This is a genomic window from Millionella massiliensis (assembly GCF_900104655.1).
GTDB lineage: Bacteria > Bacteroidota > Bacteroidia > Bacteroidales > Rikenellaceae > Rikenella > Rikenella massiliensis.
In genome coordinates, this window is sequence record NZ_FNWD01000002.1 from 1,382,291 (window position 1) to 1,612,976 (window position 230,686).

At 59.1% G+C, this 230,686-nt stretch carries 182 protein-coding genes and 1 tRNA gene (2 of these 183 cut by a window edge); 69 read left to right on the forward strand and 114 right to left on the reverse strand.

The window, feature by feature from the left end:
* From secG to BQ5379_RS05675, 55 genes are all read right to left on the reverse strand, one after another.
* Window positions 1–219, reverse strand: the 5' portion of a protein-coding gene (secG, locus tag BQ5379_RS05400; RefSeq protein WP_071134494.1) for a preprotein translocase subunit SecG. It extends 168 nt beyond the left edge of the window; 219 of the gene's 387 nt are visible here — the first part of the coding sequence; its start codon is at window positions 217–219; its stop codon lies off the left edge, out of view.
* Between the two features lie 49 nt (window positions 220–268).
* Window positions 269–868, reverse strand: a complete 600-nt coding sequence (locus tag BQ5379_RS05405; RefSeq protein ID WP_071134495.1) for a hypothetical protein — start codon at window positions 866–868, stop codon at window positions 269–271.
* A complete protein-coding gene (locus BQ5379_RS05410) occupies window positions 868–1,383 on the reverse strand; it encodes an LptE family protein (protein ID WP_071135557.1) in 516 nt (171 codons plus the stop codon). The genes BQ5379_RS05405 and BQ5379_RS05410 overlap by 1 nt, the downstream gene beginning before the upstream one ends.
* A 332-nt stretch (window positions 1,384–1,715) precedes the next feature.
* Entirely contained in the window at window positions 1,716–3,125 is a 1,410-nt protein-coding gene (gene nadE, locus BQ5379_RS05415) for an NAD(+) synthase (protein WP_071134496.1), read from the reverse strand.
* Window positions 3,122–3,943: a glutaminyl-peptide cyclotransferase gene (locus BQ5379_RS05420; protein ID WP_071134497.1), complete on the reverse strand. Its 822-nt coding sequence runs from the start codon at window positions 3,941–3,943 to the stop codon at window positions 3,122–3,124. The genes nadE and BQ5379_RS05420 overlap by 4 nt, the downstream gene beginning before the upstream one ends.
* Before the next feature lie 2 nt (window positions 3,944–3,945).
* Window positions 3,946–5,040 carry a glycosyltransferase family 2 protein gene (locus BQ5379_RS05425; RefSeq protein ID WP_071134498.1) on the reverse strand — a complete coding sequence of 365 codons (1,095 nt, stop codon included), beginning with the start codon at window positions 5,038–5,040 and terminating at the stop codon, window positions 3,946–3,948.
* Window positions 5,018–5,953, reverse strand: a complete 936-nt coding sequence (locus BQ5379_RS05430) for a lysophospholipid acyltransferase family protein (RefSeq protein WP_071134499.1) — start codon at window positions 5,951–5,953, stop codon at window positions 5,018–5,020. Before BQ5379_RS05430 ends, BQ5379_RS05425 begins: the two co-directional genes overlap by 23 nt.
* A complete protein-coding gene (locus tag BQ5379_RS05435) occupies window positions 5,953–6,786 on the reverse strand; it encodes an inositol monophosphatase family protein (protein WP_235846034.1) in 834 nt (277 codons plus the stop codon). The genes BQ5379_RS05430 and BQ5379_RS05435 overlap by 1 nt, the downstream gene beginning before the upstream one ends.
* Before the next feature lie 990 nt (window positions 6,787–7,776).
* On the reverse strand, window positions 7,777–9,084 hold the full coding sequence (gene eno / locus BQ5379_RS05445) for a phosphopyruvate hydratase (RefSeq protein ID WP_071134501.1): 1,308 nt from the start codon (window positions 9,082–9,084) through the stop codon (window positions 7,777–7,779).
* A gap of 168 nt (window positions 9,085–9,252) precedes the next feature.
* Window positions 9,253–9,783, reverse strand: a complete 531-nt coding sequence (gene rplQ / locus BQ5379_RS05450) for a 50S ribosomal protein L17 (RefSeq protein ID WP_071134502.1) — start codon at window positions 9,781–9,783, stop codon at window positions 9,253–9,255.
* Window positions 9,784–9,791: 8 nt separating this feature from the next.
* Window positions 9,792–10,784, reverse strand: a complete 993-nt coding sequence (locus tag BQ5379_RS05455) for a DNA-directed RNA polymerase subunit alpha (protein ID WP_071134503.1) — start codon at window positions 10,782–10,784, stop codon at window positions 9,792–9,794.
* Between the two features lie 25 nt (window positions 10,785–10,809).
* Window positions 10,810–11,418 carry a 30S ribosomal protein S4 gene (gene rpsD / locus BQ5379_RS05460; RefSeq protein WP_071134504.1) on the reverse strand — a complete coding sequence of 203 codons (609 nt, stop codon included), beginning with the start codon at window positions 11,416–11,418 and terminating at the stop codon, window positions 10,810–10,812.
* A 133-nt stretch (window positions 11,419–11,551) separates the two neighbouring features.
* A complete protein-coding gene (gene rpsK / locus BQ5379_RS05465) occupies window positions 11,552–11,941 on the reverse strand; it encodes a 30S ribosomal protein S11 (protein ID WP_071134505.1) in 390 nt (129 codons plus the stop codon).
* 37 nt (window positions 11,942–11,978) lie between these two features.
* Window positions 11,979–12,359 (reverse strand): 30S ribosomal protein S13, encoded by a 381-nt coding sequence (gene rpsM, locus BQ5379_RS05470; protein ID WP_071134506.1) that lies wholly within the window; start codon window positions 12,357–12,359, stop codon window positions 11,979–11,981.
* Between the two features lie 67 nt (window positions 12,360–12,426).
* Complete coding sequence (gene ykgO, locus BQ5379_RS05475; RefSeq protein WP_027290520.1) at window positions 12,427–12,543, reverse strand: type B 50S ribosomal protein L36; 117 nt, start codon at window positions 12,541–12,543, stop codon at window positions 12,427–12,429.
* A 54-nt stretch (window positions 12,544–12,597) separates the two neighbouring features.
* Window positions 12,598–12,816: a translation initiation factor IF-1 gene (gene infA, locus BQ5379_RS05480; RefSeq protein ID WP_022063789.1), complete on the reverse strand. Its 219-nt coding sequence runs from the start codon at window positions 12,814–12,816 to the stop codon at window positions 12,598–12,600.
* Window positions 12,817–12,882: 66 nt separating this feature from the next.
* The gene (map, locus tag BQ5379_RS05485) at window positions 12,883–13,659 is read right to left on the reverse strand and encodes a type I methionyl aminopeptidase (RefSeq protein WP_071134507.1); all 777 of its coding nucleotides are present in this window, start codon (window positions 13,657–13,659) and stop codon (window positions 12,883–12,885) included.
* Window positions 13,660–13,800: 141 nt separating this feature from the next.
* Window positions 13,801–15,126 (reverse strand): preprotein translocase subunit SecY, encoded by a 1,326-nt coding sequence (gene secY / locus BQ5379_RS05490; RefSeq protein ID WP_071134508.1) that lies wholly within the window; start codon window positions 15,124–15,126, stop codon window positions 13,801–13,803.
* A gap of 27 nt (window positions 15,127–15,153) precedes the next feature.
* On the reverse strand, window positions 15,154–15,597 hold the full coding sequence (rplO, locus tag BQ5379_RS05495; protein WP_071134509.1) for a 50S ribosomal protein L15: 444 nt from the start codon (window positions 15,595–15,597) through the stop codon (window positions 15,154–15,156).
* 26 nt (window positions 15,598–15,623) lie between these two features.
* Window positions 15,624–15,806, reverse strand: a complete 183-nt coding sequence (gene rpmD, locus BQ5379_RS05500) for a 50S ribosomal protein L30 (RefSeq protein WP_071134510.1) — start codon at window positions 15,804–15,806, stop codon at window positions 15,624–15,626.
* A 28-nt stretch (window positions 15,807–15,834) separates the two neighbouring features.
* Complete coding sequence (rpsE, locus tag BQ5379_RS05505) at window positions 15,835–16,353, reverse strand: 30S ribosomal protein S5 (RefSeq protein ID WP_071134511.1); 519 nt, start codon at window positions 16,351–16,353, stop codon at window positions 15,835–15,837.
* Window positions 16,354–16,373: 20 nt separating this feature from the next.
* Window positions 16,374–16,736: a 50S ribosomal protein L18 gene (gene rplR / locus BQ5379_RS05510; protein ID WP_071134512.1), complete on the reverse strand. Its 363-nt coding sequence runs from the start codon at window positions 16,734–16,736 to the stop codon at window positions 16,374–16,376.
* 13 nt (window positions 16,737–16,749) lie between these two features.
* Window positions 16,750–17,307: a 50S ribosomal protein L6 gene (gene rplF, locus BQ5379_RS05515; RefSeq protein ID WP_071134513.1), complete on the reverse strand. Its 558-nt coding sequence runs from the start codon at window positions 17,305–17,307 to the stop codon at window positions 16,750–16,752.
* A 23-nt stretch (window positions 17,308–17,330) separates the two neighbouring features.
* Window positions 17,331–17,729 carry a 30S ribosomal protein S8 gene (gene rpsH, locus BQ5379_RS05520; protein WP_071134514.1) on the reverse strand — a complete coding sequence of 133 codons (399 nt, stop codon included), beginning with the start codon at window positions 17,727–17,729 and terminating at the stop codon, window positions 17,331–17,333.
* 291 nt (window positions 17,730–18,020) lie between these two features.
* Entirely contained in the window at window positions 18,021–18,290 is a 270-nt protein-coding gene (gene rpsN / locus BQ5379_RS05525; protein ID WP_027290530.1) for a 30S ribosomal protein S14, read from the reverse strand.
* Between the two features lie 3 nt (window positions 18,291–18,293).
* Window positions 18,294–18,851, reverse strand: a complete 558-nt coding sequence (gene rplE, locus BQ5379_RS05530; RefSeq protein ID WP_071134515.1) for a 50S ribosomal protein L5 — start codon at window positions 18,849–18,851, stop codon at window positions 18,294–18,296.
* Complete coding sequence (gene rplX / locus BQ5379_RS05535) at window positions 18,851–19,174, reverse strand: 50S ribosomal protein L24 (protein ID WP_071134516.1); 324 nt, start codon at window positions 19,172–19,174, stop codon at window positions 18,851–18,853. The genes rplE and rplX overlap by 1 nt, the downstream gene beginning before the upstream one ends.
* A gap of 28 nt (window positions 19,175–19,202) precedes the next feature.
* A complete protein-coding gene (gene rplN / locus BQ5379_RS05540; RefSeq protein ID WP_027290533.1) occupies window positions 19,203–19,568 on the reverse strand; it encodes a 50S ribosomal protein L14 in 366 nt (121 codons plus the stop codon).
* 2 nt (window positions 19,569–19,570) lie between these two features.
* On the reverse strand, window positions 19,571–19,828 hold the full coding sequence (rpsQ, locus tag BQ5379_RS05545) for a 30S ribosomal protein S17 (RefSeq protein WP_071134517.1): 258 nt from the start codon (window positions 19,826–19,828) through the stop codon (window positions 19,571–19,573).
* Window positions 19,829–19,833: 5 nt separating this feature from the next.
* The gene (gene rpmC, locus BQ5379_RS05550; protein WP_071134518.1) at window positions 19,834–20,037 is read right to left on the reverse strand and encodes a 50S ribosomal protein L29; all 204 of its coding nucleotides are present in this window, start codon (window positions 20,035–20,037) and stop codon (window positions 19,834–19,836) included.
* A gap of 9 nt (window positions 20,038–20,046) precedes the next feature.
* Entirely contained in the window at window positions 20,047–20,475 is a 429-nt protein-coding gene (gene rplP, locus BQ5379_RS05555) for a 50S ribosomal protein L16 (RefSeq protein WP_071134519.1), read from the reverse strand.
* Window positions 20,476–20,504: 29 nt separating this feature from the next.
* The gene (gene rpsC / locus BQ5379_RS05560; protein WP_071134520.1) at window positions 20,505–21,299 is read right to left on the reverse strand and encodes a 30S ribosomal protein S3; all 795 of its coding nucleotides are present in this window, start codon (window positions 21,297–21,299) and stop codon (window positions 20,505–20,507) included.
* Window position 21,300: 1 nt separating this feature from the next.
* On the reverse strand, window positions 21,301–21,777 hold the full coding sequence (gene rplV, locus BQ5379_RS05565; RefSeq protein WP_071134521.1) for a 50S ribosomal protein L22: 477 nt from the start codon (window positions 21,775–21,777) through the stop codon (window positions 21,301–21,303).
* Between the two features lie 27 nt (window positions 21,778–21,804).
* Window positions 21,805–22,074: a 30S ribosomal protein S19 gene (rpsS, locus tag BQ5379_RS05570; protein ID WP_027290538.1), complete on the reverse strand. Its 270-nt coding sequence runs from the start codon at window positions 22,072–22,074 to the stop codon at window positions 21,805–21,807.
* A 16-nt stretch (window positions 22,075–22,090) separates the two neighbouring features.
* Window positions 22,091–22,915: a 50S ribosomal protein L2 gene (gene rplB / locus BQ5379_RS05575; RefSeq protein ID WP_071134522.1), complete on the reverse strand. Its 825-nt coding sequence runs from the start codon at window positions 22,913–22,915 to the stop codon at window positions 22,091–22,093.
* 5 nt (window positions 22,916–22,920) lie between these two features.
* Complete coding sequence (rplW, locus tag BQ5379_RS05580; protein ID WP_027290540.1) at window positions 22,921–23,211, reverse strand: 50S ribosomal protein L23; 291 nt, start codon at window positions 23,209–23,211, stop codon at window positions 22,921–22,923.
* A 19-nt stretch (window positions 23,212–23,230) separates the two neighbouring features.
* A complete protein-coding gene (gene rplD / locus BQ5379_RS05585) occupies window positions 23,231–23,872 on the reverse strand; it encodes a 50S ribosomal protein L4 (RefSeq protein ID WP_071134523.1) in 642 nt (213 codons plus the stop codon).
* Window positions 23,873–23,885: 13 nt separating this feature from the next.
* Entirely contained in the window at window positions 23,886–24,503 is a 618-nt protein-coding gene (rplC, locus tag BQ5379_RS05590; protein ID WP_071134524.1) for a 50S ribosomal protein L3, read from the reverse strand.
* 260 nt (window positions 24,504–24,763) lie between these two features.
* Entirely contained in the window at window positions 24,764–25,450 is a 687-nt protein-coding gene (locus tag BQ5379_RS11015; protein ID WP_159431217.1) for a phosphodiester glycosidase family protein, read from the reverse strand.
* Window positions 25,451–26,034: 584 nt separating this feature from the next.
* Entirely contained in the window at window positions 26,035–26,340 is a 306-nt protein-coding gene (gene rpsJ / locus BQ5379_RS05600; RefSeq protein WP_027290546.1) for a 30S ribosomal protein S10, read from the reverse strand.
* The gene (fusA, locus tag BQ5379_RS05605; protein ID WP_071134526.1) at window positions 26,340–28,457 is read right to left on the reverse strand and encodes an elongation factor G; all 2,118 of its coding nucleotides are present in this window, start codon (window positions 28,455–28,457) and stop codon (window positions 26,340–26,342) included. The genes rpsJ and fusA overlap by 1 nt, the downstream gene beginning before the upstream one ends.
* A gap of 27 nt (window positions 28,458–28,484) precedes the next feature.
* On the reverse strand, window positions 28,485–28,961 hold the full coding sequence (gene rpsG, locus BQ5379_RS05610) for a 30S ribosomal protein S7 (RefSeq protein WP_071134527.1): 477 nt from the start codon (window positions 28,959–28,961) through the stop codon (window positions 28,485–28,487).
* Window positions 28,962–29,071: 110 nt separating this feature from the next.
* Window positions 29,072–29,458, reverse strand: coding sequence for a 30S ribosomal protein S12 (rpsL, locus tag BQ5379_RS05615; protein WP_027290549.1), 387 nt, complete (start codon window positions 29,456–29,458; stop codon window positions 29,072–29,074).
* Window positions 29,459–29,751: 293 nt separating this feature from the next.
* Window positions 29,752–30,921, reverse strand: a complete 1,170-nt coding sequence (locus BQ5379_RS05620) for an acyltransferase family protein (protein ID WP_071134528.1) — start codon at window positions 30,919–30,921, stop codon at window positions 29,752–29,754.
* A 350-nt stretch (window positions 30,922–31,271) separates the two neighbouring features.
* On the reverse strand, window positions 31,272–33,443 hold the full coding sequence (locus BQ5379_RS05625; protein ID WP_071134529.1) for a glycoside hydrolase family 20 protein: 2,172 nt from the start codon (window positions 33,441–33,443) through the stop codon (window positions 31,272–31,274).
* Between the two features lie 155 nt (window positions 33,444–33,598).
* Entirely contained in the window at window positions 33,599–34,030 is a 432-nt protein-coding gene (locus BQ5379_RS05630; protein WP_071134530.1) for a WxcM-like domain-containing protein, read from the reverse strand.
* 16 nt (window positions 34,031–34,046) lie between these two features.
* Window positions 34,047–34,952, reverse strand: coding sequence for a glucose-1-phosphate thymidylyltransferase RfbA (gene rfbA / locus BQ5379_RS05635; protein ID WP_071134531.1), 906 nt, complete (start codon window positions 34,950–34,952; stop codon window positions 34,047–34,049).
* A gap of 40 nt (window positions 34,953–34,992) precedes the next feature.
* Complete coding sequence (locus BQ5379_RS05640) at window positions 34,993–36,258, reverse strand: nucleotide sugar dehydrogenase (protein ID WP_071134532.1); 1,266 nt, start codon at window positions 36,256–36,258, stop codon at window positions 34,993–34,995.
* A gap of 777 nt (window positions 36,259–37,035) precedes the next feature.
* Window positions 37,036–40,104: a glycosyltransferase family 117 protein gene (locus BQ5379_RS05645; protein ID WP_071134533.1), complete on the reverse strand. Its 3,069-nt coding sequence runs from the start codon at window positions 40,102–40,104 to the stop codon at window positions 37,036–37,038.
* A gap of 491 nt (window positions 40,105–40,595) precedes the next feature.
* On the reverse strand, window positions 40,596–41,783 hold the full coding sequence (locus tag BQ5379_RS05650) for an electron transfer flavoprotein subunit alpha (RefSeq protein ID WP_071134534.1): 1,188 nt from the start codon (window positions 41,781–41,783) through the stop codon (window positions 40,596–40,598).
* Window positions 41,780–42,547, reverse strand: a complete 768-nt coding sequence (locus tag BQ5379_RS05655; protein ID WP_071134535.1) for an electron transfer flavoprotein subunit beta/FixA family protein — start codon at window positions 42,545–42,547, stop codon at window positions 41,780–41,782. Before BQ5379_RS05655 ends, BQ5379_RS05650 begins: the two co-directional genes overlap by 4 nt.
* 4 nt (window positions 42,548–42,551) lie before the next feature.
* Window positions 42,552–43,772: an NAD(P)/FAD-dependent oxidoreductase gene (locus BQ5379_RS05660; protein ID WP_071134536.1), complete on the reverse strand. Its 1,221-nt coding sequence runs from the start codon at window positions 43,770–43,772 to the stop codon at window positions 42,552–42,554.
* A complete protein-coding gene (gene phnW / locus BQ5379_RS05665) occupies window positions 43,773–44,861 on the reverse strand; it encodes a 2-aminoethylphosphonate--pyruvate transaminase (RefSeq protein WP_071134537.1) in 1,089 nt (362 codons plus the stop codon).
* Window positions 44,862–44,992: 131 nt separating this feature from the next.
* The gene (phnX, locus tag BQ5379_RS05670; protein ID WP_071134538.1) at window positions 44,993–45,784 is read right to left on the reverse strand and encodes a phosphonoacetaldehyde hydrolase; all 792 of its coding nucleotides are present in this window, start codon (window positions 45,782–45,784) and stop codon (window positions 44,993–44,995) included.
* Window positions 45,785–45,824: 40 nt separating this feature from the next.
* Window positions 45,825–47,177 carry a DUF5690 family protein gene (locus BQ5379_RS05675; RefSeq protein ID WP_071134539.1) on the reverse strand — a complete coding sequence of 451 codons (1,353 nt, stop codon included), beginning with the start codon at window positions 47,175–47,177 and terminating at the stop codon, window positions 45,825–45,827.
* Between the two features lie 195 nt (window positions 47,178–47,372).
* Between BQ5379_RS05675 and BQ5379_RS05680 the strand changes: the two genes are divergently transcribed.
* Window positions 47,373–48,413 carry a TlpA disulfide reductase family protein gene (locus BQ5379_RS05680; RefSeq protein WP_071134540.1) on the forward strand — a complete coding sequence of 347 codons (1,041 nt, stop codon included), beginning with the start codon at window positions 47,373–47,375 and terminating at the stop codon, window positions 48,411–48,413.
* 393 nt (window positions 48,414–48,806) lie between these two features.
* Here the strand turns inward: BQ5379_RS05680 and BQ5379_RS05685 are convergent, their stop codons facing one another.
* A complete protein-coding gene (locus BQ5379_RS05685; protein ID WP_159431218.1) occupies window positions 48,807–50,096 on the reverse strand; it encodes an SGNH/GDSL hydrolase family protein in 1,290 nt (429 codons plus the stop codon).
* 810 nt (window positions 50,097–50,906) lie between these two features.
* Here BQ5379_RS05685 and asnA point away from each other — a divergent pair.
* From asnA to gltB, 3 genes are all read left to right on the forward strand, one after another.
* Window positions 50,907–51,941, forward strand: a complete 1,035-nt coding sequence (gene asnA, locus BQ5379_RS05695) for an aspartate--ammonia ligase (protein WP_071134543.1) — start codon at window positions 50,907–50,909, stop codon at window positions 51,939–51,941.
* A 221-nt stretch (window positions 51,942–52,162) separates the two neighbouring features.
* Complete coding sequence (locus BQ5379_RS05700; protein ID WP_143039399.1) at window positions 52,163–54,355, forward strand: glutamine synthetase III family protein; 2,193 nt, start codon at window positions 52,163–52,165, stop codon at window positions 54,353–54,355.
* A gap of 12 nt (window positions 54,356–54,367) precedes the next feature.
* Window positions 54,368–58,867, forward strand: a complete 4,500-nt coding sequence (gene gltB, locus BQ5379_RS05705; protein ID WP_071134545.1) for a glutamate synthase large subunit — start codon at window positions 54,368–54,370, stop codon at window positions 58,865–58,867.
* Window positions 58,868–59,250: 383 nt separating this feature from the next.
* On the opposite strand, the gene trpS is transcribed toward gltB, so the two are convergent.
* The 3 genes from trpS to BQ5379_RS05720 form a co-directional block, all read right to left on the reverse strand.
* Window positions 59,251–60,240, reverse strand: coding sequence for a tryptophan--tRNA ligase (gene trpS, locus BQ5379_RS05710; protein ID WP_071134546.1), 990 nt, complete (start codon window positions 60,238–60,240; stop codon window positions 59,251–59,253).
* Between the two features lie 411 nt (window positions 60,241–60,651).
* Complete coding sequence (locus BQ5379_RS05715) at window positions 60,652–62,619, reverse strand: HD family phosphohydrolase (RefSeq protein ID WP_071134547.1); 1,968 nt, start codon at window positions 62,617–62,619, stop codon at window positions 60,652–60,654.
* Window positions 62,616–63,500: a YitT family protein gene (locus BQ5379_RS05720; protein ID WP_071134548.1), complete on the reverse strand. Its 885-nt coding sequence runs from the start codon at window positions 63,498–63,500 to the stop codon at window positions 62,616–62,618. The genes BQ5379_RS05715 and BQ5379_RS05720 overlap by 4 nt, the downstream gene beginning before the upstream one ends.
* Before the next feature lie 345 nt (window positions 63,501–63,845).
* Between BQ5379_RS05720 and BQ5379_RS11120 the strand changes: the two genes are divergently transcribed.
* Both BQ5379_RS11120 and BQ5379_RS05730 read left to right on the forward strand, forming a co-directional pair.
* Window positions 63,846–64,379 (forward strand): hypothetical protein, encoded by a 534-nt coding sequence (locus tag BQ5379_RS11120; RefSeq protein ID WP_143039400.1) that lies wholly within the window; start codon window positions 63,846–63,848, stop codon window positions 64,377–64,379.
* Window positions 64,376–66,235, forward strand: a complete 1,860-nt coding sequence (locus BQ5379_RS05730) for an amidophosphoribosyltransferase (protein ID WP_071134550.1) — start codon at window positions 64,376–64,378, stop codon at window positions 66,233–66,235. The genes BQ5379_RS11120 and BQ5379_RS05730 overlap by 4 nt, the downstream gene beginning before the upstream one ends.
* A 225-nt stretch (window positions 66,236–66,460) precedes the next feature.
* On the opposite strand, the gene rfbC is transcribed toward BQ5379_RS05730, so the two are convergent.
* The 3 genes from rfbC to BQ5379_RS05745 form a co-directional block, all read right to left on the reverse strand.
* Window positions 66,461–67,018, reverse strand: a complete 558-nt coding sequence (gene rfbC / locus BQ5379_RS05735) for a dTDP-4-dehydrorhamnose 3,5-epimerase (RefSeq protein ID WP_205408193.1) — start codon at window positions 67,016–67,018, stop codon at window positions 66,461–66,463.
* A 204-nt stretch (window positions 67,019–67,222) separates the two neighbouring features.
* Window positions 67,223–68,548, reverse strand: a complete 1,326-nt coding sequence (locus BQ5379_RS05740) for a glycoside hydrolase family 16 protein (protein ID WP_071134552.1) — start codon at window positions 68,546–68,548, stop codon at window positions 67,223–67,225.
* Between the two features lie 93 nt (window positions 68,549–68,641).
* Window positions 68,642–70,033, reverse strand: a complete 1,392-nt coding sequence (locus tag BQ5379_RS05745) for an aminopeptidase P family protein (RefSeq protein WP_071134553.1) — start codon at window positions 70,031–70,033, stop codon at window positions 68,642–68,644.
* Between the two features lie 170 nt (window positions 70,034–70,203).
* Between BQ5379_RS05745 and BQ5379_RS05750 the strand changes: the two genes are divergently transcribed.
* The gene (locus BQ5379_RS05750) at window positions 70,204–71,196 is read left to right on the forward strand and encodes a 4Fe-4S binding protein (protein WP_071134554.1); all 993 of its coding nucleotides are present in this window, start codon (window positions 70,204–70,206) and stop codon (window positions 71,194–71,196) included.
* Between the two features lie 192 nt (window positions 71,197–71,388).
* Here the strand turns inward: BQ5379_RS05750 and BQ5379_RS05755 are convergent, their stop codons facing one another.
* A complete protein-coding gene (locus BQ5379_RS05755; RefSeq protein ID WP_071134555.1) occupies window positions 71,389–72,543 on the reverse strand; it encodes a Wzz/FepE/Etk N-terminal domain-containing protein in 1,155 nt (384 codons plus the stop codon).
* A 241-nt stretch (window positions 72,544–72,784) separates the two neighbouring features.
* Between BQ5379_RS05755 and BQ5379_RS05760 the strand changes: the two genes are divergently transcribed.
* Window positions 72,785–73,207, forward strand: a complete 423-nt coding sequence (locus tag BQ5379_RS05760) for a D-Ala-D-Ala carboxypeptidase family metallohydrolase (RefSeq protein WP_071134556.1) — start codon at window positions 72,785–72,787, stop codon at window positions 73,205–73,207.
* A 55-nt stretch (window positions 73,208–73,262) separates the two neighbouring features.
* Here BQ5379_RS05760 and BQ5379_RS05765 read toward each other — a convergent pair whose 3' ends face one another.
* The 3 genes from BQ5379_RS05765 to BQ5379_RS05775 all read right to left on the reverse strand — a co-directional run bounded on the left by BQ5379_RS05765 (window position 73,263) and on the right by BQ5379_RS05775 (window position 75,881).
* Window positions 73,263–74,414, reverse strand: coding sequence for a glycoside hydrolase family protein (locus BQ5379_RS05765; protein WP_235846035.1), 1,152 nt, complete (start codon window positions 74,412–74,414; stop codon window positions 73,263–73,265).
* A 208-nt stretch (window positions 74,415–74,622) separates the two neighbouring features.
* The gene (locus tag BQ5379_RS05770) at window positions 74,623–75,192 is read right to left on the reverse strand and encodes a helix-turn-helix transcriptional regulator (protein ID WP_071134558.1); all 570 of its coding nucleotides are present in this window, start codon (window positions 75,190–75,192) and stop codon (window positions 74,623–74,625) included.
* A complete protein-coding gene (locus tag BQ5379_RS05775) occupies window positions 75,180–75,881 on the reverse strand; it encodes a helix-turn-helix transcriptional regulator (RefSeq protein ID WP_071134559.1) in 702 nt (233 codons plus the stop codon). Before BQ5379_RS05775 ends, BQ5379_RS05770 begins: the two co-directional genes overlap by 13 nt.
* Before the next feature lie 286 nt (window positions 75,882–76,167).
* Here BQ5379_RS05775 and dprA point away from each other — a divergent pair, with 286 nt between their 5' ends.
* The 7 genes from dprA to BQ5379_RS05805 all read left to right on the forward strand — a co-directional run bounded on the left by dprA (window position 76,168) and on the right by BQ5379_RS05805 (window position 81,624).
* Window positions 76,168–77,247 (forward strand): DNA-processing protein DprA, encoded by a 1,080-nt coding sequence (gene dprA / locus BQ5379_RS05780; RefSeq protein WP_071134560.1) that lies wholly within the window; start codon window positions 76,168–76,170, stop codon window positions 77,245–77,247.
* A gap of 20 nt (window positions 77,248–77,267) precedes the next feature.
* The gene (locus tag BQ5379_RS05785) at window positions 77,268–78,788 is read left to right on the forward strand and encodes an alpha-L-fucosidase (protein ID WP_071134561.1); all 1,521 of its coding nucleotides are present in this window, start codon (window positions 77,268–77,270) and stop codon (window positions 78,786–78,788) included.
* A gap of 57 nt (window positions 78,789–78,845) precedes the next feature.
* Entirely contained in the window at window positions 78,846–79,907 is a 1,062-nt protein-coding gene (locus BQ5379_RS05790) for an NAD-dependent epimerase/dehydratase family protein (RefSeq protein WP_071134562.1), read from the forward strand.
* A 176-nt stretch (window positions 79,908–80,083) separates the two neighbouring features.
* A complete protein-coding gene (gene rpmB / locus BQ5379_RS05795; RefSeq protein ID WP_071134563.1) occupies window positions 80,084–80,317 on the forward strand; it encodes a 50S ribosomal protein L28 in 234 nt (77 codons plus the stop codon).
* Window positions 80,318–80,346: 29 nt separating this feature from the next.
* Window positions 80,347–80,529: a 50S ribosomal protein L33 gene (rpmG, locus tag BQ5379_RS05800; protein ID WP_071134564.1), complete on the forward strand. Its 183-nt coding sequence runs from the start codon at window positions 80,347–80,349 to the stop codon at window positions 80,527–80,529.
* A gap of 2 nt (window positions 80,530–80,531) precedes the next feature.
* Window positions 80,532–80,690, forward strand: coding sequence for a DUF4295 domain-containing protein (locus BQ5379_RS11020; RefSeq protein WP_083377613.1), 159 nt, complete (start codon window positions 80,532–80,534; stop codon window positions 80,688–80,690).
* Between the two features lie 364 nt (window positions 80,691–81,054).
* The gene (locus BQ5379_RS05805; RefSeq protein WP_071134565.1) at window positions 81,055–81,624 is read left to right on the forward strand and encodes a sugar O-acetyltransferase; all 570 of its coding nucleotides are present in this window, start codon (window positions 81,055–81,057) and stop codon (window positions 81,622–81,624) included.
* Between the two features lie 87 nt (window positions 81,625–81,711).
* Here the strand turns inward: BQ5379_RS05805 and BQ5379_RS05810 are convergent, their stop codons facing one another.
* Window positions 81,712–82,614 (reverse strand): class I SAM-dependent methyltransferase, encoded by a 903-nt coding sequence (locus BQ5379_RS05810; protein WP_071134566.1) that lies wholly within the window; start codon window positions 82,612–82,614, stop codon window positions 81,712–81,714.
* 225 nt (window positions 82,615–82,839) lie between these two features.
* Between BQ5379_RS05810 and BQ5379_RS05815 the strand changes: the two genes are divergently transcribed.
* The 3 genes from BQ5379_RS05815 to BQ5379_RS05825 all read left to right on the forward strand — a co-directional run bounded on the left by BQ5379_RS05815 (window position 82,840) and on the right by BQ5379_RS05825 (window position 89,253).
* On the forward strand, window positions 82,840–85,860 hold the full coding sequence (locus tag BQ5379_RS05815; protein WP_071134567.1) for a GH92 family glycosyl hydrolase: 3,021 nt from the start codon (window positions 82,840–82,842) through the stop codon (window positions 85,858–85,860).
* 112 nt (window positions 85,861–85,972) lie between these two features.
* The gene (locus BQ5379_RS05820) at window positions 85,973–86,314 is read left to right on the forward strand and encodes a translation initiation factor (protein ID WP_071134568.1); all 342 of its coding nucleotides are present in this window, start codon (window positions 85,973–85,975) and stop codon (window positions 86,312–86,314) included.
* Window positions 86,315–86,334: 20 nt separating this feature from the next.
* Window positions 86,335–89,253: a hypothetical protein gene (locus BQ5379_RS05825; RefSeq protein WP_071134569.1), complete on the forward strand. Its 2,919-nt coding sequence runs from the start codon at window positions 86,335–86,337 to the stop codon at window positions 89,251–89,253.
* A 262-nt stretch (window positions 89,254–89,515) separates the two neighbouring features.
* On the opposite strand, the gene dxs is transcribed toward BQ5379_RS05825, so the two are convergent.
* On the reverse strand, window positions 89,516–91,429 hold the full coding sequence (gene dxs, locus BQ5379_RS05830) for a 1-deoxy-D-xylulose-5-phosphate synthase (RefSeq protein WP_071134570.1): 1,914 nt from the start codon (window positions 91,427–91,429) through the stop codon (window positions 89,516–89,518).
* 49 nt (window positions 91,430–91,478) lie between these two features.
* Here dxs and BQ5379_RS05835 point away from each other — a divergent pair, with 49 nt between their 5' ends.
* The 3 genes from BQ5379_RS05835 to frr all read left to right on the forward strand — a co-directional run bounded on the left by BQ5379_RS05835 (window position 91,479) and on the right by frr (window position 93,887).
* Complete coding sequence (locus BQ5379_RS05835; protein ID WP_083377614.1) at window positions 91,479–92,240, forward strand: OmpA/MotB family protein; 762 nt, start codon at window positions 91,479–91,481, stop codon at window positions 92,238–92,240.
* A 320-nt stretch (window positions 92,241–92,560) separates the two neighbouring features.
* The gene (pyrH, locus tag BQ5379_RS05840) at window positions 92,561–93,289 is read left to right on the forward strand and encodes a UMP kinase (RefSeq protein ID WP_071134572.1); all 729 of its coding nucleotides are present in this window, start codon (window positions 92,561–92,563) and stop codon (window positions 93,287–93,289) included.
* 34 nt (window positions 93,290–93,323) lie between these two features.
* Window positions 93,324–93,887, forward strand: a complete 564-nt coding sequence (gene frr, locus BQ5379_RS05845) for a ribosome recycling factor (protein WP_071134573.1) — start codon at window positions 93,324–93,326, stop codon at window positions 93,885–93,887.
* 360 nt (window positions 93,888–94,247) lie between these two features.
* On the opposite strand, the gene BQ5379_RS05850 is transcribed toward frr, so the two are convergent.
* The 3 genes from BQ5379_RS05850 to BQ5379_RS05860 all read right to left on the reverse strand — a co-directional run bounded on the left by BQ5379_RS05850 (window position 94,248) and on the right by BQ5379_RS05860 (window position 98,231).
* Window positions 94,248–96,668 (reverse strand): ATP-dependent helicase, encoded by a 2,421-nt coding sequence (locus tag BQ5379_RS05850; RefSeq protein WP_071134574.1) that lies wholly within the window; start codon window positions 96,666–96,668, stop codon window positions 94,248–94,250.
* A gap of 224 nt (window positions 96,669–96,892) precedes the next feature.
* Window positions 96,893–97,558 carry a uracil-DNA glycosylase gene (gene ung, locus BQ5379_RS05855; protein WP_071134575.1) on the reverse strand — a complete coding sequence of 222 codons (666 nt, stop codon included), beginning with the start codon at window positions 97,556–97,558 and terminating at the stop codon, window positions 96,893–96,895.
* A 499-nt stretch (window positions 97,559–98,057) separates the two neighbouring features.
* Entirely contained in the window at window positions 98,058–98,231 is a 174-nt protein-coding gene (locus BQ5379_RS05860; protein ID WP_071134576.1) for a helix-turn-helix transcriptional regulator, read from the reverse strand.
* Between the two features lie 185 nt (window positions 98,232–98,416).
* Between BQ5379_RS05860 and BQ5379_RS05865 the strand changes: the two genes are divergently transcribed.
* Both BQ5379_RS05865 and BQ5379_RS05870 read left to right on the forward strand, forming a co-directional pair.
* Window positions 98,417–101,263, forward strand: coding sequence for a M16 family metallopeptidase (locus BQ5379_RS05865; protein ID WP_159431219.1), 2,847 nt, complete (start codon window positions 98,417–98,419; stop codon window positions 101,261–101,263).
* Between the two features lie 331 nt (window positions 101,264–101,594).
* A complete protein-coding gene (locus tag BQ5379_RS05870; protein WP_071134577.1) occupies window positions 101,595–103,403 on the forward strand; it encodes a peptidase U32 family protein in 1,809 nt (602 codons plus the stop codon).
* Window positions 103,404–103,687: 284 nt separating this feature from the next.
* Here BQ5379_RS05870 and BQ5379_RS05875 read toward each other — a convergent pair whose 3' ends face one another.
* The 3 genes from BQ5379_RS05875 to BQ5379_RS05885 form a co-directional block, all read right to left on the reverse strand.
* The gene (locus BQ5379_RS05875; protein WP_235846036.1) at window positions 103,688–104,488 is read right to left on the reverse strand and encodes a TIGR02757 family protein; all 801 of its coding nucleotides are present in this window, start codon (window positions 104,486–104,488) and stop codon (window positions 103,688–103,690) included.
* Between the two features lie 189 nt (window positions 104,489–104,677).
* Window positions 104,678–105,784 (reverse strand): linear amide C-N hydrolase, encoded by a 1,107-nt coding sequence (locus BQ5379_RS05880; RefSeq protein WP_083377617.1) that lies wholly within the window; start codon window positions 105,782–105,784, stop codon window positions 104,678–104,680.
* A 414-nt stretch (window positions 105,785–106,198) separates the two neighbouring features.
* Complete coding sequence (locus BQ5379_RS05885; RefSeq protein ID WP_235846076.1) at window positions 106,199–107,413, reverse strand: ABC transporter permease; 1,215 nt, start codon at window positions 107,411–107,413, stop codon at window positions 106,199–106,201.
* Window positions 107,414–107,535: 122 nt separating this feature from the next.
* Between BQ5379_RS05885 and plsY the strand changes: the two genes are divergently transcribed.
* The gene (plsY, locus tag BQ5379_RS05890) at window positions 107,536–108,168 is read left to right on the forward strand and encodes a glycerol-3-phosphate 1-O-acyltransferase PlsY (RefSeq protein ID WP_071134580.1); all 633 of its coding nucleotides are present in this window, start codon (window positions 107,536–107,538) and stop codon (window positions 108,166–108,168) included.
* A gap of 490 nt (window positions 108,169–108,658) precedes the next feature.
* On the opposite strand, the gene BQ5379_RS05895 is transcribed toward plsY, so the two are convergent.
* Window positions 108,659–110,938: a GH92 family glycosyl hydrolase gene (locus tag BQ5379_RS05895; RefSeq protein ID WP_071134581.1), complete on the reverse strand. Its 2,280-nt coding sequence runs from the start codon at window positions 110,936–110,938 to the stop codon at window positions 108,659–108,661.
* A 259-nt stretch (window positions 110,939–111,197) separates the two neighbouring features.
* Complete coding sequence (locus tag BQ5379_RS05900; RefSeq protein ID WP_071134582.1) at window positions 111,198–111,575, reverse strand: winged helix-turn-helix transcriptional regulator; 378 nt, start codon at window positions 111,573–111,575, stop codon at window positions 111,198–111,200.
* A gap of 153 nt (window positions 111,576–111,728) precedes the next feature.
* Between BQ5379_RS05900 and BQ5379_RS05905 the strand changes: the two genes are divergently transcribed.
* Window positions 111,729–112,259, forward strand: a complete 531-nt coding sequence (locus BQ5379_RS05905; protein ID WP_071134583.1) for a DJ-1/PfpI family protein — start codon at window positions 111,729–111,731, stop codon at window positions 112,257–112,259.
* A gap of 380 nt (window positions 112,260–112,639) precedes the next feature.
* Here BQ5379_RS05905 and BQ5379_RS05910 read toward each other — a convergent pair whose 3' ends face one another.
* From BQ5379_RS05910 to secDF, 3 genes are all read right to left on the reverse strand, one after another.
* Complete coding sequence (locus BQ5379_RS05910) at window positions 112,640–114,796, reverse strand: elongation factor G (RefSeq protein WP_071134584.1); 2,157 nt, start codon at window positions 114,794–114,796, stop codon at window positions 112,640–112,642.
* 375 nt (window positions 114,797–115,171) lie between these two features.
* Window positions 115,172–115,828 (reverse strand): ABC transporter ATP-binding protein, encoded by a 657-nt coding sequence (locus BQ5379_RS05915; protein WP_071135561.1) that lies wholly within the window; start codon window positions 115,826–115,828, stop codon window positions 115,172–115,174.
* A 98-nt stretch (window positions 115,829–115,926) separates the two neighbouring features.
* Window positions 115,927–118,890: a protein translocase subunit SecDF gene (gene secDF, locus BQ5379_RS05920; protein ID WP_071134585.1), complete on the reverse strand. Its 2,964-nt coding sequence runs from the start codon at window positions 118,888–118,890 to the stop codon at window positions 115,927–115,929.
* A 350-nt stretch (window positions 118,891–119,240) separates the two neighbouring features.
* Here secDF and BQ5379_RS05925 point away from each other — a divergent pair, with 350 nt between their 5' ends.
* Both BQ5379_RS05925 and BQ5379_RS05930 read left to right on the forward strand, forming a co-directional pair.
* The gene (locus BQ5379_RS05925; protein WP_071134586.1) at window positions 119,241–120,596 is read left to right on the forward strand and encodes a mechanosensitive ion channel family protein; all 1,356 of its coding nucleotides are present in this window, start codon (window positions 119,241–119,243) and stop codon (window positions 120,594–120,596) included.
* 213 nt (window positions 120,597–120,809) lie between these two features.
* Window positions 120,810–122,420, forward strand: coding sequence for a fumarate hydratase (locus BQ5379_RS05930; RefSeq protein WP_071134587.1), 1,611 nt, complete (start codon window positions 120,810–120,812; stop codon window positions 122,418–122,420).
* A 435-nt stretch (window positions 122,421–122,855) separates the two neighbouring features.
* Here BQ5379_RS05930 and BQ5379_RS05935 read toward each other — a convergent pair whose 3' ends face one another.
* The 5 genes from BQ5379_RS05935 to rimO form a co-directional block, all read right to left on the reverse strand.
* On the reverse strand, window positions 122,856–125,057 hold the full coding sequence (locus tag BQ5379_RS05935; RefSeq protein ID WP_071134588.1) for a GH92 family glycosyl hydrolase: 2,202 nt from the start codon (window positions 125,055–125,057) through the stop codon (window positions 122,856–122,858).
* Between the two features lie 461 nt (window positions 125,058–125,518).
* Window positions 125,519–127,060, reverse strand: coding sequence for a ribonuclease Y (rny, locus tag BQ5379_RS05940; RefSeq protein ID WP_071134589.1), 1,542 nt, complete (start codon window positions 127,058–127,060; stop codon window positions 125,519–125,521).
* Between the two features lie 586 nt (window positions 127,061–127,646).
* Window positions 127,647–128,036 carry a cell division protein ZapA gene (locus BQ5379_RS05945; protein ID WP_071134590.1) on the reverse strand — a complete coding sequence of 130 codons (390 nt, stop codon included), beginning with the start codon at window positions 128,034–128,036 and terminating at the stop codon, window positions 127,647–127,649.
* A 128-nt stretch (window positions 128,037–128,164) separates the two neighbouring features.
* Entirely contained in the window at window positions 128,165–128,461 is a 297-nt protein-coding gene (locus BQ5379_RS05950) for a hypothetical protein (RefSeq protein ID WP_071134591.1), read from the reverse strand.
* A gap of 82 nt (window positions 128,462–128,543) precedes the next feature.
* On the reverse strand, window positions 128,544–129,836 hold the full coding sequence (rimO, locus tag BQ5379_RS05955; protein ID WP_071134592.1) for a 30S ribosomal protein S12 methylthiotransferase RimO: 1,293 nt from the start codon (window positions 129,834–129,836) through the stop codon (window positions 128,544–128,546).
* Window positions 129,837–130,234: 398 nt separating this feature from the next.
* Between rimO and BQ5379_RS05960 the strand changes: the two genes are divergently transcribed.
* On the forward strand, window positions 130,235–130,798 hold the full coding sequence (locus tag BQ5379_RS05960) for a Crp/Fnr family transcriptional regulator (protein ID WP_071134593.1): 564 nt from the start codon (window positions 130,235–130,237) through the stop codon (window positions 130,796–130,798).
* 354 nt (window positions 130,799–131,152) lie between these two features.
* On the forward strand, window positions 131,153–132,829 hold the full coding sequence (locus BQ5379_RS05965; RefSeq protein ID WP_071134594.1) for a sialidase family protein: 1,677 nt from the start codon (window positions 131,153–131,155) through the stop codon (window positions 132,827–132,829).
* A 139-nt stretch (window positions 132,830–132,968) separates the two neighbouring features.
* Here the strand turns inward: BQ5379_RS05965 and BQ5379_RS05970 are convergent, their stop codons facing one another.
* Both BQ5379_RS05970 and miaB read right to left on the reverse strand, forming a co-directional pair.
* On the reverse strand, window positions 132,969–134,126 hold the full coding sequence (locus tag BQ5379_RS05970) for an acyltransferase family protein (RefSeq protein WP_071134595.1): 1,158 nt from the start codon (window positions 134,124–134,126) through the stop codon (window positions 132,969–132,971).
* A gap of 406 nt (window positions 134,127–134,532) precedes the next feature.
* Window positions 134,533–135,882 (reverse strand): tRNA (N6-isopentenyl adenosine(37)-C2)-methylthiotransferase MiaB, encoded by a 1,350-nt coding sequence (gene miaB, locus BQ5379_RS05975; RefSeq protein ID WP_071134596.1) that lies wholly within the window; start codon window positions 135,880–135,882, stop codon window positions 134,533–134,535.
* Between the two features lie 251 nt (window positions 135,883–136,133).
* On the opposite strand from miaB, the gene BQ5379_RS11025 reads away from it, so the two are divergent.
* Window positions 136,134–136,334 carry a hypothetical protein gene (locus tag BQ5379_RS11025; protein WP_083377620.1) on the forward strand — a complete coding sequence of 67 codons (201 nt, stop codon included), beginning with the start codon at window positions 136,134–136,136 and terminating at the stop codon, window positions 136,332–136,334.
* Window positions 136,335–136,590: 256 nt separating this feature from the next.
* On the opposite strand, the gene BQ5379_RS05980 is transcribed toward BQ5379_RS11025, so the two are convergent.
* Entirely contained in the window at window positions 136,591–139,035 is a 2,445-nt protein-coding gene (locus BQ5379_RS05980; RefSeq protein ID WP_083377621.1) for a hypothetical protein, read from the reverse strand.
* Window positions 139,036–139,596: 561 nt separating this feature from the next.
* Window positions 139,597–140,448, reverse strand: a complete 852-nt coding sequence (locus tag BQ5379_RS05985; protein WP_071135563.1) for a helix-turn-helix domain-containing protein — start codon at window positions 140,446–140,448, stop codon at window positions 139,597–139,599.
* A gap of 179 nt (window positions 140,449–140,627) precedes the next feature.
* Here BQ5379_RS05985 and BQ5379_RS05990 point away from each other — a divergent pair, with 179 nt between their 5' ends.
* The 6 genes from BQ5379_RS05990 (at window position 140,628) to BQ5379_RS06015 (ending at window position 150,438) form a co-directional block, all read left to right on the forward strand.
* Window positions 140,628–141,830, forward strand: a complete 1,203-nt coding sequence (locus BQ5379_RS05990) for an efflux RND transporter periplasmic adaptor subunit (RefSeq protein WP_394332051.1) — start codon at window positions 140,628–140,630, stop codon at window positions 141,828–141,830.
* Window positions 141,831–141,833: 3 nt separating this feature from the next.
* Entirely contained in the window at window positions 141,834–145,031 is a 3,198-nt protein-coding gene (locus tag BQ5379_RS05995) for an efflux RND transporter permease subunit (RefSeq protein WP_071134598.1), read from the forward strand.
* Window positions 145,032–145,065: 34 nt separating this feature from the next.
* Window positions 145,066–146,430: a TolC family protein gene (locus BQ5379_RS06000; protein ID WP_071134599.1), complete on the forward strand. Its 1,365-nt coding sequence runs from the start codon at window positions 145,066–145,068 to the stop codon at window positions 146,428–146,430.
* A 16-nt stretch (window positions 146,431–146,446) separates the two neighbouring features.
* Window positions 146,447–147,055 carry a TetR/AcrR family transcriptional regulator gene (locus BQ5379_RS06005; protein WP_071134600.1) on the forward strand — a complete coding sequence of 203 codons (609 nt, stop codon included), beginning with the start codon at window positions 146,447–146,449 and terminating at the stop codon, window positions 147,053–147,055.
* 179 nt (window positions 147,056–147,234) lie between these two features.
* Window positions 147,235–148,635, forward strand: coding sequence for an alpha/beta hydrolase family protein (locus BQ5379_RS06010; protein ID WP_071134601.1), 1,401 nt, complete (start codon window positions 147,235–147,237; stop codon window positions 148,633–148,635).
* A gap of 294 nt (window positions 148,636–148,929) precedes the next feature.
* Window positions 148,930–150,438 (forward strand): alpha-L-fucosidase, encoded by a 1,509-nt coding sequence (locus BQ5379_RS06015; RefSeq protein ID WP_071134602.1) that lies wholly within the window; start codon window positions 148,930–148,932, stop codon window positions 150,436–150,438.
* Between the two features lie 326 nt (window positions 150,439–150,764).
* Here the strand turns inward: BQ5379_RS06015 and BQ5379_RS06020 are convergent, their stop codons facing one another.
* From BQ5379_RS06020 to BQ5379_RS06045, 6 genes are all read right to left on the reverse strand, one after another.
* On the reverse strand, window positions 150,765–151,988 hold the full coding sequence (locus BQ5379_RS06020; protein WP_071134603.1) for an alkaline phosphatase family protein: 1,224 nt from the start codon (window positions 151,986–151,988) through the stop codon (window positions 150,765–150,767).
* Window positions 151,989–152,254: 266 nt separating this feature from the next.
* Window positions 152,255–154,552 carry a DUF4091 domain-containing protein gene (locus BQ5379_RS06025; RefSeq protein WP_083377622.1) on the reverse strand — a complete coding sequence of 766 codons (2,298 nt, stop codon included), beginning with the start codon at window positions 154,550–154,552 and terminating at the stop codon, window positions 152,255–152,257.
* A gap of 458 nt (window positions 154,553–155,010) precedes the next feature.
* Window positions 155,011–158,277: a hypothetical protein gene (locus BQ5379_RS06030; RefSeq protein WP_071134605.1), complete on the reverse strand. Its 3,267-nt coding sequence runs from the start codon at window positions 158,275–158,277 to the stop codon at window positions 155,011–155,013.
* 107 nt (window positions 158,278–158,384) lie between these two features.
* Entirely contained in the window at window positions 158,385–159,050 is a 666-nt protein-coding gene (locus BQ5379_RS06035; RefSeq protein WP_083377624.1) for an SIMPL domain-containing protein, read from the reverse strand.
* A gap of 171 nt (window positions 159,051–159,221) precedes the next feature.
* Window positions 159,222–160,985, reverse strand: a complete 1,764-nt coding sequence (locus BQ5379_RS06040) for a sialidase family protein (protein ID WP_071134607.1) — start codon at window positions 160,983–160,985, stop codon at window positions 159,222–159,224.
* Between the two features lie 553 nt (window positions 160,986–161,538).
* A tRNA-Ile gene (locus BQ5379_RS06045) sits at window positions 161,539–161,613 on the reverse strand.
* A gap of 156 nt (window positions 161,614–161,769) precedes the next feature.
* Here BQ5379_RS06045 and BQ5379_RS06050 point away from each other — a divergent pair.
* The 11 genes from BQ5379_RS06050 to thrC all read left to right on the forward strand — a co-directional run bounded on the left by BQ5379_RS06050 (window position 161,770) and on the right by thrC (window position 173,323).
* Window positions 161,770–162,420 (forward strand): HAD family hydrolase, encoded by a 651-nt coding sequence (locus BQ5379_RS06050; RefSeq protein WP_071134608.1) that lies wholly within the window; start codon window positions 161,770–161,772, stop codon window positions 162,418–162,420.
* Between the two features lie 78 nt (window positions 162,421–162,498).
* The gene (locus tag BQ5379_RS06055; RefSeq protein WP_071134609.1) at window positions 162,499–164,433 is read left to right on the forward strand and encodes a hypothetical protein; all 1,935 of its coding nucleotides are present in this window, start codon (window positions 162,499–162,501) and stop codon (window positions 164,431–164,433) included.
* Window positions 164,434–164,574: 141 nt separating this feature from the next.
* Window positions 164,575–165,582: a DUF4837 family protein gene (locus tag BQ5379_RS06060; RefSeq protein WP_071134610.1), complete on the forward strand. Its 1,008-nt coding sequence runs from the start codon at window positions 164,575–164,577 to the stop codon at window positions 165,580–165,582.
* An 18-nt stretch (window positions 165,583–165,600) separates the two neighbouring features.
* Window positions 165,601–166,779, forward strand: coding sequence for a tryptophan synthase subunit beta (gene trpB / locus BQ5379_RS06065; RefSeq protein ID WP_071134611.1), 1,179 nt, complete (start codon window positions 165,601–165,603; stop codon window positions 166,777–166,779).
* 10 nt (window positions 166,780–166,789) lie between these two features.
* A complete protein-coding gene (radC, locus tag BQ5379_RS06070) occupies window positions 166,790–167,557 on the forward strand; it encodes a RadC family protein (RefSeq protein ID WP_083377625.1) in 768 nt (255 codons plus the stop codon).
* A gap of 177 nt (window positions 167,558–167,734) precedes the next feature.
* On the forward strand, window positions 167,735–169,285 hold the full coding sequence (gene porX, locus BQ5379_RS06075; RefSeq protein ID WP_071134612.1) for a T9SS response regulator signal transducer PorX: 1,551 nt from the start codon (window positions 167,735–167,737) through the stop codon (window positions 169,283–169,285).
* A 145-nt stretch (window positions 169,286–169,430) separates the two neighbouring features.
* The gene (tsaE, locus tag BQ5379_RS06080; protein WP_071134613.1) at window positions 169,431–169,877 is read left to right on the forward strand and encodes a tRNA (adenosine(37)-N6)-threonylcarbamoyltransferase complex ATPase subunit type 1 TsaE; all 447 of its coding nucleotides are present in this window, start codon (window positions 169,431–169,433) and stop codon (window positions 169,875–169,877) included.
* 15 nt (window positions 169,878–169,892) lie between these two features.
* Complete coding sequence (locus BQ5379_RS06085; protein ID WP_071134614.1) at window positions 169,893–170,414, forward strand: hypothetical protein; 522 nt, start codon at window positions 169,893–169,895, stop codon at window positions 170,412–170,414.
* Between the two features lie 275 nt (window positions 170,415–170,689).
* Window positions 170,690–170,821 carry a hypothetical protein gene (locus BQ5379_RS11375; protein ID WP_262493655.1) on the forward strand — a complete coding sequence of 44 codons (132 nt, stop codon included), beginning with the start codon at window positions 170,690–170,692 and terminating at the stop codon, window positions 170,819–170,821.
* Between the two features lie 232 nt (window positions 170,822–171,053).
* Window positions 171,054–171,995, forward strand: coding sequence for a homoserine kinase (locus BQ5379_RS06095; protein WP_071134616.1), 942 nt, complete (start codon window positions 171,054–171,056; stop codon window positions 171,993–171,995).
* 26 nt (window positions 171,996–172,021) lie between these two features.
* Window positions 172,022–173,323: a threonine synthase gene (thrC, locus tag BQ5379_RS06100; protein WP_071135565.1), complete on the forward strand. Its 1,302-nt coding sequence runs from the start codon at window positions 172,022–172,024 to the stop codon at window positions 173,321–173,323.
* Window positions 173,324–173,555: 232 nt separating this feature from the next.
* On the opposite strand, the gene BQ5379_RS06105 is transcribed toward thrC, so the two are convergent.
* A complete protein-coding gene (locus BQ5379_RS06105; protein ID WP_071134617.1) occupies window positions 173,556–174,920 on the reverse strand; it encodes an endo-alpha-N-acetylgalactosaminidase family protein in 1,365 nt (454 codons plus the stop codon).
* Window positions 174,921–175,200: 280 nt separating this feature from the next.
* The gene (locus tag BQ5379_RS06110) at window positions 175,201–175,947 is read right to left on the reverse strand and encodes a potassium channel family protein (RefSeq protein WP_159431221.1); all 747 of its coding nucleotides are present in this window, start codon (window positions 175,945–175,947) and stop codon (window positions 175,201–175,203) included.
* A 338-nt stretch (window positions 175,948–176,285) separates the two neighbouring features.
* On the opposite strand from BQ5379_RS06110, the gene BQ5379_RS06115 reads away from it, so the two are divergent.
* From BQ5379_RS06115 to uvrC, 3 genes are all read left to right on the forward strand, one after another.
* A complete protein-coding gene (locus BQ5379_RS06115; protein WP_071134619.1) occupies window positions 176,286–176,501 on the forward strand; it encodes a DUF6485 family protein in 216 nt (71 codons plus the stop codon).
* Between the two features lie 261 nt (window positions 176,502–176,762).
* A complete protein-coding gene (locus BQ5379_RS06120) occupies window positions 176,763–178,385 on the forward strand; it encodes an ABC-F family ATP-binding cassette domain-containing protein (RefSeq protein ID WP_071134620.1) in 1,623 nt (540 codons plus the stop codon).
* Between the two features lie 513 nt (window positions 178,386–178,898).
* Window positions 178,899–180,785 (forward strand): excinuclease ABC subunit UvrC, encoded by a 1,887-nt coding sequence (gene uvrC / locus BQ5379_RS06125; protein ID WP_071134621.1) that lies wholly within the window; start codon window positions 178,899–178,901, stop codon window positions 180,783–180,785.
* Window positions 180,786–181,147: 362 nt separating this feature from the next.
* Here the strand turns inward: uvrC and efp are convergent, their stop codons facing one another.
* From efp to BQ5379_RS06150, 5 genes are all read right to left on the reverse strand, one after another.
* The gene (efp, locus tag BQ5379_RS06130) at window positions 181,148–181,714 is read right to left on the reverse strand and encodes an elongation factor P (RefSeq protein ID WP_071134622.1); all 567 of its coding nucleotides are present in this window, start codon (window positions 181,712–181,714) and stop codon (window positions 181,148–181,150) included.
* Window positions 181,715–181,781: 67 nt separating this feature from the next.
* Entirely contained in the window at window positions 181,782–182,234 is a 453-nt protein-coding gene (locus tag BQ5379_RS06135; RefSeq protein ID WP_071134623.1) for a YqaA family protein, read from the reverse strand.
* Window positions 182,235–182,263: 29 nt separating this feature from the next.
* Window positions 182,264–182,872 (reverse strand): polysaccharide deacetylase family protein, encoded by a 609-nt coding sequence (locus BQ5379_RS06140; protein WP_071134624.1) that lies wholly within the window; start codon window positions 182,870–182,872, stop codon window positions 182,264–182,266.
* A 413-nt stretch (window positions 182,873–183,285) separates the two neighbouring features.
* Entirely contained in the window at window positions 183,286–184,680 is a 1,395-nt protein-coding gene (locus tag BQ5379_RS06145) for a UDP-N-acetylmuramoyl-tripeptide--D-alanyl-D-alanine ligase (RefSeq protein ID WP_071134625.1), read from the reverse strand.
* On the reverse strand, window positions 184,646–185,746 hold the full coding sequence (locus tag BQ5379_RS06150; RefSeq protein WP_071134626.1) for a mannose-1-phosphate guanylyltransferase: 1,101 nt from the start codon (window positions 185,744–185,746) through the stop codon (window positions 184,646–184,648). Before BQ5379_RS06150 ends, BQ5379_RS06145 begins: the two co-directional genes overlap by 35 nt.
* A gap of 346 nt (window positions 185,747–186,092) precedes the next feature.
* On the opposite strand from BQ5379_RS06150, the gene BQ5379_RS06155 reads away from it, so the two are divergent.
* The 5 genes from BQ5379_RS06155 to BQ5379_RS06175 all read left to right on the forward strand — a co-directional run bounded on the left by BQ5379_RS06155 (window position 186,093) and on the right by BQ5379_RS06175 (window position 194,777).
* Window positions 186,093–186,836, forward strand: a complete 744-nt coding sequence (locus tag BQ5379_RS06155; protein WP_071135566.1) for an MlaE family ABC transporter permease — start codon at window positions 186,093–186,095, stop codon at window positions 186,834–186,836.
* Window positions 186,836–187,594 (forward strand): ABC transporter ATP-binding protein, encoded by a 759-nt coding sequence (locus BQ5379_RS06160; protein WP_071134627.1) that lies wholly within the window; start codon window positions 186,836–186,838, stop codon window positions 187,592–187,594. The genes BQ5379_RS06155 and BQ5379_RS06160 overlap by 1 nt, the downstream gene beginning before the upstream one ends.
* A gap of 607 nt (window positions 187,595–188,201) precedes the next feature.
* Complete coding sequence (locus BQ5379_RS06165) at window positions 188,202–189,239, forward strand: acyltransferase family protein (RefSeq protein WP_071134628.1); 1,038 nt, start codon at window positions 188,202–188,204, stop codon at window positions 189,237–189,239.
* 41 nt (window positions 189,240–189,280) lie between these two features.
* Window positions 189,281–191,494, forward strand: coding sequence for a GDSL-type esterase/lipase family protein (locus BQ5379_RS06170; RefSeq protein ID WP_071134629.1), 2,214 nt, complete (start codon window positions 189,281–189,283; stop codon window positions 191,492–191,494).
* Window positions 191,495–191,627: 133 nt separating this feature from the next.
* On the forward strand, window positions 191,628–194,777 hold the full coding sequence (locus tag BQ5379_RS06175) for a beta-galactosidase, LacZ type (RefSeq protein WP_071134630.1): 3,150 nt from the start codon (window positions 191,628–191,630) through the stop codon (window positions 194,775–194,777).
* A 446-nt stretch (window positions 194,778–195,223) separates the two neighbouring features.
* On the opposite strand, the gene BQ5379_RS06180 is transcribed toward BQ5379_RS06175, so the two are convergent.
* The 5 genes from BQ5379_RS06180 to BQ5379_RS06200 all read right to left on the reverse strand — a co-directional run bounded on the left by BQ5379_RS06180 (window position 195,224) and on the right by BQ5379_RS06200 (window position 200,099).
* Window positions 195,224–195,730 carry a 3'-5' exonuclease gene (locus BQ5379_RS06180; RefSeq protein WP_071134631.1) on the reverse strand — a complete coding sequence of 169 codons (507 nt, stop codon included), beginning with the start codon at window positions 195,728–195,730 and terminating at the stop codon, window positions 195,224–195,226.
* A 337-nt stretch (window positions 195,731–196,067) separates the two neighbouring features.
* On the reverse strand, window positions 196,068–197,090 hold the full coding sequence (locus BQ5379_RS06185) for an NAD-dependent epimerase (protein WP_071135567.1): 1,023 nt from the start codon (window positions 197,088–197,090) through the stop codon (window positions 196,068–196,070).
* A gap of 2 nt (window positions 197,091–197,092) precedes the next feature.
* A complete protein-coding gene (locus BQ5379_RS06190; protein ID WP_071134632.1) occupies window positions 197,093–198,697 on the reverse strand; it encodes an ArnT family glycosyltransferase in 1,605 nt (534 codons plus the stop codon).
* Window positions 198,673–199,347 carry a lipid-A-disaccharide synthase N-terminal domain-containing protein gene (locus BQ5379_RS06195; protein ID WP_071134633.1) on the reverse strand — a complete coding sequence of 225 codons (675 nt, stop codon included), beginning with the start codon at window positions 199,345–199,347 and terminating at the stop codon, window positions 198,673–198,675. Before BQ5379_RS06195 ends, BQ5379_RS06190 begins: the two co-directional genes overlap by 25 nt.
* A gap of 11 nt (window positions 199,348–199,358) precedes the next feature.
* The gene (locus tag BQ5379_RS06200; RefSeq protein WP_071135568.1) at window positions 199,359–200,099 is read right to left on the reverse strand and encodes a glycosyltransferase family 2 protein; all 741 of its coding nucleotides are present in this window, start codon (window positions 200,097–200,099) and stop codon (window positions 199,359–199,361) included.
* 268 nt (window positions 200,100–200,367) lie between these two features.
* Between BQ5379_RS06200 and BQ5379_RS06205 the strand changes: the two genes are divergently transcribed.
* The 14 genes from BQ5379_RS06205 to BQ5379_RS06270 all read left to right on the forward strand — a co-directional run bounded on the left by BQ5379_RS06205 (window position 200,368) and on the right by BQ5379_RS06270 (window position 219,407).
* Window positions 200,368–201,744, forward strand: a complete 1,377-nt coding sequence (locus BQ5379_RS06205) for a TolC family protein (RefSeq protein WP_071134634.1) — start codon at window positions 200,368–200,370, stop codon at window positions 201,742–201,744.
* A gap of 69 nt (window positions 201,745–201,813) precedes the next feature.
* Window positions 201,814–203,073: an efflux RND transporter periplasmic adaptor subunit gene (locus BQ5379_RS06210; RefSeq protein ID WP_071134635.1), complete on the forward strand. Its 1,260-nt coding sequence runs from the start codon at window positions 201,814–201,816 to the stop codon at window positions 203,071–203,073.
* A 41-nt stretch (window positions 203,074–203,114) separates the two neighbouring features.
* Window positions 203,115–203,843 carry a tRNA (adenosine(37)-N6)-threonylcarbamoyltransferase complex dimerization subunit type 1 TsaB gene (gene tsaB, locus BQ5379_RS06215; protein WP_071134636.1) on the forward strand — a complete coding sequence of 243 codons (729 nt, stop codon included), beginning with the start codon at window positions 203,115–203,117 and terminating at the stop codon, window positions 203,841–203,843.
* Between the two features lie 27 nt (window positions 203,844–203,870).
* Window positions 203,871–204,758, forward strand: a complete 888-nt coding sequence (locus BQ5379_RS06220) for a hypothetical protein (protein ID WP_071134637.1) — start codon at window positions 203,871–203,873, stop codon at window positions 204,756–204,758.
* A 302-nt stretch (window positions 204,759–205,060) separates the two neighbouring features.
* Window positions 205,061–206,266 carry an ABC transporter permease gene (locus BQ5379_RS06225; protein WP_071134638.1) on the forward strand — a complete coding sequence of 402 codons (1,206 nt, stop codon included), beginning with the start codon at window positions 205,061–205,063 and terminating at the stop codon, window positions 206,264–206,266.
* Window positions 206,263–207,147 carry a hypothetical protein gene (locus tag BQ5379_RS06230; protein ID WP_071134639.1) on the forward strand — a complete coding sequence of 295 codons (885 nt, stop codon included), beginning with the start codon at window positions 206,263–206,265 and terminating at the stop codon, window positions 207,145–207,147. Before BQ5379_RS06225 ends, BQ5379_RS06230 begins: the two co-directional genes overlap by 4 nt.
* A complete protein-coding gene (locus BQ5379_RS06235; protein WP_071134640.1) occupies window positions 207,080–208,288 on the forward strand; it encodes an amidohydrolase family protein in 1,209 nt (402 codons plus the stop codon). The genes BQ5379_RS06230 and BQ5379_RS06235 overlap by 68 nt, the downstream gene beginning before the upstream one ends.
* A 136-nt stretch (window positions 208,289–208,424) precedes the next feature.
* A complete protein-coding gene (gene mfd, locus BQ5379_RS06240; RefSeq protein ID WP_071134641.1) occupies window positions 208,425–211,739 on the forward strand; it encodes a transcription-repair coupling factor in 3,315 nt (1,104 codons plus the stop codon).
* 9 nt (window positions 211,740–211,748) lie between these two features.
* On the forward strand, window positions 211,749–212,501 hold the full coding sequence (locus tag BQ5379_RS06245) for a type III pantothenate kinase (RefSeq protein ID WP_071134642.1): 753 nt from the start codon (window positions 211,749–211,751) through the stop codon (window positions 212,499–212,501).
* 79 nt (window positions 212,502–212,580) lie between these two features.
* Window positions 212,581–213,810 carry a BamG family beta-barrel-assembly machinery protein gene (locus BQ5379_RS06250; protein WP_143039405.1) on the forward strand — a complete coding sequence of 410 codons (1,230 nt, stop codon included), beginning with the start codon at window positions 212,581–212,583 and terminating at the stop codon, window positions 213,808–213,810.
* 87 nt (window positions 213,811–213,897) lie between these two features.
* Window positions 213,898–215,226 (forward strand): tetratricopeptide repeat protein, encoded by a 1,329-nt coding sequence (locus BQ5379_RS06255; protein ID WP_143039406.1) that lies wholly within the window; start codon window positions 213,898–213,900, stop codon window positions 215,224–215,226.
* Between the two features lie 59 nt (window positions 215,227–215,285).
* Window positions 215,286–215,960, forward strand: coding sequence for an LPS export ABC transporter periplasmic protein LptC (gene lptC, locus BQ5379_RS06260; protein ID WP_083377627.1), 675 nt, complete (start codon window positions 215,286–215,288; stop codon window positions 215,958–215,960).
* Window positions 215,961–215,987: 27 nt separating this feature from the next.
* A complete protein-coding gene (locus BQ5379_RS06265; protein WP_071134646.1) occupies window positions 215,988–217,247 on the forward strand; it encodes a hemolysin family protein in 1,260 nt (419 codons plus the stop codon).
* A gap of 96 nt (window positions 217,248–217,343) precedes the next feature.
* Window positions 217,344–219,407 (forward strand): peptidylprolyl isomerase, encoded by a 2,064-nt coding sequence (locus tag BQ5379_RS06270; RefSeq protein WP_071134647.1) that lies wholly within the window; start codon window positions 217,344–217,346, stop codon window positions 219,405–219,407.
* A 731-nt stretch (window positions 219,408–220,138) separates the two neighbouring features.
* On the opposite strand, the gene BQ5379_RS06275 is transcribed toward BQ5379_RS06270, so the two are convergent.
* The 8 genes from BQ5379_RS06275 to BQ5379_RS06315 form a co-directional block, all read right to left on the reverse strand.
* The gene (locus tag BQ5379_RS06275; RefSeq protein ID WP_071134648.1) at window positions 220,139–222,205 is read right to left on the reverse strand and encodes an alpha-L-fucosidase; all 2,067 of its coding nucleotides are present in this window, start codon (window positions 222,203–222,205) and stop codon (window positions 220,139–220,141) included.
* Between the two features lie 12 nt (window positions 222,206–222,217).
* Window positions 222,218–223,486 (reverse strand): dicarboxylate/amino acid:cation symporter, encoded by a 1,269-nt coding sequence (locus BQ5379_RS06280; protein ID WP_071134649.1) that lies wholly within the window; start codon window positions 223,484–223,486, stop codon window positions 222,218–222,220.
* 63 nt (window positions 223,487–223,549) lie between these two features.
* The gene (locus BQ5379_RS06285) at window positions 223,550–224,296 is read right to left on the reverse strand and encodes a porin family protein (protein ID WP_071134650.1); all 747 of its coding nucleotides are present in this window, start codon (window positions 224,294–224,296) and stop codon (window positions 223,550–223,552) included.
* A 20-nt stretch (window positions 224,297–224,316) separates the two neighbouring features.
* Entirely contained in the window at window positions 224,317–226,419 is a 2,103-nt protein-coding gene (locus BQ5379_RS06290; RefSeq protein WP_071134651.1) for an Ig-like domain-containing domain, read from the reverse strand.
* Window positions 226,420–226,837: 418 nt separating this feature from the next.
* A complete protein-coding gene (locus tag BQ5379_RS06295) occupies window positions 226,838–227,974 on the reverse strand; it encodes an ABC transporter permease (protein WP_071134652.1) in 1,137 nt (378 codons plus the stop codon).
* Window positions 227,971–228,750: an ABC transporter ATP-binding protein gene (locus BQ5379_RS06300; RefSeq protein WP_071134653.1), complete on the reverse strand. Its 780-nt coding sequence runs from the start codon at window positions 228,748–228,750 to the stop codon at window positions 227,971–227,973. Before BQ5379_RS06300 ends, BQ5379_RS06295 begins: the two co-directional genes overlap by 4 nt.
* 6 nt (window positions 228,751–228,756) lie before the next feature.
* Entirely contained in the window at window positions 228,757–229,710 is a 954-nt protein-coding gene (locus BQ5379_RS06305; protein ID WP_071134654.1) for an ABC transporter ATP-binding protein, read from the reverse strand.
* 378 nt (window positions 229,711–230,088) lie between these two features.
* A protein-coding gene (locus BQ5379_RS06315; RefSeq protein ID WP_071134656.1) for a family 20 glycosylhydrolase crosses the window boundary here: on the reverse strand, window positions 230,089–230,686 show its 3' end. It continues 1,385 nt past the right edge of the window; only the last 598 of its 1,983 coding nucleotides appear in the window; its start codon lies off the right edge, out of view; its stop codon occupies window positions 230,089–230,091.

Below are 230,686 nucleotides of genomic sequence, written 5' to 3' on the forward strand. Positions count from 1 at the left end.
ACGCGGCATAGCCATGGTGGCGGCCAGACTCAGAACGACGATGGCGACAGCCAGACCCCAAGTGAGTTTTTCGAGGAAGTCGGCCGTTTGGCGTACGCCCATAACCTGGTTCGAAGCGCCGAAGTTGGCAGCCATCCCGCTTTTGGGGTTCTGTGCCAGCACGGTGAGGATAATCAGGAAGCTGGCGATGATGATCAGGACAATGAAAAAAACGTACATGGTAAAAGTTTCTCTATGTGTGTAGTAGTTGTGTTATTCGGATTTCCGCCTACTGCAACCCGTAACGAGCCTGCACATCGGCGATTAGGTCTGCAAAGTAAGTGCTTTTTTCCGGATATTTCAAACTTAATTTGTAATAAATTTCCACAGCCCGATCGGGCAGCCCCTGCGCCAGATAGATTTCGGCCAGCGTTTCGGTAGCGATTTCACCGTCATCGGCCACCGAATCGAGCGAAATATCCTCCTGCGGGATGTCAACGTCGGCTGGCGGCGGAACGATCCGCTCGCCATCTCCCTCGCTGTTCAGGAAATCATCGATCACACTGTTCGTATCGGGGAACGAAGTGTCGTACCCGGCGGCATCGTAAGCGTCGGGCGAAGCATAAACACCCGACAGATCGAGCGGTTGGTTTTCGGGCTCGTCGTCGAGCAGCAGTCTGGGCCAGGGGTGGACAAACAGCCGGACGTCCGTGCGACGCAACACCCGGTTGTAACCGGCCGGATCGGTCGTCCGCAGCGAACGCAACTGCATGTAACGCCCCAGGGTAAACCAGGGATAGGTCTGCACAAGGTCATAGAGTTGCAGCGACACACCGGGCTCGTCGAGCCGCGCATAGTCGTCGAGGTATGCACCGATCGGATTCTCCATTACCAGTTGGATAAGGCTTCGTTAAAGATATCGTCCACCAGTTTTTCGACAATCTCGGGAATCAGCGTACCTTCCGCTTCGGTGAGCAGAATATTGGTATCGTAGTCGCCGTAATTGCTGAAGGTTTTTTCAAAGCTGTACTGCGGCTCAGCCTTGTTGACAAATTTGACCCGCACGGTGATTGTCAACCGGTTTTTGGTGGCATACTCGTCACCCGAGATGGCCACGGGGTCGGAGCTGTATCCGATGATTTCGCCCGAGAAACTCAGGTCTCCGTTTTCAGGAACAACCTGCAAACGGGTCTGCTGGGCCAGCTTTTGGGTCAATTCGTCCGTAAAAGTAGGACTCAGGGTCGGCGTAACCATGGCCGCCATGTTGTTGAAGTAGCTGATCGACACCGTTTTACTCAGTGCATAGTTCACCGATGCTCCGGAGAAAGAGTATTTCACCGAGCACCCGCTGCACACCAGCAACAGAGCACCGAACAGCGCCCATACAGCCATATGTTTCTTCATCTTCATTCTGTTACTTCGATTCAACACATACCTTCGTGACACTCCGCGCCTCTGCCGATAATGTGGACGATCGGCTCGGGCCCGCTGCCTCACTCAGCAACGCACCACCCCGCTGCACCACGCCCCAAACGAAAGAGGCTTCGGACTAAACGAATTATCTTTCTTTCTGTTACGAAGATATACTTTTTCTTTCAGAGTACGGTCTTTTCTCACAACACGTCCCAACCGAACAGCGTTTCATCCGGTTTCGGATTTGCTCCGTTCCCGCTCCGGTTCGGTTTCGAATCCATTCCCATTTCGCACCCTCTTCGGCCGCCCGGCACGGGCAGTGATCAGAGCATTTTGGCAGCCGTGATGGGCCACTGCCATTCGACCCCGAAGGTACAGCCCGACACGCGCAGAGCGGGCGGCAGCTGGAACCGTTTGAAATCGCCCGACAGGAGCAACCGGCAGACACGTTCGACGGTTGCCGCCTCATACCCCTCGGCAATCACATCGGCAGCCGAACGACCACCCTCGATCAATCGAATCAGGATGGCATCCAGCACCGGATAGTCGGGCAGCGAGTCGCTGTCCTTCTGACCGGGCCGCAATTCAGCCGAGGGGGCTTTGGTCAGGATGTGCTCGGGAATGGGGGCAACACACCCCTGAGCTTCGGCAGCGGCGTTGATCTGACGCGAAAGAGCGTACACGTCCTGCTTGTAGAGGTCGCCGATCACGCTCAGCGCCCCGCTTGTATCGCCATACAGCGTTCCATAGCCCACAGCTGCTTCGCTTTTGTTGGAGGTATTAAGCATCAAGGCTCCGTGGCTGTTCGACAACGCCATGGTCATCATACAACGGATACGGGCCTGCATGTTCTCTTCGGCCAGCCCCCGGTTTTTATCCGAAGCAGCTGCCTGCAAAACGGGCTGCAACGATTCAACGGCGGCTTGGAAGGTCGGTGCGATCGGCACCAGCCAGGCCTGTTCCTGCGGAATCCGCACACGGCGGATCATCTCCTCGGCATCGGTCACAGAGTGGTCGGTCGAGTACTGGGACGGGAGCATGACCGTCTTGACGTGTTCGGCACCGAGCGCTTCGACGGCGAGCGCCAGCACCAGCGCTGAGTCGATGCCGCCCGACATGGCGACACAAGCGTCACGGCAACCGGTCTTGGCAAAATAGTCGCGAATACCGAGCACCAACGCTTCGTGGAGCTGTTCGAGGCGATCGCCCCACACGGCACTCTGCCCCGCCCCGACCGCATCGGTATCGACCACAACCTGCGCTTCGCGGAAAAGCGGTAGCACGACCGATCCGCCATCGGGCCAAACGATGCAGGAACCGCCGTAGAAGATGGTTCCGGTCTGAGCACCGACGGGGTTGACCCAAACGATGGGTTTGCCGGAGGTTTTGGCAACGGACAGCAGACGGTCACGGTTCCGTTCGGCGACTCCGTGACGAAAATGGTCGGCGGCACACAGGATTTTCACCGTTTCGTTCTCCGTATCGGCCAGCACCACCGTGACACCCTGTCCGGCTGCAAAAGCTTCGAGTTCGGCCCGGGCAGCTGCGGCCCGCTCTCGGAAAGCGCAGGAATCGGCCAGACCGAGCAACGGCGTACCGGTAACGGCCTCAGCCCCGAAGACCACCAACTGCGCGCCCTGAGCGGCAACGGCTGCGATGGCCTCTTTCATTTTCGCGATATTGGCGGCGGTATCGCCGACCTTGTAATTCTGCTGTACGAGCGCGATTTTCATAGCTTTACGTCGATTTCAAAAAGTTTGTCCCAGTTTTTTCCCGTCACATAGACTTTGCCGGTAGCCGGGTCGTGAGCGATACCGTTGAACACGTCGGTATCGCGTCGATGGCCGATCCGGGTTTCGAGAGCCGAGCAGTCGATATAGTGAGTTACGTGACCGGTGGCGGGGTCGATCACGGCAATTCGATCGGTCAGATAGAGGTTGGCCCAGATCTTTCCGTCGATCCATTCGAGTTCGTTCAGAAGCAGCACCTCGCCTTGGTGGTCACGCACCTGGAAACGACGCTGCTGCGAGAAGTCGGCCGGATCGAGCACACGGATCCACGAGCTGCCGTCGCTCATGTAGAGCGAATCGCCGGCTGCGTCGGGGGTCAGCCCCCACCCTTCGCCGGAGTAGGCAAAGACCTTCACCTGACGGAAATCCTGCTTGTCGTACACCAGACAGCGCTGTTCCTGCCAGGTCAGTTGATAGAGCAACGAGTCGCCCACCAGCGCCAACCCTTCGCCGAAGTAGTTGTCAGCCAGCGGGAGGGTACGTTCGGCTCGACCGGTGGCAAGATCGACCTTCCGCAACGAGGATTCGCCATACTCGCCGGTACTTTCGTAGAGCGCTCCGTCAGCCCAAAGCAGCCCCTGGGTGTAGGCCTTCTCGTCATGGGGATACTCGGCCACAATCTGCGGAACGACGGTTTGGGGCTCGGGTACCGGGATCTGCGCAGCCACCGTATTCGATTCGCCGCTGCCAGCGGGAGCGACGGTTCCGCCACAGGCGGTCAGGCCCATGATCAGCATGGATATAAGGGTCAATCGTTTCATGTTCACATCATATTTCCGAACGTGCGTCGGCCAAAGACATAACGCAGCACGACACTGCCGCGGTAGAAGACATTTTTCGGTGGCAGGGCAAAACCAACCGCTCCGGGTTGACGTTGCAGACGGGAACGCATCTTCCGCCAAAAGTCCCGATGCCCCCGGAAAATGGCTCCGGCAAACGACGTTTTGCCGGTCACCAGATAGGCGAGCGACTGCAATGCGTCGATCCAGAAGCGGACGGCATACACACAGACAAAGGCCCTCCGGGAGAGATTCTTATAGAGCATCGCCAGGTTGTTCCGGAAATTGAGGTAGGTTTTCCGGGACGAGGTCGCCGGCAGGGCACCTCCGCCGACATGGCCGACCACGGAACGGGGGCAGACGACCACCGTGTATCCGCCGCGGTGGAACCGCCAGCAGAGGTCGATCTCCTCCATGTGGGCAAAGAAGGCCTCGTCGAGTCCGCCATAGCTGCGCCACAGGTCGGCACGCACGAGCATCGCGGCGCCGGTCGCCCAGAAGATCTCCCGCGGGGTGTCATACTGACCGTTGTCCCGCTCGACGGTACCGAAAATACGGCCCCGGCAGAAGGGATAACCCAGTACATCGATAAACCCGCCGCAAGCTCCGGCATATTCGAAGTATTCGTTACGTCCGTAGGCGTGCATTTTGGGCATGGCGGCGGCGATACGGCTGTCGCCGCGCATCGCATCGACCAGCGGGACGAGCCAGCCGGGGGTCACTTCGATATCGGAGTTCAGTAACAGGTAGTAGTCATAATCGGCCAGCATCTCATGGCTGAGCACCCGATTGTAACCACCGGTGAAACCATAGTTCTGGTCGAAGACGAGCAGTTTGAAACGGGGATCACCGGGCGTCACAAAGGTCTCCTCGAGCCATGCCACGGACTGGTCGGTCGAGGCGTTGTCGGCCACAACCACCGTGACTTCACATGCGGCAGGGGCATACTTCCCGGTCGAATATTCGACCACCCCGGGAAGGAATCGTTGAAGGAATCCTTCGCCGTTCCAGTTGAGTACGACGACCGCCAGTTTCTCGGTGGCTGGTCGTGGGGAGCTACTGCTGCGTTCCTTGTCCATGCATCTGATCGGCTATTTTTTGAGCGTGCGGATGGTGAGCCATCCAGTTTTCCATGTCGTGTTTCCACCGCCGGTGCGACCACATCCAGAGTTCGGGCCGCCGGCGAATCATCTGTTCGAGCCGTTCGGCATACCGGCGCGTAATTTCGCCCTCGGCAACGGATTCGTTGCCGTCGTAAATCAGATCGAAACGGGCTTCGTAGTATCCGCGCCGCACTTTGCGAACGTCGAGAAACACAACGGGCATATGGAATTTGAGGGCCAGCTTTTCGGTCCCGATAAAGAAGGGGGTCCAACGGCCCAAAAAGAGGGTCCAGTTCTGAATTTCGGGCCAGGCGGGGGTCTGATCGGCGATCAACGCCAGGGTCACATGCTTGCCGGCGCGCGTGTAACGGATCATCTCGCGCCCCACGTCGTGCATCGGCACGGGAATCACCCCGAATCGGCTGCGAATCCGGTGGTAAAGCCGGTCAGCTCCGCGATTGCTGAGGGGACGATAGACGGCCAGGGCGTTATCGTGCGTTTTGTAGAGGTCGAAATTGGTGGTGTACTCCCACGAGCCGTAGTGGGCCATGGCCGAGATCCAGGAACGTCCGCCGGTCCACCGCATCAGGTCGTCCATATTGAGGTACCGCATCCGCGCACGTATCTGCTTTTCGCTGACCGAGGCCAGCGAGAGGGTTTCGATCACCACGTCGGCCAGGTGTTTGTAGAAGTCCTTTTCGATTCGGAGCCGTTCTTCAGGGCTCTTTTCGGGGAAGGAGTTGCGCAGGTTGGTACGCACCACCTCACGCCGGTAACGAACCACATAATAGAGCACCCACCGGATCAGATCCGCAAAGAGGAACTGCATCTTGTAGGGCAACTTTCCCAGGCACCACGCTATCGGATATATCACATAGTAAGTCAGCATCAGCAATCACCTTTGGTGAATCGGGCACCGGCCACGAGATCGAATATTTCGTTCCAGATGGAAGGCGTGGTCGCCACAATACTGCGTCCGAAGACATAGTCGTCGCCCCCGGCAAAGTCGGCCACCTGGCCACCGGCCTGACGGACAATAAATGCCCCCGCGGCCACGTCCCAGGGCGAGAGATTGATATGGTAGAAGGCATCGCCGCGTCCGCACGCAATATAAACCAGATCGGTCGCCGCGGAACCTATACGACGTGCACCGTGGCTGTGGCGGTTGAAGTATGCAAAACTGTTTTCGAAGTGGCGCACGACTTTTTCGTCGAGTCCATAGGCCAAGCCGGTAAGCACCAACGCATCGTTCACTCCGGCAACGTGGTCCGACACCCGGATGGGCTGTCCGTTCAGATAAGCGCCGGGGGCTCCTTTCCACGTATAGAAACTTTCGCCGAGGGTCACCTCATGCACCACGCCAACCACGGTTTCACGTGCCTGGGTATCCCACAGCGCAATGCTGACGGCATACGGCGGCAAACCGTGCACAAAGTTGGTCGTACCGTCGAGCGGATCGATAATCCATTGCCACGGAGCCTGTTCATCGTGTCGTCCGGAACCCTCTTCGGCAATAAAGCCGGCTTCGGGCAAGAGTTCGGCCAAAGCGGCTATGATCATCTTTTCGGCACCTTTATCGACATAGGAGACGAAATTGAAGGTTCCCTTAACTTCGACCTTGTCGGTCGTAAAGCGTTTACGTTCGGTAGCGATATAGTCGGCAGCCTGAGCGGCGATCTGCCGCACACGGCCGCATATCTGTTCCCAATCGGGTTGCATCATAATAGTTTCTTTTATGGAAGGGCCTTTTTCAGATCGTAAGGCAAAGATACGAATTCCGCCAACAGATTGACGTCGCGGTGCTTCGTTTTTGGCACTTATCGACAAGAAAACATCCCCTTTTGGAGAATCGCGGCATGGCATGCACCGTGGAGAGCAAGCATACAGCGTGTTCCGCCCCCAGTGCGCAGCAATTCCTGATAGATGAGGGGCCGCACCACATAAACTCTTGGCATGACACCGATTCGAGGTAATACCAATCTGACGGGGTGGCCGAAGCCACCGCCCGCCCGGCGTGAGGGCAGTCCCGTACTGTACGCGATGCTGCTCCCAAAAAAGCCCGCGAAACGCGATAGAGAGAAACGAACGATTCGTGCCACTGGGCGAATCGTGCGTTGCTCTTTGAGCGGGCTTTATTTTCAGACAAACCGTTCTTCGACTGCCCTGCGCGGGCGGCGTCCGCGTGCTCGCGGCGGAGCAATGACTTGTATTACCTCTGATACATGTAATCACGACAGTTAACCAATAGCCTCTAACAGCCACACCACGTAAACTTCCGGCATGACACCGATTCGAGGTAATACCACTCTGACGGGGTGGCCGAAGCCACCGCCCGCCCGGCGTGAGGGCAGTTCCGTACAGTTCTCGATACTCCGTATCAAAAAGCCCGCGAAACGCGATATAGAGAGAAACGAACGATTCGTCGTTACACGAATCGTTCGTTTCTCTTTGAGCGGGCTTTTGTTTGAGACACCAGCCGTTCTCCGCCTGCCCTGCGCGGGCGGCGTCCGCGTGCTCGCGGCGGAGCATGCGATACTGCGTATCGCTTATGGCGTTAGAAACCACTCATTCGGAGTGCCCGAAGGCACCGTGCTCGCGGCGGAGCAGTGATTTCCCCCCTCACTCCCTTCTACCTCCTCCGCTACCAAACAAAAAGGCCTCACGCAGAGTTGCGCAAGGCCCGAAAAATGCGTCCGGCACTGCCGGAAAACACTATTTCTGACGGTAGATCTTGGTGTAACCGTAGATGGCTTCGTCGCCCAGTTCTTCTTCGATACGGAGGAGCTGGTTGTATTTGGCCATACGGTCCGAACGGCTCATCGAACCGGTCTTGATCTGACCCGAGTTGGTAGCCACAGCGATGTCGGCGATGGTAGCGTCTTCGGTTTCACCCGAACGGTGCGAAGTAACGCTGGTGTAGCCGGCACGGTGTGCCATTTCGATAGCGTCGAGGGTTTCGGTCAACGAACCGATCTGATTAACTTTGATCAGGATCGAGTTACCGCAACCCAGTTCGATACCTTTCTTCAGGAATTCTACGTTGGTAACGAAGAGGTCGTCACCTACGAGCTGGCAACGATCGCCGATAGCGGCGGTCAGTTTCTGCCAACCTTCCCAGTCGTTTTCGCTCATACCGTCTTCGATCGAGTCGATCGGGTATTTTTCAACGAGACCTTTGAGGTATTCAACCTGCTGGTCAGAGGTCAGTTTGGCACCTTTTTCGCCTTCGAAGATGGTGTAGTCGTAAACGCCGTCTTTGTAGAATTCAGACGAAGCGCAGTCCATACCGATGGCAACGTCGCCGCCATTGCATTTCAAACCGGGTTTGTAGCCGGCTTTCTTGATGGCTTCGATGATCGATTCGATGGCGTCTTCGGTACCTTTGAGGGTCGGAGCGAAACCACCTTCGTCACCTACTGCGGTCGAGAGGCCACGGTCGTGGAGCACTTTTTTCAGAGCGTGGAACACTTCGGCACCCATGCGCAGACCTTCACGGAAGGAGCTGGCACCTACCGGACGGATCATGAATTCCTGGAAGGCGATGGGGGCGTCAGAGTGCGAACCGCCGTTGATGATGTTCATCATCGGAACGGGGAGGGTTTTGGCGTTCGAGCCGCCGATGTAACGATACAGGGGCACACCCAGGTAGTTGGCAGCAGCTTTTGCGCAGGCGAGCGATACGCCGAGGATGGCATTTGCACCGAGGTTCGATTTGGTCGGAGTACCGTCCAGAGCGATCATGGTTTTGTCGATGCCGACCTGGTCGGTAACCATCATGCCTACGATCTCTTTGGCGATCACTTCGTTGACGTTCTGTACGGCTTTGAGCACGCCTTTGCCGAGGTAGCGACCTTTGTCGCCGTCACGGAGTTCGAGTGCTTCGTTTTCGCCGGTCGAGGCGCCGCTCGGAACGGCTGCACGGCCGAATGCGCCGCTGGCGGTCAGTACTTCAACTTCGATGGTCGGATTGCCGCGCGAGTCGAGAATCTCACGGGCGTGTACGCTGATGATTTGTCCCATTTCTTTAGTTATTGAAAAAGTTAATGTTCTGTCACACAAAGTAGTGAGGGGAATTTGCCAGCGTGGCAAATTCCCCTCAAAAGTAGTGCTTTGTTTTCGACTACGCAAATTTTTCGGTTGGCCGACCGCGGCGGAACACCACGAAGGCCTTTTCGAACAGGGCGTGTCTTATTCAGCTTTGGTTTCGGCAACTTCAGCAGCAGGAGCTTCAGCGGTTTCGGCTGCAGGAGCGGCAGCTTCGGTCGCGGTAGCCTGTGCGGCTTTTTTAGCGCCACCGGCACGACGGGTACGGCCTTTCGAAGCGGTTTTCTTGGCTGCACCAGCGTTCTGGGTGTATTCTGCGTTGAAGTCAACGAGTTCGATGAAGCAGGTTTCAGCACCGTCACCCTGACGGAAACCGGTTTTCAGGATACGGCAGTATCCACCCGGACGGTCAGCGATTTTGGGAGCCACTTCGCGGAAGAGTTCGGCTACGGCAGCTTTGTTTTTGAGGTAAGCGAATACCGTACGGCGCGAGTGGGTAGAGTCATCTTTCGATTTGGTGATGATGGGCTCTACGAAGGTGCGGAGTGCTTTGGCTTTGGCCAGGGTGGTATTGATGCGTTTGTGCAGGATCAACGACGCTGCCATGTTCGCCATCAGGGCCTTGCGGTGCGAAGCCTGACGGCCCAGGTGGTTGATGGTTTTGTTATGTCTCATGATTGTGTTTAGTCTTTGTCAAGTTTGTACTTAGCCACGTCCATCCCGAAGTGGAGATTCAGGCTTTCGAGGAGTTCGTCCAGTTCGGAGAGCGATTTCTTACCGAAGTTACGGAACTTCAGCAGGTCGCTGCGTTGGAAGCGGACGAGTTCGCCCAGGGTCTCGACTTCGGCTGCTTTCAGACAGTTCAGCGCGCGAACGGAGAGATCCTGTTCGGTGAGTTTGGTCTTGAGCAGTTGCCGCATGTGCAGGATATCCTCGTCGAACTCTTCGGTAGCGGTTTTTTCCTCGGTGTCCAGGTTGATCTTCTCGTCGGAGAAGAGCATGAAATGGAAGATGAGGATTTTGGCTGCTTCTTTGAGTGCGTCTTTCGGATGAATCGAGCCGTCGGTGGTGATTTCGATGGTCAGTTTTTCGTAGTCGGTCTTCTGTTCCACACGGTAGTTTTCGACCGAGTACTTAACATTCTTGATGGGTGTGTGAATCGAGTCAATCGGGAGCAGCCCAAACGGAGCATCGGCCGGACGGTTCTCTTCGGCAGGCACATAACCGCGCCCTTTTCCGATGGTGAGTTCCATCTGGAATTTCACGTCGGGTTCGAGGCGGCAGATCAGCAGGTCGGGGTTGAGTACTTTGAAACCGGTCATGAAGTTGGAGAGGTAACCGGCAGTCAGCTCGGTCACTCCGGTCACGTTGACGGTGACTTTTTCCGATTCTACGTTCTCAACGGTCCGTACCAGACGCACCTGTTTCAGGTTCAGAATGATTTCTATCATCTCTTCCATCACTCCGGGGATGGAAGCGAACTCGTGGTCTACGCCCGGGATGTGAACCGTGGTGAATGCGTAGCCTTCGAGTGATGACAGCAGTATTCGGCGGAGTGCATTACCGACCGTGATGCCGAAACCGGGCTCCAGCGGACGGAATTCAAACCGTCCGAAGGAGGCCGTGGAGTCGAGCATAATCACTTTGTCGGGCTTCTGGAATGCTAATATTGCCATAGTGTTTGTGCTCCTCGATTAATGACTATTTAGAATAGAGTTCGACGATCAGTTGCTCGTTGATATTTTCGGGGATTTCGGCCCGTTCGGGTTTCTGCATGAATTTACCCGACATGGTGGCGGCGTCCCATTCGATCCACGAGAAACGGCTGCGTTGGGTCGAACCCAGAGAGTTCTGGATTACTTCCAGCGATTTCGATTTCTCGCGAACGGCAACGATCTGGCCGGGTTTGAGGGTATACGAGGGGATGTTCACCACTTCGCCGTCCACGGTGATGTGGCGGTGCGACACGAGCTGACGGGCTGCGGCGCGGGTGGGAGCGATACCCAGACGATATACGACGTTGTCCAGACGCGATTCGAGCAGCTGGAGCAGCACTTCACCGGTTACACCACCGGCGCGTTCAGCGGCTTCGAAGGTGCGGCGGAACTGTTTTTCGAGCATGCCGTAAAGGGCTTTCACCTTCTGTTTTTCTTTCAGCTGCACGCCGTATTCCGAAACTTTCTTACGACGGCGGTTCAGACCGTGTTGTCCCGGGGGATAGTTTTTCTTTTCGAAAGAGGTGTCCGAGCCGAAGATCGGTTCGCCGAATTTACGGGCGATTTTGGTTCTTGGTCCTGTATAACGTGCCATTGTGTTTTTTACTTTTTTGTCTTTTGTTGAAAAGTGTGGTAAAATTTATCCGCAGTTGCGATACGATCCGGGGGGTCGTTCATCAGGCAGCCTCAGCGAGAGGCTGACACGGGCGTCCGACCCCGCAGAAGGATCAGACACGACGACGTGCCGGCGGACGGCAACCGTTATGGGGCAGGGGGGTAACGTCGATGATTTCGATCACTTCGATACCGGCGCCGTTGATGGTACGGATGGCGGATTCGCGGCCCGAGCCCGGTCCTTTTACATACACTTTCACTTTGCGAAGACCCAGGTCGTAGGCCACTTTGGCGCAGTCTTGCGCAGCGGTCTGAGCGGCGTAGGGGGTATTCTTTTTGGAGCCGCGGAAGCCCATTTTACCGGCCGAGCTCCAGCTGATCACTTGACCTTCAGCGTTGGTCAGGGTAACGATCACGTTGTTGAAGGTAGAGTGGATATGTGCTTGACCAAGTGCGTCAACTTTGACGACTTTCTTCTTTACTGATCCGGTTTTCTTTGCCATAATTTTATGCCTAATTGAAGTTAGGATACACGGTTAACTACTTGGTTGCCTTTTTCTTGTTAGCCACGGTCTTTTTGCGGCCCTTGCGGGTGCGGGCGTTGTTCTTGGTGCTCTGACCACGCACGGGCAGACCCAGACGGTGGCGGATACCGCGGTAGCAACCGATATCCATCAGGCGTTTGATGTTGAGCTGGATGGTGGAACGCAGTTCGCCTTCCACGCGGATACCCTCGGTGGCGATCACGTTACGGATGGCGCCGACCTGTTCGTCGGTCCAATCTTTCACTTTGGTATCCTGATCGATACCTGCCTTTGCGAGGATCTGGGCAGCGGTGCTGCGACCGATACCGTAGATATAGGTGAGGCCGATTACGCCCCGTTTGTTTTTAGGTAAGTCGACTCCGACAATACGTGCCATAAGTTCTGTTCTTTTTCTTTGAAATTCTTAAAACTCAGTGAATTCCTGAAGCTCTTGCCGGTGGGGACTAACCCTGACGCATTTTGAGTTTCGGGTTTTTCTTGCAGATCACGTACACGCGGCCTTTGCGGCGTACGATCTTGCAGTCTTCGCTGCGTTTTTTGATGGATGCTCTGACTTTCATCGTTTTGAGTTGTTTGATTTGGGAGGCGGACCGTCGCGGTCGTCCTCCGAAACATTACTTGTAGCGGAACGAAATGCGACCTTTGGTGAGGTCATAGGGCGACATTTCGACCTTTACCTTGTCACCGGGCAGAATCTTGATGTAGTGCATCCTCATCTTTCCGGAGATGTGGGCGGTGATTATGTGACCGTTGTCCAGCTCCACGCGGAACATGGCGTTGGACAGGGCTTCGATAATGGTACCGTCCTTTTCGATTGCAGCTTGTTTGGCCATTCAGTGTTGGTTTTTAAGCAGTGCGTACCCTTCTTTCGGACCTGCGGCAGCGTGAGGGGCAGCCGGTCAGTCGATCGGAAGGTTTTTCTCGATATACTCGAAAGTCGTGAGAACATCTGGCCCTTCGTCTGTGATCGCCACGGCGAACTCGAAATGGGCGGAGGGCTTACGGTCGGCGGTTCTGACAGTCCAACCGTCTTTTTCAAAGATTACGTTACGGGTGCCGAGGTTGATCATCGGTTCGATGCAGAGCACCATCCCGGCCTTGAGCTGGGGACCGCTGCCGCGTTTCCCGTAGTTGGGAACCTGCGGTTCCTCGTGCAGGCTGCGACCGAGGCCGTGGCCGACCATTTCGCGAACGACGGTCATGCCGTGGCTCTGGGCATACTCCTGTACGGCGTGGGAAATATCGCCAATCCTATTTCCCGCCTTTGCCTGCGCAACACCTCTATAAAGAGCTTCCTTGGTGACATCCAGCAGTTCCCGAGTACGCGGGTCTACCTCTCCTACCGCAAACGTGTAGGCGGAATCGCCATGAAAACCGTTCATATAAGCGCCGCAGTCGACCGACAGAATATCGCCTTCCTGCAGAGCGTAACCCGAGGGGATCCCGTGAACGATCTGTTCGTTGACCGACATGCAGAGCGTGGCGGGGAAACCTCCATAACCTTTGAAGTTGGGTACTGCACCGTGAGCACGGATATACTCTTCGGCCAGAGCGTCGAGTTCCAGTGTCGTAACTCCGGGACGGATGTTACGTCCGACGAGCGCGAGGGTTCGGCTGACGAGTTGGTTGCACTGGCGGAGCAGTTCGATCTCCTCTTTGGTTTTCAGGTATATCATAAATATATATGGAAGAACCTTTTTGTCGTTGGTTCAGTTTTGGGACGCAGGGTCTATCATCGGGGAAAGTGAACGGCATCGGGTGCCGTCCACTTCATATCCGGGCAGCGGACCGCGATCCGCGCCCACCCGATAACAGGTTTAGTTCATGCGTCCTTTCATACGTCCGCTTTTCATCAGACCGTCGTAGTGACGGAGCAGCAGGTGCGACTCGATTTGCTGCAGGGTATCGAGTACGACACCGACGAGGATCAGCAACGAAGTACCACCGTAGAAGAGGGCGAACTGGCCGTCCACTCCGATCATGTGGGCAAACACCGGCAGAACGGCTACGATTGCAAGGCAGATCGAACCGGGCAGGGTGATGCGGGTCATGATAGTGTCCAGGTAGCTTGCGGTCTGCTTGCCGGGTTTGATCCCGGGGATGAAACCGCCGTTGCGTTTCATGTCGTCTGACATCTGGTTGGTGTTGATGGTGATCGCGGTGTAGAAGTAGGTGAAAGCCATCACCAGCAGACCGAAGACGAGGTTGTACCAGAAGCCGTAGATGTTTCCAAACACGGCGCCGATACCTTGGGTAGCCTCGAATTTGGTGAAGATCAGGGGCAGCATCATGATCGCCTGGGCGAAGATGATGGGCATCACGCCGGCCGCATTGATCTTGAGCGGGATGTATTGGCGTACACCACCGTACTGTTTGTTACCGACGATACGTTTGGCGTATTGTACGGGGATTTTGCGTACGGCCTGTACCAGTGCGATCGTTCCGGCGAACACCAGGAAGAGGAGTACGAGTTCGACGATCAGCATCACGAATCCGCCGCCGGCGGTCGTGAATCGTGCGTTAAGCTCGGCCAGGAAGGCGTGCGGCAGACGGGCGATGATCCCGACCATGATGATCAGGGAGACGCCGTTACCGATACCTTTATCGGTGATTTTCTCGCCGAGCCACATGACGAACATGGTTCCGGCGATGAGCACCATCGTTGCGCTGAACGTGAACAGGAATGAGTTTCCGAGTACGAAGGCCGACGGCAGGAGCTGCTGGTTCAGGTTTACCAGGTAGGCAGGAGCCTGAATGAGCAGGATACCGATGGTCAGGTACCGGGTCCACTGATTGATCTTACGCCGGCCGCTTTCGCCCTCTTTCTGGAGTTTCTGGAAATAGGGGATAGCGATCCCGAGCAGTTGGATCACGATCGAGGCTGAGATGTAGGGCATGATCCCGAGGGCGAAGATAGATGCATTGGAGAATGCACCCCCGGAGAAGATGTCGAGCAGTCCCAGGAGCCCGTCCGCGGTCTGTTTCTGAAGGCCGGATCCGGAAAGGGCTTCCGGGTTGATGCCCGGAAGCACAACGAAGCTTCCCAGTCGGTAGATCAGAAGCAGCCCCAAGGTGTAGAGGATGCGGTTACGCAGCTCTTCGATCTTGAAGATGTTTCTAATGGTGTCGATTAGTTTTTTCATGAGCCGAGGCTAAAAAAGAGTGGGTGATTAGAGTTTGGTTGCGGTACCGCCCTGGGCTTCGATCGCGGCCTGAGCCGATTTCGAGAAGGCGTGTGCCGTAACGTCCACTTTTTTGGTCAGCGCTCCGGTTCCGAGCACTTTCACCACGTCGTTTTTAGACACCAGCCCGGCGGCTACCATTTCGGTTTGGCCGATGGTGGTGATGCCTTTAGCGGCCAGGGCTTCGATGGATACCAGGTTTACGGTTTTGAACACCACTTTGTTGGTGTTGGTGAAACCGAATTTCGGCAGACGGCGTTGCAGAGGCATCTGACCGCCTTGGAAGCCGCGTTTGTTTTTATAGCCCGAACGCGACTGGGCACCTTTGTGACCGCGCGTAGAGGTTCCGCCGTAGCCCGACCCTTGACCGCGGCCGATGCGTTTTTCGCTGTGCGTAGAGCCTTTGGCGGGTTTGATATTACTGAGGTTCATGGTTGTGTCTGTTTTTGAAAAGCCGGTTATTTAACTTCTTCAACGGTGACGAGATGTTTTACTTTCTCGACCATACCCATGATTTCGGGGCATTGGTTGTGTTCCACGCTCTGGCGGATCTTGCGCAGCCCGAGAGCGTCCAGATTGGCACGCTGCTGCTTGGTAGCACCGATGCGGCTTTTGGTCTGGGTGATTTTAACTATTGCCATTTCGCTGTAGTTTCTGAGTGGTTAAGGGTTACCCGTTAAATACTTGGGTCAGGGAAATACCGCGGGTTTCGGCGATGGTGACCGGGTCGCGCAGTTCGGCCAGGGCGGCAACGGTGGCTTTCACCAGGTTGTGCGGGTTGGACGAACCTTTGCTCTTTGCCAGCACGTTTTTCACGCCGACGCTTTCCAGCACGGCACGCATTGCACCCCCTGCGATCACACCGGTACCGGGCGAGGCCGGACGGAGCAGCACGCGCGAACCGCTGAATTTGGCGGTCTGTTCGTGGGGAATGGTACCTTTCAGTACGGGAACTTTGATGAGGTTCTTTTTAGCGTCTTCCACGCCTTTGGCGATGGCGGCGGTCACTTCGGAGGCTTTACCGAGGCCATAGCCTACGATGCCGTTTTCGTTCCCGACCACGACGATGGCGGAGAAGGTGAAGGTCCGACCACCTTTGGTAACTTTCGTTACACGCTGTATGCTAACCAGACGGTCTTTCAGTTCGATGTCGCTGGTGCGTACTTTTTTTATGTTGCTTGTTGACATAATCGTTTCGTTGGTCTTGATTAGAATTTAAGCCCGCCTTCGCGTGCGGCATCGGCCAGTTGTTTTACACGACCGTGGTAGAGGTAGCCGTTGCGGTCGAAGGCTACGGCGGTGATACCGGCGGCGAGGGCTTTGGCGGCTACGGCTTTACCTACGAGGGCTGCCACTTCGGTTTTGGTTTTGCCCTGTGCTGCTTCAGCCACTTCTTTATCCAGCGACGAGGCGGCGACGAGGGTTTTACCGGCCTGGTCGTCGATTACTTGGGCGTAGATTTGCTTGTTGCTGCGGAAAACCGTCAGACGGGGGGCTTCAGCCGTACCGTTCACGATTTTACGAATGCGCATCTTGATGCGTGCGCGTCTTGCTATTTTAGTAAGTGCCATTGTCTCTTAACTGTTATTTGGAGTTAGCTGACTTCCCTGCTTTGCGACGCAGTTGTTCGCCTACGAACTTGATACCTTTACCTTTGTAGGGTTCGGGTTTGCGCAGCGAGCGGATTTTGGCTGCCACCTGACCGAGCAGTTGTTTGTCGGCGCTCTTGAGGGTCAGGATCGGGTTGCCTTTCTTTTCTGCGAAAGCTTCGGCTTTCACTTCGGCGGGCAGCATGATGTGGATGTCATGCGAATACCCCAGGCTCAGTTCGAGGATTTGGCCTTTGACTTCGGCTTTGAAACCGACGCCGATGAGTTCTTGTTTGGTTTCGTATCCGGTCGATACGCCGTGCACCATATTGGCGATCAGGGCGCGATACAGACCGTGCATCGAACGATGACGCGGCTGGTCGGTCGGCCGTGTTACATGGACTACGTCTCCCTCGACCGTCACGGTGATGTCCGGATCGACTTTCTGAGAAAGTTGTCCGAGAGGGCCTTTCACGCTAACCACATTGTCGGCGCCAACGGTAACGGTAACGCCTTTAGGCAGGTTTACAGGTAATTTTCCAATTCTTGACATTGTATTGTCTGGTGTTTGTTAGATTAATATACGTAACACAGCACTTCGCCGCCAACGTTTTCTTTGCGGGCTTGCTTGTCGGTCATGATACCTTTGGAGGTCGAAACGATGGCGATGCCAAGGCCGTTCATCACGCGGGGCATTTCAGCCACGCTGGCATACTGGCGCAGGCCGGGACGGCTCACGCGAGTCAGGGCTTTGATCGCCGGGGTTTTGGTCTCCGGGTGGTACTTCAGGGCGATTTTGATCGTCGAGAAGCCTTTTTCGTTGGTTCCGAATTTGTAAGCGAGGATGTAGCCCTGTTCGTGCAGGATGCGTACGATCTCTTGCTTGATTTTCGAGCCGGGAGCTTCAACCACTTTGTGGTTGGCTTTCACCGCGTTTCTGATACGAGTCAGAAGATCTGCTATCGGATCTGTCATGGTTAAAAAATGAATTGTGTTATTTACTGTTTTTCAATGCGTTGCACTTCAAAACCGCGATTAGCAAAAGTTCATTAGTGCCCACAAAGAGTTGCAAAGTTACAAACTATTCCTTAATAATCAAATTATTAGCAATCATTTTCTCGCCATTTTTTCTTGCAGGCACCGGCCTGTACCATGACGGCTAAACAAAAAAAGCGCGAGACTTCACGATCAGTTCGTGAAGTCTCGCGTATCTTAATCATCGTGGGGAAGCGCGGAGTCAATAACCGCTCTGCCCCACTCAGCAGACTACCAGCTTGCTTTTTTCACACCCGGCAGCAGACCTGCGGATGCCATTTCGCGGAACTGGATACGGCTGATACCGAATTGGCGCATGTAGCCTTTCGGACGGCCGGTGATCTGGCAACGGTTGTGCAGACGGATCGGGTTGGAGTTTTTGGGCAGTTTGGCCAACCCTGCGTAGTCGCCGGCTTCTTTGAGGGCTTTACGTTTCGCTGCGTACCGTGCCACCAGCTTGGCCCGTTTCACTTCGCGGGCTTTCATCGATTCTTTTGCCATGGCTTAGTTCTTTTTAGCGTTTTTAAAAGGAAGACCGAACTGTTTGAGCAGCGCATAAGCTTCCGTGTCGTTCTGTGCGGTGGTCACGAAGGTGATTTCGACGCCGAAGATTTTGGTGATCTTGTCGATGTCGATTTCGGGGAAGATGATGTGTTCCTGCACACCCAGGGTGTAGTTGCCCTGACCGTCGAATTTGTCGTTGATGCCTTTGAAGTCGCGGATGCGGGGCAGCGATACGGCGATCAGACGTTCCAGGAATTCGTACATGCGGTCGCGACGCAGGGTCACGCGCACACCGATAGGCATCTGTTTACGCAGTTTGAAGTTCGAGATGTCTTTCTTCGAACGGGTTTGAACGGCGTGCTGACCGGCGATGGTCGAGAGTTCGGCCTGAGCCACTTCGACGAGTTTCTTGTCGGCAACGGCGGCACCGATACCCTGGTTGATGACGATCTTTTCGAGCTTCGGCACCTGCATGATGCTTTTGTAGCCGAATTCTTTCATCAGAGAGGGAATGATCTCCTCTTTGTATTTGGTCTTAAGTGAAGGTACGTATGCCATTATTTGATTTCCTCCCCTGATTTAACGGCCACGCGGACCAGTTTGCCTTTATCGTTTTTCTTACGTGCGACACGGGTCGGTTTCCCGGTCTTGGGATCGAGGGGCTGCAGGTTGCTGATGTGGATGGGGGCTTCCTGCTTTACGATACCGCCCTGGGGATTGGCGGCGTTGGGTTTGGTGTGTTTGCTCACCATGTTGACCCCTTCGACGATGGCGCGCTGCTTATCGACAAGCACCTCGAGCACTTTGCCCTGCTGGCCTTTGTTGTCGCCTGCATTGACGTACACCGTGTCCCCTTTTTTGATATGTAATTTGGTCGACATTTCTGTGTGTTTGTTAAAGGTGTGTGTATTACAGCACTTCGGGCGCCAGTGAAATGATTTTCATGTTGGCGTCGCGGAGTTCGCGGGCCACCGGGCCGAAGATACGCGTACCGCGCATTTCGCCGGCGTTGTTGAGCAGCACTACGGCGTTGTCGTCGAAGCGGATGTAGGAACCGTCCGGACGGCGGATCTCTTTTTTGGTGCGAACGACGATGGCTTTCGACACGGCGCCTTTTTTGATATCGCCCGACGGGGTAGCGCTTTTAACGCTCACGACGATTTTGTCGCCGATCGAGGCGTAACGGCGGCCGGTACCGCCAAGTACACGGATACAGAGAACTTCCTTGGCTCCGCTGTTATCGGCTACGGAGAGCCGGCTTTCTTGTTGTATCATGGTTACTTAGCTCTTTCAATGATTTCTACTAATCTCCACCGTTTGCTTTTGCTCAGCGGGCGGGTTTCCATGATGCGGACGGTATCGCCTTCGCCGCAGGTGTTTTCTTCGTCGTGAGCGACGAATTTGGTGGTTTTATTTACGAACTTGCCGTAGATCGGGTGTTTCACTTTACGTTTAACAGCAACGACGATCGATTTGTCCATCTTGTTGCTGACTACCACCCCGATTCTCTCTTTTCTAAGATTTCTTTCTTCCATGGCCTCTACTTGTTAATAGTGGTGGTTTGTTTTTCGCGCAGGATGGTCAGCATACGAGCGATGTCACGGCGCATATTTTTGATCGTGGTCGAATTTTCTGCCGGAGAAACCGCATGGTTCAGCTTGGCCTTCAGGAGGTTGGCTTTCTCAGTCTCCACACGTTCGATGATTTCGCCAGCAGTCAGTTCACGGATTTCTGATGTTTTCATGTCTTCGTGCTAGATTGAGTTTTCGGTATAATCGCGGCGGATGATGAATTTGGTGGTGATGGGCAGCTTCTGGGCGCCGAGACGGAGGGCTTCCTGAGCTACTGCCAGGGGCACCCCTTCGGCTTCGAAGAGGATGCGACCCGGGGTAACGGGAGCCACGAAACCTTCGGGCGAACCTTTACCTTTACCCATACGTACTTCGGCCGGTTTCTTGGTGATGGGTTTGTCCGGGAAGATACGGATCCACACCTGGCCTTCACGTTTCATCTCACGCACGATAGCCTGACGGGCTGCTTCAATCTGTCGTCCGGTGATCCACGCCGATTCCAGCGCTTTGATGCCGAACGAACCGAAAGACAATTCAGCTCCTCTCTGTGCCAGACCTTTCATGCGGCCTTTCTGCATTCTGCGAAATTTCGTCTTTTTTGGTTGTAACATGGTTAGTTCCTTTTAAGTCTGACGACAGATTACTGATTATTGCTATTGCGGTCGCCACCACGGCGGTCGTTACGACGGTCTCCGCGACGTTCGCCACGGCCACGGCCGCCACGACGTTCGTCACCGCGACGTTCGCCACCGCGGCCTGCGGTACCGGCAGCCGAAGCGTTCATGCCGGCGATGGGCGAGAGATCGCGTTTTGCATACACTTCGCCGTTGCAGATCCAGACTTTCACGCCGAGCAGGCCGACTTTGGTGAGGGCTTCTGCCAGGTTGTAGTCGATGTCTGCGCGGAAGGTGTGCAGCGGAATTCGGCCTTCTTTGTAGCTTTCGCTGCGGGCCATTTCGGCACCGCCCACACGACCCGAGATCTGGATTTTGATCCCTTCGGCGCCCATGCGCATGGTCGAGGCGATGGTGGTTTTGATGGCACGACGGTAGGAGATGCGGCCTTCTACCTGACGGGCGATGTTGTTCGAAACAATCACGGCGTCGAGTTCAGGACGTTTCACTTCGAAGATGTTGATCTGAACGTCTTTGCCGGTGAGTTTGCGGAGTTCTTCTTTAAGTTTGTCGACTTCGGCACCGCCTTTACCGATGATGATACCCGGACGCGAGGTGCTGATGGTCACGGTGACGAGTTTCAGCGTGCGTTCGATCACGATTTTGGAGATGCTGGCTTTGGCCAGACGGGCTCCGAGGTATTTGCGGATTTTCGAGTCTTCGACGAGTTTTGCCGGGAAGTCTTTGCCGCCATACCATGACGAGTCCCAGCCACGGATAATGCCCAGTCGATTGGCAATCGGATTTACTTTCTGTCCCATCTTAGTTCGCAGCGTTTTCAGGTTTCACTTCAGTGGTTTCGGCAGTCGCCTGCGCCGGAGCGGTTTTAGCGGCCGGAGCAGCTACTTCCATGCGGTCCACGATGATGGTTACATGGTTGGAGCGTTTGCGAATGCGGTGAGCGCGACCTTGCGGGGCAGCCTGGATACGTTTGAGCTGGCGACCGCCGTCTACGAAGATGGTTTTCACGCACAGAGGAGTTTCTTCGAGCGAAACACCCTGGTTTTTGGCTTCCCAGTTGGCGATGGCCGAACGGAGGAGCTTTTCGAGGCGTACCGAAGCCTCTTTTTTGCTGTAGCGCAGCATACCGAGGGCTTTGTTGATCTCAACGCCACGGATCATATCTGCGACAAGTCTCATTTTTCTGGGAGACGTCGGGCATTCACGCAGCGACGCGATGGCGGTCACGCGCTTTTCTGCCTTGAGCTTTTCAGCTCTCAATCTTTTTCTTGCACCCATTAGTTATGATGAATTACTTTTTTAACACTATTTTTTCTTGTTGCCCCCGTGACCGCGGAAGCTGCGGGTCGGTGCGAACTCACCCAGTTTGTGTCCTACCATGTTTTCGGTCACATAGACGGGGATGAATTTGTTCCCGTTGTGTACCGCCAGGGTATGGCCCACGAAGTCCGGAGAGATCATGCTGGCACGCGACCAGGTCTTGATAACCGATTTCTTGCCGCTTTCGTTCATGGCGAGAATCTTACCTTCGAGTTTCGGCTCGATATACGGTCCTTTTTTAAGTGAACGGCTCATTTACGCTGATTTTAGATTATTTATTCCTACGTGAAACGATGAACTTGGTAGTCGTTTTCTTCGGGTTGCGGGTTTTGTAGCCTTTGGCCAGAACGCCCGTACGCGAACGGGGATGGCCCCCTGAAGCACGACCTTCACCACCACCCATGGGGTGATCGACCGGGTTCATCACGACACCACGGTTGCGCGGACGACGGCCGAGCCAGCGTTTGCGACCGGCTTTACCGCTCTGCTCGAGGCTGTGGTCGGGGTTCGATACGGTCCCGACGGTAGCGCGGCAGGTGGTCAGCACCATCCGGGTTTCGCCTGAAGGAAGTTTAATAATGGCGTACTTGCCTTCGCGGGCAAGCAGCTGAGCGTAAGTCCCTGCCGAACGGGCCATGGCGGCGCCGCGACCGGGAGTGAGTTCAATGCAGTGCACAACGGTACCAAGAGGAATTTCCGAAAGGAATAGTGTGTTGCCCACTTCGGGTGCTACGCCCGCACCGCTGGCGATGGTCTGGCCTACTTTGAGCCCTACGGGGGCTACGATGTAGCGTTTTTCGCCGTCGGCGTATACCACCAGCGCGATACGTGCGCTGCGGTTCGGGTCGTATTCGATGGTTTTAACCGTAGCGGTCATACCATCTTTGTTGCGCATGAAGTCGATGATGCGGTACTGACGTTTGTGTCCACCACCGATGTAGCGCATGGTCATTTTACCGGTATTGTTACGGCCGCCCGTAGATTTGAGCGACGTTACCAGTGATTTTTCCGGGGTCGAAGTAGTAATATCGTCGAACGTGCCGATAATTTTGTGTCTCTGACCCGGGGTCATCGGTTTGAATTTTCTTACTGCCATCGTCTTTAGATATTACTGTAAAAATCGATCTTGTCTTCGCCCCCGAGGGTAACGATTGCTTTTTTGTAACGGTTCTGACGCCCTTCGAGCATCCCGGCTTTGGTGTAGCGGCTCTTGTATTTGCCGTCGTAGTTGCAGGTGTTCACCTCGGCAACGACAACGCCGTACATAGCTTCCACCGCTGCTTTGATCTGCAGTTTATTGGCGCGCGGATCTACAATAAAACCGTAGCGGTTCAGTTTTTCGCCCTGAGCCGTCATTTTTTCGGTTAATATCGGCTTAATTAAAATTTCCATGATTCTTGAGTCGTAATCGTTACTGGATTCCACAAACTTGCTGCATGGTCGCTACGGCACCTTCGCCACCGATGAGCAGGTGAGCTGCGTTCATCACGTCATAGGTGTTCAGGTTCTGGGCCTGGATCACTTTCACGTTCGGCAGGTTACGCGAGGCCAGGATCACGCCGGTGTTGTTCATGTCGCCGCACAGTACCACGAGGGTCTTTTTGTCGGCGATGCCCAGGTTTTTGGCTGCAGCCAGGAATTCTTTGGTTTTGGGCTGCATTTCGAGGGTATCGACAACGGTGATGGCGGCGTTTTGCGCTTTGTAGGTCAGGGCGCTGCGACGGGCCAGTTGTTTGAGTTTCTTGTTGAGTTTGAAGCTGTAGTCGCGGGGTACGGGACCGAATACGCGGCCACCGCCTACGAACAGCGGAGAGAGGATCGAACCGCTACGTGCGCCGCCGGTACCTTTTTGCTTTTTCAGCTTGCGGGTCGAGCCGGCCACTTCGTTGCGTTGTTTCGATTTGTGGGTACCCTGGCGTTGGTTGGCCAGATACTGTTTCACGTCCAGATAGATGGCGTGGTCGTTAGGCTGTTCGAGTGCGAATACCGCATCGTTCAGGGTGATCTTCTTCCCGGTCTCTTTACCGGTAATGTCGAATACGTTCAATTCCATAGTCTTGTTCCCCTTAGCCTTCGATTAACAGATAAGATCCTTTGGCGCCCGGGATAGAACCTTTCACGAGGAGGAGGTTGTTTTCCGGAATCACCTTGAGCACTTTCAGGTTGAGCACTTTCACCTGCTCACCCCCGGTACGGCCCGGCATGCGTTTGCCTTTGAACACGCGCGAGGGGTACGACGATGCGCCCAGCGAACCGACGTGACGCTGACGGTTGTGCTGACCGTGGGTTTGACCGCCCACACCGCCGAAACCGTGACGTTTCACGACGCCCTGGAAACCTTTCCCTTTCGAGATACCGGTCACATCGACCCATTCGCCTTCTTCGATCACGTCAACACCGACAACATCGCCCAGATTCGGCATCGTTTCGAACGATTTGAATTCGGCGATTTTGCGTTTCGGAGTGGTGTTCGCTTTAGCGAAGTGCCCCATCATAGGCTTGCTGGTGTGTTTTTCCTTTTTGTCGTCATAGGCAAGCTGCACAGCGGCATAGCCGTCTTTTTCGACGGTTTTCACCTGCGTAACCACACACGGACCAGCTTCGATAACAGTGCATGGGATATTTTTCCCCTCGGCACTGAAAACGGATGTCATTCCGATTTTCTTTCCAATTAGTCCTGACATTTTGTTGATTAATGGTTTGTTTTTCGGTTAATGCCTTTTCAACTCTGCCCATCGACAAGTGCACTAACGCTCAGTCAGTTACCTGCATAACCAGAGCAAAGGCGACTGCAAAGATACGGCTTTTCGGTTGATTATCAAATTTTTCACGCTTTTTTTTCATTCTTGGGCATTCATTTTCAGGCGATAGGGGCCGCAAAGCGCAAAAAAGTCCCGCCTCCGGATGGGGCGGGACTCGATCATCGAATCCGCAACGGCGAAGGTCAGCGCGGCAACACCACCACCGCATTGGCGACGGGGCGTTCGAGCCGCACGATGCCGAAACCGTCCGACGGAAAATTGATCAACGTACGACCCCAGACCATCGTCGAGGAGCCGCCGCCGTCCAGATTGAGCATGTCGGTCAGCCCCAGCCAGCGGCCCATCAGCGACAGTTCGGCCATCGACGCGCCGAAGGCACGTGCCCGCCGTCCGTCCACCACCAGCAGCACGATCGTCCCGTCTGAGCGCACGCCGATCGCCGTACGAGGCGCATAAATACTCCGCCGCTGCGCGTCCGTCAGGCTCTGCTTGTCAACTTCAGTCCACGGGTGCAGCGACCCTCCCCGCAGCAAAAGCATCGGACCGGCCGCCATCACATCCGGGAAAGCGGCACTCCATCCGCGCACGGTATCCGCTTCGAGCGCCTTGTTCCACTGAGTGAAACCGAGTGCCACACCACGTGCAATTCCGACCGCACCGCTCCCCCACCTCGGGGTCGGAACGGGACTCACGATCCGCCCGTCGATTTTGAGAAAATCATTGGCCACGGCCGCCCGTTTCGGTTCGGGATGGACAACGAAGAAACCGCCGTTCACCCCGGCCAGCGCCCGCTGCGCATGGACCAGTCGCCGGACGGTCCGACGCCGGGCTTGCTGCACCAGCCCTAGCCGGCAACGCGCCGTATCCACCTCCATCACATAGATAGCCTGCGGAGCATCGAAAAGAAAAGCTCCAGCATCCCGTCCCGTCCGGTAGCTCCGAATCCGAATGCCATCCTGCTCAGCGACCGTTTTCCAGTTCTCCGCCGAACAGAAACGGACGGAATCCTCCGCACGCTGCGCAAATGCACATGATGCACTTAGGGAAAAAAACAATAACACAATGCACATCAAACCTCTATTCATTTTAGATCCACCACTAAAACTTAAATTTACAGTATAACAAGCTGTCAATATCATCAAAGAGAGCTCAATGATCAGCATAACGGAAATTTCGCCATTCAACCTCTCTAGGACGCATACTACACTACCACACATTGCTACCAACGCTTACGTAGACCACACGCATCCCCCCCCCCCAAAAAAAAACTACCTTTAAAGATAACAATAAGAAACATTCCCTGCAGATTTTCATCATGCAGCCCCACCATCATCCACTCCCATATTTAGGAGACATATTATGAATACCCAATGCACCAAAAAGCGAGTGCCTCTGCTGGAGAGGCACTCGCCGGGTTCAACCTGCGACAGGTTGTGTGTATCGTGAATCAGTCTCAGACTTTGATTTCGACTTCCACGCCGCTGGGCAGTTCGAGTTTCATCAGCGCGTCGATGGTCTTCGAGGTCGAGCTGTAGATGTCCAGAATACGTTTGAAGGTAGAGAGCTGGAACTGTTCGCGCGACTTTTTGTTGACGAAGGTCGAACGGTTGATGGTGAAGATTTTTTTGTTGGTGGGCAGCGGAATCGGACCGCTGACCACTGCACCCGTCGATTTGACGGTTTTGACGATCTTTTCGGCAGATTTGTCCACCAGGTTGTGATCGTACGATTTGAGTTTTATTCTGATTTTCTGGCTCATTATTCGTCTTCGTTTTTGAATTTACCACTTGCGTTTTCGATGATCTCTTTGGAGACGTTAGCCGGTACGGCTTCGAAGTGCGAGAATTCCATCGACGAGGTCGCACGACCCGAGGAGATGGTACGCAGTACGGTAACGTAACCGAACATTTCGGCGAGGGGCACTTTGGCTTTCACCACGCGGGCGTTGCCTTTGGTTTCCATGCCGGAGATCTGACCGCGCCGTTTGTTCAGGTCACCGATGATGTCACCCATGTTTTCTTCGGGGGTAACGACTTCGACCGACATGATCGGTTCCATAATCACCGGATTGGCCTTGATGGCTGCATGGCGGAAACCGTTCCGGGCGCAGATTTCGAACGACAGGGCGTCGGAGTCAACGGGGTGGAACGAGCCGTCTTTCAGGGTCACTTTCATCGAGTCGATGGGGTAGCCGGCAAGAGCACCGTTGGCCATGGCAGTGGTAAAGCCTTTCTGTACGGCCGGGATGAACTCTTTCGGGATGTTACCACCCTTAACCACGTCAACGAATTCGAGACCGGAGAACTCTTTGGTCGAAGCGGGACCGATTTCGAAGATGATGTCGGCGAATTTACCACGACCACCGGTCTGTTTCTTGAAGACTTCGCGGTGTTCGTAGGTACCGGTCAGGGCTTCTTTGTAGTTCACCTGCGGGGCACCCTGGGTAATTTCGACGCCGAATTCGCGTTTGAGGCGGTCGACGATGATTTCGAGGTGGAGCTCACCCATACCCGAGATGACGGTCTGACCCGAATCTTCGTCGGTTTTCACGGTGAAGGTGGGGTCTTCTTCGGCGAGTTTGCTGAGGCCTACGCCGAGTTTGTCGAGGTCTTTCTGGGTTTTGGGTTCGATGGCCAGACCGATCACCGGTTCGGGGAAGGTCATGGATTCGAGCACGATGGGGTTGTTTTCGTCGCAGAGGGTATCACCGGTGCGCACTTCCTTGAACCCTACGGCTGCGGCGATGTCGCCGGCGCCGACGAATTCGATCGGGTTCTGTTTGTTGGCGTGCATCTGGTAGATACGGCTGATGCGTTCTTTTTTGCCCGAACGGCTGTTGAAGGTGTACGAACCTGCTTCGAGTTTACCCGAGTACACGCGGATGAAACCGAGACGGCCTACGAACGGGTCGGTAGCGATCTTGAACGCGAGGGCGCAGAACGGATCGTTTTCGCTCGGGTGGCGTTTGGTTTCTTCGCCGGTGCGGGGATCGGTACCTACGATGGCTTCCACGTCGAGGGGCGAGGGCAGGTAGGCTACGATCGAGTCGAGCAGCAGCTGTACGCCTTTGTTTTTGAAGGACGAACCGCAGAGCATCGGCACTACCGACATGTTGATGGTAGCTTTGCGGAGTGCAACGAGGATCTCTTCGGGGGTGATGGCGTCGGGATCTTCGAAGAATTTTTCCATCAGGGCGTCGTCCGATGCGGCCACCTCTTCGATGAGTTTGGCACGTGCTGCAGCGGCTTCTTCCTTGAGGTTGTCGGGGATCTCTTCGATGTGGTAGTTGTCGCGCACGGTTTTGTCATCGAAATAGATGTATGCGCGGTTGTATACCAGGTCGATCACGCCGACGAATTTGTCTTCCGATCCGATGGGGAGCACGACGGGCACGGCGTTTGCGCCGAGACGTTCGTGTACCTGAGCGCAGACACCGGCAAAGTCGGCACCGACGCGGTCCATCTTGTTGACGTAACCGATACGCGGAACGTTGTATTTGTCGGCCTGACGCCATACGGTTTCAGACTGGGGTTCAACACCACCTACGGCGCAGAAGGTAGCCACGGCGCCGTCGAGCACACGCAGCGAACGTTCCACTTCGACGGTGAAGTCGACGTGGCCGGGGGTATCGATGATGTTGATCTGGTAGGTGTTGTCTTTGTAGTGCCAGAAGGCGGTGGTAGCGGCCGAGGTGATGGTGATGCCTCGTTCCTGCTCCTGCACCATCCAGTCCATGGTGGCGCCGCCTTCGTGAACTTCTCCGATTTTGTGTGTTTTACCGGTGTAGAACAGGATACGTTCCGAAGTGGTAGTCTTGCCCGCGTCGATGTGGGCCATGATACCGATGTTTCTGGTGTATTTAAGGTCTCTTGCCATACAATGTGGTTCCTGTAATGTGTCCGGTTAGAATCTGAAGTGGGCGAATGCTTTGTTGGCTTCGGCCATGCGGTGCATTTCTTCCTTACGTTTGAATGCACCACCTTCTTCATTATAGGCCGCGATGATTTCGGCGGCGAGTTTTTCTGCCATTGAACGGCCGGCGCGTTTTCTCGAGAATTGGAGGAGGTACCGAATGCTCAAAGAAATTTTACGCTCCGGACGTACTTCCATAGGTACCTGGAAGGTTGCACCACCGACACGACGAGATTTTACTTCGACCTGCGGGGTGATATTTTCGAGCGCTTTTTTCCAAATTTCCAAAGGAGCCTTTTCCGTGTCCTTCATCTTCTCGCCTACGATATCAATAGCGTCATAGAAGATACCGTATGCAATACTCTTCTTACCGTCTAACATCAGGTTGTTGACGAACCGGGTTACCAGCACGTCTCCATACTTGGGGTCAGGAAGTAGAATTCGCTTTTTAGGCTTCGCTTTTCTCATTTCTCTTGTTGTTTCGCCGCCACCGTGCCGCAAAGATAACGTCTCGGGGGACGGCTGTTGATGGGTGTTTGGTTAATTCTTGTTTACGTTTCCGTTACGCAGTTCGGCGACTACTTCTTGGCGCCGGCTTTCGGACGTTTAGTGCCGTATTTGGAGCGACGTTGGTTACGACCGTCAACACCGGCGGCATCGAGCGTACCGCGAACCAGGTGGTAACGAACACCAGGCAGGTCTTTCACACGACCGCCGCGTACCAATACGATGGAGTGTTCCTGAAGGTTATGCCCTTCGCCCGGGATGTAGGCGTTGACTTCCTTACCGTTGGTCAGACGCACACGGGCTACTTTACGCATAGCCGAGTTCGGTTTCTTGGGGGTGGTGGTGTACACACGCACACAAACACCGCGACGTTGCGGACAAGCTTCCAGGGCCGGAGCCTTGCTCTTGTATGCCACGTCAGTCCTTCCCTTACGTACTAATTGTTGGATAGTTGGCATTTTGTTTTTTCTCTTTTGTTTTTAGTTACACAAAATCGGTGCGCAAAGATAGGTACTATTTTTTGATTTTCAATGCTTTCAAAAGCGTCTCGAATAATTTTTCTTCACACGGTCCGTTTTTCGGTGCCGGGCGTAACGGTTGCGCAGCCCCGGGAAAGCCCCGAACGAAAGCCGTGAACCTGCCTGTTCACAGGGGCCGCTTGCACAGAAACGCGCCAAACAATCTCAGCATTGTCGCCACAAAACAAACGCGAACTTCCTACACGGCAACAAAGCCTCGCCCCACCCAGCCGCTACAATCTCACGTATTTCTCGCAACGGTACAGCATCCAGATCACCCAATAGATCAGCAGGGCCTGTCCCGCCGCCAGCACCACGGGATACCATCCGTCGGGCAGCCAGTGTTCAAAGCCGTAGAGCAGTCGTCCGGTAATTGACGAGAAGTTGAAATATTCGCCCATTGTATAGGCCACAACGGCATTCAGTCCCATAACACGCAGTGGGAAGGCCCACCGTTTCCAACCCCGGATGTCCAATATATAATAGAAGAGCGCCAGCAGCAACACCGACCATCCCCCGGCCAGCAGCACCATCGACGGTGTCCATATCCGCTTGATGATCGGTATACCGGCCGCCTTCAATACCCAGGCTCCGACCAGCAGCGCCGCACCGAAAAGTACCAGCCGCCACAATTTCCGCATCGGGGTGCCGTCGGCCAGCAGCATCTCGCCCGAGAAGACTCCGATCATCACCGTCACAACGAAAGTCAGCGAACTGAGTATCCAGGTATTGTCGTACCACGACGCGAAGCTCCACACCTCACCCTCCCAGGTCACACCGTCGCGGAACCGCCCGAGCACGACCCGATCGATGTATTCGGCCATGTTGGTCGGGAAAGCATAATCTCCGTTTCCGAAGATCATTCCCCACCCTTCGGCCGAGCAGAAGGTCATCACAGCCCAGTATGCCACCATCAGTCCCGCAGCGATCGCAGCCTGTACACGCCACGTGAAGCGGATATAAAACAGCGATGCAAAGAGATAGCCCACGGCGATTGCCTGCAGCGTATTGGTAAACAGATAGATATGTTTCGGGTCGAGTCCCAGCAGATTTCCCTGAATCACCATACCTAGCAGCCACAGCAACACAACCCGCCGAGCCATACGCCCGTAGACGCGCCTCCGGTCGAAAGTAAACGTGTCGCCCGTGCGATACTTTGCAAAGGCAAACGGGATGGCCACCCCGGCTACAAACATGAAGAGTGGCATGATGAGGTCGTGGAACGTGAATCCCTCCCACGTCACATGGGTTGACTGCTCACGCAGAAACTGCATGACGGCACTGTCGGGCGCCGCTGCCGTGAGCGCCATCAGAAAAGGGTGCAACAGAACCAACACAAACATATCGAAACCCCGCAGGGCATCGAGCGAATCGAGGCGTTTGGATGGGAGACAAGGGGTCATAAGCCGAAGATTTATGAAGTACTATATGCTGCCAAAACATTGCAGCGGAATCAAGGGGTGATTACAGAAAAATTCAAAAGTTTGCAGGTATCTCAGGTTAGCCGCAGTTTCAACAAAGGCCCAAATGCCTGTAAAAAACCGGTAGCAGAACCCAACATTCAGCTACCGGCACGATTGTCAATAAGAAAATACACAGCGCGGGCTATCCCCCCCCTCGCACGGGTACATGCGGATCGGGACAACAAATCTACACTCCCGCCCGATCCTTCGCGCGATTTGCCCTTTCGGGCCATTCCGTCCGGCCGCATCAAATCCCCACACAGCCGGACAGTGTTGCGACACAGGGAGGGCTAATAAACGATCACCTCGTCGGCGAAGACCCATGCCGGAGCGCCGCCTCTCGGAATACCTGCCGGCAGGATGCCCCGGTTGACCGCTTCGATACGGATAAAACGGGTCTCGAGCGGCGCCGGGAAACGAACATCGCAAGTCTTGACAAGCGCTTCGTTGGCATCCACCTGTTCGACAGGAGTGTTCACCGCTTCGGCGAAGTTTTTACCGTCGGTCGAGGTCCACACCTTCAGCTGCGTGGGCAGCATCACCGAGGTAGTGGAGATATGCTGGAAGAAATCAACCATCACACCGCTGACCGTCTGATTGGTTCCGAGGTCGAGCGTGATGTCCATGTTTTTGCCTTCGAAGCCCTGCCATGCCGGATCGTCGCCACGTTTGAAGGCATAACGGTTGTCGGTCAGCGCCCCGTCGCCGCCTCCAGAATAGGCGGAATTGTAGGGCGTGGCGTAGGTAACTTGCGCCTGCGAGGCGAGATGCAGCAGATGGGGCACCTTCAGCACACAACCCACCGGACGACCCTTGCGGAAGGTTTGCGCCGTGAGGGTCGCAGGCTCGTCGATGCGGATCGAGTCGGCATACAGTGCCGACTGGGCGGTGGGCGTCGTACCGTCGAGGGTGTAACGCACCGTGCAGCTGTCGAGTTCCGTAGCCAGCATGAGCGTCAGGCTTCCATCCCCGTTGAAATGCTGGTCGGCAACGTAAGGCGTCATGGCACTTTCGGCGTAGTTCCAGCCGAGGGCGGCATAGCGGTCGTACTGACGGTCGAGTTTGCGCTCGAAACGGCTCCAGTCGCGTGCCGTGGTGTCGCTCCAGAGCACTTCGGAGAGGGCCGCCAGACGGGGCAGCAGCATATACTCGACGTGCTCGGGAGTCAGGATCGTTTCGGTCCAAACGTTGGCCTGCCCCCCTTTGACGTGGTGTGCCTTGGCCGGGTCGATGGCCGGCGGAACGGGTTCAAAGGCATATACGCGCTTGACGCTGTTGAGCCCGCCCCAGGCCTGCGGTTCACAGGCGTTGTGGCTCTGATAGTGGTCGAAATAGACATAGTCCAGCGGCACCATCACCACGTCGTGGCCGGCATTGGCGGCTTTAATCCCGCCTTCGAAACCGGTCCAGGACATGACCGTGGCGTTCGGGGCCAGACCGCCTTCCAGAATTTCGTCCCAGCCGATCATCGCCTTTCCATTCGAGTTGATGAACTCTTCGATCCGGTGCACGAAATAGCTTTGCAGTTCGTGTTCATCCTTGAGGCCCTCTTCGCGCATGCGTTTCTGACACAGCGGGCATTTGTGCCACTGATCCTTGCCCACCTCGTCGCCGCCGATATGGATGTAGGGCGAATCGGGGAAGAGTTCGATCACCTCGTCGAGAATACCTTCGAGATAGGCAAAGGTCTCCTCCTTGCCCGGGCAATAGACCCCGCTGCCGGGTTTTGCGTTCGCGCAAATATACTCGGGGTAGGCATAGGTGGCAGCTTCGGAGTGGCCGGGCATCTCGATTTCGGGAATGACGGTGATGTGTCGCTCTTTGGCATAGGCCAAAATCTCGCGCACATCGTCTTTGGTGTAGTAACCGCCATAGGTGTCGGCACTGTCGCGACGCGACTCGTCGCTCAGTTCAAAACCGATCCAGGGCGCCTGTTCATCCTTGACCTTGCGCCAGGCTCCTTTGGAGGTCAGCAGCGGATACTTGTCGATCTGCAAGCGCCAGCCGATACCGTCGGTCAGGTGCCAATGGAAGGTATTGATCTTGTGATAGGCCAGAATATCAAGGTACTTCTTGATGAAATCCTTCGAGAAGAAATGGCGACTCACGTCGAGGTGCATCCCGCGCCACGGGAAGCGGGGCGCATCTTCGATAGTCACACGGGGCACGCGGTCGGACGAGTCGCGCAGCTGTGCGAGGGTTTGCAGGCCGTAAAAGACACCGGCATCGCTCCCCCCGACAATCTCGACGCCATCGCCGCTGACAGTGAGCCGATACCCTTCGGGGTTGGCGATGGTCGTATCGACGGTGGTGTGAATATCATCGGGGCCGATTTTTACGGTGCCGCCCGCTTCGACGATCCGGGCGGGCTGGGGAATGATGGCAATCTCGACCGGTTGGGAACTCGACGCGCAGGCTGTCAGCAGCAGAGCGGCTATCCCCGGAAAAATCAGTGCTTTCATATCGGTTTTCGTTTTGTGGTGTCGTTCAAAGGGTTGCACCCGGAACCAGACCGGTCGTCCCCCGCATCCCCTGCAGCTCAGATGATGCGTCTCGGGCAAAGGGTGCCACCTCGGAGCAAAAGGTATCGTCTCAGTGCAAAGGGTACCGCCGCGAATCAAAGGGTATCGCCGCCCCACATCGTGGGTTCCCAGCGCCAACTGTCGTGCACGGCCTCGTCGAGCACCTTGCCGGAGAAGACGAGCAACAGGCTATCGGGTTCCGTGGCGCGGATGCAGTTGGCATAGCCGGTGGGCAGAGCGAGCAGTTCGCTGCGTTCGGCCGTGAGGGTGAACACCTCGGGAGTCAGATCGGGCGACGGGTTTTCCCAGTCGTCGGGCCGCACGAAAGCCAGCCGGAATCCGCCCCGCAGACACTGAAACCACTTGGCCTCATGCTGATGACCGTGCCAACCGCGGATGACCTCCGTATTGTCGTGTCGAATGATGTAATAACGATGGGCGCCTTCGAGATGGAAGTCGTTCACATGCACCAAATCGCCGCGATGGTCGCGAAAAATGCCACCCTCTATGATTCGAATGTCGCTCATACGGTTCTATGCGGATTTATGCGTTATCTTCGTTTTGGTCGGGTTCCTTGATCCGGGACAACAAATACTGCCCGTACTGGTTCTTGGCCATGGGCTGTGCGATCTCGCGCAGTTTATCGGCCGTGATCCAACCTTTGCTGTAGGCAATCCCTTCGAGACAGGCAACCTTCAATCCCTGCCGTTTTTCGATCACTTCGATAAAGGTCGATGCCTCCGAAAGGGAGTCGTGCGTACCGGTGTCGAGCCAGGCGAAACCGCGTCCCAGCAACTGCACTTTCAACTGGCTGTCGCGCAGGAACTGTTCGTTCACCGACGTAATTTCGAGTTCGCCGCGGGCCGAAGGTTTGATATTCTTGGCTACCTCCACAACGCGATTGGGATAGAAGTAAAGCCCCACGACGGCATAATTGGATTTCGGATGGGCGGGTTTTTCTTCCAGCGTTTCGGCATTGCCGTCCTTGTCGAACGACACAACGCCGTATCGCTCCGGGTCGCTCACCCAATAGCCGAAAACGGTGGCTTTCGGATCGTTCGGGTCTTCGGCTGCGGCCACCGCTTCGCGCAGCATGGCGGTGAAGCTCTGTCCGAAGAAGATATTGTCGCCCAGCACCAGGCAGGCCGCATCATCGCCGATGAACTTTTCGCCGATAATAAAGGCCTGCGCCAGTCCATCAGGCGACGGCTGTTCGGCGTATTCGAACCGCACGCCGAAGTTGGAGCCGTCACCCAGCAGACGCTGGAAGCCGGGCAGATCGTGCGGCGTCGATATGATGAGGATCTCGCGGATGCCGGCCAGCATCAACACCGAGATCGGATAGTAGATCATCGGTTTGTCATAAATCGGGAGCATCTGTTTGCTGACCCCTTTCGTGATCGGATAGAGCCGCGTGCCTGAGCCGCCGGCCAGTACGATTCCTTTCATGGCTTCTTCTATTCCTGTGTTTATAAAATGGGTTTTTGGCTTAAAGACGGGCGGTGACCCACTCTTTCGGCAGCACTCCCTTAATGTCGTAGACCACCGCTTCGGGGCCGCTCAGCAACGCACGGATATCCATCTCGAGGAACTGACGATGGGCCACGGCCAGCACGACGGCATCGTAACGCCCCTGCGCACCGTTCAAATCGGGCAACAGCGCGAGGTTGTATTCCCGACGCACCTCTTCGGCCGACGCCCACGGGTCGTAGACATCGACATCGCACTGGAATTCGCGCAGCTCGGCCACCACGTCCACCACTTTCGTATTGCGAATATCGGGACAATTCTCCTTGAAGGTGGTCCCCAATACCAGCACTTTGGCATGACGCACCTTGAAGTCGTGCCCGATCAGCAGTTTGACCACCTTGTCGGCCACAAAGGCCCCCATCGAGTCGTTCACGCGACGGCCGGAACTGATCACGGCCGTGAGATAGCCCACCTGTTCGGCTTTCCACTTCAGGTAGTAGGGATCGACACCGATACAGTGACCGCCGACCAGACCGGGTTTAAGTTTGATGAAGTTCCACTTGGTCGAGGCGGCCTCGATCACCTCCTGCGTGTCGATTCCCAGCCGGTCGAAGATCAGGGCCAGCTCGTTGAAGAAGGAGATATTGATGTCGCGCTGGCAATTCTCGATGATCTTCGAGGCCTCAGCCACCTTGAGCGACGACGCTTTGAAGGTGCCGTTGTGCAGGACACTGTTATAGAGTTCGTCGACAAAATCGGCCGTCTCGGGGGTCGAGCCGGAGGTGACTTTGCGGATGGTGGCGAAGGTGTGCTGTTTGTCACCGGGGTTGATGCGTTCGGGCGAATAGCCGACAAAGAAGTCACGGTTGAACACCAGCCCGGAGGCCTGTTCGAGTTCGGGGACACAGACCTCTTCGGTCGCCCCGGGATAGACGGTCGACTCATAGATCACGATGTCACCCGGCGAAAGGACGCTGCCGACCGTCGCCGATGCCGAAATCAGCGGCATCATGTCGGGACGTTTGTCGGCCGTAATGGGGGTCGGCACCGTGACGATATAGACATTGCAGGGACGAATGTCCTCACGATCGGAAGTAAAGCGGAGCGTACTGGCCTGCAAATCGTCGTCCGAGACTTCGAGCGTAGCGTCGTGGCCGGTTTTGAGCCCCTCGACGCGACGTGCATTGATATCGAACCCCACGACGGGGTATTTCCGGGCAAACTCGACAGCCAGGGGCAGCCCGACATACCCCAGACCGATAACGGCCATTCTGACCTGTTGCATATTGCGTAGCATTTTATGATTCAAAACTCGGGGCGCTGTTCTGTCCGGCATTTTGCCTCGATCAATCCGACACGTTGTCTAAACCAGTCCGGCACGTCGCCCAAATCAGTCCGGCACGTTTTCCAAACCCGCCCGCGCCTTTCCTAAAGGTAACAAGGCATTACAGCATCACACAAGCCTTCCCCACTACTTTCTTATTCCGCCGCGCCTTCCCTCCTGGAGCAGGTTATTCTTCAGTTTTCTCCTCTCTCCGGCCCGACTTTTCCGACACCGGCCGCTTTTATCGGCACGCCCCCATCATCGAACAGCGTCGTCCGTACCGAAATATGTCCGCCACTTTGAGACGAGCACTCCCGATTCAGCACCTCTATTATTCTTCAAAGATAACGATTTTCCGGCATGTACGAGCCGTTCCGGATAAATTACAGGCCCCATTCCACAGTTTCTGCCCCCTACCCTTCCTTTTCCCCTCCGGCCGCTCCTTTGCACGTACAAATTTTCCTCATTTCGTCACCCCACAGTCCACACCAACCGGCCTACTATCGCTCCCGGCCCGCGCGCCGCGACACCACCACCGCACACGAACGCGCCCTCTCTCCCGTTTTGTATCTCAAGCGAAACATCGCTCGATCTTTTCCCCTCCGAACAAAAAACGAGCCGCCTTCCCACAACCGGGAAGACGGCTCATTTTTACGTTACACGTTCGGGAGCGGGCATCGGCATTCTTGCCAGGCCGACGACGATTCAAACATCACGCTGCTCCCGGACAGGAGACCGCTACGCTCCGAGATAGGGGGCACACAGGTCCACAATCTCCTGCTGGCCGTTCTGGTCAGCAACCAGGTAGAGATTGTAAAGCGTGCGCAGCCGATCCATCATTTCGCTTTCGACGAGTTTTTTCTTTTCGCCGGTGAAGCGGCTGTAGTAATTCACATACTCCGTGAGGATCTGGGCTGCCTGACGGGCCAGCGCATTCCCCTTGTCGACGGCCCCTGCTTTATAGTAGGCTTCGATCAGGTAGACTACCAGATCGTCCATCCGCAACTGTTCGAGCGGCATCTCCGTCATGGCGCGATCCAGCACCTCGATGGCGCGGGTCGTGTCGCCCTGTTCGGTGAGGGCATTGGCCAAACGTGCGAATGTCGAACGCAACTGCGAGGTCAGGAATGTTCCGGTAATGAAGGTATCGGCGTAGGTTCTCGAATCGCGGATATTCCCGTAGCGATACTTGTTCATCAGGTTGTCATAGAGGGTTTCGACGTCGATACGCCCGATACCGAAGATCCGGTCGATAGGCGACTTGATCGGCACCAGCCGATACACCATCCCGTCCTGCTGGAGGTAGGACCAGGAGTCGCCACCCTCGGAATCGTAGTGAATCAGCCCCCAGTTGAACAGGTCGGCAGCCGAGGTGAAGTGAATCGGACGAGTCCAGTCGCCGCTGGCCAGCATATCGAGGAATACCATCTCGCCAGCCATCAGCCCCTGTTTTTCCTTCGGAATGTTCAGATAGATCGTATCTTCGATCAGATGGGCATCTTCGGGACGGACAATGCCGCTTTTGATCACATTCTCCTTGTTAACGGGAACGGCAATGCGCCGCGCCGGGATAATGTTGTAAGTACGACCGCTCTGATCGACCATCTGTGTACGGGGGTCGTCACTGTTGGCCACCGCCATCACCTCTTTGGCTGTCCAGACGCTGCCATCCGGTTTGGGGAACTCCTGAATCATGAACTGTCCCGTGGCATCGCCGTAGAATTTGTTTCGCGGCATCGAGTGCGGGATGGGGTCCGACTCGTTGGCCTTCATGCGCATCTGGTCGATGTACCAGTCGCCACCGATATACGAGGAGTTCATCACGCGAACGTCGGGACGCACCCCTTCGACCTCCTGGTTGTACCAGAGCGGGAAGGTGTCGTTATCGCCGTAGTCGATGATAATACCGTTGGGCAGGACGCTGGTCAGGTAGTTGTACCCCATGTCACGCGCCACGTAACGGTGGCTGCGGTCGTGGTCGTCCCAGTTCTGCACGGCCAGCACGGTCGGCACCGAGGCGCAGACCACAAAGGCCACGGCGGCAGCGATCCGTCCGTTGGTCTTGAAGGCGTGGCGGTGGAGCAGATCGTAGATCCACAGCAGGCCGAGCCCGATCCAGATGGCAAAGGCGTAGAACGAGCCCGCATAGGCATAGTCACGTTCACGCGGCTGCAGCGGAGTCTGGTTCAGGTAGAGGATAATGGCCAACCCGGTCATGAAGAAGAGCAGGAAGACCACCAGGAAGTTCCGGCCGTCGCGTTTGAGCTGGTAGAAGAAGCCGATAAGCCCCAGGATAAACGGCAGGAAGTAGTAGGTATTACGTCCCTTGTTGGCCGCCACTTCCGAGGGCAGATCGTCCTGTGGGCCGAGGTAGAGTTCGTCGATGGGCGAGATGCCGCTGAGCCAGTTCCCGTCCACGATGGTATTGTTCTGAATATCGCTCTGGCGTCCCACAAAGTTCCACAGGAAGTAACGCCAGTACATATTGTTGAGCTGGTAGGAGAAGAAGAAAGCGAGGTTATCACCAAAGGTGGGGACGGTCACCATGGTTCCGTTTTGGGCCCGCACACGGCGACCCTTGACGTCAACCCAACGTTCATACTCGCGTACATGCGAGGGTTGATGGCTGTGCATACGCGGGAAGACCATCTTGGTATTGTCGTCGTACGTATAGTCTTTGACGCGTTCCATCGGCTTGTACTTGCCGTCTTCATCCACGAAATAGGAGTCGCTGTATTCGTTGCCGACGGTAGGCGAAGCGTAGGACTGTCCGTAGAGCAGCGGCGGCGCACCGTACTGGTCGCGGTTCAGGAACGACAGCAGCGCATAGGGGTTGCTGGGGTTGTTGCTGTTCATCGGCGGGTTGATGCTGGCACGGATCAGCACGATCCCGTAGGTCGAGATGCCGACGATCACCATGAAGGCCGAGAGCAGGATGGTATTCCAACCGGCTTTCCCTGCCATATGGGTTTTCCACACACCCCATCCCAGCGCCGCGAGCAACAGCACGACGAAGGTGGTCAGACCGCTGTTCACGCCCAGTCCGAACCCGTTGACGAAGATACGATCGACAAAGGCTCCGATCGAGACGACGGTGGGCGTCAGGATGTAGAACGCCCCGGTCAGCAGGATCGACACCACGCCGGGTTTCCAGAGGTCGGCTTTGGGACGCCCCGGGAATTTCTTGAAGTAGTAGATAAAGACGAGTGCCGGGATGGCCAGCAGGTTCAGGATGTGCGCCCCGACCGACAGCCCCATCAGGTAGGCGATGAGCACCAGCCAGCGGTTGCTGCCGGGCTGGTCGGCTACGTTTTCCCACTTGAGGATCGCCCAGAAGACCACGGCCGTAAAGAGCGACGAGAGGGCATACACTTCGGCTTCGACGGCCGAGAACCAGAAGGTATCGGTCCAGGTATAAGCCAGCGAGCCGATGGCGGCGGCGCCGATGATGGCCCAGCTCTGGGCATCGGTCAGTTCCTCTTCTTCCTTGCGGTAGAGGCGTCGTCCGAGGTGGGCGATGGTCCAGAAGAGGAAGGCGATGGTCAGACCGCTTTCGAGGGCCGAGAGGGCGTTGATGGCGACGGCCACGTTCGACGGGTCGCCGGCAAAGATGGCGCCGAGACGGTTGATCAGGAAGAAGAACGGTGTTCCGGGGGGGTGCCCGACTTCGAGTTTATAACTGGTGGCGATGAACTCACTGCAATCCCACAGACTGGCGGTGGGCTCCATGGTGAGCAGGTAGGTGAGGCTGGCGATGACGAAAACGATCCACCCGCCCCAGATGCTGCGCTTACTGAAGCTGCTCATGGGCTATTTGATTACTATTATGCTGGTTTTAACGGCGGCTAAGTTAAAAATTATTTGCCGATTTGCATGAATCCGCACCCTTCTAAACGGAAGGCCGCCGCCACTTATTTTGGAAACTCGCCCGCCGGAGGAGCGATCGCACAGAGGCCGGAGCGATTCCGCCCCGGAAGATGCCCTCGCCGAAGATTCCGCCGCGGAACGTTCGCCGCGTCGCCCGATGATAGTTCTCCACGCCAAGACCAACCCCTTTACGCGCGGCCAAAATTCCGCATGTAAATCAATGACTTACCTCTATATTTCCCGTATCCCGCGATGTAGCGAAATCGGAAAGCGGCTTCGGCAAAAGATCGGGAAACGTGTCCCGGAAGAAATCCCTCTTCCACACCAGGCCCGCCCTGCTCCCGCCCAAAAAAGACGGCCGGCCCTCCACTGAGACAGAGAACCAGCCGTCCACCATACAATCAAGAGATTGCTTTCACATGATTTGCATATCAGGCACGAAGCGCAGCGATCAACCGCGGCAGCACGTCGGTCACGTCGCCGACGATGCCGTAATCGGCCACGGAGAAGATCGGCGCCGCCGGATCGTTGTTGATGGCCACGATCGTTCCGGCACCCGTCAGCCCCGCCGTATGCTGGATCTGACCGCTGATGCCGCAGGCGATATAGAGGTCCGGCGCGATGCTCCGCCCCGTCTGGCCGACCTGGTTTTCGAAACCGATCCAGCCCGCCTCGACAGCGGCACGCGACCCGGCTACGGAACCTCCCAGCACGTCAGCCAGCTCCTGCAGCAGCGCCATGTTGGCCGCACACTGCATTCCGCGACCGCCGCCGACGACGATCCGGGCATCGGCAATCGAGCTGCCACGCGTTTCGTTGAGCCTGCTGGCCACGATTTCAACCGCCGACGGTCCGGCCGCCGGAACTTCACAAAGCGTGATCTCGCCGACAAACCCGCTGCGCGGAGCGATGGCCTTCATCACGCCCGGCCGTACGGAGGCCATTTGGGGACGATGGTCAGGAGTTACGATAGTGGCCAGCAGGTTGCCGCCGAAGGCCGGCCGCTGCTGGAGCAGGTTACCGCTCTGCGGGTCGATGCTCAGGCGGGTGCAGTCGGCCGTCAGCCCCGTTCCGAGCGATGCAGCGACACGAGCCGCCACACCCCGGCCGAAACGGGTCGCCCCGATCAGCAGGATCGAAGGCCGGTAGCGGGCCGCAACGGCCGCGACGACCGTAGCCCACCGGTTCTCTTCCGGCACCTCGGCATCGGCGCAGGGGGCCAGATAGACCCGGTCGGCGCCCTGTTCGAACAGTTCGCGACAACGGTCACCGGCCTCGGAGGGGCCGACCAGCAGCGCCGACACCGATTCGCCGGCAGTCTCGGCCAGACGGCGCGCCTCGCCCAACAGTTCGGCCGTCACCGGATCCGACGTACCGTCGGGGCGAGACTCGGCCAACACCCAGATACCCTGCGCCTGGGTATCCCGCTCACGCTCGACCGCCGAGAGCACCAACGCCCCGGCCGGACAAGCCTCGGCACAGCTGCCGCACAGACGGCAGGCTTCCGGATCGATCTCCGGATATTCATTCATCGTCAATGCCCCGTAGCCGCAGGCATCGATGCAGACGCCGCACTGCAGACAGCGTTGCGCGTCCAATTTCAAAGGAAACTCGCTCATGATAACGTCCGTATCAGATTAGCCAATTCTTCCGCCGAGCCAAGAATCTTCGCCCGGCCTTTGGTTGCAGCCGCTTCGGTGGCGACCACCCGCGTGGGCGAGCCCGCAAAACCCGTATCCGAGGGTTGCAGGTCGAGATCGCCGATGCCCCACACCTCCAGAGGCAGCCCCTGGGCCCGTTCCCACTGTCGAAGGGTCGGCGCGGACACCTCGTTGGCCTCTTTGGTCACGGTCAGCACGCAGGGCATCGACACGCGCACCTGCTGAGTACCGTTGTCACAACACTTTTCGACCGTCAGCTGCCCGTCGCGAATCTCGTCGAACCGCAACAGTTCGGTCACCTGCGGCAGCCCCAGCCGTGCGGCAACGCCCGGTCCCACCTGGGCCGTGTCGCCATCGACAGCCTGTTTGCCGAACAGCAGCACATCCCCGTCGCCGATTTTCCGGACGGCGGCAGCCAGCACGGCTCCCGTGCCCCACGTATCGCTGCCGGCAAAGGCGCGATCGCTCAACAGCACGGCCCGGTCGGCACCGGCGGTCATCGCCTCGCGCAGAGCGGCTTCGGCCTGCGGCGGCCCCATCGTCACGGCAACCACCTCGCCCCCCAGCCGTTCGCGCAATTCAACCGCAGCCCGGACGGCATGCAGGTCGTAGGGGTTGATCCGGGATTTGGCACCGGCCCGCACCAACGCATGGGTCACCGGGTCGATCGACACCCGCGTCGAGGCGGGTACTTGTTTGATAAACACGATATATCTTTTCATCGGATCAACCTCCTTTCTTGTTTGAACGGGCATCGGCACACCGTTTCTGGAATGCCGGGTCGAACGGATCGACCTCGCCGAAACGTTCGGGACAGAACGGCGCCGGATCGACAAACGGTTCGGTCCCCATCACCAGTTCGGCCACCAGACGGCCGATACCGCCGCCACAGGCCACCCCGCCGCCACAACATCCGGTGGCTGCGAAAAATCCCTTCAGACGACTGCTCGGCCCCACGACGAACATGGCATCCGGCACATAGCACGACGGACCGGCCACATAGTGGGCGATACCGGTATCGCGGATAGCCGGGAAGAAGGGTTCGAAGAGTTCGGCCACCTGCGAAAGGGTCTCCCATCCGTTGTCCGGGCTGAAGTCGACGTGTTCGATCGAATCTTTCATCTCGTGGGGGTCGAAGCTGACGCACACCGGCTCGCGAATGCCGATGATCAACCCGCCGACATCGGGACGGGTGAAGGCCCGCGCATCGGGAATCACGGCAAACGGCTCCTGAGCCGGGAAGATGGCCGGATTCTGCTCCGTGATCCAGAAGTGGCTCCGCACAGGGGTCATCGGCAGCCCGATACCGAGCGGCATCGAGAGCAGGTTGGACCAGGCCCCGGCGGCATCGATCACCACGGGGGCTTCGACGCGGCTGCCGTCGTCCAGCACCACGCCGGTGACAGCCCCGTTCTCGTGCGTAATCTCGCGGACCGCCGTGCGGCTCCGCAGTTTGACCCCCAGGTGACGTGCTGCCCGGGCATACCCGTTGCACAACAGCGCCGAATCGATAAAGGCATCGGTCGGCATATAGATTGCACCGGTGACCGGTGCCGTTTCGATCCAGGGAAGCAGCTCCTTGAGCCGTTCACGACCGATGCGTTCGACCGGAATGCCGAACCCTTCGGCGGCAGCGGCCAGGGCATCCATTCCCTTTTCGGCCGTCTCGCTGGCCGCGATGGTCACACTGCCGACGCTCTGCATCTCGAGCGACTCGCCCAGCAGCGTCTCGATCTCGGCAATACAGTCGTAGGTCTCCTGCACCATCCGCATCACGGCCGGTTTGGTGCGGGCACGGGTCAGCAGACACGCCGCCCGGCTGGAGGCCTGCGAAGCGATGTCCTGACGCTCGAACAGCACGATGCGCCCGGCTCCCCGCTTGGCCAACTGATAAGCTGCGGCCGTGCCGAGCAGGCCGCCGCCTATGATAATAATATCGGCTTTCATTTAGAGGCTTTTGACAATATCGGTCAGACGTTTGAAATCATCCGGGAAGACGTCGCCGATGTTCCCGATGCGGAACGTGTCGGCCTCCGAGATCTTACCGGGATAGATAACGAACCCCTGGGCCTTGAGCCGTTCGTAGAAGTCGGCGAAGTTGAAGTCAGCCGACGGATAGAGGAACGAGGTGATGATGGGCGACTGGATCTGGTCGTCGAGCAGCGTCCGGAAACCGGCTTCGCGCATCCCCTTCACCAGCGTATCGTGATTCTCGCGGTAACGGGCATAACGGGCCTCAACACCGCCTTCGGCCTTGAGCTCCTGGAGTGCCTGGAAGAAGGCACGAACCACATGGGTCGGCGAGGTGAAACGCCACTTGCCGCCCCCTTTTTCCATCGTCTCCCACTGGTCGTAGATATCGAGCGAGAGCGAGCGCGACACCCCTTTGCACTTTTCGAGTGCCGAGCGGCGGGCAATCACAAAGCAGAAGCCCGGAACCCCCTGGATACATTTATTGGCGCTGCTGATCAGGAAATCGATTCCCAGCCCCTGAATGTCGATCGGAATACCGCCGAAGCTGCTCATGGCATCAACGATCAGGGTCAGCCCGGCCCCTTTCACAATGGGGGCAATGTCGGCCACGGGGTTCAGAATACCGGTCGTGGTTTCGCAGTGTACGACCGAGAAGTGGGTGGCGTCGGGATTTTCGGCAATCGCGCGTTTCACCACCTCGGGCGTGACCTGTTCGGTCTCCTTCAGCGCCACGTGCACATGGGGAATCCCGGCATGACGCACGATGTCGGCCATTCGCTTGCCATAGGCGCCGTTGCTGACGATCAGCAGTTTGTCGGTCGGACGCACGGCACAGGTGATGGTAGCCTCCACACCGTAGGTGCCGCTGCCCTGCAACAGCACGGTCGTATAAGCGCCCTCCTTGGGATCGAGCCCGGCCACTTCCAGCAGCCCCTCGCGCAGCGGAGTCACCACACCGAGGTTATAGTCTTTGTCCCACGTACACCAGTCCTGCAACATGGCCTGACGAACTGTTTCCGAAGTGCTCAGCGGACCGGGGGTCAGCAAAAGGTAATTTCTCATGATATCTCTAACGACTTAAATCTTTTTCTTTTTTCCGTATGGTATGTTTTGGGGTGATGGGCGATGCACCGCGGAACTCCGCCGCGTTGTTCGATCCGCAGGGAGGCCTCCGCCGCGTCGCAGTGCCGGGTCTACCGGTTCATGCGGGCATTGATCCCTTCGATGCAGGCGGGCAACTCGGTGATGTTGTCCAGCACGAAATCGGCGCCGGCAGCGATCATCTTCTTGCGCACGGCAGCCTTACGTTCGGCCAGTTCGGCTGCCGGCATCGCGGCATATTCCGCCTCATCGAGACCCAGCTCGTTACTGCCGGTCACAACGCCGACCGACCAGACTTTGGCATTGACCCCTTCGCGGATGTCGGCAATCGTATCGCCGACCTTCACGACGCAATCCGTCGAGTCGATCGCCAGGTCGATCATGTTCCGATAGATCATATAGGGGGCCGGACGACCCGCCGGCAACCCGTCGGGGGTCACGAGGTTATCCACGCGGTAGCCTTTGGCGGCGGCAGCCGGACGCACCACCTCCATCATGGCGGCGGTAAAGCCGGTCGTGGAGCCGACCTTCAGCCCTTTGGCACGCAGTTCGGCAATGGTCCCGATCACACCGGGAATCGGGTCGGTATACTCGGCCAGCGAGGCGAAGAGGTGTTTTTCGAAAGCGGCATTCATCGCCTTCACGTCCTCCTCGGTCCATGCGCGACCGTGAGCGGCGCGGAACTTGGCATCCACGTCGGCCATCTGAAGAATCGTCCGGATATGGTCAATCTTGAGCATCCCCATCGGTTCGCGCGCCTGCGCATAGGTGATGTCGATGTTCCACTCCTTGAACATCTTGAGGAACGCACCCAGCGGTGCGAAGCATCCGAAATCGACGGCCGTCCCGGCCCAGTCCATCACGATACCTTGTACTTGTTTCATCTCTTGTTTGGTTTTTTATTGTATGGTTTTATGCTCAAAGTTAAATCGTCTGCGGCTCCGTTGCGCCGGTGGTCACGCGCGACGGCCGATAGAGGTTCACGCCGCCCTCGGGTTGTTCGACCGCGCGCTGCTCACGACGATAGCGTCTGAGGATCAGCACCCCGGCCACCGAGAAAGCCGCCACGCAGAAGACTCCGACACATCCGGCCAGGAGGTTATAGAAGGCCAGCCAGTCCAGATCGGGCGTAGCGAACTCCTTGACCATCAAGATGCAGACCGTGCCCGTATAGCCGATGGCGTCGATCGTGGCGATGAAGAAACCGACATTCCCCCGGACCTTGAAGCAGGCGATAAAACGGTCGAAGAAGATGGTCTGAAATGCGAGGTAGGCCACATAGAGGCAGAGGCTCTGGACAAAGAGCCAGACCACGGGACTCAGCCGCACGACATCGTAGCCGAACGAAATGACCGACATCACCGCCGCCCCGAGCGTCACCATCACCAGCAGGATGGAGAGTGCCCGAATGTTGCGCCGCACCAGCGTCATCAGGGCAAAGAGCACCAGGATGATCCCCGTCACGATGCTGTCCAGCTGGGCGAAGAACCACGACGAATGGCCCGTCGTGTCGAAGATATTGACCAGGAAGTCCTCCTTCACGTCGCGCAGCATCAACAGCAGCAGGTTGGCCACGAAGAGCAGCGTCAGAATCGGCATGAACTGACGGTAGACACTCCAACGGCTCCGTGCGTCCATCACGATGCGTTCGCTCTTCTGCCGGATATCCTTTTTGCTGGGCTGGGGCATCCGGCTGAGGGTCCATGCCAGCAGGCAGAGCAGCGGGAAGGCGATCCCGCCGATGACGGCCGGCATCCAGAAGGGGTCGATCCCGAGGTTATTCATCGCGAAGAGGCCCAGCGACTTGGCCGTGCCGGAGCTGACCACGATGCTGATTCCCAGCAGGCTGGCCAGCAGGTCGGTCAGCCGGCGACCTTCGATAAAGCTAAAGATCACGCCCCACATGCAGCCCAGCGCCAGACCGTTGAAGAACATGGCAAACATGTTCCACGGCCGCGGGAGCAGACCGAACAGCACCAGCGCCAGCTCGGCCATCAGCCCCATCGAGGCGATGAAGGCGAGGCGCCGGGGTCGTTTGAGTTCGGAGATGATTTTTATTCCGGCGAATTTGGCGATCAGATAGCCGACAATCTGAGTGATGGTCACGGCGACCTTGTAGTCGATACCGAAGATTTCGAGACCGTCGAACCCGGCGGCGGTGTAGGGTTTGCGCAGGGCGTAAACCAACGAATAACAAAGCAGCGCGGCACCTCCGCCCCAAAGGACGAACAGTGCATCGGACATCAGGCGGCGGCTGCGAAGTTGGCGTGCGGTCATAGTGTTTTTATAGCCTCATTTTTGATGTTACAAAATTATTTCGGCCCTGTTACGCCCATGTTTCCACAGCATTAAGCCTGCTTGAACTTTAAGTTAAGCGAATGTTACCTGCCCGGTCATCCGTACTTTTTCCTACATGAACCGTACGTATATCCCCCCAAAAAACTACCTTTACGACAAACAAACACTGCACGCATGAAAACACTGATTCTGACGGCCGCCACGGCCCTGCTCGGGACGGGTTCCGTCTGGGCTCAGAGTTACACGATTCAGGGCACAGTGCCCGTATCGGAAAACGGGAAAACGGTCTATATGACCGAATACGAGCACAACACCATCCTGGACAGTGCCATTGTCCGCGACGGGAAATTCACCTTCACCCGCACCGACTGCGGGATTCGCCGGCTGGATCTGGATCGTAAGCTATACGCCAATCTGATTGCCGAGCCAGGTACCATCACGGTGGACATGAACACTCCTTCATCGGTGGGCGGCACTCCGCTGAACGACTCGCTTTCCAGTCTGCTCACCCGTCGCGAACAGCATTACGACACGGTAGACCGACTCTGGGCCGACAGCACGCTAACCCGGGAAGAAAAACAGCGACAGGGCAAACTCTACAGCGAGCAGTACACGAGCCGGACAATCGCCACCTACCGCGCCAATCGGAACAACTTCATGGGGGCCTATGCACTGATGGATATCGCCTATGACCTGGAGCCGGAACGATACATCGCCCTCTATAACGAAAGCGGCGAGACCGTGCGCAACTACGGTCCGTTGAAAGACTACCGCAAGGCCAAAGAGTCCGAATTAATGACCTCGCCGGGCAAACCCTTCGTCGATTTCGAAGGGACGGACAGCACCGGTCGCGCGGTGAAACTGTCGGACTACGTGGGGCGGGGGAAATACGTGCTGGTTGACTTTTGGGCCTCGTGGTGCGGTCCGTGCCGCCAGGAGACGCCGGTGGTAGCCCGGGCTTACGAGAAATACAAGGACAAAGGGCTGGAGGTCGTGGGACTTTTCGTGTGGGACAAGCCGAAGAACCTCGCCCCGGCAGTGAGCGATCTGAAAATCACATGGCCGCAGATCATCGACTCGAACGACACGGTGCGTGAGCTGTACGGCGTCAATGGTATTCCGCACATTATGCTGATCGGCCCGGACGGAACGATTCTGGCCCGCGACCTACGCGGCGAACGGATCGAACAGGAGATCGCCCGGTACATCCAATAAGACGGTCCGTCGGGTAGCGGGACACAACACCGAGGCAAAACCGTACTACCGGTTCAATCGCCCGCCAGTACCTCGCCAACGCCCATAATTCATTGGAATAGAGCAGTCTGACTATACCATCCGTTTCCTAATGCGTTGAAACAAAGTGTTCCAAAACGTCCACTAGCACTCGAAATGCATTGAAACAAAGTGGTTCCGCAACACCCTCCGGTACTCGGAATCCATTGGAACGGCTTGTGCCTGCCCCCCCCGCCTTCCCCGGAACAGCCCTTCCCCCCCAACAAACGCCTAATCCCCCGAACGGGCCTCGTCCGTCCACAGCACAAAAAGAGCGGGACACCTATGCTGGTGTCCCGCTCTTTTTCGCTATCTATCTGCAACCGGCTTAGCGCCCTATTCCACCGCAAAGATGGAGTTCAGGTACCACCGCACCGGCGCATATTTTTTCGGATGTGCATCCAGATCGGCCCGGTTCTGTTCGAACAGCACCTGCCGTTTGTCGAGCCCCTCGTCGCTCACGCGAATCCGCACCCGATGCTCCCGCCCGGGGTCCAATCCCGACACCAGTTCGGCAAAGTGCAGCCGCGCGTAGGTACAATAACCGTCGAAACGTTCGACCCACCGTTTTTCGCCATCCACCTCCAGCTCCAGCCGACACCCCTCGGGCGAAATCACATCGTAACAGATCAACGACCGTCCCTTGAAGGTAAATTCGAGCGTGGCACCTACCTCGCCGACCCACAGTTCGTCGAAACGGCCGCTGTATCGCCGGTAGAGCGACGAATCCTTCGGTATATTCGTCCACGGACCCGAGGGCGACATCTCACCCACCGTCATCCTGCGCGTAAACTGATAGCCCACCGAATCGATCGGCTCGCCCAGCACATGGGCCACCAGACCTCCCGGTTCGCTCAACATCTGCTCCAGCGCGCCGACCAACACCCCGTGATACAATTCGTGTCCCGTATTCAGATAGGGGTGTACCCCGTCGGGCGAGAAACAGATCACCGCATCCTTCGCTTCGGCCTCCTCGTTAAGCGATTCACCCGAGACGACACTCACACGTTCCCCCGCTCCCTTCATCACCAGTTTTCCCTGCCGCAGCAGCTCGATAGTCGTATAGGGCAGATAAACCGACGGAATACCGTAATAGTCGGCCACCCGCTCCATCGTCATCACGGTGTTGTGCAGCCGCTCGGTCCCCGCCTTGCCGAGAATCGCCTCAGTGGTGGTATAGACGAAACAGATGTCACACTCGGGGTTGCGGCCCCAGATCTTCCGAACGATCCCTTCGACCGTGCGGCACACCTCCACGTCGGGGGTCGAGGCATCGTTCACGGCAAACTCCACGAAGACCAGATCCGGGTTTCGTGCCAAAACGTCTCGATCCATACGCAGTACGCCGAGCAGCGACCCCGTACCGCCCATGGCGGCGTTGATCTGCTCAAAACGGGTCTGCGAGTAACGCTTCGTGAGGTAATCGAAGTTTTTGACCCGCCAGCCGTTTTGCTCCGTAATGCTTCCGCCGAAGTAGGCCACTCCGACCCGCGCCGTATCGCGCACCATTCGGGCCACATTGGGTAGTCCGCCCCGCGCGTGACAGCGAAACAGCGTGTCCGCCACCGACGCACCGGCCCACGACCAGGCCAAGAGGCCCAATCCGATTGCAAGAACTCTTTTCATGAACATATTTTTGGGGTTTGGATTAGTCAAAATCAAGCCGCACACGCCCTTCCCATTCAAAATCCGCTGACCGCGCGGCCGAATTTTTGTAAAGGTACGGATAAACGGGTGACATTCTACACGGCAAGGACAAAAACCACATTTGCGACCACATCAGATTCGCTCGCCTCAACACCCTGTTTCCCAACACCTCCCGTTCGTTGTCATGCCACGATACCTCACCATACCGCAAAACAAATTTCACGGGCGCCCTGCATTTGCACAAAATCCTGTAATTCACCCCATAAGATTCGATTACAGCATTATATCCAGTTTCACAGCCCGATTTCCTGGAAAAATAAATTTGCACACCAAAAAATTATCACTACATTTGTCGCCATCAAGATGTTCAAGACCGCCACAATCCCGGCCCCGCGGAGCGGTCGTTTCGGAAACGAAACCCCTCACCCCACGCTCCGTCGATCGGTATCGAAGCCGACAGGGGATTGCAGCGCGAACTACTCCCACAAAGCATACATTACCGCCATCCGCCGCACCGACGATATCAACAACATCGAGTCGGAGGGTCGATACTGCTTTGCGGCCATTGTCATGCCGCGCCGCACCGATGCCATCAACAGCATCGAATCCGAAGGGCGGTATGACGAGAGAACCCCTGCGTGCGACCGCGTGCATTCGAGCCGAACCGACGCAGACACATACGAGATTCTTCCACAAGAGGACACAGCAACAACGCGCTGTGTCCTCTTGTCGTTTTCAGCCCCCGCCCCAACGACAAACCACAACCTAACCTAAATACCTCACACTACTATGGCGCTCTACATTCCCGCCGACTATCGGGCCACGCTCAACCCCGAGACCACCGAGCAGGCCATCAAAATGCTCAAAGACACCTTTCAACGCCGACTGGCCCAGGAGCTGCGGCTGCGTCGCGTGACCGCCCCGCTGTTCGTGCTCTCCGGCACCGGCATCAACGACGACCTGAACGGCACAGAACGTCCCGTCGGCTTTCCGATCAAAGCGATGGGCGACCGCCGTGCCGAAGTGGTCCACTCGCTGGCCAAGTGGAAACGCATGAAACTCGGTGAATACCGCATCGCCCCCGGATACGGCCTCTACACCGACATGAACGCCATCCGCGCCGACGAGGAGCTCGACAACCTCCACTCGCTCTACGTCGACCAGTGGGACTGGGAGCGCACCATCCGTCCCGAGGAACGCAACCTCGAATTCCTGAAAGGGATCGTCCGCACCATCTACGGCGTACTGAAAGAGGTCGAAGCCGACACCTACGAACGCTATCCGCACATCACCCCCATCCTGCCCGACGAGATCACCTTCATCCACGCCGAGGAGCTGCTCCGCCAGTACCCGAAGCTCACCCCGCGCGAACGGGAGAACGAAGCCGCCAAACGCTACGGAGCCATCTTCATCATCGGGATCGGCGGTCCCCTCTCCGACGGACAGAAACACGACGGCCGCGCCCCCGACTACGACGACTGGAGCACCCCCAACGAAGCCGGTTACGCCGGGCTGAACGGCGACATCATCCTGTGGAACCCGGTTCTCGAATCGGCCTACGAAATCTCGTCAATGGGGATTCGCGTAGACAAAACCGCCCTGCTGCGACAACTCGAGGCCGAAGGGTGTCCCGAACGCGCCGAACTCGACTTCCACAAATCGCTGCTCGAAGATCGTATCCCGCTATCGATCGGCGGCGGTATCGGCCAATCGCGCCTCTGCATGTTCTTCCTGCGCTGCGCCCACATCGGCGAGGTACAGGCCAGCATCTGGCCCGACGAGATGATCGAAGCGTGCCGCAAAGGCGGAATTTTCCTGAAATAATTTTCGCGCAGGGGTGACGTACGGCAGCTGTTTCAGGGATCCTTCCGGTCACATTTGACCCTTTCCTTCCGACAACCTTGACCGCCCGCCTATACAGACGAGACTCGCACCGAAAGCCACACTGTTCCCCTCCGCCCCCCTCTGCCGATCCTACGGCGAGGAGGCTCCATCAACCACGAACAAAACCTTTAAAACCTAACCAACCGAAACCAACAACCGTTATGTCAACACTCCGATTCAAGATGGTCGAACAGGCCATCAACCGCAAAGCCATCCCGGTACCGCATCCCGCTGAACGTCCGGCCGACTACTACGGCATTCAGGTGTTCAACGAAGAGAAGATGCGCAAATACCTGCCGGCCAAGAGCTACGACGCCCTGTTGCGCACCATGCGCCACGGGACCCCGCTGAGCCGCGAGACCGCCGAGAGCGTAGCCGCCGGGATGAAGCAATGGGCCATGGAGATGGGGGCAACCCACTATACCCACTGGTTCCAGCCCCTCACGGGCGGAACCGCCGAAAAACACGACGCCTTTATCGAGCACGACGGCCGCGGCGGCATCATCGAAGAGCTCTCCGGCAAACTGCTGATCCAGCAGGAACCCGACGCCTCGAGCTTCCCGAACGGCGGTATTCGCAACACCTTCGAAGCCCGCGGCTATTCGGCCTGGGACGCCACCTCGCCCGCCTTCATCGTTGGCACGACCCTCTGTATCCCGACGATCTTCATCGCCTACACCGGCGAGGCACTCGACTTCAAGGCCCCGCTGCTGCGCGCCCTGCACGCCGTCGACGAAGCAGCCACGGCCGTCTGCCGGATGTTCGACCCGGCCGTGAACAAAGTCTTCTCGTACCTCGGTTGGGAACAGGAATACTTCCTGGTCGATGAGAGCCTCTGGGCCGCCCGTCCCGACCTGGTGCTCACCGGCCGCACCCTCATGGGTCACGAAAGCGCCAAAAACCAGCAGCTCGAAGACCACTACTTCGGCTCGATCCCCTCGCGCGTACTCGCCTTCATGAAGGATCTCGAATACGCCTGCCTGCGGCTCGGCATCCCCGTCAAGACCCGCCACAACGAAGTGGCTCCCAACCAGTTCGAGCTGGCACCCGTCTTCGAAGAGACCAACCTGGCCAACGACCACAACCAGCTGCTGCTCTCGACCATCCGCGAAGTAGCCCGCAAACACTGCTTCCGCTGCCTGCTCCACGAAAAACCCTTCAAGGGGATCAACGGCTCGGGCAAACACAACAACTGGTCGCTCGGCACCGACACCGGCGTGAACCTGCTCTCGCCCGGCAAGACCCCGCACGACAACCTCCAGTTCGTCACCTTCCTGGTGAACATCCTGATGGCCGTCTACCGCTACAACGGCCTGCTCAAGGCCTCCGTAATGAGCGCCACCAACGCCCACCGTCTGGGTGCCAACGAAGCGCCGCCCGCCATCATCTCCGTCTTCCTGGGGTCGCAGCTCAGCCGCGTGCTCGATAGCATCGAGACCAGCACCTCGGAAGAAACGATCGTCATGGACGGCAAGTCGGGTTTCCGTCTGAGCGGCATCGCCCACATCCCCGAGCTGCTGCTCGACAACACCGACCGCAACCGCACCTCTCCCTTCGCCTTCACCGGCAACCGGTTTGAGTTCCGTGCCGTCGGTTCGTCGGACAACTGCGCCGACGCCATGATTACGCTGAACAGCGCCGTGGCCGCCCAGCTCACCGAGTTCAAACAGGAGGTCGAAAAGGAGACCGCCGCCGGTCTCAGCACCGAGAAAGCGATCTTCACCGTGCTCAAACGCTACATCAAGACCTGCAAACCGATCCGTTTCGACGGCAACGGCTACAGCGACGAATGGAAAGTCGAAGCCGCCCGCCGCGGACTCGACACCGAGACCAGCGTACCGCTGATCTTCGACCGTCTGATCGAACCGCGCAGCATCGAGATGTTCGCCGGGACCGGCGTACTGAGCAGCGTCGAGCTGCACGCCCGTGCCGAAGTGAAGCTCGAGACCTACACCAAAAAGATCCAGATCGAGGCGCGCGTGCTGGGCGACCTGGCCATGAACCACATCCTGCCCGTAGCTTCGCGCTACCAGAGCATGCTGCTCGACAAGGTGTCCAAGTTTTCGGAGATCTTCGGCAGCGACGAGGCCGGCGAACTGGCCGAACAGGACCGCGAGCTGATCATCAAGCTGGCCGGCCACATGAAGGCCGTACAGCGTCAGGTCGAAGAGATGGTCGAAGCCCGCAAGGTGGCCAACCGGATCGAAAACGAGCGCGACAAGGCCATCGCCTACCACGACACCATCGCCCCGATGCTCGAATCGATCCGCTACCACATCGACAAGCTCGAACTGATCGTCGACAACGAGATGTGGCCGCTGCCCAAATACCGCGAACTGCTATTCCTGCGCTAACCCCCGCACCCCATGAAAGAGAACCTCAAGAACAGCCCTCCGCAAGGGGGGCTTTATTCGCCTGAATACGAACACGACGCCTGCGGCGTTGGTTTTGTCGTCCACCTGAAGGGCGACCGCAGCCACGAGATCATCGACTCGGGGCTGCGTGTGCTTGAACACATGAACCACCGCGGAGCCGAAGGTGCCGACAGCCGCGACGGCGACGGTGCCGGCATCATGACCCAGATTCCGCACGAATTCATCCTGCTGCACGGTATTCCGGTACCCGAACGCGGCAAGTACGGCACCGGTCTGGTCTTTCTCTCGAAAGATCCCGCCCGGCAGCAGCGGCAACTCGAACTGATCCGCCGCGAGATCGCCCGCGAGGGGCTGACCCTGATGCACGTACGCGACATACCCGTCGACTCGTCCATTCCCGGCCCCAACGCCGCCGCCACCGAACCGGCCATCCGCCAGCTCTTCGTGACCGGCGATCAGGGCGACCGGCTCGAACGCCGTCTCTACCTCATCCGCAAACGGATCGAACGCGAAGCTACCGACGGCCTCTACATCGTGAGCCTCTCGACCCGTCGAATCGTGTACAAGGGGATGCTCACCTCGCTCCAGCTGCGCGACTACTTCCCCGACCTGCGCGACCCGTACTACACCAGCGCCATCGCACTGGTGCACTCGCGCTTCTCGACCAACACCTTCCCGCGCTGGGACCTCGCCCAACCCTTCCGGATGCTGGGCCACAACGGCGAGATCAACACCATCGGCGGCAACCGCAGCTGGATGCAGGCCCGCGAACCGCTGCTGCACTCCGAGCTGCTCGGTCCGACCACCGACTTCGGCCCCATCATCCAGCCCAGCATGAGCGACAGCGCCTCGCTCGACAACGCCCTCGAATTTTTCGTCCAGGCCGGCATGTCGCTGCCCCACGCGCTAGCCATGATGGTTCCCGAAAGTTTCAACGCCAAGAACGCCATCTCGCGCGAGCTGAAAGGCTTTTACGACTACCACAGCATCTTCATGGAGCCGTGGGACGGTCCCGCGACCATCCTCTTCTCGGACGGCCGTTACATCGGCGGGATGCTCGACCGCAACGGCCTGCGCCCGGCACGCTACCTCATCACGGACAACGACATCATGGTCGTAGCCTCCGAGACCGGCGTGCTGGAGGTCGACCCGGCCCGGATTCGCGAACGGGGCCGCTTCCGTCCCGGCAAGATGCTGCTCGTGGACACGCAGGAGGGGACGCTGCGTTACGACGCACAGGTCAAGGCAGCCCTGGCCGCCGAGCATCCCTATGCCGACTGGATCGAGCGGCAGCGCGTCACGCTGGGCGAGATCCGCTCCGGACGCCGCGTCTCGCACACCGTCGACGAGTACGACCGCATGCTACGTGCCTTCGGCTACACGGCCGAAGACATCGACCGGGTGATTCTGCCAATGACCGAACGAAGCAGCGAACCGATCGGCTCAATGGGTAATGACACCCCGCCGGCCGTGCTCTCCGAAAAACCCCACCGGCTCTTCGACTACTTCCGTCAGAAGTTCGCGCAGGTCACCAACCCGCCCATCGATCCGCTGCGCGAGGAGCTGGTCATGTCGCTCACCGGCTACATCGGCGCCATCCGCAGCGACCTGCTCACCCCGAAAGAAGAGCACTGCAAAGTGGTGCGACTCTTCAACCCGCTCATCACCAACCGTGAGCTGGACATCCTCCAGCACCTCGAATACAAAGGGTTCTACACCACCCGCCTGTCGATGCTCTTCCCGGCCCGAAGCGGTGCCGAAGGGCTGGCCGAGGCGCTCGACCGGCTGTGCACCGAAGCTGAACGGGCCGTCGACGAAGGCAAAAACTACATCATCCTCAGCGACCGGGGCGTCTCGGCCGACCAGGCTCCCGTCCCCTCGCTGCTGGCCCTTTCGGCCATCCACCACCACCTGATCCGCCGCGGGAAACGGGCCCAGACCGCCCTGATCGTCGAGTCGGCCGAGCCGCGCGAGGTGATGCACATCGCCCTGCTGATCGGTTTCGGCGCCAGCGCCGTCTGCCCCTACCTGGCCTTCGCCGTACTGGACCGTCTGGTGAGCGACAAACGGGTCCAACTCGACTACGACACCGCCGAAGCCCACTACATCCGGGCCATCGACAAAGGGCTGCTCAAGATTATCTCCAAAGCCGGCATCTCCACCCTCCGCAGCTACCGCGGTGCGCGGATGTTCGAAAGCATCGGCCTCTCGGCCGGGCTGCTCGAACGCTACTTCGACGGCATGCCCTCGCCCGTGGGCGGCATCTCGCTGGCCGACCTGGCCACCGCCACCCTGCGGGCACATGCCGACGGGTTCGGCCACGCTGCCACGACGGAGGGGAACCTGCCCGACGAAGGGTTCTACCTCTACCGCAAGGGGGGCGAACAGCACGCCTGGACTCCGAAGATGATCGCCGCACTGCGTCAGGCCGCCTCGACCGGTTCGGCCGAAAAGTACGAACAGTTCGCCGCACTGGCCGACAGCCCCGACCATCCGATCTTCCTGCGCAACCTGCTCCGTTTCCGGCCGACGAACGCCGTCCCGCTCGAATCGGTCGAACCGGTCGGCGAGATCATGAAACGGTTTGCCACGGGCGCCATGTCGTTCGGTTCGATCAGCCGTGAGGCCCACGAAGCCATTGCGCTGGCCATGAACCGCATCGGCGGACGCAGCAACACCGGCGAAGGGGGCGAAGAGCCCTCCCGCCTCCACTCCGAGGCCCGCAGCGCCATCAAACAGGTCGCCTCGGGACGCTTCGGAGTCACCGCCGAATATCTGGTGAATGCCGACGAGATTCAGATCAAGGTGGCCCAGGGAGCCAAACCGGGCGAGGGTGGACAGCTGCCCGGCTACAAGGTCGACGAGATGGTGGCCCGCACGCGCCACTCGCTGCCCGGCATCACGCTGATCTCGCCGCCCCCGCACCACGACATCTACTCGATCGAAGACCTGGCCCAGCTGATTTTCGACCTGAAGAACGTCAATCCGACGGCACGCGTCAGCGTCAAACTGGTGGCCGAGCTGGGTATCGGAACCGTAGCGGCTGGCGTGGCGAAGGCCAAAGCCGACATGATCGTCGTGAGCGGCGGCGACGGCGGGACCGGAGCCAGCCCCGTGAGCTCGATCCGTTATGCCGGGATGCCCTTCGAACTGGGGCTGGCCGAGGTGCAGCAGACCCTGATGCGCAACGGACTTCGCGGCACCGTCTCGCTGCAGGCCGACGGACAGCTCAAAACGGGTCGTGACGTGCTGGTTGCGGCCATGCTGGGGGCCGAGGAGTATGCCTTTTCGACGGCGCCACTGGTGGCGCTGGGCTGCGTGATGGACCGCAAATGCCACTCGAACTGCTGTCCGGTAGGGATCGCCACGCAGGATCCGGCCTGGCGGAGCAAGTTCCGCGGATCGGCCGACAACATCGTCCACTACTTCACCCTGCTGGCCGAAGATGTCCGCCGCCACCTGGCGGCTCTGGGCTTCACCCGGCTGGAAGAGGTGATCGGCCGCAGCGACCTGCTGGAGCAGATCCCGGCTGGCGGTCTCGACCTCGAACGGCTGCTGTGGCGGGTCGACAAGGGCCCGGCACGCCAACTCTCCAGCGCACCGCGCACCGTACCGAATCCGCTCGACGACGAGATTCTGCGCCGCTCGGCACCGGCTCTTGACGGCTGCCACCCGGTCGAAATGTCGCTCCGCGTGGCCAACACGGACCGTTCTGTGGGGAGCCGCCTCTCGGGCGAAGTGGCCCGTCGCTACGGCGGCGGTGGCCTCCAGCCCGGAACAATCACCGTCAACCTCACGGGATCGGCCGGTCAGAGCCTCGGCGCGTTTCTGACGCGGGGCATCACGCTGAACCTCGAGGGCGACGCCAACGACTACCTCGGCAAGGGCCTCTCGGGCGGCCGCATCGTGGTGCGTCCCTCCACCGAGTCGCACTTCCTGCCGCAGGAGAACACCATCGCGGGCAACACGCTGCTCTACGGAGCCACCTCGGGCGAGGTCTTCATCGGCGGCCGCGCGGGCGAACGTTTCGCCGTGCGGAACAGCGGTGCAACAGCCGTCGTCGAGGGGGTCGGCGACCACGGATGCGAATACATGACCGGCGGCCGCGTAGTCGTTCTGGGCCCCGTCGGACGCAACTTCGCGGCGGGCATGAGCGGCGGTATCGCCTATGTCTGGAATCCGGCGGGCGACTTCGACTTCTACTGCAACATGGAGATGATCGAAATCACGATCCCGTCCGAAGCGGCCGAGCTGGCCGAGCTGCGCAGCCTCATCGCAGACCACTGCCGACTGACCGGGAGCCCGCTGGCGGCACAACTGCTCGAGTCGTGGCCGGCCTCGGCACGGCAATTCGTGAAGGTGACGCCCATCGAGTACAAACGCTTTCTGGCCGAAACAGCCGCAACGACCGAAGCTGCTGCAACGACCGACACGACCCCAGTGACCGCAGCGATTGCAACAACCGCTACGGCCGGTACCGAAACCCGATAATCACCCGTTCCCGCAGTTCCGTAGTTTTTCATCATCAGCGCTGCGGGGCCTGGTGCACATTCCATGCAGGAGAGCCCGGAAAACCGATTGGTTTTCCGGGCTCTCCTGCTATTTTTCGTTTCTGTACCCCAACGGCTAAACCGTCTTTCAAAGGAGTGGACACCGGTTGAAGATTTCGGAGACGAAAAGCCCGCCAAAGCCCCCATATTCCCTCCACAAAAAGATCATTTTTCACCACACATTAGCACTTTCCCCTCCGTCGAAATTTCGTGTTTGCGCTGACACAAAAAAGAGCTGAGGCGGTGTCGTTGAACAACGACACCGCCTCAGCATAACTTTTGCGACCGTCGTCCCCCGAAGAGGTCACGGCCAGAGATTCCGGTTTAGAAGCGTTTGATCCCCATGATCTCACGCACTTCGGCCACCGTTTTGGCTGCGCTGGCCTGCGCTTTCTCGGCACCCATGCGGGCCACCCGCGAAAGGTAAGCCTCGTCGGCCTGAATCTCGAAGATACGCTCACGGATCGGAGCCACCGTGGCGATAATGTCTTCGGCAAGCTGCTTTTTGAGGTCGCCGTAACGGATCGAGCAATCGGCGTATTTATCGCGGAAATACTGCACGGTGTCAGGAGCCGAAACGATCTCCAGCAGGGTGAAGATGTTGCGGATCACTTCGGGCATTTCGGAGTTGGGCACCGTCGGGCCGCTGTCCGTAACGGCTTTCATCACCTTCTTCCGGATATCCTTGTCGCTGTCGATCAGGAAAATACCGTTTCCTTCGCTCTTACCCATCTTGCCGCTGCCGTCCAGACCGGGCACCTTCACCAGGTCGGCGCCGAAGTTGTAGGGTTCGGGTTCGGGGAAGTAATCGACACCATATTTGGTATTGAATCGACGGGCGAATTTACGGGTCATTTCGAGGTGCTGCTCCTGGTCCTTGCCCACGGGCACCTTGTTGGCCTTGTGGATCAGGATGTCGGCTGCCATCAGGGTCGGATAGGTGAGCAGGCCGGCATTGACGTTGTCGGAGTGTTTACGCATCTTCTCCTTGAACGATGCGGTGCGTTCCAGTTCGCCCACGTAGGCGTGCATGTTGAGCAACAGGTAGAGTTCGGCCACCTGCGGCTGGTCGCTCTGGATGAAGATGGCCGACTTTTCGGGGTCGAGCCCGGCGGCCAGGTATTCGGCCAGAATGTCACGCACGTTACCGTGCAGAGCCGTGGGATCGGGGTGCGTGGTGAGGGAGTGGTAATCGGCAATGAAGAAGAAACAATTCGCCGCATCCTGCATTTTGATAAAGTTGCGCAGGGCACCGAAGTAGTTTCCCAGGTGAAGGTTGCCGGTCGAGCGGATACCGCTGACTACTGTTTCCATAGTATCGTATCGGTTTTGTTTCCAAGAATCGGCATCGATCGGAATCACCGAAAGCCTCCCGCCTCGCAACACCGCACACAAAAAGCGCAGCTGTGAATCCACACGGTCCGTTCCCCTCATGGGTTTCCGAACCACCCGGAAGGAGATTCCTCGGCATTTCCGATTGGCCGCCACAAAAATAATGAAAATCCCCGCTTTTGCATCGGCGTCCGACCATGAAATCCCGCTCCGGAGAGGCTTTATCTATCTACGGACCCTTGACAGCTGCAACGACACAAGCGTTCACCGGTTGTCACGGCAACAGCAGGGTGTCATCCCCTGCCCACGAGCAGACTGCCGACAACCCCGCCCGAACAGCACAACTGAAAAAAGAACACTCCGCCCCCGTTCTGTTCCACACCGGGTGTGCGGTCAGGCCGTTGCTGGATAGGAGACGCGGCTGTGGTAGATGTTGTTGAGCTTGGTTTTGAAGAGTTCCTTGATGCGGGTCACCTCGGCAAAGGAGAGCTCGGCATTGCTGAACTGGTGTTCGGCGATCTGCCGATCGACGATCTTTTCGACCAGCGCGTCGATCGAGTCACGACTGTAACTGCCCAGCGATCGCGAGGCCGCCTCGATCGAGTCGGCCATCATACAGATGGCCACTTCGCGACGAACCGGTTTCGGACCGGGATAGACGAACTCTTCGGGATGTTCGACCGTCCCGTACTTGGCCTTCTCTTCGGCATAGAAGTAGTAGATTTTCGACGTGCCGTGGTGGCCGGAGATAAACTCCTGGATGATGGGCGGCAGCTGATGTTTGCGGGCAAGCATGATCCCCTCGGTAACGTGCGAGCGGACGATGGAGGCACTCTGCGACGGACTCAGCATCGAGTGGGGGTTGAAGTTGCCGTTCTGATTCTCGACGAAGTAGAACGGATTTTCCATCTTCCCGATATCGTGATAGAGGGCGCCGGCACGCGCCAGCAGCGGATTGGCCCCGATCTCCTTGGCGGCGCTTTCGGCCAGCGAAGCCACCTGTACGGAGTGCTGGAAAGTTCCGGGGGCCTTTTCGGCCAACTGCAAAAGCAGCGGTTGGTTGGTATCGGATAGTTCGAGCAGGGTGATGTCCGAGACGAAGCCGAAGAGCCGCTCGAAAATGTAGACCAGTTGATAGAAGGCCAGCATCAGGAAGGCGCTCATCAGGAACCACAGGACGCTGAGGTAATTACCCTGCAGTGAGCCCTGCGACATCCACATGAATGCGATGTAGACGACCGCTTCGGCCAGGAACACGGCCGCCACGGCCTTGAACACGCTGTGCCGCTGGTAGTAGTGCCGCACCACGAAGATACCGACCATTCCAGCCAGGAAGTTGACGGTGAAGAACTCGAAGCTGAAGCGAACGAAGAGCGACGCGATGAGCACGACGGTGATGTTTCCGAAGATGGCGACCCTCGTATCGAAGAAAGCGAGCAACAGAATGGCCACCACCGGCAGCGGCACCAGATAGGGGCTGAGATAGGGTGTCCGTACCACCAAGGCCATCAGAGCGGCCATCACGGTATAGAGCGCAAAAACAAACAGCAACTGCCGCCACCCGGTGAAGTGTTTTTGGGAGAAAATGGTAAAAAAGACATAGCTCAGCGAAAGCAGAGCGAGCACCAGCAGCCATTTTCCGAGCATCAGCACGATGCCGCTGGTTCCGAGCCCCAGACGATCTTCGTACTCGCGCCGGTAGGAGGTCAGCAGGCTGGCCACGTGGCGGTCGATGACCTGTCCTTTCGAGACGATGACTTCGCCCGTGCGCACAATCCCGTCGGTACGCGAAAGGTGGGAGGCCAACTGTTCACGCAAACGGGTATTAAGCGAGGCGTCATAGCTCAACGAGGTGGTCAGGTATCGGGCGGCCTGCTCGGGGTCGATCCCCTGCGAACGGAGAAAGTTCTGAAGGATGGAGGGGGTGAACAGGTCGGTGGAGTGACGCGTCATGAGGATATGGGCGCTGTCGATGCGTACCATGCGGTCGGCATAGGCGGCCCGATCGGCGTCGCTGACAATCCCTTTGGTGTAGATATACCGGAAGACGTCGAGGATATACTTACGCCGCTCTTCGGGTATCGAGGGATTCTCGGCCAGGTCCTTTTCGAGCGTGCGAAGCTGCGTTTTCGCCACCATCGTATCGAGCCGGAAGACGGGCTGGAACCCCTCCTGCAGGGCCTCCATCTCCGAGACGTACTGTTCGGCGCTTTTGTAGATCGGTATATCGAACGGTGCGACGAGTGTCTCGTCCTCCCACACCTCGCCGGGGGCGAAGTTCAGGTTGACGGCGGCACGACGCGGCATCAGCAGCGTGATGAACAGCGACAGGAGGATCAGCAGTGAGATTTTTCGTATCATGGTTTTTCAAAGGTTTTGAACCCCTCGCCGAGGGTCTCGTGGGCATCGACCACAATCATGAAGGCCAACGGATCGATCTCGCGGATGCGGTCACGCATGAGCGACACTTCGCGCCGCGAAACCACCACGAAGATCATCTCCTTGTCGGCCCCGGTATACATGCCGCTGGCCTTGATATAGGTACCGCCGCGGTCGAGTCCGCTCAGGATGTAATCGCGAATATCGGCATGCTTGTCCGAGAGGATGAAGAGCAGTTTGTCGCCCGAGCCGCCGTCGACGATGTAGTCGATCAGTCGCGACGAGACGAAGATCGTCACCAGCGAGTAGAGGGGTAGTTTCCAGTCACCCAGCACCACCAGACCGAAGATCACCACCGCCGAATCGACATAGAGCACCGACCGGCTGATGGGCAGGTGCAGGTAGCGCGAGACGATCATCGCCACGATATCTGTACCGCCCGACGTGGCGTGGGTCTTCATGATCAGCCCGATGCCGGCCCCCATCAGGATACCGCCGAAGATGCAGCTCAGCAGCACGTCGCCCGAAAGGTCGATCTTACCGCCGAGCATCGTGGCCGGGTCCGACCCGATCAGGTAGGTCATCGAGTCCATGAAAAGGGGCGTAAGCAGGGCCGCCACGATCGTTTTGGAGCCGAACTTGGCACCGAACAGCCGAAACGCGATGAGCAGCAGCGGAATATCCATCGACAGGCCGTAGGTCCCGACCTGAATCGCCGGGAACAGGTAGTTCAGCACCACCCCCAAGCCGTAGACCCCGCCGGGGACGATGCGGTACGGAGTGATGAAGAGCACGAAAGCGGTGGCCAGCAGCGCGGCGCCGACCACCACGAACAACCATTGTCGAATCAACTGTCTGTTCATGGCTTAGCATTCATCGAATCAAGACAAAGTTAATAAAATCCGGGATTATTTGGCCGGTCTCCTGCCTCTACGGTCGACACCGCCGGCACAGTCGCCTTATCCGACACACCGACCGGCCTGTTTTCGTTCCTCTCCCGACGGACTCTCCTGCGTTTGCTTATCGAACCGCCAGGCTGTCACAGGACCAACCAGACTCCGCCAACCTACCGGACTAACGAAAGCATACCGAACTGCCGAACAGATGCCATCCTCCGCTCCGGCAAGCCGAAAGCAAAAATCCGTACCGACACGAAAAGAATCCGGAAATACGCACATTTAACCGCAGGATTTCCTACCTTTGCAGCGATGGCACCACACCACACAACCACCCTTCGGCACGCTCCCCTCGCCGCCACCATCCGCACCCCGGAAGGCACGACAGAGCAGTGTGGCACAACCCCGACCGACAGCGGCACAATCCGCGGAGGCCGGACACAATGCCGTGCGACCGACCTGCACAGAATCGGCAGCCTCAACCGCATCGAGAGCGAACGGCAATCCCGCTTTGCCGTCGCCGTCATGCCGCGCCGCACCGACGCCATCAACAACATCGAATCCGAAGGCCGCTACCGCGTCCGTTCCGCCCGTTCGCGCCAAATCGCCGGCAACCGGAACATTTGCGCCCACACCCGGATCGATGCCAACCCTTCCGACAAACCATTCACCACAAGAGGACACAGCCGTTGCGCCGTGTCCTCTTGTCGTTTGATCCCCCACCCCGTCCGCCCCGCCCCGCACGGCAGGCAGGCAATAGAACCGCATTCCGCACGTTCGTTTCATGCCCGCCATACCGTACAGGCGGCAACGGGCCCCACCCACCGACACACTTTCAACCTATGAGCGACAGCATCAAACACGAATGCGGCATAGCGATGGTACGCCTGCTGAAACCGCTGGAACACTACAAACAGACCTACGGCACCGAACTCTGGGGCCTGAACAAGCTCTACCTGCTGATGGAGAAGCAGCACAACCGCGGACAGGAGGGGGCCGGTCTGGCCTCCGTGAAACTCCACGCCGAACCCGGCGAAGAGTACATCTTCCGCGAGCGGGCCATGGGCACCGGCGCCATTCAGGAGATCTTCAGCACCGTGCACCGCGACCTGGCCGCCTATCCGCAGCAGAAGCCCTTCGTGGGTGAGCTCTACATGGGTCATCTGCGCTACAGCACCACCGGCCGTTCCGGCATCTCGTACACCCACCCCTTCCTGCGGCGCAACAACTGGCGCAGCCGGAACCTTGCCCTGGCCGGGAACTTCAACCTGACCAACGTCGACGAAGTCTTCGACCACATCGTCGCCCGCGGCCAGCATCCCCGCCACAACGCCGACACCTTCATCATGCTCGAACAGCTCGGCTACCTGCTCGACAGCGAGGTCGACCGACAGTATCAGTACTACAAGGCTCAGGGGCTGGCCGGTGCTCCGCTGAACCAGGCGATCGAAGCCAACATCGACATCGAACGCATCCTGCGCGAGGCCTCCGACATTTGGGACGGCGGATACGTGATCTGCGGGCTGACCGGCAGCGGCGACCTCTTCTCGCTGCGCGACCCGCACGGCATCCGTCCGGCCTTCTACTACGTCGGCGACGACGTGGTGGCCGTGGCCTCCGAACGCCCCGTGCTGCAGACCACCTTCGACATCGAGACCGACCAGGTCCGCGAGCTGCTCCCCGGCCAGGCGCTGATCGTCAACCAGGCCGGCCAGTTGCGTCTGGCCCAGATCCAGCCCACCGGCGAAGTGCGTGCCTGCTCGTTCGAACGGATCTACTTCTCGCGCGGGAGCGACTGCGACATCTACCGCGAACGCAAGGAACTCGGCCGGCTGCTGGTCGAAGAGGTGCTCCGACGGGTCGACTACGATTTCGCCCACACCGTCTTTTCGTTCATCCCCAATACGGCCGAGGTGGCCTACATGGGGATGATGGAGGGGCTTCAGGAGTGGTTCAACCATCAGAAGTGCCACGTCCTGCTGGCCTCGCGCGAGACACTGAGCGAAGCCGAAATCCGCGACATCATGAACATGCGGGTGCGCACCGAAAAGCTGGCCCTGAAGGACATCAAACTGCGGACCTTCATCGCCGAGGACAGCAGCCGCGACGACCTGGCCGCCCACGTCTACGACACCACCTACGGCACGATCCGCCCCGGCGTGGACTCGGCCGTGGCCATCGACGACAGCATCGTGCGCGGCACTACGCTCCGACGCAGCATCGTCCATATCCTGAGCCGCCAGCGTCCCCGCAAGATCGTCATCGTATCGAGCTCGCCACAGATCCGCTATCCGGACTGCTACGGCATCGACATGTCGAGCATGGGCGAATTCATCGCCTTCAACGCAGCGATCGAGCTGTTGCGCGAGCGAGGCATGGGTACCCGCATCGACGAGGTCTATGCCGAATGCAAGGCACAGGAACACCTGCCCAAGGAGCAGATCGTCAACCACGTGAAGGAGATTTACGAACCGTTTACGGACCGCGAGATCTCCGACCAGATTGCCCGAATGATCACCCCGGCCGACTGCCCGTCGCAGGTCGAAGTGGTCTACCAGACGATCGAGGACCTGCACCGTGCCTGCCCGAACCACTCCGGCGACTGGTACTTCTCGGGCAACTATCCCACCCCCGGCGGAAACAAACTGGTGAACCGCGCCTTCATCGACTGGTACGAAGGCCGCGGCCGCGCCGACCGCTAACGTTTCCGGACAATCCGGCAGTGCCCACAAGGGCGAATATTGAAGCAGCAGCGCATGGACCCCGACGCAATGGATAACTCTTCGGATTCGCCGCATCCCATTTCTGCTCCGGAATGCGACCAACAAAAAAAGGCGTCTCTCCTTATCGAAGGAGAGACGCCTTTCATTAACGGCTATGACAACGCCCGCCGATCAAACAGTCCACCGTGCGTTATCGAGCCAAGATTAAAGTTCCGACAACAGCGGCTGTACGCGATCCTTGTCCGAGAGCAGCAACTCTTCGGGACGGATTCCGTAATGCTCCAACCGCCAGTCCACCCCGATCTGCGGGTCGTTCCAGCGCACCCCGCCGTCGAATTCGGGATGATAGTAGTCGGTACATTTATAGAGGAACTCGGTATCGTCCTCCAGCGTCAGAAATCCGTGGGCAAATTGCGGCGGGATATAAAACTGCCGTTTGTTTTCGGCCGAGAGTTCCACCCCATACCACTGTCCGTAAGTGGGGCTGCCGGGACGAAGATCGACGGCCACATCATACACGGCACCGGCCACGACACGGATCAGTTTACCCTGAGCGTGTTGTTTCTGGAAGTGCAGCCCGCGCAGCACACCGCGACGCGACTTGCTGTGGTTGTCCTGTACGAATTCGACCTCCCCGCCAAAGAGGGCGTCGAAGTCACGTTTGGCATAGGTCTCCATGAAAAAGCCGCGGGCATCGCCGAACACGGTCGGGTCGATGATGAACAGCCCCTCGATCGGAGTTTCCGTTTTCTTGAATTTCATCATTTTATTGTAAATCAATCTCTTTGTTTTCCAATCCATTATACTCCACAACCCTCATCTCACCTACCGGCTGACCCATAAAACAGGATTCGCACCCCAACGTTTCACCATTCAACCGCAGCCCTGTTTTTCGTGGTTGGCAGCCGCTCGGAACAAAGTGCAAAGTTACCTCCGCGCGACCAATGTTTCCACTCTCCGTCCGCATCAGAGTTTCCCCTGCCGTTCTTGCGCAGAAATCTTACGGGACTCGCCGTGCAGGGTGTAGACAGCATCCTGGTCCTCCGCCTGGTAGCACCGGCAATAGTCGAAATAGACGTAGGCCGCTTCCCGATTGTTCATTACGTTCCCGCCCCACTCACCGGCCGAGCACGAGAAGTAGACCATTTGATAGGCAGCGGGTACCTCGCGCGGATTGTTCGAACGGTCGACGCGCCGCGTCACCTGGCCATCCGTATAGAAGATCAGTTCATCCGGAGTCCACTCCACCGCAAAGGTGTGAGGCTCCTCCTCGGCCCGCTCCAGCGGGAAAAACTTCGTCGAAGAGCGGTGCTTACTGACCGTGGCCGTCTTATCGTAATTCTTGGCGGCATGCTGCACCTGTTTGTCATCGGCTGCGGCCGGTTCCTGCTGATACCAGTGGAGTGTTTGGAAGATCTGCCGATCGCGGGGGATGTATTCGAAGATGTCGATCTCGGTACCCGCATCGTACATATCCTCACCGGTGAACATCAGCCAAAAGGCCGGCCAATAGCCCTCGCCGCGACAATCCCGGAACGAGACTTTGGTCTCGTAGTAGCCGTAACGGGTCATGAAACGCCCCTGGGAGAGGATACCGCCGGTCATCACCACGGAGGGCTGCGTCGGATATTTGGACACCTCGAGCCGGAGTTCGCCGTTCTGTTCCCGGGTCCACTCATCGTGGCACAGGACGTAATACGGCGCCTCGCGATACATGCCCCGTCGCGTGAAAGGGGATAGCCGACTGCGGGTGTCCCACTTCAGCGTGTCGATCACCGTATCGTTGAACTCATCGTTAAAGACGAGCGAATAGCTGCGCCCCGTCACGGGCGACACGAAGACCGCAGGCACATCCGAGGCGTGAAACTCGATCCGATACTCCGTAGGGTACTCTTTCTTCAACGGGCCTTTGATCGCCTTCGGATTCAGCCGCACGCGAACCGGGTCAGACCGTTTCGAGCCTCGATGCGGAGTGCTCAATGACAATTCGACGCGCCGTTCGCCACAGTTCTCGACCCGAAACTCCGCAGCCTCCGCCTCACTGTCGAACAGCAGAGTCGGAACTTCTGAGGACTTGAAACTCAACTCTTCGCCCAACTCCACCACCAGCCGTCCGGCATAGTGGTCGGGCGTATTGGTCTCGCGAAAACCGCTCGACGCCTCATCGACCAGGTCGATAAACGCATCGTCGGCCTCCGAATAGTCCCACCGCCAGGTGATCGGCTCCTGTGCCACGGCATACGAAGCTGCCTGCATCAACACGCAGCCCATCCATGCCATCCAGTGTTTCATCTGTTTTCAGTTTTCAATTCGACTTTCAGGATTCGCACTGCACACACGCTCTTTCGACCACACCACCCGTCCCGGAATCGAAGCCCACGCGCTCTATCGGGCCATTGCGGCCTCGACATCGTCGGGAGCAATCGGAGCCCGATGCTTGCTAATCAGACGGTTGCCGGTCGGAGTAATCAGAATGTTGTCTTCGAGACGGATTCCTCCGAAATCGAAATAGTTGTGCAGTTTCGGGAAGTTGATGAAAGCCGAATTGATGTGCTCGCGTTCCCATTTCTGAATCAGTGCCGGGATGAAATAGATACCGGGTTCGACGGTCAGCACGTGGCCGGGCTGCAGCGCCTTGCCCATCCGCAACGCCCCCAGTCCGAACTGGGTGCTGCGGGTAGTGGCGTCGTCGTAGCCGACATACTTTTCGCCGAGTCCCTCCATATCGTGCACGTCAAGCCCCATCTGGTGACCCAATCCGTGAGGCATGAAGAGTGCGGCGGCACCCGTGGCAACGGCTTCGGCCGGATCGCCCTTCATCAGTCCGAGCGCCGTCAGCCCCTCGGCAATGACCCGCATCGCTTCGAGGTGCACGCTCTGGTACGTAACGCCGGGACACGCCAACTCCTGTCCTTTGGCATTGGCAGCCAGCACAATTTCGTAGATTTCACGCTGTTTCTGCGTAAACTTGCCGCTGACGGGCAGCGTCCGCGTGTGGTCGCTCGCATATCCCATCGCGTTTTCGGCTCCGGCATCGATCAGCAGCAGGTTACCGTTCTGCAGGCGACCGTCGTAACTGAGGTTGTGGAGCGTTTCGCCGTGCTGCGACACGATGCTGCGGAACGAGGTTCGTCCTCCGCCGTGGGCTGCGATTTTGTCCAGCTCGACCGCAATATCCAACTCCGACAGCCCCTCGCGGCACATCGACATCGCGGTGGTGTGCATTTTGTAACCGGTCAAAGCGACCTCTTCCAGTTGGGCAATCTCTTCGGGCTGTTTGATCTCGCGCATCGAGACGATGGCCCGGATCAATTCGCGCGACACGTGATCCTTGAGCCGGTCGACCGCAATGCCCAGCCAGGCCGAGAGTTGCAGTTTCGTATCGCTGCGATAGGGCGGTACGAAGTGAATCTTACGCCCTTTTTTGATGGCACTGTTGAGCGTGGCAGCCAGCTCCATCAGGTTGCCGGACGACTTGACGCCGACCTGCTCGGCCTGTTCGCGGACGGTCGGCTGCGGCCCCATCCAAATCAGGTCGTCCATGGTCCAATCGTTGGCATAGAGACAGTCCGTATCGCGGTCGATGTCGATCAACCCCACGAAACCGGGTTGTTTCAAACCGAAGTAGTACAGAAAATTGCTATCCTGCCGAAAATCATAGGCGTTGGCCGGATAGTTGATCGAGGCGTCGTTGTTTCCGGGCAGGATAATGACGCCATGTTTGATTTTTTTCCGCAGCGCTGCCCGACGTGCGGTGTAAATTTCCGGGGTGAACATATTTTCGTATCTTATCTATGGATTTTGTTCGGACACACCCATAACGTGATACCACCCTCCGCCGCGAAACTGTAGAACCGGGCTTCCGCCGGGGGCTCATCTCTTACGGCCGGCAGCTGAGGGTGAATCCGTTTTTCGTATTTTTGTCCGTTGTAAATGTAAGCATTTTTGTGGCGTTTCTCAAAAAATACAGACCGGCGCTGACCGTGGCCCTGCTGGTCACCGCGCTGCTGGTCACGGCTCGCAGCATGGCCCGCTTCGACATCCTGCTTTTCGACCGCCTCGGGCCGGGACTGGGATGGGTACAGATTGCGGGAGCCGCCGCGCTGGGGTTCTGGCTGACGGGCAAATACCTCGACCCGAAGTCGGCACCGCGCTGGCGTCGACGCACCTGGCTGCTCTTTTCGGGGGTCTTTTTCGGCCAGCTGCTGCTCGGGCTGACCGTCTCGCCGATGTTTCTTATGACGGGCAAACTCCACTTCCCGATCCCGATGGTGATCGAGGGGGGAGCCATCTACCGGGCCGAATGGGCCTTCATGCCGATCCTTTTCCTGTCCACCATCCTCCTTTCGGGACCGGCCTGGTGCAGCCAGCTCTGCTACATGGGCGGCTGCGACCTCAACCGCGCCCGTGCCGGACGTGATTTCCGCAGTTTCTCGGGGGCCATCCGCCACCGATGGCGGTTCCGGCTAGGAGCTGTCGCGCTGGTGGCAACCGTCGCCGTGCTGCTCCGCCTGCTCGGGGCACCGCTCTGGCTCGTCACCGCACTGGTCGTACTCTGGGGTGTGACCGGCTGGCTGCTCGTGCTTTTCCTGTCGCCGCGCAAACGCCAAATGATCCACTGCAACCTGTTCTGCCCGATGGGGGCAATCGTATCGCTGCTCAAATGGGTCAATCCGACCCGGCTGCGGTTCAACCGCGAACGCTGCACCCGCTGCATGCGGTGTGCACGGGCCTGCCCTCACGCGGCCATCTCGCCGAAAGATCTGGAGCTGGGGCGACCGGCACTGAACTGCACCCTGTGCGGCGATTGCCATGCGGTCTGCCCGCACGGGGCCGTGGAGTACCGTTTTCTGGGACTGGCCCCGTCGCGAGCCCGAACGGTCTATCTGACGATCGTTCTGACGCTTTACGTGACATTTCTGATGCTGGCCCGTATCTGAATTTCCTCCATCCCATACCGGCTCGCGGGTCACAACTCCCTTTAAAAAAGAGATCCGCCTGCCGTTTATATTCGACAGGCGGATAATCCCTTAATTTTTAAACTCTATTTTATTTCCTTTTCCGAGGAAAACGAGTTGCTGCATCATTTTTCACATCCCCCCTCTACATGCTGCGTCTTCTCAGATTCCACGTTATGACTGAACATCCACAACCGTCTCACCGGCTTTGGCTTCCGAAGCATTATTGTTTGCCAAAAGCGACTTGACCACCACGATCCCAACGGCCAGAAAACCTCCCAGGAAGGCAAAAGCGACCAGGATCATCATCTTGCGGGGCGAGGCGGGACGGTCGGGAACGATGGCAGGTTCTACGACAGTGGCAATCGGCGTAGCCTCCTGCAACTTGATCTTGTTCATCTCGACCTGCGAGGCGGTCTGACTATAGACATTGTAAGCCAGATTACGTTCGTTACGCAGTCGCTCGATCCGCACGCGCAACAATTCGGACGAGATGTTTCGGTTCTGGTCAATTGCTTCGGCCAGCCGATCTTCGGCCTCATAGTAGCGCGCCTGCGCCTCCTCGTTCTGACGCATATTCTGCTCCAGGTCGTAACGGGTTTTGCGGGTCCGGTAGGAGGTCATATACTTTTGGAGTTTGTTGACCAGCGAATCGGCAATTACGGCCGATACACGCGGATCCTGCATCGTAACGGTCACTTCGAGCATCGAGGATTTTTTATCCTCTTCAACCGCAAGCATCTGCCCCAAAGCTCCAGCAAAACCTTTGTATGCTTTTGGTAATTCGAATATATCCAGCGAATCCACCGGCGGCAACTCCTCCTCGACCTTGTCGCGCCCGAGAGAGAGTACCCAACCGACTGCTTTCCCGGGGAACGCTGTCAGGTGTTTCCACCAAGGCTTTTTCTGGTGTTCGGTAACATATTCGAAGAGTGTCATCTGCTCGCCGGGCTCACCTTTCGCCTTGGGGGTCAGCGTCACCGGAATTTCGGCAAACTCCAGCAGGAAAGGCGTACTTTTAACAATATCGGGAAAAATATCGGTTGTAATCCCCTCCGTACCGGCTCCACTGTTCAGGTTGATACCCGCCATGGCAGCCAGACCAGCCATGTTGCCTCCCGAAGTTCCCGATTTACTTTCGGGCGCCATTTTAATCGATGTCACATAGGTTTTCGGCAGGCTGAAGCCTATGACCAGCCCGATAACCGCCCCTACGATGGCATATTTGATAATCCGCTTGCGTGCAGCCCATACTGTTTGGAGCAGTTCCAGCAGATCAATCTCTTTTTCTGCGTTGTTCGTTCCGGATTGAGTTTTTTCCTCGGCCATTGTCTGAATTCGATATTTGGAGCAAAGATAGTGATTTATTGTATCATGACTGTTTTGTCATCCCAGCTATTCCCCGACTTAGGATAGAAATGTGTTGGGAATGGAGTTATAGAAAGAAAAAAGGCCAACCCATCACACCCCGTTTGGTGGTTCTGCATCAAAATCCGTATTTCGCCGCAGCCCCCCCAATGCAGCATTAGGCATCGGGCAACCTTATGTATCACACCATATATTTTCACCTATGACCTATTTCAGTATCGAAGAGCTGTGTCATTCCGACACCGCAACCGCCCGGCAGATCGACAACACACCCGCCCCGGCCGTCCGCCAGAAGTTACAGACCCTAATCGACGAGCTGCTCGATCCGCTCCGCCGAGCCTGGGGCCAACCGATCCGCGTCAGCAGCGGGTACCGTTGTCCGGAACTCAACAGGGCCGTGGGCGGGGTCGCCAACTCCCAGCATCAGACCGGCGAAGCCGCCGACCTCACCACCGGAACCGCCGCACAAAACCGTCAACTTTTCGCCCGGATCATCGAGATGCAGCAGAGTGAACGCATCGATTTCGACCAGTTGATCTGGGAGCGGGGGAGCGCCACCGGGCCCGACTGGATCCACCTCAGCTACCGCCGGGGCAGCAACCGCCGTCAGGTACTTTATCTATAATGCAGATTCCGACGGATAATGCAACATCGCTCGCCGCCCACACTTCGGCAGCCCGCTATTTCCCCTTTTTCCAGTCGATTTTGAACACATAGGATTTGGAGACCGGTCCGCCCTCCAGGTTCACACCTCCCACGGCATACAGATAGGCCGGTTTCCCCTTGATTTTGAGGATTGCCGGACGTTCCAGTTTGCCCGAAGCACTGCGCACGAACACTCCCGGCGTACTCATCAACCGTTCCCGGTCCGCCTCGTCGCCCCAGTAGTCGAAGAGCGTTCCCATGGCGATTTTCGCATCCTGCATCCGGAACTCCCTGCCATCTTTCGACTCCCACAGAATCAACGCCCCGAACAGCCCCGTATTGCGCCCGAAATTATCGGTCGTCAGCAAATAGTACTTTCCATCCTGTTCGAACGCCTGCGCATCCTCAATGTAGGATATGTTGTCAGTCACCGGTTTGTCTTCCATACGATAGGGGCCCTCGAGACGTTCGGCCACGGCGCATCCGTAACTGCGCGAAGCCTGGTCGTGCGGTTTGGTCACACAACTGAAATAGATGCGATACTCGTCGCCGATTTTCAGAAACGCCGGATTGCACACCCCGATCTTCGCCCCGTAAGTCCAGTGTCCGGGTTGCGTGGCCGCGTCGACCACGATTCCCTGCCGGTCGCCTGCGAAACGCCACGGCCCCTCCAGCCGGTCGGCAGTCATCATCCCGATCCGCATCTGTCCCGGCCGGGATGGATTCTGACAAATGTACAGCAGCACATACTTCCCATCCACATACTCCAGACGGGGGTTGTGCGGCGCAGCCATCGTCAACGAATCGGGCAGCATATCGGAAGTCAGCACAGGACCGACATAGCGGAACGGCCCCTCAGGACGGTCTCCCACGAAATGAGCGATTTGCGCATGCCGCCCCTGCCACCCCTCCATTCCTTCGCTTTTGGGCCAGCGACTGCTGAAGATATGCACCTTACCATCCTCGCCCATAATCGGAGAGACACACCAGTTGAACCAGTCGGTCTCCTCGACGGCCGGACCGATCAGACGCGCCGTCAGCGCCATATGCGTCACGGGCATAGTCAGTTCGACCCCGGCGGCCGACTTCAACCCACTCCCGTTTTCAAGCGACCGGGCACAAAGCGGAGAAGCCGACAACATCCCGGCAACCAATCCCAGCAACATTCGAATGTTCAAATTTTTCATTCTGATCAACATATATTTACAACATTACTATCCAATCGGGTTCGTTCCGACACCCGTTCCATCCTCCGCCATCAGACACCCATCCAGACAAGCACTTCAAACTCTCCTCAGACCGCGCAACACGACATCCTGTCCGGGAAGGATACGACATCCAGGGGCCAAAAGTCCGGGTTCGGGGTTCGGACTCCGCACGCATCGTTTCACCTCCTTAGAGAGTCATGTCTTCGGTGGAAATATAGCCGTGCATCAGTGCATAGAGGGTCAGTCCCGAGATCGTTTTGATGCCGAGTTTGGCCGTAATGTTCTTGCGGTGGGTCAGCACGGTATTGAGGCTGATGTTGAGCCGTTCGGCGATTTCCTTGTTGATCGCGCCGCTCACAACAAGTTGCAGGACCTGTACCTCGCGCGCCGAGAGTTCGTCGGAAGCGGTCTCATCGGTCGCACGCTCGGCCGACAGCACACGGTCAATCTCCTCGAGCAGCTCTTCGAACGTATCGCCCATGCCGATCAACCTCGGCGAATCGACCCCCGGCACCGGAGCGGGGCGACCGGGCACCAGCACGACGCTCTGTCCGCGCCGCGGCAGAAAAAACGCGATGTTCGAAGCGAACGTCACACTGTCCGTGAAGTACCAGTCGAAATGAGTTCCCGACTCACACAACACCCCTGTCACTCCGGCAAAGGTTTCGACCTCGACCGGTGCAAAATAGCGTTCCAGGATGGCCGTCAGCCCGGCCCCCTGCAACAGATCGGGCAAAATAACGGCTACCCGCGACATAAGGCAGTGATGATGGGGGTGAGAATCCGGTTTCGGATGCGGTTATGCTGGCGGATGTCGCGTTCGATGCTGTCGATGGCGAAGATCACGGCATAGGCCAGATTATCGTTATACTGGCCGCTGAGGTGGCGGACCATGATGCTGCGCAGGTCACCCAGCAGGCTAACCGCCGGATCCTCCTCATCAGGAGCCGGGATAGCGATCCGCTGTCCGATCTCCGCACAATCCGCCGCCCCGTTTCCCGCGCTCAACGCCAGACAATACGGGAACCACTCGCGGGTATCGTATTCGATCGCCTCGGTGAGGCTCTCCTTGAAGCGGGCAAAAAAGCGGCCGATCAGGGCCAGATTCTTATTCTCGCCGCCGGCGCTGGCAATGAGCGACCCCAGGTGACGTTCGATATTGGGGACCTGCAACTGCAGATAATAGGCATTGGTTTTGGACAGGTAATCGACAATCTGGCTGACGTGGAACGATTTGAGTTTCTGTTCCGGGAAGTACTCCTCGAACAGATAGGTATTCATCAGCGCCAGCATGAAGCCGGCATCGATGGCATGTTCGGCACAGACCGCAGCGACCGATTTGTCGCCCAGCCCCAGCCGAATTCCGAACCGGCTGACCAGCGGGATCAGTGTGGGATGTTGTTCGAGCGCCGCGCTGAGCGGCATGTCGGAAGTTAAAAGTGCCATAGCGTAAAGGTAGTAATTTTCCCGAAAAACCAATCCGCAGACAGCCCCGCACGTTCGATTCCCGCCGCTGCTTTTCCGAAAAGCGACGGCCGCCACGCTGCCCGGAACCTCTGCCCCAATCAATTTTCCGAAACGCTCGACCCTTTTACACAACACCCGCCCTCTGTCCTCGTTTCGGTTTGGTTCGGCGGTCGATTCCTGTTCCGGCCCCGCATTCCGCCGAGCGATTTTGCCTTCGCGAGACCGGCCAACGGAAAACCTCCGAAAAATACCTATCTTTACCGATATGAAATACAGTATCGCCCTGTCGCTCGTCCCGCGAGTCGGCAGCAAACATATGCGACAACTGCTGGCCGCATTCGGCAGCGCCGAGGCGGTCATCCACGCGGAGATCCCCCAACTGACCGCCGCAGGCGCCTCGATCGCCATGGCCCGGGAGATCACCTCGGGACAATATCTGGCCCGCGCCGAGAGCATCATCGACCAGTGCGCCCGAAGCGGCATCCGGATTCTGACCCACGGGATGACCGACTTTCCGCGCGCCTTCGCCGAGTGTCCCGATGCTCCGTGCATACTCTATGTCCGGGGCCCGGTGGACTTCAACAGCGGCCGCTGGCTCTCGATCGTGGGGACGCGCAAGGCCACTCCGGCCGGCACCGCCGCCACCGGTCGCATCGTGCGCGAACTGTCGCTGAGCTATCCCGACACGGTGATCGTCAGCGGACTGGCCTTCGGCATCGACAAGGCCGCCCACAGCGCCGCCCTGCAATACCGGCTCCGGACCGTTGCCGTCATGGCCGGCTGGGTCGACGACATCGTGCCGCGCAGCCACTACTACCTCGCTCGGCAGATCCTCGCCGCCGGCGGCGCCATCGTCTCCGACATGCCTCCGGGCACCGTGATCGACCGCGGCAACTTCCTCAGCCGCAACCGGCTGGTGGCCGGACTGAGCCAGGGGACCATCGTCGTCGAATCGGGCATCAAAGGCGGATCGCTCGTCACGGCCGACATCGCCGCCAGCTACAACAAGGAGCTCTTCGCCCTGCCCGGTCCCATCGACTCGCCGGCCAGCGAAGGGACTAACATGCTGATCCGCACCAACCAGGCCATCCTGTACCAGAGCGTCGAAGACATCGCCAACGCCCTGAACTGGCAACCACCGCACGCCGCCCCGTCCACCGTCGAGAGCCTCTCGCCGCGTTTGCGCACGGCCTACGACGCCCTGCCGGCCGGCGCCCGCCTCGACACCGAGAGCCTCGCCGAACTCTGGCAACTGCCCCTGTGGGAGGCCTCGAGCCTCATCGGCCAGCTGCGGGCACACGGTCTACTGGCCGCCGACCCCTACAAATGTTATTACAAAGTCTAAAGTTTCACCCCATATATTAAATGAAAACCCTACCGATTCTTCTCACCTCCGCACTGCTGAGCCTCACGGCCTGCACCTCGGAGAGCGGCTACCAGCCCGACATCTCGACCACCGCCTCCCCTCAGGGGACCGACCTGTTCCAGCCCGACTCGGCCACCATCGCGCAACACTACCACATCCCCGACTGGTTCCGCGACAGCAAGCTGGGCATCTTCATCCACTGGGGTCCCGCCTCCGTCCCGGCCTACGACGGCTGGTACGCCCGCAACATGTACGACAGCAGCAGTGCTACGTACCGTCACCACGTCGCAACCTACGGCCCCGTAGACCAGTTCGGCTACAAAGACTTCATCCCCATGTTCAAGGCCGAATACTTCGACCCGCAAGCCTGGCTGGAACTGTTCAAAGCCTCCGGCGCAAAATATATCATTCCCGTGGCCGAACACCACGACGGTTTTGCCCTCTACCGCAGCAGTTTCAACCCATGGAACTCCGTGGCGATGGGTCCCGGCCGCGACTTGATTCAGGAGCTGAAAGAGGCCACCCTGGCCGCCGGTCTGCACTTCGGCCTGTCGTCCCACCGCGCCGAGCACTGCTGGTTCTACAGCAAAGGGATGCAAATTCCGTCCGACGTGCAGGACACCACCATCAGCCTCTACGGCGAACGCATCGAGGAGCCCGACGGCCCCGCCTTCGGTCCGGAGTACGACCAGCACCCGGGTTCCAACGCCCACTCGCGCGAGAACTGGCTCCGACACACCTACGAACTGATCGACCTCTACCAGCCTGAACTGATCTGGTTCGACTGGACCGTGGGCAAACAGCCCTTCCAGGAGACCTTCTATAAATTCCTGGCCTACTACTACAACAACGCCCTCGACTGGAACAAAGAGGTGGTTGTCAACACCAAATTCGGCTACGGCGACAACATCCAGGTCTATGACCTCGAACGGGGCAAGAGCGACAAGATGCGGAAATTCCCGTGGCAGACCGACACCTCGATCGGCGAACTCTTCTGGTTCTACATGCAGGACGAGACCGACCTGAAAAGTCCGAACCGGCTGATCGACGACCTGGTGGACATCGTCAGCAAGAACGGCAACCTGCTGCTGAACGTCGGCCCGAAAGCCGACGGGACCATTCCCGAAAAACAACAGGCCGTTCTGCGAGCCATCGGCGCATGGCTGAGCGTCAACGGCGAAGCGATCTACGGCACCCGACCATGGGTCACCTTCGGCGAAGGCAACGCCCGTGACGCCAGCGGCCACCACAGCGAAACCGATGCCGGCTACACCAGTCAGGACATCCGTTTCACTCAGAAAGGCGACACGCTGTACGCCATCGCGCTAGCCTGGCCCAAAGACCGTACCCTTACGATCCAAAGCCTGAAGGCCGGGAATCCGCACCTGAGTTCGATCAACTCCGTCTCGCTGGTGGGCAGCGACGAACCGATCACTTGGGAGCAGACCTCCGAAGGCCTCGTCGTCCACTGCCCCACCACCCCGCCCACCGACTACGCCCATGCCCTGCGCATCCGGTAAGCCCCCCGCGCAGTACCGCCGCTCCACGAAACCAGCATTCCAAGAAATCCAGCACCCATGAAAAAGGTTCTCATCACCGGCGCCACCGGACTGGTAGGCACCCACCTGATCGCCGAGCTGCTCCGCTCGACCGACACCACCGGAGCTCCGGAATACGAGTTAACGGCCGTCGCCCACTCCGAAGAGTCGTGGGAGAAACTCGACTGGCTGCTCATGCGCGAAGGGCTCAGCGAACGCCCCTGCCACCGCGTGGTCGCCGCCCTGGAGTACATCGGCGACTGCCGGCAGCTGCTGCAGGAGGTTCGCCCCGACCTGCTCTTCAACTGCGCCGCCCGCGTGGCCGTGGGCAAGAGCCGCGACGGCGAAAAACTGGTCACCCGCAACGTCGAGATCACCCACAATCTGATCGTCACCGCCCTCGAACTGCCCCGAGAGGAACAGCCCCTCTTCGCGCACGTCAGCTCGGTCGCCGCGCTGGGCAGCAACGTCAATCATGCCGGCTGCATCGACGAGAACTCCATCATGGAGAACCTGGCCGGCGCCTCGGCCTACGCCCGTAGCAAGTTCCTCTCCGAGAACGAAGTCTGGCGCGGCGCCGCCCACGGTCTGCGCACCGTCATCGTCAACCCGGCCGTGATCCTCGGCACCATGTCGCCCCGCTCCGGATTCTGGCTCAACGACCTGCTGAGAGCCATGCACAAGGGGGCCAACCGGTTCTGGATCGACGGCACCACCGCCTTCGTCTCGGCCGACGACGTGGCCCGCGCCCTGGTGACACTCTCCCGCACCCCCGCGTGCTGGGGCAAGCGCTACGTTCTCTCGGCCGAAAACCTCCCCTACCGACGGTTTCTGAGCCTGCTGGCCCGGTCGCAGGGACTCGCCGTCCCCCGCATCCGCCTGCCCCGCTGGCTGTTGCGGCTGGCCATCCCCTTCGCCCCCTCGATGTCCGCGGTTCTCTCAACCCACAAACGCTACGACGGATCGGCCGTCATGCGCGACACTCCCTTCCGCTACACCGACCTGACCGAAACGATCGCCGCCTTCGCCCCGCCCGCCCCGGACGAAACGGCCGAAACACCCGACAGCTCCGAACGTGCAGAGCCCGAGCAATCGGCCTGAGCCGAGCCCGACGCTCCACCGGAGCGCCCTTTCGGTTTCCCGTCGCACCCGGTTTTCACACCTCAGCGCACCACGTTCAGCCCGATCCGCGGCGGATAATTCTGCAAAAATTTGATTATTCGGAGAAAAATACCGAAATTTGCAACCTGTTTATTCACAACACAACCGATAAAGCAATGAAAGTTTGTCAAATCACCGGTAAGTGCGCACAGGTCGGAAACAACGTGTCGCACTCCAACAAGAAGAGCAAACGCCGCTTCAGCCCGAACCTGAAGAGCAAGCGTTTCTTCCTCGAAGAAGAGAACCGCTGGGTGACCCTGAAAGTTTCGGCCGCAGCCATGCGTACCATCAACAAGAAAGGTCTGAGCTCGGCTCTGAAAAACGCCGCCGCCCTGCCTAAAATTTACTAATCCTCAAACAGTCGGAAGACTCCAACGAAATGGCTAAAAAAGGAAACCGCGTACAGGTGATCCTCGAGTGCACCGAGCACAAAGAGAGCGGAATGCCGGGTATGTCGCGCTACATCACCACCAAAAACAAAAAGAACACCCCGGAACGTATGGAACGTAAAAAATACAACCCCATACTGAAACGAGTAACCATCCACCGCGAAATTAAGTAATCATGGCAAAGAAGGTAGTCGCAACGCTCAAAACCGCAGCTAACGGTAAGAACGTGACCAAATGCATCAAAATGGTGAAATCGGAAAAAACCGGCGCTTACACTTTCAAGACCGAAATCGTTCCGAACGAAGAAGTTAAAGATTTCTTCGCCAAGAAGTAATCCGATCCCATTTTCGAGCGGGACAACCACACACACAAACCCTGTCCCGTTTTGTGACCCGGCGAAGCAATCCGTCCGTCACAAAAAAGCGGCCTCCCCTGTGCGAGGCCGCTTTTTTATATCTTTGCGCAGACCGTAAACGAATTATTCCACCCCTAAAATTACCCGCCCGACGCCCTGCTCTCCCGGCATACACTGCCGCAAACCCGAGACGCCCGACCGCAAACCCGGCACATCCCCTCACACATAACAGCAGAACATACATCACCCTCTCCGACCGGCAAACTTCACCCGTCCCCCCTTAAATCCCTTTTTCGAGCCTAAACATATCCGAGCCTCCGCTCCCAACCCAATCCATCCAGCCATGACCATCGAACAATTTCTGCAACACGCCGCCGAACGCAAACCCTTCGACACCCCCGAAACCCAACAGTTGATGAACGAGATGAGCGAACGCGCCCGTCGCATCACCTTCGAACTGAACAGCGCCTACCACACCCCCGAAGAGGTCCGCGCCCTGCTTTCTCGCCTCTTCGGTCGGCCCGTTCCCGACACCTTGCGTGTCTTTCCGCCCTTTTACTCCGACTTCGGACAGAACATCCACGTCAGCCAAAACGTCTTCATCAACGCCTGCTGCCACTTCCAGGACCACGGCGGAGTGACCATCGGCGACGGCTGCCAGATCGGCCACAACGTCGTCTTCGCCACCCTCAACCACGGTCTCTCGCCCGAGACCCGCGGCACGACCTCACCCGCACCGATCGTCCTGCGCGAGAACGTGTGGGTCGGTTCGAACTCCACCATTCTGCAAGGCGTGACCATCGGTCGCAACGCCATCGTCGCAGCCGGAGCCGTCGTCACGAAAGACGTTCCCGACAACGCCATCGTCGGCGGCGTTCCGGCCCGCATCCTCCGCTACATCGACGCCCGATAAACCGCAGGTCCACCCACCGCACCTTCTATACACAAAAAGGCCGGGGAGTGTTATCTCCCCGGCCTTTATTCTTCACGACACGCCGTCCTATTTCCGGAAGCGGAAGAAGACCCCCAGCGGCAACCGCTTGCCGAACGAGTCCGTCACGAACAGTTCACCCTGTTCGCTCTGCGCCCCCTTCATCTGCGGGAAGACCGACTCACCCAGTGTCCGGGCCAGGAGCGCCGACAACCCCATCGAGTAGAGATTCAACACCACGAAACAGTGCTCACCGCTCAACAATTCGGCACACAGCGACAGCATCTCGCGGATCTGCTCCTCGAGGACCCACTTTTCGCCCTCGGCCCCACGTCCGTACGACGGCGGGTCGAGAATAATCCCGTTGTAACGCCGTCCTCGCCGCACCTCGCGCCGCACGAACTTCAGAGCGTCCTCCACAACCCAACGGATACCGTCCAGCCCCGACGCCTCCATGTTCTCGCGCGACCAGGTGACCGTCTGCCGCACCGAATCGACGTGCGTCACCTCGGCCCCTGCCGCACGCGCCGCCAGCGAAGCTCCGCCCGTGTAGGCAAACAGGTTCAGCACCGCCGGCCGATCGACTCCGGCCCGGCGCAACGCACCGACCGTATCGTAGATATAGTCCCAGTTGGCCGCCTGCTCCGGAAAGATTCCGACATGCTTGAACGAAGTCAGCCCCAACCGCATCCGCAGCTTCAGCCCCTGCGGATTACGATACTCGACAAACCACTGTTGCGGAGTTCCGCGCCGCAGCACCCACTCGCCCCGATCCTCGCTCCCCTTGTCCTTCCGGAAGCGGGCACCGGCACGCGCCTCCCACTGCGCCTCGCCGAGCGACGGGGCCCACAATGCCTGAGGTTCGGGCCGTGCCGTCACCACCCGGCCGAAACGCTCCAGTTTCCGCCCGCCGCCACAGTCCAGCAATTCGTAGTCCTCCCAAAATTCAGGAGCCAAAGTCAGCAGTTCCATATTCAAAATTCAAACGGTTAACGGGGGACGCCGGACAGCCACTCCACTCGCCACTGCCGTCGCACCCGCACGACAAATCAATCTGTATACGGGACAAAATCGTCAAAAATACTGCAAAAGAAGTAAAAACAAGAGTTTTCGACCATTCAATCTCCATTCTCAAAGTAAAAGTAGGGATAAAATTCAATATATTTGCAATCAACTACCACAAACCACCGCATACTCATGAGATTCTCCCTATTGATCCTTCTGGGCACCCTTATTCTGACCGGTTGCGACTCCTCCCGACAAGCCGTGGACTACGTCGACCCGCTGATCGGAACCGATGCCCACGGACACACCTTCCCCGGCCCCACCACACCGTTCGGGATGGTGCAACTCTCTCCCGATACCGACACGCAGGGTTGGGACTGGTGCTCGGGCTACCACACCAGCGACTCCACCATCATCGGCTTCTCGCATACCCACCTGAGCGGCACCGGCGGCGCCGACCTGGGTGACATTCTGTTCATGCCCGCCACCGGCCCCCTCAAATTCGAACCCGGCAGCAAAGCCGAGCCCGGAACCGGCTACCGTTCGCGTTTCCAGCACAGGAACGAAAAGGCATCGGCCGGCTACTACAGCGTCTTTCTCGAAGACCCGAACATCCGCGCCGAACTCACCGCCACCCCCCACACCGGCGTTCACCGCTACACGTTCGGCACCACCGAAAACCAACACATCATCATCGACCTGCGCCACGGCATCCAGGATAACGTGAACAGCGCCGCCTTCCGCCTGGTGGACGACCACACCATCGAAGGATGGCGCCGTTCGAACGGCTGGGCCGCCGACCACACCATCTACTTCCGCGCCGAATTTTCGGAACCGATCCGCGAGATCCGGGCCCGGATCAACGGCATCGACACCACCAACGTCGACTCCTGCCAGGGCGAACGGGTCGTACTGGCCGTATTCCCGCAGAAACACACCAAAACGGTCGAAATCCGCGTAGGGATCTCGGCCGTAGGGCTCGAAAGCGCGGCCGACAACCTCGCAGCCGAAGCCCAGGGCCACAGTTTCGACGAACTGGTTCAGGCCGCCCGCGACAGCTGGAACCAGGCATTGAGCCGCATCGAAGTGACCGGCCCGAACGCCGACGACAAAACCATCTTCTACACCGCCCTCTACCACTCGATGACCGCCCCGTACCTCTTCAGCGACGTCAACGGTCGCTACCGGGGCTCCGACGGCCGCATCCATAATCCCGCCAGCAAGGGCGAACGCCCCAACTATGCCCTCTTCTCGACGTGGGACACCTTCCGGGCCCTACATCCGCTGCTGACGATCGTCGCTCCGCAGACCAACGCCGCCATCGTCGAATCCATGCTCCGCTACTACCAGCAGTCCGGCCGGCTCCCCGTATGGGACCTCCACATGAACGAAAACAACTGCATGATCGGCTACCACTCCGTACCGATCATCGCCGACGCATACCTCAAAGGCCAAATCCCCGATTCGCTGGGCCAGCTCGCCCTCGAAGCCATGGTCCACAGCGCCATGCAACCCAATTACAGCGGACTGGGTTACTTCTACACACTGGGCTACCTCCCCTCCGACAAGGAGAACAACTCCGTATCGAAAGCCCTCGAATACGCCTATGACGACTGGTGCATCGCCCAGATGGCCCGCGCACTGGGCCAGGACAGCCTCTACCACGAATTCATCACCCGCGCCCAATATTACAAAAACCACTTCGATCGCGAAGACGGATTTTTCAAGGGTCGCCGTTCCACCGGCCAATTCGTCACCCCGTTCGACCCCACCCAGATCTCGATTCTCGGCCAGGGCGACTTCACCGAAGGCAACGCCTGGCACTACCGGTTCTTCGTCCCGCAGGACGTGAACACCCACATCGCCATGCTCGGCGGTGACGAGTCCTACATCGCCGCCATCGACTCGATGTTCAACGCCCCCTCCACCACCGCCGACCACTCGCCCGACGTGTCGGGTCTGATCGGCCAGTACGCCCACGGCAACGAGCCCTCCCACCAGGTGGCCTACCTCTACTCCTACGCCGGAGCCCCGTGGCGCACCCAGGAAAAGGTCGACCAGATCAAACGCACCCTCTACACCACCGGACGCGACGGCCTCTGCGGCAACGAAGACTGCGGCCAGATGTCCGCCTGGTACGTGCTCAGCGCAATGGGCTTCTATCCCGTCACCCCCGCCTCCGGCATCTACGTGCTCGGCACCCCCACCTTCAAGGAGACCGCCATCCACATGGCCGACGGCAAAACGTTCATCATCAAAGCCAAGGGACTCTCCTCCGACGGAAAAGACATCTACATCCAGTCCGCCGAATACAACGGCGAACCCTACACCAAATCCTACATCACCCATCAGATGATCGCTCAGGGCGGCAAGCTCGTACTCCACATGGGTGACACCCCCAACAAATCGTTCGGCGCCGATCCGGCCGACCGCCCCGTCTCGGTCATTCCGGCCGAAGATGCCGTCGAATCGGAGCAGATGCTCGACGGCATCGTCTTCGAGCCCTACATCGACGACACCCTCCAGGTCTTCGGCCCCACCAAGACCCTGCGGCCGAAACTCTACCACGCCCAACCCGGCACCCGCATCGTCTACACCACCGACGGACGTGATCCGGACAGCAACTCCCCCACGGCCGGTCCCCAGGGTATCCGTCTTTCGGAGAACACCCGCCTCAAGTTGCGCGCCATCACTCCCGACCGCCAGATGAGCAACGTCAAAGAGTATCACTTCTACAAGAGTATGCTCAAAGGCGCCCGGGTAACACTCGACGAAGCCCCCTCGGCCCCCTATGTCAACGGCGGAGCCGCCGCCTTGACCGACTACGCCCTGGGCGGCAACAACTACATCCAACCGCAATGGATCGGCTTCGACGGCAACAACCTGACCGGCGTCATCGACCTGGGGAAGCCTCAGACGCTGAGCCACGTAGGATTTAACGCCATCAACGCGCCCGGATCCTGGATTGTCCTGCCGCGCGACGCCATATTCGACTTCTCGACCGACAGCATCCACTTCACCCACCCGGTGGCCCTGACCACGATCGACAGCCAGACAGCCAGCCACGGTGCCCACTTCTTCGGGACACGGATTCCCGGAGGCGTCACCGCCCGATACATCCGTTTTGTGATCCGCAACGGCAAACTGCCCGACTGGCACATCGGCAAAGGGAATCCGTCGTGGATGTTCGTTGACGAGATCACCGCCTATTAACCACACCCCGAACGGCGCCCCCTCTCCATTGGGAGAAGACCGGCAGAACGCACCACATTCGCTTCACCGGCTCACGCCGCGCCCCAAACGACACAGAACGCCCTCGAACGACATGAGCAGCAATGACTGGAAAGCACGGTTAGGCACCGTCTACTCCACCAATCCCGACTTCCAATACCAGACCGAAGAAGCGCCCCGCACCGAGACCCTGCCACCCGCCCGACAGCGGCTCCGCGTGGCACTGGACCGTCGCAACCGCGGCGGCAAACAGGTCACCATCGTGGCCGACTTCGTGGGCGACGAAAGCGACCTCAAGGAGTTGTGCAAGATGCTCAAACAGCGTTGCGGCGTAGGCGGCAGCGCCAAAGAGGGCGAAATCATCATTCAGGGCGACTTCCGCGACAAAGTCGTCCAGATACTCATCCAAGCCGGCTACAAGGCCCGCAAGATCTGAGCCCCCACCGACCGACCCCGATGCGACACCCCATCCGCACGTACCGCCTTTCGGCCCTGGTGTTGTTCCTGTTGACTCTACTGGCACAACCCGCAGCCCGCGCCCAATTCTACTACAACGGCCGCGGCCCGATGAACCTCCGCTGGGAGCAGATCAAAAGCCCCCATTACAAACTCGTCTATCCCGAGCGATATGCCCCGACGGCCACCGCTCTGGCCGGATTTCTGGACACCATCGCTCCGAGCATCACCCACGGATTCACCCGCACCCCCCAGCGGCTTCCGATCCTCCTCCACACCGAGAACCTCTACTCCAACGGCGAAGTCGTCTGGGCCCCGAAGCGGATGGAGCTGATGACCACCGCCCCGGCCGGCGACATCTATGCCGAGCCGTGGCTCAAACAACTCGCCGTCCACGAAAGCCGCCACATCGTACAGCTCTCGGCCCTGCGCAGCGGCCTGACCCGCGTTGCCTCCTGGCTGCTGGGTGAAGCCGGCACCTGTGTCGGGATGATCGTCGTACCCAAATGGTTTCTCGAAGGCGACGCCACCCTGGCCGAGACCCAGTACTCCGAATTCGGCCGCGCCTACCAACCCTCCTTCACCGTCGGGATGCGCGCCCTCTTTGCCGCCGACAGCACCAACACCCGCCTCAAAAGCGACCGGTGGATCTCCGGCTCGTACCGCACCTACATCCCCGGCCTCTATGAATACGGCTACCAGGTAGTCGCCGCCGGCGAACGGTATCACGGGCCCGAAATGTGGGGCCGCGCCGTCGAATACGCCGGCCGCTGGCCCATCTTCATCGTGCCGCTGCGCATCTACCTCAGCCGCCACTACAACACCCGCCTCAGCGATCTCAGCCAGACGGCCCTCGACGACCTGTATGACCACTGGAAGCCCTACTCCGCCATTCCCGACAGCTATCGCACCCTGACCCGTCCCACCCGCGACGGCCGGGCCTTCACCACCTACGCCGATCCGCTTCCCACCCCGCGCGGCATCATCGCCACCAAGACCGACTACGACACCCCGCCCCGCTTCGTATGGGTCGATACCACCACCCACCGCGACCGCACCCTACGGTGGATCGCCACGCCGTCGAGCCGCCCCACCGTCGCCGGGAACACCCTCTGGTGGACCGAGTACAAACCCCACCCCGTATGGGAATACAAGACCTACTCCATCATACGGAGCCTCGACCTGACGACCGGCAAACGAAAGAGCTACGGCCACCGACAGGCCCACTACTTCGCCACGCCGCTGACCCTCGACGGCCGGACGTTTGTGGCCACCGTATCGCCCGACTCGCTCGGCGGGAGCGATCTGGTGCTCCACACCGCCGAGCCCTTCCGCGAGACCGACCGTCTGCCGTTCGACCTGCTGACCACCCTGCACGGCATGGCATGGGACAGCACCACCCGCACGCTGGCCTTCATCGCGCTGGGCGAAGAGGGGATGCAGCTGTGCCGCACCAGCGTCACCCCCGAAGGCACCCTGACCCCCGTCGAAGCCATCACCGCTCCCTCGATGGTGACCCTCAGCGGGCTCACCGCCGACGGCCACGGCCACCTCTACTTCAGCTCGATCCAGTCCGGCAAGGACGAAATCCACACCCTCGACCTGACCACTCCGGAGCGGACCGAACGCCGACTGACCACCTCGCGATTCGGGGCCTACTCCCCCGCGGCCGACACCTCGCGCGTGCTCTTCACCACCTACACCGCCGACGGGTACCTCGTGGCCTCCACGACACCGCACGACACCCAGGATACGGTTCGCTGGAGCCGTCTCCCGGCAAATCTGCTGAACATTCCCGCCCCGCGGTGGAACGTCCCCACCATGAGCCAACTGCCCATGGACGACTCCACCACCAGCCACCCCGTACGCCGCTACAACAAGGCCCTGCGATGGTTCAACATCCACAGTTGGGCGCCGGTAGCCGCCGACATCGACAACCTGCTGAACACCAGCGACCGCACCCTGAACATCGGCTTCGGTGCGAGCCTCTTCTTCCAGAGCGTGATGGGCGACAGCTACGGCTCGGCCACCTACGGACGGCTCCACGGCGACAACTGGCTGCAAGGCTCGTGGACCTACGCCGGCCTGCCGCTCCAGATTACGGCCGACGTGGAATACGGCGGCGGCAAACAGAGCGTCTATATCCCCGTGGACAGCTACAACGCCGGGATCCGCGCACCGGCCGACCGCAAGAACTTCCTCCAGGTACAGGGAAGCGTGTCCGTGCCGCTGGACCTGTCGGGCGGCAGCAACCTGCGCCTGCTGCAACCCTCCTTCACCGTGACCCACCACAACTCGCTGATGTACGATCCCGACCGATCGAGCTTCACCAAAGGTTACCAAAGCTACTACGCTTCACTGTGGTGGAGCAACAACCGCCGCGCCTCGACCCGCTGCATCACCCCCCGGCTGGGGTACGCCCTGCGGGCCGACGTCATAGGCGCCTTCAACAACCGCTTCGGCATGCTCTACAGCCTCTTCGCACGGGGCTACCTGCCCGGCTTCATGCGCAACCACAGCATGACCCTGCGTGTGGGAGGCATGTACCAGACCGAAGCCGAACTGGGCTTCAATCAAAAGCCCTTCTTCCCGCGCGGCGCCTACAACGGGTGGGCAGCCAAATACTACGGGGCCGCCTCGCTCGACTACACCTTCCCGGTCTGCTATCCGGACGGCGGCATCAACGGCGTGGTCTTTTTCAAACGAATCTGGATGAATCTCTTCGGCGACTTCAGCCGCGGTGCCTACTTTGCCGGCGGCGGCACCACCCGAGGCCACAACATCTGGTCCTACGGCGGCGACATCGCCTTCGAGATGAACGTACTGGGGTCGTCCAGCCCCGCTACCGTCAAATTCACGCTGGCCTCCCCGTCGAACGACAAATTCTATTTCGGCGTCGGACTGGCCATGGACTTTTAGCCTCAGCCGGGTACAGAAAAAACAGTCGGGGAAGAATTTCCATACGGAATTCTTCCCCGACTGTTTTGCTATAATTTCACGACCCGAATTTTACGGCCGTTCGTATTTCTCAAAACGGGATACTCGCAGACAAGTCTCCCTTTTCCGATTTCCGTCGTCGTTCTCAGTTCTGCACGACGCCCCCACTCACTCTTTCTCTTTTCCTCAACTATCCACCGACCCGCCGACCGCATTCCGGACGACAGCCGCCCGTCCCCACGGGTTACTCCGCCAGCAACAACCGAATCTTTTGGGCGATGGAATCAGCATCGATACCGCACAAGGCACGCAACTGCTGCACCGATCCGTGTTCCACAAAACGATCCGGCAATCCCAGACGGATCACCTGCAATTCAGTCAACCGCCCCCGATCGGCCAGATATTCCAGCACGGCACTCCCGGCCCCGCCGACAACGACACCGTCTTCGACCGTCACCACATAACGATACCCCCGCCCGGCGATCCGCTCCAACAGCTCCGCATCGAGCGGTTTGACAAAGCGCAGGTCGTAATGGGCTACGGCCACACCCTCCGCCGCGAGTGATTCGACCGCCCGGGCTGCTTCAGCTCCGATCGCCCCCACCGAGAGCAGGGCTACCTTCGCCCCGTCCGGTTCAGCGAGGATCCGTCCGCGGCCGCGCTCGATCCGGGTCAGCGGTTCGTTCAGCACCTCCACAGGGAATGCACCGCCACGCGGGTAGCGGATCACCCACATCCCGTCGGTTCCGGCCGATGCCGTATACATCAGATTGCGCAGTTCGACGGCATCCATCGGCGCCGCGATCGTCAGGTTCGGGATGCCGCGCAACAGGGCCAGGTCGAATGCCCCGTGGTGCGTGGCCCCATCCTCGCCCACCAGCCCGGCGCGGTCCAGGCAGAGCACAACGGGCAACTCCTGAATCGCGGCATCGTGGATCACGTTGTCCACGGCACGCTGCATGAACGACGAGTAGATGTTGCAAAACGGCACCTTACCTCCGGCAGCCAGTCCGGCCGCAAAGGTCACCGCGTGTCCTTCGGCAATTCCGACGTCATATGCGCGATCGGGCATCCGCTCCATCAGCAGGTTCATCGAACAGCCGGTGGGCATGGCCGGCGTGATCCCCACAATCCGGGGATCGGCCTCGGCCAGCTGCACCAGCGTATGGCCGAAAATATCCTGATACCGCAGCCTGCCCGACTTTTCGGGCGAGACGGCCAGACGCTCCCCGGTGTCGGGGTCGAACCGCCCCGGTGCATGCCACTGGGTTTGGTTCTGCTCCGCCGGAGCATACCCTTTGCCCTTGACGGTCAGTGCATGGAGAATCTTGGGGCCCGGCAGGTTGCGCAGATCACGCAACGCCTTGACCAGCGCCACCACATCGTTGCCGTCGACCGGCCCGAAATAGCGGAAGTTGAACGATTCGAAGAGGTTGCTCTGGTGCAGGAAGAAGGATTTTGCCCCGTTGAGCATCTTTTGGATCACCCGGCGCAGGCGGGGCGCACGGTTCAACGCCTTCCAGGTCGAATCCTTAAAGCGGTTGTAATGGCGCGACGTGCTGATGTCCAGCAGCGTCTCCTTCAGAGCTCCGACATTGGGGTCGATCGAGATGCGGTTATCGTTCAGAATGATCAGAATATCGTTGTCGGGATCGGCTCCGGCATTGTTCATCCCCTCAAAGGCCAGACCGCCGGTCATGGCCCCGTCCCCGATCACCGCCACGCACTTGGGTCCGGTGCCGTCCTCCCGGCGCAGCGCCCGCGACAAACCGAGCGCCGCCGAAATGGAGGTCGAGGAGTGCCCTCCGCCAAAAGCGTCGTATTCACTTTCGCTCATCTTCGGGAAACCGCTGATACCGCCCAACTTGCGGTTGGTATGGAAGCGGTCGCGCCGACCGGTGATGATCTTGTGGGCGTAGGCCTGATGTCCGACGTCCCAGACCACCCGATCGACCGGCGTATCATACACATAATGGATCGCCACGGCCAGTTCCAGCGCCCCGAGGCTTGCCCCCAGGTGGCCGGGATTGGCCGACACTTCGCGGATGATGAACTCGCGGAGCTCCGCACAATAGGCCGGGAGCTCGTCCACCGCGAGTTTCCGCAGATCGGCCGGAGTGTCGATACGGTCGAGATATTTGGTCGCTTTCGCCGTCATTTCAACTGTCGATATAAGTACAAAGATAGAAATTTTGTACCTTCGCCTTATGAAAACGGGGAAAATAGTCCGACTGACCTGCGCCGCGACACTCATCGCGAGCGGCATGGCGTCGTGCGTATCGATGAAGACCTACCGGCAGACGCAACAACGCGCCCTGCGATGTGAATACAACTCGGAAGCACTGCTCTCCGAAATGGAACAACTGCGCGAACAACGCGCCGCACTCGAGGCGCAATTCGACGCCGAAGGGATGACCAACGACGAACTTCGCGCCCTGCTCCAGGAACGGACCCGCGCATTGGACGAAGTACGCGACCTGCTGGGCGAAGCACTGCGCGACTTCGACAGCGAGGGACTCTCGGTATCGGAACGAGGCGGCATGATCTACGTGTCGATGGACGAGAAACTGCTCTTCGAACTGGGTAAGGCCGAAGTGTCGCCCGAAGGCGAACGGGCCGTGCAACGCGTGGCCGAAGTGCTGGCCCGCAACCCCAACATCCGCATCACGATCGAAGGCCACACCGACAACCTGCCCTACCGTTCCAAACCCGAAGACCAGATCCTCGACAACTGGGACCTGAGCGTACACCGTGCCACCGCCGTAGTCCGCATCCTGTTGCGCAACAAAGGCATCGACCCCAAACGGGTCACCGCCGCCGGTCGCAGCCAGTACGTTCCGGTAGCCAGCGGAAACAGCAGCGAAGCACGTGCCCGCAACCGACGCACCGAGATCATCCTGACCCCCGATATGGATCGGCTGATGGAGTTGCTCGACCAGGCCGGCCAGATCACCAACAACACCCGATAGTCTTTCCCTTCCGGCGGTTCCTCCGCACCGCATGACCGATACGACTACCCCACCGGGGCCGGGAAAGCAAAGGAACGACCACCAAGGCAGGAGAGACGCCACCAAAGACGAGAGAGCATACCCGAACGGAAAAACCGCGCACCAAGACACTCCAGAGCAGACAACGACGCGCTCCTCACGAAATGCAAGTCCAGCAGCACACCGCTCCGACCACAGCATCTCGTGCCGCATCGCCCGCCTTACATTTCCACCCCCGGCGCCGGCTGCCCGCACAAGCCCGTGCCCAAAGACACCAAACAGACACACAAAACATACCCGACATGTCGAAGTATAAACGCATACTACTGAAACTCAGCGGCGAATCCCTCCAAGGCAAACAAGGCTACGGTCTCGACCCCGAGATGCTCGCCTCCTACGCCCAACAGATCAAAACCGTGGCCGACAGCGGCACCCAGATCGGTATCGTCATCGGCGGCGGCAACATTTTCCGCGGCATGACCGGCGTAGGCAAAGGCTTCGACCGCGTGCGCGGCGACCAGATGGGGATGCTCGCCACCGTCATCAACTCACTGGCCCTGCAATCGGCCATCGAAAACGCCGGCGGCCGGGCCTGCGTGCTCACCTCGATCCCGATGGGCCCCGTGGGCGCCGGCATCTACTCCAAATTCCGCGCGCTGGAACTGATGAACGCCGGATATGTGGCCATCATCGGCGGCGGCACCGGTAACCCCTTCTTCACCACCGACACCGCCTCGGCCCTGCGCGGCGTGGAGATCGAAGCCGACGTACTGCTCAAAGGAACCCGCGTGAACGGCGTCTACACGGCCGACCCCGAAAAAGACCCCACCGCCCGGAAATACGACTCGATCACCTTCAGCCAGGTTATCGAACAGCGGCTCAAGGTAATGGACCTCACCGCCTTCACCATGTGCATGGAGAACAACCTCCCGATCATTGTCTTCGACATGGATACCCCCGGCAACCTGGCCAAAGTCACCACCGGCGAACCCGAGACGCTGAGTGCCGTCGGGACCCTGGTACACAACTAACGACAATCAGAAAATCAAAAATACGATACGACCTATGGGACAAAAACGAGAGATCATCGACGCCGCGAAGCCGAAAATGGAAAAGGCCTTCGCCCACTTTGAAGAAGAGATCGCAGCCGTGCGAGCCGGCAAAGCCAGCCCCAACGTACTGAACAGCGTGCTGGTAGAGTCATACGGAGCCCAGATGCCCGTCAACCAGGTGGCCAGCGTGACCGTGCCCGACGCCCGCACCATTCTGGTACAGCCGTGGGACAAGAACCTGCTGTCGGCCATCGAAAAAGCCATCATCAACTCCAACCTGGGTATGACCCCCTCGAACAACGGCGAAACGATCCGCCTGAACGTACCGCCGCTGACCGAAGAGCGTCGTAAAGAACTGATGAAACAGATCAAAGCCGAAGCCGAATCGGCCCGCGTCAGCATCCGCAACATCCGTCGCGAAGCCATCGAAGCCATCAAAAAGGCCATCAAAGCCGACGGTCTGCCCGAAGACGTAGCCAAAGACGGCGAGGACGAAATCCAGAAAATCGTCGACGGATACTCCAAAAAGATCGACGCAGCGCTGGCCGTCAAAGAGAAAGACATCATGACCATCTAACGCCCTCAGCGACGTTCACCGTCCTTATTATACAACGAGGCGGGTTCTCCGTAATGGAGAACCCGCCTCGTTGATTTTACCTTACCCCCCTCCGCCAACCTATCGTCCCAACACCATCGCACTACGAGAAGGACCGCAAGCCCTGCCCCGGACAATTTAGGCGGCAATAACACGAACGCAACATCGACGAAGGCAGGTCGCCTATACAACTATCTCAACTCTTTCCCTCAGCCGCACGTCACCCAGTCCACCATTCCTCCCCGCTCATCCCGTTTCAACGGCTCTGACTACACTCTGGAGGAACCACCCGACGACTTTTCGTCTCCTGCGACCCTCCGCCTCAGGACGAGTACCCGGCTTCTACAACAGCCGCAGGCGGGCAAACTTGAGCAGCAGAGTTTTGGTGCCGGCCGCCTCGAAACGCACCGTCACTTTGGTGTCGGTAGCGGTCTGCTCGAAAGCCGTGACCGTTCCAACTCCGAAACGGTCGTGCGCCACACGTGCCCCGACGGTCAGGTCTCCGGCCGAGTCGAGCGGTTTGCCCTGCGGCGCCGACGCGGGACGTGCCTCCACCTTCCGGAAACCGACCGGTGCCGTCTGCTGCCCGGCGGACGGAGTGGCCGTGCGCCGCTGGAAACGCTGGAACGCCGGTCGCGGATCGGCCGCCGCGGTTCGTGCCGAACCGTTCCAACGGCCGCGGAACGCCCCCTCCGACAACTCTCCGCCGAACGAATCGTTATCCGGCAGGGTCGGCATGTCGAGGTACTTCGGATCGATCTCCTTGATGAAACGGCTGGCCTGCGACGGCACAACGCTGCCCCACTTGAAGCGCGAGAGCGCATAGCTCAACGTGGCCCGCTTTTCGGCACGGGTCAGCGCCACGTAGAAGAGCCGGCGCTCCTCCTCAATGTCCTCAGCCGACGAGCTGCCGTGCTGGCTCGGGAAGAGGTTCTCCTCCATCCCGACAATATAGGTGTATTTGAACTCCAGCCCCTTCGAGGCATGGACCGTAAGCAGCGTTACGCGCGGAGTGTCGTCCTCCTTGCTGTTGTCCATGTCGGTCAGCAGGGCAATCTCCTGCAACCAGCGGTCGAGGGTCACCGGTCCCGACACAACCCCTTCCTGAGGTTCGTTCACCGGCGGTACGACCGCAGCTTCGGTCGTCTCTTCCGCTTCGCTGCCGGCCTGATGCTCGTCGACAAAGACCTTGATGGAGTTGATCAGCTCCTCGACGTTCTGCAACCGAGACTCGTCTTCGATCGAGGGGCTGTTCTTGTAGTGTGCCACCAGTCCCGACCGGGTCATCACCTCCATGGCCAGTTCATAGGCATCCATCTCGCCCGAACGGCGGAACAGTTCGGTAAAGTTCTTGACAAACGCCCCCATGCTTTTGACAGCCGTACCGCGGATACCCAGTTCGTCGGGAGCATGGCGCAGCATCACCTCCCACATGGAGATCCCTTCGGCCTGCCCGGCCGCCGCAATCTTATTGATCGAGGTTTCGCCGATGCCGCGCGCCGGAAAGTTGATGATCCGCTTGAGCGATTCATCATCACGCGGGTTGATGGCCAGCCTCAGGTAAGCGAGCGCCTCCTTGATTTCGGCTCGCTGGTAGAACGACTGACCGCCGTAGATGCGATACGGAATGTTGTTGCCGCGCAGGTACTCTTCGATCACGCGCGACTGGGCATTGGTGCGGTAGAGCACGGCAAAGTCGTTGGGCGAGGCCTGCTCGCCGTAGAGCGTCGTATGGATGTCGGAGGCGACGCGCTGCGCCTCCTCCTTGTCGCTCATGGCGCAAATCACGCGGATCGGATCACCCTGCTCGTTCTCCGAAAAGAGGTGCTTGGGCAGCTTGCGGCTGTTGTTCTCGATCACACTGTTTGCCGCCTCGACAATGGTCCGCGTGGAACGGTAGTTCTGCTCCAGTTTGAAAATCCGGGCCTCGGGGTAGTCCTGCTGGAAGCGGAGAATATTTTCGATGCGCGCCCCGCGGAACGAATAGATGCTCTGCGAGTCGTCACCCACCACACAGATGTTCCGCCGGATGTCGGCCAGTTTCTTGACGATCAGGTACTGCGAGTAGTTCGTATCCTGATACTCATCGACCAGAATGTACTGGAACTGATCGCCATACTTGCGTGCGATTTCGGGATGGTCACGCAGCAGAATGTTCATATAGAGCAGCAGGTCGTCGAAGTCCATGGCGCCGTTCTGGCGGCACTGCCGCATGTAGAGGGCATAGATCTCGGCCAGCCGGGGCCGTTTGGCACGGGCATCCTCCTCCATGAGGGTCGCATTGGCAGCATAGGCCTCGGGCAGCACCAGATTGTTCTTGGCCAGCGAAATCCGGGCATAAACGTCGTTGGGTTTGTACTGGTCGTCGGGCAGTTCGAGCTGACGCACGATTGCCTTGACCAGGTTGCGGCTGTCGGCCGTATCGTAGATCGTAAAGGCTTCGGGGAAGCCGAGCAGCGCAGCCTCGTCCCGGAGAATACGGCTGAACAGGGAGTGGAACGTCCCCATCCACAGCCCCCGTACCGCATCGGGCGGCAGGATTTTGGCCACGCGGTCACGCATTTCGCGAGCCGCCTTGTTGGTGAAGGTCAGCGCCATGATGTTCCGTGGCGAGATGCCCTGCTGGAGCATGTGGGCAATACGCATCGTGAGCACACGGGTTTTGCCCGATCCGGCACCCGCGATAATCAGCGTCGGCCCCGAATAGTTCTCGACCGCACTGCGTTGGGGCCCGTTGAGCCCCTTCAGATAGTCCATTTCCATATATACACAGGGTAAGTTCACCCTACCCTACAACAATTACAGTTTTACATTTTCCATTCGGCCCTGCCCGCAAAATAAGGGCATGACTCTGCCAAATTCCTGCTCTCCCACTCCACATTCCACCGTTTAGGATGCGCAGCATCCGTCGAAAAGTTCTTTGGGTCCCTTTCTTACAAGAAAGGGACAGTTCTCCAGCCGCTCTTTTCCCTCATCCCCCCAAAAACCTACCAAACGATCGGCTGCTGACCGGTAGCGATCAGGTATTCATTCGCCCGACTGAAATGCCGGCAGCCGAAGAAGCCCCGATAGGCCGACAGCGGTGACGGGTGCGGCGCTTTCAGGATGCAATTTTCCACCGCATCGACCATCGCCGCCTTGCGCTGGGCATAGGAGCCCCACAACATATAGACCACATGCTTTTTGTGCTGCGCCACGGCACGCACCACGGCGTCCGTAAACTGTTCCCAACCCCGGCCGGCATGCGAAGCCGGCGTGTGGGCCTGCACCGTCAGCACCGCATTGAGCATCAGCACCCCCTGCTCGGCCCAGCGGTCGAGTTCACCCGTGGCCGGATAGGGTGCACCAGTGTCGTCGCTCACCTCCTTAAAGATATTCTGCAGCGAAGGCGGAAACTGGGTACCGGCCGCCACCGAAAAGCAGAGACCGTTTGCCTGTCCGACGTTGTGATAGGGGTCCTGACCGATAATCACCACCCGCAGCCGATCGACCGGGCAGCAGTTGAAGGCCCGGAAGATCTCCGCCGCCGGCGGATAGACCACATGGGTCATATATTGTTCGCGCACGAAAGCGGTCAGCTGATCGAAATAGGGTTGTTCGAACTCGCCAGCCAGCAGTTCGTGCCACGAAGGTTCGATTTTGACATTCGCCATAACTTTTCCCTTTGAATTCGGTGATCCATAATTCTGTTCAGATCGGGTAACGCTTTCCGGCACACGCTCCATGCCGAGCCGGGAGCACAGTACCCACAAATGCCGCTATCGACAGGGAGGTTCGTCGGAATCATACATTCTCGGGCTGATTTTTCCCTTTCGCGAAACCATTGTCCGCCGCCCACGCTCATCAGGAAGGTATCCATTTTTCAACCAACTTCGACCGGGCATTCTTTTTTCGCCCCGCATCGCTCCCGTCTCCTTCCCTCCGCGGCCCCTCTCTTCCTATATCAGACTTTTCCAATCGCCCCGCACTCTCTGTCAGCCAGCGTACACCCGGCCTCCTTTCATCGCTCCCTCCGGATACCCGTTCCGAAAGCCCAAATAAACACCCTCTGAGCAAAATCCGCCGACCGTGCGGCCCTTTCGCCCAGGGGGTAAAAACAGTTCGGACCCGTCGGTCCGGTTCAGAAGGCTTCGATCCGCGTCGCCGGCCGCGCTACTTCGCAGCGTAGAAACAACGCTTCGGCGACTCTGCCTTGCCGGCTTTGACCAGGTTCTTGATGGCCTTGTCCACATCGGCTTTGGGCAGCCCCGTCGCTTCGGCCACCTCGGCCGCTTTCATCGGAACACCGCTCTTAACCAGAGCCTCCAATACTTTTTCTTCGTTCATAACAGTTCTTAATAATGGCGTTTCGAAACCTCGCCCCGCCCGCACTCAGCGCCCCGACCCGTCACGGGCCGAACGGAGCGGACGACAGCGAAATTTTCGTGCGTGTAAAATTAGAAAAAAAAGTAACTTTATCACAACTTTGCGGCGAAAAGCCCGCCGCCCCCAAAACACAGAAAACCGAGCCTATGAAACCCATCCTTCGGCCCCTGTTCCGGCCCGCCCTGCTGCTGGGCATCGCCCTGCTGAGCAGCGCTCCGGCCCTCGCCCAGAAACCCGCTCCCGGTGAAACCGTCCCGCTCGACAGCAGCGTGCGCGTCGGCCAGTTGCCCAACGGCATCACCTACTACCTCAAACACAACGACAAACCCGCCAACCGAGCCGACTTCCACATCTATTACAAAGTCGGCGCCATCCAGGAGGAAGATTCGCAGAACGGACTGGCCCACTTTCTCGAACACATGGCCTTCAACGGTTCGGACCACTTCCCCGACAACTCGATGATCGACTGGCTCTCGACCGTCGGCGTGCGCTTCGGCGAGAACCTCAACGCCGCCACCGGACAGGAGCAGACCACCTACATGATTACAAACGTGCCGCTGAGCCGTTCCGGCATCGTCGACTCGGCCCTGCTGATCCTGCACGACTGGGCCGGCCACATCACCCTCGACACCGCAGCGATCGACAAAGAGCGCGGCGTCATCATCGAAGAGTGGCGCCAGGGCAACAACGCCGGCCGCCGCATCTACGAGAAACAGTCGCCCATTCTCTACAACAACTCGCTCTACGCCCGGCGCAACATCATCGGCAACCAGGAGGTCCTCAAAAGCTTCAAATACCAGGAGCTGCGTGACTTCTATCACCGCTGGTACCGCCCCGACCTGCAAGCCTTCGTGATCGTCGGCGACTTCGACGTGGACAGCATGGAGCAGAAACTCCGCCGCACCATGGCCGACATCCAGGCACCCGCCGTGCGCACCCCGAAGGCCGAGATCACCATCCCCGACAACGAACAGCCGCTCGTTTCGGTAGCCGCCGACCCCGAGCTGACCTCCACCACCGTACAGGTGCTGTTCCGCGAGACCCCCAACGCCAAACGTTACTCCGGCATGGAACGTCTCTACCACGAATACATCCAGTCGCTCGCCGGCCGGATGCTCAACGAACGCTTCAGCGAGCTGTCGCGTCAGGAGAACGCCCCCTTCCTGGGAGCCGGCGGCGGCTACAGCCCCGTGATCCGACCCTTTGACGCCTTCTTCCTGGCCGGCACGGCCCGTGACGGCGAAGCGTTGCGCACCCTCGAAGCGCTCTACACCGAAGCCTACCGCATGAAACGCGGCGGTTTCACCCAGTCCGAATTAGACCGCGCCAAAACCGAGATCCTGCGCGGCACCGAGAGCTACTACGCCAACCGCAACGACCGCAAGAACGGCGAACTCACCGGCGCCTACATGGACCACTTCGAAGACGGCACCCCCTACCTGAGTCCCGAGCAGGATCTGGTCATCACGCGCCGCCTGCTGGATGCCATCACCCTCGCCGACGTCAATGCCGAGGCCGCCTCGTGGATCCACGACCGCAACAGCGCCATCCTGATCTCCATGCCCGAGAAAGCGGGAAGCGCCCTTCCAACCGAAGCCGACGTGCTCGCCGTCGTTGAACGGGTCGGCAAGGCCGAGATCGAAGCCTACCGCGACAATGTCCAGACCACCGAACTGATGGACGCCGGCTCGCTGACCGGCTCGCCGACCGTCAAAACCGAAGCCGGCAAGTTCGGCTCGACCGTGCTGGAGCTCAAGAACGGCGTCCGCGTAATCGTCAAACCGACCGAGCTCAAGGCCGACGAAGTCCAGATGAGCGCCTTCCAGAAGGGCGGCCTCTCGACCCTGGCCGACCCGGTCGACCTCTACAACATCGGCATGCTGCCCTCCTACATCGAACAGAGCGGCGTGGGTAACTTCTCGCGTTCGGACCTCGACAAGGTGCTCACCGGCAAGATCGCCGGCGTCCGTCCCAACATCGGCTCCCTCACCCAGGGCTTCAGCGGCAGCTGCTCGCCCCAGGACATCGAAACCCTGCTGCAGCTCACTTACCTCTACTACACCGCCCCGCGCTTCGACCGCGGCGACTGGAACGTGCTGATGAACCAGTACCGTTCGCTGCTGCCCACCGCCTCCAAAAGCCCGAACTACGTGCTGCAGGACAGCCTCTACCAGACCCTCTACGACCACAGCCCCCGCGTCTTCATGCTGATGAGCCAGCCGGTGCTCGACACCGTGACCCTCGAACGCACCGAAGCGCTCTACCGCAGCTTCTTCTCCAACGCCGACGGCATGACCTTCGTATTCGTCGGCAACGTGGCCGTCGATTCACTGCGTCCGCTGGCCGAAAAGTACCTCGGCTCGCTTCCCTCACAACGCGGCAAAGCACCGCAATGGGGCAAACACATTGTGCTTCCCGTCAGTGGAATCGTCGAGAACCGCTACGCCACCCCGATCGAGACACCGAAGGCAACCGCCGTCCAATTCTACACCGGTGAGTTGCCCTACACCATGGCCAACGACATCAACCTCGAAGCGATCCGTTACATCCTCGAGATGCGCTACACGAAAGCCATCCGCGAAGAGAAGGGCGGTACCTACGGCGTCGGCGTCTCGCTGACCAATCAGAAGGTGCCCCAGCCCCGTTTCACCTTCCAGATATTCTTCGAGACCGACGCCGCCAAGGTCGACGAACTGCTGCCCATCGTCCGCCAGCAGATCGAACTCCTCGCCAAGGAGGGCGCCACAGACGAAGAGGTGACCAAGACTAAAGAGTTCTTCCTGAAACGCTACCGCGACGGACAGATCCACAACAACACCTGGATGGGCTACCTGACGAGCTGGTACCTGAACGACAACGACCGTTTCACCGGTTACGAAGCCGCCCTTCAGGCCCTGACCCCGGAGACCATCCGTGCCACCGCCGCCCGGGCCTTCGAACAGGGCAACATCTGCACCCTCGTGCAGCTGCCCGCCCCGGAACCGGAAGAGTAGTCCGCCACCTCTCGGGCCGTTGCGAGCTGCCGGGAAAGTAACGAGTCCGGTCGGACGGAGCGTATCGGCTCCGACGACCGGACTCGTTCCAAACAGGAAAATCCCTTAATTTCGCCCCTCCAAAGAACGCCCGCTCGAACCGGACAGGTTTACATACACCCCGCGTTTTGCCTCCGCCGGATCCGTCGGGAGTCGGGTACCCCAACCGCACCGCGCCACCACGCGTCACACCACACCAACCGCGACGCGCCGCATGCTACCCCGACCACAGCACACCGCACCGGTCGCAACAACCCACAACCCGCCATCGCCCCCAGCAAACTACAAAAACATGACTAAAATAGAGCTGCTCTCCCCCGCCGGGAATACCGCCATCGGCCGCGCCGCCATCGACGCCGGCGCCGACGCAGTCTATATCGGTGCCGAACGGTTCGGTGCCCGCACGGCCGCCGCCAACGACATGGACCAGATCGCCGAACTGACCCGGTATGCCCACCAGTTCGGCGCACAGGTCTACGTGACAATGAACACCCTGCTGTTCGACACGGAGCTCGACGCCGCCCGCCGCACTGCCTGGGCCGCCTACGAAGCCGGAGTCGATGCGCTGATCGTGCAGGACATGGCCTTCACCCGGATGGAGTTGCCGCCCATCGCCCTGCACGCCTCGACGCAGACCTTCAACCTCACGCCCCAACGGGCCGCGTTTTTGGCGGCAGCCGGTTTCAGCCGCATCGTTCTCGAACGCGGCGCCTCGCTCGAACAGATTCGCGCGATCCGTGCCGCCCTGCCCGACACCGTCGAACTCGAAGCCTTCGTCCACGGTGCCATCTGCGTCTGCTACAGCGGCCAGTGCTACCTGGGACACGTCCTCTGCGGACGCGGTGGCAACCGCGGTAACTGCGCCCAGCCCTGCCGCTCGCAGTACAACCTCTACAACGACCGCGGCCAGTTGCTGCAACGCGACCGCCACCTGCTGTCGGTGCGCGACCTGAACCTGAGCGACCGGTTGCAGGAGCTCATCGACGCCGGCATCTGCTCGCTCAAGATCGAAGGGCGCCTCAAAGAGGCCGACTATGTGGTGAACAACACTGCCTGGTACCACCAACGGCTCAACGCGCTGGGCGTCGCCCGCACCTCCTGCGGCGAGGCGCTCCCCGATTTCGAGCCGAACCCGTCGAAGAGCTTCTCGCGCGGCTTCACCACCTACTTTTGGGACGGCAAACGCCGCGGCGTGGCCGCTCCCGAAGCCAAATCGGTCGGCGAGACGGTCGGCACCGTTCTCCGCAGCCAGGGCACACAACTGACCCTGCGTCTGCGCCCTGGTATCCGGCTGAACAACGGCGACGGTCTCTGCTTCGCGACCCCCTCCGGCAAACTCGAAGGGGCCTTCGTCAACGGCACGGAGGGCAACCGCGTCACCCTCAACAAACCGCTCAACATCCCCTCCGGCGCGGAACTCTACCGCAACTCCGACCACTCGTTCCGCCCCACCTCACACCGCCACCTGCGGGCAACCGTCACCTTCGACCCGACGCATATCCAGGCCACAGACAAGACCGGACTTTCGGTCACCCTTCCCCTGCGCCCGGACTACGACCCCGCCGGCAACCGCGAACTGGCGGCACGGAACATCCGCAATGCCTTTCAAAAAAGCGGCGGCACGATCTTCCGGATCACCGACGTAAGCCTCCCGACCGACGCGCCGCTCCCCTTCATCCCCGCCTCCGAACTGAACGCCCTGCGCCGCGAACTGCTCGCCCGGCTGTCGGAAGCACGTCTGACGGCTTACCACCGTCCAGCCCCATACGAGCGCCCGGCCATCCAGCCCGTCATGCCCTCCGGAACGGCCTCTGATTTCCGGGCCAATGTGGCCAACTCGCTGGCCGAAGCCTTCTACCGGTCGGCCGGAATCACCGTATCGGAGTGGGCGCTAGAAGCCCAGGAGCATCCGGACTTCATCGGCCGCGAAGTGATGCGCACCCCCTACTGCATCCGCCGCGAAGCGGGCACCTGCCTGAAGGAACATCCCGAACTACGGAACGAAAAACTCTTTCTGGAGAACAACGGCGTCCGGTTGGAGCTGGTTTTCCACTGTGCCGAATGCGAGATGGGCGTGATTTACCGCGGCCGCAACCGCTAAACCACGCGAGTCACGCCCACGAGACCGCACCATGCCGGCCTGTGCACAGCGACACAGACCTGTCAGCTTTTCGTAACACTCCATTACAACCCCAATCCGATGGTACGGCCCGGTACCGACGACATGGAGACAACACACAAATAGATCGGGCCGCGAAACAGCACGCTGAAGCTGTTTCGCGGCCCGACGTTGTATTACCCCGCTATCGGCGAAGCATCCTCCCTTGAAAGAGCATAAGCCCAATCGCAACCCGATGGTCGTCCCCTCTCCGGGAGCAGGGCGCGCTAAAGTTCCTTGTAGATTCCGGCGCAGAACAGCGCATAGTCGTAACGAACCGGATCGTCCGGATCGAACTCGCGCAACACCGCCGTCACCTCCTCGACCGCCCGCCAGTCGTTCTGGCGACGCGACAAGAGCCCCAGCATCCGCGACGTATTGGCCGTATGGACATCCAGCGGCAGATAGAGCGCCGAGGCGGGAATCGCATCGCCCCACAATCCGAAGTCGACCCCACGGTCGTCGCGCCGCACCATCCACTTCAGGAACATATTGAGCCGTTTGCACGCCGCCCCTCGATCCACCGACGAGAGATGGCGCATCGTTCGCGGCTGCGGCTCCAGCTCCGGCGCAAAGAACTCCCGCCGGAAGTCCGACAACACCGGCCGCAGATCCCTGTGCTGCCGATACCCGGCCCGAAAGAATCCTCCCAGGCCGCCCTGCGAGCGATAGAAGCGCTGCAGGGCCCGCACGAAATAGACAAAATCGTCGCCGTTGAACGTGCGGTGTACGAAAGGCCGCAGCGCATCCCAATCCTCCGCCTCGGACTGCATCACAAACTGCCAGGGGGCATCGTCCATCAGTTCCACCATCCGGCGGGCATTGCGCACGATGGTGGGCCGCTGTCCCCAGGCGATTGTGGCCGCCAGAAATCCCGCAATCTCGATGTCCTCGGGCCGTTCGAAACGGTGCGGAACCGACACCGGATCGTCGTCAATAAATGCCGTACAGTTATACCGGGTACACAATCCGTCCAGATACTCCTTGACCTCCGCACGGGGCGGAATCATATCATACACGTCTGCCATTGTTCCGTAAGGTTTTTCGCTTTGCACGCAAAATTAGCACAAAGCGGTGAACTACCTTCGCACAACGTATTCAGCCCATCGTCCGCTCTTCCTCAATGGTTTTTTCGTCGCTCCCCGCCACAAACAAAACGGGGCGGACACCAACGATGGTTGTCCGCCCCGAACTTTCGGCGCAACAGCACGCGTTGTCTACATCTGGAAATCGTCCGGAATCACGAACATGAACTCGAACGGTTTGGTCTCCACAAAGTGGGAGATCGCATTACCGGCGTAAGTGTCGCCCTGCGGCCCGGTCAGGGTCAGCTTCTTGACCGGAGCACCGGCACTGAAGTCCACTTCGTCGAAGGGTACCCACAGCGAGGCCGTTGCCAGCGTGGTTTCGAAATAATAGATCCGGTTTTTCTGGTCCGTCACCGACCGCCACTGGGTCGAAGAGTTCTGCGGCTGTTCGGGCGTCGAGATCCCCAGCGGCACCGACACGGCACGCATCACGCTGAACACCGTAGCCACCGCCTCTTTCGGGTCGGAGGTCTGTTTCACGGCATTGATGAAGAAGCTGGCACGCACGAAACGGTCCGACGGACGTCCCGTCCCGGGCAACATGTTCATCCCCCCGACCGAAGCCCAATACTGTTGGATGGCCAGCTGTTTGTCGAAGGTGGGGGCATTGGTCAGCACCTGATACTGACGCCCTTCGTACACCGTGATCTCACCGTTGACGTACTCCACAATGGCACTGTTCCCCGAGGGGTCCGACATGGCCATGTGCATGGTCGACTCGGCACCGCCCGGCAGATTGGGCGCATTGATGTGGAAACTGTCCTTGCGCAACGCTGCGGCCGCCTCCGAAACCGTGGCGAAATTGTCGAGCACGTACTGACACCAGATGCTCATCCCCATCACGGGGCGGTCATCCGGTCCGAGACGATCGTATCGGGTTCCGGGCAGGTAGAGCAGCTGCACGAGCAGCCCTTTTTCGTTCATGCCTTCGGTAGTTCCGATGTCATACGTAACGGCAGCCACCGACCCGTAGCGCGAAGTCCAGGTCAGCCGGGGTTCCTTGTCGAAGCTGACCCGCTGAATGCCGCGTGGCAGGATCCACAGGTTGGTGGGCATCGGGCCGATCCAGTCGAGCGTGCGTCCCGTGACGACCATGCTGTCGGGACCGAGGTAAACGGCACGCGTACAGGCCTTGGCCGATGAAAGCGCCAGAGCGCCCAGGCCGAACAAAACGGCTACGCCAAACAGCGCAGTTTTCAATGTGTTGAGCGGGCGAAGAGTCTTGAGATTTTTCATACAGTTACATTAAGTATGTGTGATACATTTTCAGGATAGGCTTGTGTCGGGAGCGAGCCCGAATGCGCAGGTACTATCATAGGATATACTCTGCAAATTTCCGGCCAGCAGCCCGCCGAAAGATTGAGAAATACAACTTTATCTGAAAAAAATCCGAAGATCCGAAGCCATCGAAACCAATACCTCCTTTCGAACCGTCCCAACATATCGCTCCACGGCGACCTTACGGCAGAAGCCTCCCCTATGACACAACAGCATCCCCCGCCAAGAAAATTACTTGCGCGGATGATAAGCACCCGCACAGAGATTCCCCAAGGGATCAACGACAAAAGCAGGAAAGAAACCCAAACCAGCTGGAATCCAAGACAATTCAGACAACAAGCCACGGCAAGATAGGAGCGCCGGCCTACGGAATCAGCTATGGAAGATCGCCTTGACCGGTTCCATGCGCGACGCGATCCAGGCGGGGAAGAAGCCGGCCACCGCACCGATAACCGACGAGATCACCAGCCCGATCAGAACGTTTCCGACGGTCAGCACCAGCGTAAAGTCGGTCGACGAGTTGACGATCAGTACGCCCAGCAGAATCAGCAGCAGACCGATGGCTCCGCCGGCAACCGACAGGATAACGGCTTCGAACACAAATTGAAACAGGATGAAATAGGGCCGTGCCCCGAGCGCCTTTTCGATACCGATCTGCATGGTCCGCTCCTTCACCGACACGAACATGATGTTCGCAACGCCGAATCCGCCCACCAAGATCGAAAAGATGCCGATAATCCCGCCCGCAAAGTTGATCTTCATAAACATGCTGTCGAGCATGTTGGTCAGGATGCTCAGTTCGTTGACCGCGAAATTGTCTTCGGTCTGAGGACTGAGGCGCCGCAGACGCCGCATGATCGAAGTGACTTCGGCCTTCAGTTCGTCGATTGGCTCCCCGTCGTGCCCCTTGATAATCATCTCGGTCCCGGCCCAGCGCAGGTTGACAAACGAACGGGCCAGCGTCAACGGAATCAAAACCGTTTCGTCCATACTCATCCCCATCATGTCGTCGCCGGCCTTGGCAAAGACACCGATCACCGCCAGACGCGTCCCTCCGATACGGATATCCTTCCCTGTGGGGTCTTCGCCCGGGAAGAGCTTTTCGGCCACCGTATGGCCGATAATCGCCACACGTGCCCCGCGCTCCGACTCGTAGGGGGTGAAGTAACGCCCCTGACCGATATCGCTCGGCCTCATCTGGTTGTAATCGTACGTGGCCCCGATCACCGAGGTATTGTCCACATAATTGCTTCCGTTCTTGACCGTACGCGAAAACGAGGTCGTGATGGCCATCGCCGCCGCACGGGGCAGCAGGTGTCGCATTTCGTTGTACTCCGTGAGGCTCACCTGCGGCCGGTTGTAGTATTTCCACCACTCGCCGCCGCCGTCCCATGGCCATTTGCCCACGTAGAGCGTGTTGCTGCCCAGCGTATTGATGTTCTCACGGATGCGGATCTGCATCGAATCGACCAGCGTGAAGACGGTGATGATGGAAAAGATACCGATGGTGATGCCGAACAGCGACAGCAGGGTACGGAGTTTGTTGACGACCACGCTTTCGAGGGCCATCAGCCAGCTCTGGTACACCTGTCCCAAAAAGTATATCGGTTTTCGGAGCATAGACAACAATGCTGCCAAATTTAAGGATTTTTTGCGATTCGCGCCTCTTTTCCTACTTTTGTAGTGCAAAGACTGAAGAGACGGAAGGCATGACACTCACCATCTGCATACTTATCGTTGCCGGCTACCTGCTGGGGTCGATCCCCAGCGCCGTGTGGATCGGCAAATGGTTCTACCACACCGATGTCCGGCTCCACGGCAGCCACAATGCCGGAGCTACCAACACCCTGCGGGTGCTGGGACGTCGCGCCGCGCTGCCGGTGTTCGTGATCGACGCCGCCAAAGGCTATGCCGCCGTGATGCTCTCGCACTTCACCGACCTGGAGGGCGACGCCCTCTTCTTCCTGAAGATCGGGCTCACCGCCGCTGCCATCATCGGCCATATCTTCCCGATTTTCGCCGGATTCAAAGGCGGCAAAGGGGTCGCCACCATGTGCGGCTGCATGCTGGCTATCGCTCCGATCCCCGTGCTGATGAGCCTGGCCACCTTCATCATCGTCCTGGCCACCACACACTACGTATCGCTGGGCTCGATGACCGGCGGGGTGCTTTTCCCCTTCTACGTACTGATCGTCAACGGCACCCAGTCACCGTACAAGATTGTTTTCGGAGGCGTCGTGGCCATCGTACTGATCATCACCCACCGCAAAAACATCCAACGGTTGCGCCAGGGTACCGAGAATAAGACCTTCCTCTTCTGGAAGCGCCCCAAGGAGCAATAGATCCGCTCCCCCCGTTTTGTCATTTTCCGAACGAACCGCGTCTCTCCTGTTTGGGCAAGAGTGACGCGGTTTCTCGTTCTGCACAAGAATATTTCTACACCGCATAACCCGCGTAGCGACGGAAATCTTTGTGACATATGTCCCGTTTCTAACCTCCACTCCCCGCACATCATCGGCCCCGCCCTCGCCGCGGTTTCTTCCTCCGTCCGACACAGTCAGTTTCTCCTGACATCAGAACACTGCATCCGATTCTCCCCGGCCCCCGGTTCAGCACCATACTGTTACAATCGGCCCACACGCCCGCACATCAGAAGGCCTCTCCGCCCCGCCGCCTGCACACATCACACGACGCCTTGCAACGTACCCCTTCCGCAACTCCGCAACTCCGCCCCAAAACAGTCACACCACCATACCCGCAAACGCACTCGGGGCGGCCGGATTCATCCATCCGGCCGCCCCGAGCAAAAACATCAGGGTTGCATGTCCCGTCCTACTGCATCACCGAACGAGGACGATCTTCGGGAGCAGCACCGAACGATTCGTTCGGCTGCGGACCCATCACGAACTTCAGTTCACCACCGTTCATAATGTCGCGGTAGGTAATGTAAGCCTTCGTGTAAGGTTGCCCGTTGAGCGTCACGGACTGGATGTAGATATTTTCAGGTCCGTTGTTTTCGGCAATCACCGTGAAGTTTTTGCCGTCCGACACCGGGAAGGTCACCTTGTCGAACACCGGGCTGCCGAGAACGAATGCGCCATTGGCCGGGTTGGCCGGATAGAAGCCCAGTGCATTGAAGACATACCAGGCCGACATCTGGCCGGCATCTTCGTTACCGCAGAGACCGTCCACCTGATCGGTAAAGTACTCGTCCATCACCTGACGGGCCAGTTTGGCCGTTTTCCACTGCTTGCCGAGGTAAGCATAGGCATAAATGGTCGAGTGGTTCGGTTCGTTACCCTGGGCATACTGGCCGATCATCCCCGAAATGTCGGGCGAGGCGCCGGGGCCGCCATCATAGGGAACCGTGAAAGTGCTGTCAAGTTTGGCTTCGACCGCTTCCAGGCTGGGGAACAGAGCGAACAGGCCTTCGAAATCGTGCGGCACAAGCCAGGTGTACTGCCACGAGTTACCTTCGCAGAACTCGTCGCCGCGGTGAGTCGAATGGTCGGGGTTGAAATCCTTGCGCCAGCTGCCGTCGGCCATTTTGCCCTTCATAAAGCAGTCGGTCGTATCGAAGTAGTGGCGGTAGTTTTTCGAACGTTCGATGAAGTAGTCGTAATCTTCCTGACGGCCCAATTTCTTGGCCACCTGGGCGATACTCCAGTCGCTGATGCAGTATTCGAGGGCTTTGGCCACCGATTCCACATCGTTTTCCATCGGGATATAACCTCTCTCACGAATATCTTTCAGACCGCGGTCATCACGTGCGGCATAGGATTTCATGGCATTGTAAGCCTCTTCGACATCGAAACCGGGAATGTCTTTCAGGATCGCATCGGCCATCACCTGTACCGACGGGAAACCGACCATACAGTTGGTTTCGTTTCCGGCCAGATGCCATACGGGAACCTGTCCCTGCTGACGGTTGATCAGGATAAACGAGTTGACGAAGTCGCCAACGCGTTCCGGAGCAGTGATGGTGTAGAGCGGATGGGCCGAGCGGTAGGTGTCCCACAGCGAGAAGATGGTGTAGATATTGGCCGTGTCGGTCGTCACGAATCCGTCGGCACCGCGATACTCGCCCGTCACGTCGTTGAAGATCGAGGGGAAGAACGAGGCGTGGTAAACCGCCGTGTAGAAGGTCCGCAACCGGGCGGTATCAGTGGTCTCGACGCTCATGTGGCCCAGCAGGTCGTTCCAGCTCTGACGGGCAGCCAGACGGGTGTCGTCGAACGAACGTCCTTTGGCTTCGGTCGCGAGGTTCACTTTGGCCCCTGCGATGCTGGCACCCGAGATACCCACACGGGCTTCGATCTGGTCGCCCTCAGCCAGTGCGCCGAAATCGAGCACGCCGTACGAATCGGGGATAATGATCGTCTGAGCCGGTTTGCCGTCCTTGGCCGGAACGACAGTCGTATCGGCATAGACGGTGAGGTTCTTGATCGGTTTGGAGAATTCGGCCACGAAATAAACGCGGTCATCCGGGGCCCATCCCTTCGACATACGGTACCCTTCGATGGTCGAGTCGTTGACGGCCACCATCTTGAGTTCCGACGCCGCATCCCAACCGATACCGTCGTAGAGGTTAATCAGCACGCGGGCCGAATCGGTGGCGGGGAAGGTGTAGCGGTGGAAACCGGTACGTGCCGTGGCGGTCAGTTCGGCTTCGATGCCGTAACGTTCCAGGAAAGTTTTGTAGTAGCCGGCCTGTGCATCCTCCTTGGCGTGCGAATAGGTCGAGAGGTAGGTTTGCGCCTTGACGGGCAGCTGGACGGCTCCGGTCAGCGGCATCAGCAGGATGTCGCCCTTGTCACCGATACCGGTACCGCTCAGGTGGGTGTGGGCAAAACCGATGACGGTGGTATCGCTCACGTGGTAGCCGGAGCACCAGTCCCACCCTTCGGTGATGTTGCTGGGACCGAGCTGCACGCCACCGAAGGGCACGTTGGCACCGACGAAGACGTGGCCGTGACCACCCGATCCGATGGTCGGATCGACGAATTGCGCCAGGTCGCTGGACGACGCCTCAGGCGCACCGGAGGTACATGCCGAGAGGGCGCCAGCCATCAACGCAACGCCCAAAGTACCATAGAGAGTGTGTTTGAACATGATTTAATTGTAAGTTACTGCTTGAGTTAGCGTTAATGGTACAAAGATACGTTTTCGCCACAGATATGCAAGGTAAGCCTGGGGCTATCCGACAAAACTTTTCGCCCTCCACGGCCCGCTGCGGAAAACCTTCCGCCGTTCGACGCCTCTTTTCCGGCAAACCTCGTCGCGGAACGAATTGCGGATAGGAGGTCTGGCGGGAACGAGGTATGGCGGACAACGGCGCCGGCCTTTGGCTTCCCATGGTCAAGCAAGCGTTCTAACGCGCCGCCTGGCTTGCCGCTCTTCGAGCCCGGATCTCGTCCAGATGGCATAACGCCCAGCCGACCAACGCATCGATATGCGGCATCAGGCTCTCGCCGAGCGGTGCCAGCCGGTACTCGACCCGCGGCGGCACTTCGGGATAGGCGATCCGCTCCACCAGCCCGTCTTCGACCAGCGTGCGCAGGGTCACCGAAAGCATCCGCTGCGAAATATCGCCGATGGACTTCTGCAGTTCGTTAAAACGCATCGTCCCGCGAGCCGCCAGTGTCACCAGCACCAGCATGGGCCACTTCTCGCCGAGCCGGCACAGCACGTTCCGAATCGGACAATCGGCCGAGGGCCGAAAATTCTGATCGATTTTTCCCGTTTCCATCGTCCTCTTTTTCAACATTAGTTACCTCGCTGTTAGTCGGTTACCCAGCTGTTCGTTCTTGTTTCCGACCAACAGACTATTTACTTTCGCATTACAAAAGTAAGCAGCTTACGATAAATAACCGAAATTCTCACCCATAAAAACACAACGATTATGGCAAAACGAGTAGCCGTTCTGGCCGTCAATCCGGTCAATGGCATGGGACTGTTTCAGTACCTGGAGGCTTTCTACGAACACAAGATTCCTTTCACGGTTTACGCCGTTTCCGGTTCAAACGAGATCCGGACCAACTCCGGCATGGGGCTGACCGTGAACAGCACCATTGCCGAACTGAAAGGCCATGAGGATGAGTTCGATGCGCTGGTATTCTCGTGCGGCGACGCGATTCCCGTCTTCCAGCAGCACGCCTCGGAGCCCTGGAATGTCGAACTGATGGAGGTACTGCGGACTTTCGGCAAACGGGGCAAACTGATGATCGGCCACTGCGCGGCAGCGATGATGTTCGAACTGGCCGGCATCACCGCCGGGAAACGGGTAGCCGTACACCCGCTGGCCAAAGCCGCGATTCAGCAGGGCACGGCCACGGACGAACCCTCGGTGGTGGACGGCAACTTCTTCACGGCGCAAACCGAAGGAACCATCTGGACCATGATGCCTCAACTGCTGGAACGGTTCGAAGCCTGATGCGAAGCCGCGTTGCGGGACGCTTAAATCGCCCCTCGGACATGCAGGATCGCATCGAAACAATCCGCGGCCGTAGAAAAGACGCAAACAGGCTGTCGTACTTGCGACGACAGCCTGTTTGCGTTTACACACTGGACGGAGACCATTTTGGGGACCTCATAGCCCCAAAACCAGTGATACAAGGTAAGACATAGACAGGGTATAAACTAATCAAACGCTTTGCAGTTTCCCCGCCTCACTCCTATCATAGCAGCCACTCACCCGATCGCGTACCCAATCCGAATCGGCCGTAAAACGGAGCGAGCCGCACCCGACTCTGCTCCATCGGGATTAGTCGGCGTGCGGCTCGCAAATAGACGCGTCACATTCCGCTGCGGACACTATTCGTCCTTATCGGTATCAGCGTAGGCCTTGAGCAGTTTTTCCTGTACGTCGGAGGGCACCTGTTCGTAGCCGGAGAATTTCATCGTATAGGTGGCCCGTCCGCCGGTGAGCGAACTGAGCGAGGTCGAATAGCGGTTCATCTCGGCCAGCGGGACACGTGCGGTGAGGGTTTCGAAGCCCTTTTCGCTGGTCATGCCCTCGATGATGGCGCGGCGGTTCTGCAGGTCGCTCATCACGTCACCCAGCTTGTCGCTCGGGGCCAGCACTTCGATCTGGTAGATCGGCTCCATGATCTTCGCACCGGCATTCCGGAAGGCCTCCTTGAAGGCGTTGCGACCGGCCAACTTGAACGAGATTTCGTTCGAGTCCACCGGGTGCATCTTACCGTCATAGACCACCACGCGGATGTCGCGGGCATAAGAACCGGTGAGGGGTCCCTCTTCCATCTTCTCCATGATCCCCTTCAGGATGGCCGGCAGGAAGCGGGCGTCGATCGCACCGCCCACGATGGCGCTGCAGAAGACCAGTTTGCCGCCCCAGTCGAGGTCGATCTCTTCGACCGACTTGATATTCATCACCAGTTCGCGGCCGTCGATCTTGTATTTCGACGGTGCGGGCATCCCTTCGTAGTAGGGCTCGATCACGAGCGACACCTCGCCGAACTGTCCGGCACCACCCGACTGTTTCTTGTGACGGTAGTTGGCCGCAGCGGTTTTGGTAATGGTTTCACGATAGGGCACCTTCGGCGGGAAGTATTCCACTTCGATCTTGTGGGTGCTAGCCAGTTGAGCCTTGAGGATATTGAGGTGGTGTTCACCCTGCCCGGAGAGGATGGTCTGCTTGAGTTCCTTGGAGTATTCGACACCGATCGAGGGGTCTTCGTAGGTGGCGCGAATCAGCAGTTCGCCAAGTTTTTCGTCTTCGGCGCTGTTCTTGGCTTTGACGGCGGTGCGGAAACGCGGCTGCGGGAAACCGATCAGGTTGATCTGCCAGTCGGCACCGGGACCGTTCAGGGTGTGGTTCACGCGGGTAGCCTTCAGTTTGACGGTACACCCGATATCACCGGCGCAGAGTTCGGTCACTTTGGTACGGTTGCGCCCTGCGCTGACAAAAAGCTGACCGATCTTCTCCTTGTTGCCGGTAGCCATATTGGTGAGTTCCATCCCTTCGGTGAGGGTACCGCTGATGACGCGGAAGAAGGCCACTTCGCCCAGGTGGGGTTCCACCGAGGTCTTGAAGACAAAGATCGACACGGGACCGTTGGCATCGGCCTGCACGTCACCACCGCCGATCAGACGGAAGTTGGGGGCTTTGAGCGGACCGGGAGCCACGTTGATAATGAACTCCATCAGACGCTTGGTACCGATGTCTTTTTTGGACGAGAGGCAGAAGACGGGCACCAGGTCGCGTTTGGCCAGACCGAGTTTGATCCCGGAGCGCATTTCGTCCTGGGTCAGGGTGCCTTTTTCGAAATAGAGTTCCATCAGGGCTTCGTCATTCTCGGCAGCCGCTTCGACCAGCGCTTTGTTAAGCTCCTTGGCCCGCTCCATTTCGGACTCGGGGATGGGCAGCTCTTCACGTTCGCCGGAGTCGCCCTTGAATTTGTACATCTTCATCATCAGCACGTCGATGAAGCTGTCGAACGAGGGGCCGGGGTTGACGGGATATTGCACCACGACGATCGGGGCTTCGGAGTTGGCCTTGAGTTCTTCGATGGTCATCTCCCAGTTTGCCTTTTCGGAGTCGAGCTGGTTGATGGCGGCGATGACCGGTTTTTCGTGCCGGCGGGCGTAACGTGCCTGTATTTCGGTCCCCACTTCAAACCCGTTCTGGGCGTTGAGCAGCATCACACCCACGTCGGCCACCTTGAACGATGAAAAAAGGGCACCGCAGAAATCGTCAGCACCGGGGGTGTCGATAATGTTCAGCTTGTACCCGTTGAATTCGGTATAGAGGACGGTCGAGAAGATCGAACGGTGGTTCTGGTGTTCGATGTCCGTGTAGTCCGACAGTGTGTTTTCTCCCTCGACGGAGCCGCGGCGTTCTACGACTTTACCTTCATAGGCCATGGCTTCGGCGAGGGTGGTCTTGCCTGCCCCGGAAGCTCCCAGCAGGACGATGTTTTTGATCTCGTTAGTGGGGTATTTTTTCATAACGAACGGGTTTTAGAGGGTTAGTTTCCAAAAATCCGAACCGGATTCTGCCTATAAATATAACGATTAGAATTCAGATTCCGACCATCCATCCGATTTTATTTTCAACAGCAGTAGAAAATCCACTTTTGAAAAGCGCCTTGACATCGATAATCCGCAGGGTCGGTCCGCTGTCGTTTCGCACGCCGGAACACGCATTGCCGCAGGCATATCCCCGCAGTTCAGCCAGGAAACACGGCCGACTATCCCTTCTGACTGGAACCCTTCACAACAGATTCACCGCAAAATACCCTCAAAAAAAATCCCGGCACCATTTCGGTACCGGGAGAGGCAAATCCACCGCTGAGGGCGGACAAAATATCAAACACGAAGCTTCTACTCACTGACAATCAGCCCGTCACGCATAGCGATACGACGGTCAGACATGGCTGCCAGGTCATTATCGTGGGTCACGATCACAAACGTGTATCCGAAACGGTCGCGCAGCTCGAAAAAGAGCCGGTGGAGGCTTTCGCGATTCACGCTGTCCAGATTGCCCGACGGTTCGTCGGCAAAAATCACGGCCGGATCGTTCATCAGCGCCCGCGCCACAGCCACGCGCTGCTGCTCGCCGCCGGAGAGTTCGGCCGGTTTGTGACTGCCGCGGTGTCCCACCCCGAGCAGTTCGAGCAGTTCAACCGCCCGTTTTTCAGCCTCGGCCCGGGAACGACGAGCGATCAGAGCCGGTATCATCACGTTTTCGAGGGCCGTGAATTCGGGCAGCAGATGGTGGAACTGAAAGACGAAACCGATCTTCCGGTTGCGCAGTTTCACGAGCTCGGCGGGTTTCAGATCACCGACCGACTGACCGTCGATTTCGACGCTTCCGCTGTCGGGTCGCGAAAGGGTGCCGAGAATCTGCAACAGCGTGGTCTTGCCAGCTCCGCTGGGGCCGACAATGGCGACGACTTCGCCTCGTGCTATGTCGAGGTCGATTCCACGCAACACTTCGAGTGTTCCGAATCGTTTATGTATCTCCCTGCATCGTATCATCATGGGGACAAATATAACGTTTTTAACGACACAGCGGGCTGTCCTTCTCCGGGAAGGACAGCCCGCTGCGATATGGGCATATCCGCAATACCGCGCCGTTATTCGGCGATGGCCTTGCGATTTTTGCTGTCTTTGCGTTTCATCATGTCGTAGGCAACCGGCGTTGCGATGAATACCGACGAGTAGGTACCTACGATTACCCCGAAGAGCAGAGCGAAGACGAAACCGCGGATCACTTCACCACCGAAGATGAAGATGGCGATCAGCACGACGCAGGTCGAACCGGCGGTATTGATCGTACGCGCCAAGGTGCTGTTGATCGCGTGGTTGATGTTTTCACTGCGCGAGCGACGCGGGTAGAGCATCATGTTCTCACGGATACGGTCGAAGATCACCACGGTGTCGTTGATCGAGTAACCGATGATGGTCAGGATGGCCGCGATGAACGACTGGTCGACGGTGAGGTTGAAGGGCAGCAGACCGTAGAGCAGCGAGAAGATACCGATGGTCAGGATGGCGTCGTGGAACAGCGATACGACACCGCCCATACCGTACTGCCAGTTCTTGAATCGGATGGCGATATAGACGCCGATGGCCAGCAGCGAGAAGATCACAGCGATGAAGGAGTTAACCTTGATGTCGTGAGCGATGCTCGGACCCACTTTTTCGGCGCTGATGATACCGTAGGGATTGCTTACGGTGGTGGTGAAGTCCTCGATCGAGATTTTCTGTTCGTACAGCGGCGCGAGGGCTTTGTACATCATCTCGTTGATTTCGTTGGTCACACCGTCTGCATCGTCAGCATATTTGTACTGGGTCACGATGCGCATCTGTTTCTGGTCTTTGCTGCCGTACTGTTTCACTTCGAGGCCGTCGGTGAAGACGGTTTCCAAAGCGGCACGCACTTCGTTGGCGGTCACCTGTTTGTCGAAGCGAACCACATAGGCGCGACCACCCGAGAAGTCAACCCCGTAGCTCAGCCCCTTGGTAGCCAGCGAAATGATCATCACCAGAATAGCCACGCCGGATACGATGTAGCTGTACTTGCGGGCCTTGATGAAGTTAACTTTGGTATTGGCCAGGAAGTGTTCGGTCCAGCCGTTCCAGAATTTGATGTTGCGGCCTTTTTCGAGCATGCCGACGAAGATCAGTCGGGTGATGAAGATGGCGCAGAAGAGCGAGGTGATGATACCGATGATCAGGGTGGTAGCGAAGCCCTGTACGGGACCGCTACCGAAGATGAAGAGGACGATACCGGTGATCAGGGTCGTGGCGTTACCGTCGATGATGGCCGAATAGGCGTTTTTGAAACCGTCGGCAATGGAGAGGCTGAGGCCCTTGCCGGCGTGGATTTCCTCTTTGATACGTTCGTAGATAATCACGTTGGCATCGACGGCCATACCCATGGTCAGCACGATACCGGCAATACCCGGCAGGGTCAGCACGGCGCCGAACGACACGAGCACCCCGAACAGGAAGAAGAGGTTGGCGAGCAGGGCGATGTTGGCTACGAAGCCGGCAGTGTGGTAGAAGAAGATCATGTAGATCAGCACCAGCACGAAGGCCAGCACGAAGGAGGTCATCCCGGCGTCGATCGATTCCTGACCGAGCGAGGGACCTACGACAGCTTCCTGGATGATCTGTGCAGGGGCAGGCAGACGACCGGCCTGGAGGATGTTGGCCAGGTCTTTGGCTTCCGCGATGGTGAAGTCGCCATTGATACTCGAGTTACCACCAGTAATTTCACCTTGTACAACCGGGCAGGAGTAAACGTAACCGTCGAGGACAACGGCGATGTAGCGGCCGACGTTGTCGGCGGTCAGACGAGCCCAGGTTTTGGCGCCGGCAGCGTTCATGCTCATCGAGACTTCGGCGGCCGAGCCGGTCTGGCCATACTGGCCAACGGCGTCGGTAATCACACTACCGTCGAGAGCGGGGCGACCGTCGCTGCTGCCTTTGATGGCATAGAGTTCATATACGGTGGGGCTGCCTTTGATCCCTTTGACGCTCCACAAGAAGCGGACGTCACGCGGGAAGAGCGAACGCACCTGCGGCATGTTCAGGTAGGTGTTGACGGTGGCGGTGTCGTAAGACTGAGCCATACCGATCACGCCGCCTTCCTGCATGGGCTGCAGCACGCTGAAGAGCGAGGTAGCCTGAGCAGCCTGCTGGGCAGCGCTCTGAGGAGCCTGACCCTGCTGTGCGGCGTCGAGGGCTGCGAGGATGTCGGTGGAGTCAACAGCGCTTTTCAGGCTGTCGGCCGGTGCTGCGGTCGAGTCGGCCGAGGCGATGATTTTGGCCACTTCGTTGTTGGCCTGCATCATCCACGGGAACATCTCCTTAGCGGTGTAGGTGGTCCAGAATTCGAGGTCGGCGGTACCCTGAAGGAGCTTGCGCACACGTTCGGGGTCTTTGATACCGGGCAGTTCGACCATGATACGGCCGGTGTTGCCGATACGCTGGATGTTGGGCTGAACCACACCGAAACGGTCGATACGGGTCGAGAGGACGTTGAACGAGTTGGAGATCGCGGCGTCGCACGATTCGCGGAGCACTTTGATGACCTGTTCGTTGGTCGACTCGGGGGTAATCTTGTTACGCAGTTCGTAGGTTCCGAAGATGGCGGCCAGACGACCGTTCGGAGCCGCGTTGCGGTAGGCGTTGGCAAAGAGGGTAATGAAGTCGTCGGAACTGCTGCTCATCGCCTTTTTGGCATCGGCCATCGCCTGGAGGAAGGCGGGGTCGGTGCTGTGGTTCGAGAGGGCCGTGAGCACGTCCTCGACAGCGATTTCGAGGGTGATGTTCATCCCCCCCTGCAAGTCGAGACCCAGGTTGATCTCTTTTTCCTGACATTCGGCATAGGTGTATTTCACCAGCCCGAGGTTGTACACAACCTGCGACTTCATGGAGTCGAGGTAGGCCTGTTCAACGGCCGAGTTCCCGCCCGATGCCTTGGCCGCATCGCTGCGTACGCTCCGCGTCACGAACGAGAACGAGAGCTGGAACGCGCAGGCGATGGCCAGCATGATGGCCAGGAACTTGAGTGCGCCTTTATTCTGCATGGATTGTAAAGATTTTTATTTTGTTTTGTTTTTAGTCGGTTATCAGAAGTTGCAAATATATACTTTTTTCCTGACACTTCCCTAAAAATCGGTTTTTCAGCCCCTCCGCCCGCCCACTATTTCGACTTTGGAACCAAAATTGCCGGGTTTCAAGCTGCCTGACCGGGCGGTTGCCGCCCCTCTCGGGACCAACGGCAAAACGGGCGCGACGCACAATGAATCGCCCCGCCTGCCCGTTTCTGAGATCAGCCCCGACCGAGAACTCGCGGGAGGCGAGGCCCGAAACGGGGAAAAATCACTACCTTGCATCCGCCCCACCGTACCCGGGCCCGCAAGAGACCTATTTATATATGGACCCTTACACCCTGTTCGAAAACATGTTAGCTGCCGACACCGCCCGCCTCGCGGCGGCCGATTCCACCCTGACGGCCCACCTGCAGGCCGCTGCCGAAACGCATCAGACCAAATTCTGGCTGGTCGAGAATTTCTGGAACTGGCTCGGCTCCCACGGCGTAGGCCCCGGATGGAGCGACGGGATCACCTTTCTGTGCCTCTGCCTGGCACTGGCGTTCACCGTATGGGCCGTCGACCGGATCATCTCCCGATTCGTCATCGGATTCATCAAACAACGCGTACTGAACAGCAAGACCGACATCGACGACATTCTATTCAGACGCAAGTTTTTCGGCCGTCTGCTCTATCTGGTACCGCTGGGCATCGTGCTGTTCGGCATCACGATCTTTTTCCGCGGTTTCGACCCCAGCCTGATCCTCGCCGCACGGCTCATCACGCGCTCGGCCATCATCTTCACCCTGCTGCTGGTCTGCTTCTCGCTGCTCGACACCCTCAACGACCTCTACCAGCGACGCCCCGAAGCCCAACGCCGCTCCATCAAGGGTTATATCCAGATCTGCAAGATCTTTCTGACCTTCCTGGCCGTGATCCTCATCATCGCCACCCTCCTGCAGAAGAATCCCACCACGCTGCTGGTGGGTCTGGGTGCCGCCGCGGCCGTCCTTTCCCTCGTTTTCAAGGACACGCTGCTGGGACTGGTCGCCTCCATCCAGCTCTCGGCCCAGGACATGGTCCGCCCCGGCGACTGGATCGAAATGCCCTCCAAGGGGGCCGACGGCACCGTGCTGGACATCAACCTCAACTCGGTCAAAGTGCGCAACTGGGACAACACCATCACCATGATCCCCATCTATTCGATGGTCTCCGAAGCCTTTATCAACTGGCGCGGCATGGAGACCAGCGACGGCCGACGCTTCGTGCGCCACTTCTACATCGACATGGGGTCCGTCCGTTTCGCCGACCAGGAGCTGCTGCAACAGATCGCCGCCCACCCGGCCACCGCACCGCTGGCCGAAGCGAGTCTCGAACTGGCACGCGCCAGCAGCCCCGACAACCTGACCAACCTGGCCCTCTTCCGGGCCCACATCGAGACCTATCTTTTCCGCCACCCGCGTCTGAACCACGACCTGCTCACCTACGCCCGCTACATGCCCGACATCACCGAGCGCGGCATCGGGCTCGAAGTCTACGCCTTCTCGAAAGAGAAAAGCCCCTACGACTTCGACTCCGTTCACCGTTCGGTCGTGGAATACGTGATTGCCAGCGCTCCCGTGTTCGGCATCCGGATGTTCCAGAACCCCTCCGGCGCCGACATCGCCGATGCCCTCCAGGGCTTCACACGCCACGCATAGCCCCTGCGCCGGCTCCCATCCACGAAAGAGGCAACCCTCCAGGCGTAACGGCACGGCCGGCACACCTTCAGCCACCCGCAACAAACTGTACCCACCCTCCCCTCTTCGTCGCCGCAGCGGTCGGAGACGGAAGGGTGGATTTTCTCGATGCGTCGCCTCTCTGTTACGGAAAAAACAGTAACTTTGCGGTAGCTTACAAAACATCACACTACCATGGCAGAATTCAAATACCAGGAGCCGTTCCCGATGTCGGAAGACACCACCGAATACCGCCTCCTGACCAAAGAGTACGTCAGTGTCGAAGAGTGCTGCGGCCGGAAAATCCTGAAAGTCGCACCCGAAGGGCTGAACCTGTTGGCCCGCGAAGCGTTCCACGACGTATCGTTTTACCTGCGCGCATCGCACCTGCAGATGCTGGCCAACATCCTCGAAGACCCCGAAGCCAGCGACAACGACAAATTCGTGGCCTACACCATGCTGTTGAACCAGACCGTGGCCGCCGACGGCGAACTACCCACCTGCCAGGACACCGGTACGGCCATCGTGATCGGTAAAAAAGGCGAAGACGTCTACACCGGCGTCAACGATGCCGAATGGCTCTCGAAAGGGGTATTCGAAACCTACCGCGACTGCAACCTGCGCTACTCGCAGGTGGTGCCCTTCAGCATGACCGACGAGAAGAACAGCGCCACCAACCTCCCCGCGCAGATCGACCTCTACGCCACCCAGGGTAACAAATACGAATTCCTGTTCCTGACCAAAGGCGGCGGATCGGCCAACAAGACCTTCCTCTACCAGCAGACCAAAGCCCTGCTGAACGAAGAGTCGCTCACCAAATTCATCAAAGAGAAGATCAAGGACCTCGGCACCGCAGCCTGCCCGCCCTACCACCTGGCCGTAGTGATCGGCGGTACCTCGGCCGAAGCCAACCTGACCACCGTCAAGAAAGCCTCGGCACACTACTACGACCACCTGCCCACCAGCGGCAACGAAGGCGGACGTGCCTTCCGTGACCTCGAATGGGAAGAAAAGATCAAGAAGATCTGCCAGGAATCGGGCGTCGGAGCACAATTCGGCGGCAAATACCTGGTACACGACGTGCGGGTGATCCGTCTGCCGCGCCACGCCGCATCGTGCCCCGTGGGAATCGGCGTGAGCTGCTCGGCCGACCGTAACATCAAGGCAAAAATCACCGAAGAGGGTATCTTCCTCGAACAGCTCGAAAAGAACCCGGCCCGCTTCCTGCCCGCCCAGGCTCCCGGTCTGACCCCCGCCGTTGAGATCGACCTCGACAAAGGGATGGACGCCGTACGCGCCGAACTGACCAAATACCCGATCAAAACCCGCCTCAACATCAAAGGTACGCTGATCGTGGCCCGCGACATCGCCCACGCCCAGATCAAGAAGATGCTCGACGAAGGCAAACCGATGCCCGAATACTTCAAGAACCACCCGATCTACTACGCCGGTCCGGCCAAAACGCCGAACGGCATGGCCTCTGGATCGTTCGGCCCGACGACGGCCGGTCGTATGGACCCCTACGTCGATCTGTTCCAGGATCACGGCGGTTCGATGATCATGGTAGCCAAAGGGAACCGCAGCAAGGCCGTCACCGACGCCTGCAAGAAACACGGCGGATTCTACCTCGGTTCGATCGGCGGTCCCGCTGCCGTGCTGGCCAAGAACAGCATCAAATCGGTCGAAGTGGTCGATTTCCCGGAACTCGGCATGGAAGCCGTGCGCAAGATCTACGTCGAAAACTTCCCGGCCTTCATCATCGTGGACGACAAAGGCAACGACTTCTTCGCCGAATTCGCCCACTAATATCCAACCTGCAAAACCCATCGCGCCGGTTTCTCCACGAGGGAGAAACCGGCGCGATTCCTTTTCATCCGACAACCGGCCTGCGAGACCGGCTATTGATTAGGCTATTGATCAGGCCATTCACCGGACTATCAGTCGGCCATTCACCGGACTATTGATGAAAGGAGAAGGGAACAACCGACAGTCCGGATTCCGAAGCCTCCGACAATTTCAACACCACCGATGGACGGGTATCGACCGGAGATGGCCATCCGTCGGGGACCCCCATCCTCGAAACCGACCCGGCACCCTCTCATACGCCCCAAAGGCACAGGCCTCATTCCGCCCGCCGGCAGTTTTTCCCGGGTTTCTTCGGATGCTTCAGTTTCTCCGAATTTTTCAGTTTTTCAGGATTACACACCCCCGTTCCTAAAAGCATTCCTCGGCCCGCTACGACTAACGGCCAACGGTCAGCTCCAGCACACCGCCCGCCTGAATATCGTTCCAGAGGATAAAGGGGCGTTCGAGCGGTTTGCCGTTCAGCGTCATCGCCTCAATGCGGCAGCGTTCGGCCGAGACGCCCGGCGCCCGCACCGTGAAGGTGCGACCATTCTCCAGGTGCAGCACCGACTCTTCGAAAAGCGGCGTCCCAATGGCATACTCCAGGCTCACCGGATCGACCGGATAGAAACCCATCGCACTGAAAACATACCAGGCCGACATCTGGCCGCAATCCTCGTTGCCGCACAGCCCAGCCGGCGTGGCGGCATACTGCGTGCGGAGAATCTGCGAAACGTACTGCTGCGTCTTCTGCGGCCGGCCGATGTAGTCATAGAGATAGGCCACATGGTGAGACGGCTCGTTGCCGTGGGCATACTGGCCGATCATGCCGGTACTGAAGATCGGCAGCGTGTCCGACTCCTCGGGGTAGAGCGTAAACATCTCGTCCAGCCGTTTCTCAAACGCCTCGGGACCGCCCATCAGTTTCACCAGCCCCTCGACATCCTGCTGCACGGCCCACAGGTACTGCCAGCCGTTGCTTTCGGTGATGTGTTTCGTATAGGCCTTCGGATCGAAACCCGGCAGCCACTGGCCGTTCGCCAGACGCGGCTGCATGAAACCCGACTCGACACAAAAGAGATTCGCATAGTTTTTCGCCCGCCGCGCGAAGACTTCATACACCGAATCACGCCCCAGATAGCGGGCCAGCCGGGCGATGCAATGGTCGTCGTAGGCATACTCGAGCGTCTTGGAGAGCGACTCCCCCTCCTCGTCGGCCGGGACATACCCCAACTGACGATAACGCCCGATACCGCGGTAATCGTCGCGTTCGGCCGTTGCGACACAGGCGTCGAGCACGCGGTTCAAGATCGTATCGGGGAGCAGTCCCTTCAGCGCCGCCTCGGCCAGTACAGGCACGGAGTGGTAACCAATCATCATGTCGGTTTCGTTGCCCCACAGCGGCCACACGGGCAGCATACCGTGCTGGTCGTAGAAATTCAGCATCGAGATCGCCATGTCGGACACACGACGGGGCTGAATCAGCGTATACAGCGGGTGAGCGGCACGGTAGGTATCCCACAGCGAGAAGGTGGAATAATTGCGGGCACCGGGTGTTCCGGCATGAATCTGCCGGTCGGGGCCGAAGTATCGGCCATCCACATCGTCGAAGAGCGTGGGGGCCAGCATGGTACGGTAGAGGGCGGTGTAGAAGCTGACCCGCTCGTCATGAGTGCCGCCCCTGACCTGAATCCGATCGAGCAGAGCGTTCCACCGGGTACGCTGGGCGGTGCGGATGCTGTCGAAGGCAAAGTCGGGCATCTCGGCGGCCAGGTTGCGACGCGCCCCTTCGATATCGACAGCCGAAATGGCGGTCCGAACGGTCACGGGGCGACCGTCGCGGGTGTCGAAAACAAAACGGCCGATGTGGCTTTCAAGGCCGTTGTATCGAGCCACAGGGTGCTCGGAAACCACCGTATCGATGCTGTACGTCGTGAAGGGTTGCGAGAATTGAGCCACGAAATAGATGCGCTGATCGGGCGCCCACCCTTCCGAAAGGCGGTACCCCTCGATGGTACGATCATCGACCACACGCAACTCGGATCCCATCGTGTAGTCCCAATTCATTTGTTTGGCGAGGTTGACAAATACCGTGGCTTCGGCACTTTTGGGAAACAGGTAACGCTGCATGCCGCACCGCTCGGTGGCGACCAGTTCGACGCGGGTCTGGTAGTCGGTCAGATAGACGCTGTAATAGCCTGCCTCGGCTGTCTCTTCCACGTGATTGAAGACGGAGTAGACTCCCAACTCGCCTTCGCCGACCTTGAAGGGGGGGACGGCAGGCATATAGCTAATGTCGTAGAGGTCACCGGCCCCGGTACCGCTCAGGTGGGTGTGGGAGAAACCGGCAATGGTGGTGTCGGGCCAGAAGTATCCGGCAATGCGGTCCCAACCGCTGGTTCCGTTGTCGGGCGACAGTTGCACCATTCCGAAGGGTGCGCTGACTCCGGGATAGACGTTACCGGGGCCGTCGGTTCCGATCAGCGGGTTCACCAGCACGACGGGATCGTCGGCAACACTCATTTCGTGCGGTGTACAGGATAGGGCGAACACCGCAGCCACACTGCAAACAGAGACAATAAGGTATCGTTTTTTCATATCGTAACAGGTTGAAACAGGGCGCGGTCTGTCGGTTGGCATCAACTATACGCAGTCGGCGCCGCAGACAAAGAGCTTTCGCAGCAAAGATAAAATTTTCAGTTATATAGCCGTGCTTCCGCCTCTTTGGCTGGGGCATAAAAAGGGAGCGGTTCCCGGTCAGTCAGACCAGGAACCGCTCCCTTGTACAATAAACCTGTCTACCGGTGGTTTTGTGCTCGGCATGATATGATGGTCTTCACACCATCCACGCCTCACATCTTATGCCTCGGGTCTATTCGGGGTTTCACACCCTCACGCTTACATCATCCCCTTCTCACCCCTTGCTTCCCCCCTCATTTTTGGCCTCTCTGCTGCTCTCTCTATCGGTCACCTCTCTGCCAAACTCCTCTCGGCTCCTCTCTGTTTTTCTCTCTACTGCCCCCCGGCACAGCCCACCCGGCCCCGGGCCATCAGCCGCCTTACTTGGCGTAGCTGATGGAGCGGGTTTCGCGGATCACGGTGATCTTCACCTGACCGGGATAGGTCATTTCGTCCTGGATCTTCTTGGCAATGTCGTGCGAGAGGATCTCGGCCTGTTGGTCGCTGATCTTTTCGCTGCCGACGATCACGCGCAGCTCACGACCGGCCTGGATGGCGTAGGTCTTGAGCACGCCGGGATGAGCCAGGGCGATGTCCTCCATCTCTTTGAGTCGCTTGATGTAGCTTTCGACCACTTCGCGACGGGCACCGGGACGGGCACCGGAGATGGCGTCGCACACCTGAACGATCGGGGCGATCAGGGTGGTCATTTCGATTTCGTCGTGGTGCGCACCGATAGCGTTGACCACTTCGGGTTTCTCTTTGAATTTCTCGGCGATCTTCATCCCGATGATGGCGTGCGGCAGTTCGGGTTCGTCGTCGGGCACCTTGCCGATGTCGTGGAGCAGACCGGCACGACGGGCCAGCTGGGGATTCAGACCGAGTTCAGCTGCCATGATACCGGAGAGGTTGGCCACTTCGCGCGAGTGCTGGAGGAGGTTCTGACCGTATGACGAGCGGTATTTCATCTTACCGATCAGGCGGATCAGTTCGGAGTTGAGCCCGTGGATACCGAGGTCGATGGCGGTACGCTTACCGACTTCGACGATCTCTTCTTCGATCTGTTTCTGGACTTTGGCGACAACCTCTTCGATGCGTGCGGGGTGGATGCGGCCGTCGGTGACGAGCTGGTGGAGAGCCAGACGCGCGATTTCACGACGGACGGGATCGAAACCGGAGAGAATGATGGCTTCGGGGGTGTCGTCGACAATGATTTCGACGCCGGTTGCGGCTTCGAGGGCGCGGATGTTGCGACCTTCGCGACCGATAATGCGGCCTTTGACTTCGTCGGAGTCGATATTGAAGACGGTAACGGAGTTTTCGATGGCGGCTTCGGTGGCTACGCGCTGGATGCTCTGCACGACGATCTTCTTGGCCTCTTTGCTTGCGGTCATTTTGGCCTCGTCGATGATGTCGTTGATGTAGCTCATCGCTTCGGTCTTGGCTTCGGACTTGAGCTGTTCGATGAGCTGGGCTTTGGCCTCGTCGACGGAAAGGCCGCTGATCTGTTCGAGTTTGGCGATCTGTGCCTTGGTCAGCCGATCGAGCTCTTCCTTACGGCCGGCCAACGACTGGAGTTCGTTTTCCACGCGGTTTTTAGTGGCTTCAAACTCTTTGATGCGTTTGTTGAGCTGATCGCTCTCCTGATTGAGCTGGTTCTCGCGCTGCTTGATCTTGGATTCGATCTGCTGGAGACGGCTGTTGCGGTCGGCGACCTGTTTTTCGTGCTCGGCCTTCATCTGGAGGAATTTCTCCTTGGCCTGAAGAATTTTCTCTTTCTTGAGCATTTCGCTGTCCTGCTCGGCTTCACGCAGGATGGCGGTGCGCCGTTTTTCGGTCGATTTGTAGGTAAACATATAAGTGGCGTAACCTACCACGGCGGCGGCGACTACGGCACTTATTACTATAATCAGTATGTCCATTCGTGTGTTGTTAGAAGGTTGGTTATGTTATTGGTTAAGTATATTTCATCGTTTGCGTACCGCCTCACCGGGGCTGGGCCTGGGGGAGGGAGTGCTGACGGGCGGGCATAAAAAAAGCATGGTCTCCTTTGGATGGTTTGACGAAAACTCCGGTCAAATCATGGGTGGAGCCGCCTGTGGATTTGGGACTTCCAACGTCCCGCCGCCGCGCCGGGCGGCGTTTGGAGTGCGGGAACCCGCCGAAGCGGGGCAAGGCCTGTCCTACGTCCATAGAGTTATATGCTCCAAGTAGTTAGTGTTGAGTATCGCAAAGCAAAAGGAAACCATGCGGGCATGTTTCGGTTTCTTCTGGTATGTACCGAGAATGGAGATACACTTCGCCCCGACGGATGACCCGGAGGGTCCGTTCCCCGATACGGGAGCACGGCCTTTGTTCCGGGAACCACCACCATACGACTGTCTGCACAGCCACGGGGGGGGGAGTAATGTATCTTTTCCCGAAAGAACGTTGTTTTCCGGCATGCCACGGGGTGTGGGTGGCCGGGATGTCGCGTCGCTGGGGACGCGTAGGTGTGTTAGCTCGTTATCAAGGCTTCACGCTGTCCGTTTTACGGGGTCGGCCCCGTCTGGCTTTGGGTTTGACGATCGGTGCGGGTTCCGTTTGTGCGGTTTGGGTTTCCCGGTCGCCGTATGTGCCGGCCCACTGGTCGAGCTGCGAGGCGAGTGCCTTGAGCTTCAGGGCTTCGGGCGCCATTTGGAGCCGCTCTTTGTTCTCCTCGTTTTCGATGGAGATGCGCATGGCGGCCATGGCCAGATATTCGGTCAGCGACGCGTCGTAATTGCGTTTCAAGAAGTCGATCTGCTCCTTGATGTGTTTCGCCGCGCGCCTCACTCTCTCTTCTTCATCGGCAGGTATGGTCAGTCGGTACGGTTTTTCGGCTATCTCTACCCGAATCTTCATCATCTTCCGTTCCATACCTGGTGTCCTTAGTTGCCTTGCGGTCTTCGTGTCGTCCCTGTGCCCGCGTGGCGGCATTCGGCGCTCCACATGCGGAGCGTTCGATCCGGCCGGTCGGGAATGCGACAGCAGAAGGGGACCGCTTTCTATTTATTCATCAGTGCGATACAGCGATCGACCTCTTTCAGCAGGCGGTTGATGCGGATTTTGGCTGCCCGCACGCCTCCGGACACTTCGGTCACGGATTTGCGCAGCAGGAGTTGATCGAGTTGCGTACGCAACGATGTGATCTCCTCCTTTTGTGCGGCAGTCAACGCTTCGAGCCTGGCATTTTCGGCAGCCAACCCTGCGTTGGCCTGACGCAGTTCTTCGTTTTGCGCCAGGATGCGTTCGACGTTGCGTTCGACGCGTTCCACGAGATTCAGCTCCGAGATTTCGGTCATTGGGCGTATCTATCCACTTATCTGTACTACAAAGTTAAGGCTTTCCCCCGGGATTTGCAAATCTTGCAACACGCTTGGAGGATCAGACCAGTTCGCCCTGCAGGTCATAGTCGTCAGCCGAGACGATCCGGACCGTGGCGAATTCGCCGGGCCGCAGCGTCTCCACGGCCGGGATGAGCACCTCCTGATCCACTTCGGGCGAATCGTACTGGGTGCGGCCCACCCAAAAATCGTCGTCGCGGCGGTCGATGATGACACGCTGGGTGGTACCCACCAGCCGCTCGTTGCCTCCGCGAGCGATGTCGCGCTGAAGCTCCATGATGGCGTCGGCACGCGCCTCCTTGACCTCCTGCGGCACGTCGTCGGTGAGTTCGCGGGCCGAATAGGTTCCCTCCTCTTCGGAGTAGGGGAAGACGCCGAGACGATCGAACTTCGTGGCCGCCACGAACTCCATCAACTCCTGAAAATCGGCCTCCGTCTCGCCGGGATAGCCCACCAGCAGCGTGGTGCGCAGGGCGATGTCGGGAATCTCGCACCGCAGATCCTCGACCAGCCGGATGGTTTCGGCCTTGTCCAGACCGCGCCGCATCGAACGGAGCATCCGGTCGCTGATATGCTGGAGGGGGATGTCGAGGTATTTGCAGATTTTGGGCTCATCGCGCATCGCTTCGATCACATCCTGCGGGAAGTGAGCCGGGTAGGCATAGTGAAGCCGCACCCACTCGATTCCGTCGATGCGGCACAATGCACGCAGCAGTTCGCCGAGCCGACGTTTACCATAGAGATCGAGTCCGTAATAGGTGGTATCCTGAGCGATGACGATCAACTCCCGCACCCCTTTCCGGGCCAGTGCAGTCGCCTCGTCGATCAGTTCTTCGAAGGGAACCGAGACGTGTTTGCCGCGGATCAGCGGAATGGCACAGTAGCCGCAGCCCCAGTTACACCCCTCGGAGATTTTGAGGTAGGCATAGTGGGCGGGAGTGGTCAGACGCCGTTCGCCGCGCAACTCGTCGCGATAGCGTTCGCCGACCGTGCGGAGAATATCGGCCAGGTTGTTCACGCCGAAGAACTCATCGACTTCGGGGATTTCGGCCCGCAACTCGTCGCGATACCGCTCGCTGAGGCACCCCATCACGAACAGGTGGTCGATGTCGCCGGCTTCACGGGCCGCCGCAAAACGGAGAATGGTATTGATCGACTCCTCTTTGGCGTCGCCGATAAAACCACACGTATTGATAACCACCACTTTGGCATCGGTGGAGTCGCTGTCGTAAACCACCTCCCAGCCGTCGCCGAGCTGGCCGGCGAGGTGCTCGGAATCGACGATATTCTTGGCACACCCGAGGGTGACGATATTGATCTTCTTTTTCTTCATACGGACCGAGATTTAACAGGTATCACAGGGGTGCGGACGGCGTACAATCCCCCACCACGCACAAACAGCCGCCGGCGGACGGTCATCGAAACGCGGCACGCAACACCTCTCCCGCCCCTCTCTCCGGCACACGTTTCCCAGCGTCACTGCCCGGAATTCCCGCCACAAAGGTAAGGAAAATCCGGGGTTCGGCCACTCCCCCCTTCTGCACTCACACCCCGTGCACCACCTCTTCCGGCCACGCCGCACACCTTCGCCGCCTCAGCCCCACCGACCGCAGTCGCCCGCTGCTGCCGCTCCGCAGACAACACGCGACGAAACGAGGAGATTCCGGAGCAATGCGCTATCTTTGTGAATCGGCCGGCGTCTCCTCCGGCCGATTGATTGGAAACCGCCGCATGGAACACGTCATTGCCAAGATCAACTCACTCTACCCGCTGTCGGACCAGACCGTGCAACAGCTGCTGGACCGGGTCGAGCCGTGCCGCTTTCCGAAACGCCACCAGATGATCCGCGCCGGCATCTACTGCAAGTCGGCCTACTTCATCGAACAGGGCATGACCCGGTCATTCTGGCTGGTGAACGGCGAGGAGATCACCACCTCGTTCGCCTGGGAGGGGAGCATCGTCTTCAGTATGGACGAGCTCTACTACAACAAGATCAGTGAAGAGTATGTCGAGGCGCTTGAAGAGGTGGTCGCCTACCGCATCGCGCTGACCGACCTGATCCACCTGTTCGAAACCAACATCGAGCTGGCCAACTGGGGACGCATCATCCACCAGAACGAATACCGTCGCCTCCACCGCTCGCACAAGGAGCGGCTGACCCTCTCGGCCCGGGAGCGCTACGAGGAGTTCCAGCGCCAGTTTCCCGAAGTCTGCCAACGCGTCCAGCTGCAATTCATCGCCTCCTACCTCGGGATCACCCTGCCGACCCTGAGTCGCCTCCGCGCCCGTAAATAGTTCCGCCCCGGCGCCTTTTTCATTACCCCCTTCAACCCTCTTTCGGTCCTCTTTCACCCCCTCTTCCGTGCCTTGCTCCGCCACGGTTCCACCTCGGCTGCATTTCATCCTCCCCTGCGCATATCCCTTGCTGCGTATCCCCCGCCGCAAGCCATCGGTTTCCCTGTTCGCACACGTTTCGTTCTTCCCGTCGGATACAACAAGCCTCCGCTCCAACAGTTTGTTTCAGAAACTACCCCACACCCCTCCTTACCGAACTCTAAAGCCTCTTGAAACTACCTGTCGGTCGAATCGGCCTTTGAGAAACAGTCCGGATTCACTACCTTTATCCGCAACAACAAAAACACAATAAGCGTGAAACGAATCGTAATCCTGGGGTGCCTGCTCGGCTGCACCCTGACCGCCGCCCGCAGCGCCGTTCCCGTCTCGCTGGACTCGGTCTACGCCCCCGTCATCGTGGGGACCCCGCCGAGCGACGCCTTCATCGGCCTCTCGCGGATGCCCGACGGCGAACTGCGCCACTACAACTACGGCAGCCACCCCGCCTCCGCTCAACCGCTCTACCTGTCGAGCCGCGACAGCGGGCTGACCTGGCGCAGCGTCACCCTGCCCTACGAGCTGCCCTACGCCGACCAACAGTCGCCCCTGAGCGGCGAATACATCCGTCTCTTTTGCGTCGGGAACAACGTCTACGCCATGCGCACCGAAGGAGGGCTCACCGGCGGACGCACCATCGTCCGGATCGACGACCGGCCCGGCATTATGAACAAACCGCCGATCTTCATCCGCGGAGGGCGGCGCATCATCTCCGGCGCCCACCGCACCGACCGCAGCGGTGCCTTCGTCTACTACTCCGACGACGACGGCCGCAGCTGGAAAGCCTCGGCACAGGTCACCGCACCGCTCCACGAGAAGGGCGGTTTCCATCAGGGCACGCGCTGGAACCACGGCGCCGTCGAGCCGACCATCGTCGAGCTGAACGACGGCCGGTTGTGGATGATCATGCGCACCTCGCAGGACCGCCACTACCAGTCCTTCTCCGAGGACGGCGGCGAGACCTGGAGCCCGGCCACTCCTTCGCCCTTCTACGGCACCATCACCATGCCGACCCTCTACCGGCTGAGCGACGGCCGGCTGCTCTTCTTCTGGTGCAACACCACGCCGCTGCCCGAACTGCCCACGGCCAACGGCGTGTGGGACGACGTCTTCACCAACCGTGACGCCGCCCACGTAGCCATCTCGGAAGACGACGGCCGGACCTGGGTCGGCATGCGCGAGCTGCTGCTCAACGGCGAACGTAACTCGCCCCGCTTCGGCGACACCCGCACCGGCGAAGACAAGAGCGTACACCAGGTACAGGCCGTCGAAGTGGCTCCCGGCAAAGTACTCGTCTCGATTGGCCAGCACCGGCTCTGCCGCAAGATGCTGCTCTTCGACGTCGACTGGCTCTACGAGCCGCGCCGCTCGTGCGACTTCAGCGACAGCCTCGCCCAGTGGTCCGCCTTCCGGTACTACAAGGGGATCGTCGGCCACTGCTGCTACAACCGCCAGGCGATGCCCCTGCTGGCACCCCACCCCGACCGTCCCGGAGCCAATGCCCTCCACATGGGCTACACCCCGAACGACTCACTGGTGCAGGACAACGACGGTGCCGTGTGGAACTTCCCGGCTGCTGCTGACGGATCGGTCAACATCCGCCTCAAGCTGCCCCGCGGATCGAAAGGCGTACAACTGGTACTGAACGACCGCTGGTTCAACCCCACCGATACCGTCGCCCGCTACGAATGCATGTACACCGTACCGCTCGACCGCCGACAGCTCAAACTCCGGGACAACGACGAATCGTGGCACCAGGTCACCGTAAAATGGAAGAAAAACCAGCCTGCCACCCTTTGGGTCGATGGTCGGAAACGGGCCACCCTGCCGCTGGTCAGCCCCACCGAGCACGGCATTTCATACCTTCACCTGCTGGGCGGCCACACCCCCGACCCGGCCGGCGTATGGATCGACCATGTCGACGGCGGCCGCTAATCCCACTTCATCCCCCCCCAGCAGCCTATTGAATCTCCCTGCACCCGACACATCGAAGGGAAGGGCCAAACAATCGAGCGGGCGTGCGTTGCCGATGCAACGCACGCCCGCTCTACAAATAGGAGAGAGACGGCTCGCGTCAGTTCTTTTTGGACAGGAAGCGCCGGGCCAGCCACCGCCGCACCGGTTCGTCGTAGAGCTTCAGGCAGAGGTAGGCCAGCAGCACGTTGCCGACAAAGACACCCAACGCCTGCGGCCACACCTCCGCAAAGGTGTAGTGCTGATTGTCGATCAGCCAGGCATAGAAGAGGTACATGATCGGATAATGCACGGCATAGAGCGGGAACGAGATGTCACCCATGAACTTGCAGACGCGCGTCGAGACACCGTCCGTGAGCGACCCCGACGCCCCCAGCCGCACCAGGAACGGGAAGACCAGGAAGATACAGAAAACCTCGTACAGACCGTTCAGACTGACACCCGCCTTTCCTTCGATATAGGGCACACAGAAGAGCACCAGCAGCACCAGCGAGCAGATCCAGAAGGCACCGCGCACCCGCACCGGACGGAAGTTACGCGAGAGCAGCATCCCCAGCGTGAAGGGGAAGAGCATCCGCAGCAGGCCGCCGAAGAAGTTCCAGCCGTCGAGGGTCCACCCCACGCCGATCATGCCGTAGCCCACCACGTCGAAGAGCGCGAACCAGGCCAGGCCGATCCCGAGCAGCACGACCAGCAACCGCAGCACGCGGGTCGAAAGGCGATGGATGAACAGACCGTACAGGATATTGCCGATGTACTCGAAGAAGAGCGACCAGCTGGGCCCATTGAGCGGGAACATTTCGCCGTTTCCGCGCACATCGTTCGGCGCACCGGGCACCGCCGGAATCATGAACAGGGCCAGCAGCATCGCCAGCATCACCATCGACAGCGGCATCCGGGTGCCATCCCACTGCACACTACCCTGCAACAGGTAGGTCACAGCGCCCAGCACCACCCCCATCACGATCATCGGATGGAGTCGGATCAGACGCCGTTTGAAGAATCCGCCGAGGGTCATCGTCCGGCCCCAACGGTCGTCATAGGCGTACCCGATCACAAAGCCGGAGAGGATAAAAAAGAAGTCGACGGCCAGGTATCCGTGGTTGATGGTGGTGATCACCGTGCCGCCGGCCGCGAACGAGAGCCCCTCGAAGATGTGGTAGAACACAACCAGCAGAGCGGCCACGCCACGCAATCCGTCGAGAATCTCGTAGTGTTTTTTGGAGTCTGCGAAAGCAGCGGAGGAGATGTTTTGCATGATACTCTTACGATTTCGATAAAAGGGTGGGGGTTAATAAGACAATGGGGCAAAGCTACGGAACGCAGAGGGACAAAAAATTGTCCTGCGTCAAAAATTTGAACCCTTTTCGCTCTGCTCCCCCAAAATTTCGCCACACCCATTCCCGCCACACCTAATTATATAGGACACATGAGTTTCCATCCCGACGGTGTCCTGTCCGTTCGTTTCGAGCCCGCGCGCCCGCACATCGAAACATAGATTAAACAGGGACTTCATCGAAGCATACCAGTCGTATGGGAACTACGCCCGGCAATCCTTCCATCCGCCCTGACTTTCCAACACACCCCCAAAAAGGCTGCGGGTGGCGACAAGGAGTTGAATACCTCGTTACCACCCGCAGTGCTGTTTCCTATATTACCGGAGCCTAACAGAGCGGCGTACCGATCAGCGTCGCCGACGTGCAGTCCGTAATCAGCACATGCACGTAGTCGCCCGGCCGGTAGTTCATCTTGGGCAGAATGACCACCTTATTCTGCGACGTGCGTCCATAGACCTCGTCCGCCGACCGTTTGGAGTCGCCCTCGATCAGCACCTCGAAATGACGCCCCACGTCGCGCCGGTTCGACTCCAGCGACAGTTCGTTCTGCAGGTTGATGATCTGCGTGAGCCGCGCCGTCTTGACCTCCTCCGGCACGTCGTCGGTCATCGTGCGCTGCGCCTTGGTATTGGGGCGTTCGGAATATTTGAACATGTAGGAGAACTCATATCCCACCTCGCGCATCAATGATAGAGTCTGCTGGTGATCCTCCTCGGTTTCGGTACAGAAGCCCGCAATCAGGTCGGTCGAGATCGAGCAGTCCGGAATCCGGCGACGGATGGCCGCAATGCGGTCGAGGTACCACTCGCGCGTATACTTGCGGTTCATCAGCTCCAGCATCCGCGACGAACCCGACTGGGCAGGCAGGTGGATGGCCCGGCAGATGTTGGGCCAGGCGGCGATCGTGTCGATCAGCTCGTCCGAGAGGTCTTTGGGGTGCGACGTGGCGAAACGCACGCGCAGCAGCGGCGACACCTCGGCCACCATCGCCAGCAGACGGGCAAAATTCACCTCGCCGTAGCGGTAGGAGTTGACGTTTTGCCCCAACAGCGTCACCTCGCGGTAGCCGCGGGCAAACAGATCGCGCACCTCGGCCAGGATGGTTTCGGTGTCGCGGCTGCGTTCCACGCCACGCGTATAGGGCACCACGCAATAGGCACACATGTTGTTGCACCCGCGCATGATGCTCACGAAGGCGGTCACGCCGTTACGGTCGAGCCGCACGGGGCTGATCTCGGCATAGGTCTCCTCGCGCGAGAGCAGCACGTTCACGGCCTTGGTCCCGCTGGCCGCCTGCCGCACCAACTCGGGCAGCGAGCGGTAACCGTCCGGTCCCACCACAATATCGACGCTCTTCTCCTGCTCGATCAGCTGGTCCTTGAGCCGTTCGGCCATGCAGCCGAGAATGCCGACCAACAGCCACGGTTTCCGTTTTTTAAGTCCGCGCAGTTCAGCCAGCCGGCCCCAGATGCGCTGTTCGGCATTGTCACGGATTGCACAGGTGTTGATCAGCACCACATCGGCCTCCTCCAGCGTCGGGGTGTACTCAAACCCGTTCTGCTGCATGACGGCCACGACCACTTCGCTGTCGTTCTGGTTCATCTGACACCCGTAGGTCTCGATGTGAAATTTGCCCTGTCCCTGCTGCACAGCAAGGTTGTATTTCGGATTACCCATAGCCAACTTGTCTCTGTTCTGATTTAGTCCGCGGCAAAGATACGCATATTCGCCGGAGCGGGAAACCGGCAATCATTTGCAATTTTTTTCACAACACACTCCCCACACACCTTGGCACGTAAAGCGGCACAGTGGAACGACTCCTGATTATCGGACACTTAATATTTTATAAAAATTTTTCTTTCACTGAACTTTTTTACTGAGAATGATATATCTTTGCACCCGGTTTTAACAATATCATTCATACCGCCATGAAAAAACTTTTCCAATTTGCTTGTGTAGCAGCCATCGCTGCTGGTTTCGCAGCTTGCGGCAACGGTGCAGCTAACTCGGAAAACGCTGACTCTACCGCCGTTGTAGAAATGACCGAAGTTGCCGTTGTGGATACTGTAGCTTGCGACAGCGCCGCTTGCGACACCACCGCCTGCGATTCGGCTGCCGTTGTAAAATAGTGCCGCGCTGTCTGTGGACAGCCTGACTTTTTTTTTGCAACGCCTGCAGAAAAAGAAGCGCCTCTCTCCCGGCCCACTTGTCCGAGGATGAGAGGCGCTTCTTTTTTTTCGGAAAGAGAGCATAGAGACTCCGAAATAAAAGGGAGCGGGCATCGACAGACCAGTTGTCTGTCGATGCCCGCCGCTTTTTCAGCCCGACACGGGGAGAGGCTTGCACGCTCCCTTCCGATCGCGTGGGATCTGTTCGGCTCCCAGGCTAACGTTTGCGCGTGGCGGTCAGCAGTTGGGCCTCACCCTTGGTTTTCACCTCGGCCGAGACTTTGCGTTCCGGATCCTGCGAAGCGAACTTGCAGGCAAAGGTGAGGGTCACCTCGCCCGGATCGACCATCAGCAACGAGCTGTCCACCGGAATGGTGCGGATCACCTGCCAGTTCCGATCGAACACCTGTGCTTCGGCACCACCGTCGTACTTCAGCCACTCACCCTTGGCCAGTTTGCCGGGGAACGAGACGGTCGAATATCCGCCCACCGAAAGGGTGATGTCCGACACCGACTCGTCGTCCGTGCGCAACAGGAAACGCACCGGCTGACGGCCGTTCATATTGTTGAAGGCCCACTTGGCCACCACCGGTTCGCCCGGCTGACGCGTAATGTTCTTGTGCTCGAAACGCTGCAAGGCAAACGGATAGAGATTCCACGAGTCGGCCGACACCTCTTCCAACGCATATTCGTTGGCGATGTGCTCCATTTCGCGTTTCAGTTCTGCGGGGAAGGCCTGAGCCATGCGGGCGTTTTCCCAGATACGGATGGCCTCGATAATCTGGTCCGAAGCCCCGTTCCGAGCCACGGCGTCGCCATTGGTCACCAGCGTATAGCCGGCATCGAAGGCAGCCGAACGGGCCAGCAGCCAGTTTACGTCCTCGATGCTGGTCTCGGCACCGTAGGTGAACCAACCCAGCATGCAGGGGATCAGGTTGCGGCGATAGAAGTCCTGGTTCATGAGGCGGAGATTCAACTGACTTTCGCGGAAACCGGCATACCACGGTTCACCCCAGTTCATGCGGGTGAACATCGTCCAGTTGTAGTGGGTGGTCATGCTGGCATCGTTGATGCAGTTGCGGTATTTGGGTTCGAGGTTGTCGTACCACTCTTTGATCATCATCGACAGGCCGTACTGCCCCAGACCGGTCGACCAGGCACCTTCGAGACCGTCGAACGAGATCTGCATGATGCCCGTCTCGTTGAACACCCGCGCAATGTTGCGAGCCTCCTCTTTGGTCAGATCGATGTCGGTCAGGAAGACGCCGTAGGCGTGGTCCATCAGTTTGGCAATCGTATCGCCGGCCGCATGAGCCGCAGCCTGGGTGCCCCATGCACCGCGCTGGCAGTTCAGCAGTTTCCACGGCGCCGACTCCGAAACCTTTTCGTAACGGATCAGCTCATCGCCCACGCGCACCCCGTGCAGCGAGTTGTTTTTCATCTGGTTGAAGAACTTCGGATCGGCGATTTCGATCTCCTTGGCCGAAGCATCGACCGCCGCAGCCAGCACCGAGCTACCCACAGCCGCCAGTCGACGGTCGGGCACCGGAGTCACATAACGGTCGTTCGTGGTGGTGAAGTTCGAGAGGGTGTGTACGCCAAGGTCGATACCGGCCGCATTGGCCTTTTCGACACAGGCTTTCAGCCCGGCGTAACCGGACGGGAACTCGCCCGGATTCAGCGCGAAATGGCCCCACTCGCTGAACGGACCGGCATGGTAGAGGTATTTCAGACCGGTGCGTTTGGTGAACTCGATCGCCTGGTCAATGTTCTTTTCGTTGAAGGGGTAGATGATGTAGGCCGCAGCAGCTTCGGGGGTGCGTTTACCCCACTCGCCACCGATCATCGGATGGGGAAGCCCCTCGCCGAGAACCACTTTTTCAATGTAGTCCAGCGCCTGGGGTTCGGGACAGCCGAAGAGGGCAATCTTGCTGCCGACCAGCCCGCCATCGTTGTAGGCCGGCATGGTGTAGTAGTCGTGGCCCCACATCGGTTCGATGCGGTCCCGATAGCGGTTGCGGACATAGGCCTGCACGACACTCCCGAAGTCGGTGTGTTTGGCGGCCTGACCGCGGTAAAGGATCTTCACGGAGTCGGCCACGTCGACCAGCGAGTTGGTGGCGAAGATATCGAATGCCGGATCGACATCGTCTTCGGTCGAGGGATAGCCGCCGATGGTCTTGGGATTAAGCGCACGGATACCGAAGGCAAACAGCGAGTCGCGCACCACGCCGACACACTCGCCCACGGTCCGGGTAATGGTGGTAGGATAGGGCCCCCAGAGGGCGATATCGACCGAGTCGGGCGACTGCACGCCGAGAATTTCGAGGGTCACATAGCCCTCTTTCTGTTCGATTTTCAGATCGGCAGTCCGGTTGCCGTCGTAGCTGAGCACCATCTGGCCGGCAGCGGCATCCCACTGTGCAGCGGTGGGTTCGAACCATACGGTATCGACCCGCAGGGCCAGCAGCGGAGCCGTCTGCCCCTGGGGCATGTATTCGGTTCCGGAGGTGAGGTCTTTGATGGAGGTGAGTTGTCCGGTGGCCGAAATGTCGACCTGCAGGGCGTCGGTTTTGAGCGACACGAGCGCCGAGTCTCCACAGGAGACCAACAGCGCAGCGGCGGCTGCCAGAACCGCCAGTGATCTGCCAAGATTTTTCATGAATGGGGAAAGAGAATTTTGGGGTTAGTATCTCAGCAAAGGTACAAAACAATCCCTGCCGTGACAAGGCGTCAGCCCCGATTCTGCCAGAAAAACCAACTGGTAACATCGCCTACGCGCACTCCTCGTTTCACGTCTTCACCTACGCTCCCCACACGCTCCCCAAAAAATAAAACCGGATTTTGCCCGTGAGTATCCCTCCCACATATTGCGCACCCCGTTCGCCGTATTCAATCGCCGAACGGGCAATTTTTCCATCTAAGCCACCGCACCCAAAGCACCCAAGGGCATTACGCCATGCTTCGGTTCCTCGATATAGATCCGCCCCGAAAACCGAAAATTGGCATAAATCCGCTTCCCTATACTGACACCTCAATAGTCTGCAATAGCCGACAATAATCGATTACGATGGGCAATAACAGCAAATCTCCCCGCAACCGAAAATAAACGGAATGAGCAGAGATGAACGGGGATGTGTGGGAATGAACAAAAACGACAGACAACAAACAGGCCGAGCGAAAAACCGCTCTACACTGTATTCAGGGCATCATTCCCACTGAATTACATATCCGTATCGCCTTTGGCACGATACTCTTTCGGCGAAATGCCCTCGTGGCGTTTGAAATAGCGTCCCATGTAGGACTGGTCGGGAAAATTGAGCCGGTCGGAGATCTCCTGTATGCTCATCTCGGTGGATTGCAGCAACACCTTGATTTCCAGCAGGGCAAAATTGTCGATGATGGCCTTGGCGGGCGCACCGCTCACCTGACGGCAGATGGAGGTGAGGTATTTGGTCGAAATGCAGAGTTTGTCGGCATAAAAGGCCACTTCACGCTCCGAAGCACAGTGCTCGTGCACCAGATTCATGAACTTCCGGAACAGGCCGTCGAGTCGTTTGCTACCCTCGATCTGCTGCCGATCAAAAAGACGGTACGACTTGTCGTTGATGTCGAACAGAAAACTGCGCAACAGATTTTTGGCAATCTGGTTCCGGTAGCGATTCTGCGTGTCGGCATACAGGGCGCTGGCCGTCTGCATCATCGATTCGGCCACCCCGACATATTCGTCGGGGATCACGTAACAGGGACACTCCTTGAGAAAACCGAAGAAACTCAACTCCATCCGGAACGAGGCCTCGTGAAACATCTCCAGCGGGAAGCCGAAGAGCGAGATGGTGAAATCGTCGCTGACCCGGTCGATTCGGAAGATGGTTCCGGGCATCAGCACCGCTACGGTTTGGGGCGTCAGCTGGTAATCCTTCAGATCGACATTCACGCTGGCTGTCCCCTGCCGGCAAAAAAAGATGGCCCCCCCTTCGAGTTTCCACAGTCGGTTGGTGGTGTGGGTCAGGTTGTACGTCCCGGCAATAAAGTTTTTCTGCAGCAGCACCTTTTCAGAATCGTTCCTCTTCATCATACCCATACTTGAATAAACAGGACAAAAATAGCGAAATTATGAACTTACCAAGAGTCGTTATTCCGAAAATGAACAAAACTGAGTTAACTCGGGAGAGTTTTCAAAGCACGAAAGCCCATATCTTTGTGACCTAAAATCCAAATAGGTAACGAAAAATGAGTAACATGTTAAGCAAAATGAAGCAGGCAGGACTACTGGCTGCCTGCGCATTGGCCATCGGAGCTTGTAAAGAGGCCCCGACCCCCCAAGTCGCAAGCGAATACGCCGTGATGACCGTCGAACCGACGAATCGCATGCTTTCGAGCACCTACTCGGCAACGATCCGCGGTCGCCAAGATATCGACATCTATCCGCAGGTGAGCGGGACGCTGACCAAACTGTGCGTGACCGAAGGTCAACACGTGAAGAAAGGCCAGACGCTCTTCATCATCGACCAGGTTCCCTACAAAGCCGCCCTGCAAACGGCCGAAGCCAACGTACAGGCCGCCGAAGCATCGCTGGCAACGGCCCAGCTGACCTACGACAGCAAAGTGGAACTCCACAAAAAGAACGTCATCTCGGACTATGACCTCAACACCGCCAAGAACTCGCTGCTGGCAGCCAAAGCCCAGCTCGCCCAGTGCGAAGCCCAGGAGGTCAACGCCCGCAACAACCTCTCGTACACCGAAGTGAAAAGCCCGTCGGACGGCGTAGTGGGAACCCTCCCCTACCGTGTGGGCGCACTGGTCAGCTCGGCCATCCCGCAGCCGCTGACCACCGTGTCGGACAACTCGGACATGTACGTCTACTTCTCGCTGACCGAAAACCAGCTGCTGAGCCTCATCCGCCAGTACGGTTCGAAAGACGAAGCCCTCAAACAGATGCCGGAAATCGATCTGATCCTGAACGACCAGTCGACCTACGCACACAAAGGTAAAATCGAAACCATCAGCGGCGTGATCGACCGTTCGACCGGTACGGTCAGCCTCCGCGCCGTCTTCCCCAATGCCGAGAACCTGCTCCACAGCGGCGGCGTGGGTAACGTGGTGATCCCGACCGAAAAGACCGGTGCACTGGTCATCCCGCAGTCGGCCACCTACGAACTCCAGGACAAACGCTTCGTATATAAAGTCGTAGACGGCAAAGCCCAGTCGGCTCCCGTCCAGGTAACCCGCGTGAACGGCGGTACCGAATTCATCGTTGACGAAGGTCTGACCGCCGGCGACGTGATCGTAGCCGAAGGCGTAGGTCTGCTCCGCGAAGGTACCCCCATCACCCCCAAAGCAGCCGGCGCCAACGCCGCCGCAGCATCCGCAACTCCCGCAGCCCCCGCAACCGAACCGACCGCTACGGCTGCAGCCGACTCCACTGCGGATAACCAAACCACCAAGGAGGACTAATCCATGAATCTGAGACACTTTATAGAACGCCCCGTCTTTTCGGCGGTTATCTCCATCTCGATCGTCGTGGTGGGGATCATCGGGCTGTTCACCCTGCCCGTGGAACAATTTCCGGACATTGCGCCGCCTACGGTCCGCGTAAGTACGACCTACTTCGGTGCCAGCGCCGAGACCCTGCAAAAGAGTGTGATCGCCCCGCTCGAAGAGGCCATCAACGGTGTGGAAAACATGACCTACATGACCTCCACCGCCACCAACGCAGGTTCCGTCGATATTTCCGTTTACTTCAAACAGGGTACGGACCCCGACATGGCAGCGGTCAACGTACAGAACCGCGTCTCCAAAGCCACCGGTCAGCTGCCCGCCGAAGTAACCCAGGTCGGTGTGACCACCTCCAAACGGCAGACCAGTATGCTGCAGATGTTCTCGCTCTACAGCCCCGACGACTCGTATGACGAGAACTTCCTGGCCAACTACATCAGCATCAACCTGAAACCCGAAATCCTTCGTATCTCGGGCGTGGGTGACCTGATGATCCTGGGTGGCGACTACAGTATGCGTATCTGGATGAAACCGGACGTAATGGCCCAGTACAACCTGATCCCGTCCGACGTGACCCAGGTACTGGCCGAACAGAACATCGAAGCCGCCACCGGTTCGTTCGGTGAAAACTCCGAAGAGACCTATCAGTACACCATGAAATATCGCGGTCGACTGATCCAGCCCGAAGAGTTCGGCGAAATCGTCATCCGCTCGACCGAAGACGGTGAAGTCCTCCGCCTCAAAGACGTGGCCGACATCGAACTCGGACAGGAAAGCTACGCATACCACGGTACCATGGACGGACACCCCGGTGTCTCGGTGATGGTCTTCCAGACCGCCGGTTCGAACGCTACCGAAATCAACCAGAACATCGACAAATTCCTGGCCGAAGCCGCCAAAACCCTCCCCAAAGGTGTCGAACTGACCCAGGTGATGAGTGCCAACGACTTCCTCTTCGCCTCGATCCATGAAGTGGTCAAGACCCTGTTCGAAGCCATCATCCTCGTGATCCTGGTGGTTTACATCTTCCTGCAAGACTTACGCTCGACCCTGATCCCGCTGGTCGGTATCACCGTATCGCTGATCGGTACCTTCGCCTTCATGGCACTGGCCGGATTCAGTATCAACCTGATCACCCTCTTCGCCCTGGTGCTCGTGATCGGTACCGTGGTGGACGACTCGATCATTGTGGTCGAGGCCGTTCAGGCCCGATTCGACGTCGGCTACCGCTCCTCCTACATGGCCAGTATCGATGCCATGAAGGGGATCAGCAACGCCGTCATCACCTCCTCGCTGGTGTTCATGGCCGTGTTCATCCCCGTGTCGTTCATGGGCGGAACCTCCGGTACGTTCTACACCCAGTTCGGTCTGACCATGGCCGTGGCCGTGGGTATCTCGGCCGTCAACGCATTGACCCTGAGTCCTGCCCTCTGCGCCCTGCTGCTTAAACCCTACATGAACGAAGACGGCACCCAGAAAAACAACTTCGCCGCCCGATTCCGCAAAGCCTTCAACGCCGCCTTCGGTACCATGAGCGAGAAATACAAAAAAATCGTCCTCTCGTTCATCAAACACCGCTGGCTCACCTGGGGTCTGCTCATCTGCTCGATCGGTCTGCTGGTATTCCTGATGCGTAACACCAAGACCAGCCTCGTGCCCGATGAAGACCAGGGTGTACTCTTCGTGAACGTCAGCACCGCTGCCGGTAACTCACTGAACACCACCAACGAGATTATGAACAAGATCGAGCAGCGCCTCGAAGGTATTCCCCAGATCCTCCACCTGCAGAAAGTTGCCGGTTACGGTCTGCTGGCCGGTCAGGGTAGCTCGTTCGGTATGTTCATCGCCAAACTCAGACCCTGGGACGAACGCCCCGAAAAATCGGACAACGTACAAGCCGTCATCGGTCAAATCTACGCCCGCACGGCCGACATCAAAGACGCCCAGATCTTTGCCATCTCGCCGGGTATGATCCCCGGTTACGGTATGGGTAACTCGCTGGACGTACAGATGCAGGACAAAACCGGTGGCGACGTGAACACCTTCTTCACCACCGTGCAGCAATACCTCGGCGCCCTGAACCAGCGTCCCGAGATCTCGATGGCCTACTCCACCTTCGACGTACGTTACCCGCAGTGGATGGTGGACGTCGACGCTGCCAAATGTAAACGCGCCGGTACCACCACCGATGCCGTGCTGAGCACCCTGGCCGGTTACTACGGCGGTCAGTACGTATCGAACTTCAACCGCTTCTCAAAAGTGTACCGTGTGATGATCCAGGCCGACCCGAAATACCGTCTGGACGAAGAGTCGCTCAACAACACCTTCGTACGTCTGTCGAGCGGCGAGATGGCCCCGCTGAGCCAGTTCGTCACCCTGACCCGTACCTACGGCGCCGAAACCCTCAGCCGGTTCAACATGTACAACTCGATCGCCGTGAGCGCCATGCCGGCCGAAGGATACAGTACCGGTGACGCCATCCGCGCCGTACAGGAAACCGCCATGGCCGCACTGCCCATCGGCTACGGCTACGACTTCGGGGGTATCACCCGTGAAGAGAGCCAGCAGAGCGGCACCACGCTGATCATCTTCGGTATCTGCTTCCTGATGGTATACCTGATCCTGTGCGCCCTGTACGAAAGCTTCGTCATTCCGTTCGCCGTGCTGCTGGCCGTACCGTGCGGTCTGATGGGGACCTTCCTCTTTGCCAAGATGATGGGTCTCGAAAACAACATCTACCTCCAGGTAGGTCTGATCATGCTGATCGGTCTGTTGGCCAAGACCGCCATCCTGCTGACCGAGTACGCCACCGAGCGTCGCCACGCCGGCATGAGCCTCACGGCAGCCGCCGTCAGCGCCGCCAAAGCCCGTCTGCGCCCGATTCTGATGACCGCCCTGACCATGATCTTCGGTCTGCTGCCTCTGATGGCCGCCAGCGGCGTAGGTGCCAACGGTAACCGTTCGCTGGGTTCGGGTGCCGTCGGCGGTATGGTCATCGGTACGCTGGCCCTGCTCTTCATCGTGCCCTCGCTCTTCATCGCCTTCCAGTGGCTCCAGGAGAAAATCCACCCGTTGCAGGTCGAACAGACCGACGACTGGGAAATCCAGGAAGAGATGCAAGCAACCGAAAAAGACTTACACGAAGCCGGACTCAAATAATCCCGGAGCTTCTCTAACCATGAAAAAAGGAAGTATGAAGAAAATAATTCTGATGTCGGCAGCTGCACTCACCCTGAGCAGCTGCGGCATCTACAAAAAATACCAACCCGCCACCACGGTCCCCGACCAGCTCTACGGCGAAGAGCTCTCCGCAGCCACCGACACCGCCAGCTTCGGGAACCTCACGTGGAAAGAGGTTTTCACCGACCCCTACCTCCAGACCCTGATTGACTCGGCCCTGGTGCGCAACACCGACATGCAGACCGCACACCTGAAAATCAAGGAAGCGGAAGCCGCACTGCTTTCGGCCCGTCTGGCCTACGTTCCCTCACTGAACTTCACCCCCCAGGGAACCGTCAGCAGCTTCGACGGCGGCAAAGCATCACAAACCTACTCCATTCCGGTGGCAGCCAGCTGGGAGATCGACATCTTCGGCAAACTCACCAACGCCAAACGTCAGGCCCTGGCCGGATATGAACAGACCAAGGAGTATGCCCAGGCCGTCAAGACCCAACTGGTAGCCGGCGTGGCCAACACCTACTACACGCTGCTGATGCTCGACGCCCAGTACGAGATTGCCGTCGAGACCGAAACAGCCTGGAAAGCCAGCGTCGAAACCACCCGTGCCATGAAAGAGGCCGGCATGGTGACCGAAGCCGCCCTGGCCCAGACCGAAGCCACCTACTACAGCGTCTGCACCACCGTGCACGACCTCAAGGAGCAGATCAATCAGGCTCAGAACAGCCTGTGCCTGCTGCTGGCCGAAACGCCCCGCACCATCGAACGCGGCAAACTCGCCGGCCAACAGTTCCCCGAAAGCTTCTCGGTAGGCATTCCGCTCCAGATGCTCTCGAACCGTCCCGACGTGCGCAGCGCCGAACAGAGCCTGGCTCAGGCCTTCTACGGCACCAATGCAGCCCGCGCCGCCTTCTATCCGACCATCACCCTGAGCGGTAGCGCCGGATGGACCAACAGCGCCGGCGGCATGATCGTCAACCCCGGCAAATTCCTGGCTTCGGCCGTTGCCTCGCTGACCCAGCCCCTCTTCAACCGTGCCGCCAACATCGCCCAGCTGCGCATTGCCAAAGCACAACAGGAAGAGGCTCAACTGGCCTTCGAACAGGCCCTGCTCAACGCCGGTGTCGAAGTCAACGAAGCCGTGGATCAGTACCAGACCGCACGCAACAAAGCCAACCTGTACGAAAAACAGGTAGCCGCACTGGAGACCGCCGCAACCAGCACCCAGCTGCTCATGCAACACGGCAACACCACCTACCTCGAAGTGCTGACCGCCCAACAGAGTCTGCTGAGCGCCCAGCTGAACCAGGTAGCCAACCGCTTCACCGAAATCCAAGGTATCATTACCCTCTATCAGGCCCTCGGTGGCGGCCGCTTGTAACCGAAGGGACTGACGCATGAAACGATCAGAAACAGCCCGTAAACAAGTCGTCGATTACGTCCGGCAGGAGATTTGCCGCCACGGGGTCAGCAAACTGACCATGGACGACATTGCCCGGGGAATGAGAGTTTCCAAACGCACCCTGTACCAGTTGTTCCCGCAGAAGACCTGCCTGATACGGCTCTGTCTGTCGGACATCGCCAACGAAGCACGCGGCAGCCTGCCCGACCGGGAAGACCGGTCGGCCGCTGCCAGTGTTCAGACCCTATTCCAGACCCTGAACTGCTACATCCGTCTGCTGCACACCCTCGGTAGCACCCTGCTCACCGACCTGCTGCCCGACGAGGAGTACCACTCGTTCATCGAATGGGAACTGGGTTTCTGGAAACAGCAACTGCTCGATGCCTTCAACCAGTGCCAGGCCCACAACTGCCTGCTTCCGTTCGTCGAGACAGTCACCATTGTCGAAAACCTGACCCGAATTCTTTTCGAGCAGTGTCGCCAGGGGGTCGTCTCGTACACAGAACAACGGATGCTCAGCAACGTATTGCTGCGGGGCTTTTTCCGTCAGGAAGAGATCAGTTACATCGATGCCTACCTGGCCTCCAAACAACGACCGGTATAAGCGGTACGCGATCCCGAGAGGGACACAAGATTCCCAAGACAGCGAAAGGGGTCCGATGAGTGATTCATCGGACCCCTTTTCTTGTATGGCACAACACATCACATGGAAGAATCATTCATGAACCATCACCCTCCGATATTATCTGCATTTTTCTTATCTTACATCGCAATTCCGCCATCATGAAAAACCTGCTTTACACACTGTTCTCCCTACTCAGCATACTGATCGCCCCCACACTGCACGCCCAATCCATCGTCGGAGACTGGGGCGGCAAACTCAGCTTCGGCGGACAGGAGCTTCGAATCGTGCTCCACATCGCCGCAACGGATTCCACATACACCGTCTCGCTCGACAGCCCCGACCAGGGATCCTTTCTGGCTCCGGCCGACTCCGCCGCCTACACCGCCCCCTCGCTAAACGTCCGGTGGAACCAGTTGAACGCCATCTACCAGGCCACACTCACCGGCGATACGCTCCGAGGCACCTTCATACAAGGTCTGCTGCCACTACGCCTTAACCTCACCCGCGGCGACTATGCCCTGCGTCGCCCGCAGACACCCCAACCGCCCTTTCCCTACCGTTCCGAAGAGGTCCGTTTCACCAACACCCGCGACTCCGTCACGCTGGCCGGTACGCTGACCCTGCCCGACGGCCCGGGTCCCTTCCCCGCCGTAGCGCTTGTTACCGGCAGCGGAGCGCAGAACCGCGATGAGGAAATATACGGCCACAAACTCTTCGCCGTCATCGCCGACCACCTGACCCGCCACGGAATCGCCGTACTGCGATACGACGACCGCGGCGTGGGACAATCCAGTGGGAACTTCTCAGCCGGAACCAGCGAGGATTTCACCCGTGATGCGTTGGCGGCCGTCGATTTCCTCACCACACGAACCGAAATTGCCCGCAACAGAATCGGTCTGATCGGCCACAGCGAAGGGGGAATGATTGTCTTTATGGCCGCCGCCCAAAACCCGGCCATCCGTTTTGTAGTATCCCTCGCCGGAGCCGCTGCCCGCGGCGATTCCCTGCTGCTGCAACAAAATGGCGACATACTGCGAGCACAAGGCGCTCCTGACTCGTCGGCCAATGCCTACGTCGATGCACTGAGAGAGATTTTCCAACTGCAAAGAGGCTATCCGGTCGAATACCTGAGGTCGCAGCAGGACTCGCTTATGAGAGTGCTGTTAGCCGGCAACCGCAAACAGCTGCTACCTAAACCTGTCCAGCAAAATCTACAGATCATACTGACAACACCGCTCTCCACATGGATGCGCTTTTACATGCAGCATGACCCCAAGCCGTACATTCAGGCGACCCGCTGTCCCGTACTGGCACTGAACGGCACCCTCGACCGGCAGGTCGATGCCGAGACGAACCTCGGCCTGATTCAGGAATATACCGCTCAGGGCGGCAACCGACAAGTCACCGTCAAGACCTGCGAAGGGCTGAACCACCTGTTCCAGCACGCCACCACCGGAGCGCCGAACGAATATCCCTACATCGCGGAGACCTTTTCGCCGGCCGCATTGGAACTCATCACCCAGTGGATCCTGCAACAACCGTCCCTCACCGAGCCTTAACCTTCGGTCCGGAATCCCCACGACCCGCTCCTACTTGTTTTCCCCGGGCTGTTTCCTCCACCCGCCTATGACCACGAATCCCCTCCACACGATTCGTGGATTTTTCCATACCACCCGTAAAAAATCCATAAAGAAGCAATAAAATAACAATAAGAGCATCACCCCTGCCGATAAATACTCTATCTTTGTCACACTAAACAGGACTGGTACTTATACTGCCGTCACGCCCTCGGGGTTCGCGCAATCGAACCCCGTCTGTTTTTGTAGTTGCTAACCCAAATAACCCCTACCATTATGTATAAAAAACTACTTACCGGACTACTGGGACTCGCGGCCTGCTGCATGACCGCCACAGCCCAGGAGATCACCCCCTCGACCTCGCCCAACGCCACCCAGCAGGCCATGCAGAAACGCGGCTACGGGATGTTCATCCACTTCGGTGTGAACACCTACGGACAGACCGAATGGTCCGACGGTAGCATCCCCGTGGAACGCTACAACCCCACCCGCCTCGACCCCGACCAGTGGGTCCGCGTGGCCCGCGACGCCGGGTTCCGCTACGTGCTGCTGGTGACCAAACACCACGACGGATTCTGCCTGTGGGACAGCAAATACACCACCTACGACGTAGCCTCGTCGCCCGTCAAGACCGACGTGGTGGGGGCCGTGGCCGAAGCCTGCCGCAAATACGGACTCGAATTTGCCGTCTACTACTCGCTGTGGGACCGTAAAGACCCCTCATACCGCGACCCGGACAAGAACAAGTACATCGACTACATGTGTAACCAGCTGACCGAGTTGCTCACCCAGTACGGCGACGTGTGCGAACTCTGGTTCGACGGCGGCTGGGACCGTGCCGTGGCCGACTGGGACCTGCCGCGCGTCTACAAACTCGTGAAACAACTCCAGCCCCACTGTGCCGTGGGCGTGAACCACACCATCGAACAAACGCCCGGCTCGCGCCAGTTTGCACTGCCCGACTCGATGACCGTCGACAACCGATACGGATTCCAGTACTTCCCCAGCGACTTCCGACTGTGGGACCCCAAAATCGCCCACAAGCGCGACCACAAACAATATCTCCACAACGGCGAATCGTACTACGTGCCCTTCGAGCACACCGTCTGCCTGAGCAAGGCCTGGTCCTGGTTCCAAAAGGAGGGCCCGCAGCCGGTACGCGACCTCGACGAGCTGGAGGAACTCTTCTACTGGTGCACCGACAACGGCAACACGCTGGTGATGAACGTTCCGCCCGACCAGACGGGGCGCATCCGCGAGAACGAAGCCGAAGCCATCATCTCGCTCGGCCAGCGCCTCGGACTCAAACGCGGCAAACCGCTCCCGACCAACGGCGCGTTCCGTTCGCTGGAGCATCCGGCCACAGCCAGCTCCGTGTATGAAGACGACTCCCGGCAGTACGGCGCCCACTTGGCCGTGGACGGCGGGATGCAGACCCGCTGGGCAGCGGCCGACACCCTCTCGACGCTGACCATCGACCTCGACCCGCAGGAGCCGTTCGACAAGATCTCGATTTTCGAATACTGCGACACCCGCAACGGCGACGACGGCTTCTCGAACTACCGCACCAACCGCATCCAGGCCTACCACATCGACCTGCTGCAGAACGGACAGTGGGAAACCATCTATGCCGATACGGCCCCGATGGGCGACTGCAAGGTGATCCGCCTGAGCCGGAAGTACCAGGCCGAGAAGATCCGTCTCTGCGTGACGAAGGCCACCGCCCCCGCCTCGATCTACGAGTTCTGCGTCATCGACCACGAGCAGAAAGGACGGAAGAAATAGCCCCCCCAAAAAAACGCCATTTTCCCGCTCCGCACCCAACCCCCAGGAACCGAGGAGCGCGCAAACTCCTTTACCCCAACCGCCCGAAGCGTGAAGCACTTCGGGCGGTTTTTACATGCGTTTCGCGCCCCCGCATCCGACCACCCCAGGCCACCGTCCCGCCGCCCGGTGCAAAATATCGCCCCCACAACACGGGCCGGACAAATACAGAAGCGCGGTATCCTGCTAAGCAGGGTACCGCGCTTCTGCGTCAAACCGGCTGCGACCAAATCGGTCAACCGAAACCGCACGACCGAAAATCGGCGGAACAACCGGGGAAATCTCGCTTACTTGGGCAGTTCCACCCAACGGTTCAGGTGGTTGCCCGGAGTTTCGATCACAAACTTATAGAAGTCGGAGGGCATCCCGGCCGTATCGAAACGGAATACCTCGTCGCCGACCTTCACCTTTCCGACACGCACCCACTCATCCTTGCCACCGGTCCGATAATTATTCGAGGGAGCTACGTAAACCGTAGCACGTGCCTTATCGTTGAGACTTTTCCAACTCAGTTCGATCGTTCCTCCGTCAATCTTCGAACGCAGCTCCACCAGGTCGGTCTGCCCAATGAACGGAATCCCGTCCTGCTCCCACTGCACGTCGCGCGGAACGTCAAAATCCAGGAAACGGCAAATCGTCGGGGCGATGTCGGTCAGGGCCAGTTCGGTCTGCCCGGCCAGCGATTCATTGATCTTCACGTTGGTAGCCATCCACGACGACCGTTCGCGGGGCGACTGTCCGCCATGATTGTAACCGCTGTCGTCGCGACCATGGTCGGTCGTCACGATCACCATCCACTCCTCGTCGAAATTCGCCTCGCGATACTTCACGGCCTCCCAGATGCGACGCACCTGATCGTCGGCCTTGCGCGTGTAACGGTCGAAGAACTCGCTGTTCCCGTAGAAATGGCCCGCGTCATCCGTGTACCACAGATAGACCCAGCTCAGATCCGGAGCATCGGTACGGATCCCCTGGGCGGCCTCGTCCGTAACCTTCTCGTCGATTTTGAATATCTGCAACTCGTCTTTCTCACGCGGGAAATTGACCGTATCCAGGTCGTACCCGTCGGCCACATAGTCAAGTTTCAATCCGCCGGTCTCGGGTTTCCCCTCGCCGATCAGCACGGTCCGGTTGTCGGTCCAGCCCGAATACAGCGCCGTCTTCACATCGCGTTTCTGCTCTTCGGCAATCCGGAACAGCGTCCAATAGTTGTAGTTCGGTTTCGGTGCGTTGTCCCATACGTTGTGTTTGCAGGCCCAGCATCCCGTCAGGATGTTGGTGTAGCCGACAGCCGAGATGGTCGGGGTCTGGGTATAGCCGCCGACCTCGCCGCCGGTGTAGAGCCGCACGTAGCTGCCGGTTTGGCCGATTTCGCGGATCGCCGGAAGTTCAAGCCGCTCGATCATATCGGCCGGAACTCCGTCGATAATGATGTAAACAACCTTTTTCGTCTTGGCCGCTGCCGGCATCAGCAACAAAGCCGCCAGCAGAAACAGAAAGAGTCTTTTCATTTCAAGTTCGGGTTTTATTGGGTTTATCAGATTCTTCGACATCCACAGGTATCGCAAAAAATCGGATGAAATTAAGGCTAAGTTTCCATTTTTGCAACCCGACATCGTTTCTCTCTCCCGCCCCCCACTTCACACAGAACACACCGACCTCGTTCCCCCGGGCCGAATCCACCTCCGTTCATACAACAAGAGCGGGCGCTACCAACCGAAAGGTTGATGCGCCCGCTCGCTCGGTGACGGCAACCTGCCGCCGCATGGTCCGGTCGCTACTGCTGCAGGAAACGTTCAATCAGGTCGGCCACCCGCTCGCGATAGTCGAGCAGCGCCTGCGGATCCTTGTTGTAGGTCTTTTCGTCGGTGTAAATCGACTTGGGAATCTGCAACAGCGCCTCGGCCTCCTGTTTCAGCGCAGCCTGTTTCCGACCGGCTTCGGCGGCCAGACGCTCCAACAGGCGGAGGTACTCGTAATCCTCGATACCGGCCCGCAGAATCTCCAGCCGGATCGACGGCACGGGATAACCGGTATAGGCCGTGGTCCGGTCGCCGTTCGGATCGCGGTTTTCGGGGTAGAAGAAGCGACCGTCGCCGTTGCCCCAGATGGTCTGCTTGCCGTAGGACCACCCGTAGCCGGTCACCCAGCTCATGGCATCCTTCCAGGGGTTTTGCAGATAGCCTTCGGGCGAGGCCTCGGGCGAATTCCAATAGGTCGTCTCCCACATCAGAATGCCGCTCAGGTGGTGCACATACGACCCCCACAGCCACATCCGCATGTTCACGGCGTCGTGGTCGATGAACTCCGAAATCCACGGCGCCTTGGGCCATACGCAGAGGTAGGACCAGTACTCCAGTCCGCGGTCGTTCATCCGTTTGATCTTGTCGTGGTTGAGCTGGTGCCAGATGGTGCAGCTGATGTCCGTCACCTCGGAGATGTCCTGCCCGGCCACGTGTTCCGTCAGGAAGGTCGTGAGCTTCGGCGCATACTCCTTGATCATCTTGTTGGTCTGATATACGAAGTCGTAATCCTTTTCGGAGGGTTCGTCGAACCAGTAGATATACTCCTTGCCCAGCACGCCGATCCGCTCCAGGTTGGACTGAATCTGCTGCAGGTAGCGCTGCATCAGCTTTTCATACTCGGGCGTCCCCTGTTCGAAGCCCTCGAAACGGCCGTTCTGCCGCGAATAGTAGGTTCCCGAGCCGAGCCCCTTGAGCGCCAGACGGAACGAGTTGAAGTTATAGGGCGGAGCGAAATACTTGCGCGCGGCCCGCTCGAAATCGGAGAAATCGAGCCGGATGTCGATCTCGTCGAGGTTCACCTCGAACGAACCGGCCGGCAGGATGTTCTCCTGCGCCCCCTCGGGACGGATGGCCAGTTCGTCGAACCACATCGTTCCGCGATCCTCGCCGCTCAGCGTGCGGTTGGCACTGCACAACACGACCTTGAGGTAGCGTACCTCCTCGTCGAGAGTGCCCAGAGGCAGTTCAAAGGCTTTCCACTCGGGCGTGGCGGAGTACTGCTCGAAACGATTCTGGAAAACGATCCGCTCGCGCTCGGCATTGTAGCATTCGACCCCCACGACATAGGTCTGCTGGTCAGCCTGACTCTTGGCCTGCCACTCCATCCGGTAAGCGCGTCCCGGCTCGACGGGCACCAGCTCGCGCGTGGTGGCTTCGACCCGCTCGGTCGCCGAATTGTCGGTCACCTTGTAACCGTAGGTGCCGGCCACCTTCTCCTGGCTATCGAAAAAGCCGCCCTGCCAGGCCACACCGCTGACCTGCTCGCGGATCGGGGCGTAGACGAATGGATCGAAGGGCGCAATCTTGTACCGCGCAAACATCTCCATGTACTTTTCGAACTTCTGCCGTTTCTGTTCGTCGGTGGTAAGGTTCTCGTACCGGGCAACATTGTCCATGTTCATGCCCCAGCCGGATCGGATCGTGGGGGTATCGGGCAGGGTGAAGTTTCGCACCCGCAGCTTCACGGGAACGCTCTGCTGCCATCCGCCGCTGCCGGACACGGTGGCCTGAGCCGTATACTCACCGGCCGCAGCGTTGGAGGGAACGTGTACCGTGATCCAGAAAGGAGTATTCTCCACGGCTTTGAGCGTCACGGGACCTTCGTACAGCGGCAGCGGATCGGGGAAATCGCCCTTGCGACCATAATAGTCGGTCGGAGGATTGACCCGCACGTACTCCACCCGGCGAATCTCGGTTCCGCTGCCGGCAATCGTATCGCCTGCTGCGGAGACAAAGTCGGAGAGGGCAATCCGGCACTGCTCCATCTCGCGCTGCGGCGTCACCACCAGCACGAACGATTCGTACTCGTTGCGGGCGGCCGAGAGTTGCACGACCGGTTGGTTCCGCTGCGGCAGCGGCGCATCTTTCAACACTTTGTAGGCCCCTTCGGCCCACCAGAGCGCGGCACGGTCATCCCGGGCGATCAGGTATCCGTAGCCGCCGGTCGCCGTGTGGTTCAGATCCACCTGTTCGGTCTCCGGCACTGCGGTAGCCGGTAGCGGCACAGCCATGGCACAAAGCCCCAGCAACAACATCCAGTTTTTCTTCATGACGGGTTTGTATGGTTTGGGTTATGAATATACACAACACGGTATTCCGGCCCTACGCACCTCGGTGTGAACCGGACCGGAATCAAATGGAAGTCCGAAAATATGGAAATCTGCCCGAACGGCCAAATTCGACAGGAACACCAGCCCTATCCAATCCGTTTTTCACGACATATACTGAAATTCCACTACATTTCGGTTCGGGCCGACAATACAATAAGCCACCCGCTGCCGGACAACGCCGTGACATCTTCGCAGCGGATTTTTCCCCATGAAGCCCTTGAACACTTTTCCCCTCCGTGTCAAACCTCGCTATGGGAAACAGACTATTTTACCCTCAAATTGCACCTTCCAACCGGCAAAAAATCCCCCCCCAAAAAAAAGCGTCCCGTCCTCCGGCGGCACACGACCGCACCCGGAGAACGGGACGACAATCTTACCCCTCACGCACAAACAGTGCGTTACTGCAACACAAAACTGTGCGGAGCATTCCGCCGGGCCGTAAAGGTCCACTGATTCCGAACGACAGGCAAAGGTTCGCCCACACGTTCGCCCCGGAGATTGACCGGTATGGCCTGCGTATACTGGCTTTTCCGAGGCAGATACACAGTCACCTCGCGATCGGCCCCTTGCATGTTCCAGATTCGCAGCAGGTCACCCGACCCACCGGCATCGGGTCCCATCGAAGTGATCCGGAAACCATCCTCCGAAAGCCGAATCCCCTCCAGCGAGGCGGGCAGCGTCTGCTCTCCCCCGTGGCCGGACGGAATCACCGCCACCACTCCTTCGCTTTTGGCCTCAAGCGCCGGAACCAACAGATTCGCCTCGTCCGGAGCGTCGACACCCCAGATCCGTACCCGCGAGGTGAGCGTTCCCTGAATCCAATACGGGAAATTGATCGTCCAAATGGTGTTGAACATATTGACCTTGGCCAGCGGCGTCCGGGGAACATAATCGGGATCGATCGTACCGAGCCCCTGTTCACCGAAGCTCACCAGAGCGTTGTCACGGGGATAGATTCCCACTCCAGTACCGTCCGCCCCGACAATCATCGCACCGTCGTTCAGACAACCGTAAGTACGGTTGCTGCCCCGAGCGAAGTCGGTCGCCGGATCGACGACACTACCGAGCCGTCCCAACCGGAACTTCGGCTTCTGAGCATTGACCGGCAGATAGATCGAACCGGATTCGGGCCAATAATCGGGTTCCTTGTCGATCAGTGTCACCCCAACTTCGATCCAGGGGAGACGATCGGGAACGAATACGGTGGTTCTGACCGTGGCGCGGATGATCCCTTTGGGACGAGCCGTCAGCACCACTTCGGTACCTTCGGCCACCTTACGCACCTCCATGCTGTCGTACTGAGCCGCAGCACTCTGACAGGAGGGAGTTCCGGGGAGATCCTTACGGACATTCCACCCGCGACACCCGCGCCCGTTATATCCATACACCGTATTCAGGTGGCTGCAACCGAGATGATAGTCGAGCATTTGCACGCTGTCGAAACGCTCGTAGAGGTAGGTGCCGAACGCATGAGGCGCCTGGGTATCGACCATCTCTTTGCCGTTGGACTTATTGAGGATGGAGACGATGCCGCCCCGCTCCCGGTCGAACTCAATCCGGAAGAAACGGGTCTCGACAACAGCCTGTTGGCGTTTATCCGCCTCGACACGCTGTGTCGGGGGCATCGGATAACACCGATAACCGCTCGCGGGTACCCCTTTGGCCAGGAATCTCTGACCGTTTGAGCCGGGCACCTCAACCAACATATCCCGCTCCCGTGGAAGCGGATTATAGACCAGCAGGCTCCCTTCGCGGGCACTGACCGCACGGATCAGACGGTCGGTCTCCAGCCGGATCAGGCTGTCGGTCACATGGGCCGACCTGCGCATATAATCAGCGTGATCGTTCCACGTCGAAGTAAGCCACCGGCAGCGGTCGTCGGTCTGCACGAAGCGGCCGAAATCGGAGATATGGTACGCATCCATTCCCTCCAGATTTCGCGATCCGCCCCAGGTGTGCTCGCCATACATCAGGCTGCGTTCCTGTGCGACGAACAGTCCGGAATCGATCTGACTGCCGCCGACTCCCCACATCCGAAGATGAGCGTCGAGCATCTTGGCCGCCGCGATCCGCGGACGGGTGGCGTGTGCCAGCGAATCCATCACAGGCATGGTTCCCACCCCGTGGATCCAGCAGTCGGGCATATCCTGCCGCACGACCGGTATCCGGGCGCCCTGACGCTCCTCTTCGAGGATCGCATCGGCAAAATCCTCCATCTTTCCGAAGCGGACGTGCACTCCGGGCATATCCCGGCTGAGTTCGCCCAGCAGCCACTCCACCTCCTGTGTTTTGGGCGGTCCGGCATTATCGGTCGAAACAATCATACCGAGCCAGTGACGGTAGGGCCAGTCGACGGGCGGATAGATCCCGTGGCCGAACTCGACATCCGAACCGTACCCCTGCGAATGCATGGTCAGCAGCTGCGACCCGTCGGGCCCCTCCCATTTGTAGAGGATTGGCAGGTCGGGACGCTCGTTGACGGGGTTTACCCCGATATGCAGAAAGTCGATCCCGGCATTTTTCAACACGGTGGGCCAAATCCAGGAGTGGCTGGGCACGTCGGTCATCTTGCCGGAACGCGACATCGGGATGCCGAGTTTCTGACTGATAATCCGATTGAACGAGAGAGCGAACACCACATCCTCCAAATCGAGGCTCTCGGTATGGACCGTCACGGGTAATCCGTGTACGACCAACCGCCCGTCCCGGACGGCCTTCAACACACGGGCCCGACGGGTCGAATCCTGCCCGTCCCATAAAATCTGATAGGCAACCCACGAGGGGATGGTCCAACTGAAACGTTTCTCGGCGGGCCAGTCATTCGACTCGTCGATCACCTTCAGCGCATTGTCGATCATCTCCGTGCGATAGGTGTTGACAATTTCGGGAGCGGGGTGCGTGAAACCAATATCGAAATGGGTCTTGTAGACCACAATAATCTCGTCGATCTGGTTCCCGGTAAAGATAAAATCCCCGCCCTGAGGAGCGGTCTGCGGCGTGTGCACATCGAACTCGGCATACCAGGTATCGGTCCAGTTCGGGTTGTCGGCTCCGGGCTTGAGGGTGGGACGCACCTGCCACACGATCCAACGATAGGACCCCATCACCGCCCCGTTCTCGCCACTGATGTTGACTCCGTACTGGCCAACCCAGCTGGAGTCGGCGGACGGACGGGTATCGACATCGGCGATATGTTCCCAATCGGCGGAGTTCAAGTGGTCAAAATCGGGCGACTCCTTCGCACTGCCGTACACGGAGTAGACCTGCGGGCCACGCGACCCGTCGAACTCCTCACACCAGGTGGTTCCGCCCACCGGACCGTGGGCCGAATAGGTATTAATCATCGAAACCGGCTGTCTCGTGCCGAGGTCCATCACAATCTTTCCTCCGTCGGCATTGTCATTCGTGAAACAGAAAAAATCACGCAACAACCGACATTCGCGCGGCATGATACCGTTGTTGAGCCCCCGCATCGAGACGCACGAAGCGAGGGGCCGGTTGTCGCGCACGGTCAACTGCGCGTCACGTCCCGCATCGGAACGCGATGGCCCCATGATGGACGAGAATTTCCATCCGCTGCGGATATGCTCCGTTTTCACGACATTTGCCGCCCCGGCCTGAAGAACGGCCAGGAGAAACAGGCCGATCCATCCTGTTTTTTTCATCATTTTGATTCGTATAGACTGCGATCCGTGTGCCCAAGCGCCCCAAACGCACGGGGAAGAGGTCTTTGCACCACACCGACCATTCCGTAAAAACACAACCTCACGCACTATTTCAACGCCCACACTACGGTAACCGTATCCGTATTTTCAATATCCTCGGGGTGGAGATCGATACCCATGGGGGCCGCACTGTCACACACCATCATATCCACATCATCGAGCTGCTGTACACTGGAGTAGAAGCGCATCTCGTGCCACGAGTAGTCGATCGACAACAGTTCGCCCAACTCGGCTCCGGCCGCCGCAGCCATCACCTCGGCTTTTCGGGTGGCATCCCGGACCGCCTGTTCGAGCATCTGCAACTCTGCCCGGTGGGGATCCCGAACGGCATAACCGATTTCGATATTGCAATCGGGAAGTTGCCGCCCCACAGCGGCGATCAGTTTTCCGAGCAGCTCTTTGTCGAGGTCGATATCGATTCTCCACTGTTGTTTGAATTCATAACCGGCGAAGCGCTGTTCCCAGTCGCCATCGCTGTTTCTGACTCGCTTATAGTGCTTCGAGATGTCGAAATGCGAGGTGCGCATCTCCTGCGGTTCGATCCCGATCTGCTGCAGGGTACCCGACATATCGGTATTGATCTGTGCCGCAAGCGTGTAAGCAGCCTCGTACGAAGGGCTGATCGACCGGTTGACCACGGTCAGACGAATAATATCGGGGGTAACGGACACACCGCCCTTACCCCGGACGGTAACGGTTCTTCGAGATTCCATCGTAACAACAAGATAAGCATGAAAGAGGAGAGTTCTCCGCAAACACCTCTTAATCGGACTTTTCCCCACACAAACCCAGCCATCCACTCTCCATAATCAGCCTAAAAATAGGGATTTTTACGAGATTTACACTCTTCCGCCGTGCGATTTTACACTCCGTAATACCCACGCCTATCTCAACGCATGATTTCCAACGACTTCAGCGTTCAGTAACGGACGGTTGTAGATCGCCAGATGATAGTAACCGCGCGTTGCCTCCGGATTTTCGGCCGCCAGGTGCCGGGTCAGCACATTGCTTAGCTCGAAACGCCCCAGATCGGCCTTGTAGCGTCCCCATCCGAACTGGCGGAAGGTCCCGCCGTCGCACACCTTTCCGTTGACCACAAACTGAATGATGCGAGGACCGTTGTCCAGCACCACCGCCACATCCTGCTTCCCGAACGGAGGGATCAGTCCGGGGTCGGAAGTCCAGGTGCTCACCTGAGCTCCATCCACGATGGAGACTTCGATATCTCCATAGGTTCCGGTCCGCAGCGAGATACTCTTTCCGTAGCGGTCGTTCAGACGCAGAATCTCCTGGTTGGCCGACGCAGAGGCGAGTTCCACGGTCATGTCGATGGTCATGCCGCGACTGAAATCGACTTCGAGCACCCCTTCAACCCGAATCGTATCACGCTCCCGGAGAGAATCCCCGGACACCGAACAGACCACATGATCCGTAACGGCTACTGGGGTGTCGAACTCCGACCAAAGCGCCTCGATAAAATCATTGGGTATCAAGTGGCTGCGCGCCGCCTCCTTGTTGGTCTCCGTGATCCAGTATTTCCCGTCCTGTTCGATCAGGTCGGGATAGCTCATCCCCACCCTTGTATCGTTTTCATAGAACAAGATTTCGGGCTGCCCCCACACGATCTTGCCATCCCGCTCGACACCACCGCTGATCCAGACCGGATTGCGGTGCTGATAGGTCTTTCCACCGTTGTTGTGGTGCCAGAAGAGGTACTTTCCGTTCTTGCACTTCCAGATGCGCGGACAGGCCCTCGGATGCTTGATCGGATTGCCCGTCACGTAGGTCGGCGGAACCGGCAGCGTCCACGTCCGGCCCCCGTCGTGCGAGTAGGACTCCAACGGATAACCCGATATGGTCCGGTGCATACAGTACAGATCGCCATTATTCAACGGGACGATATTCTGTTCGGAATTGATCGGTCCGTAGGCCGGATTCTTGACCCCCTCGTCCCCCTCGGGCAGCATGGTGAATTTCAACTTCGTGACATCCCGCTCCCGATCGATGTTCTCGCAGCGGAAGAACCATCCCTCGCTGTTGAAAAGCATATACTTCTGGATCTTCGTGAAGGCGAACATCATCCCTCGTCCGTACCGGATGGGTTTGCCGATTCCCCACATGATCTGCACCTTGCCGCCCCAGTCATTGGTCAGGTCGGCCGTTGTCTTCGGCACATCCAGCCGGTACCGTTCGGACCAGGTGCGCCCCTGATCGTCACTGTACTTGTAGCAGTACCAGCCGACAATATCTTCGCGAATGTTTTTCCGATTTCCCAGCGTGTGGATCTTGTCGCCGTTGTAGTCATAGAAAACGTACACCCGACCGAAGTCGGTCACATAGGGCATCGCCCACGAGGCCGATTCGGTGCCGGGTTCCTCGATCCGCACCGGCTCGGACCAGGTTCGCCCCTGGTCGGCACTCACCGTACTGACAATATGCTGCCCCTTGGCTCCCTCCTGATTCTGATTGGTCGTGAACACGCACAACCATTTCCCGTCGGGCAGCACAACCACATAGGGCTGGTCGCAATAACCGTTCGTGTAGATCGGGTCTCCGTTCCTGGCGTTACGCCAATCGGCGCTTTGCGCAAACGATGCGTTCGACAGGCAGAAAACGCCCATCAAAAGCAGCAACAGTCTGTTCTTCATATCTTTGTGGGTTTAGGTTTGGCATCGTATGGTCTGCGGTTGCGACTTCTACGGAGCGATATACGTTCCGCGGTTTCGCCGCACACAACTTTTTACATCTCCACGGTCCCGGCCACAATTAATTATTTTCGATATGTTAAACCGACTTTATGACAGCGATATTTATAAGACGAACGTCGTTCTTCGATATTTAGCACTTGCAGAGTCAGACCCTGCCGATCGGGTATAAATATAATGAAATTCAAACAAATCCAACGATGATTTTCACCGAAACAACCCTCCGGCCTACCGACCGCACTTTTCGAGACATGCTCGCCCCCTGCACCCATAATCACCGTTCACTTTCACTGCCACCAGTCACGGCAAACTTCCGCATTTTCACGCAGTCAAGCCGCCACGCACTCCGACCGGATACACACCAGCACGAACAGTCACCGAAAAATTGACATGAATTGACAGAAAGCAAGGAGAGAAAAGACACCCCCAAGACTTCGATTCCCGAGCCGGTACAAAAAAGGGTTACGGAGATTTCCGTAACCCTTTGATTGGACGGTGGGCCCAGCTGGGCTTGAACCAGCGACCCCCTGATTATGAGTCAGGTGCTACTAACCAACTGAGCTATAGGCCCTTCTCGCACATCCCGACAAAACAGGATTTGAGAATATGTCTGCAAAAATATACTTTTACCTGCGATTTTCCAAATCGGCCGACCCGTGCTGCGCCACAGAACTGCCTGCACCCGACCCGCTCAAGACACACAAAACCAGCCCAAAACAACACGTCCATGCAACTCAAACCCACCATAGCTTCCGGAATCCGCAACCTGATCTTCGACTTCGGAGGCGTACTGCTCGACATCGACATTCCGCTTTCGGTCGACGCCTTCCGGGCGCTCGGACTCAGCGGCCTCAAACCCGAAGAGATACACCCCCATAACGCCGGTGTTTTCCTCGACCTCGAACTCGGGAAAATCACCACCCGACAGTTCGTCGAACGCCTCCAGAGCTACGTGCCCGCCGGCCAGCCCGTTCCCAGCGCCCAGCAGATCCTCGACGCCTGGAACACCCTGCTGCTGCCCTACGACTGGAGCCGGTTCGAACTGCTCGACCGCCTGCGCCAGAGCGGTTACCGGATCTACCTGCTCAGCAACACCAACCTGCCCCACCGGGAGTACTTCGTCCAGCGTTTCGACCGCGAAAACCCCTTCCACCGCACCTTCGAAAGCTATTTCGACCGTTGCTTCTACTCCGACGCCATGCACCTGCGCAAGCCCGATCCCGCCATCTACCGCACGGCACTGGAACAGGCCGGTATCACTGCGGACGAGACCCTCTTCATCGACGACAATCGGCCCAACACCGATGCCGCCGAACGTGTAGGCATCCACGCATGGCACCTGGTCGCTCCGACCACCATCCACGACCTGTTTGAATAAAAATACGATATTTCGCACACCATACCTTGTATTCCCGCACAGGAATTTTTACTTTTATAGGACAAAAACCTGTGCGCCATGGAAAACAGACTTTTTCGCCGGACGGTACTTACCCTCCTCGCGCTGTTGAGCACCACGTTCGCCCCCTCGACAGCCCGCACCGGAAACGATGCAGCCAACGTGGCGAGCGCCGTAAACGACACCCCCTCCACCCCCTTTCACGGTACCTGGATCGACAGCGCCACCAGCCTGTGGGCACTGAGCCTCCAGCCCCGATTTGCCGCCCTCGACGCCTCCTTCTGGGAGTACGACCGGTGGAAAGTCCAAGAGGAGAGAGCCACCGTCCGCCTGAAAAGCACCAACGGCACCCGACGCACCCTCCGACTGGAGCTGCTGAACGACAGCACCCTGCTGTGGAATGACGACGGCACCCTCCGTACGCTGCTCCGCGAAAGCCCCACCGTGGCCCAGCGCCCCTTCGCCACACCGCCCGACACCACCTCGTTCGCCTGCGGTCCCTGGGTCAATGACAGCATCCTGATCGAAGGGTTCGTCATCGACTACCAACACGGCGTCACCCACTTCAATTACCGGTTTCAGTTTCTGCTTCCCGATAATAAGAGCGGCTTCGAACAGCGCCCCTTCCCGCTCGACTCGCTCGGCCGCTTCCGTTTCACCGTACCGGTCCACTACGAGAAGCTCCACCAACTCGGCAACTATGTCGTAGCCGGTCCAGGCGACCACCTCTTCATCGCCTTCCACACCCGCGACCGCAACCTTTTTATGGGCGACAACGCCCGCATCAATCAGGAACTCGACCGCTACAATCCCAGCCAGTACGCCGACCAATTCATGCCCTCGCCCCGCGCCAACGAACGCATCAGCGAGCTGAGCAGCTGGCGTTTCGGACAGCTTTCGACCCTGCGAATGGCCCTCCACACCATAGCCGACTTCTGCGCCCAGCACCAGCTGTCCCGAAAGACCCAACAGGTGTACAACAGTTTCGCCAAGTACGCCACGCTGAACAAGATCATCTCCATGCCCGAGATGAACGGCATCATCTGTCCCTACACCTACTACCTGCCCGACGAGAACCTCGACTACTCCGACCCCGAACTGCTCCTGTGGGTGGACAACCAGGTTCTTCTCATGCCTTTCACACGGCTCCACAGCAGGTACCAGCCGATCAACATGACCGACCGGCTCGGACTCCAGGGCGATGACCGAATCACCTTTCTGAATTTCGGCTACATGTACCAGCTCAACCCCATACGGCTCAATGAGTTCCGTGCGCGTATCCAACCCCGTATCGATTCCGTCCTGCAATCGAATCCATTTGACACAGAGACGGACCTGCAATGGGCTGCTCCCGTCACCGACAGTCTGCTCCCCACCCCCGGTCCCAACCGCGATCATATGTTCGCTTCGGGATTCAAACTGCTCTGGCTCTTCTCCGAGATGCCGCTCTCGGATCAGACCCTCGACCTCATCCGCAACGAACTCGCCGACAGCCCCCTCCTGCGCGACTCGCTGCTCGAATGCAACACCCACTACCGCCGGCTCGCCGAACAAAACGCCTCGCTGTCGATTCCGACCTGGACCGTCGGCGACACCATCGTCCAGGCCGACTCCATCGTCCGTTCCCTGCTCGGCCACAGCACCGACCGCCCGACCTGTCTGTTCATTCTGCAATCCTTCAACAACGCCGAGCAGATAAGCGCCCTGCAAAAAGCCCTCGAAACGGAACCGCTCGACATCATCTACATCTTCCAGGAAGGCTTCCCCTACAAATGGCGGAACGTCACGGCCCGCTACGGACTGACCGCCCCCAACGTGCACCACTGCCTGCTCGATGCAGAACAATTAGCAGCCCTAACACAGGCTTACCGCGTCCATCCCAACCAACCGCTCCTTCTGTTCGACCGCGACGACCACCGCATCACCGCCCCCGTTCCCTCCCTCTCGAATCTGGAAAACGTACTTACCTTCATCCGCGACCATACGAAACCGTAGCCGCCCCACAAGACCTACTCACCAGCCTTACGCAGCGGTACGAAAAAGCATCCATATCGAATTTTATTCATATCTTTGTGAGATATGTGCCGCCGCCGAGCCTGGCACGATACGCCCACTCCCTAAAACCGACAACCCGCCATGAAAACCCTCGGATTCACCTGGCTGACCGCCATCGTCCTGCTTCTGACCTCCTGCGACTCGGGACTGGTCAAAGTATCTTCGACCGGCAAACCCTACGAAATGTTTATCGTCACCCCGAACGAAGTGTGGGAAAGCGCCGCCGGCGACACCGCGCGCGCCTACTTCACCTCCGACGTGGAGATGATCAACCAGCCCGAACCGCGCTTCACCGTCTACAGCGTACCGCCCGCCAGCTACAAGGCCACCGTACGCAAGCACCGCAACATCCTGATTCTGAAGACCGGCAGCCAATACAGCCAGTCTGACATGACCGCCTCGTACGACGTCCACTCCGCCCCGCAACTCGAAGTGACCATCACCTCGCCCTCGACCGACTCGCTGGCCGCCTTCCTGCACACCTACGGCGAAGACCTCGTCCGGCTCTACGAAATCACGGAACGCAACCGTTCCATCGCCCGCGCCCAAAAATACCGCAACGCCGAAGTCAGCGACCTGATCGAGAAGAAATTCGGCCTGCGGATGAGCATCCCCAACGGCTACACCGTCCGTATCGACACCACCAACTTCCTGTGGGTATCCTACGAACTGCCGCTGGCCAGCGTCGGCTTCATCCTCTACACCTATCCGGCCGACTCCTCGGCAGCCCTCAACATGGCCGCCGGCAACATCATCGCAGCGCGTAACGCCGCCGTGATGCAGGTTCCCGGCCCCTCGGACGGCAGCTACATGACCACCAGCACCGCCGCCATGCCCGACCAGAAGATCCTCACCATCGACGGCCGCCAATGGGCCCAGGTGCGCGGTTTCTGGGACGTGAAAGGCGACTTCATGGGCGGCCCCTTCATCAACTACACCACCTACGACAGCATCAACAACCGCATACAGGCCATCGACGGCTACGTATACTCCCCCTCGCCGAACAACACCGTACCGATGCGGGACTACGTCCGCCAGGTCGAGGCGATCTTCCGCACCGCCAGCCTGCCCCAATCCGAAACAAAATAACCCACCCCATAACAACCCATGAAATACGATCCCGACCAGAACGGTTACTACGGTGAATTCGGGGGCGCCTTCATCCCCGACGAACTTCAGGAAAACATCAGCCAGCTCACCGAGCGCTACATCGAGATACTCGAGAGTCCGAAATTCAAACAGGAATTTGCCTACCTGCTGCGCAACTATGCCGGCCGCCCCTCGCCCCTCTACCACGCACCGCGACTGAGCGAAAAATACGGCGCCCGCGTGTACCTCAAACGCGAAGACCTCAACCACACCGGCTCGCATAAGATCAACAACGCCATCGGGCAGATCCTGCTGGCCCGCGAAATGGGCTGCACCCACATCATCGCCGAAACCGGCGCCGGTCAGCACGGCGTGGCCACAGCCACCGTCTGCGCCAAACTCGGTCTGAAATGCACCATCTACATGGGTGCCGTCGACGTCGAACGCCAGGCCCTCAACGTGGCCCGTATGAAGATGCTCGGCGCCACTGTCGAAGCCGTCACCACCGGCGGCGCTACCCTCAAGGATGCCGTCGACGTGGCCTTCGCCTACTGGGTAGCCCACCCCGAAGCCTACTACCTGCTCGGCTCGGCCGTCGGCCCCCACCCCTTCCCCGACATCGTGGCCCGTCTGCAGTCCGTCATCAGCCAGGAGATCCGCCAGCAACTCCTCGAGCAGGAAGGCCGCGAACTGCCCGACTACGTGATCGCCTGCATCGGAGGCGGCAGCAACGCCGCCGGAGCCTTCTACCACTTCCTCGAAGACGAAAGCGTACACCTGGTTCAGGTCGAAGCCGGCGGACACGGCACCCAGGGCAACGAACACGCCGCTTCGCTCAGCTGCGGGACCAAAGGCATCCTGCACGGCAGCCGCTCGCTGATCCTGTTCGACGACAAAGGCGAAGTCCGCGAACCCTACTCCATCTCGGCCGGTCTGGACTACCCCGGCATCGGCCCGCTGCACGCCTATCTGGCACAGACCGGCCGTTCGACCGTCCTCGTGGCCACCGACCGCCAGGCCCTCGACGCAGCCCGCGAAGTGTCGCAACTCGAAGGGATCATTCCCGCCATCGAATCGGCCCACGCCCTGGCCGCCCTGCCCCAGCTCAAGTTCCGCCCCGACGACATCGTGGTGGTGAACCTCTCGGGCCGCGGCGACAAGGACATGCCCACCTATCTGCGCGAATTCGGCCTCTAAGCCCACCGCCATGCCCAAAGACAAGACCGCTCCGTTCCCTCCGGGACGGAGCGTTTCCGATTTACCCGAAGCCACCCTCCCACCGAACCGGCGCAACCGGCTGTCGATCAAAGAGTGGAACGAACAGGACCGCCCCCGTGAAAAGCTCATGAGCCAGGGCGCATCGGCCCTGAGCGACGCCGAACTGCTGGCCGTGCTGATCGGTTCCGGCACCGTCGAACACTCCGCCGTCGAGATCGGCCGGCAACTGCTCGACTCCGTCGGCGGCAGCCTCGTGGAACTCGGACGCAAAAGCCTGTCGGAGCTGCAAACCTTCAACGGAATCGGGCTGGCCCGCGGCGTCAGCATCGCCGCAGCACTGGAACTCGGCCGACGCCGTGGCGCCGCCGACCTTCCCACCCCGGAATACATCACCGGCAGCACGGACATCATCGCCACGTTCCACCCCCTGCTCTCCGACCTGCCCCACGAAGAGGTATGGGTCATGCTGCTGACCCGCTCGAAACGCATCATCGAACGGTTCCGCATCAGCCAGGGCGGCATCGAAGGCTCCGTGATCGATCCCCGGATCGTGATCCGCCGCGCCCTCGACCGCAACGCCACCGGCATCATCCTGATCCACAACCACCCCTCGGGAAACCCCGCGCCCGGCGAACAGGACATGCTCAACACCCGCAAAGTGCAACAGGCCGCCTCGTACTTTGACATGCGCCTGCTCGACCACGTCATCATCGCCGACACCTCGGCCTTCAGTTTTGCCGAAGAGGGTCTGCTCTGAAAATCACGGGAACCGACCCGAAAAGTCGCCCCGCCACATACCGCGAAGGCGACTTTTTACGTTATATTAAGGCTACCGCCCCGATTGTTGCCGCCCATCCCCCCGGGCCCACAACCACACGCCCCCCCACGACGGCACGATCGCAACCCCACACTCCACAAAACCATCGAGTACGCTATGAACGTAAGGATACTTTGGGTCGACGACGAAATCGAACTGCTCAAGCCCCACCTGCTCTTCCTCCAGAACAAAGGATACGACGTCGAAACCTGCAACAACGGTTACGACGCCATCGAAATGGTGCAGCAGCGCCCCTTCGATCTGATTATCCTGGACGAGATGATGCCGGGGATGACCGGTCTGGAGACCCTTCCGCAGATCAAGAACTTCGCCCCCACCACCCCCGTGGTGATGGTCACTAAATCCGAAGAGGAGAACATCATGGACCGCGCCGTCGGCTCCAAGATCGCCGACTACCTGATCAAACCCGTCAACCCGAACCAGGTGCTCCTCTCGATCAAAAAGAACGTCCACCAGCAGCAACTCGTCTCCGAAAAGAGCACGGCTGACTACCGGTCCGACTTCGGCAAGATCTCCGTGGCCCTGAACGACGCCCGCACCTTCGCCCAATGGACCGAAGTCTACCGCAAACTCGTGCAGTGGGACATCGAACTCTCCGAGTCAAGCGACACCAGCGTGCGCGAGATCCTCTCCTACCAGTTCAAGGAGGCCAACGACCTCTACGCCCGCTTCGTCAAGAAGAACTACCTCGACTGGTTCGACGACACCAACCCGGACCGTCCGGTACTCTCCCACACCCTGCTGCGCCAACGGCTCTTCCCGGTGGTCGACAAGTCGAAGAAAACCACCTTCCTGCTGATCGACAACTTCCGCTACGACCAGTGGCTGATGATCCGCCCGCTGCTCCACAACCACTTCGACGTGGCCAGCGAAGAGTTCTACTGCGCCATCCTGCCGACCGCCACGCAGTATGCACGCAACGCACTCTTTGCCGGGCTCACCCCGCTGGCCATCTCCAAACTGATGCCCGACCTCTGGCTCAACGACAACCAGGAGGGGGGTAAAAACCGCTACGAAGAGGACTTCCTGCGCCGCCAGCTCCAACAGTTCGGCAAACCCTACCGGATGAGTTTCGACAAACTGATCCGCCCCGAACAGGGCAAGAAACTGCTCGAAAGCATCGACCGCCTCTCGAACGTCGACCTTTCGGTGGTGGTCTACAACTTTCTGGACATCCTCTCGCACGCCCGCACCGAAAGCGAAATCATCCGCGAACTGGCCGAAGAGGAGGTCGCCTTCCGTTCGCTGACGCGGTCGTGGTTCGAGCACTCCGACCTGTGGGAGATCATGAAGCAGCTCTCGGAACGGGGCCACACCATCGTCATCACCTCCGACCACGGCACCATCCGCGTCGACAACCCCGTGAAGGTGATCGGCGACCGCGAAACCTCGCCCAACCTGCGCTACAAAAGCGGCCGTAACCTCAACTACGACCCCAAACAGGTCTTCGCCATCACCAAGCCCGAAGAGGCCCACCTGCCCAAGTCGAACCTCACCTCGACCTACATCTTCGCCTACGACCACGATTTTCTGGTCTACCCCAACAACTTCAACCAACACGTGCGGTACTACAAAAACACCTTCCAGCACGGCGGCATCTCGATGGAAGAGATGATGGTACCCTACATCGTGCTCAACCCCAAATAGCCGTCCGAAGCCCTCACGCCTTGGCGCCGCCCCGTCCACGATCCGTGCCGTTGGGGCGGAGACCCCGGCAGCAGACGAAATCACCGGTCGATGCGGATAAACAGGCAAAAAGTCGTATCTTTCGGCCGGAACGTCACCCCCGAATATGAAAGCAACCACCATCAAAGGCCTCTCGGACCTGCCCGATGCCGCCGAAGAGATACTGACCGAAGCCACCCGCCGCGGAGCCACGATCATCGCCTTCTACGGGGCGATGGGCGCCGGCAAAACCACCCTCATCAAAGAGATCTGCCACCAACTCGGCATCGACCCCCAGGAGGTGAACAGCCCCTCCTTCTCGATCGTCAACGTCTACGACTCCCAACCCGAGAAGAGTGACGACACCCCCAGAACCGTCTACCACTTCGACTTCTACCGCATCCGATCGATCGAAGAAGCCTTCGATTTCGGATACGAAGAGTACTTTTTCAGCGGCAACCTCTGCCTGATCGAATGGCCCGAAAAGATCGAGGAGCTGCTCCCCGAAGACGCCATGATCGTACACCTCACCCCCGTGGACGAAGACACGCGGCTGCTCGAAATCGAAGACTGACCCCCACACCGCCCCATGACCGCAACCCGCACCCTACACATACGTCTGTTCGGCTGGCTGCTGCTCGGCCTGAGTGCCTCGGCACAGTTTGCGCCGGCCTCGGCCAAGACGCCGCCCCGCGAGACTCAGCCTACCACCTGCGAGGAGGCTGAGCCGACCGCCTCGTTTATCCGCACCGGGCGACAGGTGGCCTCCAGCGATCTGTCGTTCTTCACGTCCGACCTGCTCGCCCACTACAAAGTGCTCGGCAACGACATCCGCAACCTGAACAGCCTCTACCTGCGTTGCAACCGCGACTGGGGTGCCACCGCCTACGCCCTGGCTCTGCAAGCCGCCTCGAAAATGCCGCTCACCACGCTGCTGATCAACTACGACGAGGCCGGCCGCGACTGGCAGCAAACCGCCATCCGCATCCACCTGCTGCAGGGGAAAAGGCTGGAACCCCGCTACTCGCTCAGCGTTCATCTGAACCGCCAGACCGAAGCCTGGAACGACTACCTCACTGCGCCTCAACGTCGGCTCCGCCTGATCGACTAATCGCCGCAGTCCATTCCGAAAAAGTTTTGCCGGCTCCGCTTACCTAGAATCTCGGTAAGCGGAGCCGCTGTCATTTTACCCACCGTCCCAAACGCAGAGTAGATGACACGACCTGCTGATCTACTCGCACCATCCCCGTTCAGCCTGCGTAAATGCTCACTACCGTCACTTTTTGCACAACACGGGTATACCCTCCAACAAATCGGCTCCATTCGGTGCAATTTTTCACAACCCGTTGGAGGTTTCCGGCCGAATGACTATATTCGCATAATACGATGAAAGCACTCGGCACATACTCAACCCTCTTCACGTCGGCAGATCTGCTGACCGGTTGCGTTACGGCCGTCACCTTCCGTTGTACTACCACAACGGTGACCACCACTACTACCACCCCCTGGGGGGTATAGTTTCTATTTTGCTTCCGTTTCGGAGCACCTGCGGTTACATACATTCCTGTTTTTCGAAGGCGAGCCAGGCTCCCGCCGCAGTCCCATTCCTACACACCGTTCGTTAAACACCCGTTCTGCACACCCGTCGGGACAGTTCCACCCCGTCTTTTGCCGACTTCGATCGACAAGAGCGGCACGCTACACCCATACCCTTACGGTTTGCCAGAACGGCCCCAACATCTACCACATCATGCAACCGAAATACCACCAAAGTATCGACATATTCGCCCCCGCCACCGTAGCCAATCTCGGCCCCGGCTTCGACATCATGGGCATGGCCATCGAAGGAGCCGGCGACCTGCTCAGCATACGCATCGCCCCCGGCGACAGCCTCGCGATTCGCAACGAAAGCGGCATGCCACTGCCCGACGACATCGAAAAAAACGTCGTGACCCCCGCCCTGCGTGCAATGATCGCCGCCTGGGGTCACCCCCTGGCCGTCGAAGTCGTCATCCGGCAAAAGATACGCCCCGGCAGCGGCATCGGATCGAGTTCCGCATCGTCCGCCGCCGCAGTCGTCGGGCTGAACGAGCTTCTCGGCCGCCCCTTCGGCGAGCAGGAACTCATCACCTTTGCCATGGAGGGCGAACGGCTCGTCTCGGGCGGCACCGCCCATGCCGACAATGCCGGTCCGGCCGTAACGGGCGGCATCATGCTGATCCGCGGCTACGACCCGCTGGACTACATCCGCATTCCCGTCCCCGAGCGGCTGTACGCCGCTGTGATCCACCCCCACATCACGGTCAATACCGTCGAGAGCCGTGCCGTCATGCGGCAGGAGGTTCCCCTGCGCGACGCCGTCTCGCAGTGGGGCAACGTCGGCGGACTGGTCGCCGGACTGCTCACCGCCGACATGGGTCTGATCGGCCGATCGCTGAAGGATGCCATCGCCGAACCCTACCGCAAACACTTCATCCCCGGTTACGACTCACTCAAGGCGGCCCTCAGCGGCATCGACGGCCTGCTGGGTTCGAACATCGCCGGATCGGGCCCCTCGGTATTCGCCCTTTGCGACGGTCCTCGGGCCGCCGAAGCAGCCGGAGCAGCCATGGTCCTCCACTTCCGGCAACTCGACATCGCAGCCGAACTCTACACCGGCCCCGTGTCCCGACAGGGCGCACGCGTGCTTTAATCCAACCCGAAACACCACGAATGACCATGAAATACATCTCGACCCGCTCGCCCCACAGGAGTTTCACCCTGCGCGAAGCCGCCCGGCTGGGGCTGGCTCCCGACGGCGGGCTATTCATGCCCGAACGGATTCCGCAAGTGTCGCTCGACACCGTGCAGACACTCGCCGCCGAATCCTACAACGCACTGGCCGCCTATCTGGCCGACCTCTTTTTCGGCGACGATCTCCCGTCTGCTCAGATCGAACAGGCCGTGGCACAGGCCTACGACTTCGCGCCGCGGCTGGCTTCGTTCGACGAGCGGCTCCACACCCTCGAACTATTCCACGGGCCGACCTTTGCCTTCAAGGATTTCGGAGCCCGCTTCATGGGATCGATGCTCGGCCTGCTGAACGACAGCGACCGCGAACTCATCATCCTGACCGCCACTTCGGGCGACACCGGCAGCGCCGTGGCCGGCGGATTTCACGACGTACCCGGCACGAAGGTAGTCCTGCTCTACCCCTCGGGACGGGTCAGCCCCCTTCAGGAGAGCCAGATGACCACCCTCGGCGGCAACGTCCACCCGCTGAAGATCGACGGCAGTTTCGACGACTGCCAGCGGATGGCCAAGACGGTCTTCGCCGACACGGATTTCTGCCGCCGGCACGGCATCACCTCGGCCAACTCGATCAACCTGCTGCGATGGCTGCCCCAGTCGTTCTACTACTTCTACGGCTGGTACCTGTGGAGCCGAGCCACCGGCCGGGCCGAACCTCCGACCATCGCCGTTCCGAGCGGCAACTACGGCAACCTCTCGGCCGGGATGCTCGCCGCCCGCATGGGGCTGCCCGTCAAACGGTTCATCGCCGCCTCCAACGCCAACGACGTCGTACCGGAGTTCCTCCGCACACGCGAGTACAGGCCCCGCCCCTCGATCCGGACGCTGGCCAACGCGATGGACGTCGGAGACCCCAGCAACTTCGAACGGATGATGGCCCTCTGCGGTGCCGAATTCGACCGGCTGTGGGCCCAAGTTCGCGGTTTCAGCGCCTCAGACTACCGCATCCGCAAGGCGATCGCCGAGATTTACGACCGATTCGGGTACCTGAGCGACCCGCACAGCGCCGTGGGGTATCTGGCCATGAAATCGCGTCCCGCAGCACATGGGTTCTGGCTCTCGACCGCCCACGAAGCCAAATTCCGGGAGGTGTTGCAAGAGGCGCTCCCCGCCGAAGCCATTCCGCACGCACTACCCCCGGCACTGGAGGAGCACATGCGTCTGCCGCGCGTGTTCGACACGATGGGCCCCGACGCCGACCAGCTAAAGGCATTCCTGCAAGGCATTTAATCCCCCATTGGCAACGCGTCCCCCGTGTCTTTGGGCATACCCGGAATGTTTTTAGACATTCCGCGCATGAGACGACGTATCGGCCTCTTACAAAATACCGCCCACCCCGGCTGGCCGCAATCTCCTGCTCCTTCTTCGATTCAGAAGCCCCCAAAAACGATCGAGGCTCCGGCACGTAAAATGCCGGAGCCTCGATCACATTTGTATTTCGCGGGAGTCACCTGCCGAAGTCTCAACGCGTCTCCCGTTCCGGGATGGCGTAGTAGGGCACGCCGGGCTCGATCTTCAGCGTCATCTTCGCATCCGATACCCGGACCCGTTCGGGCTGCTGCAACCCCTCGGGCGTAATGCGGTAAATCGTAGCCTCCGCAGCGTTGCCCCACGAATAGGGCACGTCGAACGTCATCCGCCCCCCCTGATCCGCACTGTAAACAATTGCACCGCGGTCGTCACGCCACACGGCCGGGATACAGTAGGTGTTTTTCACGCGCAGAACCCGGTCGTACTGCCGCACCGTACTGTCGGCCAACGAGACGCTCACCCCGTCGCTGAAGAGCGCCGTGCGCTGCTTGCCCTCGCCCTCAACTGCCAGCCGGTCGAGCCGGTTCAGGAAGAAATACTGCGGACACTTCAGCATGAAATCGCGTGTCAGCGCCGGCTGCCACTCGTAACCCTCGGCAAAACGGTAGAACGGTTCGCCGTAGCACGACGTTCCGAACAGGAAGCCCAGATCGTGGTCGCTGGTCCGAATATCGGGATTAATGCCCGACCCGGTGTAGACATCGGCCGGGATCCGCAGGTAATCGGCCTGCGCCGCCCCGTTGAAGTGCCAGGCGAACGGCACCCGGCCGACCATGTAATCCATCACCCATTCGCTGGTGATGTCCATCCCCTTATCCCGCCAGTAATCGGCCGTCCGCTTCTGGTAATCGGCCTCCAGCATCACCGACTCGCCATGTCCCTCGCTCGGACGTGCAATCCACGCATCGGAGTGGATCGTTCCCGCCTCGCGCAACTCCGGCAGCAGGGCCATCAGCCGGTCGATACGCATCTGCGTATAGCCGGCCTCCCACTCGTTGCGGTAGTTGATCTGATAGGCCTTGCGACCGTTGTACTCGCCGATCACCTTCAGCGAGCCGTCGGCGTTTTTCGAGATCAGATCGTGCTCGACATACTCCGGCCACAACGGACTGTCATCATAGGCGTCCGTCATGTTGATATGCAGGCTGACCGTGGTGTGGTACTTGCGGGCCTCGCGCATCAGCCAGCGCAGGCTCTCCTCGGCCGTGGCATCCTGCGGTCGTTTCAGGTGCTCGTTGACCTCGAAGAAAGCGGGATACTTGTCGTCGTGGCCGTTGTACTGCCAGCCGACCAGATAGACGATCTTCGGCACCCCGAGCGACAGGTTGTCCGACTGACGGATCATCTCCAGCGCCTGTTCGAAAGTCACGCGCACTTCGCAGCCGCCCTTGCGGTCGGGTACGGCCAGGGCGATTTTCGTCACCCAGGTACGCGAATAGTCATGATTGAATGCCCGGACCGACACCGGTGCGGACAGCAGCAGAAAAAGCGCCAGGAAGCGGGTTAAGATTTTCATAAACAATCGATTACTGAGATAGAACCAACATAAACACCCCGCCCGTACCGGCACAATCGGGCACAGCAGGGGATCGAACGTTAAAATTATCTTTTCCCCCTGTGGTCAGCAATGGATAATCCGCCAAAAGCAATGGAAAATTTCCCGATTTCACGCCTCAGCAACATCCCGCAATCACCACTCCAAACGAAATTAAGCCGAGCGGGCTGGAGAATTCCATTCCCCGACCCGCTCGATACCTTTTGAATCCGACAGGAAGCACCTGCCCGCCCGCACCGACTCACGCCTCTCCCTGCGAAGCCCCGGATGCCGGATCCGACGACGCCGGAACACTGGGCTGCCCGGCAGCACGCGACCGGCTGTTCACTACCCGGTCCGTGATATAAACCGTAAAGATCGGCAACATCATCACCCCGGCAGCAGCCAGCAGAAACGAAAGGATTTTGCCGATGGGGGTAACCGCCGTGATGTTCGATCCGACGGTGGTCAGGTCCATGCAGGCCCACCACAGCGCATCCCAATAGGATTTGACGCCGGTATTGAGGTCACGCTCCGCCACGAAGAAGATCAGGCTCGTAAAGTAGGTCACCGCAGCCAGGATGGAGAGATACGAGACCATCAGGCTGGTCGCACTGCGCCGCGTGAACCAGCGGGTAATCATCACCAGTCCGTAACCGCCCCGCAGCAGCGGCATGAAACCCAGCAGATAGTGAATCTCGTGCGGCACTTCGGCGTGGGTATAATGGACGATATTCATGTAGGGTATCGCAAACAGCAACAGCAGGAAATTGCTGAATACGAACCGCAGCTTCCGGGGACTGATCCAGAAGCGCACCACGAAATCCAGGATAAAGATCGCACACACGGCCAGCTGGACATTCAGCGTCATCTGGCTGTCGGGACGATAGCGCCCCACGGTCAGAATATCGTACGACAGCGAGACGATGATGGCCAGCGACCCGAGCAGCACCAGGACGTTGAGCCAGTTGATAATACGTTTGTCGATTTTAGTCAAAACATTTTTCATCGGCAGAAGAGGTGTTGGAATACCCTTCGGATGCGACAAAAACGGTGCCATTTTCTATCTTTGTCGAACGGCCGCCCCACCCACCGCCACATCGTATGGGCTCTGGCCCTGCCCCCTTGCCTTCGGCCGTGCTGCCGCAATCGGTCGCAGCCGCTGTCTCCGGTCCCCGCCCCGCGCGACCGGACACCCCGCCAGTCCGCCTCCCTTCCCCGAGTCCCGACCTGTGGCAAGGCTCGCTAGTTCGGCAATGGCCCCGCGGCGTAACAAGGCTCTCCGAGCGCAACGAAACGCCCCCAGTGCATACGAAAACCAACCAACAACCACCAGAATATCAGCCTATGGAATGTCAACAAGGTCCCCGAAACACGGAGTGTCCGTGCAGCGCCACGGGGTGTGTCCGCCACGGATACTGCTGCCAGTGCGTCGCCCATCACCGCGCCAAAGGCCAACTGCCGGCCTGCTTCTTCCCGAAAGATGTGGAACTGACCCACGACCGTTCGATCGAACGCCTCGTCGCCACCTACAACGAACGCGGCCCCTGGTGGAACAAATAGCCCCACCGACAGCCGGCCTCGTTCAACCCGACCAGACAGGAGGCGTTCTCCCCAGTACAGTGGAGAACGCCTCCTGCCTTTAACGCACCGCAACCAACTGCGCCCCGCAGACTCGCCCCGCAAACTTGCCGCACGACCGTCATCCCGCACCGCCGCTCCGCGCGCAGGCTCAGCTTCCGAGACGAAGCGCCCTCCGGATGGAAGCGAATCTCGAAATTTGGGTATCTTTGCATTTCAAACCCCAATTTTTTCACGGAAAGCATGATAACGGTATCGAATCTGGAAGTACAATTCGGCAAACGCGTCCTGTTCAAGGACGTCAACCTCAAATTCACCCCCGGCAACTGCTACGGCGTGATCGGCGCCAACGGAGCCGGCAAATCGACCTTTCTGCGCGTGCTCAGCGGCGACGTCGACCCCACCCGCGGCAGCGTCTCATTCGGTCCGGGCGAACGGCTTTCCGTGCTTAAACAGGACCACTTCGAGTACGACCAGTACACCGTGCTCGACACCGTGCTGATGGGCCACCAGCCCCTATGGCAGATCATGCAGGAGAAAAACGCCCTCTACGCCAAAGAGGACTTCTCGGACGAAGACGGCATCCGCGCCGCCGAACTCGAAGAGAAATTCGCCGAGATGGAGGGTTGGAATGCCGAAAGCGATGCCGCCGAACTGCTCAGCGGTCTCGGCATCAAGGAGTCGCTCCACTACTCGCTGATGGGCGACCTCAACGCCAAGGAGAAGGTGCGCGTGCTGCTGGCCCAGGCACTGTTCGGCAAGCCCGACAACCTGCTGCTCGACGAGCCCACCAACGACCTGGACGTCAACACCATCATGTGGCTCGAAAACTACCTCTCGAACTACGAGAATACGGTGCTGGTCGTATCGCACGACCGCCACTTCCTCGACGCCGTCAGCACCCATACCATCGACATCGACTACAGCGACATCAACCTCTTTGCCGGCAACTACAGTTTCTGGTACCAGTCGAGCCAGCTGGCCGCCCGTCAGCAGGCCCAGCAGAACAAGAAAGCCGAAGAGAAACGCAAAGAGCTGATGGAATTCATCCAGCGTTTCTCGGCCAACGTCGCCAAATCGAAACAGACCACCTCGCGCAAAAAGATGCTCGAAAAACTCAACATCGAGGAGATCAAACCGTCGATGCGCAAATATCCCGGCATCATTTTCCAACCGGAACGCGACCCCGGGACGAAGATTCTGGGCGTGGACGGCCTGAGTTACTCGACCCCGGACGGCGAGACGCTGTTCCGTAACCTCTCGTTCACCATCGAGAAGGGTGACAAGGTGGTATTCCTCTCGCGCGAGCCGCGTGCCGTTACGGCGCTGCTGGAATGCATCACGGGCAACCTCCAGCCCGAAGAGGGGATGATCGAATGGGGCGTGACCATCAAATCGGCCTACCTGCCGGTCAACAACACGGCCTACTTCAACTCCGATCTTTCGATCATCGACTGGCTGGCCCAGTTCTCGCCCGACACCAGCGAGCTCTTCCTGCGCGGCTACCTCGGCAAGATGCTCTTCAGCGGCGAAGAGGTGTACAAAAAGGTGAGCGTGCTGTCCGGGGGCGAGAAGATGCGCTGCATGATCGCGCGGATGATGATCGAGAACCCCAATACGCTGATTTTGGACTCGCCGACGAACCACCTCGACCTGGAGTCGATCCAGGCGTTCAACAACTCGCTGGTATCGTTCCCGGGCATCGTGCTGATGACGTCGCACGACCACGAATTTATCGAGACGGTGGCCAACCGGATCATCGAGATCACGCCCTACGGCATGGTCGACAAATACATGGAGTACGACGAGTACATCATGAGCGAGAAGATCCAGACGCAGTTGAACCGGCTTTACAACGGCGATTAACGGCAGAGGTACCGCCCAGGTGACACCTTCACCCAACAAGTGTCGATGACCCACTCGTTTAGGATGCGCAGCATCCGCCGAAAAGTTCTTTGGGTCCCTTTCTTACAAGAAAGGGACGGTTCCACACAGTGCAGGACAAGTATCTGCGCCGTACGCGACTGCCGCTTTTTAACTGCGTTTTCCTCGCACTACCTCGCCAAACCCCGCAAGCGGTTTCTGGTCTCGGCACGTTGCTCGGTTGTAAAAAGCGGCACCAAAAACTTTTGAGATGGCAGCCTCTACCCCCAGTAGGTCGATGACCCGCCGTTTAGGATGCGCAGCATCCGACGAAAAGTTCTTTGGGTCCCTTTCTTACAAGAAAGGGACGGTTCCGTATAGTGCGAGACAAGTATCTGCGCCGTACGCGACTGCCGCTTTTTGTAAAAAGCGGCACCAAAACTTTTGAGATGGCAGCCTCTACCCCAACTGGTCGGTGATGCCAGTACCCGCAAAACCAGATAAAAGTCGACACCCATGATCGACGAAACGACCCGACAACAAGTCAAAGAAAAAGTGGCCCTGCTGCCCGACAGCCCCGGCGTTTACCAGTTCCTGAACGCCGAAGGGACCATTATCTATGTCGGCAAGGCCAAAAACCTCAAACGTCGAGTCAGTTCCTATTTCGTCAGCCGCGCCGACCACACCCGCAAGGTGCAGGTAATGGTGCGGCAGATCGCCGACCTGCGCCACATCGTCGTCGGCAGCGAAGCCGACGCCCTGCTGCTCGAAAACAACCTCATCAAAGAGCTCCAGCCACGCTACAACATCCTGCTCAAGGACAGTAAAAGCTATCCGTGGATCGTGGTCAAAAACGAGCCCTTCCCGCGCATCTTCTCCACCCGGAAGTTCGTCAAGGACGGTTCGTCGTACTTCGGCCCCTACTCGTCGGTGACCATGCAACGCGCCGTGCTCGAACTGATCCGCGGCCTCTACCCTTTGCGGACCTGCAAACTGAACCTCAGCCCGCAGGCCATCTCTAAAGGGACCTACTCCGTCTGCCTCGAATACCACATCGGCAACTGCCTCGGCCCCTGCGTCGGCCAGCTCAGCGAAGAGGCGTATGCCGACTACATCGCCAGCGCGAAAAACATCCTGCGCGGCGACCTGCGTCCGGCCCAGGAGTACTTCACGGCCGAGATGAAACGGCTGGCCGCGGGGCTCCACTTCGAACAGGCCGCCCAGGTCAAGGAGAAACTGGAGCTGCTCTCCAACTACAGCAGCCGCTCGGTGATCGTCAGCGCCACGCTCACCAACCTCGAAGTCGTGTATGTGCTGAACGACGAAGGAGCCTCGTTCTGCAACCACATGCGGATCGTCCACGGAGCCGTGGTCCACTCCTTCACCTTCGAGATGCGGGGACGTCTCGACGAGACCCCCGACGAACTGCTCGCCTTCGCGCTGGGCCAGATTTTCGCCGACGCCCGTGAAGCCGGAACGCCGCTCCCGCGCGAAATGATCGTCCCGCTGCAACCCGACCCGGAACTCTTCCCCACCGTCAATTTCACCGTTCCGCAGCGCGGCGACAAACTCGAACTGCTCCGGCTGGCCGAGAAAAACTGCAAACTGGCCCGCCTCGAGAAGTTCAAACAGATCGAGAAGACCGATCCCGACCGCCACACCGACCGCATCATGGCCAAGATGCAGAAGGACCTGAAGCTGCCCGTCGAACCGCGCTACATCGAGTGCTTCGACAACTCCAACATCCAAGGGACCAACCCCGTCGCCTCGTGCGTCGTGTTCCGCGACGGACGCCCCAGCCGCAAGGACTACCGCCATTTCAACATCAAGACCGTCGTGGGAGCCAACGACTTCGCCTCGATGGAGGAGGTGCTCACCCGACGTTACGGACGGCTGCTGGCCGAAAATCAGCCGCTGCCCGACCTGATCGTGATCGACGGCGGCAAGGGGCAGCTTTCGTTCGCCTTCACGGCACTGGAAAAACTGGGGCTACGGGGCAAAGTATCGGTCGTGGGGCTGGCCAAACGTATGGAGGAGGTTTACTTCCCGGGCGACCCGCTTCCGCACTACCTCGACAAAACGGGCGAATCGCTGCGCATTCTGATGCACATCCGTGACGAGGCCCACCGCTTCGGGATCACGTTCCACCGTCAAAAACGGTCGATCAATTTCCTGAAATCCGAATTGGAGAGTGTTCCGGGGCTGGGCAAGACCTCGATCGACCGCCTGCTGAAACGCTACCGGACGCTGGCGCGGATGTCGCGCACGCCCGAGCCCGAACTGGCCGAGCTGATCGGCCCGCAGCGGGCACGCATTCTGCTCGATTATCTGCACCAAAGGGCGAGCACAGCCGCCGGTTCCGATTCCATCACCGATTCCGTTTCCGATACATCGGCCCAATAATCCAAACGGCTCCTTGTGCGACGGCAGAGGTGCGCCGCGGCCCGGTTACGGTTCTTCGGCGGGCGGAAGTCTACGGTCGCTCTCTCCCCAGTTGGGCACCATACACAAACAGTTCGCGGGGCATCAGGTAGATTTACCTGATGCCCCGCGAACTGTTTCGATATTTTCCGACGGAGATTGGCTTCAAGGCTCTCCGAATCAACGACTACGAGCTCCGGCCCCTCGTCCCTGCCCCTCTCCTCTGTCCGAAGCCTCACTCACCACCACCGAGCTTCACCTCTCGCCCCTCGCACATCTGCTCTCCGTCATACTCCCGCCGGGCGACTCGCACCAACCGTACTCGCCCCCCCGGGAGAGGGAAACTATTTGATACGTTCGTAGTATTCGCGGGTACGGGTATCGACGCGGATCTTTTCACCGGTGTTGATGAACAGCGGTACTTTGATGGTGGCGCCGGTTTCGACGGTAGCGGGTTTGAGGGCATTCGACGAAGCGGTATCGCCTTTCAGACCGGGTTCGGTGTAGGTCACTTCCATTTCGACGAGCTGGGGCAGTTCGGCCGAAAGCACCTGTTCGTTGTCGGTACGGAACATGACTTCGACGATTTCACCCTCTTTCATCAGGTCGGCGTTGTCGATCAGTTTTTTGTCGATGACGATCTGTTCGAAGGTTTCGGTGTGCATGAAGTTGGCACCCAAGTCGTCTTCGTAGAGGAATTGGTAGGGGCGGCGTTCGACACGTACCGGTTCGATCGGGGCGCCGGCAGTGAAGGTGTTATCGATCGTGCGACCGTTTTCCAGGTTTTTGAGTTTCGTGCGCACGAAGGCAGGGCCTTTGCCCGGTTTCACATGCTGGAAATCGACGATCTGGCAGGTTTTGCCGTTGAAGTCGATGCACATCCCGATTTTAATGTCTGCGGTAGTTGCCATATATGGTTTTGTTTTTTAGATGGAACAAGTATGAATTGGAGGTGCAAAGGTATGAAAAAGACGGGTTTTACGCAAACATGGGGCGTATCCACTCCACGACCACGGCCCACCCGACGAATCGGGCCGTTTTGCCGATCAGCATGAAGAGGGCCACCTGCCAGACGTTGACCTTGTAGAAGCCCAGCCCCAGGGCGAAAAGATCGCCCACCAGCGGCAGCCACGACAGGAATGCGAGCCACGAGCCCCAGCGGTCGATGCGGGATTTCTGATGTTCGAGGGTTTCGCGCTTGACCTTGAACCACTTTTCGATCCACTCCCATTTTCCGGCGCGTCCCATCCAGTAGGAGATCATGCCGCCGCTCCAGTTGCCGAGCGAGGCGACCACCACGGTCCAGACGACGTTTCCGCCGGCAGCCAGCATACCGATCAGCAGAAAATCCGAGCTGAAGGGGATAACGGTCGCCGCCAGCAGCGAACCGATAAAGAGTCCGAGGTATCCCAGATTGAGCAGCCACTCCATGTGTTTCCGACCGTCTTGCTTGTGTGTGTTTAGAGTTCGATGCTCCGGCAGCGCAACCCGGCCTGCTGGATCGCCTCCAGCACACGCGGCAGAGCGTAATAGAGGTTTCGGGAGGCTTTGACCGAGTCGTGAAACACGACGATCGACCCTTCGTGCAGGTGACGCGTGACGTTGAGCACGCAGGCTTCGGGCGAAACGGCCCGCGAATAGTCGCGGCTCAGCACGTCCCACATGATGATATGGTAACGTTCCGAGATGCGCCGCATCTGGCTGCGGGTGATCCGCCCGTAGGGCGGCCGGTAGAGGTTGGTCCGGATCAGTTCGTTGGCCAGGTCGGCATCCTCGATATAGCGTCCGGTGGGGGTTCCCCACCCTTTGATGTGGCTGTAGGAGTGGTTGCCGACAGCGTGGCCGCGGGCCTTGATTTTCCGGAAAATGTCGGGACGAAGGTCAACGTTCTTACCGAGGCAGAAGAAGGTCGCCTTGGCGTCGTACTGGTCGAGCGTGTCGAGCACCCACTCGGTCACCTCGGGGGTGGGACCGTCGTCGAAGGTCAGAAAGATCGATCCGCGCTCGCTGAGGTTCCAGTTCAGCTCGGGAAAAAGACGTTTGATGAATTTCGGGGGGCGAAAATACATACCGATGTCGCGCTGAGGGGATTACGGTTCAATGTGGCAAAGATAACCAAATTGTCGCAGGTAAGGATACGCGGTTCGCGCTTCCCTGCCGGGCTACGCCTGCGGAACCAGTGTTTAAGACAAAAACTGCGAAACAAGGGTTACGCCCCCCAAACGGGAAGAAACGCTAAGGGGTGGGCACACTGCGAACCTCTCCATGTCCTATTCCCATTTATTCCAACGTCTCCCCGCCGCCCGGTTTGCCGACCCGTTCGCCGCCCCGTTCGTTCGCCGCCCCGTTCGTTCGCCGCCCCCTCGCAGCCAAACCGCTGAAACGGTTTCCCCTAACAGCGAGAAGACCCCGGCAATCCTCAGCCCCCGGCAACCGCACCTTCGATCGGTTCCTCCCCCCCTGCACGCGACCCGCTGGCTTTCTAAAGCAACGGATAGAGGGTTTCGAGTGCGATGCCGCGCGAACCTTTCACCAGCACATGGGCGTCCCGAATGGTTACCTCGCCCCGCTTCAGCGCATCGGCCAAAGCGGCGGAGGATTCGAACACCTGTACATGACCGGGGCAGGTTTCGCCGGCCGCTTTCGTAAATTCGGGACCGACCAGATAGACGTCCAGATCGGGCTGGAGCGAAAGACGCTCGACCACGGCACGATGTTCAGCCTCAGAGAAGTCGCCCAGTTCACGCATGTCGCCCAGAACCACCACGCGCCGACCCGCGACGGGCAGCCCGAAAAAGTTGTCCAGAGCGGCGGCCATGCTCGACGGATTGGCATTGTAGGCATCCTTGTAGAGCGTATTGCCGGTGGCGTTGGCCGAGTGTTCGACCTGCGAACGGTTGTTGTCGGGTTCGTATCCAGCGACAGCACGAAGGGCATCGACCGGCTCGACGCCGAAATATCGTCCCACGGCCAGAGCGGCAGCCGCATTGTAAAGGTTGTAGGCACCGGTCATGCCGGTCGCCATCTCGCCGGCGCCGTCGGCCACAATCACCAGCCGATCGTCGTGCGTGCCGGCGGCTGCAGACACACCGAGTTCAGCCACGGTATATCCCACGGCCACGGCACTGGAGCCCTCCCCGAAACGTTCGGCGATCATGGAGGCGAGGGTCGTATCGTCGGAGCGGTAGATGGCCGTACCGCCATGCGCAGCGAGGTAGTCGAACAGTTCGCCTTTGCCGCGACGCACCCCTTCGGGGCTACCGAAGCCCTCCAGGTGGGCCCGTCCAACGTTGGTCACCAACCCGATGTCGGGCCGAGCGATGGCACAAAGGGCGGCGATCTCGCCGGGATGGTTGGCCCCCATCTCGACAATGGCCACGTCGTCCTGGTCGCTCACGCTGAGCAACGTCAACGGTACGCCGATGTGATTATTGAGATTGCCCTTCGTACAGGCTACCCGGTAACGGGTGCGCAACACACGGGCCATCAGTTCTTTGGTGGTGGTCTTACCGTTGCTGCCGGTCAGGGCGATCACGGGCAGCCCCAGCATATCACGATGGTGGGCAGCGAGCTCCTGCAACGCTGCCAGGGTATCCTTCACGACAATGTAACGGTGGGCCTCCTCGGAATCGGCCGCAACGCCCCGGGGCATTTTGCCGTGTACGACGGCTGCCACGGCTCCATCGGCCACGGCCTGACGGGCATAGTCGTTGCCGTCGAAGTTCTCGCCCTGCAAGGCAAAGAAAATGGGCCCCACACCGTCATGTTCGGCACTCTGGGCCGCCACACTCCGGCTGTCGGTGGTCACCCGACCGCCATTCTCGCAATACAATTCGTAGAGTCTAGATAAACTCTTCCCCAAAACGGTATTTGACATCTTCCACGTAATTTCGAATATTCTGCTCGTTGCTGCGGCGGCAGATGAGCAGGGCGTTGTCCCGTTCGATGACCAGATAGTCCTCGAGCCCCTCGACAACGGCCACTTTTCCCTCGGGAACGTTGACAATCGTCCCCCGGGTGTTGTAGGTCAGAATGTTTCCGCCCCCGCCGAGCACGTTCTCCTGTTCGTCATGCCGGGCATGAAGGTAGAGCGAGCCCCAGGTACCGATGTCGCTCCATCCGAAGTCGCCGCAACGGACATAGACATCGGGCGATTTCTCCATCACGCCGTAGTCGATCGATATGTTCTCGCACGAGGGGTAAATGGCGTCGATAAACGACTGTTCGGTAGCAGTTCCGTAGTCGGCACGGCCGGCCGCAAAACGGGCGTTCATCTCGGGCAGGTAGGTCTCCAGGGCATGCAGAATGCCGGGCACGGACCAGATAAAAATACCGGAGTTCCAAAAGAATTCGCCGCTCTCGACGAACACGCGGGCCATCTCAAGATTGGGTTTCTCGGTAAAGGTTTTGACTTTGCAGATGGCGGTGCCTTCGGTTTCGGGACGGGGAGTCCGGTCGACCTGAATGTAGCCGTATCCGGTCTCGGGACGCGAAGGTTTGATCCCGATGGTCAGCAGTTTCCGATTCCCGCTGACGAACTCGAATCCTTCGCGGACGATCTTCAGGAACTCGGTCTCGCCGGTGATCAGGTGGTCGGAAGCGGCAACGACAATGTTGGCCTGCGGGTCGCGGGCGGCGATCCGGTAGGCGGCATAGGCCACACACGGAGCGGTATTGCGCCGCACGGGTTCGGTAAGCACCTGTTCCGGAGTCAGTTCGGGCAGGTGCCGCAACACCATATCCTTGTACTGCGCACTGGTGACCACCAGGAAGTTTTCCGGCGGCACCACAGGCAACAGCCGTTCATAGGTGCTGCGAATGAAACTTTTCCCAGTCCCTAATACGTCAATGAATTGCTTGGGTTTTTGACTCTTGCTCAACGGCCAAAAGCGGCTACCGACTCCGCCGGCCATAATCACGCAGTAGTTATTGTGTTGGGCCATTTTCAGATAATGAATGTCATGGGTTTATCGTTCAAAGATAAGGCATAATTCTCATTCGGCATATCCTTTGCTGCTTTTTCATTACCTTTGTCAGCAAGCGGTACTTTATGCCGACACTCCGGAAACGAGTGACACGGAGGGACAAAGGAGGCTGCCAGAGAGCTTGCCGAGGGGGGATATTCCGATGCAACCCGAAGCCCGACGGCTGGAGACGGCATACTGCTCCGGGAAGAGAACCGCCAACCCTCCCCTCCCGCAACGGACCGAGCGTCCCGGGAACCACACCGCCATTCCGGATCCCCGGCAGCCGATCCGCCGGCAAAACAAACAGAAACGACACACAACGATGAGCATACTCAAAGAGACAGGCGAATACCTGATGTTGATGAAGAAAGTGTTCTCGCGCCCCGAGAAGCTCTCGATCTACCGCAAACGGACACTGTTCGAGATGGAGGCCATCGGTCTGAACTCGATCGGCATCGTCGCCATCATCTCGATTTTCATGGGCGCCGTGGTAGTCATCCAGATGGCCAACAACCTCGAAAGCCCCTTCATTCCCAAGATGATGATCGGCTACGCGACCCGTGAATCCCTCGTGCTGGAGTTCAGTTCTACCATCGTGGCCCTGATCCTGGCCGGGAAGGTGGGGTCGAACATTGCCTCCGAGATCGGCACCATGCGCATCACCGAACAGATCGACGCCCTGGAGATCATGGGGGTCAACTCAGCCAGCTACCTGATCCTGCCCAAGGTGGTTGCCGCCGCCTTCTTCTTCCCGCTGCTGACCATCATGAGTATGATCATCGGCGTGATCGGCGGCTACGTGGTGGTACAAATCACCCAGATCTTCCCGCCGTTCGAATACGTTTCGGGGATCCGGTACGCCGTCAACACCTTCTACATCACCTACTCCATCATCAAAGCCTGCATCTTCGGGATCATGATCTCGACCATATCGGCCTACTACGGCTACTACGCCAAGGGCAACTCGCTCGAGGTGGGCCGTTCCAGCACCCGCGCCGTGGTGGTCAGCAGCATCGTGATTCTGATCCTCGACCTGGTACTCACCCAAATCATGCTGATCGACTGATGATACAAGCCATAGACATCTGTAAATCATTCGAAGGCCGTTTGGTGCTCGACCACGTATCGGCCACCTTCCAACCCGGCAAGACCAACCTGATCATCGGCCAGAGCGGATCGGGCAAAACCGTGCTGCTCAAGAGTCTCGTCGGCCTCCACCAGATCGACAGCGGACAGATCCTCTACGACAAACTCTGCTTCAGCGGAGCTCCCCTCGAGGTCAAACGCGAGATCCGACAGAAACTCGGCATGATCTTTCAGGGCGGCGCCCTGCTCGACTCCTCGACCGTGATCGAGAACGTGATGTTCCCGCTGGACCTCTTCACCGACATGTCGCAGAGCGAGAAGGAAGATCGGGCGAACTTTTGCCTGCAACGCGTCAACCTCACCAACGCCAACCACCTCTACCCGTCGGAGTTGAGCGGCGGGATGATCAAACGTGTGGCCATCGCCCGCGCCATCGTGATGAACCCGCAGTACCTCTTCTGCGACGAGCCCAACTCCGGTCTCGACCCCAAGACCTCGGTGGTGATCGACAACCTGATTCAGGAGATCACCCAGGAGTACAACATCACCACCATCATCAACACCCACGACATGAACTCCGTGATGGAGATCGGCGACACCATCATCTTCATCTACCAGGGCCGCAAATGGTGGGAAGGGACCAAGGACGACATCCTCGACACTGACAACAAAGAGCTCGAAGCCTTCATTTTCGCCTCGGCCATGGCGCGAAAAGTCCGCAACAACCGCAACAAATAGACACGGACCGGTCGGCAGACACCCCCATTCCGACACTCCGCAAGTCGAGGGAACAACCTCCCCGCGGCCTCGCTTGCCATCAGCCTGCGGAGTTTCGCTGTGCTGCCCGTGACATTCGGCCGTTTCATTATCCGCCATTGCCCGCCCATATTCGCAATTGGGGCATCGTACACCCTATTTTTCCGGCCGGATAACCGGGAGGGCTGCACCACCCGAGCCTGCGTCGACCGTACAATCCCGGTAGGAAAAGCGGACACCGTTTGAAAGCACGGAACACTGCATGAAAATACAAGAAGTGCAACCGATTCAGCCGCCGATTCCCGCGCGGATGTCCGGCTGCACTTTTTTGTTCGAGCACAGGCAGAACGCGACAAACGCAAACGGGTCCCAATGTATCACGGATTCTCCCCCCACATTACCATCCGCAATTACTGGTTCTGCTCCCCATTCCGCCAGAGACACAACTTCACCTGCACCCGTTATCCAACCTCGAACATGCCCCGACACGACACGCCCGACACGGCTAATGGCACTACTTCACCAGCCGTCACAGCCCCGTAAACCTGCGAAAATCGTACCTTTGCAGCATAGCGTTACACTCACACCCATGCGCAACCCCTATATCAGTTTTCTGCAAGCCTTCGGCATCGTGCTCGTCGTGGTCGGCCACGCCTTCCCCACCGACGGACACGACAACCTGCTATACCGGTGGATATACAGTTTCCACATGCCCCTGTGGGTTTTCCTCTCCGGCTACCTGCTCCGCTACACCGCACCCGCCGCTGCTCCCGGCACCTGTCCACTGGCCGGCATCCGGTTCGGCGGCCGAGGCGGATTCCTCGACAAAAAGGTCCGACGACTGCTCGTCCCCTACCTGCTGATCAGCACCTGCGTTTTTCTGCCCAAGGTGTGGCTCAGCCGCTGGGCCGTGAAACCCGTCGACCTCTCGTGGAGCGCCTACTTCGAAATGCTCCTCGTCCCCTCGAAAAACGTCATTGTCTACTACTGGTTCCTGCCCACCATCTTTATCCTGCTGACCGGCACCGTCCTGCTGGCCAAACTGCTGCGAACGGTCCGCCTCGGAGGACGCATCCCGCTGTGGGTATGGCCCTGTGCTGCACTGATACTTTCGATTTTCAACCCGTTGTCGGGTGTGCTTTGGCTCAACCTCGCCGGAGTCATCAAATTCGCCTTCTTCTTCGTACTCGGCATCGCCTACTGCACCTATCAGGACCGGATCGACCCGGCCCTCTACCTCGGCAGCCTTTGGACCTCACTCGGCTGGGGCGCCACCTCCGTAGTGCTCGTCGTCACCGGGTATGCCACCCTCGACCCGCTGATGGCCCAACTGACCGCCGTGTGCGGCATTCTGTTCGCCCTCTCCCTCGGCCACACCTACCTTCAGGCACGCCTCCGGCTGCTCGCTCCGCTTGACGGCGCCACCTACGCCATTTTCCTTTTCTCCTGGTTCCCGCAATCCGCCCTGCGCGTGCTCTGCTACGACATTGCCCACCTCACCCCCTGGATCGGCGTCATCGTCAGCTCGCTGGCCGGGATTCTCCTCCCGTGGCTGCTCTGGCGGGCCCTCCAGTACGGGAAACGGTGGACCGCGGGCCGATGGATCGCCCGGTTGGTCGGACAGTAAAACTTTCGTACCTTTAAGACCGTCAACCCCTTTCACTCGCCATGAAACGCACTATTCTCCTCTGCCTGCTCCTAACGACGACCCTCACCGTCGCCGCCCGACGCACGGCCGACACCTCGGCTACGCTCCGCGTGGCTTGCGTCGGCAACAGCATCACCTACGGAATCGGCGTCGAAAACCGCGAAACGAACTGCTACCCGGCCGTACTGGGACGACTGCTCGGCCCGGGCTACGAAGTGCGCAACTTCGGCCACAGCGGCGCCACCCTACTCAACAAAGGGCACAATCCCTACACCCGTACCCCGGAATACACCGCGGCACTGGCCTACCGGCCCGACATCGTCGTGATCCACCTCGGCATCAACGACACCGATCCCCGCAACTGGCCCCATTACCGCGACGAATTCATCCCCGACTACGCCGCCCTGATCGCCCGTTTCCGGGAAGCCAACCCCTCGGTACGCGTCTACGTCTGCCGCATGACCCCCATCGCACACCGTCACCCCCGTTTCAAGGCCGGCACCCGCGACTGGCACCAGCAGATTCAGGAGGCCATCGAAATCGTGGCCCAATCGCAGCATACCGGGCTGATCGACCTCGAATCGGTTCTGAAACCGCGTCCCGAACTGATTCCCGACGCCGTCCACCCCAACGCCGAAGGGGCCCGGCTGATTGCCGGACGGGTCTACAGCGCGATCACGGGAGATTTCGGCAAACTGCGCATGTCTCCGGTCTACACGGACAACATGGTACTTCAGCGCGGCCACATGATCCGCGTCGGAGGGGTGGCGAACGCCGGACGGCTGGTGACCGTGACCCTCTCCGACCAGGTTCCCGGCACCCGGCAGTCCCGACGCGCACCGGCCCCGACCCTCTACGCGACCGATACCGTGACGGCGGGCGAGGACGGGAAATGGGAAATGCACCTCCGGCTTCACGACCCGATACTGTCGGCCGTGCTGACCATCTCGACCCCCGACACCACGGCCATTTACCGCAACGTGGGCGTCGGCGAGGTGTGGATCGCCAGCGGCCAGTCGAACATGTCGTGGCCCGTGATCAACTCGGCCGAACGCCACGAAGCGCACCCCAATGCCCGTATCCGGCTGTTCCGGACCAATCCGACGTTCGCCCAGGAGGGCCGCGGGCCGCTGGACAGTACGGAGCTGTACCGGCTGAACCAGTTGGACTACATCCGCAATCCGCAGGGGTGGGTTCCGGCCAGCGACACGGCAGCCATGGAGGCATTCTCGGCAGTGGCCTGGTTTTTCGGTCAGATGCTGGCCGACTCGCTGGGGCCGCAGGTGCCCATCGGCCTCATCCAAACCTCGCTGGGAGGCGCCACGGCCGAAGGATTCGTGGCACGAAACACGCTGGAAAACGACCCCGCCCTGGTCGACCTGCTCTACGACTGGCGCAATAACGAAATGACGGGAGCCTGGGTCAGATCGGTCATCCAGAACAACCTGCAGAAGGTTTCCAACCCCCTGCAACGCCACTACTTCGAACCGGCCTACCTGTACGAAAGCCGAATTGCTCCGCTGGCTGCCGGGTACGATGTACAGGGGTTCATCTGGTATCAGGGCGAAAGCAATGCCGAGTTTCCCGAACTGCACGAAAAGATTTTCCCGGCCGTGGTCAAGAGCTTCCGCGAAGCGTTCGACCGGAATTATCCCGGTCTGAAACCATCCTTCTATTTCGTACAGCTCTCGTCGCTGAACCGCCCCAGCTGGCCGGAGTTCCGCGACAGCCAGCGGCAACTCGAAAAAAGCCTTTACTGGTACGAAAATGTTCTCATGGTCGTCAGCTCAGATTTGGGCGACTCGACCGACGTACATCCCCGTCACAAAAAACCAATCGGCGAACGACTGGCCCTCAAAGCATTGGCCAGGGAATACAGACATAACATTCAAGACTTCGAGTCCCCGCAATGCGTAGATATTCTCCGACATTGCGACACACTCATCCTGACATTCAGCCAACCACTGACCACCTTGGATGGCGAAGCACCCCGAACATTCGAAATCGCCAGCCACAACGGCATTTACCATCCGGCCAAGGCCCTGATCGACGGGAAGAAAGTCTACGTCATCGATTCAGAAGCCACGCTCCCGCCACCATCCGTATCCGGTCCTTCGATATGGGTACGTTACGGCTGGCAGCCCTACACGCGAGCCAATCTCTGCGGCGCAGGCCCCCACAAACAGCCGGTGTCGACATTCAGGAAGAGGTGCCAGGTTATCAAACTGTATTAGCCAACCCGGACAAACCACCGCAGCAACTCGGTGCCATTATCGCAATTTCCGACTAAAAAACTATCTTTGTTACCGGAGCGTCTGGTTGCAGACCCGAACCACACGAAACAAACCAACAACCCAATAAATTTCTATGAAAAAATCCCTTTTGAGCCTTGCGGCAGTCGCGGCCGGAGCCATGCTCCTGAGCAACACCGCCCAAGCCCAAACCTTCACCGAATGGCAGGACCCGGCGGTGAACGAGATCAACCGAGCCCCCATGCGAGCCTCCTACTTTGCCTACGAGACCCCTCAAAAAGCGCAGAGCGGCGACCCCACAGCCTCCGACCGATTCTTGTCGCTCAACGGCAAGTGGAAATTCTTCTTCGTCGAAAACGCCGACCAGCGCCCCGTCGACTTCTATAAAACCGACTACGACTCCAAAGGATGGGCCACGATCTCCGTCCCCGGCATCTGGCAGGTGAACGGCTACGGCGACCCGGTCTACATCAACCCCGGCTACCCGTGGAGCAACATCACCCGCCCCACTCCGCCCCAGATCCCCACACAGGACAACTACGTCGGCTCGTACATCCGTGAAGTGACCGTCCCGGCCGACTGGAAAGGCGATGCCATCTACATCCACTTCGGGAGCGTCACCTCGAACCTCTACCTGTGGGTAAACGGCAAGTTCGTCGGCTACAGCGAAGACAGCAAACTCGGCGCCGAATTCGAACTGACCAAATACCTCGTTCCGGGTCAGGAGAACAAGATCGCCTTCCAGGTGTTCCGCTGGTGCGACGGCAGCTACCTCGAAGACCAGGACTTCTGGCGTCTGAGCGGCGTGGCTCGCGACGTCTATATGTACGCCCGTCCGCAGACCCGTCTGGGCGACATCCGCGTCGTAACGGAACTCGACGACCAGTATAAGGACGCTACCCTCAAAGTCGACGCCGAAGTGCTGAACGCCAACGGTTCGACCCGCGTTGACATCGCCCTGACCGACCCGTCGGGCCGCACCGTCGCCACGCAGGAGGGGCTCAAACCCGAAAAAGGGGCCGTGAAAGTGGAAATCCCCGTCACCGACCCGCAGAAATGGAGCGCCGAAACCCCCACCCTCTACCAACTGCTCGTGACCGTCAACCCGGCCAACGGCAAAGAGGCCGTGAGCGAATACATCCCCGTGAAAGTCGGCTTCCGCCGGATCGAGATCAAGAACTCGCAGGTGCTCGTCAACGGACAGCCCGTACTCTTCAAGGGTGCCGACCGCCACGAAATCGACCCCACCTACGGTTACCACGTGCCGCGCGAGACGATGCTCAAGGACATTGAACTGCTCAAACAGTTCAACTTCAACGCCGTCCGCACCTCGCACTACCCGAACGACCCCTACTGGTACGAACTGTGTGACAAGTACGGGATCTACCTGGTGGACGAAGCCAACATCGAAGCCCACGGCATGGGCTACGACGAAGAGAACCTCGGCAGCGACCTGCGCTTCGAGCAAGCCCACATCCAGCGCGGTTCGCGCATGGCCATCCGCGACAAGAACCACCCGTCGGTGATCTTCTGGTCGCTCGGCAACGAATCGGGCGACGGCCACAACTTCCGTCAGGAATACCAATGGATTAAAGAGTACGACCCGACCCGCCCGGTGCAGTACGAACGCGGCATCTGGGACAACAAAGAACCCCACTACAGCGACATCTGGTGTCCGATGTACACCCGCGTGGCCGAAATGGAACAACTCGGCCGGAACCAGAACCCCAACGTCGACGGCCGTCCGGTGATCCTCTGCGAATACGCCCACGCCATGGGTAACTCGCTCGGCGGCTTCCAGGACTACTGGGACGTGATCCGCAAATACCCGAACCTCCAGGGCGGCTTCATCTGGGACTTCGTAGACCAGGCCCTGCGCGGATACGACCGCTACGGCAACATGATTTACACCTACGGCGGCGACTACGGCAAATACACCGTCTCGGACAACAACTTCAACAACAACGGTCTGATCAACCCCGACCGCAAGCCCAACCCCCACATGTACGAAGCCGGCTTCGTACAGCGCTCGATCCTGACCACCCCCGTCGACCTGCAAAAGGGTATCGTGGAGGTCTATAACGAAAACTTCTTCATCGACCTGTCGCGCTACTACATGGTATGGCAGCTCAAAGCCGACGGCGAGGTGGTTCGCCAGGGTACCGTCATGGAGCTGAACGTCGCCCCGCAACAACGCGCCCAAATCACCCTCCCGGGCTACTCCGTTCCGGCCGACGCCACCGGTGAACTGCTGCTCAACGTGGAATACCTGCTCAAACAACAGGACGGCATCCTGCCGGCCGGCACCGTCGTGGCCTACGACCAGATGAGCGTGCGCCCCTACGACGCCTGGACCGCCGAAGCCGCTCCGACCGCCGTGGCTCCCACCATCGAGCCCAACACCCGCGCCATCGTGGTGGTTGCCGGCGACAACAAGATCTACTTCAACCGCTGGACCGGCCTGCTGACCGACTACACGCTCGACGGCACCGAACTGGTCGAAACGGGCTGCACGCTGCGTCCGATGTTCTGGCGCGCCCCGACCGACAACGACATGGGTGCCGGCCAGCAGAACCGCTTCGCCCTCTGGAAAAATCCGGAGATGAAGCTCAAATCGATCAAAGACTCGACCCTCGCGAACGGCAACATCCAGGTGATCAGCACCTTCGATTTGCCCAAACTCTTCGCCACGCTCGAAATCAGCTACACGATCAACGGCGCGGGTGAGATCGGCGTGAAACAGAAACTGACGACCGATCCGGCTCAGGAAAAGATGCCCCACCTGTTCCGCTTCGGGATGGAACTGACCATGCCGGCCGCCTTCCGCACCATCGACTTCTACGGTCGCGGTCCGGTCGAAAACTACATCGACCGTCAGGGTGCCGCCAAGATCGGCCGTTACACGCAGTCGGTCGACGACCAGTACTGGGGTTACATCCGTCCGCAGGAGAGCGGCAACAAGAGCGACCTCCGCTGGTGGAAACAGACCAACGTGGACGGCGTCGGCCTGATGATCGAATCGAACGCACCGTTCGAAGCCTCGGCCCTGCCCTACGCCATGGACGATCTCGACGACGGCCCGAGCAAAGACCAGCGCCACTCCGGATCGCTCGTCAAACGCGACTTCGTGACGCTGAACATCGCCTCGAAACAGATGGGTCTGGGCTGCGAAGACAGCTGGGGTGCATGGCCGCTGCAGAAATATCTGCTGCCCTACGGCGATTATGAATTCGACTTTGTGATCAAGCCGGTTACCCGTCAGTAACACGAGACACACCTTCGCACCATCCCGTGCGTAACCGAAAGAAGGGGTCCCCGCCGAAGCGTTCGGCGGGGACCCCTTCTTTATGGCAGCAGCCATAATCAGCGAATCACAGACGAGAGAAAGTCCGTTTTGTCAACGGGAACGGGAGAGGTAAAACGATCGGCATTACGCCTTCGGAAAACAGGAGAGAGATCGGCCACGCACAACTCCGTCCGAACAACCGGGGAATCCATACCAGACTCGCGGCACGAACAGCGATACGCTACGCACATCTCTTAAAATCCGAGATAATCAGAAATGGATATGACATTCAACAAGGAAACAGCACTTCCTCCCCCACACAACAGAGACACCCTCTCTTATTATTAAGGATTCTTGAAAATTCCCCTTAACCTTAAAGAGGAAAATAGATCATCACCAGCCACTTCTCTTCCGCCTCAGGCCGCCTACAAAATGCGCAGGGCAATCCGGGCGCAACCTTCGGCATCGGCCAGCGCATCGTGGTGGTGGTCGAACGGAATGCCGAGGTACTCACAAACCGTAGGCAGACGATGATTAGGAAGGATCGGCTTGGGGAACATGCGCCGCGCGGCACGCAGCGTACAGTAGAAGCGGTAATCCGCAGGATAATCCATCCCGTAAGCCTGATGGGCTGCACGCAGAGCACCCTCGTCGAACGGGGCGTTGTGTGCCACCAGCGGAAGCCCCTCGATCAGGGGGGCGATTTCGTTTTCCCACACCTCGGGGAAACGCGGCGCGTCGTGCGTGTCGGCCTCGGAGATCCCGTGGATCTGCTCGGTGAAATAGCGATAATAGTAGTTGGGCGTCGGGTGGATCAACCGGTGCACCCGCTCCACGATCTCCCCGTCGCTGACGACCACCAACCCCACGGAGCAGATGCTCGACCGCTGGCCGTTGGCCGTTTCAAAATCTATGGCTGCAAAATTCTGCATATCAATTTCACGCTATATCCGCCTCGAATCACCCGCCCCGGTTCGCCAGTTTCTGTTCCCCGACCCCAGTTTCCCCCACTCCAGTTTCCCCACTCCAGCTTTTCCACCCCCCGTTCTCCTCATTTCTGGTCACCCGCAGCTCTCTTCACGCATCCCGTCACCCACTCCCGGCGTTTTCTTCGACGCCACTCATATCATATCCGTCGCTCGCCGCCCCGCACACAATAACGATTCCGCCCCGCGTTCCTTCGGTTCCGCACCCCTCCGTCTCGCACCTCTCCCTTCCCCCCTCTTTCTCACACCCCTTCCGCCCAGCGGCTCTATCCACGCACCCCCGCTACAATCCGTAAAAGGCCTTGTACCAGGCGCAGAAACGGTCGATGCCGCTCTGCAACGGCGTCGAAGGACGATAGCCGAAGTCCCGTTCCAGCGCTGACGTGTCGGCATAGGTGCGGTAAACGTCGCCGGGCTGCATCTCCAGATACTCTTTTTGCGCCTCACGCCCGGCAGCACGTTCGATCGCCCCGATGAAATCCATCAAGGCCACCGGCTCGCTGTTTCCGATGTTGTACACCGCCGCGCGCACCCCCTGTGCATTCGCCTCGGGCGCCGCATCGAGCACCGCCACCACACCCCGCACGATATCGTCGATGTAGGTGAAATCGCGGAACATGTTCCCGTGGTTGAAGACGCGGATCGGCCGCCCCTCCAGAATGGCTTCCAGAAAGAGCGACGGCGACATATCGGGACGCCCCCACGGCCCGTAGACCGTGAAGAAACGCAGACCGGTAACCGGAATGCCGTACAGTTTGGAGTAGCTGTGGGCCATCAGTTCGTTCGACTTTTTGGTCGCCGCATAGAGGCTCACCGGACGGTCCGTCATATCGCTCTCCGAATAGGGAATCTTCTCGTTGAGCCCGTAGATGCTGCTCGAGCTGGCGTAGACCAGGTGCCGGATGGGGAAGTGGCGGCACGCCTCCAGAATATTCAGAAAGCCCAGCACGTTGCTCTGGACGTAGGCATAGGGATTTTCAATCGAATAGCGCACGCCGGCCTGCGCCGCCAGGTTGATGACGGCATCGAAACGCTCGGTTTCGAACAGCGCGTCGATAAAGGCCTTGTCGGTCAGGTCGGCCTTCACAAAGCGGTAGCCGGGCAGCGTGGCACTCGCCACGAGGGTGTGATCGCCGATTCCGTCAGCCCGTTCAATTCCGGATTCGGCCAAACGGGCATGTTTGAGTTCGACGGCGTAGTAGTCGTTGATATTGTCGAGCCCCACCACCGTGTCGCCCCGCTCGATCAGGCGGCGCACAGTGTGGAAGCCGATGAATCCGGCAGCACCGGTAACCAGAATTTTCATGGTCATTCGTTTTTAAGAATCACGCCGAAAGCATAGTCCCCCACACGATGAATTTCATGCCCGGCAAAGGTCCGGGTCAGCGCCTCGTCAGTTCCGATACGTGCTTTGAATGTGATGATAATCCCCTGCTGCACAGCCGCGAGTTCTTCGGGCGTTTCAAGCAGTTCGACGGGTTGTCCCAGATAGACATCGATGTTTTCGGCCCGATCGATATCGTAGGTATAATAACGGTCGATGCCGGCCACATCGCCGACCGCCTTGGCCGCCCCGCATACATCGCCCATACCGAGGTAGCCGTTAAACTGGGGCACGGCGAACGAGATGGTAAAGACCGTTGCCAACAGCCCTCCGGCCAGCGTCGTAATGGCCGTATGGAGACGACGGCGGAAGAGCCACACGATGCAGCCGATCGAAGCCAGGGTGGTCAGCGCCGCCGCGATCGGCACAAAGAGCGAGTCGAACAGCGGGAAATCGACATACCGCGCGGCCACAAAGAGTCCGGGGAAGGTCAGCGCCAGAACGGCAGCCGGAACACCGATCAGCCAGTACATCCAGCGGCGCGTGCCGGTTTTGGCAATCCAGAGCACGGCGATATAGATAAAGAAAGGGAAGGCCGGGAGCAGATAGATTTGAATCTTGGAGCTGACCATCGACAGTACGGCGAAGGTCGATAGGGCCACCACCAGGAAGAGACGTTCAAGCTCGGTGACCTCCATCCGGCGCCAGCGGCACAGCCCCCAGACGAGCACGCCGATCACCAGAATCGACCAGGGTGCCAGCGAGTACCAGATCGAGACGCCGTAGTACCAAATGGGCGCCTTGTGGTGGAAGGCATCCACGGCGCGGCCGGCGGTCTGTTTGACCAGCAGGTTGTCCAGATAGGGCGTACCGCCCTCGACATAGACGGCACCGAACCAGACGATACAGAGCGCGAGCAGGATTCCCCACGTGCGCCAGCCCCAGTAGGCACCGATCTTGCGCCACTGGCCCTGAACGATCAGAAAGACGATCACGCTCACCAGCGGCACGAGGATACCGACGGGTCCTTTGGTGAAGATGGCCAGAAAGACCCACAGAGGAAAGAGCAGCCGGTCGCGCCGCAGGTGGTTTTCGCGGTCGGACTCGCCGCTGTATATGCGCCAGAAGGTGTGGAGGGCCAGCACGATGAACATGCACATGAGCATGTCCATGCGCAGCACCACGGCTGAACCGATGAAATAGACGCTCGTGTAGAGCATCAGTTGTCCAGCCCGCCGGGCGGGGATGTAGCTGACGAAGGGTCGCACCCAGCGGTTCATGATCCAGAGGATCACGAGCGAGGGCACCACCGAGAAGAGGCTCATGAAGGTCATCAGACCGGCCATGTTGTTGCCGAAGATCAATCGGCCGAGCATCACGATCCAAAGGTAGAGCGGCGGTTTGTCGGCATAGGCGGCCCCATGGTTGTAGAAGGCGAAGAGGTGACCGTCGCGGATGGCCTCGTCGGCAATGCTCAGGTAGCGCAGCTCGTTGTTCCGGGTCAGGTCGCGGAAAATGAAGAGCGGCAGGACGGCGATGAAAAGGAGCAGGTAACGCCCCCAGTCTATTGAATAGATGAGCTTTCGCATAGTTCGTCGGATTGGGTGCGGGCTTCTTCGGCATGCCGTGCCCGGTCTTTACGGTATATGAGGATGTTTCGGGTATAGGCGATGAAGCCGGTGGACTGGCCGAGGATCAGCACGGGGTCGTGGCGCACGATCCCGTAGGCCACGATGGCGGCCGACCCGGTGAGGCTGATGATCCAGAAACCGACGGGCAGCAGCGACTCGCCCTGCCGCCGCGAGTAGAAGTACTGGTAAACGAAGCGCAGGGTGAAGATGATCTGTCCGGCCGAGCCGAAGATAAGCAGCCACAGGGGTACCTTTTCGTTCCGGAAGAAGTCGTGGACGAAGGTATCGGCGTGGGTCACGGCGAAACTGATGGCGATAACGGGCGTGATGAACAGCAGGAGCCGCGCAACCCCGGGAATCTTGGCCCAGACTCCCTTGGCGCTGAGGTTCCAGATGTAGATATAATACGAGATGACCTGCCCGAGGACGATGGCGAAGTCGTCGCGCATCCACCCGTAGATGAAGAGCAGGTAGGAACCGGCCAGACTGAGGATCCAGAAGATGGAGGGCGACACAACGCGTTTGGCCCGCTCGGAGAGTATCCACTGCAACAGGATACGGGCCGAGAAGAAGACCTGGGCGAGGAATCCGATGACGTAGAGGAGCATAACGGGTCGGCCTATTCGAGGTTGTTGCCGGCCGTGCGGTAGTTGATGTATCGTTTACGCATCCAGCGGTAGGCGAAGCAGTCCATGAAGGGGCCTGCGAGGCGGTTCCAGAGGTGGTATTTGGACTGGCCGGCCACGCGCGGGAAGTGGCGGACGGGCACCTGAACCACCTTCGCTCCCTGGAGCTGGATCAGCGCGGGCAGGAAGCGGTGCATCCCGGTGAAGAAGGGAATACGTTTGGCATAGTCCGTACGGAGCACCTTCAACGGGCATCCGGTATCCTCCACACCGTCGTGGGTCATCATGCGGCGGAATCCGTTGGCGATCTTCGAGGACATGTTCTTGACGAAGGAGTCCTTGCGGCCGGTGCGGATCCCCATGGCCATTTCGTACTGATCCATGTGCGGGAGCAGCAGGTCGAAATCTTCGGGCGTGGTCTGCAGGTCGGCGTCCATATAGCCGACCAGGGGCGAAAAGGTCGCGTCGATCCCGGCTTTCATGGCCGCACTGAGACCGCTGTTCTGTGCCAGATCGAGCCAGAAGAAGTGCGGGTTGCGACCGCAGATTTCGCGCAGGCGTTCGGGCGAGGCATCTTTCGAGCCGTCGTTGACGAACAGCACGCAGGCGGGCTGGCCGGCAGCGTGGGCCACAGGCAGATAGGCTTTGAGTCGCTCCTCGAGCGCATAGATATTGTCTTCTTCGTTATAAACGGGAACGATGATGGTAAATTTATAGGCAGCGGTTTTGTTCATAGTATCGATGGGATAACGGCCGGGGCGGCATGCCGCGAGCAATTCCGCGGCAAAGTTAGCACATTCCGCGGAAAGTTTTGCGGCACGGTCCGGTATCTTTCTGCTTTTGAGGCGGTATGGGACAATTCTGGAGCACGAGGGGATAAGTTTCAACCCATCCGGCCGGCGGAGCAACCCCGCTAAAGGCCACCCTCTGAGCACCGTCAGCGGATCGTTTTGCAAATTAACGCGATAAATTTCGTAACTTGCCGGTTCGATTCCGAACCGCATGAGAACATACGTTTCATTAGGCTGTCTGTTAGGAGCGCTCGCCGCCGTCATCTGCCCCGGCCGGGCCGACGAGGCGTGGGACATCGCCCGCTGCATCCAGCACGCCATCGAACACAACATACAGGTCAAACAGGGCCTCAACACGATCGAAACCGCCCGAATCGACAACACCCAGAGCAAACTCAACTACCTGCCCAACCTCAACGCCGGACTGGGCTACAACGTTTCGTTCGGCCGATCGCTCGACCCGACCACCTACAATTACGTATCGGGACAGACCGTCCAGAACGCCAGCGGAAGCCTCTCGCTGAGCAGCACCCTCTTCGCCGGGATGCAGAAGCTCCACAACCTGCGTCGCGCCGAATTCAACCTGATGGCCACCATCCAGGACGTCGAACGCATCAAGGACGAGATCACCGTCTCGGTGGCCGGCGCCTACCTCCAGGTGCTCTACGGCAAGGAGCAGGTGGCCGTGTCGGAGTCGCAGATCGCCACCCTCGAAAGCCAGATCGAACGCACCGCCAAACTGGTCCGCGCCGGATCGGTACCCATCGGCGACCAGCTCGAACTCGAAGCCCAGCTCGCCGCCGAACGCTACACCCTGACCAACTACCGAAACCAGCAGATCAACGCGCTACTGAACCTCACCCAGCTGCTCGAGCTGCGCGAGATGCCCGGCTTCGACGTGGCCGTGCCCGACAGCCTGACCCTGGCCGCCGCCATGGAGGGCAACGACCTGCGCAGCGTAGGCGAAATCTACGGCATGGCGCTCGATCTGCCCCGCATCGAGGTGACCAAACTGCAACGCAAGATGGCCGAACAGGACCTCTCGCTGGCCCGTTCCCGCTACTACCCCACGCTGAGTTTCGGCGCCAGCTACGGCAGCAGCTGGTCCGACGCCCGCATGAAACCGCAGCTCAACCCCGACGGCCAGCCCTACTACACCCACTACCCCTTCTTCGACCAGCTCAGCGACAACGCCTCGTCGGCCCTTCAGTTCAGCATGTCGATCCCGATCTTCAGCGCCCTGACCACCCGCAACAGCGTCCGCAAGAGCCGAATCGCCCTACGTCAAGCCGACCTGGCCGTCCGACAGGCCGAAGACCAGCTATACAAAGAGATCCAGCAGGCCTGGACCGACGCCTCCGGAGCACTTGCCCGCTACCGCTCGGCCGAGAGCAGCGTCACCTCCAGCCGCGAATCGTTCCGCAACGTCGAACAGAAACTCAACGCCGGAGCCGCCACCGCCGTCGACTACAACATCGCCAAGAACAATCTGCTGGCAGCACAATCCCAAATGCTTCAGGCCCGTTACGAATACATCTTCAAGATGAAGATCCTCGACTTCTACCGCGGCGTCGAGATCACCCTGTAACCCACCGACCAACCACCCGAACACCGACCCAACCGATACCAACCACTCACCGCATACCCACCACCCTCCATGGCAAAGAAAAACAAGAGAAAACGGAGACTCATCATCTGGGGCACCCTACTGGTGCTCCTGCTCCTGCTGATTGTCGGCAAACGCAGCGGACTGCTGTGGCCCGCGCCCCTCGAACAGGTCACCCTGGAGAAACCCCAGGTGCGCACCATCGTGGAACAGATTTCGGCCAACGGACGCGTGCAACCCGTCACCGAAGTGAAGATTTCGCCCGACGTATCGGGTGAGATCGTCGAGCTGAACGTCGAAGAGGGACAGCAGGTCGAAAAAGGGATGCTGCTGCTGAAGATCAAGCCCGACACCTACCAGTCGGCCCAGGAGCGTGCCGAAGCCACCCTCAACTCCTCCAAGTCGCAACTCGAACAGACCCGTTCGCAGCTCGTCCTCGCCCGGCAGACCTACGAACGACAGAAACAGCTCTTCGAACAGAAAGCCATCTCCGAAGCCGATTTCCAGAGCGCCGAAGCCCAATACCTCAGCCTTCAGGCCCAGGTGCGCACCGCCGAATTCAACATCCGCAGCGCCGAAGCCTCGCTGAAGGAAGCTGACGAGAACCTCGACAAGACCACCATCTTCGCCCCCACGTCAGGCACCATCTCGCAACTGAATGTCGAGTTGGGCGAACGCGTGGTGGGGACGGCGACCATGGCCGGTACCGAGATGCTGCGCATCGCCGACCTCTCGCAGATGGAGGTTCGGGCCGACGTGAACGAGAACGACATCGTCCGCGTCGAACTGGGCGACACCGCCAACATCGAGATCGACGCCTATCTGGGACGTTCGTTCAAAGGCATCGTGACCCGCATCGCCAACACCGCCACCGGAACCGCCTCGACCGACCAGGTAACCAACTTCGAAGTGCGGATCTACATCCTGCCCGACTCCTACGCCGACCTGATGCGCACCGAGAACGGACAGCTGATCTCCCCCTTCCGACCGGGGATGTCGGCCACGGTCGATATCCAGACCGACACGCGCCATACCCTCTCGATCCCGATCCAGGCCGTCACAACCCGTCCCGGCGAGGCCAACCGCGAGATCGTCTTCGCCTACCGGGCCGACAGTTCGCGCGTCGAAATCCTTCCCGTGCGGACCGGCATTCAGGACAACCAATACATCGAAGTCTCGGGAACGGGCATCGACACCAGCCTGCAGGTAGTCACCGCCCCCTTCACCGCCATTTCGAAACGGCTCGTCGACGGTCAACAGGTGCAACCCGTCGCCTCGCTGACCGCCCCTCAACCCACCGACAACCAGTAACCCCCACCGAACAACACAGCGACCACACCATAACATCACCCATGGCACTTATCCTATCCATCGAAACCGGCACCGAAATATGCTCCGTCGCCCTGGCCAAAGACGGCGAGATGATCTCCCTGCGCGAGAGCGGGAGCGAAGGCCGTGCACACGCCAACAACCTCGGCGTCTACATCGACGAAGTACTCCGCGAGAATGACCTCGACGCCGACGAACTCGACGCCGTAGCCGTCGGCGGAGGCCCCGGCTCGTACACCGGCCTGCGCATCGGCGTCTCGACCGCCAAAGGACTCTGCTACGCCCTGGGCCGTCCGCTGATCGCCATCGACTCGCTCAAAGCCCTGGCCAACACCGCCATGGAAGAGTTCGAAGCCGGCATCATCGACCTCGACGACCCGCAGCGGGCCGTGCTCGCCCCCATGATCGACGCCCGCCGCATGGAGGTCTCCCCCCGCCTGTTCGACACCTCGCTCAACCCCATGAGCGACACCTACGCCCATATCCTGACCCCCGAGAGCTTCGCCGACATCTTCGCCGAAGGACGCACCCTGCTGGTCTTCGGCAACGGAGCCCGCAAATGCGCCGACCTGCTGCCCCAGGCCCAGTTCGCCCGCATCGCCTCGTCGGCCCGCGGTCTGGTGACCCTGGCCGAAGCCGCCTTCCAGGCTGAAGACTTCGTCGACGTGGCCTACTACGAGCCCTACTACCTCAAGGACTTCGTCGTCACCCGCAGCAAACGCAACCCGCTCGGTCTGCCCAACACCAAGTAACAACCCCAACCGCAAAAACGATTCAGGATGCACTACATCCAATGCAACCACTGCGGCAAACTGGTGGAGATCAAGTCGCAATACATGGTCTTCTGCCCCGCCTGCAAACGAAAGATGGACAACAGCTTCACCGAGTGGCGCAAACGCAACCCCGGCGGCAGCTACACGGCCTATCTCGACGAGATGGCCGTCAGCGAAAGCGCCCTGCAGGGCGTCCGCGACCAGCGCCGCATCGGACGCGCCATCATGCGCGGCAAAGCCGCCCGTCGGGGGCTGCTGGCCCTCGGGATCGCACTGGTCGTCACCATCCTCGGCATCGGCGGCTACTGGGCCTGGAGCCGCTACAACCGCAGCGGTTCGATCAACGCCCTGCTGAACAAAGCGTGGCAGATCAGCTACTATGACGATCTGGGAACCACCCTCAAGTTTCCCTTCACCCTCGAAAAAGAGAGTGCCTTCACGGCCGACTCCCTGCAGCGCGACAACGACCGGCTCACGGCCGACACCCTCCAACGTCAGATCGTGCTGAACGCCGTCAGCCGCCGCTGGGCCGAACCCGGCACCGTCAGCGTCACCGCCAGCCGCATCGACTACCAGCCCGACTTCGGCGTCAACCGCGACATCGCCACCCGCCAGATTCTGCTCAGCATGCTCCACGAAAACGGACTCCAGGGATTTGAGTTCTTCCGCAACGACTACTCGATCCCCAACATCGAAGCCCGCAGCCTCTCAGGCAGCTACCTGCTCGGAGTCGAAGCCTTCGAATTCCGCGCCCTGATGGCCCAGTACGGCCACACCGTCTGGTACTTCATGGTCGCCTATCCCCGTTCCAAACCCGAAGGGCTGCTCGTGGCCGAACGCTTCTTCAAAGGGATCCTCATCGACCGGCAGCTCACCGGTGAACCCGCCGAATAGCCCCTCCGCCGCACCCCGCCGGGAATGAACGCCTCAGGCAGGGCAGCACCGTGCGATTTCACCGGCACCCCACCGAAATTCCCCATGCAATCCCGGTACGCTGTCAAGAGAGCGTAAGCCCGTCACTCTCCGCCGGGAATGAACACCTCGGGCAGGGCTGCACCGTGCGATTTCACCGACCTCACGTTCGCGTTCAAACTACACCGCCGCTCCCCCGCCACTCCGCGCCGCCGCAAGATTGCCGGGCAAAAAGGTTCCAATACCCGCAAATAACCGTACCTTTGCACGACAGAGCAGCACGTATGTTACCGCTATTCATCGCCCGCCGGCACCTCTTCAGCCGCAAATCACACTCGGTGATCAACCTGATCGCCGTGGTGAGCGTCATTGCCGTAGCCGTACCCGTCATGGCACTCGTGGTGATCCTCTCGTTCCACAACGGACTGGGCGACTTCATCGGACGGATGTACAGCGAGTTCGACTCCGAGCTGCGCATCACCCCCCGCGAAGGACAGCTCTTCGAGGGCAGCCGCCTGCGCGAACAGATCGCCGCCCTGCCCGAGGTGGCCGCCGTCAGCGCCACCACCGAACAAAACGTCCTGCTCACCTACTCCGACCGCCAGTGGATCGCCACGATGCGCGGCGTGGACAGCGCCTACGCCCGCGTGATCCCCATCGAGCACCGCCTCGTGCACGGCAAATACCAGCTCACCCGCGGCGATATCGACCAGACCGTCATCGGCCAGGGAATCGCCTACGCCCTCGGCGTCCAGACCGCCCTGCCCGAGCCCCTGCGGATCTACGCCATCCGCCCCGGCAGCGGCAACCCCACCTTTCTGCCCACCAGCCTCTACAACAGTGCCCGCATCACCCCCGTCGGCATCTACTCGCTCGACGAACAGACCGACACCCGCTACCTGTTCGTTCCGCTCGACTTCGCCCAACGGCTCATCGGCAGCCCCGGCAAGATCAGCTCGCTCGAAATCCGGCTGGCGAGCGGCACCGACCCCGAAAACGCCAAGCCCCGGATACAGGCCGTTGTCGGCGACCGGTTCGACGTCAAAACCCGCTTCGAACAGAAAGAGACCGTTTACCGGATGGTGACCCAGGAGAAATGGATCATCTACCTGCTGCTGATGTTCGTGGTGCTGATCGCAGCGCTGAGCCTCGTCGGCTCCGTGGTGATGCTCGCCGCCGACAAGGAACGCGACCGGGAGATGCTCCTGGCCATGGGCGGCACTCCCCGCCTGCTGCGCCAGATCTTCAGTTGGGAGGGAAGCCTCATCACCCTCGGCGGAGTCGTGATCGGCCTGCTGCTCGGTCTGGGATTCGCCCTGCTCCAGCAACAGACCGGCATCATAAAAATGGCCGGCGACGCGTTTCTGATGGATGCCTACCCCGTGCGGATCGCCCCCCTCGACCTGCTGGCCATCACCCTCGGCGTACTGCTGCTGGGCACCCTCGTCAGCCGCCTGACCGCCACCGGACTCATCAAACGAAACCCATGAAACGACTGCTCCATATCGTCATCCTCGCCCTGATTCTGGGCTCCTGTCACGAAGGTCCCAAACGCATCCCCGAGAAAGAGATGCGCTCGATCATCCGCGAAGCCCTCATCAGCGAAGCCATCGTCCAGGAAGCCAAAACGATCGACGGCCGAACCCCCGACTCGCTCGACCTCCACACCCGCATCCTGGCCCGCTACGGCTACACGATGGAAGATTTCCGCTTCACCATCCGCGAGATGTCGATGCGCAAGAGCAACCCCCTGCCCAACATTCTCACCGGCGTGGCCCTTGACATCAAGGCATCCCGCGTGGGAGCTGAAGACCGCTACAAACAGCAGCTCGGCATCGACTCCGTGGCCCTCGCCCGCACGGCCGACACCGTCTTCCGCAGCGACACCATCCTGCGCGGCGCACTGGACGGCTACCGGATCGTTTACACCGGCCACCGTTCCGCCGACTCGACCGTTCAGGCCGGGACCTACAAACTTCGCTTCGCCTACTCGACCGGCAAACACGCCCGTTCCTACACCAAATCGATCCGCCTGAGCCAGACCGCTACCAGCGGCAAGAGCAACGAAAACACCCTCTGGCTCCCCGTGGCCAAGGACACCACCGACTACGAAGGCGACATCCTCGTCCGTCCGAACACCAAGATGCTGGAGATCAAGTTCGCCGAGATCAGCCGTCCCGGCCAGAGTCCCGACACCTGCTACCTGAGCGGCATCGAGTTGGTCTACCATCTGCCCATAGACGAAGCGCGCGCCATCTACATGCAACAACTCACCGGCCTTCCGACCGATCTATTCGACCACTATGAAAAACAATACCTCGACAGCCTCCAGAAATCTGGCGGCCCCCTACCTCCTCTCACCGGACGGTAAACTCCTGCGGAACGGGGTAGTACACTTCGCCGCCGACGGCACCGTCGCCGGGGTCGAAACCTGTGACCACATCGACAGCCTGCCCCAGACCGAATACCACAACGGCATCCTCCTGCCCGGGATGACCAACGCCCACTGCCACCTGGAACTCTCCTTCTTCAAGGGAGCCATCCCGCAGCACGTCGGCATGGTGCGGTTCATCGAACACGTCGTCTCGAAACGCAACGACTACTCCCGCGACGAGCAGATCGCCCGCGCCATCGAAGAAGACCGCCTGATGTGGCACGAAGGCATCCAGGCCGTGGGCGACATCAGCAACGACACCACCTCCTTCCCGGCCAAAGTCCTCGCCCGCGACGAGAACCGGACCCGCTACCACACCTTCGCCGAATACTTCGGTGTTCCCACCCCGGATCAGGCCGAAGCCTTCTACCACCGGAGCATCGATCCGCTGTTGGAGGCCGCCGCCCGCGACGGGCTGACCATCACCCCCACCCAGCACTCCACCTACTTCGTCTCCGACCGGCTCTTCCGGCTCGGTGCCGACTCGCCCCTGCTGTCAATCCACTTCATGGAGACCCCCTCGGAAGTCGACTTCTTCGAACGCCGCGGCGGCATCTACGACATGGTGAAAGCCTCCTCCGGCGGACGCGAACCCGATTTCCTGGCCTACGGCGGACATGCCGAGCGCCTCGTGGGGTCGCTACCCCGCACGGCCCGGCTGCTGCTGATCCACAACGCCCAAATGCAGCGCAAGGATATGGAGTTGATTCTGGACCACTTCGATGACGTCACCTTCGTGCTCTGCCCGCGGTCGAACTACTACATCGACGCCGACTTCCCGCCCGCACAGATGCTCTTCGAAGCCGGTGCCCGCGTGGCGCTCGGCACCGATAGCCTCTCGTCGAACACCTCGCTCTCGCTCGCCGAAGAGATCAAATGGCTCGCCGTCCATAATTCCGCCCTCCCGCTGGAGACCATCCTGCAGTGGGCCACCCTCGGCGGCGCCCATGCCCTGCGGTTCGACGACGAGATCGGCAGTTTCGAGACCGGCAAACGCCCCGGTGCCGTACTGCTGAGCGGTGTCGACTTCACCACCATGACCCTCACCCCCGAAGCCCGCGCCACCCGTCTGCTGTAACCGGCATCGGCGGCCCGACGCACCTGTTCATCGGCTCCACCTCAGAGACCGAAACGCACATCCCCCCCCGGAACCGACTTCGCATACTCCTTATATATAAGGTATTCCGCTGCCGGTTTCACGCAAACCAAACCCCATGACCACAGAACAGTTGGAACAACGGGTCAGCGACAGCGAACCCGTCCGGCAACTCGAACAACGCATCCGAAACGACCGCACCCTGCGCGTCAAAGGCATGGCAGGGTCGCTGCTGTCGCTCGCCGCGCTGACGCTGGCGCGACGCATCGGCGGCATACACCTGCTCGTGGCCGGCGACCGCGACGAAGCCTCGTACCTCTGTAACGACCTGACCAACCTGGCAGGCAGCGGCGCCGCCGGCACCATCTTTTTCTACCCGACCGCCTACAAACGCTCCGTGCAGACCCTGCGCGAGGACCCGGCCGGCATCGTACAGCGCACCGCCGTGCTCACCGCTCTGGGCAACCACTCCGTCCCCGAGCGGCCGCTGCTGATCTGTACGTGGCCCGACGCGCTGGCCGAGAAGGTGGCCGACCGTCAGCGCCTCGCCGATCACACCCTCCGCATCCGCCGCGGGCAACACATCAGCATGGACGCCCTCGAACAGCAACTGACCGATTACCTGTTCGAGCGGGTCGATTTCGTCGGCGAACCCGGCCAATACTCGCGACGCGGCGGCATCATCGACATCTTCTCGTTCGGCGACAACAAGCCCTACCGCCTCGACTTTTTCGGCGACGACATCGACTCCATCCGCCTGTTCAGCGTGGGGAGCCAGCTCTCGACCGAGAACCGCGACGAAGTGGAGATCGTCCCCAACCTGAAGAACCCCGAACTGGCCGAAAAACGGGTGTCGCTGGCCGAATACATCGGTTCGGACCGCGTGACGCTGTGGCTGACCAACCCCGTGCAGCACCTCACCCGCCTGGATCAGATCCGGAGCAAACTCCTCGGCGAGCTGCCCGAGCCCTCGGAGATCGACCGCCTCGTAACCAGCCGCAAACGCTTCCTGGCCGAGACCCGCAACTGGCAGTGGATCGACCTGAACCTCAACGCCCCCGAACGCCCCTCGGACGGCGAAGACATCGACTTCGGCGCCTCGCCCCAGCCCCAGTTCAACAAGAACTTCGAGCTGCTGGCCGCCGACATCCGGCTGGGCAACGAACACGGCCGGACAACCTACATCCTGACCGAGAACCACGCCCAGATGGAGCGTCTCGAAAACGTTTTCGAATCGGTCGGCCTCGCCCATGTCGGCTACGGCCATATCCCGCTCACGCTCCATGGCGGTTTCGTGATGCCGTCGCTCCAGATTGCCCTCTACACCGACCACCAGATCTTCGACCGCTACCACCGCTACACCGTGCCCGGCGAGATCGACCGCCGCGAAAGCATGACCATCGCCGAACTGAATGCCCTCCAGATCGGCGACTACGTGGTCCACATCGACCACGGCGTGGGCCGCTTCGGCGGTCTGGTCCGCAGCACCACCAACGGCGCGGTGCAGGAGTTCATCAAACTGATCTACAAGGACAACGACATCCTGTTCGTCAACGTCCACTCGCTCCACCGCATCAGTAAATACAAGGACAAGGACGCCCCCGAGCCCAAAGTCCACAAACTCGGCTCCGGCGCCTGGCAGAAGCTGAAACAGACCACCAAAAACAAGGTTAAGGACATCGCCCGCGAACTGATCGCCCTCTACGCCAAACGCAAGGCCAGCGCCGGGTTCGCCTACTCGCACGACAGCTTCCTGCAGCAGGAACTCGAAGCGTCGTTCCTCTACGAAGACACCCCCGACCAGCAAAGCGCCACCCAGGCCGTCAAGGAGGACATGGAACAGCCCGTGCCGATGGACCGCCTGATCTGCGGCGACGTCGGCTTCGGCAAGACCGAGATCGCCATCCGCGCCGCCTTCAAGGCCGCCACCGACGGCAAACAGGTGGCCGTACTGGTGCCGACCACCGTCCTCTCGCTGCAGCACTACCGCACCTTCTCGCGCCGCCTCAAGGATTTCCCGGTGCGCGTCGAGAACTTTTCGCGCGTGAAGAGCACCAAACAGACCCGCGAAATCCTCGACGACCTGGCCAACGGCAAGATTGACATTATTATAGGTACCCACCGTCTGCTGGGCAAGAACGTCCGGTTCAAGGACCTCGGCCTGCTCATCATCGACGAAGAGCAGAAGTTCGGCGTGGCCAACAAGGAGAAACTCCGCCACATGAAAGCCAACGTCGACACACTGACCCTGACCGCCACCCCCATCCCGCGCACGCTGCAATTCTCGCTGATGGGCGCCCGCGACATGTCGATCATCAACACCCCGCCGCCCAACCGCCAGCCCGTCGCCACCGAAGTAGACGTCTTCGACGAGGAGATCATCCGCGAAGCTATCGAGACCGAACTGCAACGCAACGGTCAGGTCTTCTTCCTGCACAACCGCGTGCAGACCCTCGGTCGCATGAAAGAGATGATCGAACGGCTGTGTCCGGCCGTCCGGGTCGCCGTGGGCCACGGCCAGATGCCCGCCGGCGAACTCGAAAAGATCATGATGGACTTCATCTACGGCGAATACGACGTGCTGCTGGCCACCACCATCATCGAATCCGGGATCGACATTCCGAACGCCAACACGATCATCATCAACAACGCCCACATGTTCGGCCTCTCGGACCTGCACCAGCTGCGCGGTCGCGTGGGACGCACCAACCGCAAAGCCTACTGCTACCTGCTGATCCCCTCGGAAGAGGCCGTCACGGCCGACGCCCACCGCCGTCTGCGTGCCCTCGAAGAGTTTTCGGACCTCGGTTCGGGCTTCAACATCGCCATGCAGGACCTCGACATCCGGGGAGCCGGCAACATCCTCGGCGCCGAACAGAGCGGCTTCATCGCCGACATCGGCTTCGAGACCTACCAGAAGATCATGGCCGAAGCCGTGGCCGAGCTGCGCGAAGAGCAGGGCCTCGAACCCGACACCTCGACCATCGACTGCGTGATCGAGACCGACTCGTCGGCCCACCTGCCCGACAGCTACATCGGCAACACCGCCGAAAAGATCCGCCTCTACCGCGAACTCGACAACATCTCGAGCGAAGCGGCCCTCGACGACTTTATCGCCCGGCTGACCGACCGTTTCGGCGAACCGCCCGCCCCGGTCGAAGAGCTGTTCGAAGTGGTGCGCCTGCGCCGCGTGGCCGAGAGCGACGGCATCGAACGGATCGTGCTGCGCAACGGCAGCGCCACCCTCTACTTCGTGGCCAACGAGAAATCGGCCTTCTACAAGAGCGACCGTTTCATGACCCTGCTGCGCGCCGTAACCGCCTCACCGCGAAAGTTCAAACTCAACCAATCCAATAATAAGCTATCTTTGTCGGTCAAAGAGGTCCCCACCGTGGCCGCCCTGCGCCACACCCTCGAAGGACTCACCGCCTGACCCGTAGAGATGAATCTAGTCATAGACATAGGGAATACTTTCGCCAAAACCGCCGTGATGGAGGGTTCCGAGATCGTGTTCAAGGAGGTCGCCCCGGAACTCAGCTGCCCCGCCCTGCGCGAGGTGCTGCGCGCCTACCCGGCCATCGACCGCGCCATCCTCTCCACCACCCGGAACCCCAACGAACAGACCGAAGAGTATATCCGCCGCCACGTCAGCCACTTCATGCGCTTCGTCCCCGGCACCCCCGTACCGCTCGTCAACCGATACGCCACGCCCGAGACCCTCGGAGCCGACCGGCTGGCCGCCGCCGTCGGCGCATGGGACATCGCCCAGGGCCGCGAACTGCTCATCATCGACCTGGGGTCGGCCATCACCATCGACCGCGTGAGCGCCGCAGGCGAATACCTTGGCGGCAACATTTCTCCCGGCATGGCGATGCGTTTCGAAGCCCTGCACCGCCTCACCGACCGTCTTCCGCTGTGCAGCACCCCGACCGAGTTCGCGTTGACCGGGACCTCGACCCGAAACGCCATCGAGAGCGGTGTGGTGCTCGGCATCATCCACGAAATAGAGGGTTATATCAGCCGCCTGAGCGAAAAAAATAGCGACCTTTGTGTATTTTTTGCCGGTCGGGACGCAAATTTCTTTGCGAACAAAGTAAAAAACCCGATATTTGTGATTTACGATTTAGTCATAAAAGGATTGAACCGAATACTCGAGTATAATGCCCAACCAAATAATGAGGACATTGAAGCATAGCCTATCCGGTCGCTCTATCCAGGCCGTACTATGCCTGTGCGCCATAGTTATCGTGAGTCAGCGCCCCGCCCGGGCCCAAATGAGCAGTTTGAAAGCCTATTCACCGTACACCATGTACGGCCTCGGCGATTTGGCCGTGGGAGGCAGCGCACAATACCGTCCGATGGGTGGTATCGGCGTCGGAGTACGCGATCCCTACTCCTTCAACTACCGTAACCCCGCCGCCATGAGCGCAATACCCCGACAATCGGCCATCTTCAACTTCGCCGGCGAAGGGCAAAACTTCTACGACAAAAACGACATCTCAACCACCTCCTACAACTCCTTCTCCATGCACGACCTCGGGTTGGCCGTTCCGCTCGGAAAAGGCGTCGGACTGGGATGCTCGATGACCCCCATCAGCTCGGTGGGATACATGAGCCGCATCGTCGAAGAAAACCAAAATATCACCGAAAACATCGGTAGCACCATCTACGACTATGCCGGCGACGGCGGTATCACCCAGGTCTCCATGAGCCTCGGGGTCAACATCACCCCAAACCTCTCCCTCGGCGGCAGCATGCACTACTGGTTCGGAGACATCGAACGCCAGTACACCGCCACCATCACCAACTACATGAACTCCACCACCTACCGTGGAGTCCTCTCGTCCGAAAAACAGAACATCAGCAAGCTGCTCTTCACCCTCGGCGCCCAATACACCTTCAAGGTCGGTAAGAACAACGCCCTGATTCTCGGGGTCACCTACCAGCCCAAAGTGACCGCCTCCGTCAAACAGAACCGCGTCACCCTGTCGTACAGCAGCTACACCGCCGACACCGTCTACTCCGGAAGCAGCCGCTGGAACATGGACATCCCCTCCAAAGTAGCCGCCGGCCTCAACTACCGCTCCACAAAACTTGAAGTCGGGTTCGACTACAGCTATCAGAACTGGGATGGAGCCTTCGAAATCCCGGAAGGACAGGACATCAGCCTGGCCGCCCAGCAAGACTATCGCTTCGGGATCAGCTATACCCCCAACCGATTCGACCTGCGCAGTGCCCTGAAACGCTGGACCTACAAAGCCGGTCTGCGCTACAGCGACAGCTACCTGGTCAAAAACGGCAACCAACTCCACGATGCAGCCGTCTCGCTCGGTGTTGAATTCGCTCTGAGAAAAGGTAGCTTCTCCACCGTCGGCGTCGGCGTCGAATACGGCGAACGCGGAAGCCGCGCCGCCAGTCAGGTGCAGGAACGCTACTTCAACATCTTCCTCTCGCTGGGTCTCTTCGGAAAAGACTACTGGTTCGTTCGTCCGAAATACAATTAATCGCACCGCTCCGAACGATCTCCCCCCGATCGACCCCCGCACCGCCCAACCAACCGGAAACAAAAAAGACAAACTAACCATAAACCAATGAAAAAGCGAGTTTACTCATTGATCGCAGCCTTTGCTTTAGTGGGAAGCATGGCCGCAGCACAAGACTACAAAGACGACCCCAAATACGGAGCCGATCCGGCCGCCCGTGAACAGAACGTCCGCATCCTGAACTTCTTCGGCGATGCCTACCGTGCCAAAGACTACAACACCGCCACCACTTATCTGCGTCAATTGATCCAAAACGCCCCGAAGGCATCCGAAAACATGTACATCCGCGGTATCGACATCTACCGCAACAAAGCCACCGCTGCCGAAACCAAAGAAGAGCGTCGTGCCATGGTGGACAGTATCCTCTGGATCTACGACAAACGTATCGAAGCCTTCGGCGAACATCCCGAACGCGGTGAAGGCTACCTGCGCGGCGAAAAAGCCAAACTGTTCATGAGCATGATGCCCGCCGACCGCGAACGTCTGTTCAAACTCTTCCGCGAAGCCATCGACGGCGAACACCAGTTCGAACCCGGCCTGGCCGTGATGTACTTCAACACCGTCGTTGAAAGCTTCAAACTCGACGACGTGACCCCCGAAGAGCTGATCGAGACCTACGAACGCCTCAGCCAGCGTATCGCCACCAACACCTCCGAAGAAGCCAAAGAAGCAGCCAAAGCCCTGGACGACCTCTTTGCCACCAGCGGTGCCGCCGACTGCGCCTCGATCGAACAGATCTACAAACCCAAATACGAAGCCGATCCCACCAACCAGCAACTTATCGAGACCATTCTTTCGTTGCTGAACCGCGGCGGCTGCTCGAGCGACTTCTACCTCTCGATGCTCGAAAAATACTACGAAGTCAATCCGAAACCTGAAATCGCCATCCAACTCGCCTCGGTATTCCAGGAGAAGAAAGACTTCACCAAAGCGATGGAATACCTGACCGTGGGCATCGAAAAAGAGACTGACCCCGCTAAAAAAGCCAACTTCCTGCTCCAGGCCGCAACCATGAGCAGCGCCAACGGAGCCTACCGTGAAGCCGCCGGTTTCGCCCGCAAAGCCATCGAACTCGACTCGAACAACGGCGTAGCCTACCTGCTTCTGGGTGCCGCATACGGTAGTGGTGCCGGCAGCGCCTGCAGCGCTTTCGACAGCCAAACCGCCATGTGGCTGGCCGTCGACAACCTCTCGCGCGCCCGTCAGCTTCTGCCCGAAGATGATCCCCAGCAGCAACAAATCAGCCAGATGATCGCCAACTACAGCGCCAACTTCCCAAAAACCGAAGAGACCTTCATGCGCGGTCTGAACCCTGGCGACTCGTACACCGTCAGCTGCGGCTGGATCAGCGGTGCCACCACCGTGCGCGAACGCTAATCCAGGTCCGCCGCACAGGGATACGAAGAGACCCACACAGCCCCGTATTCCTTCCGACCATGAAACCTACGAAACACCACACAACCTATCGAGCAGTGCTTGCCGCCATCGCCGCGGCAGGCACTCTTTGTCTGTTCGGCTGCGGCCAAAAGGAGCCCGAGCCGACCGTCAAAGACCCCGAAACCACCCCTACCCAGATCAGCCACAACCACCGCGTCATCAACTCCGAAGACGGCCGGCGCCAATACCGCATGGAGACCCCCCTGCTCGAACGCTTCGAACTCGCCGAAGTGCCCTTTACGGAATTCAAGAAGGGGATCAAAATCGAGACCTTCGACAGCGCCCTGCGCGTCGAGAGCGACCTGGTAGCCGACTACGCCCGACTGAACGAAGTGACCGAAATCTGGGAGGCCCGCGGCAACGTCATCGCCCACAGCTACAACCAGGAGCGGCAGCGGACCCTCTACACCGAACGGCTCTACTGGGATCAGAAAAAGAAAAAGATATACAGCGACACCGTATCACGCGTTGTCGACGGTAGCAGCGTCCACATCGGCAGCAACTTCGAAGCCGACGAAAACTTCGAGACCTGGAGCTTCCACCGCACCGCCGGCCAGATCGAAGTCGAAGCCATCAACCAGCAAGACTCCACCCGGCAGAACATCCCCCAGTCCGACTCTACCGCAACCCCCGGCAGCACCGCATCCGCAGCCGACACGACCCGCGGACGGTAGTCTCCCGCCTCCACCCTATACCCACCCATGGAGATTCAGATTATCATCATCGCCATAGCCCTTCTCCTGTCGGCCTTCTTTTCCGGTATGGAGATCGCCTTTCTCTCCTCCAACAAACTGAGGCTCGAAATCGAACGCAAGCAGAGCAAGACCTACGACCACATTGCCAGCCTGTTCCTGAAAGCCCCCGGGCAGTATATCTCCACCATTCTGGTCGGCAACAACATCGCACTGGTCATCTACTCGATCTTCATGAGCAGCCTGTACGTCAGCATCACCGGCAGCTCGAACTACGCCCTCGAAACCCTGATCTCGACCCTGATCATCATCTTCACCTCCGAGTTCCTGCCCAAAGCCGTCGTCAAGGCCAATCCCAACTTCTACCTGCGCCACTTCGCCATCCCGCTGTACGGGTTCTACATCATATTCTACCCGCTATCGCGTTTTGCGACCCTGCTCTCGACCCTGCTGCTGCGCCTGATGGGCAAACGCGTGACCCCCGCACCCCAAACCGCCGAATTCGGCAAGGTTGACCTGGCCACCCTGGTCGAAGAGGCCGCCGGAGGCGAAGAGAGCGACGAAGAGGAAAAGGAAGACAACGACCAACGCATCCGCCTGTTCCAGAACGCCCTCGACTTCTCCGAACAGCGCGTACGCGACTGCATGGTGCCGCGTACCGACATCGAAGCCCTCGAAGTGAGCTCCAGCGTCGACGACCTGCGCCATCTGTTCGTGACCACCGGCTACTCGCGCGTCCCAATCTACGACGGCACCATCGACAACATCATCGGCTACGCCAACCACAAGAGCCTCTTCCGCAACCCCGCCACCATCCGCGAAGTGCTCCGGCAGCCGCTCTACGTACCCGAGACCATGTCGCAGCAGAAGTTGCTCGGGGCCCTGATCCACGACCACAAATCGATGGCCATCGTGATCGACGAATTCGGCAGCACCGCCGGACTGGTGACCCTCGAAGACCTGCTGGAACAGATCTTCGGCGAGATCGAAGACGAGCACGACGCCGACTACCTGGTCGAAAAGCAGATCAACGACAACGAGTACATACTGGCCGGCCGTCTGGAGATCGACCACCTGAACGAAAGCTACCGGCTGGGTATCCCCGAGTCCGATCGTTACGACACCCTTGCGGGCTACATCCTCGACCAGAGCGAAGACATCCCTCGCCCGGGCGACATCATCAAGGCCGACGGTCTGAAAATCAAGATTCTTCGTACCAGCCGGACCCGCATCGAACTGGTGCAGCTCACAAAAGCTCGCGAAGCATAAAAAGAGACTTCGCAATCTCGGAAAAAAACAGTACATTTGCCCCCATTAGGCCCATTGCGGCGATTTACCGGAAAAAATAAAGTACACGATAAAAGAATGGTAACTCTCAACACACTCAGAAACAAAGGCGGCGTTCTGCTAGCCATTGTGATCGGCGTAGCACTGCTCGCCTTCGTGCTCGGCGACATGCTCACCTCGGGCAGCACCCTGATGAACAGTTCGAAGATGAACGTAGGGACAATCGACGGCGAGAAAATCACCACCCAGGAGTACGCCCAGGCCATCGACGAACTGACCGAAGTACAACGCATCACCACCGGTCGTGAAGGTTCGAGCGAAGAAGAAAACGAAATGATCCGCGTTCAGGCATGGGACCTGATGATCCGTCAGAAAGCCCTGAAACCCAATCTGAACGCCATCGGTCTGAGCGTTTCGGAAGACGAGATGGTTGAACTGCTGAGCGGAGCCAACCCCTCGCCCATCATCGCCCAAATGTTTGCCAACCCGCAGACCGGCATGTTCGATCCCACCCAGCTGCGCCAGTTCGTAGCCAACGTTGATCAGGACCAGACCGGCCGCATGCAGATGTTCTGGAACTACCTCCAGAACGAAGTCAGCGATCAGAGCCTGATCTTCAAATTCAAAAGCCTGATCGACAAAGCAGCCTACGTAACCTCGCTCGAAGCCGAACAACTCGCCTCGATCGAAGGCAGCACCTATAGCGTCAACTACCTCGTCAGCCGTTACGAAACCATCGCCGACAGCACCGTACAGGTCAGCGACGCCGAACTGCGCAAATACTACGACGCACACCAGGGCATGTTCAAACAGGAAGACCTGCGCGACATCGAATACGTCACCTTCGAAGCCCTGCCCACCGCTGAAGACTACGCAGCCGCCGAAAAAACCGTACGCGACCTGGCCAAAGACTTTGCCGCAGCCGAAAACGTACAGCAATTCGTATCGATGAACTCGCAGAGCGCCTTCGACTCGCGCTACTACAAAGCCGGCGAAATCACCGGTGACCTCGGCACTTTCGCCTTCAGCGCCACCCCCGACCAACTCTACGGCCCCGTTCTGAACGGTGACCAATGGACCATGGCCCGCATCGCCGACGTACAGACCCTTCCGGACAGCATCCGCGTAAGCAACATCGTAATTCCCGCAGCAGAAAAAGCCATGGCCGACAGCCTCACCACCGCCCTGCAGAACGGCGGCGACTTTGCTGCTGCAGCCCGCGAATACTCGGCCGATGCACAGAGCGCAGCTCAGGGCGGCGACCTCGGCATGATGGATCCGCAGACCCTGGCACCGCAGTTTGCCGAAGCGCTGAAAGGCGCAACCACCGGCACTGTTAAGGCCATCACCACTCCCGAAGCCACCTTCATCGTGAAAGTGACCGCAACCACCGGCGAATCGCAGAAAGTACAGCTCGGCGTCATCAACTATACCGTCGAAGCCAGCGAACAGACCCGCAACGACGTGTACAGCCAGGCCAATAAATTTGCCACCGCCGCCGCCACCAGCGGATTCGAAAAGGCAGTCACCGACGGTGCCCTCGCCAAACGTGTCGCAACCGTCGGCCCGAACGACCGTACCGTCGGCGGCATCCAGCAATCCCGCGAACTGGCTCGCTGGGCCTTCAACGGCGAACAGGGCGAGATTTCGGACGTGAAAGAGTTCGGCAACAACTTTGTGATCGGTACCATCACCGCCATCCGCAACAAAGGCATCGCCCCCTTCGAACAGGTTAAAAACGATGTCCGTGCATTGGTAATTCGCGAGAAGAAAGGCGAAATGCTGGCAGAAAAGATGAAAGGCGCCACCTCGGTAGCCGCACTGGCCGGCACGCTGGGTGTCGATACGCTGAGCAACAACGACATCAACTTCCAGGGCTTCATGGCTCCCGAAGTGGGTTACGATCCCGCCTTCACCGGCGGTGTGTCGGGTATCGCACAGACCGGCACCGTATCGAAACCGATTATTGGTCGCATCGGGGTTTATGCCGCCGAGATCACCGACAAACGCGATACTCCCGCAGATCAGGCCATCGAAAAAGCACGTCTGACCGCAGAAGCTCAGCAGAGCGCCTTTATGGCCGCCTACGAAGCCTTCATGCAACTGAGCGACATTCAGGATACCCGTTACCGCTTCTATTAATCTCCTCGGGCCCGGGCGGGTTACGCTGGGCCGAAAAGAGAACGGTATCACAAACGATACAAGCAGTCGAGCCGATAAGTTGATAACTTATCGGCTCGACTGCTTTTTTTGGAAAAAGGGGTTTTAGGAAAAAGAGTGAGGAACCGATGACAGACCCGCTTCGCCCGTCGATTCATAATTAAATGCCCCCGTTTCGCGCCCCAATAATATACACAATAAGAAGATGCTTCAATGCTAAGGAGAACTTTTACATACACATCATAGCTCGAAGTAAGATTCTATCGATGACCCTCATTCTTTTCTCACATATAAGATGGGAATGGTCAATTGCCATAAGAGAAAGATTGGGAGGGTGAATAGAATAGAATAGAATAGAATAGAATAGAATAGAATAGAATAGAATAGAATAGAATAGAATAGAATAGAGAATGCGTGCCGATCAACCAACACAACCTCCATCTCCGGCCGGCTCACCGCAAGCAAAGCGACACAGGACACACGAAACACACAACAGACTCCGCATACTGACCGGCGAACAGAGATATAAAACAGCGGATAAGCAACCACAACAGTCCTACACCCTCCGTTCATTTCCTCCTCCGAAGACTGCTCAAAAAAAGCCCGCAACGGACTCTACAAGAGCACCGTCACGGGCAAAAACTGAGAAACATTGTCCCGGCCACATCCCTCCGAAAAGGAGATCGCTCAGTGCAGCCGGAACCTGTTGTTATCTACTCCGTCAGGACCGTAACCTCGGCAAATGAAGCACTGGCCGCATCGTCGGCCGTGGCATCCACCACAAAGGTCACCTGACGTCCCTTCACCGGTTCGGCAAAAGTAACTATCTGCTCGATCGGATTGGCCTTGATGTTCGAGAACTCACCCTTGGCGACCTCACGCCCATCGACCAGGATCCGATATTTGGAAACCGGCCCCATGCCCCAACGATTGGCATCCGGCGCATAGGTAACCCCCTTCAGAGTGTAGGTTTCACCCAGGTCGATCACCAGCTCGCGACTCTTCGAGAGCAACAGATACCAGGCCGTACTGGGGTTCCCGTCAAACGCCGTGAGTGCCGTCTCGCCCGCAGGCTTCACGACCTTGAATCCGGCAGTCGGGATATCGAACTGACGCGAAGCCACCGGGCTCATTTTTCCCAGCGTAGGATCGACCGTGATGGCACGAACCATCGCTTTGCGGGGCATCATAAACGGCTCGGTAAACTCGGGCGATTCGGCAGTAGGCTGCGAACCGTCCGTCGTGTAGTGGATCTCGGCTCCCTGCGGCCCGCTGATGAAGACCATGCCCTCGGCATTGCGACGGATCGACGGTTCGACCATCAGCACCGGAGCCAGAAATGCCTCGATATTGTTGATGCACAACGGCCCGCGCGCATCGAGGAAACGCACCCGGAGGCCGCGTGCCGGCGCCGTTTCGAACCGAATGATTCGTTTATACCCGATCGTCGTCATCGTATCCTCCGTAACGACCGGCTGCCACTGAGCCAGCGAGTCGAGGTACTCCACGCAGAACCTGGCCACACGCTGGCCGAGCGGGATATACTCCTGCAACAGCACCCGGTTCATGGGCGTCACGGTATCGAAACGGAACTCGACGCTCCCCGTCTTGACCGTATCTTCCGTGGCCCAGTAGCTGTCCCAATCGCCGTCAGTCAGGTTTTCGGCGTCGAAATCCGAACCACGTTCGTTGCTGACGCGCGGTTCAATGCCGGCCAGCAGGTTCGTTTTGAACTCTTCGTCCAGGGCGTGACGCCACTCCATGATCCGGGCCGAGTCGATCGGATGGATCTTGCCGCTCAGCCCCACCGGGAAGTTCATCAGCAGGTTGGCATTGCGGCCGACGCTCTGGTAATAGATATTCACCAGATGCGAGAGGCTACGCACGGCGTGATCTTCGCGGGCGTGATAGAACCAACCCGGACGGATCGAAACATCGCACTCGGCCGGCTGCCATTCGATGCCGTTGGGCGACCCGTAGTGGGGGTTATCGCCCGGTTTATAGGGCGCCCAGTCGGTCTGACCGGCCCACCCTTCTTCGTTGCCGACCCAACGGATCGTCGGCTGCGTACCGCCGAAGATCATGGCATTGGGGAAACGGGAGTGGATGAACTGCACGGCCCGTTCGTACTGGTAGTAGCTGTTCGGGTCGATGGAACGCTTCTCGCGAGCACCGCCATAGTATCCGTCACCGCCATTGGCGCCGTCGAACCAATATTCGAACAGTTCGACGCTGTCGCAATACTCGGTAATCAGTTCCTGAATCTGGTTGTGGAAATATTCGGTATAGGCCGGACGTCCGTATTCGGCGTGGTTACGATCCCAGGGCGAGAGGTAGAGGCCGAATTTCAGGCCGTATTTGCGGCAGGCATTGACCAGGTCGCGCACCATGTCACCCTTTCCGTCACGCCACGGCGAGTTTTTCACGCTGTACTCGGTGTATTTCGAGGGCCAGAGGTTAAATCCGTCGTGGTGTTTGGCCGTAAGGATCACCCCCTTGAATCCAGCCGCCTGGATGATACGCACCCACTGTTCTGCATCGAGATCAGTGGGGTTGAACGTCTCGGCCGGGGTGTCGCCGTACCCCCATTCGAGGTCGTTGAAGGTATTAAGGCCGAAATGGACAAAGGCATAGGTCTCCATTTTCTGCCAATCGACCTGTGCCTGCGTCGGGATCGGATAGACCGGCTCGGGCGCTTTGCCTTTTTTCTGACACGCCGCGACACCCAGTACAACGGCACCGGCCACGATCATGCGAAAGAGAATGCGATTCCGTTTCATATCGAGTTCAGGTTATTCGGTTTTGGTATTCGAGTCAACGATGGAAGCCACGGTGGCATCGCCCGTGACGTTCACGACCGTACGGAGCATGTCGAGCGGCCGGTCGAGTCCCAGGATCAGGGCCAGTCCTTCGGCGGGCAGCCCCACGGAGGAGAGCACCATAATCAGGATGACGATGGCACCGCCGGGAACGCCGGGCGTACCGATCGAAGAGAGCGTCGTCGTCACAACGATGGTCAGCAACTGGCTGGCCGAGAGGTCGACACCGGCCACCTGTGCGATGAAGACCACGGCCACGGCTTGGTAGAGGCTTGTTCCGTCCATATTGATGGTCATCCCCATGGGCAGCACAAACGAGGTCACGCGCTGCGATACGCCCAGTTTCCGTTCCACGGTCTCCATATTGAGCGGCAGCGTGGCGGCACTGGAACTGGTCGTAAAGGCCAGCAACTGCACGGGCGGCATCGTGGTGAGGAACTTGCGGACGGGGGTCTTCGAGAAGAATTTGAGCAGCAGCGGGTAAAACAGGAAGATCATCAACAGCAGCCCGATCACGACAGTCAGGACGTAGAGCCCCAGCGCCCCGAGCAGTTCGAGGTCACCGGCCGTATCGGCAATCATGCCGGCCATCAACGCCAGCACGCCAATCGGAGCATACTGCATGATGATGTCGATGAGTTTGAGGATCACGGCATCGAGCGAATTGACCAGATTCATGAAGGGCGCCGACTTCTCCTTTCCGACAAAGAGCACGGCCACGCCGATCAGGATGGCGATGACGATCACCTGCAACATGCCGCCATTGTTGCTCATGGCGCCGATCATGTTGTCAGGAAAAATGTCCACCAGGAACTGCAGCGGCGGCGTCTCGGCCATGGCTTCGGCTTCGGTACTGCGTTCGGCGGCGGTGGCTCCGTAGCTGGCCTGCATGGCGGCAGCACTTTCGGTGCTGACCATCTTACCGGGGCCGATCAGTTCAACGAGCACGAGACCCACCACAATGGCCAGTACGGTGGTACAGATATAGATTCCGATGGTTTTGAAACCGAGTCGGGAGAGGGAGGCGATGTCGCTGAGGTTGCCGACACCTTTGATCAGCGAAATCATCACCAGCGGAATGGCAATGAACTTGAGCAGCCGCATGAAGATCTCGCCGAAGGGTTTAACCCAGTCGTTGACCCCCTGCACGAATCCGGCCTGAATGGCGACGATTCCGAGCAGGATCCCGAGCACCATGCCCGCGAGGATCTTGACGTAGAGCGGAAGGGAGTTGAAACGCATCTGATGGGGTTTGTTAGTGTCGGTTCTGTCCGACGGATTAGGGGATATAATAATTGGGTGGGGTTACTTGTGCATCCTCAGTTTGTAGTTCACGCCAAGCGAAACGGCTAGCTGGTCGACGGGCGAACGGAACGGGTTTCCCTCGTATTTGGTTACACCCTTGAGCACGTCCGAGAGTCCGATGTTATACCGGAATTCGGCCGAGATCGAAAAGCGTTTGATGGCGAAAAGCAGGCCGGCCCCGAAGGTGATACCGTACTCCCACCGGTTGTCTCGTGTGGGGTCGTACTCGTACTTGCCCTGTTCGTAGACCTCACCGGTCGCCTGGTTGAACTCTCGGTACTCGGAGCTGTAGGCGTAGCTGAAATAGGGCCCGGCACTGAGATAGAAACGGCTTCCGCCCTTGCTGAGCGGGAGATAGGGCTGCCAGAGGATGGGGATTTCGATGGAATTCCACTTGCGTTCGTAGACGTCGTCCGACTCGAAGGACTGGAAGACGCGGTAACCGCGCTGCGACCAGTTGATGTCGGCTTCGATGCAGCCGACGTACTTCTGGGCTGGAACGTCGAACTTGTAGACCAGTCCGCCGAGTATCAGTCCCATCTTGTACTCGGTCTGACGGGTCGGTTCGAAACGGGCGTTACCCATGGCATATCCGCCACGGATACCGATGTAGTGATCGACCTTGACGGGCTGCCAGGCGGCACTGAGCGTCTCGGACGGTACGCCGCGCTGCTGAGCCTGTGCCGCGGTGCCACAGAGCAGCGCCAGCAGGCCGAATATTATATGGTTGATTCTGAATCGTTTCATGGTTGGAGGAGGTTATGGGGTCAGAACTGGTCGAAGAGTTCCCGCAGATCGACCGGTACGGCCACATCCCAGTTCTCTTTGGCGATGATTTCGCGTCCCGACGCGGGATGCTCCCAATAACGGATACGCTCGGGCTGACGGCGCTGAACCAGCGAACCGGTATCCCATTCACCGTTTTTGTTCCGGTCTTCGGTGATCCGCAACTGATATCTGGTGGGCGTCAGGTAGCGCAACTTGTAGCTCCGACCGGCCGTCGCGTGCTTGATGCGCTGCGACACCTTCCCGTCGGCGGTCAACAGTTCGAGAATATACTCGGCATCGCCCAGCTGTTCGTCGGCCTTCAGATCGATGATCACCGTGCCGAATTTGCTGGAGTCGGCCACCTTGAAGGTCGATTGCAGGGTGTCATTGGCCTGGAAAGCGATGTTCCGGAAAACACTGTCCGGAATCAGCAGTCCGTATTCGTCGTCCGCCTTCCAATCGGCCCGGATGGTCAGCAATCGATGGGTCGCGCTGTCGAGTTCCACGGTGAAGGGTTCGGGCACTTCGACCTTTTCGGCCTGGGCCGGTTCGACGCTCTGCCGGTCACGACTGGGAAGCGCCGACTGGCTTTCGGACAGTTTGGTCAGCCGAATGCGGGCCTCGTCCACCGACCGCAACGGATAGTCGAACAGCAACCGGATGTGGGTTTCGGGATTCAGCGGATTGGCAGCCATCACCTTGAAACCAAAGGGGTTCTTGGGCGGCAATTCTTCGTCGCGGCGCGGTTTTTCGACCTGGGTGGTATCGACATCAACCTGTTTGAAGAGGGTCGTATCGGCCAGCAGTTCGGCATCGGTCCGCTTCGGATCGCCACGCCGACGGCTGATCGCACGGGCCACGCGGAGCCATTTTTTCTGGAGCCGTGCCGCGCGCTTGGCCTTTCGTTTCGCCTCCTTGACCATCCGGACGCTGTCGGCATAGGCGGTAGCCGAGCGCCGGGCACGCGGGGCGTTGGGATCGAAGACCCGGTGGACAAACGACAACTCTTCGGTCTTCAGCTGCGGCCGCCACAGGCTGTCCTGAGTCATGTAGGAGATCGTGGCCCGGATCGTATCCTGCAACGCCTCAGCATCCTGCAGGGTGGGCGGGGCAATCCAGTACCACACGGTGTCGCCCTTGACACCGTTTTCGCGTTTCAGCCACGTGGAGTCGATACCGGCGGGGCGGAACGAAACGATCTGTGCCTGTTCGATCGAGTTGAAGATGATCTGCAATTTCTGCCGCTCGGGACGCGCCGTTCCGATGATGGTCTGTCGACGGACAGGCTCCTCCATGAAGAGTTCAAACCGGAGCTGAGGCGGGTCGATCTGGCGACGGGGGCCTTTGTTGCCGGTGGCGGGCTCGATCCACATGTCGAAGTCGGGCATCCGGGTGGGATTGTACACGGAGTCGAGAATGGCAACGTAATCGGCGCCGGATTCGTATCGCTGATTGCCGTTCTTATCAAGAATGGCATAGACACGGTAATCCTTGTCGCGCAGGATGTCGGCCAGGAAGAAACCGGAGCTGTCGCTGCGGAAGACGGCATCGGCCCGGGCGTTAAAGAGGGTCGAATCGCGATCGGGCAGGGAGTCGGCCCGCGCATCGAAAAAGAAGACCAGCGCACCGATAACGGAGTCGCGGGTCTGGGCATCGATGGTCAGCCCGCTCATCAGCAGGGTGTCGAGTTCGGGACCGGTCGAGAAGACGTAGGCGTAGTTGCCGAGCCGGTTCCCTTCGTTGTTGTCGGCGATGGCATTGCCGAAGTCAAGCCGGTAGGTGGTATTGCTGTCGGGCTGTTCGGAGAAGTCGACCTGGATGGAACGCCCCTTGACCGTGAGCGACGGTTTGCTTCCGCTGAGGGTCGGCGGCGAGACGATAAACTCCTTCTGCTGATCTTGCAGGGTGACGTATTCGTTGAAATTGAGGGTAATCTGTTTCCCTTTGAAGTTAACCGCACGCTGGGCGGGAACCGTGCTGATAATCAGAGGCGGCAACGAGTCGCGGGGGCCGCCCTGCGGTTGTGCGATCGAGGCGCACTGCACGAATATGGCGGCGGCGAGCAGGGCGAAAAACAGGTGTCGTATCCGGATAGATTGCATAATCGTTCGTTCAGTTTCCCGACGCACTGTCGCCGCTCTCCGGGGCAGGATACCCTACGGGGGAGAGACCTTGTCGGGCGCGGTATCGAACGTGCCCCGGCGGGAAACCGCACGCACACGACTCCTTGACTACCGACGCGTCGGGCCATTCGATGCCAATAAACGAACAAATATACAGATTTTTCCGGGGTCGCCGCACGCTTCGACGAGCGCTGGAGGAAAAGAACCCGAAATTTTACATGAATTTAACACCGGCCACCCGCTGTGAATGGCTGTCGGGCAATCGGAACACCCCGGCATGATGCCAACAGTCACCCTTCGGGGAAAAACAGGAAGCACACTTTCGGGGAAACAGCCGCCCCGTGCTCTACACCCGGCAACAACGGCCAATCGGGCAACGGGAACCGCCCAAGAGAGTCTATTTTTTGGGACGGGCGTGACGCACGAAGAGCCCGAGTGCAAGTCCGATCAGCACGAGGGTCATTCCGCCGAGAACGACCAGCGGCAGCCAGAGGTCGACCAGCGGCTGTCCCTTGAGCATCACCCCTTTGATTCCCTCGATGAACCACGTTGCGGGAACCACCTGGCAGACCCATTGCAGCGCCACGGGCATATTGGCCAGCGGGAAGATAAAACCCGACAGCAGCATCGTTGGCAACAACAGCCCCAGGAACGACGAAGTGAGGGCCGACTGTTGGGTTTTGACGAGCGACGAAATCAGAATGCCGAGTCCGATGGCAGCGAGGATAAAGAGGGCACAAAGCAGGATGACGCCCCAGATCGACCCGTAGCAGGGCATTCCGAAGACGAGCGTGCCGAGCAGCATGATAAGGGTTGTGTTGATGGCCGTCAGCACGAAATAGGGCAACACCTTGCTGAGCACGATGGTGCGCGCCTTGAGGGGCGAAACGGTGAGCAGCCGCAGCGTACCGGTCTCCTTTTCGCGGGCCAGCGTCACAGAGGTCATCATGGCGGCAACGATCATCACGATCATGGCGATCACCCCCGGAACAAACATGTAGGCCGACTTCAATTCGGGGTTATACATCATCCGGACGTTGGTACGAAGCGGTGCGGCATCGGCCGCCGACAACCCGTCAGCTGTGTTGATCTCGGCATTGAGATCAGCCACGATTCCGGAGGCGTAACCGATGATGGTCGTGGCGATATTCAGGTCCGAGGCATCGGTCACAAGCTGCACGGTGGCACCGCCCAGCCGCCGGGCATCGGACCCGAAGTCGGGCGGAATGACAACCACCATCTTGACAATCCCCTTTTTGAAGGCGGCGTCGATATCGGCCTCGCGGCGGACGTCATCGACCACCCGAAACTGGTCGGCGGCGGTCAGTTTCTGCACGAGCCGACGGGCCAGCGGATCACCGTGCGAGGAGTCGAGCACGGCAATCGGAGTATGGTCGATGTCGGTGGAGATCACATAGCCGAACAGCAGCACCAGCGCCAGCGGAATGGCGAAAAGCATGACCAGTGTCCGCCGCTCACGGAGAATGTGGCGCCACTCTTTGGTGACGAAACTCAGAAAGATACTGTTTTTCATAATCCGTTCTCCGTTTTCGCAGGGTCTGTCGCGGGGGTTTGCGGCAGGGCGGCCCGGCGGGTCAGCTTGCCGAAGAGGTCGTCCATGTCGCGCGCTCCATACTCGCGCATCAGTGTGCGCGGCCGGTCGAGGGCTTTCATCTGCCCGTCGGCCATAATGAGGGTCCGGTTGCAATAGAGGGCCTCGTCGAGGTAGTGGGTGGTCACCAGAACAGTCGTTCCGCCGGCGGCGGCATCGAGGATCAACTCCCAGAAACGGCGGCGTCCCAGCGGATCGACTCCGCCGGTCGGCTCGTCGAGGAAGAGCACCTCGGGACGGTGGAGCATGGCGGCCGAAAGGGCGATTTTCTGTTTCCAGCCGGGCGGCAGGCTCCCGACAAAGTGGTCGCGGAGCGGCTCCATCTCCAGTTTGCGGAACATTTCGGCCATACGCTCACGCAGCACGGTGCGCGAGAGGCCGTAGATGGTGCCGAATATCTGGAGGTTTTCGCTGACGGTGAGATCGTCGTAGAGCGAAAACCGCTGACTCATGTATCCGATCCGCCGTTTGACCTGTTCGGGACGGCGCGCCACGTCGAAACCGGCCACTTCGGCCCGACCGGCGGAGGGTTTGAGCAGGCCGCAAAGCATCCGGATGGCGGTGGTTTTTCCGGCTCCGTTGGCACCGAGAAAACCGAATACCTCGCCGCGGCCGACGTCAAAGGTCAGGTCGTCGACAGCCGTAAAGTCGCCAAACCGCCGGCTCAGATGTTCTACGATGATGTTCCGCTCTTCCATGGTTCTCTATCGGTTATCGTCTTGCAAACTCTCGGTCGTTTCGGCGCCGGAGGTGAGTTGAATGAAGAAATCTTCGACCGTGGGGCGCACGGGGCTGATGCCGACCAGCGAGGTGTCGATGCCCTGACCGCGCAGGTAGCTGACCACGGTCTCAGTACGCATGCCGGGCAGGTTGACCCCCAGGTGGATCCGGTCGCCGAAGGTGTAGCAGTTGCCGCTGAGCGACCAGTCGCGCAGCAGACGGAGCAGGCGGCTGTTCCGGGCGGGGTCGGCGGCACTGATTTCGTACAGCGTTCCGCGGTAGCGTTGGGTGACCTCCGCGGGCGCAAGCGTATCGAGCGCCGCACCGCGATGGAGCAGCGTGATGCGGTCGCACTTGGCGGCCTCGTCCATGTAGGAGGTCGAGACGAGCACCGTCTTCCCCTGGTCGGCCAAACGGCGCAGGGCGGCCCAGAATTCGCTGCGCGATGTGGGGTCGACGCCGGTCGTGGGTTCGTCGAGCATCAGCACGTCGGGGTTGTGGATCATGGCGCAGCAGAGGGCGAGTTTCTGCTTCATCCCGCCGGAGAGTTTGGCGGCGGGACGCGACGCGAAGGGTTCGATCTGCCCCCAGATGTCGCCGACAAGCGTCCCGATGCTGTCCACGGGCTGGCGGTAGATGTGGGCAAAGAATTCGAGATTTTCGCGGACCGAGAGGTCGCCGTAGAGCGAAAAAACGGCGGGCATGTAGCCGACCGTATTCCGCACTTCGTGCCACTGGCGGAGGATGTCGTAGCCGCCGACGGTCGCCGTACCGCTGTCGGGCCGCAACAGCGTCACAAGGATGTCGAACAGGGTGGTTTTCCCAGCCCCGTCGGCACCGATCAGCCCGTGGATGCTTCCGCGAGGCACGTGGAGCGACACGTTGTCAAGGGCGAGGGTCTCGCCCCGTTTTTTCGATATCCCTTCGGCTTCGATCATACGATCCTGTCTCTTCGTTGGTTTTGTTTCGTGTTTCGGAACCTGCAACGGTGCGGCCCCGCACAGGGTTCCGCCCCGGCACCGATCCCATCCGGTTCCAATCCCCTTTGCACCGATTCACTCCGGCACCAATTCCCTCAGGCCGGGCACTCCGGCAAAACGATTCTCCGACGGAATGCCCCGGCAAACGCCCTGCGATGAAAGGTCTCACCAGCAAAACGGCCCCGAAGGAACAATCCTCCGGCGGAACGGCCCTGCAAAAGTACGCTTCATCGGCACCCCGTCAAAAATGACTTTTCAAAAAAGACTCTTACGGAGTGCGCTGCTCACCTTCCTCAAGCAGGCGGAGCACCCCGGCGGCGCGGCCGGGAAGCAGGGCTAATCCTGACAGTAGTTATACACCTTCAGGTTTTCGACCCGGCTGTTGAATTCGCCGGCTTGCTCCAGCGGGAACACCAGCGTGCGAACGTAGTTCATCGAATCGCGTCCGCCGTTGAAGTATTGTTTGGCAACGTCCATCTTCTCGATCACCCGGCCATCGACCTTGAGGGTGGTGCTGACGTTATCTCCCTCGATCGAGACGTTGACCTTCTCGCCGGGATTCACACGGAAGGGGAAAGTGTTGAGATAGCCGTCGCGCGAGAAGCCCATCATGCCGCGCACCGGATCGCTCAGGTAGAACACGGCGTTGGGCGAGCGGAAGAGCACCGTTCCAGGCTGCTCTTCGGCACCGGTAATGTCGAAGCTGACGGTGTAGTTGTACCCGATTTCGGGATAGTCCGACGTGCTGCCGGCCTTGACTTCGGCACGCTCGTAGACCAGTCCCGGGGTACGTCCGATCCGCCCCATCTGGTTGACGCCGGGGGCTTCGCTCAGCCCGGCACGCTGGCGGTCGAACTCGGCGTAGGGCAGGCTGGCACTCTTTCCGGTCCACATCTTCACGGCCAGAGTCTGCATCGCGGGGAAGAGGCGATGG

What these genes read in the sequence shown, in the direction of transcription:
- BQ5379_RS05405 (WP_071134495.1), bottom strand. Translation starts at nt 868, where the DNA reads ATGGAGAATCCGATCGGTGCATACCTCGACGACTATGCGCGGCTCGAC.
- BQ5379_RS05410 (WP_071135557.1), bottom strand. Translation starts at nt 1,383, where the DNA reads ATGAAGAAACATATGGCTGTATGGGCGCTGTTCGGTGCTCTGTTGCTG.
- nadE (WP_071134496.1), bottom strand. Translation starts at nt 3,125, where the DNA reads ATGAAAATCGCGCTCGTACAGCAGAATTACAAGGTCGGCGATACCGCC.
- BQ5379_RS05420 (WP_071134497.1), bottom strand. Translation starts at nt 3,943, where the DNA reads ATGAAACGATTGACCCTTATATCCATGCTGATCATGGGCCTGACCGCC.
- BQ5379_RS05425 (WP_071134498.1), bottom strand. Translation starts at nt 5,040, where the DNA reads ATGGACAAGGAACGCAGCAGTAGCTCCCCACGACCAGCCACCGAGAAA.
- BQ5379_RS05430 (WP_071134499.1), bottom strand. Translation starts at nt 5,953, where the DNA reads ATGCTGACTTACTATGTGATATATCCGATAGCGTGGTGCCTGGGAAAG.
- BQ5379_RS05435 (WP_235846034.1), bottom strand. Translation starts at nt 6,786, where the DNA reads ATGATGCAACCCGATTGGGAACAGATATGCGGCCGTGTGCGGCAGATC.
- eno (WP_071134501.1), bottom strand. Translation starts at nt 9,084, where the DNA reads ATGGGACAAATCATCAGCGTACACGCCCGTGAGATTCTCGACTCGCGC.
- rplQ (WP_071134502.1), bottom strand. Translation starts at nt 9,783, where the DNA reads ATGAGACATAACAAAACCATCAACCACCTGGGCCGTCAGGCTTCGCAC.
- BQ5379_RS05455 (WP_071134503.1), bottom strand. Translation starts at nt 10,784, where the DNA reads ATGGCAATATTAGCATTCCAGAAGCCCGACAAAGTGATTATGCTCGAC.
- rpsD (WP_071134504.1), bottom strand. Translation starts at nt 11,418, where the DNA reads ATGGCACGTTATACAGGACCAAGAACCAAAATCGCCCGTAAATTCGGC.
- rpsK (WP_071134505.1), bottom strand. Translation starts at nt 11,941, where the DNA reads ATGGCAAAGAAAACCGGATCAGTAAAGAAGAAAGTCGTCAAAGTTGAC.
- rpsM (WP_071134506.1), bottom strand. Translation starts at nt 12,359, where the DNA reads ATGGCACGTATTGTCGGAGTCGACTTACCTAAAAACAAACGGGGCGTA.
- ykgO (WP_027290520.1), bottom strand. Translation starts at nt 12,543, where the DNA reads ATGAAAGTCAGAGCATCCATCAAAAAACGCAGCGAAGACTGCAAGATC.
- infA (WP_022063789.1), bottom strand. Translation starts at nt 12,816, where the DNA reads ATGGCCAAACAAGCTGCAATCGAAAAGGACGGTACCATTATCGAAGCC.
- map (WP_071134507.1), bottom strand. Translation starts at nt 13,659, where the DNA reads ATGATATACCTGAAAACCAAAGAGGAGATCGAACTGCTCCGCCAGTGC.
- secY (WP_071134508.1), bottom strand. Translation starts at nt 15,126, where the DNA reads ATGAAAAAACTAATCGACACCATTAGAAACATCTTCAAGATCGAAGAG.
- rplO (WP_071134509.1), bottom strand. Translation starts at nt 15,597, where the DNA reads ATGAACCTCAGTAATATCAAACCCGCCAAAGGCTCTACGCACAGCGAA.
- rpmD (WP_071134510.1), bottom strand. Translation starts at nt 15,806, where the DNA reads ATGGCAATAGTTAAAATCACCCAGACCAAAAGCCGCATCGGTGCTACC.
- rpsE (WP_071134511.1), bottom strand. Translation starts at nt 16,353, where the DNA reads ATGTCAACAAGCAACATAAAAAAAGTACGCACCAGCGACATCGAACTG.
- rplR (WP_071134512.1), bottom strand. Translation starts at nt 16,736, where the DNA reads ATGGCACTTACTAAAATAGCAAGACGCGCACGCATCAAGATGCGCATT.
- rplF (WP_071134513.1), bottom strand. Translation starts at nt 17,307, where the DNA reads ATGTCAAGAATTGGAAAATTACCTGTAAACCTGCCTAAAGGCGTTACC.
- rpsH (WP_071134514.1), bottom strand. Translation starts at nt 17,729, where the DNA reads ATGACAGATCCGATAGCAGATCTTCTGACTCGTATCAGAAACGCGGTG.
- rpsN (WP_027290530.1), bottom strand. Translation starts at nt 18,290, where the DNA reads ATGGCAAAAGAATCGATGAAAGCCCGCGAAGTGAAACGGGCCAAGCTG.
- rplE (WP_071134515.1), bottom strand. Translation starts at nt 18,851, where the DNA reads ATGGCATACGTACCTTCACTTAAGACCAAATACAAAGAGGAGATCATT.
- rplX (WP_071134516.1), bottom strand. Translation starts at nt 19,174, where the DNA reads ATGTCGACCAAATTACATATCAAAAAAGGGGACACGGTGTACGTCAAT.
- rplN (WP_027290533.1), bottom strand. Translation starts at nt 19,568, where the DNA reads ATGATACAACAAGAAAGCCGGCTCTCCGTAGCCGATAACAGCGGAGCC.
- rpsQ (WP_071134517.1), bottom strand. Translation starts at nt 19,828, where the DNA reads ATGGAAGAAAGAAATCTTAGAAAAGAGAGAATCGGGGTGGTAGTCAGC.
- rpmC (WP_071134518.1), bottom strand. Translation starts at nt 20,037, where the DNA reads ATGAAAACATCAGAAATCCGTGAACTGACTGCTGGCGAAATCATCGAA.
- rplP (WP_071134519.1), bottom strand. Translation starts at nt 20,475, where the DNA reads ATGTTACAACCAAAAAAGACGAAATTTCGCAGAATGCAGAAAGGCCGC.
- rpsC (WP_071134520.1), bottom strand. Translation starts at nt 21,299, where the DNA reads ATGGGACAGAAAGTAAATCCGATTGCCAATCGACTGGGCATTATCCGT.
- rplV (WP_071134521.1), bottom strand. Translation starts at nt 21,777, where the DNA reads ATGGGTGCAAGAAAAAGATTGAGAGCTGAAAAGCTCAAGGCAGAAAAG.
- rpsS (WP_027290538.1), bottom strand. Translation starts at nt 22,074, where the DNA reads ATGAGCCGTTCACTTAAAAAAGGACCGTATATCGAGCCGAAACTCGAA.
- rplB (WP_071134522.1), bottom strand. Translation starts at nt 22,915, where the DNA reads ATGGCAGTAAGAAAATTCAAACCGATGACCCCGGGTCAGAGACACAAA.
- rplW (WP_027290540.1), bottom strand. Translation starts at nt 23,211, where the DNA reads ATGGAAATTTTAATTAAGCCGATATTAACCGAAAAAATGACGGCTCAG.
- rplD (WP_071134523.1), bottom strand. Translation starts at nt 23,872, where the DNA reads ATGGAATTGAACGTATTCGACATTACCGGTAAAGAGACCGGGAAGAAG.
- rplC (WP_071134524.1), bottom strand. Translation starts at nt 24,503, where the DNA reads ATGTCAGGACTAATTGGAAAGAAAATCGGAATGACATCCGTTTTCAGT.
- rpsJ (WP_027290546.1), bottom strand. Translation starts at nt 26,340, where the DNA reads ATGAGCCAGAAAATCAGAATAAAACTCAAATCGTACGATCACAACCTG.
- fusA (WP_071134526.1), bottom strand. Translation starts at nt 28,457, where the DNA reads ATGGCAAGAGACCTTAAATACACCAGAAACATCGGTATCATGGCCCAC.
- rpsG (WP_071134527.1), bottom strand. Translation starts at nt 28,961, where the DNA reads ATGAGAAAAGCGAAGCCTAAAAAGCGAATTCTACTTCCTGACCCCAAG.
- rpsL (WP_027290549.1), bottom strand. Translation starts at nt 29,458, where the DNA reads ATGCCAACTATCCAACAATTAGTACGTAAGGGAAGGACTGACGTGGCA.
- BQ5379_RS05620 (WP_071134528.1), bottom strand. Translation starts at nt 30,921, where the DNA reads ATGACCCCTTGTCTCCCATCCAAACGCCTCGATTCGCTCGATGCCCTG.
- BQ5379_RS05625 (WP_071134529.1), bottom strand. Translation starts at nt 33,443, where the DNA reads ATGAAAGCACTGATTTTTCCGGGGATAGCCGCTCTGCTGCTGACAGCC.
- BQ5379_RS05630 (WP_071134530.1), bottom strand. Translation starts at nt 34,030, where the DNA reads ATGAGCGACATTCGAATCATAGAGGGTGGCATTTTTCGCGACCATCGC.
- rfbA (WP_071134531.1), bottom strand. Translation starts at nt 34,952, where the DNA reads ATGAAAGGAATCGTACTGGCCGGCGGCTCAGGCACGCGGCTCTATCCG.
- BQ5379_RS05640 (WP_071134532.1), bottom strand. Translation starts at nt 36,258, where the DNA reads ATGCAACAGGTCAGAATGGCCGTTATCGGTCTGGGGTATGTCGGGCTG.
- BQ5379_RS05645 (WP_071134533.1), bottom strand. Translation starts at nt 40,104, where the DNA reads ATGAGCAGCTTCAGTAAGCGCAGCATCTGGGGCGGGTGGATCGTTTTC.
- BQ5379_RS05650 (WP_071134534.1), bottom strand. Translation starts at nt 41,783, where the DNA reads ATGAGCGAGTTTCCTTTGAAATTGGACGCGCAACGCTGTCTGCAGTGC.
- BQ5379_RS05655 (WP_071134535.1), bottom strand. Translation starts at nt 42,547, where the DNA reads ATGAAAAGATATATCGTGTTTATCAAACAAGTACCCGCCTCGACGCGG.
- BQ5379_RS05660 (WP_071134536.1), bottom strand. Translation starts at nt 43,772, where the DNA reads ATGAAAGCCGATATTATTATCATAGGCGGCGGCCTGCTCGGCACGGCC.
- phnW (WP_071134537.1), bottom strand. Translation starts at nt 44,861, where the DNA reads ATGAGAAATTACCTTTTGCTGACCCCCGGTCCGCTGAGCACTTCGGAA.
- phnX (WP_071134538.1), bottom strand. Translation starts at nt 45,784, where the DNA reads ATGAAACAAGTACAAGGTATCGTGATGGACTGGGCCGGGACGGCCGTC.
- BQ5379_RS05675 (WP_071134539.1), bottom strand. Translation starts at nt 47,177, where the DNA reads ATGACCGCACGCCAACTTCGCAGCCGCCGCCTGATGTCCGATGCACTG.
- BQ5379_RS05680 (WP_071134540.1), top strand. Translation starts at nt 47,373, where the DNA reads ATGAAAACACTGATTCTGACGGCCGCCACGGCCCTGCTCGGGACGGGT.
- BQ5379_RS05685 (WP_159431218.1), bottom strand. Translation starts at nt 50,096, where the DNA reads ATGAAAAGAGTTCTTGCAATCGGATTGGGCCTCTTGGCCTGGTCGTGG.
- asnA (WP_071134543.1), top strand. Translation starts at nt 50,907, where the DNA reads ATGGCGCTCTACATTCCCGCCGACTATCGGGCCACGCTCAACCCCGAG.
- BQ5379_RS05700 (WP_143039399.1), top strand. Translation starts at nt 52,163, where the DNA reads ATGTCAACACTCCGATTCAAGATGGTCGAACAGGCCATCAACCGCAAA.
- gltB (WP_071134545.1), top strand. Translation starts at nt 54,368, where the DNA reads ATGAAAGAGAACCTCAAGAACAGCCCTCCGCAAGGGGGGCTTTATTCG.
- trpS (WP_071134546.1), bottom strand. Translation starts at nt 60,240, where the DNA reads ATGGAAACAGTAGTCAGCGGTATCCGCTCGACCGGCAACCTTCACCTG.
- BQ5379_RS05715 (WP_071134547.1), bottom strand. Translation starts at nt 62,619, where the DNA reads ATGATACGAAAAATCTCACTGCTGATCCTCCTGTCGCTGTTCATCACG.
- BQ5379_RS05720 (WP_071134548.1), bottom strand. Translation starts at nt 63,500, where the DNA reads ATGAACAGACAGTTGATTCGACAATGGTTGTTCGTGGTGGTCGGCGCC.
- BQ5379_RS11120 (WP_143039400.1), top strand. Translation starts at nt 63,846, where the DNA reads ATGGCACCACACCACACAACCACCCTTCGGCACGCTCCCCTCGCCGCC.
- BQ5379_RS05730 (WP_071134550.1), top strand. Translation starts at nt 64,376, where the DNA reads ATGAGCGACAGCATCAAACACGAATGCGGCATAGCGATGGTACGCCTG.
- rfbC (WP_205408193.1), bottom strand. Translation starts at nt 67,018, where the DNA reads ATGAAATTCAAGAAAACGGAAACTCCGATCGAGGGGCTGTTCATCATC.
- BQ5379_RS05740 (WP_071134552.1), bottom strand. Translation starts at nt 68,548, where the DNA reads ATGAAACACTGGATGGCATGGATGGGCTGCGTGTTGATGCAGGCAGCT.
- BQ5379_RS05745 (WP_071134553.1), bottom strand. Translation starts at nt 70,033, where the DNA reads ATGTTCACCCCGGAAATTTACACCGCACGTCGGGCAGCGCTGCGGAAA.
- BQ5379_RS05755 (WP_071134555.1), bottom strand. Translation starts at nt 72,543, where the DNA reads ATGGCCGAGGAAAAAACTCAATCCGGAACGAACAACGCAGAAAAAGAG.
- BQ5379_RS05760 (WP_071134556.1), top strand. Translation starts at nt 72,785, where the DNA reads ATGACCTATTTCAGTATCGAAGAGCTGTGTCATTCCGACACCGCAACC.
- BQ5379_RS05765 (WP_235846035.1), bottom strand. Translation starts at nt 74,414, where the DNA reads ATGAAAAATTTGAACATTCGAATGTTGCTGGGATTGGTTGCCGGGATG.
- BQ5379_RS05770 (WP_071134558.1), bottom strand. Translation starts at nt 75,192, where the DNA reads ATGTCGCGGGTAGCCGTTATTTTGCCCGATCTGTTGCAGGGGGCCGGG.
- BQ5379_RS05775 (WP_071134559.1), bottom strand. Translation starts at nt 75,881, where the DNA reads ATGGCACTTTTAACTTCCGACATGCCGCTCAGCGCGGCGCTCGAACAA.
- dprA (WP_071134560.1), top strand. Translation starts at nt 76,168, where the DNA reads ATGAAATACAGTATCGCCCTGTCGCTCGTCCCGCGAGTCGGCAGCAAA.
- BQ5379_RS05785 (WP_071134561.1), top strand. Translation starts at nt 77,268, where the DNA reads ATGAAAACCCTACCGATTCTTCTCACCTCCGCACTGCTGAGCCTCACG.
- BQ5379_RS05790 (WP_071134562.1), top strand. Translation starts at nt 78,846, where the DNA reads ATGAAAAAGGTTCTCATCACCGGCGCCACCGGACTGGTAGGCACCCAC.
- rpmB (WP_071134563.1), top strand. Translation starts at nt 80,084, where the DNA reads ATGAAAGTTTGTCAAATCACCGGTAAGTGCGCACAGGTCGGAAACAAC.
- rpmG (WP_071134564.1), top strand. Translation starts at nt 80,347, where the DNA reads ATGGCTAAAAAAGGAAACCGCGTACAGGTGATCCTCGAGTGCACCGAG.
- BQ5379_RS11020 (WP_083377613.1), top strand. Translation starts at nt 80,532, where the DNA reads ATGGCAAAGAAGGTAGTCGCAACGCTCAAAACCGCAGCTAACGGTAAG.
- BQ5379_RS05805 (WP_071134565.1), top strand. Translation starts at nt 81,055, where the DNA reads ATGACCATCGAACAATTTCTGCAACACGCCGCCGAACGCAAACCCTTC.
- BQ5379_RS05810 (WP_071134566.1), bottom strand. Translation starts at nt 82,614, where the DNA reads ATGGAACTGCTGACTTTGGCTCCTGAATTTTGGGAGGACTACGAATTG.
- BQ5379_RS05815 (WP_071134567.1), top strand. Translation starts at nt 82,840, where the DNA reads ATGAGATTCTCCCTATTGATCCTTCTGGGCACCCTTATTCTGACCGGT.
- BQ5379_RS05820 (WP_071134568.1), top strand. Translation starts at nt 85,973, where the DNA reads ATGAGCAGCAATGACTGGAAAGCACGGTTAGGCACCGTCTACTCCACC.
- BQ5379_RS05825 (WP_071134569.1), top strand. Translation starts at nt 86,335, where the DNA reads ATGCGACACCCCATCCGCACGTACCGCCTTTCGGCCCTGGTGTTGTTC.
- dxs (WP_071134570.1), bottom strand. Translation starts at nt 91,429, where the DNA reads ATGACGGCGAAAGCGACCAAATATCTCGACCGTATCGACACTCCGGCC.
- BQ5379_RS05835 (WP_083377614.1), top strand. Translation starts at nt 91,479, where the DNA reads ATGAAAACGGGGAAAATAGTCCGACTGACCTGCGCCGCGACACTCATC.
- pyrH (WP_071134572.1), top strand. Translation starts at nt 92,561, where the DNA reads ATGTCGAAGTATAAACGCATACTACTGAAACTCAGCGGCGAATCCCTC.
- frr (WP_071134573.1), top strand. Translation starts at nt 93,324, where the DNA reads ATGGGACAAAAACGAGAGATCATCGACGCCGCGAAGCCGAAAATGGAA.
- BQ5379_RS05850 (WP_071134574.1), bottom strand. Translation starts at nt 96,668, where the DNA reads ATGGAAATGGACTATCTGAAGGGGCTCAACGGGCCCCAACGCAGTGCG.
- ung (WP_071134575.1), bottom strand. Translation starts at nt 97,558, where the DNA reads ATGGCGAATGTCAAAATCGAACCTTCGTGGCACGAACTGCTGGCTGGC.
- BQ5379_RS05860 (WP_071134576.1), bottom strand. Translation starts at nt 98,231, where the DNA reads ATGAACGAAGAAAAAGTATTGGAGGCTCTGGTTAAGAGCGGTGTTCCG.
- BQ5379_RS05865 (WP_159431219.1), top strand. Translation starts at nt 98,417, where the DNA reads ATGAAACCCATCCTTCGGCCCCTGTTCCGGCCCGCCCTGCTGCTGGGC.
- BQ5379_RS05870 (WP_071134577.1), top strand. Translation starts at nt 101,595, where the DNA reads ATGACTAAAATAGAGCTGCTCTCCCCCGCCGGGAATACCGCCATCGGC.
- BQ5379_RS05875 (WP_235846036.1), bottom strand. Translation starts at nt 104,488, where the DNA reads ATGGCAGACGTGTATGATATGATTCCGCCCCGTGCGGAGGTCAAGGAG.
- BQ5379_RS05880 (WP_083377617.1), bottom strand. Translation starts at nt 105,784, where the DNA reads ATGAAAAATCTCAAGACTCTTCGCCCGCTCAACACATTGAAAACTGCG.
- plsY (WP_071134580.1), top strand. Translation starts at nt 107,536, where the DNA reads ATGACACTCACCATCTGCATACTTATCGTTGCCGGCTACCTGCTGGGG.
- BQ5379_RS05895 (WP_071134581.1), bottom strand. Translation starts at nt 110,938, where the DNA reads ATGTTCAAACACACTCTCTATGGTACTTTGGGCGTTGCGTTGATGGCT.
- BQ5379_RS05900 (WP_071134582.1), bottom strand. Translation starts at nt 111,575, where the DNA reads ATGGAAACGGGAAAAATCGATCAGAATTTTCGGCCCTCGGCCGATTGT.
- BQ5379_RS05905 (WP_071134583.1), top strand. Translation starts at nt 111,729, where the DNA reads ATGGCAAAACGAGTAGCCGTTCTGGCCGTCAATCCGGTCAATGGCATG.
- BQ5379_RS05910 (WP_071134584.1), bottom strand. Translation starts at nt 114,796, where the DNA reads ATGAAAAAATACCCCACTAACGAGATCAAAAACATCGTCCTGCTGGGA.
- BQ5379_RS05915 (WP_071135561.1), bottom strand. Translation starts at nt 115,828, where the DNA reads ATGATACGATGCAGGGAGATACATAAACGATTCGGAACACTCGAAGTG.
- secDF (WP_071134585.1), bottom strand. Translation starts at nt 118,890, where the DNA reads ATGCAGAATAAAGGCGCACTCAAGTTCCTGGCCATCATGCTGGCCATC.
- BQ5379_RS05925 (WP_071134586.1), top strand. Translation starts at nt 119,241, where the DNA reads ATGGACCCTTACACCCTGTTCGAAAACATGTTAGCTGCCGACACCGCC.
- BQ5379_RS05930 (WP_071134587.1), top strand. Translation starts at nt 120,810, where the DNA reads ATGGCAGAATTCAAATACCAGGAGCCGTTCCCGATGTCGGAAGACACC.
- BQ5379_RS05935 (WP_071134588.1), bottom strand. Translation starts at nt 125,057, where the DNA reads ATGAAAAAACGATACCTTATTGTCTCTGTTTGCAGTGTGGCTGCGGTG.
- rny (WP_071134589.1), bottom strand. Translation starts at nt 127,060, where the DNA reads ATGGACATACTGATTATAGTAATAAGTGCCGTAGTCGCCGCCGCCGTG.
- BQ5379_RS05945 (WP_071134590.1), bottom strand. Translation starts at nt 128,036, where the DNA reads ATGGAACGGAAGATGATGAAGATTCGGGTAGAGATAGCCGAAAAACCG.
- BQ5379_RS05950 (WP_071134591.1), bottom strand. Translation starts at nt 128,461, where the DNA reads ATGACCGAAATCTCGGAGCTGAATCTCGTGGAACGCGTCGAACGCAAC.
- rimO (WP_071134592.1), bottom strand. Translation starts at nt 129,836, where the DNA reads ATGAAGAAAAAGAAGATCAATATCGTCACCCTCGGGTGTGCCAAGAAT.
- BQ5379_RS05960 (WP_071134593.1), top strand. Translation starts at nt 130,235, where the DNA reads ATGGAACACGTCATTGCCAAGATCAACTCACTCTACCCGCTGTCGGAC.
- BQ5379_RS05970 (WP_071134595.1), bottom strand. Translation starts at nt 134,126, where the DNA reads ATGCAAAACATCTCCTCCGCTGCTTTCGCAGACTCCAAAAAACACTAC.
- miaB (WP_071134596.1), bottom strand. Translation starts at nt 135,882, where the DNA reads ATGGGTAATCCGAAATACAACCTTGCTGTGCAGCAGGGACAGGGCAAA.
- BQ5379_RS11025 (WP_083377620.1), top strand. Translation starts at nt 136,134, where the DNA reads ATGAAAAAACTTTTCCAATTTGCTTGTGTAGCAGCCATCGCTGCTGGT.
- BQ5379_RS05980 (WP_083377621.1), bottom strand. Translation starts at nt 139,035, where the DNA reads ATGAAAAATCTTGGCAGATCACTGGCGGTTCTGGCAGCCGCCGCTGCG.
- BQ5379_RS05985 (WP_071135563.1), bottom strand. Translation starts at nt 140,448, where the DNA reads ATGAAGAGGAACGATTCTGAAAAGGTGCTGCTGCAGAAAAACTTTATT.
- BQ5379_RS05990 (WP_394332051.1), top strand. Translation starts at nt 140,628, where the DNA reads ATGAAGCAGGCAGGACTACTGGCTGCCTGCGCATTGGCCATCGGAGCT.
- BQ5379_RS05995 (WP_071134598.1), top strand. Translation starts at nt 141,834, where the DNA reads ATGAATCTGAGACACTTTATAGAACGCCCCGTCTTTTCGGCGGTTATC.
- BQ5379_RS06000 (WP_071134599.1), top strand. Translation starts at nt 145,066, where the DNA reads ATGAAGAAAATAATTCTGATGTCGGCAGCTGCACTCACCCTGAGCAGC.
- BQ5379_RS06005 (WP_071134600.1), top strand. Translation starts at nt 146,447, where the DNA reads ATGAAACGATCAGAAACAGCCCGTAAACAAGTCGTCGATTACGTCCGG.
- BQ5379_RS06010 (WP_071134601.1), top strand. Translation starts at nt 147,235, where the DNA reads ATGAAAAACCTGCTTTACACACTGTTCTCCCTACTCAGCATACTGATC.
- BQ5379_RS06015 (WP_071134602.1), top strand. Translation starts at nt 148,930, where the DNA reads ATGTATAAAAAACTACTTACCGGACTACTGGGACTCGCGGCCTGCTGC.
- BQ5379_RS06020 (WP_071134603.1), bottom strand. Translation starts at nt 151,988, where the DNA reads ATGAAAAGACTCTTTCTGTTTCTGCTGGCGGCTTTGTTGCTGATGCCG.
- BQ5379_RS06025 (WP_083377622.1), bottom strand. Translation starts at nt 154,552, where the DNA reads ATGAAGAAAAACTGGATGTTGTTGCTGGGGCTTTGTGCCATGGCTGTG.
- BQ5379_RS06030 (WP_071134605.1), bottom strand. Translation starts at nt 158,277, where the DNA reads ATGAAAAAAACAGGATGGATCGGCCTGTTTCTCCTGGCCGTTCTTCAG.
- BQ5379_RS06035 (WP_083377624.1), bottom strand. Translation starts at nt 159,050, where the DNA reads ATGGAATCTCGAAGAACCGTTACCGTCCGGGGTAAGGGCGGTGTGTCC.
- BQ5379_RS06040 (WP_071134607.1), bottom strand. Translation starts at nt 160,985, where the DNA reads ATGAAGAACAGACTGTTGCTGCTTTTGATGGGCGTTTTCTGCCTGTCG.
- BQ5379_RS06050 (WP_071134608.1), top strand. Translation starts at nt 161,770, where the DNA reads ATGCAACTCAAACCCACCATAGCTTCCGGAATCCGCAACCTGATCTTC.
- BQ5379_RS06055 (WP_071134609.1), top strand. Translation starts at nt 162,499, where the DNA reads ATGGAAAACAGACTTTTTCGCCGGACGGTACTTACCCTCCTCGCGCTG.
- BQ5379_RS06060 (WP_071134610.1), top strand. Translation starts at nt 164,575, where the DNA reads ATGAAAACCCTCGGATTCACCTGGCTGACCGCCATCGTCCTGCTTCTG.
- trpB (WP_071134611.1), top strand. Translation starts at nt 165,601, where the DNA reads ATGAAATACGATCCCGACCAGAACGGTTACTACGGTGAATTCGGGGGC.
- radC (WP_083377625.1), top strand. Translation starts at nt 166,790, where the DNA reads ATGCCCAAAGACAAGACCGCTCCGTTCCCTCCGGGACGGAGCGTTTCC.
- porX (WP_071134612.1), top strand. Translation starts at nt 167,735, where the DNA reads ATGAACGTAAGGATACTTTGGGTCGACGACGAAATCGAACTGCTCAAG.
- tsaE (WP_071134613.1), top strand. Translation starts at nt 169,431, where the DNA reads ATGAAAGCAACCACCATCAAAGGCCTCTCGGACCTGCCCGATGCCGCC.
- BQ5379_RS06085 (WP_071134614.1), top strand. Translation starts at nt 169,893, where the DNA reads ATGACCGCAACCCGCACCCTACACATACGTCTGTTCGGCTGGCTGCTG.
- BQ5379_RS11375 (WP_262493655.1), top strand. Translation starts at nt 170,690, where the DNA reads ATGAAAGCACTCGGCACATACTCAACCCTCTTCACGTCGGCAGATCTG.
- BQ5379_RS06095 (WP_071134616.1), top strand. Translation starts at nt 171,054, where the DNA reads ATGCAACCGAAATACCACCAAAGTATCGACATATTCGCCCCCGCCACC.
- thrC (WP_071135565.1), top strand. Translation starts at nt 172,022, where the DNA reads ATGAAATACATCTCGACCCGCTCGCCCCACAGGAGTTTCACCCTGCGC.
- BQ5379_RS06105 (WP_071134617.1), bottom strand. Translation starts at nt 174,920, where the DNA reads ATGAAAATCTTAACCCGCTTCCTGGCGCTTTTTCTGCTGCTGTCCGCA.
- BQ5379_RS06110 (WP_159431221.1), bottom strand. Translation starts at nt 175,947, where the DNA reads ATGAAAAATGTTTTGACTAAAATCGACAAACGTATTATCAACTGGCTC.
- BQ5379_RS06115 (WP_071134619.1), top strand. Translation starts at nt 176,286, where the DNA reads ATGGAATGTCAACAAGGTCCCCGAAACACGGAGTGTCCGTGCAGCGCC.
- BQ5379_RS06120 (WP_071134620.1), top strand. Translation starts at nt 176,763, where the DNA reads ATGATAACGGTATCGAATCTGGAAGTACAATTCGGCAAACGCGTCCTG.
- uvrC (WP_071134621.1), top strand. Translation starts at nt 178,899, where the DNA reads ATGATCGACGAAACGACCCGACAACAAGTCAAAGAAAAAGTGGCCCTG.
- efp (WP_071134622.1), bottom strand. Translation starts at nt 181,714, where the DNA reads ATGGCAACTACCGCAGACATTAAAATCGGGATGTGCATCGACTTCAAC.
- BQ5379_RS06135 (WP_071134623.1), bottom strand. Translation starts at nt 182,234, where the DNA reads ATGGAGTGGCTGCTCAATCTGGGATACCTCGGACTCTTTATCGGTTCG.
- BQ5379_RS06140 (WP_071134624.1), bottom strand. Translation starts at nt 182,872, where the DNA reads ATGTATTTTCGCCCCCCGAAATTCATCAAACGTCTTTTTCCCGAGCTG.
- BQ5379_RS06145 (WP_071134625.1), bottom strand. Translation starts at nt 184,680, where the DNA reads ATGTCAAATACCGTTTTGGGGAAGAGTTTATCTAGACTCTACGAATTG.
- BQ5379_RS06150 (WP_071134626.1), bottom strand. Translation starts at nt 185,746, where the DNA reads ATGGCCCAACACAATAACTACTGCGTGATTATGGCCGGCGGAGTCGGT.
- BQ5379_RS06155 (WP_071135566.1), top strand. Translation starts at nt 186,093, where the DNA reads ATGAGCATACTCAAAGAGACAGGCGAATACCTGATGTTGATGAAGAAA.
- BQ5379_RS06160 (WP_071134627.1), top strand. Translation starts at nt 186,836, where the DNA reads ATGATACAAGCCATAGACATCTGTAAATCATTCGAAGGCCGTTTGGTG.
- BQ5379_RS06165 (WP_071134628.1), top strand. Translation starts at nt 188,202, where the DNA reads ATGCGCAACCCCTATATCAGTTTTCTGCAAGCCTTCGGCATCGTGCTC.
- BQ5379_RS06170 (WP_071134629.1), top strand. Translation starts at nt 189,281, where the DNA reads ATGAAACGCACTATTCTCCTCTGCCTGCTCCTAACGACGACCCTCACC.
- BQ5379_RS06175 (WP_071134630.1), top strand. Translation starts at nt 191,628, where the DNA reads ATGAAAAAATCCCTTTTGAGCCTTGCGGCAGTCGCGGCCGGAGCCATG.
- BQ5379_RS06180 (WP_071134631.1), bottom strand. Translation starts at nt 195,730, where the DNA reads ATGCAGAATTTTGCAGCCATAGATTTTGAAACGGCCAACGGCCAGCGG.
- BQ5379_RS06185 (WP_071135567.1), bottom strand. Translation starts at nt 197,090, where the DNA reads ATGAAAATTCTGGTTACCGGTGCTGCCGGATTCATCGGCTTCCACACT.
- BQ5379_RS06190 (WP_071134632.1), bottom strand. Translation starts at nt 198,697, where the DNA reads ATGCGAAAGCTCATCTATTCAATAGACTGGGGGCGTTACCTGCTCCTT.
- BQ5379_RS06195 (WP_071134633.1), bottom strand. Translation starts at nt 199,347, where the DNA reads ATGCTCCTCTACGTCATCGGATTCCTCGCCCAGGTCTTCTTCTCGGCC.
- BQ5379_RS06200 (WP_071135568.1), bottom strand. Translation starts at nt 200,099, where the DNA reads ATGAACAAAACCGCTGCCTATAAATTTACCATCATCGTTCCCGTTTAT.
- BQ5379_RS06205 (WP_071134634.1), top strand. Translation starts at nt 200,368, where the DNA reads ATGAGAACATACGTTTCATTAGGCTGTCTGTTAGGAGCGCTCGCCGCC.
- BQ5379_RS06210 (WP_071134635.1), top strand. Translation starts at nt 201,814, where the DNA reads ATGGCAAAGAAAAACAAGAGAAAACGGAGACTCATCATCTGGGGCACC.
- tsaB (WP_071134636.1), top strand. Translation starts at nt 203,115, where the DNA reads ATGGCACTTATCCTATCCATCGAAACCGGCACCGAAATATGCTCCGTC.
- BQ5379_RS06220 (WP_071134637.1), top strand. Translation starts at nt 203,871, where the DNA reads ATGCACTACATCCAATGCAACCACTGCGGCAAACTGGTGGAGATCAAG.
- BQ5379_RS06225 (WP_071134638.1), top strand. Translation starts at nt 205,061, where the DNA reads ATGTTACCGCTATTCATCGCCCGCCGGCACCTCTTCAGCCGCAAATCA.
- BQ5379_RS06230 (WP_071134639.1), top strand. Translation starts at nt 206,263, where the DNA reads ATGAAACGACTGCTCCATATCGTCATCCTCGCCCTGATTCTGGGCTCC.
- BQ5379_RS06235 (WP_071134640.1), top strand. Translation starts at nt 207,080, where the DNA reads ATGAAAAACAATACCTCGACAGCCTCCAGAAATCTGGCGGCCCCCTAC.
- mfd (WP_071134641.1), top strand. Translation starts at nt 208,425, where the DNA reads ATGACCACAGAACAGTTGGAACAACGGGTCAGCGACAGCGAACCCGTC.
- BQ5379_RS06245 (WP_071134642.1), top strand. Translation starts at nt 211,749, where the DNA reads ATGAATCTAGTCATAGACATAGGGAATACTTTCGCCAAAACCGCCGTG.
- BQ5379_RS06250 (WP_143039405.1), top strand. Translation starts at nt 212,581, where the DNA reads ATGAGCAGTTTGAAAGCCTATTCACCGTACACCATGTACGGCCTCGGC.
- BQ5379_RS06255 (WP_143039406.1), top strand. Translation starts at nt 213,898, where the DNA reads ATGAAAAAGCGAGTTTACTCATTGATCGCAGCCTTTGCTTTAGTGGGA.
- lptC (WP_083377627.1), top strand. Translation starts at nt 215,286, where the DNA reads ATGAAACCTACGAAACACCACACAACCTATCGAGCAGTGCTTGCCGCC.
- BQ5379_RS06265 (WP_071134646.1), top strand. Translation starts at nt 215,988, where the DNA reads ATGGAGATTCAGATTATCATCATCGCCATAGCCCTTCTCCTGTCGGCC.
- BQ5379_RS06270 (WP_071134647.1), top strand. Translation starts at nt 217,344, where the DNA reads ATGGTAACTCTCAACACACTCAGAAACAAAGGCGGCGTTCTGCTAGCC.
- BQ5379_RS06275 (WP_071134648.1), bottom strand. Translation starts at nt 222,205, where the DNA reads ATGAAACGGAATCGCATTCTCTTTCGCATGATCGTGGCCGGTGCCGTT.
- BQ5379_RS06280 (WP_071134649.1), bottom strand. Translation starts at nt 223,486, where the DNA reads ATGCGTTTCAACTCCCTTCCGCTCTACGTCAAGATCCTCGCGGGCATG.
- BQ5379_RS06285 (WP_071134650.1), bottom strand. Translation starts at nt 224,296, where the DNA reads ATGAAACGATTCAGAATCAACCATATAATATTCGGCCTGCTGGCGCTG.
- BQ5379_RS06290 (WP_071134651.1), bottom strand. Translation starts at nt 226,419, where the DNA reads ATGCAATCTATCCGGATACGACACCTGTTTTTCGCCCTGCTCGCCGCC.
- BQ5379_RS06295 (WP_071134652.1), bottom strand. Translation starts at nt 227,974, where the DNA reads ATGAAAAACAGTATCTTTCTGAGTTTCGTCACCAAAGAGTGGCGCCAC.
- BQ5379_RS06300 (WP_071134653.1), bottom strand. Translation starts at nt 228,750, where the DNA reads ATGGAAGAGCGGAACATCATCGTAGAACATCTGAGCCGGCGGTTTGGC.
- BQ5379_RS06305 (WP_071134654.1), bottom strand. Translation starts at nt 229,710, where the DNA reads ATGATCGAAGCCGAAGGGATATCGAAAAAACGGGGCGAGACCCTCGCC.